168 protein-coding genes, 1 tRNA gene and 2 pseudogenes (2 of these 171 only partly in view) are annotated in these 230,686 nt (G+C 34.1%); 118 read left to right on the forward strand and 53 right to left on the reverse strand.

Features of this window, described 5'->3' with window-relative positions; genetic code table 11:
* The 18 genes from nagB to JE46_RS02130 all read left to right on the forward strand — a co-directional run.
* Positions 1 to 615, forward strand: partial view of a glucosamine-6-phosphate deaminase gene (gene nagB, locus JE46_RS02045; protein ID WP_031453594.1) — the final stretch only. The gene continues 1,314 nt to the left of window position 1, outside the view; 615 of the gene's 1,929 nt are visible here — the last part of the coding sequence; its start codon lies beyond the left edge, outside the window; the stop codon is at positions 613 to 615.
* Between the two features lie 162 nt (positions 616 to 777).
* Complete coding sequence (locus JE46_RS02050) at positions 778 to 3,789, forward strand: SusC/RagA family TonB-linked outer membrane protein (RefSeq protein ID WP_031453595.1); 3,012 nt, start codon at positions 778 to 780, stop codon at positions 3,787 to 3,789.
* Positions 3,790 to 3,807: 18 nt separating this feature from the next.
* Positions 3,808 to 5,427: a RagB/SusD family nutrient uptake outer membrane protein gene (locus tag JE46_RS02055; protein ID WP_031453596.1), complete on the forward strand. Its 1,620-nt coding sequence runs from the start codon at positions 3,808 to 3,810 to the stop codon at positions 5,425 to 5,427.
* A 345-nt stretch (positions 5,428 to 5,772) separates the two neighbouring features.
* Complete coding sequence (locus tag JE46_RS02060) at positions 5,773 to 8,082, forward strand: GH92 family glycosyl hydrolase (RefSeq protein ID WP_031453597.1); 2,310 nt, start codon at positions 5,773 to 5,775, stop codon at positions 8,080 to 8,082.
* A gap of 187 nt (positions 8,083 to 8,269) precedes the next feature.
* Positions 8,270 to 10,543, forward strand: a complete 2,274-nt coding sequence (locus tag JE46_RS02065; protein WP_031453598.1) for a GH92 family glycosyl hydrolase — start codon at positions 8,270 to 8,272, stop codon at positions 10,541 to 10,543.
* A 7-nt stretch (positions 10,544 to 10,550) separates the two neighbouring features.
* Positions 10,551 to 11,117 (forward strand): hypothetical protein, encoded by a 567-nt coding sequence (locus tag JE46_RS02070; protein WP_031453599.1) that lies wholly within the window; start codon positions 10,551 to 10,553, stop codon positions 11,115 to 11,117.
* Between the two features lie 51 nt (positions 11,118 to 11,168).
* Positions 11,169 to 12,965, forward strand: coding sequence for a hypothetical protein (locus tag JE46_RS02075; protein ID WP_031453600.1), 1,797 nt, complete (start codon positions 11,169 to 11,171; stop codon positions 12,963 to 12,965).
* Positions 12,966 to 13,197: 232 nt separating this feature from the next.
* Entirely contained in the window at positions 13,198 to 14,049 is an 852-nt protein-coding gene (locus JE46_RS02080) for a DUF4861 family protein (RefSeq protein ID WP_031453601.1), read from the forward strand.
* Between the two features lie 77 nt (positions 14,050 to 14,126).
* On the forward strand, positions 14,127 to 15,701 hold the full coding sequence (locus JE46_RS02085) for a glycoside hydrolase family 28 protein (RefSeq protein ID WP_031453602.1): 1,575 nt from the start codon (positions 14,127 to 14,129) through the stop codon (positions 15,699 to 15,701).
* Positions 15,702 to 15,727: 26 nt separating this feature from the next.
* On the forward strand, positions 15,728 to 17,815 hold the full coding sequence (locus tag JE46_RS02090) for an alpha-L-fucosidase (RefSeq protein ID WP_236010769.1): 2,088 nt from the start codon (positions 15,728 to 15,730) through the stop codon (positions 17,813 to 17,815).
* Positions 17,816 to 17,845: 30 nt separating this feature from the next.
* A complete protein-coding gene (locus tag JE46_RS02095) occupies positions 17,846 to 19,672 on the forward strand; it encodes a metallophosphoesterase family protein (protein WP_031453604.1) in 1,827 nt (608 codons plus the stop codon).
* Positions 19,673 to 19,727: 55 nt separating this feature from the next.
* Entirely contained in the window at positions 19,728 to 23,765 is a 4,038-nt protein-coding gene (locus JE46_RS02100) for a hybrid sensor histidine kinase/response regulator (protein ID WP_031453605.1), read from the forward strand.
* Positions 23,766 to 23,993: 228 nt separating this feature from the next.
* A complete protein-coding gene (locus JE46_RS02105) occupies positions 23,994 to 24,866 on the forward strand; it encodes an inositol oxygenase family protein (RefSeq protein WP_031453606.1) in 873 nt (290 codons plus the stop codon).
* A 65-nt stretch (positions 24,867 to 24,931) separates the two neighbouring features.
* Positions 24,932 to 28,072 carry a glycoside hydrolase family 2 TIM barrel-domain containing protein gene (locus JE46_RS02110; protein ID WP_031453607.1) on the forward strand — a complete coding sequence of 1,047 codons (3,141 nt, stop codon included), beginning with the start codon at positions 24,932 to 24,934 and terminating at the stop codon, positions 28,070 to 28,072.
* A gap of 245 nt (positions 28,073 to 28,317) precedes the next feature.
* The gene (locus JE46_RS02115) at positions 28,318 to 29,466 is read left to right on the forward strand and encodes an acyltransferase family protein (protein WP_031453608.1); all 1,149 of its coding nucleotides are present in this window, start codon (positions 28,318 to 28,320) and stop codon (positions 29,464 to 29,466) included.
* Positions 29,467 to 29,534: 68 nt separating this feature from the next.
* Entirely contained in the window at positions 29,535 to 31,172 is a 1,638-nt protein-coding gene (locus JE46_RS02120; protein WP_031453609.1) for a sodium/sugar symporter, read from the forward strand.
* Between the two features lie 96 nt (positions 31,173 to 31,268).
* On the forward strand, positions 31,269 to 32,708 hold the full coding sequence (locus tag JE46_RS02125; protein WP_031453610.1) for a glycoside hydrolase family 28 protein: 1,440 nt from the start codon (positions 31,269 to 31,271) through the stop codon (positions 32,706 to 32,708).
* Positions 32,709 to 32,891: 183 nt separating this feature from the next.
* A complete protein-coding gene (locus tag JE46_RS02130; protein WP_031453611.1) occupies positions 32,892 to 34,877 on the forward strand; it encodes an alpha-L-arabinofuranosidase C-terminal domain-containing protein in 1,986 nt (661 codons plus the stop codon).
* A 48-nt stretch (positions 34,878 to 34,925) separates the two neighbouring features.
* Here JE46_RS02130 and JE46_RS02135 read toward each other — a convergent pair whose 3' ends face one another.
* Complete coding sequence (locus JE46_RS02135; protein ID WP_051872794.1) at positions 34,926 to 36,446, reverse strand: PAS domain-containing sensor histidine kinase; 1,521 nt, start codon at positions 36,444 to 36,446, stop codon at positions 34,926 to 34,928.
* Positions 36,447 to 36,821: 375 nt separating this feature from the next.
* Between JE46_RS02135 and JE46_RS02140 the strand changes: the two genes are divergently transcribed.
* Positions 36,822 to 37,424, forward strand: coding sequence for a biliverdin-producing heme oxygenase (locus JE46_RS02140; protein WP_051872795.1), 603 nt, complete (start codon positions 36,822 to 36,824; stop codon positions 37,422 to 37,424).
* Positions 37,424 to 39,694 (forward strand): ATP-binding protein, encoded by a 2,271-nt coding sequence (locus JE46_RS02145; RefSeq protein WP_031453614.1) that lies wholly within the window; start codon positions 37,424 to 37,426, stop codon positions 39,692 to 39,694. The genes JE46_RS02140 and JE46_RS02145 overlap by 1 nt, the downstream gene beginning before the upstream one ends.
* A 24-nt stretch (positions 39,695 to 39,718) precedes the next feature.
* Here JE46_RS02145 and JE46_RS02150 read toward each other — a convergent pair whose 3' ends face one another.
* Positions 39,719 to 40,597 (reverse strand): helix-turn-helix domain-containing protein, encoded by an 879-nt coding sequence (locus JE46_RS02150; RefSeq protein ID WP_031453615.1) that lies wholly within the window; start codon positions 40,595 to 40,597, stop codon positions 39,719 to 39,721.
* A gap of 230 nt (positions 40,598 to 40,827) precedes the next feature.
* On the opposite strand from JE46_RS02150, the gene JE46_RS02155 reads away from it, so the two are divergent.
* From JE46_RS02155 to JE46_RS02180, 6 genes are all read left to right on the forward strand, one after another.
* Positions 40,828 to 42,471 (forward strand): alpha-L-fucosidase, encoded by a 1,644-nt coding sequence (locus tag JE46_RS02155; protein WP_031453616.1) that lies wholly within the window; start codon positions 40,828 to 40,830, stop codon positions 42,469 to 42,471.
* A gap of 98 nt (positions 42,472 to 42,569) precedes the next feature.
* The gene (locus JE46_RS02160; protein WP_031453617.1) at positions 42,570 to 45,209 is read left to right on the forward strand and encodes a glycoside hydrolase family 31 protein; all 2,640 of its coding nucleotides are present in this window, start codon (positions 42,570 to 42,572) and stop codon (positions 45,207 to 45,209) included.
* Between the two features lie 5 nt (positions 45,210 to 45,214).
* Positions 45,215 to 47,152, forward strand: coding sequence for a glycoside hydrolase family 97 protein (locus tag JE46_RS02165; protein ID WP_031453618.1), 1,938 nt, complete (start codon positions 45,215 to 45,217; stop codon positions 47,150 to 47,152).
* A gap of 18 nt (positions 47,153 to 47,170) precedes the next feature.
* Positions 47,171 to 47,512, forward strand: coding sequence for an L-rhamnose mutarotase (locus JE46_RS02170; protein WP_031453619.1), 342 nt, complete (start codon positions 47,171 to 47,173; stop codon positions 47,510 to 47,512).
* Between the two features lie 211 nt (positions 47,513 to 47,723).
* Entirely contained in the window at positions 47,724 to 48,983 is a 1,260-nt protein-coding gene (locus tag JE46_RS02175; RefSeq protein ID WP_031453620.1) for a putative DNA modification/repair radical SAM protein, read from the forward strand.
* A 5-nt stretch (positions 48,984 to 48,988) separates the two neighbouring features.
* Positions 48,989 to 49,765 (forward strand): TIGR03915 family putative DNA repair protein, encoded by a 777-nt coding sequence (locus JE46_RS02180; RefSeq protein ID WP_031453621.1) that lies wholly within the window; start codon positions 48,989 to 48,991, stop codon positions 49,763 to 49,765.
* A gap of 410 nt (positions 49,766 to 50,175) precedes the next feature.
* Here JE46_RS02180 and JE46_RS02185 read toward each other — a convergent pair whose 3' ends face one another.
* Positions 50,176 to 51,642, reverse strand: coding sequence for a glycoside hydrolase family 130 protein (locus JE46_RS02185; protein ID WP_031453622.1), 1,467 nt, complete (start codon positions 51,640 to 51,642; stop codon positions 50,176 to 50,178).
* Between the two features lie 471 nt (positions 51,643 to 52,113).
* Here JE46_RS02185 and JE46_RS02190 point away from each other — a divergent pair, with 471 nt between their 5' ends.
* The 29 genes and pseudogenes from JE46_RS02190 to JE46_RS02330 all read left to right on the forward strand — a co-directional run bounded on the left by JE46_RS02190 (position 52,114) and on the right by JE46_RS02330 (position 103,322).
* Positions 52,114 to 53,796, forward strand: a complete 1,683-nt coding sequence (locus JE46_RS02190; RefSeq protein ID WP_031453623.1) for a GH39 family glycosyl hydrolase — start codon at positions 52,114 to 52,116, stop codon at positions 53,794 to 53,796.
* Between the two features lie 288 nt (positions 53,797 to 54,084).
* Positions 54,085 to 57,201 carry a glycoside hydrolase family 2 TIM barrel-domain containing protein gene (locus JE46_RS02195; protein ID WP_031453624.1) on the forward strand — a complete coding sequence of 1,039 codons (3,117 nt, stop codon included), beginning with the start codon at positions 54,085 to 54,087 and terminating at the stop codon, positions 57,199 to 57,201.
* A gap of 145 nt (positions 57,202 to 57,346) precedes the next feature.
* Complete coding sequence (locus JE46_RS02200) at positions 57,347 to 61,441, forward strand: hybrid sensor histidine kinase/response regulator transcription factor (RefSeq protein WP_031453625.1); 4,095 nt, start codon at positions 57,347 to 57,349, stop codon at positions 61,439 to 61,441.
* 158 nt (positions 61,442 to 61,599) lie between these two features.
* Positions 61,600 to 62,844 carry a DUF2264 domain-containing protein gene (locus tag JE46_RS02205; protein ID WP_035136403.1) on the forward strand — a complete coding sequence of 415 codons (1,245 nt, stop codon included), beginning with the start codon at positions 61,600 to 61,602 and terminating at the stop codon, positions 62,842 to 62,844.
* A 172-nt stretch (positions 62,845 to 63,016) separates the two neighbouring features.
* Positions 63,017 to 64,168, forward strand: coding sequence for a glycoside hydrolase family 88/105 protein (locus tag JE46_RS02210; RefSeq protein WP_031453627.1), 1,152 nt, complete (start codon positions 63,017 to 63,019; stop codon positions 64,166 to 64,168).
* 367 nt (positions 64,169 to 64,535) lie between these two features.
* Positions 64,536 to 67,868, forward strand: a complete 3,333-nt coding sequence (locus JE46_RS02215) for a SusC/RagA family TonB-linked outer membrane protein (RefSeq protein ID WP_031453628.1) — start codon at positions 64,536 to 64,538, stop codon at positions 67,866 to 67,868.
* 13 nt (positions 67,869 to 67,881) lie between these two features.
* Positions 67,882 to 69,864, forward strand: a complete 1,983-nt coding sequence (locus JE46_RS02220; protein WP_031453629.1) for a RagB/SusD family nutrient uptake outer membrane protein — start codon at positions 67,882 to 67,884, stop codon at positions 69,862 to 69,864.
* A gap of 358 nt (positions 69,865 to 70,222) precedes the next feature.
* Entirely contained in the window at positions 70,223 to 74,752 is a 4,530-nt protein-coding gene (locus tag JE46_RS02225) for a glycosyl hydrolase (protein WP_031453630.1), read from the forward strand.
* Between the two features lie 210 nt (positions 74,753 to 74,962).
* The gene (locus tag JE46_RS02230; protein ID WP_031453631.1) at positions 74,963 to 75,817 is read left to right on the forward strand and encodes a glycoside hydrolase family 16 protein; all 855 of its coding nucleotides are present in this window, start codon (positions 74,963 to 74,965) and stop codon (positions 75,815 to 75,817) included.
* 124 nt (positions 75,818 to 75,941) lie between these two features.
* Positions 75,942 to 76,031: pseudogene (locus JE46_RS24780) on the forward strand (IS982 family transposase); the annotation flags it as partial.
* A 366-nt stretch (positions 76,032 to 76,397) separates the two neighbouring features.
* Positions 76,398 to 76,616 (forward strand): class I lanthipeptide, encoded by a 219-nt coding sequence (locus JE46_RS02235; protein ID WP_031453632.1) that lies wholly within the window; start codon positions 76,398 to 76,400, stop codon positions 76,614 to 76,616.
* A gap of 77 nt (positions 76,617 to 76,693) precedes the next feature.
* Positions 76,694 to 77,968 (forward strand): lanthionine synthetase LanC family protein, encoded by a 1,275-nt coding sequence (locus JE46_RS02240; protein WP_031453633.1) that lies wholly within the window; start codon positions 76,694 to 76,696, stop codon positions 77,966 to 77,968.
* 10 nt (positions 77,969 to 77,978) lie between these two features.
* Positions 77,979 to 79,664, forward strand: coding sequence for a S41 family peptidase (locus JE46_RS02245; RefSeq protein WP_083480832.1), 1,686 nt, complete (start codon positions 77,979 to 77,981; stop codon positions 79,662 to 79,664).
* Positions 79,665 to 79,667: 3 nt separating this feature from the next.
* Positions 79,668 to 81,866, forward strand: a complete 2,199-nt coding sequence (locus JE46_RS02250; RefSeq protein WP_031453635.1) for a lantibiotic dehydratase family protein — start codon at positions 79,668 to 79,670, stop codon at positions 81,864 to 81,866.
* Positions 81,867 to 81,886: 20 nt separating this feature from the next.
* The gene (locus JE46_RS02255; protein ID WP_031453636.1) at positions 81,887 to 82,774 is read left to right on the forward strand and encodes a thiopeptide-type bacteriocin biosynthesis protein; all 888 of its coding nucleotides are present in this window, start codon (positions 81,887 to 81,889) and stop codon (positions 82,772 to 82,774) included.
* Between the two features lie 120 nt (positions 82,775 to 82,894).
* On the forward strand, positions 82,895 to 85,105 hold the full coding sequence (locus JE46_RS02260; RefSeq protein ID WP_031453637.1) for a peptidase domain-containing ABC transporter: 2,211 nt from the start codon (positions 82,895 to 82,897) through the stop codon (positions 85,103 to 85,105).
* A complete protein-coding gene (locus JE46_RS02265; RefSeq protein WP_209445144.1) occupies positions 85,089 to 86,399 on the forward strand; it encodes an HlyD family secretion protein in 1,311 nt (436 codons plus the stop codon). Before JE46_RS02260 ends, JE46_RS02265 begins: the two co-directional genes overlap by 17 nt.
* A gap of 29 nt (positions 86,400 to 86,428) precedes the next feature.
* The gene (locus JE46_RS02270) at positions 86,429 to 87,454 is read left to right on the forward strand and encodes a glycosyltransferase family 2 protein (protein WP_083480833.1); all 1,026 of its coding nucleotides are present in this window, start codon (positions 86,429 to 86,431) and stop codon (positions 87,452 to 87,454) included.
* Between the two features lie 91 nt (positions 87,455 to 87,545).
* Positions 87,546 to 88,328 (forward strand): hypothetical protein, encoded by a 783-nt coding sequence (locus JE46_RS02275; RefSeq protein ID WP_157505846.1) that lies wholly within the window; start codon positions 87,546 to 87,548, stop codon positions 88,326 to 88,328.
* Positions 88,329 to 88,376: 48 nt separating this feature from the next.
* Positions 88,377 to 89,213: a hypothetical protein gene (locus JE46_RS02280; protein WP_051872797.1), complete on the forward strand. Its 837-nt coding sequence runs from the start codon at positions 88,377 to 88,379 to the stop codon at positions 89,211 to 89,213.
* A 60-nt stretch (positions 89,214 to 89,273) separates the two neighbouring features.
* A complete protein-coding gene (locus tag JE46_RS02285) occupies positions 89,274 to 89,942 on the forward strand; it encodes a DUF707 domain-containing protein (protein ID WP_083480834.1) in 669 nt (222 codons plus the stop codon).
* A 2-nt stretch (positions 89,943 to 89,944) separates the two neighbouring features.
* Complete coding sequence (glf, locus tag JE46_RS02290) at positions 89,945 to 91,045, forward strand: UDP-galactopyranose mutase (RefSeq protein WP_031453643.1); 1,101 nt, start codon at positions 89,945 to 89,947, stop codon at positions 91,043 to 91,045.
* 47 nt (positions 91,046 to 91,092) lie between these two features.
* Positions 91,093 to 91,419 carry a family 43 glycosylhydrolase gene (locus JE46_RS24445; protein WP_051872798.1) on the forward strand — a complete coding sequence of 109 codons (327 nt, stop codon included), beginning with the start codon at positions 91,093 to 91,095 and terminating at the stop codon, positions 91,417 to 91,419.
* Between the two features lie 395 nt (positions 91,420 to 91,814).
* Positions 91,815 to 94,247 (forward strand): sugar-binding domain-containing protein, encoded by a 2,433-nt coding sequence (locus tag JE46_RS02305; RefSeq protein WP_031453644.1) that lies wholly within the window; start codon positions 91,815 to 91,817, stop codon positions 94,245 to 94,247.
* Positions 94,244 to 97,813, forward strand: coding sequence for an alpha-L-rhamnosidase (locus JE46_RS02310; protein ID WP_031453645.1), 3,570 nt, complete (start codon positions 94,244 to 94,246; stop codon positions 97,811 to 97,813). The genes JE46_RS02305 and JE46_RS02310 overlap by 4 nt, the downstream gene beginning before the upstream one ends.
* Positions 97,814 to 97,841: 28 nt before the next feature.
* Positions 97,842 to 99,848, forward strand: coding sequence for a DUF2264 domain-containing protein (locus JE46_RS02315; protein ID WP_031453646.1), 2,007 nt, complete (start codon positions 97,842 to 97,844; stop codon positions 99,846 to 99,848).
* A gap of 57 nt (positions 99,849 to 99,905) precedes the next feature.
* On the forward strand, positions 99,906 to 100,910 hold the full coding sequence (locus tag JE46_RS02320) for a glycoside hydrolase family 43 protein (RefSeq protein ID WP_031453647.1): 1,005 nt from the start codon (positions 99,906 to 99,908) through the stop codon (positions 100,908 to 100,910).
* Between the two features lie 48 nt (positions 100,911 to 100,958).
* Entirely contained in the window at positions 100,959 to 102,089 is a 1,131-nt protein-coding gene (locus JE46_RS02325) for a DUF4861 family protein (protein ID WP_083480835.1), read from the forward strand.
* Positions 102,090 to 102,272: 183 nt separating this feature from the next.
* Positions 102,273 to 103,322 carry a LacI family DNA-binding transcriptional regulator gene (locus tag JE46_RS02330; protein ID WP_031453649.1) on the forward strand — a complete coding sequence of 350 codons (1,050 nt, stop codon included), beginning with the start codon at positions 102,273 to 102,275 and terminating at the stop codon, positions 103,320 to 103,322.
* Positions 103,323 to 103,489: 167 nt separating this feature from the next.
* Here the strand turns inward: JE46_RS02330 and JE46_RS02335 are convergent, their stop codons facing one another.
* The 8 genes from JE46_RS02335 to JE46_RS02365 all read right to left on the reverse strand — a co-directional run bounded on the left by JE46_RS02335 (position 103,490) and on the right by JE46_RS02365 (position 113,610).
* Positions 103,490 to 105,034: a hypothetical protein gene (locus JE46_RS02335; protein WP_031453650.1), complete on the reverse strand. Its 1,545-nt coding sequence runs from the start codon at positions 105,032 to 105,034 to the stop codon at positions 103,490 to 103,492.
* A gap of 437 nt (positions 105,035 to 105,471) precedes the next feature.
* Entirely contained in the window at positions 105,472 to 106,209 is a 738-nt protein-coding gene (locus JE46_RS02340) for a hypothetical protein (protein ID WP_031453651.1), read from the reverse strand.
* Positions 106,210 to 106,417: 208 nt separating this feature from the next.
* Positions 106,418 to 109,783, reverse strand: a complete 3,366-nt coding sequence (locus tag JE46_RS02345) for a CheR family methyltransferase (RefSeq protein WP_051872800.1) — start codon at positions 109,781 to 109,783, stop codon at positions 106,418 to 106,420.
* A 69-nt stretch (positions 109,784 to 109,852) separates the two neighbouring features.
* Entirely contained in the window at positions 109,853 to 110,308 is a 456-nt protein-coding gene (locus JE46_RS02350) for a response regulator (protein WP_031453653.1), read from the reverse strand.
* 931 nt (positions 110,309 to 111,239) lie between these two features.
* A complete protein-coding gene (locus tag JE46_RS02355; protein ID WP_031453654.1) occupies positions 111,240 to 111,467 on the reverse strand; it encodes a hypothetical protein in 228 nt (75 codons plus the stop codon).
* 135 nt (positions 111,468 to 111,602) lie between these two features.
* Entirely contained in the window at positions 111,603 to 112,973 is a 1,371-nt protein-coding gene (locus JE46_RS02360; RefSeq protein ID WP_031453655.1) for an exonuclease domain-containing protein, read from the reverse strand.
* A 193-nt stretch (positions 112,974 to 113,166) separates the two neighbouring features.
* The gene (locus JE46_RS24220) at positions 113,167 to 113,343 is read right to left on the reverse strand and encodes a hypothetical protein (RefSeq protein WP_167343411.1); all 177 of its coding nucleotides are present in this window, start codon (positions 113,341 to 113,343) and stop codon (positions 113,167 to 113,169) included.
* A gap of 42 nt (positions 113,344 to 113,385) precedes the next feature.
* Positions 113,386 to 113,610, reverse strand: a complete 225-nt coding sequence (locus tag JE46_RS02365) for a hypothetical protein (RefSeq protein WP_031453656.1) — start codon at positions 113,608 to 113,610, stop codon at positions 113,386 to 113,388.
* Positions 113,611 to 113,795: 185 nt separating this feature from the next.
* Here JE46_RS02365 and JE46_RS02370 point away from each other — a divergent pair, with 185 nt between their 5' ends.
* Positions 113,796 to 114,767, forward strand: coding sequence for a hydrogen peroxide-inducible genes activator (locus tag JE46_RS02370; RefSeq protein WP_031453657.1), 972 nt, complete (start codon positions 113,796 to 113,798; stop codon positions 114,765 to 114,767).
* A 207-nt stretch (positions 114,768 to 114,974) separates the two neighbouring features.
* Here JE46_RS02370 and JE46_RS02375 read toward each other — a convergent pair whose 3' ends face one another.
* Positions 114,975 to 115,772 (reverse strand): alpha/beta hydrolase, encoded by a 798-nt coding sequence (locus JE46_RS02375; protein WP_031453658.1) that lies wholly within the window; start codon positions 115,770 to 115,772, stop codon positions 114,975 to 114,977.
* Positions 115,773 to 116,008: 236 nt separating this feature from the next.
* On the reverse strand, positions 116,009 to 116,425 hold the full coding sequence (locus tag JE46_RS02380) for an OsmC family protein (protein WP_031453659.1): 417 nt from the start codon (positions 116,423 to 116,425) through the stop codon (positions 116,009 to 116,011).
* A gap of 290 nt (positions 116,426 to 116,715) precedes the next feature.
* Between JE46_RS02380 and JE46_RS02385 the strand changes: the two genes are divergently transcribed.
* From JE46_RS02385 to JE46_RS02420, 8 genes are all read left to right on the forward strand, one after another.
* Positions 116,716 to 117,279, forward strand: coding sequence for a Crp/Fnr family transcriptional regulator (locus tag JE46_RS02385; RefSeq protein WP_031453660.1), 564 nt, complete (start codon positions 116,716 to 116,718; stop codon positions 117,277 to 117,279).
* A 173-nt stretch (positions 117,280 to 117,452) separates the two neighbouring features.
* Complete coding sequence (locus JE46_RS02390; RefSeq protein ID WP_031453661.1) at positions 117,453 to 117,842, forward strand: RidA family protein; 390 nt, start codon at positions 117,453 to 117,455, stop codon at positions 117,840 to 117,842.
* A 279-nt stretch (positions 117,843 to 118,121) separates the two neighbouring features.
* Positions 118,122 to 118,580 carry an RNA methyltransferase gene (locus JE46_RS02395; RefSeq protein ID WP_031453662.1) on the forward strand — a complete coding sequence of 153 codons (459 nt, stop codon included), beginning with the start codon at positions 118,122 to 118,124 and terminating at the stop codon, positions 118,578 to 118,580.
* A gap of 163 nt (positions 118,581 to 118,743) precedes the next feature.
* Complete coding sequence (locus JE46_RS02400; RefSeq protein ID WP_031453663.1) at positions 118,744 to 120,324, forward strand: type I restriction-modification system subunit M; 1,581 nt, start codon at positions 118,744 to 118,746, stop codon at positions 120,322 to 120,324.
* Positions 120,321 to 121,553 (forward strand): restriction endonuclease subunit S, encoded by a 1,233-nt coding sequence (locus JE46_RS23805; RefSeq protein ID WP_083480837.1) that lies wholly within the window; start codon positions 120,321 to 120,323, stop codon positions 121,551 to 121,553. Before JE46_RS02400 ends, JE46_RS23805 begins: the two co-directional genes overlap by 4 nt.
* Positions 121,554 to 121,555: 2 nt before the next feature.
* Entirely contained in the window at positions 121,556 to 123,691 is a 2,136-nt protein-coding gene (locus JE46_RS02410; protein ID WP_031453665.1) for an McrB family protein, read from the forward strand.
* Positions 123,692 to 123,693: 2 nt separating this feature from the next.
* On the forward strand, positions 123,694 to 125,100 hold the full coding sequence (locus JE46_RS02415) for a 5-methylcytosine restriction system specificity protein McrC (RefSeq protein WP_031453666.1): 1,407 nt from the start codon (positions 123,694 to 123,696) through the stop codon (positions 125,098 to 125,100).
* Positions 125,101 to 125,117: 17 nt separating this feature from the next.
* A complete protein-coding gene (locus JE46_RS02420) occupies positions 125,118 to 128,327 on the forward strand; it encodes a type I restriction endonuclease subunit R (protein WP_031453667.1) in 3,210 nt (1,069 codons plus the stop codon).
* 163 nt (positions 128,328 to 128,490) lie between these two features.
* Here the strand turns inward: JE46_RS02420 and JE46_RS02425 are convergent, their stop codons facing one another.
* Positions 128,491 to 128,877, reverse strand: coding sequence for a helix-turn-helix domain-containing protein (locus tag JE46_RS02425; RefSeq protein WP_031453668.1), 387 nt, complete (start codon positions 128,875 to 128,877; stop codon positions 128,491 to 128,493).
* Between the two features lie 171 nt (positions 128,878 to 129,048).
* Here JE46_RS02425 and JE46_RS02430 point away from each other — a divergent pair, with 171 nt between their 5' ends.
* From JE46_RS02430 to JE46_RS02450, 5 genes are all read left to right on the forward strand, one after another.
* Positions 129,049 to 129,915, forward strand: coding sequence for a hypothetical protein (locus JE46_RS02430; RefSeq protein ID WP_031453669.1), 867 nt, complete (start codon positions 129,049 to 129,051; stop codon positions 129,913 to 129,915).
* 5 nt (positions 129,916 to 129,920) lie between these two features.
* Entirely contained in the window at positions 129,921 to 130,526 is a 606-nt protein-coding gene (locus tag JE46_RS02435) for a hypothetical protein (RefSeq protein ID WP_031453670.1), read from the forward strand.
* Entirely contained in the window at positions 130,483 to 131,028 is a 546-nt protein-coding gene (locus JE46_RS02440) for an IS630 transposase-related protein (protein ID WP_031453671.1), read from the forward strand. Before JE46_RS02435 ends, JE46_RS02440 begins: the two co-directional genes overlap by 44 nt.
* A gap of 2 nt (positions 131,029 to 131,030) precedes the next feature.
* On the forward strand, positions 131,031 to 131,933 hold the full coding sequence (locus tag JE46_RS02445; protein WP_031453672.1) for an IS3 family transposase: 903 nt from the start codon (positions 131,031 to 131,033) through the stop codon (positions 131,931 to 131,933).
* A gap of 156 nt (positions 131,934 to 132,089) precedes the next feature.
* Positions 132,090 to 132,293: a hypothetical protein gene (locus tag JE46_RS02450; RefSeq protein WP_031453673.1), complete on the forward strand. Its 204-nt coding sequence runs from the start codon at positions 132,090 to 132,092 to the stop codon at positions 132,291 to 132,293.
* Between the two features lie 243 nt (positions 132,294 to 132,536).
* Here the strand turns inward: JE46_RS02450 and JE46_RS02455 are convergent.
* The 17 genes from JE46_RS02455 to JE46_RS02535 form a co-directional block, all read right to left on the reverse strand.
* A tRNA-Ser gene (locus JE46_RS02455) sits at positions 132,537 to 132,624 on the reverse strand.
* Positions 132,625 to 132,762: 138 nt separating this feature from the next.
* The gene (locus JE46_RS02460; protein ID WP_031453674.1) at positions 132,763 to 133,161 is read right to left on the reverse strand and encodes an acyl-CoA thioesterase; all 399 of its coding nucleotides are present in this window, start codon (positions 133,159 to 133,161) and stop codon (positions 132,763 to 132,765) included.
* 1 nt (position 133,162) lies between these two features.
* Complete coding sequence (gene ribB, locus JE46_RS02465) at positions 133,163 to 134,293, reverse strand: 3,4-dihydroxy-2-butanone-4-phosphate synthase (RefSeq protein ID WP_031453675.1); 1,131 nt, start codon at positions 134,291 to 134,293, stop codon at positions 133,163 to 133,165.
* Positions 134,294 to 134,295: 2 nt separating this feature from the next.
* A complete protein-coding gene (locus tag JE46_RS02470) occupies positions 134,296 to 135,750 on the reverse strand; it encodes an LptF/LptG family permease (protein ID WP_031453676.1) in 1,455 nt (484 codons plus the stop codon).
* Between the two features lie 8 nt (positions 135,751 to 135,758).
* A complete protein-coding gene (locus tag JE46_RS02475) occupies positions 135,759 to 136,451 on the reverse strand; it encodes a LolA family protein (protein ID WP_051872813.1) in 693 nt (230 codons plus the stop codon).
* Between the two features lie 7 nt (positions 136,452 to 136,458).
* A complete protein-coding gene (locus JE46_RS02480; RefSeq protein ID WP_031453678.1) occupies positions 136,459 to 138,921 on the reverse strand; it encodes a DNA translocase FtsK in 2,463 nt (820 codons plus the stop codon).
* Positions 138,922 to 138,942: 21 nt separating this feature from the next.
* On the reverse strand, positions 138,943 to 139,317 hold the full coding sequence (locus tag JE46_RS02485) for a diacylglycerol kinase (RefSeq protein WP_031453679.1): 375 nt from the start codon (positions 139,315 to 139,317) through the stop codon (positions 138,943 to 138,945).
* A gap of 9 nt (positions 139,318 to 139,326) precedes the next feature.
* Positions 139,327 to 139,824: a thiol peroxidase gene (gene tpx / locus JE46_RS02490; RefSeq protein WP_031453680.1), complete on the reverse strand. Its 498-nt coding sequence runs from the start codon at positions 139,822 to 139,824 to the stop codon at positions 139,327 to 139,329.
* 350 nt (positions 139,825 to 140,174) lie between these two features.
* Positions 140,175 to 140,432, reverse strand: a complete 258-nt coding sequence (locus tag JE46_RS02495) for a DUF6952 family protein (RefSeq protein ID WP_008462029.1) — start codon at positions 140,430 to 140,432, stop codon at positions 140,175 to 140,177.
* An 83-nt stretch (positions 140,433 to 140,515) separates the two neighbouring features.
* Positions 140,516 to 140,824, reverse strand: coding sequence for a thioredoxin family protein (locus JE46_RS02500; RefSeq protein WP_031453681.1), 309 nt, complete (start codon positions 140,822 to 140,824; stop codon positions 140,516 to 140,518).
* A 159-nt stretch (positions 140,825 to 140,983) separates the two neighbouring features.
* Positions 140,984 to 141,622 (reverse strand): peroxiredoxin, encoded by a 639-nt coding sequence (locus JE46_RS02505; protein ID WP_031453682.1) that lies wholly within the window; start codon positions 141,620 to 141,622, stop codon positions 140,984 to 140,986.
* A 124-nt stretch (positions 141,623 to 141,746) separates the two neighbouring features.
* Positions 141,747 to 143,360, reverse strand: a complete 1,614-nt coding sequence (locus JE46_RS02510; RefSeq protein ID WP_031453683.1) for a glycoside hydrolase family 3 protein — start codon at positions 143,358 to 143,360, stop codon at positions 141,747 to 141,749.
* Positions 143,361 to 143,362: 2 nt separating this feature from the next.
* Positions 143,363 to 143,812 carry a GNAT family N-acetyltransferase gene (locus JE46_RS02515; protein ID WP_031453684.1) on the reverse strand — a complete coding sequence of 150 codons (450 nt, stop codon included), beginning with the start codon at positions 143,810 to 143,812 and terminating at the stop codon, positions 143,363 to 143,365.
* A gap of 175 nt (positions 143,813 to 143,987) precedes the next feature.
* Complete coding sequence (locus JE46_RS02520) at positions 143,988 to 144,329, reverse strand: tetratricopeptide repeat protein (RefSeq protein ID WP_031453685.1); 342 nt, start codon at positions 144,327 to 144,329, stop codon at positions 143,988 to 143,990.
* A gap of 21 nt (positions 144,330 to 144,350) precedes the next feature.
* Positions 144,351 to 145,670, reverse strand: coding sequence for an MFS transporter (locus JE46_RS02525; protein WP_031453686.1), 1,320 nt, complete (start codon positions 145,668 to 145,670; stop codon positions 144,351 to 144,353).
* A complete protein-coding gene (locus JE46_RS02530; protein ID WP_031453687.1) occupies positions 145,657 to 147,228 on the reverse strand; it encodes a glycoside hydrolase family 10 protein in 1,572 nt (523 codons plus the stop codon). The genes JE46_RS02525 and JE46_RS02530 overlap by 14 nt, the downstream gene beginning before the upstream one ends.
* Positions 147,229 to 147,637: 409 nt before the next feature.
* Positions 147,638 to 148,846, reverse strand: coding sequence for an anhydro-N-acetylmuramic acid kinase (locus JE46_RS02535; protein WP_031453688.1), 1,209 nt, complete (start codon positions 148,844 to 148,846; stop codon positions 147,638 to 147,640).
* Between the two features lie 204 nt (positions 148,847 to 149,050).
* Here JE46_RS02535 and JE46_RS02540 point away from each other — a divergent pair, with 204 nt between their 5' ends.
* The 4 genes from JE46_RS02540 (at position 149,051) to JE46_RS02555 (ending at position 151,344) form a co-directional block, all read left to right on the forward strand.
* On the forward strand, positions 149,051 to 149,608 hold the full coding sequence (locus JE46_RS02540; protein ID WP_031453689.1) for a LemA family protein: 558 nt from the start codon (positions 149,051 to 149,053) through the stop codon (positions 149,606 to 149,608).
* On the forward strand, positions 149,608 to 150,561 hold the full coding sequence (locus tag JE46_RS02545) for a DUF3137 domain-containing protein (RefSeq protein ID WP_035136367.1): 954 nt from the start codon (positions 149,608 to 149,610) through the stop codon (positions 150,559 to 150,561). The genes JE46_RS02540 and JE46_RS02545 overlap by 1 nt, the downstream gene beginning before the upstream one ends.
* 118 nt (positions 150,562 to 150,679) lie before the next feature.
* Positions 150,680 to 150,925: a hypothetical protein gene (locus JE46_RS02550; protein WP_031453691.1), complete on the forward strand. Its 246-nt coding sequence runs from the start codon at positions 150,680 to 150,682 to the stop codon at positions 150,923 to 150,925.
* The gene (locus tag JE46_RS02555) at positions 150,922 to 151,344 is read left to right on the forward strand and encodes a DUF6896 domain-containing protein (protein WP_031453692.1); all 423 of its coding nucleotides are present in this window, start codon (positions 150,922 to 150,924) and stop codon (positions 151,342 to 151,344) included. The genes JE46_RS02550 and JE46_RS02555 overlap by 4 nt, the downstream gene beginning before the upstream one ends.
* A 343-nt stretch (positions 151,345 to 151,687) precedes the next feature.
* Here JE46_RS02555 and JE46_RS02560 read toward each other — a convergent pair whose 3' ends face one another.
* The gene (locus JE46_RS02560) at positions 151,688 to 152,104 is read right to left on the reverse strand and encodes a DUF1634 domain-containing protein (RefSeq protein WP_230408839.1); all 417 of its coding nucleotides are present in this window, start codon (positions 152,102 to 152,104) and stop codon (positions 151,688 to 151,690) included.
* Positions 152,082 to 152,918: a sulfite exporter TauE/SafE family protein gene (locus JE46_RS02565; RefSeq protein WP_031453694.1), complete on the reverse strand. Its 837-nt coding sequence runs from the start codon at positions 152,916 to 152,918 to the stop codon at positions 152,082 to 152,084. Before JE46_RS02565 ends, JE46_RS02560 begins: the two co-directional genes overlap by 23 nt.
* 446 nt (positions 152,919 to 153,364) lie before the next feature.
* Here JE46_RS02565 and JE46_RS02570 point away from each other — a divergent pair, with 446 nt between their 5' ends.
* Both JE46_RS02570 and JE46_RS02575 read left to right on the forward strand, forming a co-directional pair.
* Positions 153,365 to 156,271 carry an FAD-binding and (Fe-S)-binding domain-containing protein gene (locus JE46_RS02570; RefSeq protein ID WP_031453695.1) on the forward strand — a complete coding sequence of 969 codons (2,907 nt, stop codon included), beginning with the start codon at positions 153,365 to 153,367 and terminating at the stop codon, positions 156,269 to 156,271.
* A 34-nt stretch (positions 156,272 to 156,305) separates the two neighbouring features.
* Entirely contained in the window at positions 156,306 to 157,259 is a 954-nt protein-coding gene (locus JE46_RS02575) for a YARHG domain-containing protein (protein ID WP_031453696.1), read from the forward strand.
* A 117-nt stretch (positions 157,260 to 157,376) separates the two neighbouring features.
* Here JE46_RS02575 and JE46_RS02580 read toward each other — a convergent pair whose 3' ends face one another.
* On the reverse strand, positions 157,377 to 158,534 hold the full coding sequence (locus JE46_RS02580; protein WP_031453697.1) for a Gfo/Idh/MocA family protein: 1,158 nt from the start codon (positions 158,532 to 158,534) through the stop codon (positions 157,377 to 157,379).
* 353 nt (positions 158,535 to 158,887) lie between these two features.
* On the opposite strand from JE46_RS02580, the gene JE46_RS02585 reads away from it, so the two are divergent.
* Positions 158,888 to 160,828, forward strand: coding sequence for an amino acid permease (locus tag JE46_RS02585; RefSeq protein ID WP_031453698.1), 1,941 nt, complete (start codon positions 158,888 to 158,890; stop codon positions 160,826 to 160,828).
* 217 nt (positions 160,829 to 161,045) lie between these two features.
* Here JE46_RS02585 and JE46_RS02590 read toward each other — a convergent pair whose 3' ends face one another.
* Positions 161,046 to 162,248 carry an aminotransferase class I/II-fold pyridoxal phosphate-dependent enzyme gene (locus tag JE46_RS02590; protein WP_031453699.1) on the reverse strand — a complete coding sequence of 401 codons (1,203 nt, stop codon included), beginning with the start codon at positions 162,246 to 162,248 and terminating at the stop codon, positions 161,046 to 161,048.
* 327 nt (positions 162,249 to 162,575) lie between these two features.
* On the opposite strand from JE46_RS02590, the gene JE46_RS02595 reads away from it, so the two are divergent.
* Positions 162,576 to 163,034 carry an Lrp/AsnC family transcriptional regulator gene (locus JE46_RS02595; protein WP_031453700.1) on the forward strand — a complete coding sequence of 153 codons (459 nt, stop codon included), beginning with the start codon at positions 162,576 to 162,578 and terminating at the stop codon, positions 163,032 to 163,034.
* 879 nt (positions 163,035 to 163,913) lie between these two features.
* Positions 163,914 to 165,317: a dihydrolipoyl dehydrogenase gene (lpdA, locus tag JE46_RS02600; protein WP_031453701.1), complete on the forward strand. Its 1,404-nt coding sequence runs from the start codon at positions 163,914 to 163,916 to the stop codon at positions 165,315 to 165,317.
* A gap of 55 nt (positions 165,318 to 165,372) precedes the next feature.
* Here lpdA and JE46_RS02605 read toward each other — a convergent pair whose 3' ends face one another.
* Positions 165,373 to 166,026 (reverse strand): glycosyltransferase family protein, encoded by a 654-nt coding sequence (locus JE46_RS02605; protein ID WP_031453702.1) that lies wholly within the window; start codon positions 166,024 to 166,026, stop codon positions 165,373 to 165,375.
* 155 nt (positions 166,027 to 166,181) lie between these two features.
* Between JE46_RS02605 and JE46_RS02610 the strand changes: the two are divergent.
* Positions 166,182 to 166,724, forward strand: a pseudogene (locus JE46_RS02610) (lipocalin family protein).
* 59 nt (positions 166,725 to 166,783) lie between these two features.
* On the opposite strand, the gene JE46_RS02615 reads toward JE46_RS02610, so the two are convergent.
* Together JE46_RS02615 and JE46_RS02620 are read right to left on the reverse strand one after the other, a co-directional pair.
* Positions 166,784 to 167,158: a DoxX family membrane protein gene (locus JE46_RS02615; protein WP_031453703.1), complete on the reverse strand. Its 375-nt coding sequence runs from the start codon at positions 167,156 to 167,158 to the stop codon at positions 166,784 to 166,786.
* Between the two features lie 193 nt (positions 167,159 to 167,351).
* Positions 167,352 to 168,263 (reverse strand): DUF4349 domain-containing protein, encoded by a 912-nt coding sequence (locus tag JE46_RS02620; RefSeq protein WP_031453704.1) that lies wholly within the window; start codon positions 168,261 to 168,263, stop codon positions 167,352 to 167,354.
* 188 nt (positions 168,264 to 168,451) lie between these two features.
* On the opposite strand from JE46_RS02620, the gene JE46_RS02625 reads away from it, so the two are divergent.
* From JE46_RS02625 to JE46_RS02635, 3 genes are all read left to right on the forward strand, one after another.
* Positions 168,452 to 169,747: an anthranilate synthase component I family protein gene (locus JE46_RS02625; RefSeq protein WP_031453705.1), complete on the forward strand. Its 1,296-nt coding sequence runs from the start codon at positions 168,452 to 168,454 to the stop codon at positions 169,745 to 169,747.
* 28 nt (positions 169,748 to 169,775) lie between these two features.
* Positions 169,776 to 170,786, forward strand: a complete 1,011-nt coding sequence (locus tag JE46_RS02630; RefSeq protein ID WP_031453706.1) for a dipeptide epimerase — start codon at positions 169,776 to 169,778, stop codon at positions 170,784 to 170,786.
* Positions 170,787 to 170,880: 94 nt separating this feature from the next.
* Positions 170,881 to 171,345: a DUF1456 family protein gene (locus tag JE46_RS02635; RefSeq protein ID WP_031453707.1), complete on the forward strand. Its 465-nt coding sequence runs from the start codon at positions 170,881 to 170,883 to the stop codon at positions 171,343 to 171,345.
* Positions 171,346 to 171,615: 270 nt separating this feature from the next.
* Here the strand turns inward: JE46_RS02635 and sucC are convergent, their stop codons facing one another.
* On the reverse strand, positions 171,616 to 172,809 hold the full coding sequence (gene sucC, locus JE46_RS02640) for an ADP-forming succinate--CoA ligase subunit beta (RefSeq protein ID WP_031453708.1): 1,194 nt from the start codon (positions 172,807 to 172,809) through the stop codon (positions 171,616 to 171,618).
* A gap of 416 nt (positions 172,810 to 173,225) precedes the next feature.
* On the opposite strand from sucC, the gene gltB reads away from it, so the two are divergent.
* From gltB to JE46_RS02775, 26 genes are all read left to right on the forward strand, one after another.
* The gene (gltB, locus tag JE46_RS02645) at positions 173,226 to 177,740 is read left to right on the forward strand and encodes a glutamate synthase large subunit (protein WP_031453709.1); all 4,515 of its coding nucleotides are present in this window, start codon (positions 173,226 to 173,228) and stop codon (positions 177,738 to 177,740) included.
* Between the two features lie 4 nt (positions 177,741 to 177,744).
* Complete coding sequence (locus tag JE46_RS02650) at positions 177,745 to 179,199, forward strand: glutamate synthase subunit beta (RefSeq protein WP_031453710.1); 1,455 nt, start codon at positions 177,745 to 177,747, stop codon at positions 179,197 to 179,199.
* A gap of 214 nt (positions 179,200 to 179,413) precedes the next feature.
* Positions 179,414 to 180,631 carry a diaminopimelate decarboxylase gene (lysA, locus tag JE46_RS02655; protein WP_031453711.1) on the forward strand — a complete coding sequence of 406 codons (1,218 nt, stop codon included), beginning with the start codon at positions 179,414 to 179,416 and terminating at the stop codon, positions 180,629 to 180,631.
* A 264-nt stretch (positions 180,632 to 180,895) separates the two neighbouring features.
* Positions 180,896 to 181,210 carry a GIY-YIG nuclease family protein gene (locus JE46_RS02660; RefSeq protein ID WP_031453712.1) on the forward strand — a complete coding sequence of 105 codons (315 nt, stop codon included), beginning with the start codon at positions 180,896 to 180,898 and terminating at the stop codon, positions 181,208 to 181,210.
* Between the two features lie 349 nt (positions 181,211 to 181,559).
* The gene (locus JE46_RS02665) at positions 181,560 to 182,075 is read left to right on the forward strand and encodes a hypothetical protein (protein WP_051872802.1); all 516 of its coding nucleotides are present in this window, start codon (positions 181,560 to 181,562) and stop codon (positions 182,073 to 182,075) included.
* Positions 182,076 to 182,147: 72 nt separating this feature from the next.
* Positions 182,148 to 182,567, forward strand: a complete 420-nt coding sequence (locus tag JE46_RS02670) for a DUF4262 domain-containing protein (RefSeq protein WP_209445145.1) — start codon at positions 182,148 to 182,150, stop codon at positions 182,565 to 182,567.
* 765 nt (positions 182,568 to 183,332) lie between these two features.
* Positions 183,333 to 183,728, forward strand: coding sequence for a helix-turn-helix domain-containing protein (locus tag JE46_RS02680; RefSeq protein WP_031453716.1), 396 nt, complete (start codon positions 183,333 to 183,335; stop codon positions 183,726 to 183,728).
* Positions 183,729 to 183,882: 154 nt separating this feature from the next.
* Positions 183,883 to 184,170, forward strand: a complete 288-nt coding sequence (locus JE46_RS02685) for a hypothetical protein (protein WP_031453717.1) — start codon at positions 183,883 to 183,885, stop codon at positions 184,168 to 184,170.
* A 242-nt stretch (positions 184,171 to 184,412) separates the two neighbouring features.
* Positions 184,413 to 184,796 (forward strand): hypothetical protein, encoded by a 384-nt coding sequence (locus tag JE46_RS02690; RefSeq protein ID WP_031453718.1) that lies wholly within the window; start codon positions 184,413 to 184,415, stop codon positions 184,794 to 184,796.
* A 221-nt stretch (positions 184,797 to 185,017) separates the two neighbouring features.
* Entirely contained in the window at positions 185,018 to 185,638 is a 621-nt protein-coding gene (locus JE46_RS02695; RefSeq protein ID WP_031453719.1) for a hypothetical protein, read from the forward strand.
* 40 nt (positions 185,639 to 185,678) lie between these two features.
* Positions 185,679 to 186,395, forward strand: a complete 717-nt coding sequence (locus JE46_RS02700) for a PA3715 family protein (RefSeq protein ID WP_031453720.1) — start codon at positions 185,679 to 185,681, stop codon at positions 186,393 to 186,395.
* A gap of 277 nt (positions 186,396 to 186,672) precedes the next feature.
* On the forward strand, positions 186,673 to 187,122 hold the full coding sequence (locus JE46_RS02705) for a hypothetical protein (RefSeq protein ID WP_031453721.1): 450 nt from the start codon (positions 186,673 to 186,675) through the stop codon (positions 187,120 to 187,122).
* Between the two features lie 44 nt (positions 187,123 to 187,166).
* Entirely contained in the window at positions 187,167 to 187,547 is a 381-nt protein-coding gene (locus tag JE46_RS02710; protein ID WP_031453722.1) for a hypothetical protein, read from the forward strand.
* Between the two features lie 3 nt (positions 187,548 to 187,550).
* Positions 187,551 to 188,102: a hypothetical protein gene (locus JE46_RS02715; RefSeq protein ID WP_031453723.1), complete on the forward strand. Its 552-nt coding sequence runs from the start codon at positions 187,551 to 187,553 to the stop codon at positions 188,100 to 188,102.
* A 269-nt stretch (positions 188,103 to 188,371) separates the two neighbouring features.
* Positions 188,372 to 189,553: a hypothetical protein gene (locus JE46_RS02720; protein WP_031453724.1), complete on the forward strand. Its 1,182-nt coding sequence runs from the start codon at positions 188,372 to 188,374 to the stop codon at positions 189,551 to 189,553.
* A gap of 634 nt (positions 189,554 to 190,187) precedes the next feature.
* Positions 190,188 to 192,569, forward strand: a complete 2,382-nt coding sequence (locus JE46_RS02725; RefSeq protein WP_031453725.1) for a TonB-dependent receptor — start codon at positions 190,188 to 190,190, stop codon at positions 192,567 to 192,569.
* A gap of 33 nt (positions 192,570 to 192,602) precedes the next feature.
* The gene (locus JE46_RS02730) at positions 192,603 to 193,418 is read left to right on the forward strand and encodes a DUF4249 domain-containing protein (RefSeq protein ID WP_031453726.1); all 816 of its coding nucleotides are present in this window, start codon (positions 192,603 to 192,605) and stop codon (positions 193,416 to 193,418) included.
* 11 nt (positions 193,419 to 193,429) lie between these two features.
* Positions 193,430 to 193,903 (forward strand): GyrI-like domain-containing protein, encoded by a 474-nt coding sequence (locus JE46_RS02735; RefSeq protein ID WP_031453727.1) that lies wholly within the window; start codon positions 193,430 to 193,432, stop codon positions 193,901 to 193,903.
* An 11-nt stretch (positions 193,904 to 193,914) separates the two neighbouring features.
* Positions 193,915 to 194,358 carry a DinB family protein gene (locus JE46_RS02740; RefSeq protein ID WP_031453728.1) on the forward strand — a complete coding sequence of 148 codons (444 nt, stop codon included), beginning with the start codon at positions 193,915 to 193,917 and terminating at the stop codon, positions 194,356 to 194,358.
* 121 nt (positions 194,359 to 194,479) lie between these two features.
* Entirely contained in the window at positions 194,480 to 195,142 is a 663-nt protein-coding gene (locus JE46_RS02745) for a thiamine diphosphokinase (protein WP_031453729.1), read from the forward strand.
* A gap of 90 nt (positions 195,143 to 195,232) precedes the next feature.
* The gene (gene trmD, locus JE46_RS02750; RefSeq protein ID WP_031453730.1) at positions 195,233 to 195,907 is read left to right on the forward strand and encodes a tRNA (guanosine(37)-N1)-methyltransferase TrmD; all 675 of its coding nucleotides are present in this window, start codon (positions 195,233 to 195,235) and stop codon (positions 195,905 to 195,907) included.
* Positions 195,908 to 196,127: 220 nt separating this feature from the next.
* Positions 196,128 to 196,478, forward strand: coding sequence for a 50S ribosomal protein L19 (gene rplS / locus JE46_RS02755; protein WP_031453731.1), 351 nt, complete (start codon positions 196,128 to 196,130; stop codon positions 196,476 to 196,478).
* Positions 196,479 to 196,756: 278 nt separating this feature from the next.
* A complete protein-coding gene (locus tag JE46_RS02760) occupies positions 196,757 to 198,979 on the forward strand; it encodes an NADP-dependent isocitrate dehydrogenase (protein WP_031453732.1) in 2,223 nt (740 codons plus the stop codon).
* A 164-nt stretch (positions 198,980 to 199,143) separates the two neighbouring features.
* Complete coding sequence (locus JE46_RS02765) at positions 199,144 to 199,734, forward strand: TetR/AcrR family transcriptional regulator (protein ID WP_031453733.1); 591 nt, start codon at positions 199,144 to 199,146, stop codon at positions 199,732 to 199,734.
* 12 nt (positions 199,735 to 199,746) lie between these two features.
* A complete protein-coding gene (locus JE46_RS02770; RefSeq protein ID WP_031453734.1) occupies positions 199,747 to 199,971 on the forward strand; it encodes a hypothetical protein in 225 nt (74 codons plus the stop codon).
* 7 nt (positions 199,972 to 199,978) lie between these two features.
* On the forward strand, positions 199,979 to 201,247 hold the full coding sequence (locus JE46_RS02775; protein ID WP_035136369.1) for an MFS transporter: 1,269 nt from the start codon (positions 199,979 to 199,981) through the stop codon (positions 201,245 to 201,247).
* Positions 201,248 to 201,334: 87 nt separating this feature from the next.
* Here JE46_RS02775 and JE46_RS02780 read toward each other — a convergent pair whose 3' ends face one another.
* A complete protein-coding gene (locus tag JE46_RS02780; protein WP_031453736.1) occupies positions 201,335 to 202,870 on the reverse strand; it encodes a YifB family Mg chelatase-like AAA ATPase in 1,536 nt (511 codons plus the stop codon).
* Positions 202,871 to 202,968: 98 nt separating this feature from the next.
* Positions 202,969 to 203,943, reverse strand: a complete 975-nt coding sequence (locus JE46_RS02785; protein ID WP_031453737.1) for a Gfo/Idh/MocA family protein — start codon at positions 203,941 to 203,943, stop codon at positions 202,969 to 202,971.
* 138 nt (positions 203,944 to 204,081) lie between these two features.
* Here JE46_RS02785 and JE46_RS02790 point away from each other — a divergent pair, with 138 nt between their 5' ends.
* The 3 genes from JE46_RS02790 (at position 204,082) to JE46_RS02800 (ending at position 210,086) form a co-directional block, all read left to right on the forward strand.
* Positions 204,082 to 207,078, forward strand: coding sequence for an amidohydrolase family protein (locus JE46_RS02790; RefSeq protein WP_031453738.1), 2,997 nt, complete (start codon positions 204,082 to 204,084; stop codon positions 207,076 to 207,078).
* 37 nt (positions 207,079 to 207,115) lie between these two features.
* A complete protein-coding gene (locus tag JE46_RS02795) occupies positions 207,116 to 208,423 on the forward strand; it encodes an amidohydrolase family protein (RefSeq protein WP_031453739.1) in 1,308 nt (435 codons plus the stop codon).
* Between the two features lie 337 nt (positions 208,424 to 208,760).
* Positions 208,761 to 210,086, forward strand: coding sequence for an ammonium transporter (locus JE46_RS02800; RefSeq protein ID WP_031453740.1), 1,326 nt, complete (start codon positions 208,761 to 208,763; stop codon positions 210,084 to 210,086).
* Positions 210,087 to 210,630: 544 nt separating this feature from the next.
* Here the strand turns inward: JE46_RS02800 and JE46_RS02805 are convergent.
* The 5 genes from JE46_RS02805 to rlmF all read right to left on the reverse strand — a co-directional run bounded on the left by JE46_RS02805 (position 210,631) and on the right by rlmF (position 218,207).
* Positions 210,631 to 212,730, reverse strand: coding sequence for a protein-disulfide reductase DsbD family protein (locus tag JE46_RS02805; RefSeq protein WP_051872803.1), 2,100 nt, complete (start codon positions 212,728 to 212,730; stop codon positions 210,631 to 210,633).
* Positions 212,730 to 214,040 (reverse strand): tRNA lysidine(34) synthetase TilS, encoded by a 1,311-nt coding sequence (gene tilS / locus JE46_RS02810; protein ID WP_031453742.1) that lies wholly within the window; start codon positions 214,038 to 214,040, stop codon positions 212,730 to 212,732. Before tilS ends, JE46_RS02805 begins: the two co-directional genes overlap by 1 nt.
* 95 nt (positions 214,041 to 214,135) lie before the next feature.
* Positions 214,136 to 216,127: an excinuclease ABC subunit UvrB gene (uvrB, locus tag JE46_RS02815; RefSeq protein WP_031453743.1), complete on the reverse strand. Its 1,992-nt coding sequence runs from the start codon at positions 216,125 to 216,127 to the stop codon at positions 214,136 to 214,138.
* Positions 216,128 to 216,208: 81 nt separating this feature from the next.
* Positions 216,209 to 217,147 (reverse strand): alpha/beta fold hydrolase, encoded by a 939-nt coding sequence (locus JE46_RS02820; protein WP_031453744.1) that lies wholly within the window; start codon positions 217,145 to 217,147, stop codon positions 216,209 to 216,211.
* 109 nt (positions 217,148 to 217,256) lie between these two features.
* Positions 217,257 to 218,207: a 23S rRNA (adenine(1618)-N(6))-methyltransferase RlmF gene (gene rlmF, locus JE46_RS02825; protein WP_031453745.1), complete on the reverse strand. Its 951-nt coding sequence runs from the start codon at positions 218,205 to 218,207 to the stop codon at positions 217,257 to 217,259.
* A 218-nt stretch (positions 218,208 to 218,425) separates the two neighbouring features.
* Between rlmF and JE46_RS02830 the strand changes: the two genes are divergently transcribed.
* The 6 genes from JE46_RS02830 (at position 218,426) to JE46_RS02855 (ending at position 223,023) form a co-directional block, all read left to right on the forward strand.
* A complete protein-coding gene (locus JE46_RS02830; RefSeq protein WP_031453746.1) occupies positions 218,426 to 219,292 on the forward strand; it encodes an archaemetzincin in 867 nt (288 codons plus the stop codon).
* A gap of 87 nt (positions 219,293 to 219,379) precedes the next feature.
* Positions 219,380 to 219,913 (forward strand): NADPH-dependent FMN reductase, encoded by a 534-nt coding sequence (locus JE46_RS02835; RefSeq protein ID WP_031453747.1) that lies wholly within the window; start codon positions 219,380 to 219,382, stop codon positions 219,911 to 219,913.
* A gap of 88 nt (positions 219,914 to 220,001) precedes the next feature.
* A complete protein-coding gene (locus tag JE46_RS02840) occupies positions 220,002 to 220,352 on the forward strand; it encodes a cupin domain-containing protein (protein ID WP_031453748.1) in 351 nt (116 codons plus the stop codon).
* Positions 220,353 to 220,484: 132 nt separating this feature from the next.
* The gene (locus JE46_RS02845; protein WP_236010728.1) at positions 220,485 to 221,636 is read left to right on the forward strand and encodes an MFS transporter; all 1,152 of its coding nucleotides are present in this window, start codon (positions 220,485 to 220,487) and stop codon (positions 221,634 to 221,636) included.
* A gap of 46 nt (positions 221,637 to 221,682) precedes the next feature.
* Positions 221,683 to 222,615 (forward strand): peptidylprolyl isomerase, encoded by a 933-nt coding sequence (locus JE46_RS02850; protein WP_031453750.1) that lies wholly within the window; start codon positions 221,683 to 221,685, stop codon positions 222,613 to 222,615.
* A gap of 102 nt (positions 222,616 to 222,717) precedes the next feature.
* Complete coding sequence (locus tag JE46_RS02855; protein WP_031453751.1) at positions 222,718 to 223,023, forward strand: cytochrome c; 306 nt, start codon at positions 222,718 to 222,720, stop codon at positions 223,021 to 223,023.
* 104 nt (positions 223,024 to 223,127) lie between these two features.
* Here the strand turns inward: JE46_RS02855 and JE46_RS02860 are convergent, their stop codons facing one another.
* The 3 genes from JE46_RS02860 to JE46_RS02870 all read right to left on the reverse strand — a co-directional run bounded on the left by JE46_RS02860 (position 223,128) and on the right by JE46_RS02870 (position 225,442).
* Positions 223,128 to 223,523, reverse strand: a complete 396-nt coding sequence (locus tag JE46_RS02860) for a GreA/GreB family elongation factor (protein ID WP_031453752.1) — start codon at positions 223,521 to 223,523, stop codon at positions 223,128 to 223,130.
* 355 nt (positions 223,524 to 223,878) lie between these two features.
* Positions 223,879 to 224,433 (reverse strand): thioredoxin family protein, encoded by a 555-nt coding sequence (locus JE46_RS02865; protein ID WP_031453753.1) that lies wholly within the window; start codon positions 224,431 to 224,433, stop codon positions 223,879 to 223,881.
* A 115-nt stretch (positions 224,434 to 224,548) separates the two neighbouring features.
* Positions 224,549 to 225,442, reverse strand: coding sequence for an alpha/beta fold hydrolase (locus tag JE46_RS02870; RefSeq protein WP_031453754.1), 894 nt, complete (start codon positions 225,440 to 225,442; stop codon positions 224,549 to 224,551).
* Positions 225,443 to 225,574: 132 nt separating this feature from the next.
* Here JE46_RS02870 and JE46_RS02875 point away from each other — a divergent pair, with 132 nt between their 5' ends.
* Entirely contained in the window at positions 225,575 to 225,910 is a 336-nt protein-coding gene (locus JE46_RS02875; RefSeq protein ID WP_031453755.1) for a tRNA-binding protein, read from the forward strand.
* 159 nt (positions 225,911 to 226,069) lie between these two features.
* Here the strand turns inward: JE46_RS02875 and JE46_RS02880 are convergent, their stop codons facing one another.
* The 4 genes from JE46_RS02880 to JE46_RS02895 form a co-directional block, all read right to left on the reverse strand.
* Positions 226,070 to 226,615 carry an RBBP9/YdeN family alpha/beta hydrolase gene (locus tag JE46_RS02880; RefSeq protein ID WP_031453756.1) on the reverse strand — a complete coding sequence of 182 codons (546 nt, stop codon included), beginning with the start codon at positions 226,613 to 226,615 and terminating at the stop codon, positions 226,070 to 226,072.
* A gap of 157 nt (positions 226,616 to 226,772) precedes the next feature.
* Positions 226,773 to 229,031 (reverse strand): glycoside hydrolase family 3 N-terminal domain-containing protein, encoded by a 2,259-nt coding sequence (locus JE46_RS02885; RefSeq protein WP_031453757.1) that lies wholly within the window; start codon positions 229,029 to 229,031, stop codon positions 226,773 to 226,775.
* An 87-nt stretch (positions 229,032 to 229,118) separates the two neighbouring features.
* A complete protein-coding gene (locus JE46_RS02890; protein WP_031453758.1) occupies positions 229,119 to 229,487 on the reverse strand; it encodes a PUR family DNA/RNA-binding protein in 369 nt (122 codons plus the stop codon).
* Positions 229,488 to 229,556: 69 nt separating this feature from the next.
* Positions 229,557 to 230,686, reverse strand: the 3' portion of a protein-coding gene (locus tag JE46_RS02895; RefSeq protein WP_031453759.1) for an ABC transporter ATP-binding protein. Its footprint extends 649 nt past the window's final position; only the last 1,130 of its 1,779 coding nucleotides appear in the window; its start codon lies off the right edge, out of view — the gene reads right to left on this strand; the stop codon is at positions 229,557 to 229,559.

Raw genomic sequence — 230,686 nt, forward strand, 5'->3', positions numbered from 1 at the left:
TTTCTACAAAATAAAAAGAACAGCGAAATTGATATTACCGAAGTTAGAAACATTAAAGGATTAATCCGAAAAGGAGAAGCACAGTCTACTTGTTACTTTGTTGGAATCCCGGATAGTCAGATTCATTTTATGGAACTTCCGTTTTATGAAACCGGAACAATTGAGAAAAAACCGCTTGGAGAAGAAGATATTCAAATTACGATGGATCTGATTGAAAAAATTAAGCCTCATCAGATATATGCTGCTGGAGATTTAGCAGACCCACACGGAACACATAAGGTTTGTCTGGATGCTGTTTTTGAAGCAGTAACACGTTTGAAAACAAAAGATTTTATGAAAGACTGCTGGGTTTGGCTTTACAGAGGTGCATGGCAGGAATGGGGAATTGATGAAATTGAGATGGCTGTACCAATGGGACCGGATCAGGTCATGGAAAAAAGAAAAGGAATTTTTAAACATCAGTCTCAAAAAGACGGAGTCGTTTTTCAGGGTTCAGACAGCAGAGAATTTTGGCAAAGAGCTGAAGACAGAAACAAAGAGACCGCAGATTTGTATCATGAACTTGGATTAGCTCATTATGCAGCAATGGAAGCTTTCGTAAGATGGATGTATTAATAAGATTTTAGTTATATAATTTTATAAAAAAAAGCTTCGTAAGTCCTTATTTTATTGGGTTTAACAAAAAAATCCATGTTTCTGAATAACCTGTCCATTTCTTAACAATTCTTTAATACTAATTTCGACAAAACTATTTAACCAATTAACTAAATACTGAATATGGAAAAACTTAAACTTTTATTGTTAGCCTTTTTTCTAGGTCTTTCAATCAATTCATGGGCACAAAAAACAGAAGTGTCCGGGGTCATTTTAGATGACAAGAATTTGCCGCTTCCCGCAGCTAATATTCTTGAAAAAGGTACTACTCGTAGTGTAGTAACAGATTTTGATGGTAAATTCAAAATATCTGTTTCAAATCCTAATGCAGTATTACTTGTATCCTTTCTTGGATTTGCAGATCAAACTGTTAAATTAGACGGAACAAAAACAAATTTGACAATTAAACTGGCTTCTGCTACTAACGCTTTAGAGCAAGTTGTAGTAGTAGGTTACGGAAAAGGATCCCGTAAAAATTTGACAACATCTGTAACCTCTATTAAGGCTGATGAATTAAACAGAGGAGCAATAAGTGATGTTGGACAATTACTGCAAGGTAAGGTATCAGGTCTTAACATTTCATCAAGTGGAGATCCTACAAGAACAGCTTCTGTTGTTTTGCGTGGTGTTTCAACATTAAACAGTTCTCAGGGACCGTTTTATGTAATCGATGGTGTTCCGGGTGTTGATATTTCTATGATTTCACCAGATGATATCGCAACTATTGATGTATTAAAAGATGCAGCTGCAACTGCAATTTATGGTAACCGTGCTGCCAATGGGGTTATTATGGTTACTACAAAAAAAGGCAGTAAAGACAGAACTCAAATTGCTTATAACGGATATGTTGGCTGGGAAGAAGTTTCGAATCAGCTGGATATGATGGATGCAGCTCAATTGAGAGCATTTACCACAAAAAACAATTTGAACTTTACTCCTGAAAATGATAAAGGTGCTAATACAAACTGGCAGAAAGAAATTTTAAGATCAGGAAAAGCAAAATCAAGCAGTCATAACTTATCGATGAGCGGTGGTGGTAAGAATGGCAGCTATACTGCTAGTATTACTTCACTTAATAAAGAAGGGGTTCTTTTAAAAAGTGATTTTTCACGTGTAATAGCCCGTTTATCTGTTGAGCAATTTGCTTTTGATGATAAAGTTAAATTTGGTTTAAATGTAACCAATTCTAATAGTAAATATACAAATGTACCACAGCGTAATACTGTACTTTTACAGGCAGCAAGTTATCTTCCGGTTTCACCTGTAAGAAATGCTGACGGAAGTTTTTTTGAAAATTTCACAAGTACTGGCTATTTTAATCCTGTTGCTTTAATACAACACGGAACAGACGAAACAAAAACAAATAATCTTGTTGGTAACCTGACTGCAGAGGTAAAACTTCCTTTTGGATTTACCTATAACTTAAACATTGCACACCAAAAGCTGACTTCTTCACATGGAGAGTTTTACGATAGTTATTATTCGAGATATAATAGTGCTAATTTCTACAATAACCCAGATCCACCACAAACTAAATCGTTAATTAATTTTGGTATAAATGGTTCTGCCTTGAGAAATAATTATGAAAACACAAATAACATTATTGAAAGTTTCTTAACATGGGACAAAACTCTTGGAGTTCATAAGATAAAAGCTGTTTTAGGATATTCCTGGCAGGAAAATACATTAGGAGACGGATTTCAGGCAACAGCCACCAATTTTCCTGTAGATAACGTAGGATATAACAACCTTGCACTTAGTAATTATACATCAGTGAATGGGTATGTTGTGAATTTTGGAGATAGCAGAGCCTACCAAAAAACACGTTTAATAGGTGAATTTGCCCGTTTAAATTATAATTATCAGGATAAATACCTATTACAGGGAACAATTAGAAGAGACGGAGGTTCTGTATTTGGAGCAAATAACCGTTGGGGATATTTCCCTTCTGTAGGAGCAGCATGGAGAATTGACAAAGAAAATTTTATGAAAAATCAGCAAATTTTCAGTGACTTAAAATTACGTGGAAGTTATGGAGTTACAGGAAACTCATCAGGATTTAATGCTTACACAGCTCAGTTTATTTCAGGAAGCTTAGGAACTTTTTACTACAATGGACAGCAAATTGGAGCCTATGGACCAAACCAGGCTGCAAATCCGGATTTGAAATGGGAAAAAACTGCAACTAAAAACATTGGAGTTGATTTTGGACTGTTTAATGGAAAAGTTACCGGTTCCGTTGATTTGTACGACAAGAGAACAACAGACATGATTTTTAATTATTCTGTTAGTCCGGTACTTGTACCAGTAGGAACAATTGTGGCAAATGGTGGAACGATGTCTAACAAAGGTATTGAGGTGAGTCTATCGGCAACTCCTGTTAAAACTGCAAACTTTACATGGTCAACGAATTTGAATGTAGCAAGCAATAAAAATGAAATTGTTAAATTAACAAATCCATTCTTTATTGGTGGTGACTCTATCCGCAGAGTACAGCCTGATGGAGGAGGACAAACTGGTAGTACACTACAAATTTTTAAAGAAGGAAAACCTCTTGGGCAATTCTTTACTCTTAAATATGCAGGGAAAAACGCTGCAGGTGTTTCTCAATATGTTGCCAAAGACGGTAGCTTAACCACAACTCCTGCAATTGGTACAGATTACCACTATGCAGGAAGTGCACAGCCAAAAGTTTTATTAGGCTGGGGGAATAATTTCCAGTATAAGAAATTTGATTTGAGTGTTTTCTTCAGAGGAGTTTTTGGAAATAAAATTTTCAATGCTACCAAAGCTGATTTATTCAGACCTAGTACTGCAATGACCACTAACATCTTAACAGATGCGGCAAATGAATCACCAAATGATCTTAATTCTTATAAATATTCATCACGTTTTATAGAAGACGGTAGTTATATCAGATTAGACAATATGACTTTAGGATATAATTTTGGTAAAGTGAGTAAATTTATTCAAAGCGTACGTGTATATCAAACGATCAATAACTTGTTTGTTATTACCAAGTATTCAGGAATTGATCCGGAAGTAGAACAGGGAGGAACAGCTCCTGGTGTAGATTCGAATAATTTCTATCCAAAAACCAGAACATTTATGTTTGGCTTAAATGTGATATTCTAAAATTTAATTCTAAAAATTATGAAAAATATATTAAAATATTTGGGACTTCCGGTACTTATGGTTGGATTATTCTGGTCTTGTGAAGATCTTGATGTGCCCATTACAACACAACTTACCCCGGAGGTTTTCCCTCAGAACTCGACACAATACATACAAACTACAGGGCCGGTTTATTCTGCTTTCCGAGGTGACTTTGCATTCTCCTGGTGGTGGTCACAATCATTGTCTACAGATGAAGCTATTTTGCCTGCAAGAGGAGGAAACTGGTTTGATAACAGAAACTACATTGCTATGCATTTTCATGACTGGACAGCTGACAACGGAATCATAGGAAGTCTTTGGGACTGGTCCTCTAAAGTAATAGGTATCAGTAATCAGACGATTTCAATTCTAAATCAGGCAATGCCGGCAGGTGCAGAAAAAAATACTTTGATTTCTGAAGTAAAAACAATGCGTGCTATTTCCTATTATATGTTAATGGATGGCTACGGAGATGTACCGTTGGATACGCTTTATGGAGATTTTAGCTCTCGTCCTAGATCGAGCAGAACTGAGGTATTTAATTTTATCGAAAAAGAATTAAAAAAAGCAATTCCTAATTTGAATGCGGCCTCAGGAATTACGACTTACGGAAGACCTAACAAACAGACTGCAAATGCATTGCTTGCCAAATTGTATCTGAATGCTCAGGTATATACAGGAACACAACGTTATAATGATTGTGTTGCAGCTTGTGATCAGGTAATTGGTTCAGGATTGTATAACATTGAACCAAGAGCCACTTACCTTCAGATGTTTTATCCAAATAATGGTCCACAAATGAAAGAGTTTATTTTTGCGGTACCTTATGATCCTATTGCTACCACAGTTGGATTTAATGGTCAGATGTATCATGCCCGTTATGATGTACCAAGATCTGAAAGAGCGAAATTTGGTCTTCCTTTCACGCCTAGTGCTCCAAGAAGTACCTTACCTGAATTTTATGCTTATTTTAATGATGCTAATGATATTCGTAACAGACAATGGTTAACAGGTTTACAATACTTGAACGATGGCGTTACTCCGGTAAGAGTTACTACAACCAAAAAAGGGTATGACCAATTCTATACCGGTTCAGATGGTGGTGCAGCTTTCACCTATCAGGTAGACCTTACACCTAATATTGTACCTCGCCAAAACACTACTTTGTTTGATTTAGGAAATGACGAAATTGCATGGAATATGGGATACAGAAATATTAAATTTTATCCTGACAATACTTCCACAAGCCGTAATCAAAATAATGACGTGCCATTTTTACGCTATTCAGATGTATTGTTAATGAAAGCTGAAGCAATTTTACGCGGAGGTAGCGAAACCTTAGGACAAAATGCTTTAGCACTCGTAAATATGGTTCGTTCAAATCGTACCACTTCTGCAGCATTCAGCAGCATAACACTGGAAGAACTTTACAAAGAGAGATGCCGTGAGTTTACATGGGAAGCATGGCATAGAAATGATATGATCCGTTTTGGAAAGTATGAAGGACAATGGGGATACAAAACAAACACTGATACATATCGTCGTGTTTTCCCAATTCCGACAGGAGCAAGAGTTTTAAATCCTGCTTTAACTCAAAATGAAGGATATCCTCAATAGGACACCAAGGAAAAATAATTGCAGTTAGTTTTAATTATAAAAGGGAGAGGAGAATTTTCTTCTCCCTTTTTATTAAGAAGTTTTTAAAAAATTTGTAAAACTTCATTTTACCCTTATGAATTCACGAACTTTTTTTGCCCCCAAGCTGATTACCAAAATCAGAATTCTAATGCAGAACAATTTAGAATATAAGTTGTTATGCAAACCTAATGTTGATTGAATTTTCCTGAGAAATAGATAATACTTTTCTCAGGTAATTCTTCAATACTGTATTTTAAAATCAATCGGTCATAAAAATCATTCAGCATAAAACAAATAGGTTGTTCTGACAATACAAAGACGATAATGAAACTAAATAAAATTTATAAAATTGGACGCATAGGAATAAGTTTAATTCTTATTTTTTTAGTGTCATGCAAAGCTGAAAAAAATACTTCTGCCAATAAAAATAAGGCGGTAGATATGGTTTATCCTTTGTTGGACACTGAAAATTCAAGATGGTTTTTCTTTTCTTCCGCCAGTCGTCCGTTTGGAATGGTAAATTTGAGTCCCGATACGCAAATTAATGGCGATTGGGGAGGTGGATATAAGTACACAACAGATACAATAAAAGGTTTTAGTCATATCCACGAATGGCAATTATCCGGAGTTTCAGTTATGCCGGTTACTATTTCTCCAAAAAATAAAGAAAAGATTTTTACCGATTTTTATTCTAAATTCAGTCATCAAACAGAAAAAATAATTCCCGGATACCATTTGCTGAAATTAGACAGATATCAGATCACTGCAGAATTAACCAGTACAAAAAGAGTTGGTTTTCATAGATATACATTTCCGGATTCAGCTGAAAAAGCAATTCTGTTTAATTTGAATACTATTTTAGGTCCTTGCGAAAATACGAATGGAAAATTGGAAAAAAACAATGATCAGGAACTATCAGGCTCATTAGTTTTAAGCACTAATTTCAGACGTCCAAAACCTTTGACTGTATTTTTTAAAGTTAAATTTAATGAGCCTGTAACCTCAATAGAACAAAATACCACTACAAGGAATTATTTGGTGAATTTTGGAAAATCAGATAAACAAATAATAATGAAAGTCGGCATTTCGTATACTTCAATTGAAAATGCGGCTATCAATATGGAAAAAGAATTACCACATTGGGATTTTGACAAAGTGGTAAGCGATTCAAAAACAGAATGGAATAATTTGTTGGGCAGGATAAAAGTTGAAGGTGGGACACCAACAGATCAAAGAAGATTCTACACCGACCTCTGGCATGCCCTCCAGGGAAGAAAAATGATCAGCGATGCAAACGGTGCTTATCCGGACAACTCAGGAGAAAAATTCAGAATAGGACAATTACCGCTTGATGCAAACGGAAAACCCAAATTCAATCATTACAATTCAGATGCTTTTTGGGGAGCACAATGGACCATTAATACACTCTGGGGACTTGCATATCCTGAAATAATGGAAGAGTTTGTACACTCATTAATGCAATATTATAAAGACAGCGGCATGATTCCTCGTGGTCCTTCGGGAGGTGATGACACATTTGTAATGACAGGTGCATCAGCTACCCCCTTTATTGTAAGTGCTATCCAGAAAGGATTGGTAAAAGAGGATCTGCAAGAAATTTATACCGCACTCAAAAAAAACCATATGCTAAATGGTATTATGGGAAAAGCCGGATATGAACACAATACAGACATTGGCGGCGGTTTAAAATATTATTTAGAAAAAGGCTATGTTCCGTACCCGCTTCCGGATGGAAATTTCGGAAGTCATCAGGACGGAGCCAGTCAGACTCTTGAATATGCTTATCAGGATTGGACTTTGGCACAATTGGCAAAAAAGTTAAACCTTCAGGAAGATTACAATTATTTTATAGGCAGGTCTAAAAACTATCAAAACGTTTTTGATAAAACAACAGGATGGATGCGACCTAAAAACGTCGAAGGAAAATGGCTTGATAATTACGATCCTTATAAATACGAAAACGGTTTTATAGAATCAAACGGTGCTCAGGCGACCTGGTTTGTACCACATGATATAAATGGTTTGGCCGAATTAATGGGCGGAAAAGCTAATGCAGCTTCAAAATTAAACAGCCAGTTTGAGACTGCCAAAAATTTAAAATATACTTCTGGAAATTCTCACGATGCAGAATTACATCCTGAATTTAGTCGAATTCCAATTAATTTCGGAAACCAGCCATCGATGCAGACTTCTAATATTTTTAGTTTATTAGGAAGACCGGATCTGACACAATACTGGACAAGAAATGTTGTAAAAGAAACTTTTAGCGGATTAGCTCCGTCAACAGGTTACAATGGAGATGAAGATCAGGGATTGATGGGAAGTTTAAATGTACTGCTAAAAATTGGTATATTTCAAATGAATGGCGGAACCGAGGAAAATCCCGTTTACCAGATCGGAAGCCCAATTTTCAATAAAATAGAAATTGAGCTAAATCCAAAATATTATACAGGTAAAAAGTTTATAATCAATGCTAATAACAACAGCCCGGAAAACATTTACATAAAGGAAATAAAATACAATAATGCTCCTGTAAACGATTATAGTATTTCTCAAGAGAAAATTACAGGTGGGGGAGAGTTAATTTTAGAAATGTCGAGTACATCCAAGTAGTAATATTAAATTTAATCTGATGGTCATTCTGAGTTAGTCGAAGATTTTTTACCACGAAAAAACTTCGACTCTCAGGCTGACATACTACTATCATTCTCAGTTTATCATCAAATGATTTTGAGTCCGGTTTACAGGAAAGTAAACCTCCAAAAATGCAAAAAAAAGTGCTAAAGAAATAAAATAAACAATGAAAATATATCGCAAAATTATACTTTTAGGGATATCATTATGCTGCACAATTACCATAAATGCCCAACAAAAAGTTCACACTTATGTAGATCCAATGATCGGCTCTGAAGGAGATGGGCGGGTTTTTATTGGTCCCTCATGTCCTTACGGAATGGTGAAACCAAGTCCGGATTGTACGGTAAGCCCTAATAGTGGCTGGCTGCCATTGCCTAAAGAGGTTACAGGTTTTAGTCAGGTTCATGTGAGCGGAACCGGTGGAGGGCCTAAATACGGAAACATACAAATTATGCCTTTTTCCGGATCTTTAGACAAATTAGACCAAACTTCACACAGAGCAGAAGAAAACGTAAAGCTGGGGTATTATGAAACCGTTTTCAAAGAAAATCAAATAAAAACAGAAATAACAACAGCCGAAAAAGTTTCTTTCTATCGCATAACCTATCCAAAAAATGCATCAAAAGAATTAAAAATTGATCCCGGATTTTTTCTAGGAGAAAATCCGGAACCCAATGCAAGAGAGGCACAGCAATTTGTAGGTTCCCAGATTGAAATTGTTTCAGATACTGAAGTTCGTGGGTACAGCAGAATCAGAGGTGGCTGGAATAACGGACGTGCTTATGCCGTTTACTTTTGGGCAACATTTGACCAGCCCATTGCAAAATATGTTACATGGAAAGACGGAAAATTTTACAGCAGCCAATCTGCTCAGTTTGATTCAGGTAAAAAGACTGCGGCTTTGCTTTCTTTTGGTGCAACAGGAAAACAGGAAGTCAATATTAAAATTGGAATCTCGTTTTTAAGTGAATTAAAAGCAAAAAATAATATCGAAGTCGAAATTCCGCATTGGAATTTTAATACCGTTTTAGCTGATCTGGAAGGCAAATGGGAGCAATTACTCGGTCGTATTAATCTTTCTGACGATACTTCTGAAAAATATAAAAAAATGTTTTACACAGGTTTGTATCACACGATGATAATGCCTGTTAACAGAACAGGAGAAAATCCGTTATGGACAAATGATGAACCTTATTATGATGATTTTTACTGTATTTGGGATACTTTCAGAAGTTCGAGTCCTTTAATTACGCTAATTGACCCAAAACGTCAGGTAGAAATTGTTAATGGGATGCTGAATATTTACAAACGCGAAGGCTATTTATCCGAAGGAAGAAGCGGTAATGACAATGGCCGTACCCAAGGCGGTTCAAATGCTGAAACTGTACTTGCTGATGCTTTCGTAAAAAGTTTAAAAGGAATAGATTATGAATTAGCATTAAAAGCGATGCTTAAGGATGCAACAATACCGCCCGGTGGAAATGAAGAACGAGAAGGAAGGGGCGGTTTATTAGATTATTTACGTTTGGGCTATGTGCCGTTTGGTACAGATCGTGCCGGAAACCGTACGATGGATTATGCCTACAACGATTATAATATAGCTATTGTTGCCAAAGGTTTGAATCATACCGAAATTTATAATCAGTATATCAAGCAGGCTGATAACTGGCAAAAGTTATGGCGTCCGGATTATGAAAATAATGGAGCCAAAGGTTTCATTATGCCAAAAGACGCTTCCGGAAACTGGCTGGATGATGTTGTTTTTGGGGAATCAAAAATTCAGAAACCAACCTATAAATATACACCAACCATTACAGAATCTCCTTGGTATGTTTGCCATTGGTGCGTATTTTTTTACGAAGGAACTTCATGGGAATATTCGTTAAGTGTACCGCATGACCTTCCTGAAGTGATTCGCAGATCGGGTGGTGATATGGCTTTCAAAAACAGACTGGATACTTTTTTTGATACTAAATTGTACGATGTTTCAAACGAACCTTCCTTTTTGGCACCAACAATGTACCACTGGATCGGGAAACCGTATTTGAGCAGTGACCGCATCAGAACGATTATAAAAGATAATTTCAATACATCACATGAAGGTTTGCCCGGTAATGACGATTCTGGAGCGATGTCTTCCTGGCTTGCTTTTCATATGATGGGATTGTATCCAAATGCCGGTCAGCCGTATTATTTATTAAATACACCATTAATTAAAGAAATCACTTTGCAGTTGGAGGAAGGCAAAACTTTTAAGATTACAACCAAAAAGCTGAGCGAAAAAAATAAATATATTAAAACTGCTTTATTAAACGGACAGCCCTACAATAAAGCCTGGATTTTGCACGATGATATTGTTAAGGGAGGAGAATTGGTCCTTGAAATGGATTCGAAACCTTCTGCCTGGGGAACTACAATTTTACCACCAACAAAATAAATTACCAATGAAAAATACAATCTTAACTGTTCTCTTTTGTGGAATATTTCAAATGGTAACCGCACAAAATTATATTCCAACAATTAAAAACAATACAGAATTACATTATATCTGTAAGCTGCACGGTCAAACCAGAACTCTAAAACTGACGTCTAAAACAGATAATAATAAACTGGTTTTAGATCTGGACACAAGAGGTGTAAAAAGCAGTATTATTACCTTGCCGGAAGCATTAAAAAACGGTACTGAATTGAGCTATAACCAGGGAGAATTTGAACCCGTTTTGAACTTAAAACCAACAGAGACTTTCTTTATGATTTCGCAGTCGGCTTATAAGGAATTATTAAAAAATAATAAATTCATTTACAACAATACCACTTATGTTTTAGATCAGAATTCAGAAAACAGCAATGTGTTGATTGAAGGAAAAACGGTTGATACCTTACATGTAATTGCACAAATTGATGAAACCGAAATGTGGATCGTAAAAAATCCGGAGTTTCCTTTAATCTGTAAAATAACCAAAAATCCATTGGGTATCAATTGGACATTAGTAAAAGTCGTAGACAAGTAGTTTGATTATAATTTCAGAAGTAACTAAGTTGAATGATAAAAAAACAACAGCATGAAAAATCAAATGAGTCGTGGAGAGTTTATTAGATTATCAGGCCTCACATTAGCAGGAGCTCTGGTTACTGATATCGTTTTTGCAAATGATATGTTATCTGATAACAGCAAAGTTAAAGAAGATACAGAGTTAATGAAAAAGCTCATTTTGAACAATGACGCAAAAGTTAAATCTATATTGAATAAACCACCGTTTGATTCTGCTATCAAACTCAGCAGTTTTCGTGGTGTTGCAAGTTCAATAACCATTATGACTGCTTCAATGTCTAATTCAGATTCAGAATATTATAAATCAAAAATACTGGCTGAAAAACTGAATGAGGCAATAGACTTTTTGTTAAAGGAGCAATACAGCGACGGTACCTTAGACGCAGGGGGAAACAGGCAATCTCCACCGGATACGGCCTTTATTCTGGAATATATTTGTCCGGCAGCAGCAATATTAAAAAATAATAAACAAGCTGATTTAGTTCAATTAAAGGATAAATTGAAAAAATTTATTCTAAATGCAGGCGAAGCGATGGTTACGGGAGGTGTTCATACGCCAAACCACAGATGGGTTATTTGCGCAGCTTTGGCCAGTATAAATTCATTGTATCCAGACACAAAATATGTGAAAAGAATTGATGAATGGCTGGCAGAAGGAATTTATATGAATGAAGACGGACATTATGCTGAACGAAGCGGGATTTATTCTGCCGTTATTGATAAGGCATTAATTACGATGTCCCGATTGTTAAACAGACCTCAGTTACTGGAAATAGTAAATAAAAACCTGACAACCTATTTTTATTATACAGAACCAAACGGTGATTTGGTTACGGTTGATTCAAAAAGACAAGATCAGTTTATGGATTTAAAGGTGACGAACTTTTATCTCCAGTATCGTTATATGGCAATCCGCACAAAAAATCCAATGTTTGCGCACATGGCAAATCTGATTGAAAATCTTCCAGCTTTTGCCACAGATATTTTATCAGGTTCGCTTGCTTTTTTTATGGAAAATGAAGAACTCAGAAAAAAAATTACTGTTGACACCGCGGTTGAAAATGATTTCGAAAAGTTTTTTGCCATTTCAAATCTGGCTAGAATCAGACGCGGCAAAACATCTGTAACCTTATTTGGCGGAAATGACAAACCGGTAATGATTGTTTCAGGGAGATCATCAAATCCAAATTTTTTAATGTATCGAAAAGGGGAGGCTATACTTAAATACATGCGTCTTTCTACCTCATTTTTCAGAATGGGCTATTTCAGCAGTGATGGAATTGTAAGAGAAGGAAATAAATACATTCTGAACGAAACTAAAGAAGCCGATTATTATCAGCCTCTTGCAGAAGAATTTCGAAAAGCAGATGGCGATTACAAATTGTCAGAGTCACCTGATGGGCGTTTTTGGAATAAAATGGATTTTGATTCCCGAGTAAAAAGCAACGTAAAAACGCAGACCACAGTAATTGAAATCACAGAAGACAACGGAACATTAAGTCTTGATTTTAAAGTAGACGGCCCTCCAAATGTAGAAGTAACCATAGAAATGTGTTTTAAAGAAGGAAGCAATATAACCGGAGCAACATTGGATGAAAAAAAGAATTATTTTTTGAAATCCGGACAGGGAGAACTCTCCATAGGATCAGACAGCATACAATTTGGTCCCGGAAAATGCGAACATTTAAACATAGAAAATCTAGATAGTGAGGAGTATACGTATCATCAGGGAAGTTTGCGAACAAACGGTGAACATGTTTACATTACAGGATTTACGCCATTTCATCATAAAATGGTAATTTCTTAAATATTCAATTTGTTTGATTTAATTGAAAGCAAATGTCATCCTAAGCGGAGTCGAAGGCTTATGAAATTTAGTGGATTCAACTGATTTTATTTTAAGCAAAGCCAATGGACTCAGTCTGACATTCATTTTTAATTCCACTAAACGAGTTAATATTATAAAAAATGTTGCTGTATTATTAAAAGGTTGTTTTATTTTTACGGAAATTAAATTAATCTTATAAATAATTGAAATTATGAAATTATCATTTTTAGCTGCTTTGCTGTTTTGCTGTATTGGTTTTGCACAAAATAATACAGACACCAGTTTGTATATGAAGTCTGATAAAATAACGTATTTAACAGATATAGGTTCAGAATCAGGAGATTTGTACAAAACAATCGGGCATCACGGACCGGCAATTGAAAACGAATGGATGGCATTGAGAATCTATTTTAGCGATAAAGTAGCTATTGATGTGTACAATAAAGCAAAAGCAGGTTTGGAGCTGAAAAAAGCACAATGGTACCCAACTCCGGAACAGCAAAAAGAAGGATGGGGAGCTGATTATTATAAAGTAGCAGCAACCAGTGGTTTAGGCGGTGTAAAGCTTTGGGATGGTGAAAAAGTGGTGCCTTTGAATCCTGTTACGAACCGTTTAGCTCGTGTTGGAAAAACAGATACGACTTCATGGATGGAAATGATTTCAAGAGGAGTGCCATACAAAGGAAAAAAAGTAGATATTTTAGTTCGTGTAACTGTATTTTCAGGAAAAAGAGAGGCAAAAGTGGAAGCTTTTAGCTTAAATGGAGAAAAAGTACAATTTGTTACCGGAGTAAATTATTTTAAAGATTTTCAAACTAAAAAAGGAACTAATTACATCGCCGTATGGGGAAAACATCCTGAAGACGTAGCTGCAGAAATTGTTGAAGTTGGTGCTGCTATCATGTACAATCCTAAAGATTATGTAAAAACGAATGATGATGGAACACAATATTTGTTAATTTCTAAACCAGCAAAATACTTAGAAACAAAAATTATATCCTCTTGCGCAAGAGAGACAGAACTTAACACTTTAGATAAATTAGAAGCTTACATTAAACAGTAAGATTTTTTATAATTTGTTGCTGGCAGTTTTAGTTTAATTTTTTTTGTTTGGCGGTATTAAGTACTAAAAGAATAAAAATGTCAAAAATTAAACTAAAACTGTTTTTTATTTCCCTAATAATCCATCTTTTCGCATTTGGTTTTGAGTCGAACGCACAAAAATCTCAAAAGGATTTTCGGATTACCAATTATGGTTCAAAAGCAGACGGAAAAACGATTAATACCATTGCAATCCAAAAAGCAATCGATGCCGCTTTTAAAAATAAAGGAGGCCGTGTAGTTTTTCCCAAAGGGACCTTTTTATCAGGAAGTATTATTCTAAAAAGCAATGTAACCTTGTATTTTGAAGAAGGATCGGTATTGCTTGGAAGTACAAATCCAAAAGATTATCCCAATATGACTTTTGAAGGAAGACCTGATTCTCCTAAAAAAGACGACAACTCCCAAATGGCTTTGATTATTGCCCATAAAGCTAAAAACATTTCACTTAAAGGAAAAGGAACAATTGATGGTCAGGGTTTACAATTGGCTTTGAATATTGACAGTCTTCATCACGCCGGTATTGCTGTAGATCCAAAATACAGTCTTCGCAGAAACAGACCAAGCGAAACCATGCGCCCAAAACTATTTCGTTTTTCACAATGTGAATCTATTGTAATCGAAGGACTCAAAGCAGGTGAAGCTTCCTGTTGGGGACTATCATTTGAATTATGTCACAATCTTGTTTTGGATAATCTCAAAATTGTAAATCGTTCGTACTGGAACAATGACGGAATCGATATCACGGATTGTAAAAATGTAAAAGTAACCAACTGCGATATTAACGCTGCCGATGATGGAATTTGTTTAAAATCCTATTATCCGGGATTTTATAATGATTCAGTCTATATTGCCAATTGTACCATTAGATCCAGCGCCAGTGCTATAAAATTTGGTACTGCTTCTTTTGGGGGATTCAAAAACGTTACCATTAGAGATATTAAGGTTTATGATACGTTTCGTTCTGCCATTGCAATAGAATCTGTTGATGGCGCTTTTATAGAAAACATTGAAGTTTCAAACATAAATGCCATTAATACAGGCAATGCTATTTTTATATGTTTAGGAAATCGAACCGGCGATAAACCCGGAACTATAAAGAATGTTAGTATAAAAAACATAAAAGTACAAATACCTTTTGATCGTCCGGACATTAATTATGACCTGAGAGGCCCTGAAGTTGATTTCTTTCACAATCCTTTTCCATCATCAATTGTGGGTTTGAAAGGGCATAATATTGAAAATGTGGTTTTGGAAAACATCGAAATCAAGTATCCCGGAAGATCCTCAAAAGGAATGGCCTATATTCCGCTAAACCGTTTGAATCAGATTCCTGAAGCTGCTCAGGATTACCCTGAATTTTCTATGTTTGGTGAACTGCCTGCTTATGGATTGTATGTAAGGCATACTAACGGAATAAGTATGAAAAATATCAAACTTACATTAGATGATTCTGATTTCAGACCGGCGTTTGTATTTGATGATGTCCAAAATGTAAAGATGCAGGAAATAAATCTTCCTGAAGCAAAACATAAACAGATTGTTTTCAAAAATGTCATTTCATCATACTTAGAAAATCAGTTATTAGAACAAACAATAGAAATTAAGAACTAAGTATTTTTAAACGAATAAAAAAGAATATGATGAATTACAGAACTAACTTTTTTCGATTACTGACTTTTTTGAGTTGGATTGTTTCGGCTTATAGTCAGGTAAAAGCTCCTGAGGCATATGGTCCTGCTCCCAGTCAAAATCAAATGAAATGGCAGGAAATGGAATATTACGGCTTTATTCATTTGTCTGTAAATACATATACGGACATGTCTTGGGGAAAAGGAGATGAGGATCCAAAGATATTTAATCCAACCAATTTAGATTGCAGACAATGGGTTCGAATTTGTAAGGAAGCTGGAATGACAGGGGTTATACTTACTGCAAAACACCATAGCGGCTTTTGTTTGTGGCCATCAAAATATACAGACTATTCTGTAAAAAATTCCCCGTGGAAAAATGGTAAGGGAGATATTATGCGTGAAATGGCTGATGCCTGTAAAGAATACGGATTGAAATTAGGAGTCTATCTTTCGCCATGGGACAGAAATCATCCCGATTATGGAAAGCCGGAATATATTACTTATTTCCGAAATCAGTTAACCGAGCTTCTGACTAATTACGGAGAAATTTTTGAAGTGTGGTTTGATGGTGCAAATGGTGGCGACGGATATTATGGCGGAGCTAATGAAACACGTAAAATTGATCGTAAGACCTATTATGATTGGAAAAACACTTACGCCCTTGTTCGTAAATTACAGCCACACATTGTGATTTGGAATGACAATGGTGACAGGGCAGATCTTCGTTGGGTAGGAACAGAAGCAGGCTACGTAGGCAAAACCAATTGGAGTTTACTCAATGCTACAGGGACTGTTACAGAAAACATGCTTCGTTATGGTTTAGAAGATGGAGATTCCTGGGGTCCTGGAGAAGTCAATACTTCCATTCGACCAGAATGGTTTTATCATGTAAGAGAGGACAGTAAAGTAAAAACGGTTCCACAACTTATGGAAATTTATTATAACTCTGTCGGACGCAATGGCACTTTACTGCTTAATTTTCCAGTTATGCCAGACGGTCTGATTCATAAAAATGATGAAAAAGCAGCTTTAGAATTTGCTCAGGCACAAAAGGAAGCTTTTGCTGTCAATCTTGCTAAAAAAGTAAAAGTTGAAGCTTCAAATTTCAAAGAGAACAATACAAAATTTGAAGCAGCGAATGTTATAGATAATAATAAAGAAACTTTTTGGACAACTGATGAAAAAGTTAATTCGGCATCATTAACCATAACTTTTGACAAACCAACAACTTTTAATCGTTTTTTAGTTCAGGAATACATTCGGTTGGGACAGCGGGTTAAATCTTTTACTGTAGAGGCGTATGTCAAAGGAGAATGGAAAGAACTGGCAAAGGAAACAACTATTGGTTACAAACGTATACTTTGTTTTCCAACGGTAGAGACTACAAAGCTTCGCTTTACTATCAATGATTCAAAAAGCAATCCGATTATCTCTACTATTGAAATTTATAATGCACCACAAATATTAATTCCACCAACAATAATTCGTGAAAAATCTGGAAATATAAGTATTATTCCTGCCGATTCAGAATCAGAGGTTTATTATACCCTGAACGGAAGTAATCCTACTCCAAAATCAAATAAATATACAGGACAGATCAAAACCAATGGTAAGAAGGCAATAGTTAAAGCCATAGCCTATAATCCAGTTACAGAAAAAGGCAGTCCTGTAATTGAAGAAAAGTTTGATATTGCCAGAAAAAGCTGGAAAATCATGAATGTTAATGATGAAGGGGCCTATAAAATCTTAGATGGAAATCCGAATTCATTTTGGTTCCAGGATAAAACCAAAATGCCTGTTGATTTGGTAATTGATTTAGGGAAAGCCGAAAAATTAATCGGTTTTAGATATCTGCCACATCAGGAATTAAGATCTAAAGGTATTATCACCAATTATAAATTCTATGTTTCACAGGATAATATCAAATGGGAATTGTTAGATGAAGGGGAATTTTCGAATATAAACAATAATCCCTTGTGGCAAAATAAAATGTTTAAACAGGTAAATGCTCGCTATATAAAACTTCAGGCGTTAAAGAATACTCAGGACGATGATATTGTTGGATATGCAGAAGTTGATGTTATTACCAACTAATTTACTAACCAAAATTAAAAATTAAACTATATGTTAAGAGTATGGTGTTTAATACTGCTATTGTTTTCTTTATACTCCTGTAAATCTAACCAGGTAAGTACAAAAGATGTTCAGATCGCTTTTATTGCCGATGCTCATTTACAGGATATTTTTGCAAAATTTGAAGACAATAATTACCAGGGAATCCAAAATCCGGTGACCGGTGAATATGCCAATATCAGGACTATGAATGCCCAATTGCATTCCACCCGAATATTCAACGAAAATTATTTTGCCTTTCAGGAAGCCTTAAATGATATTGCAAAAAGAGGAATCAGACAAGTTGTTCTTCCGGGCGATTTTAGTGATGATGGGCAGCCGGTTCATATACGCGGATTGAGGAAAATATTAGATGAGTACTCGAAAAAATACGGTATGTCATTTTTTGTAACCACCGGAAATCACGATGCAGTAAAACCTTTTACTCAGGAAGCCATTAAAACCGATTTTTTAGGGAAAGAAGGAAAAGAACAAATTATCAGCAGTTCTAAAAACAATCTGCCTAAACATGAAAATCAGTTAGAACCCATCATTACTGCTGATATTAAAAACTGGGGATACAAGGAAACCCTGAATGAAATGCAGACCTTTGGATTCTTTCCGCAAAAAAACTATTTGTATTGGGAAACTCCATTTTCAGATTATAATTATGAAAATTATAGCTACGAAAAAGCTTTAGCCGAATCTGATCTTGAAAAAAGAACTTATCTGGTAAAAAATACCAATTTATATCTTCCTGATGCGAGTTATCTCGTAGAACCTGTAAAAGGAGTCTGGCTACTGGCTATAGACGCCAACGCTTATGTTCCGAATGAAAAGCTATCAGGTCTGCCAAATGATCCGCATGATTTTTCCGGTGCCAGTATTGGTTATAATAATGTGCTTATTTATAAACAACATTTGATAAACTGGGTAAAAAAGGTTGCTGTGGAAGCAAAACAAAAAGGGAAAACCTTAATTGCCTTTAGTCATTATCCGATGATTGATTTTAACGATGATGCATCGCCAGAATTAAAATTACTTTTTGGATCGAACAAAATGCAATTATCAAGAGTTCCAAATGAAGAAGTAGCCCAAATATTTGCCGATGCCGGAATTCAGGTTCATTTTGGCGGACACATGCACATCAACGATACCGGAGTGCGAACTACTTCAAAAAACAATACATTATTTAATATCCAGACACCTTCTCTGGCGGCTTATATGCCAGCTTATAAAATACTTACCATTCATAAGGATGCTATTCTTGAAGTACAAACTGTGGTGATTGGCAAAGTTGCAAAGTTTAATAGTTTGTTTCCTTTTTATAATGAGGAATACGCTCATTTACAAAATATAAAAAGCAACACTATTTGGAACAAAGAAATTCTTAATACAAAAGATTATGAAGACTTTATAAAATGGCATTTAAAGGAATTGGTGAGGCTTCGTTTTTTGCCTGAAGATTTTCCTGTTGAGTTTTCTACATCACTTTTAAAACTTTCAGGAGCAGATTTATTGTATATAAATAAAAATAATGCAGAAGTTGACACACAAATTAAAACAAATTCACTGGTTCTAAAAGATTTCGAATCCTGGACAGGTTTTGATATGATTTTCGATTTCTACCGATTGAAAAATGCTGATGAATTAGCCATTCCGGAAATTGGCTCCGGCAGATTAAAACAGTACAAAATGGTTTGCAGACAATTAGAAAAATCCGGTAATGAAAAATTGGTTTTATGGGCAAAAATATTTCTGAAAACAATGAATGGTAAACCTTCAAATCATTTTAAGATTAACTTAAAAACAAATCAGATTGAGCGCATAAATCCTTAAAATTTGTTAACTTTATTTTAACCAAAACCACATCTGCATTTTATAATTCATTTTTATGAAAAAAAATACTTTTTTACTATTAGTTACCTTATTTATTTTTTACTATTCGCATTCGCAGAATATAAAATTTACGCATTATAATGACAACAACGGATTGTCTCATAATTCGGTTAGGCATATTGTGCAGGATAAAAAAGGTTTTTTGTGGTTTGGAACTTTTTTTGGATTGAATCGTTTTGACGGTTATCAATTCAAAACCTACATGAGTTCATCACCGGGTAATAATAAATTGTACAATGATGATATTACAGCATTAGAATTAGATGAAGCATCAAACCATTTATGGATAGGAACGCGAAAAGGGTTGACGCTTTTTAAAATGGACACGCATGTTTTTGTGACTTTTCTGCCTAAAAAAAATGACCCAAACAGTTTGCCCGAAGGCGAAATACGATCGGTATATGTAGATAAATTCAAAAGAGTTTGGGTAGGCACTAAAAATCAGGGGCTTTATATGTTTTTTTTGAATGAAAACAGGTTTGAAAAGATTCCAATAAAAGGTTTTGATTATGTAAAAGAAATTTTCGAAGATAAAAAAGGAAATATCTGGGTAGGAAGTTATGACAAAGGATCTGTTGCCAAAATAACCTTAGACAGCAAAGGAACAATCGTAAAAATGAATAATTATACGCTTTCTGTACCTTATTCGACTGAAAAAAACCCTTACATCAATTTTATTTATGAAGATGCTAAAGCCGATATTTTTGTGGGAACCCGAAAAGGACTTTACAAATTAGATAAAAAAAAGAATGAATTTGTAAATTTATATATTGAAAACAAAGAAATCAGAGGTAATTTAGGCCCTTATTTTTTATCAGTTGCTAAGGCTCCGGATGGGAAATACTGGGTAGGAACTTTAGGAGGTTTGCTGGTTTGCAACCAATTAGAAGATATCCAAAAGGGTATTTACAAATGGTATTATTCAGTCTTGTCAGATGATACATCTATCGTTGATAATTTAATTTCTGCTTTATATTTTGATCGTGCAGGAGTTTTATGGATTGGGACAGAAGACGGTCTCGACAAGTTTGATCCATACGAAAACCAATTCACACTTAATAAAGATATTTCCCGCTACATTGGCAATCAGGCACCTCGTATAAGAGGGTTTTCTAAAACATACGACGGAAAAGTAATTGTGGTTACCAGTCATAACGGACTTTTTATTTCAAACGGAAAAGGGTTTACGCCTTTGTACAATAAATCAATCGATATATCCAGTATTTATTCTGAAGACGGCAAAATTTTTTATTGCGGTCTTTGGGATGGCAGAATGATGGTGTATAACTACAGTACCAATTCATCAAAAGAAATCAATCTTGGTTTTGATACATCGCCAATTTTTGCTTTCAATAAAATAGGAAATCAATCCTTAATGGTAGGTTCGTTTGGAGAAGGAGCTGTTATATTAAATACACAAACTTTAGAAGTACAGGCTTCAAAAGGCAAATTATTGCCGGGTTTTCAAATAAATGCCATAGAAAAAGATGCTCAAAATAATGTTTGGTTTGCAACAGAAACAGGTGTTGTAAAATACAATCCATTGTCAGGTAAAATAGAAACTTACAAATCCCTTTCTAAAAAAGAAAACGGATTACCCAATGAGGACAATGTGAGTGATATTATGATTGACAAAAAAGGTAAAATATGGGCATCAACACGTTTTGGATTATGTTTGTACAATTCTAAAAAAAACACTTTTGCAACAATAAAAAATTTTAAAGAAATCTCCGGTACATGGATTACAGATATGTTATCAGATGCAAACGGAAATTTATGGCTAAATATCAATAATAATAGCATTGCCTGGGTAAAATCCGATTTAAAAGAGATTAATATTTACCATGTAAACAGTGGAAACAGACTGGATGTTTTTAGCTCAAGCGGTTTTTTTAATTTTAATAATTCTACAATTTTTCTGGGAGGTAAAAACGGTGTTATTTCTTTTTCTCCACAAACAATGAAGAGAAATAACTGGTCGCCAGAACCTGTTATTACCGAATTTAAAATTCAGAATGAAGAAATCTTTCCGGAAATGGAAATTAACGGAGATATTCCGCTTTCAAAAGAATTGAATTATGGTAAAAAGGTTGAACTCAATTATAAAAACCGTAATTTTTCATTACAATTTTCGACTCCGTCATTTGCAAACGAAAAACTGAATAAGTTTCAGTATATGCTGGAAGGCTTTGACAAGCATTGGATTACTGCAAACAGCAATTCAAGAACAGTTCAGTATACAAACCTTTTTCCTGGCAAATATGTATTTAAAATAAAATCCAGTAATAGTGATGGTCACTGGAGTAAAGTTGTTTCGTATCAAATAAAAATTCTTCCGCCTTTTTGGTTAACGCCTATATCCTTTTTATTGCTCTTTTTGTTGCTGATTTCTATTTTTTATTTTATCAGAAGAGAAATTAAAAATCGTATCCGGTTAAAACAGGAGTTACTTACCGAAAAAGTAAACAGAGAGCATGATGTAAAACTGAATAATGAAAAGCTTCGATTTTTCACTAACATTTCGCATGAGTTAAGAACACCGTTAACGCTTATTTTAGGTCCTGCCAAGCAATTATTGGATGAAAGCAGTAATGCGACAGATTATGAAAAAAGCAGGTACAATCTTATTTATCAAAATGCCAGCAGATTGTTGAATCTCGTAAATCAGGTACTTGATTTTAGAAAAGCGCAGTCTGGTGAATTAAAACTTAAAGTTTCAAAAACAGATATTCTGACCTATTCTAAAAATATCTTTGATTCTTTTAAAGAAATGGCGTACAATAAGAAAATTAAATTAAATTTTATTGCTGAAAACGAAGATATTACAGGTTGGGTAGATAATGATAAGTATGATAAAATTCTATACAACCTCTTATCTAATGCATTGAAGTTTACCAATAAATATGGAAATGTAGATTTATTTATCAGACTAAAAAGCAGTAACGAGGAAATTTTAATTCTTGAAGTTATTGATGACGGAATTGGTATTCCTTTAAAAAGCCAGGAAAAAATCTTTAAACGATTTTATCAGGCTACCAATAGTAAAGCTCATAATACCGGATCGGGTATTGGTTTGTCGTTGGTTAAATCATTAGTAGCCATTCATAAAGGAACTATAACAGTAGAAAGTGCACTCGGAAAAGGAAGTACATTCAGGGTTGAAATTCCTATAGACCGTATTTCTTATGAAAGTAAGGAAGTATTTGAATATGCATTAAAAAATGACAATTTAAGCATGCTGATTCCTGAGAAATCGGTTAAGAAAACAATTCAGAATACAGAATTGAAGCAAAAGATATTGGTAATTGATGATAATATTGAACTTAGAAAATATCTGGTCGATTATTTATCTGATTATTATAAAGTTTATGATGCCGAAAATGGGGAAGAAGGGCTTAAAATCTGTCGACAAATTAAACCAATTTTGTGTGTGGCTGATGTAATGATGCCTGTTATGGACGGTTTAGAATTTTGCAGAGAACTGAAAAGTGATGAATTTATCAGCCATATACCAGTCGTGTTGTTAACGGCACTTGCAGAAAATGTAGATAAGGTAAAAGGATATGATATGGGGGCTGATGGTTATTTGGTAAAGCCATTTGAACCACTATTATTAAAAACGGTTATTGAAAATATTATTAAGTCAAGATTAGAACTTAAGGTGAAATTTTCCGGTGAAGTAGAAAGCAAAGTCAGCCTGCTGACGCATTCGCCAATTGATGAGGAATTTATGGAAAAGATCACCAGTTTAATTAATAGTAATCTAAGTGAACTGGACTTGTCAACAGAATTTTTATGTGATAAATTAGGAGTAAGTTCTTCTAAACTGTACAGAAAAATTAAAGAATTAACCGATTTGGCGCCTAATGAATTTATTAGAACCATCCGTTTGAAAAAATCGGCTGAATTGCTGAAAACAAAAAAATATAATGTTTCTGAAGTAACCAATATGGTTGGCTTTAATGATCCGTTATATTTTAGCAGATGTTTCAAAAAGCAGTTTGGTTTTCCTCCAAGCAAACTCATTAACTAAAAATAAATACCAATTTTTTAAATTTTGAATTCAAAAAAGTAAATCCCAAATTCCAATAGCTCACTGAGATTGGAATTTGGGATTTTCAGTATTAGAATTTATTTTTTACAATTTATTAATGTAAAATTCATACAAAATTAAATTCTATCCATGTTTTTGATGTATTAATCCATTTTGATCTGTATATGTAATTCTATTTTTGTCTTATAACTTTTAATTTAAATCTTTATGAAAAAGCATATAGACACTGATAATCCATTGCATAATTTAGATGAGTGGGAAGATGATTTGTTAATCCGATATCCGGATCCGTCTGAACCCGTAAAAGAAAAAGAAGAATTTAGAAATTATGTGGATTCAGAAAGAGTCGAAACCGTTAGAGAGTTTTACAGAATAAACCACACCTATCAGACATATGATTTTGTGTGTAGCAAAGAACAGGAATTTTTACAGTTCAATAAAAAACAAATGTCAATTTGGGAAGCAGTAGATTTTTTGAACACGCTTGTTGATGACAGCGACCCGGATATTGACTTAGACCAGACACAACACCTTTTACAGACTTCAGAAGCGATCAGAGCAGATGGTCATCCGGACTGGTTTGTACTTACCGGTTTTATACATGATCTGGGCAAGATTTTATGTTTGTTTGGAGAACCGCAGTGGGCAGTTGTGGGAGACACTTTTCCGGTTGGCTGTGCGTATTCAGATAAGATTGTTTATCCTGAATTTTTCAAAGAAAATCCGGATTATACTGATGAAAGATTCAATACTAAATTTGGAGTTTACACAGAAAATTGCGGTCTTGATAATGTAAAAATGAGCTGGGGACACGATGAATATTTGTACCAGATCATGAAAGATTATTTACCGGATCCGGCTTTATATATGATTCGCTACCATTCATTTTATTCGCAGCATAAAGAGAATGCCTATGCACATCTGATGAATGAGAAAGACATCGAAATGTTCGACTGGGTAAGGAAATTCAACCCGTACGATTTATATACAAAAGCGCCTGTTAAACCAGATGTTAAAGCATTATTGCCATACTATAAAGAATTGGTAGCTAAATATTTGCCGGAAAAACTGAATTTCTAAACGGAATTTACTATTTCTTAAAATTTTGTAATTCTTTCTCTTTGGGAAGATTTAAAATAGAATAAATGCAAAAAATCAAAACGAAAATATTTTTATTTGGTCTGTTAGTAATTTTTGTTTCAGGTGCTGTAGGTCAGGAAAAAGACAGAAATGACTGGGAGAATCCGGAAGTATTTCAAATTAACAGAGAACCGGCACGAGCGTCTTTTCTCCCTTATGCAGACGAAGCATCTGCTGTAAGCGATCAATATGAAAACTCACCATGGTATTTTTCCCTAAATGGTAAATGGAAATTTTCCTGGTCCCCAACACCCGATCAAAGGCCAAAAGATTTTTATAAAACAGATTTTAGCACGCTGCACTGGAACGAGCTTCAGGTGCCTTCTAACTGGGAATTAAATGGTTACGGTGTACCAATCTATACCAATATTACCTATCCTTTTGAAAAAAATCCGCCTTTTATCAATCATTGGGATAATCCGGTAGGTTCCTATAAAAGAGGTTTTGTACTACCTGATAACTGGAAGGGAAGGCATGTTTATCTTCATTTTGAAGCAGGAACATCAGCCATGTACATTTGGGTAAACGGAGAAAAAGTAGGTTACACGGAAAATACCAAAAGCCCGGCCGAATTTGATATTTCGAAATACCTCAAACCTGGTAAAAATGATCTTGCTGTAGAAGTATACAGATGGAGTGATGGTTCATATCTGGAAGATCAGGATATGTGGAGACTTTCTGGCATAGACAGGAACGTGTATTTGTACAGTACCCATGATATTCGAATTGCTGATTTTTTTGCAAAACCTAATTTAGATACCAATTACAAAAATGGAAGTTTAAATGTTGAAGTAAGTCTAAAAAACCTTACTTCTTCTGCTGTAAACAATCAAAAGCTAACCGCTAAACTGGTTGATGCTTTAGGCGCAACTGTTTTTGTTAAAGAATTGCCTGTAAATTTTGAGGCAAATAAAACGCAGGTTATTAATTTTTCTCAAAATGTTTCCGGTCCAAAATTATGGAGTAGTGAGGCTCCTAATTTGTATACTTTAGTCCTGACGCTAAAAAATGAAAAAGACAATATTATCGAAACGACTTCTACCCAAATTGGCTTTAGAAAAGTAGAATTAAAGGGAGGCCAATTATTGGTAAACGGTGTACGATTAATGGTTCATGGAGTTAATATTCACGAACATAATCCGGAAACAGGTCATTATCAGGATCAAGCTACCATGATGAAAGATATCAAGATGATGAAACAGTTGAACATCAATTCGGTTCGCTGCAGTCATTATCCAAATAACATCTTATGGGTTAAACTTTGTAATAAATATGGTTTGTTTCTGGTGGATGAAGCCAATATTGAAAGCCACGGAATGGGAGTAGAAGGACAGCCTCTAATTTGGATGAATCCAAAAACTAATCCGGGCTATCTTCCGGAATGGAGAGAAGCACATCTTGATAGAATTTATAGTCTTGTGGAAAGAGATAAAAATGCGCCATCGGTAATTCTTTGGTCATTAGGTAATGAAAGTGCCAACGGACCTGTTTTTCATGAAGCCTACAAATGGATAAAAAAGAGAGACAATACGCGTTTGGTTCAGTTTGAACAGGCGAAAGAAAACGAAAATACCGATATCGTCTGCCCGATGTATCCAACTATTGAATACATGAAGGAATATGCAGCACGTAAAGAAGTTACACGTCCGTATATTATGTGTGAATATTCGCATGCTATGGGCAATAGCAGCGGGAATTTTCAGGAATACTGGGATATCATTCGCGGAAGCAGAAATATGCAGGGTGGTTTTATATGGGACTGGGTGGATCAGGGATTTAAAATGAAAGATGAAATAGGGCGCGAATATTGGGCATACGGAGGTGATATGGGTGGCCAAAATTACACGAATGATGAAAATTTTTGTCATAACGGATTGGTTTATGCAGACAGAACACCACATCCCGGAGCATTTGAAGTTAAAAAAGTATATCAGGATATTTTATTTCAAGGTATTGATATCAAAAATGGAGTTATTGAAATCATAAACGATTTTGGATTCACTAATTTGAATAAATACGACTTTAAATATCAAATTTTAGAAAACGGAAAAAGTATTAAAGAAGGTGCTCTTCATGTTACCCTTAACCCAAAATCAAAAAAACAATTCAAAATTGATTTGTCAAAATTACAGTCAAAAGAAGGAGTTGAATATTTATTGAATGTTTTTGCATACACCAAAACGGGTTCTGAATTACTACCTGAGCATTTTGAAGTGGCAAGAGAACAATTTGTGATTGAAAGCGATACCTATTTTGCAAAAGCAGAATCGATGAATTCTTCAAAAATTAAGGATGAAAAAAACGAATTTGTTTTGAGTTCAGCTGATGTTATTGTTAAAATCAGTAAGACAACAGGGTTGATTTCGAATTATAGTTTGAAGGGTGAGGAATACTTTAAACAATATCCGGAACCTAATTTTTGGAGAGCACCAACAGATAATGATATTGGTAATAAAATGCAGATCAGATCTAATGTCTGGAGAACAGCCGGAAAAAATACCACTTTAGAAAATATTCAGGTTGTGGAGGAAAACGGGAAAAAATATGTGACAGCAAAATTAAAGCTTAACGATGTTTTTTCAGACTATACCATCAAATATTCGCTAAATAATGATGGCGCTTTAGAAGTTCTGTCTTCATTTAAAAAAGGCAGTAATCCTTTACCTGAAATGCCTCGTTTTGGAATGCTTTTCGTCTTAAAAAACAATTTTGAAAATCTGGATTACTACGGAAGAGGCCCTTTAGAAAATTATCCCGACAGAAACACAGCGGCTTTCAAAGGAATTTATCAAAGTAAAGTGGCGGATCAATACGTGCCTTACACACGCCCGCAGGAAAATGGATATAAAACAGATGTTCGCTGGTTTTCACTTTTAAATAATAAAGGAAAAGGACTGGAAATAAAAGGGCTGCAGCCATTAGGAATCAGTATACTGAATAATTATCCGAGTGATTTTGACGGAGGAATTTCCAAAAAGAATATTCACTCCAGTGATATTACTCCAAAAAATGAAGTGGTAGTTTGCGTTGACTTAACCCAACGAGGATTAGGAGGAGACAACAGCTGGGGATTACCGCCGCATCAACAATATCAGCTTACACAAAATGAATATAGTTACGGATTTGTTATAAAGCCAATAGAATAAAATCAGAATTAAAAAGGTTACCAAAATCTGCCCCCAATTCAATTTTTAAATATTTCAGTTTTTACACCCGATCACGTTCATTCTGTTGAACGTGACGGTTGTAAAATTTCAAATCATCAAAAATAGTGACTGCCAAAATTTTGGAAAATAGCGTTGTAAATCAATAAATACGAATAAAACAAAACAGTAAGTTGATACTCTGTGGAGGAATCAACAGGTAAAATATGCTTTAAAATATATCCCCTATGAGCAAAATTATTACAAATGACAGATTAGTTTCTTTAGACGTTCTAAGGGGATTTGTTATGTTTTGGATTATGAGCGGTGAACATATCATTCACGCTCTGGCCAAAGCGGCACCAATCCCAATTTTTGTCTGGATGTCTTCACAATTACATCATACAGACTGGGATGGCATTACGTTTTATGATATGATCTTTCCTGTATTTTTATTCGTTGCCGGGGTTTCGATGCCGTATTCTTTCGATAAAAAAATAAAACAGGCAGGAGTAATCGCACCAAGTGAACTTCCGTCAAATGAAAAGAAAAAAATATACTGGTCCATGTTAAAAAGGACTTGCATTCTGGTATTTCTTGGATTCGTAGTCAACGGATTATTGCGTTTTGACGGGTATGACCAAACCCGCTTTGCAAGCGTATTAGGCCGTATTGGGATTGCCTGGTTTTTTGCCGGACTGATTTATTTGAATTTTGATTTAAAAAAGCAACTCATCTGGTTTGCAGGAATTTTAATTGGTTATTATTTAGCCATGAAACTAATACCTGTTCCCGGATTTGGAGCAGGTGATTTAACTGCAGAAGGGTCACTGGAAGGATACATTGACCGTCTTTTTCTTCCGGGAAGACTGCACAGCACAGTATATGATCCGGAAGGCATATTTTCAACCATACCAGCCGTTTCCACAGCTTTGCTAGGAATGTTTCTGGGGACTTTTTTAAAGACACAAGCAAACATTATTTCAGTAAATAAAACAATAGGGATACTAGTCGTTGCGGCTATTGTTTTAATAGGCCTGGGACTTCTTTGGAATTATGATTTTCCAATCAACAAACATTTATGGACCAGTTCTTTTGTTTGTTTTGTTGGCGGATTCAGTATTCTGTTTTTTACTTTTTTTTACGTGATTATCGATGTACTAGGCTTTCATAAATGGGCATTTCCTTTATTATTGATTGGCTCAAATTCGATTTTGATTTACATGGCAGCCGAAGGTCTGGTAAATTTTAAACATACTGCAGATTTTGTATTTGGAGGACTTATCAAATTCGCACCAATTATTTGGCAACCTGTATTTATAACCATATCGGTAACGTTTGTACAGCTCCTTTTGCTTTACTTTTTATATAAGAAAAAATGGTTTTTAAAAATTTAAACCAAGTTTATACTACTAATAACTAACAACCACCAACTAACAACTATCAACCAAAAACAAACTTCATTATGAATACTTTACAAAGTGCAGATTACATTGTTTTTCTTATTTATTTTGTGATTGTCGCCTCCTATGGGATGTACATTTACCGAAGTAAGAAAAATGCAACAACCAGTTCAAATGATTATTTTCTGGCTGAAGGCTCACTTACATGGTGGGCGATTGGAGCATCCTTAATTGCTTCAAATATTTCGGCAGAACATTTTATAGGAATGAGTGGTTCCGGTTTTGCCATCGGACTGGCGATTGCTTCTTACGAATGGATGTCGGCTGCAACACTTATTGTAGTGGCCATGTTTATTTTACCCGTTTATCTTAAAAATAAAATATTTACCATGCCACAGTTTTTGGCAAAAAGATACAACGGAACCGTAAGTACCATAATGGCTATCATATGGTTGCTGATCTACGTTTTTGTAAATCTGACTTCAATTATTTACTTAGGTGCTTTGGCTATTTCCTCAATCGCTCCCATCAGCTTTCAATTTTGCGTGATCGGATTGAGTTTATTCTCGGTGATCGTAACTTTAGGCGGAATGAAAGTAATTGGCTATACTGATATGTTTCAGGTCATAGTGCTGATTTTGGGAGGTTTGGTTACCACTTATTTATCTTTAACATTATTATCAGAACAGTTTGGTTTTGGAAAAGACATTTTAAAAGGACTTTCTGTTATAGCTGATGAAGCACCGGGCCATTTGCATATGATATTAGAAAAATCAAATCCGCATTATGCTGAATTACCGGGAATTTCAGTATTGGTAGGAGGAATGCTTATCAATAATCTGGCATATTGGGGCTGTAACCAATACATTGTTCAGAGAGCTTTGGGAGCCGATTTAAAAACTGCACGAAAAGGAATTTTATTTGCTGCTTTCTTAAAACTATTAGTTCCAATTATTGCGGTTTTACCAGGTATAGCCATGTATGTAATGCATCAAAACGGAATGTTTCAACAAGAAATGGTTGATGCTGCAGGTGTTTTAAAACCGGATCACGCTTACCCAACATTGATGAATCTATTACCGGCAGGTTTAAAAGGAGTAGCTCTTGCAGCCTTAACAGCAGCAATTGTAGCTTCATTAGCAGGTAAAGCAAATAGTATTTCAACGATTTTTTCTTTAGACATTTATAAAAAATATTTTAATAGAAATGCTACAGAAAGAAAACTGGTACTTACCGGAAGATGGTGTGTTGTAGTGGCTATGTTTATTGCAGCTCTTGTTGCTCCGGCCTTAAAATCGTTAGATCAGGCATATCAGTTTATACAAGAATATGTTGGTTTCTTTTCTCCGGGAGTTTTAGCTATCTTTTTATTAGGAATGTTTTGGAAAAAAACAACGCCTACAGCAGGACTTGCAGGTGCATTGCTTACAGTTCCAATTGCCGCAGTATTAAAATTCCTTCCAATGTGGACAAACGGTGCTTTTCCTGATTATCCATTTTTAGACCGAATGACAATCTCTTTTTTTATAATAGTCTTTTTAATGGTTGCTATCAGTCTTTTAAACCCTCAATCTGAAAACCAGCTTGAGGCTCATAAAATTGAAGTAGATAAATCAATGTTCAAAGTTTCATCAGAATTCATTATTGGCTCCTTTATTATTAGTGGAGTATTAGTCGCATTATATACCGTTTTCTGGTAATATAAAAACTGATTAAAGTTTATATAAAATAATTATAAATCTGATTTTCATATTTTTAAGTAATATGATTTGAAGTTTTAATAAAATAAAAAGCAAATGATAAAAAAAGCTATAACTGCAATGCTCATTTTTTGTATTTCACTGACTGCTGAAGCGCAAAAGGTATATGATATCAAAAAATTTGGAGCAAAAGGGGATGGGAAAACTAATGATGCAGCTGCAATTCAGAAAGCCATTGATGCCTGCAGTAAAACAGGCGGGCAGGTATTGATTCCGGCTCCGTTTACATTTTTGGCAGGACCTTTTAATGTAAAATCAAATGTAGATCTGCATATTGAAGGAGGAGCAAAAATTTTGGCAAGTCCTGATGAAAAATTATATACTGAAAGTGCTTTTCGTGAAAACAAAGGCGAAGGTACAATCTGGATTGGCGGAAAGAACGTAGAGAACTTTAGCATTAGCGGAAGCGGTAAAATTGATGGAAACGGAATCTCATTTATGGGAGCCGAAGAGGAAGATGCCTACATTTTGAAACCTTTCAATATTTTAGACCCGCGTCCTCATGTATTCACAATTATAGGAGGAAAAAATATAAGAATAAAAGACGTTCATATTGGAAATTCAGCTTATTGGACCATTCATCTCGTGGGCTGTAACGACGTAGTCATTAGCGGTATCACATTACTAAACAGCTTAAAAGTTCGTAATAGTGACGGAATTGATCTGGATCATTCAAAAAATGTCCGCATCAGTGATTGTTATATCGAAAGCGGCGATGATTGTATTTGCTTAAAAAACAGAAGAGAATTTGAAGAATTTGGTGCCTGTGAAAACATAACGGTTACCAATTGCACAATGACCAGCAGTAGTTGTGCTATTAAGATTGGTTCAGAAAATATGGATGCCATCAGACAGGTAGTTTTCAATAATTGCATCATTAAAAAAAGTAATCGTGGCGTAGGAATTCAAAATCGTGATGAAGGAACTGTGAGCGACGTTATTTTTTCGAATATGATTATCGAAGGTCAGCTAACGACTGATACCTGGTGGGGCAAAGCAGAACCTATTTATGTAACAGCTTACAGTCGTGCAAGCGGAAACCACAAAGATGCCAACTGGCGTTTTCCAAAAGGTGCAACCGAAGGAAAAGTGGGAGCAATCAGTAATATTTATTTTACCAATATCCAGTGTTTTGGAGAGAACGGAGTTTATGTTAGCGGTGAAACTAAAGACAAAATAAAAAATATCGTTTTTGAAGATGTGAATGTTTCTATTGATAAAACATCTAATTTTCCGGGAGGAGTTTATGATCGTCGCCCATCAAAATTGGATGGTTTTGTAAAAGGGAGTACATCAGGATTTTATTTTGATACAGCAGAAAGTATAAAAGTTCAGAATTGTTCAGTAACCTGGGGTAAAAACAAACCGGATTATTTTAAATATGCTGTTGAAAGCAAAAATGTAGCTATTTTGAAAGTGAATAATTTAGATGGAGAAGCGGCTTTTCCGGAGAAATATGAGGCTGTGAAAAAATAATGTGTACGCGACAGATTAAAAATGCAAATGTTCGAATAGTTGGATTAGTAAAATTGCATAAGTTTTTTCACGCTTAGTTTGTCATTCAAATTTGAATATTTGTTTTATTAAAACTGGTTAAGCCTAAAATATTCTAAAACTTTAAATAAATTAGCAAAACTAAATTATCAACCATTACACAAAATGAAGAACAACATACTTTCAAAAATCATCATTGGTGGTTTATTATTCACCAGCTTTTATGGAAATGCACAAAAAACAAATTTAGAAGTTGACGTCACTGAAACCATTACGAAGATTCAGCCCACCATGTTTGGTTTGTTTTTTGAAGATATCAATTTCGCTGCAGACGGCGGTTTGTATGCCGAAATGATTAAAAACCGATCTTTTGAATTTGAAAAACCTTTGATGGGATGGGAGCAGCCTAATACAAAAAGGTCATCTTTGAATATGAATTCGGGTGTTGCAACTCCTATAAAGGTAGCAGAAAACGAAACCAATCCAAATTTCTGCCGTGTTCTTATAAATGATGACAAAGGATATGCTATCATAAATGAAGGTTTTAGAGGAATGGGTGTAAAAAAAGATGCAAAATACAATCTTTCTTTAAAGGCGGCCAATCATAACGGTGCTATCAAAAAAATAATTATTCAGCTTATTGATAAGGATAAAAAGGTAATTGGTGAAACGAGTATTGTTCCTGTTTCAAATGAATGGAAAAGTTATTCAACACAATTTACAGCTACTCAGACTGAAGCTAAAGCCAAATTAAAAATAACATTTGAAGGAACAGGAACGATTGATCTGGATATGATTTCATTGTTTCCGGAAGATACCTGGAAAAGCCGAAAAAATGGTTTAAGAAAAGATCTTGTACAGCTTTTGTATGATATGAAACCAGGATTTTTGCGTTTTCCGGGCGGCTGTATTGTAGAAGGAAGAACTTTGGCAGATCGCTATCAGTGGAAAAAATCGGTGGGCGATATTGAGAATAGAAGAACGATGATGAACCGCTGGAATGTAGAATTCAACCATAAACAGACTCCGGATTATTTTCAAAGTTTTGGATTAGGATTTTATGAATATTTTCAGCTTTCAGAAGATATTGGTGCAACACCATTACCTATTTTAAGCTGTGGAATGGCTTGTCAGTACAACACAGGTGAATTGGCTCCAATAGAAGAATTAGATCCTTACATTCAGGACGCTTTGGATTTAATTCAGTTTGCCAATGGGGCAGAAGATACCCCTTGGGGAAAATTACGCTCTGATATGGGACACCCAAAACCGTTTAACCTAAAATACATTGGTGTTGGAAACGAACAATGGGGACCGGATTATATTGAAAGATATAAAGTTTTTGAAAAAGCAATAAAAACCAAATATCCAAACATTATTATCGTTTCAGGAAGCGGCCCTTCGCCTGATGGTGAGCATTTTGACTTTGCAATGGCAGAACTTAAAAAACTGAACGCAGAATTGATAGACGAACATTATTACAAAAGTCCACAATGGTTTAGGGAAAATGCTTCCCGTTATGATAATTACGACAGAAAAGGACCAAAAATATTTGCCGGTGAATATGCTGCGCAAAGTGTTTCGGGAGCAAATCCAAATAACAGAAACAATTGGGAATGTGCTTTTTCTGAAGCAGCTTTCATGACCGGATTAGAAAGAAATGCAGAAGTTGTCAATATGACTTCGTATGCTCCGTTAATGGCTCATGAAGATGCATGGCAGTGGACACCGGACATGATTTGGTTCAATAATCTGGAAGCTTATGGTTCGGCTAATTATTATGTTCAAAAATTATTTTCAACCAATAAAGGAACTGATTTATTAAACATTACCAAAGAAGGAAAACCGTTAACCGGACAAAATGATCTTTATGTATCTGCCGTGAAAGATATAAATACTAAAGAAATCATTATAAAACTGGTTAATACAGCGGTAAAATCACAAGATATTACAATTGATTTAAAAGGAAGCAAATTAGCAGCAAAAGGATCAGTAATTACGCTTACAAGTCCAAATTTACAAGATGAAAATACTTTTGCCGAACCTAAAAAAATAAGCCCGAAAGAAAATGTGTATAACTTGAAAGGAGAAAAAGCAGAAATAAACCTGCCATCTTATTCGGTTATTGTTTTGAAGTTTAAAATTAAGTAAATGATTATGTAAGATTAAAATACAGAGATTTATCTGGTTTTAAATCAGTTAAATCTCTGTATTTTGCATAATATCTTTTTTTTGTCTCAGGGGTAGAGTTACGGTAAACTCGCTTCCATTATTTATTTCACCTGTGGCTGTAATTGTGCCATGGTGTCTTTTAACTATTTTTCTGCAAAGGGACAATCCAAGACCGTTTCCTTCGTACTGATCCTTAGAGTGCAGTCTTTCAAAAGCATTAAATATTTTCTCAGCGTAAGCCGTGTCAAGCCCTATTCCGTTGTCTTTTATGCTAATTTGAACTGAGTCAGTTTCATCAATATTTATTACCTCTCCTGATATTATTATTTTAGGGGGCTCTTCTGATTTTGAGAATTTTAATGCATTGTGGATAAGATTGTAAAAAAGCTGATTGATTAAGATTGGTGCTCCTTCTATTACAGGTAATTCACCAATGATTAAGATAGCGTCTTTTTCATTTATAATCAGTTCCAGATCTGTTTTTATGTTTTCTATAACCTCATTAAGGTAGATCTTTTCAAACGGCTGCTTGTTTTTATCCATAGTTGAATAGGTGAGAATCCCTTCAATTATATTTTGCATTCTCTCTGCAGACTGATCTATTTTGTTTTGATATTTAATAATACTTTCACTAAAATTTGCTCCTTTGTCATTTTTAATCAGCCCATTAAAAATCTTAATTTTGCGCACAGGCTCTCTGAGATCATGGCTTACCACGTTAGCAAAGTGAAGTAAATCATCATTAGACCGACGTAATTCTACAGTGTTTTGTTCAACCTGTTTCTTTAATTCTTCCTGAAACTGTTTATGTTCATGAATATCAAGGATACTTCCTATAATCTTTATTGGCAAATCATTTTCATCGCAAATTATTTTTCCGCTAACCTTAATCCATTTTGAGCAAGTTTCATTTATTATTCGGGTTTCATACATTATTAAACCTGTATTCTTGGATTCTTTAATCGCTTTTTCACGGGCAAACAAATCATCCGGATGAAGTTTTGATAGTAATTCATCTATGTTGGGTGTGTTTTCGCTGCACATGATAGTATTGAAATTATCACATGTTTTAATCTCCTTAGTTAGTAAATCAATCTCATAAGTTCCTATTCCGGATGATTCAACGGCAATTCGCAGTCTTTCTTCGATACTTTGGATTTGTTGTTTGGCAAGGTATAAATCAGTAACATCAACACCGGTATTCATCACACCATACACTTTTCCATCCGTATCAAACAATGGGATGAAGCTGTAATTGAAATAATGGGATCGCATAGTACCGTTAATGAGCAAATCTACTTTTTTGTTTTCACCATGAAAGGCAATTCCGGTAGAAAGTACAGTAGTTGCCTGATCAAAGAAATCTTCTTTTTTGATCTCAGGAAGAACGTCGAGATAATGGTTTCCTATTACATTATCACCCTTACCCCATGTTTTTATCATAGCGGTATTAGCTAATTCAATTTTTAATTTGCTACCTGTATAAACCGCTATAGGCAAAGGTGTATTATCAATTATATCCTTTAAGATTCTGATGTTTGAATACATGACGATATGTTAATTTTATACGAAGCTAATCTTTAAAAATTCAATTTTGTTATATTAAGTAAGTAAAGTGTTTCATAATTATTACACTTAAAAAGTTTAAATTTTACTAAAAATACTTAAACGATTCTTAAACATCAAAATTATTATAGCATTATTAAAATATAAATTAAGATTTTTTTTTGATTAAATTGTTACTATTTTTGTCTAACAAAGTAGTTTATGAGTTAAACAAAATTGCTTGCTAAAGAGTATTGTTAATTAACATAATTTGAAGTGTTTACAAACGTTCTATTCTGTCGGAAGTAAAACATTTTTTTTACATTTGTCAGGAGAAGTAATAATTTAACTCTCCAAATAAAATAATACTGTTAATTAATGAGTGGAAATTTGACTTCTTTAGTACCTTCAGCCTTTCTTAGTGATTTAAAAAATAAAACTTCAGATTCCCACAGAAAATTAGAAAGCCTGCCAATATCAGCCTCGATCTTGTCTCCTCACATGAAAATATCAGATTACATTCATTATCTGAGTCTGATGTATGATGTACATAAAAACACTGAAAATGTTATCTTTCCATTATTATCAGAGATTATAACTGATTTACATGAAAGAAAAAAAAGTCATCTTATCGAGGATGATTTAAACTTTCTAAAATTTAATAAAAGGGATTCAAATTCTGTTTTTGATACTCAGGAAATCACGATACCTTTTGCTCTTGGAATTTTATATGTTATAGAGGGTTCTAGTCTGGGCGGAAGATTTATATTAAAAAATATTTCAAAAATTCCGGGTCTTGACAATGGTCAGGGAACTGTCTATTTTCAGGGTTATGGAGATACAACAAGTAATTTTTGGAAAAACTTCCTCGGCTATTTGTCAGAATATGAAGAGAATCATAATTGTGGAAATGCAATCATAGAAGGAGCAACCTATGCTTTTGATAGTATTTACAATCATTTTAGGAGTACAGAAAAATAATGAAAATTAAAGACATTGTTAATCGTGATCTTGTTACATTAACGAACTGCGAACATGAACCTATTCATATACCGGGTAAAATCCAGCCACATGGTTTTCTGATTGGTTTAACTTCCGAAGGGAAAATAGATTTTTGTACCGCAAATATTTCCTGGTATGTTAGTGTTACACATACGGAAGCACTTGGAAAAAAAATTAGTGATATTTTTGGAACAAAAGCAGAAAAGCAAATTTTTGAATATATCAATAATGACAAAAATAAGGATGTTTTTCCCCTTGAAATTGATTTACTTGGAAAATTTTTTCAAATCAGCATACACAAAAGTTTTGATATTTATGTTTTAGAAGCCGAATTCCAATTTGCAGGTAAAGAAAAGCTGGCCGATGTCTACACACAGACCATTCAGTTTGTAACCCAGATGAATGATACTACTTCACTCAAAGATTTGTGTGCCCTTGTTGCTGAAGGAACACGCAAAATAACAGGGTATGACCGTGTAATGATTTATCGCTTTGATGAACAGTATAATGGTGAAGTTTATGCTGAAAACTGCAGAGAAGATTTAGAACCATTTTTAGGACTGCATTACCCACACACTGATATCCCGGCTCAGGCAAGGGAATTGTATATAAAAAATCAGCTAAGACTTATTGTTGATGTTGATTATGTACCAGTTCCGATTTTTACAGTTGATGATAAAGAAGGTAAAAATCTGGATTTAAGTCTTTCGATATTAAGAAGTACATCTCCAATTCATGTTGAATATTTGCAAAATATTGGTGTCGGCGCGACGCTTACCATTTCGCTTATCCATAATGACAGATTATGGGGGTTAATCGCATGCCATCATTATTCAAGTAAAAATATTTCTCCTGAAATCAGACTGGCTGCTAAGCTTCAGGGGCAATTTATTACTTCACAGATTGATATACGCCAGTCAAATGATGAAAATGTAAACGCCCAACAAACAGCTTTAGCTCTGGAACAATTATCAGGGATGCAGTTTCCTCTTTTGCAGGAATCAGTTCAAACTATAGTAGAGGCGCCTGAGTTATTAAATATTTGTAATGCAGCCGGTGTATCGATTATTAGCAAAGGTAAAATATACAAAAACGGTCTGGTTCCTGCCGAAGAACAAATTGAAAATTTAATAGCTAAAATTAAAAATAAAACCTCTGACAAACTGTTTGTCACTAATAAATTAATTGATCATTATGATGATATAGGTAAATATTCCAGTTTTGCCGGAATTATTTATCATTCCGTTGGAAACTCTGATTACATAATCTGGTATAGACCTGAAACAATATCCGAAATCAACTGGGGTGGAGACCCTGAAAAAGCCATTATCAAAGACAGCACTGGTCTTCATCCGAGGAATTCTTTTGAAATCTGGAAACAGATCATAAAAAACCAGAGTACTCCCTGGAAACAATATGAAGTAAACGGAGCAGTACAATATGCGAATACGCTGCACAACCAGCTTATGATGATTTCGTTGAGTGAAGAAGAAGAAAAGTATCGAAACCTTAGCGAAATATTAAAAGAAACTAATTCAGAACTTGAAAACCTTAACTGGATTAGTACTCACGATCTTCAGGAGCCCTTGCGTAAAATTCAGTTATTTACTTCCAAAATGCTGTCTGAACCGAATATTAACCAAAGTGAATCTATTTTTACATCTTTACAGAAAGTATCTAAATCTGCAGGCAGAATGAGAATTTTGCTTGATGACATTCTTAAGTTTTCACGAATAAAATATACAAGGGAGAATTTAGAAAAAATCGATTTAAATAATATTCTAAAGATGACACTGGTTGAAATGGAAGAAACCATTTCTGAAAACAATGCAGTAATCGAATATGAGAATCTGCCGGAAGTTCATGCGATATACTTTTTAATACAGCAATTATTTTCTAATATTATCCAAAATTCTTTGAAGTTTGCGTCTTCTGAAAGAACTGCTCATATTAAAATAACAGCCTCTCAGGAACCTGAATTAGTACGCCATTCTAATAAGATTTACTGTCATTGGATTTGTTTTTCGGATAACGGAATTGGCTTTGAGCAAAAGTATGCAGAAACTATTTTTAAAGTTTTTGGAAGATTGCACAATCAGGAAGAATATAAAGGCTCAGGTGTTGGCCTTGCATTATGTAAAAAAATTATGCAAACCGTTGGAGGTACAATTCATGCTACAGGTAAACCAGGAAATGGGACTGAGGTAAAAGTTTATTTCCCGTGTGATCCTTTGGATACTCTTTTGTAATCATTTCGTAATTGAAAACAAAACTCATTTTAAATCGGTATTTTGATTGCGGTACTCACCTGGTGTCAGGCCTAAAATTTGTTTGAATATTTTTGAAAAATGAGGTAAATTAGAAAAACCTGTGTCCATAGCGATTTCTAAAAATGTATTATTTGTAGTTGTAATGAGGTATTGGGCTCTTTCTATCTTCTTTTCATGAATATAATTTAACGGTCTTTGGCCTGTATGAATTAAAAATTGTTTTGAAAAATAATCCTGATTTTGATTTATTCTTTTTGCTAATGCTGCGACGGTAAGATTTTCACTTATATGAAGCTGTACATAACTCATTGTATCCAGAATTTTGGAAGGTACTAATTGTGAATTGTTTATTTTGAAATCTTTTGAACTCAAAAATCTGGAAACCAATTGGAGAAGAATACCCTGGTTTTCAAATTGATGGTGCGTTTTCATTTTATTATTAAGTGACTGATATTCCTTGTAGTAAGCTTCTTTCTCATAAACCTTCGGATTATCTGACCGGTTAATTCCTCTTCCCGGATTAGTTTTAAGTAATCTTTTAATCAGTAAAATATCAATTTCACTGGCAGGCAATTTCATTACGCTTCTATTATTGTTAAACAATGATATTCCATCAGGAGATTCTTCAAAAAATTGAATAAAATACTGACTCAGATAAGCATCACAATTTAGGTTACAAATGCTAAAACTTGGTATAAGATATAAATTACCAGGCTCTAAAGTCAGACGCTGAGTACTGTCTGAAATAAATCCAATTCCATCATCAATATAGTAAAGTCTGTAATAAGGACTAATAACATTATCATAATTCCAGTGATGATTCAGTTTAACATAATCTACATGTAATAAGGAGAACGAATATTTGAAAATACTTTTAGACATAATAAGTAGTAAAAAGACGTTTTTGAATAATAAAAAATCGTTTTTGAATAAAAAACGTTTACTCCTCTTCGGTTATATTTGTTTTTATTTATCCTGAATTTTAAGAATAAAAAAATAATACCAAAAATAATAACAGATAAATTTATAGAATACTTAATTATATATTGTTTTATGAATATTTAAAACAATATAGCAAAGTAAATAAATATAATCGGAAATATATAAAAAATATGAATAGACGTAATGCTTTAAAATTAGCAGCTTCAGGATTAGTAGGCTTATATCTGTCACCCTTATTAGCTCAGAAAAATGTATTTAGTTCTTCGGTATCCAATGGACCCTTTGAACCTAATTGGGATTCTCTTGCTAAATATGTGGTTCCGGACTGGTTTCGTGATGCCAAATTTGGAATGTGGGCACATTGGGGGCCGCAATGCGAACCTGAAGCGGGTGATTGGTACGGAAGAGGAATGTATGAGGAAGGCTCACGACAATATAAAATTCATGTGGAGAAATACGGACATCCCTCAAAATTTGGTTTTAAAGATGTAATCAATGTCTGGAAAGCTGACAACTGGAACCCGGAGGAATTGGTGAATTTATATAAAGATGCAGGAGCCAAATATTTTATGGCAATGGCAAATCATCATGATAACCTGGATCTGTACGATAGTAAATACCAGCCAGAATGGAATTCGACCAAACTAGGGCCTAAAAAAGATATTATTGGAGGATGGGAAAAAGCAGCCCGTAAAGCTGGTCTGCCTTTTGCAGCAAGTGTACACGCAGCTCATGCATGGAATTGGTTTGATACTTCTAAAGGTGCTGATAAAAATGGGCCTTTGGCAGGAGTGCCTTACGATGGTAATTTGACTAAGGCTGACGGAGCAGGAACCTGGTGGGAAGGATTGGATCCTCAGGATTTATATGCACAAAATCATCCATTAAGCGGAACACCTTCAGATAATTCATCCATACACAGTCAGTGGAACTGGGGTGACGGGGCTTCAGTACCATCATCAGCCTATTCTGAAAAATTTCATGACAGAACGATCGATTTGATCGAAAAATACAATCCTGATATGATTTATTTTGACGATACGGCATTTCCGTTGTGGCCTGTTAGTGATGCCGGTTTACGTATAGCGGCACATATGTACAATAAAAGTCTTCAGAAAAATAAAACCGTTCAGGCAGTAATTACAGGTAAAATTTTAACTGAACAACAGCGCAAAACCATGGTTTGGGATATCGAAAAAGGACAAAGTAACAATATCGAACCTTTGCCCTGGCAAACAGATACCTGCATTGGTAACTGGCATTATGACCGAAACGTTTATAATGATAAGCGTTACAAATCGGCAAAAACAGTTATTCATACTTTAATAGATGTAGTGAGTAAAAACGGAAACTTAATGCTTAATATTCCGGTACGTGGTGATGGAAGTATTGACGAGTTAGAACGTACCATCGTGAAGGAAATTGGTGTCTGGATGAAATTAAACAGCAAAAGTATCTATGGTACCCGTCCATGGAAGATTTTTGGCGAAGGCCCTCAGCAGGCAAGTGCGGGAGCCTTAACTGCACAGGGTTTCAACGAGGGAAAAGGTAAACCTTATACAGCAGAAGACATTCGTTTTGCTCAAAAAGACAAAAAACTGTATGCTACGGTAATGGCCTGGCCAGAAAACGGTACTGCTGTTATCAAAAATTTAGGGACATCAAATCCGTATCATACAGAAAAAATAAGACAGATAAAATTAGTAAGTACAGGAGAAAAACTAAAGTTTAAACAATCTGAGCAAGGTCTTGAAGTATACTTTCCAAGTAAGAAACCGGAAGCTTCTTATGCAAATCCTTTAGAAATAATTTAGATCTAAAAAACTGCCTGCGAAAATGATGATAATATTGACTTCATAAATTAAAAAAATATCTCGGCACTTTAGAATTCTTATAAAAATAAATTGAAACAATGAAGCAAATAACAATTTTATTTGTCTTGCTTATTCCTGTATTTGGTATTGGACAAGTGGTTAAGAGTTATAAAAAACATACTGATAAAGTAGTTATAACTCTCGATAAAGGAGAATTACATTTAAGTCCTTTAACCGAAAATGCCATCAGAGTTCAGTATGGACTGGAAATGAAAAGTCAAATTCCTGAATTAGTTTTTACTTCAAAAGTTAAGATGCCAGATTTTAAGATTTCGGAGTCCGGCACATTAATTGAAATTGCTACATCAAAAATGACCGTTGTAGTAGATAAAAAGAGTGGTGCATTGTCTTATCGCAATTATGAAGGAAAAGTTTTTCTTAACGAAAAATCAGGCGGACGTATTCTTAAACCAGGTTTAGTACAAGGAGAAGCATGCCATATTGCTGAGCAAAGGTTTAGTACTTTACCTGACGAATATATCTTTGGTACAGGTCAGTTTCAGGACGGACATTTGGATATTAAGGGATTGCCCAGAAGGTTAACTCAGGTAAATACACAAATTGCCATACCATTTATTATGTCTAACAAAGGCTATGGTTTGCTATGGCATAATTACGGACTTACTGATTTTAATCCTGCCGATAGTATTGTGAATTTAAAGCCTTCAGGTACAAGTGGAGAAGCCATCACAGTTGATGTTACCACTACTAGTGGAAATCAAAAAGAAACTCGCCAGGACGGGGTCTTTACCGGAAATTTTGAGGTTAAAGAAAATGCTGAATATGCGATTCTATTAGATGTAGGGCAAAAAATGGCCAGAAAATGGCAGTTATCTATTGATGGTAAAGAAGTTATTAATTTTAAAAACCATTGGCTGCCTCCCACAACCAGTATATTGGTTAAACTAATGGCAGGTAAACACCATATTGTAGTTACAGCAGAAAAAAATGATCTTCCTGTAGTGCATTATCGCAAAGTTGTTAATGAAACCGTTTTTAGATCTCCTGTCGCTGATAAGCTGGATTATGTTGTTTTTGCAGGAAATTCAGATGAAGTTATTTCCAGCTATCGTAACCTGACAGGACAGGCCCCGCTTATGCCCATATGGTCTTTAGGTTATATTCATTGTCGTGAACGTTTTACCACTCAGGATGATTTGCTTGAAAATGCCAGAGTATTCAGAGAGAAAAAAATACCAATGGATTTAATTGTTCAGGATTGGCAATATTGGGGAAAATACGGATGGAATTCGATGAAATTTGATGAACAAATGTATCCCGATCCTTCTGCAATGGTAAAAGAACTGCATCAAATGAATATGAGGCTGATGCTTTCTGTTTGGTCCAAAATTGATAAAGAAAGTGTACTTGGTCAAGAATTTGACAAGAAAAATTATTATATCCCAAATACCCAATGGGTCGATTTCTTTAATCCCGATGCAGCAAATTATTATTGGAAGAGTTTTAGTGAAAAGCTTTTAAAACCATATGAAATTGATGCCTGGTGGCAGGATGCTACTGAACCGGAAAATGATGATTTGGTAAATAGAAAAATAAATAACGGAACAACACCCGGAGAGCAGATGCGAAATGTGTATCCGATGTACGTAACAAAAACAGTATATGAAGGTTTACGAAAAGATGCTCCGGACAAAAGAGTTTTTATTCTTACAAGAAGCGGGTTTTCCGGACAACAGCGTTATGCATCAGCCGTTTGGACCGGAGACATAGGTAACGACTGGGAAACCCTGCGCAGACAACTAACAGCCGGATTAAATTATTCGATAACAGGATTGCCCTGGTGGACTTTCGATTCAGGAGGATTCTTCCGTCCCGGTAAAAGCCAATACACAGATACTAAATTTCACGAACGCTTTTTAAGATGGTTTCAGTTTGCTACATTCTGTCCATTACAAAGAGTCCACGGATATGAAACGAATACTGAATTCTGGCGATATGGTGAGAAAGTAGAAGCTGAATCTTTAAAATACTTAAACCTTCGTTATCACCTAATGCCCTATATTTATTCGCAGGCAGCTGACATCACTTTTAAAAACGGAACCTTGATGCGTCCGTTGATAATGGATTTTGCAAATGATACAAAAGCACTTCAGCAAAATTACCAGTATATGTTTGGTTCAGCTTTTCTTGTTGCCCCTGTTGTTTCAGAAGGTGTGGAGAACTGGGATGTTTACTTGCCGGAAAACCAATCAGGATGGTTTAATTTTTGGACAGGAAAACACTATAAAGGCGGACAGACAGTACAAACAGCTGCATCTCTCTCGACCATTCCCTTATATGTAAAATCGGGTTCTGTAATTCCAATGGGAGAAAAAATGCAGTATACAAATGAAAAAAAAGCCGATACATTACAAATTAGAGTGTACACAGGAGCTGATGGCAAGTTTGAACTTTATGAAGATGAAGGAGTAAATTACAACTATGAGAAAGGAGCTTTTTCGACGATACTTTTTGAATGGAAAGAACAAAAACAAACGCTGACCATTGGAAAACGAAAAGGTGGAATTTTTAAAGGATTAATTGAAAAGAGGGTTTTTAATATTCTTTGGGTTGATGAATCAAACGGTATTGGTATAGAAAACGTAAAAACAAATGTTTCGGTAAAATACAATGGAAATAGTATTGTTATTCGAAAAAAAATAAAAACATCAAAGTAAGATCAATGAAATACATGTATTTAATATTCTGTCTCCTTATTTCGACTTTGTTTACAATAAATGCTCAGGAAATTGTATCCCCAAATAAAAAAATTAAGGTTATTGTCTCTCAAAAAGAATTTAATGAAAAGCCGTATGGACAAGTATACTTCAAAATTTTGTATAAAAACAAATTGGAATATATTGAAGTAATGCCAAATTCACCAATGGGTATCTACAGAGAGGATCAGCAGTTTACTAATAACCTGAAATTTGTGGGTGAATCAAAAATGCAAGAGATTAACCAAAAATATGAAATGATTTCCGGTAAACGAAAATTGTGTGCTAATTTAGGAACTGAAAAAGTTTTCAAATATGTAAATTCGAATAACAAACCCATAAATATTGCTTTTAGAGTTTATAATGACGGAGTAGCATTTCGTTATGAATTTACAGAGAAAACAGATTCATTAATTAATATTACAGACGAAAGCACCACTTATGTTTTTCCACCAGCTACTAATCGTTGGTTGCAGACATATACTGAATCGTATGAAGATTTTTTTCCCTTTTCAGACACAGGTAAGAGCGATAAAGATAAACAAGAATGGGGATTTCCAGCCTTATTCAAAATAAATAATAATCCTGTTTGGGTATTAATTTCTGAGGCAAATATTTCAAAGAATAATTGCGCTGCAAAATTAAATAACGCTACAAATCCAAACGAATACAAAGTAAGCTATGCTTCACCCAGAGATAATTTTAAACAAACGGGAGTTAAAACTAACTTACCATGGCGTTCGCAATGGCATACATTAATCATTGGTCAATTATCAGATATAGTAGAATCAACTTTGATTACTGATGTCAGTGAACCTAACACATTAACAGAAACGAACTGGATAAAACCGGGTGCGGTTTCCTGGATCTATTGGGCTTACAATCATGGGTCTAAAGATTATCAAAAAGTGGTAGCATATACAGATTTGGCTGTTGAAATGAACTGGCCCTATCTTCTTATTGACTGGGAGTGGGATGCAATGAGTAACGGCGGAAATATAACTGATGCGGCAAATTATGCTAAAAGCAAAGGTATCAAACCTGTAATTTGGTATAATTCGGGAACTTCATGGCTTGAACCAACTCCTGTTGACCGTTTGTTAACAGCTGAAAAAAGAGCTGAAGAATTTGCCTGGCTTAATAAAATTGGAATATATGGTATTAAAGTTGATTTTTTTGCCGGTGACCAACAGGATATGATGAAATATTGTATTGCTATTTTGAAAGATGCGGCAAAATATAAGTTAATGGTAAATTTTCATGGCACAACAGTACCGCGCGGCTGGGCTCGTACATATCCGAATTTAATGACTACCGAAGCAGTTTATGGTGCCGAATGGTACAATAACAAACCCGTTCTTACTTCTAAAGCTGCAGTACACAATACAACACTTCCTTTTACCAGAAATGTAATTGGCTCGATGGATTATACACCGGTAACTTTTTCAAATTCGCAACACCCTCACATTACATCATATGCACACGAACTGGCATTATCAGTAGTTTTTGAATCTGGTTTTCAACATTTTGCCGATAGACCAGAAGCTTATATCAATTTGTCTGCAGAGCCCAAAGAATTTCTAAAAAATGTTCCTGTAACCTGGGACAACACCAAGCTTTTGGATGGTTTTCCGGGGGATAAAATTATTATAGCCCGAAAAAAAGCAAAACAATGGTATTTGGGAGGACTTAATGGTAAAGACGAATTACAAACATTAAAAATAAATTTCGATTTTCTTGATGTCGGAAATTTTAAATTAAAACTTATTAAAGACGGCTTAGATGATAAATCATTCGGTGTTGAAGTAATAAAAGTAAAAAAAGGAGATATTTTGAATATTCAATGTCTGCCAAGGGGAGGATTTGTAGCAGTTTTGGAGAAGTTAAGTACAATGAAAAATTAATAAAGAATTTAAAAAATTATGACTTCAAAAAAACTATGTTATGCCTGTGATTTAGTTAATAATCCGGAATTAATAGAAGAGTATAAAAACTATCATTCTAAAAGTAGTACCTGGCCCGAAATCACTAAAAGCATTAGAGATTCCGGAATTTTAGATATGGAAATTTATATACTTTCCAACAGGTTGTTTATGATTATGGAAGTTGATGAAACCTTTAGTCCCGAGCGCAAACAAAAGATGGATAACGAAAACCCCAAAGTTCAGGAATGGGAAAATTTAATGTGGAAATTTCAACAAGCCCCTCCAACTGCAAAGGAAGGAGAGAAGTGGTTACCTATGGAACAAATTTTTAAATTGTAATTTTTTAGATTACAATTTTAACTAAATTATAAAGCCTCCAAAGTCACTGATTTTGGAGTTTTTTTGTTCAAATGAACGAAAAATCTCTAATTATTGTTTAGATTTTTTTGATACAATTTAGAACAACTTATAAAAATGTTTTGTTATAATAAATAACTAATTTTGATTGTGCTAAATTTTCAGTTTAAAAAAAACAATAAATAGAATCAAAATGGTGAATGAGAGAGTGATGGAGAAGTTAGGCATATTGGCTGATGCGGCCAAGTATGATGTTTCATGTTCGTCTGCACTAAGCAAACGTGAGAATAAAAATAAAGGACTGGGCAATGCTAAAGGTTACGGAATTTGTCATGCTTTTACTGAAGATGGACGGTGTGTATCACTGCTAAAGATCCTGCTTACCAATCATTGTATTTTTGACTGTGCTTATTGTGTAAGCAGAAAAAGCAATGATGTGAAACGAGCCGCTTTTACGGTAGAAGAAGTAGTAGATCTTACCATAGGTTTTTACCGAAGAAATTATATTGAAGGACTGTTTTTGAGTTCAGGTATTTTTGATAACGCTGATTATACGATGGAACGGTTGGTAAGAATTGCCAAAAAATTGAGATTGGAATATAATTTTAATGGTTACATACATTTGAAAGCAATTCCCGGAGCCAGTGATGAATTACTAAAAGAGGCTGGACTGTATGCTGATCGTTTAAGTGTAAATGTTGAAATGCCAACGGAACAAAGTCTTAAATTACTGGCACCCGATAAAAATCATGTTGATGTGATCAATCCAATGAAATATCTTAAAAACGAGATTATTGGATACAAAGAAGAAAGAAAATCAAATTATAAAGCACCACTTTTTGCTCCTGCAGGACAAAGCACACAAATGGTAATAGGAGCAACACAGGAAAGCGATCTTGAAATCCTGGGTATGGCAGATTATTTTTATCAGCAAATGAATATGAAACGCGTCTATTATTCGGGTTATGTTCCTATTAGTTATGATAATCGTCTTCCTGTAATTGGCACACCGGTTCCAATGATACGTGAGAATCGTTTATATCAGGCTGATTGGCTGGTTCGTTATTATGGTTTTAATGTAAATGAGATAGTCGGTTTTAATCAGCCAAATCTCGATCTGGATATAGATCCTAAGCTGGGGTGGGCTTTACGCAATCTAAATCAATTCCCCGTTGATATTAATACAGCCGATTTAGAACTAATAAAGCGTATTCCAGGAATTGGATATTTGAGTGCTACGAAAATTGTCGCAGCAAGAAAATTTAAAAAAATAATGCCTCATGATTTACAAAAAATGGGAATTGCTTATTCCCGGGCTAAATATTTTCTCGCCTTTGCGACACCATTTCAAATACAAAGGGATTTAACCTCCATCCAAATCAAGGATCATATTTTAAATTCTCAAAAAAGTAAATATAAAAATGACTTCTCAAATCAGCTTGCATTATTTTAAACAAAATGACTGAAGTAATTTACGATGGGACTTATGAAGGCTGGCTTACAGCTGTCTTTGAAATTTATGAATATAAATTTTCAGATATAGTTTTTGCAAAAAAAGAAACTTCCGGTACTTTGCTTTTTGCAGATTCTCATTGGGTTATAACAGATATTTCGAAGGCAAAACGTGTTTTAGACGGATTGAAAAAACGTCTTTCGGCAGGAGGTCTTGCGAGTATGTACAACGCATTTTTATCCGAAGTTCCACAGATTGAAGAAACCATGCTTCAATTTACGAAACACGTATTGGCTAATGCAAAAAACGTAGAAGATGATTTTACCAACAATGCTGTATGGAGCCTTAAGAAGGCTGCCCGTCTCACCGGAAAAGAATCGCATCGTATGGAAGCATTTGTTCGTTTCAAATTAACAAAAGATCAATTGTATTACGCCATCATTGAACCAGACTGTGATGTGCTGCCTCTGATAGAAAATCATTTTAAAAAACGTTATGCAGATCAACGCTGGCTAATTTATGATACAAAACGTAAATACGGTATTTATTATGATCTTGAAAATGTTTCTGTAATAGAGCTGCAGTTTAATTCTCAAACTTTTTCTTCTAAACATTTAACCGAAATATGTGATGAAAAAGAAGAGTTTTTTCAGAACTTATGGCGTCGATATTTCAGCAGTGTCAATATAGAATCGCGAAAAAACATGAAACTTCATGTACAGCATATGCCTAAACGATATTGGAAAAATTTAATTGAGAAAATTCCAACTTTGAATAAGTAAAAGGTATAATTTTAAAATCTTCTAAAAACTTAAGACTATAGTCATTTTTTTAGTTTTGGAGATTTTTAAATTTTAATGACCCTAAAATGTAATAATCTGTAATTATTATTTTTTACTATAATCTTTTAACAAATAATAAATTTTAATTATTGAAATTGACTTTAATAGAAGTGTTTATAGAGGTTTTAAAAAAAATATGCCACAACATTATATAAAAACAAAAAAGAAGGCTTAAATTAGCTTATTTTTGTTTTTTAAATTTTAAGAGCATAAAATCAAATTCATTACACCATTATTTTAAGACTTATTGAAAATAAGTAATTTAATTGTCCCTGGGCACTTACCTTAAAAATATAAATCCCATTTCAATGAAACAGGATTTATATTTTATAAAAAATCATTTTAAATTTCTATTTACTCTTCTTCAAAGCGTCTATCAATTCGGCCATATCTACCACAGCATAAGTAGAAGAATAATCCGAAACGGCATAAGGCAATATAAGGCTATTGTTATGAATGATTGCTCCGCAGGAATACACAACATTAGGTACATATCCTTCTCGTTCATCTTCTAATGGCGAAAGTAAAGGCTCTGTAAGTCTTCCTATTTCCTTAGAAGGATCATCAAGATCCAGCAATGAAGCACCAATGCAATAACGTCTCATTGTACCTACACCATGAGTAATGACAAGCCAGCCTTCTTCAGTCCATAATGGTGATCCACAATTTCCTATTTGAGTAAACTCCCAGGTATATCGTGGTTCCTGAAGTAGAATAGGGGTGTTCCATTGTGTAACTCTGTCAGAATACATGATGTAATTATTTACACCATCGATTCTGGCAAGCATGGCATATTTACCTTTTATTTTTCTGGGAAACAAAGCCAGGTTTTTATTTTGAGCACCTGCACCATGCAAAGGCATGACTCTAAATGTATAAAAATCTTCGGTAGAAATAAGTTTAGGTAATATAGTATGTCCATTATAAGCCGTATAAGTAGCCATCACACGAGAGGATCCATCATCGTCTGTAAATCGAACGAAACGGGCGTCCTCAATACCACGGCTTTCTGAATCAGATATTGGAAATATAACACGTTCTGTTATATCAGAATCATGTTTAAATTCGAGGTCATAAAATGATTTTGCCAGCCAGATTATTTCGTTCAGTGCCATTCTTCTTTCTTCACGAATCGACGGATCGTTTAAGGCAGTGTTTACAATGTTTTTTAAAACAGCATACTCAAATTCATCCGGCAGATCCTGCATAATTTGAGTGATGTATTTATCCTGTGTATGCATTTCGGATAACTTCAACAAAAATCGCTCTTTATTAAAAAAAGATTTATGTATAATTTCGGCCTTATCAATGTGGTGACCAATTTTCATCACTTGGAGGTTATTATCCCTGTCTAAAATCCCTCTTCTGAATACAATTGATGAAATATGGCCTTCGCCTGTTGCACGAAAAGAAATAATCACACGTTTTTCACCGGCTTCCAGACCTGTTTGATCAAAGTCTTCTATAATTGAAGGATTAAAAATAGCTGCAGATTCTATAGCATATTCCATAGTGCAATACGAACCAATTAGCATTTTTCGATCAAGAGACAGTGTATCATAATCGATTTGCATGTTTTCAATTACCTCTCTGATTTTTTCGCAATGCCTTAAAAATATAGCCGAAATATTCCGATGACGTCTTGCAAATTCACGAAGCGTTTGTTCTAAAGTTTCCAGAACTTGTTTGTCATCCAGCGTCATTATGCGAATCACCATTTGTTTGGTCCGTTCATCACCATTTATAAAATATCGTGCAACAACTCTTTTAGAATCTGGGGTAAATTTTATATTTTTTCGGATAACAGATACTCGCATAGTTTAATTTTTTATATATAATTGAAGAAAAACATTATTTTACTTTTATTGAAGTTAACGAATATGTCAATAAAAAACCTTTATTTTTTGTTAAAATTCTTAAACAATTCCATGGTTTCCTAAGATATTTTAGAAATTATAGAGTAAATATAGTTTTATGAAATTGAGTTAATTTTTGATTTAAAAAGTTGATAAATAATATTTTAAAATAATTTATTTAAACTTTTAATTTATTAAATTATTTTCTATAAATAATTAGAGACCATTTTTAGGTAATGCAATCATATAAATCAACAATAACTTGCTCGTAATTTTTATTTGGCTTAATTTTATTATAAGTGTTTTATTTACAATTATAACATTTAATAATAAAATTAGAAGAGATAACGATGAAGTAGCAGCATTAGAATTTAAATTAATTCAAATAGAAAACTAATTTTCAAAATATTCAACCTCATAAAAAACCAACCTATGCAAAAATTATTAAAATATTCCCTGAGTGCCGCAATGCTCTATTTTTTTGCACCATCGATCTACGCACAAAGTGCTAAAATTCAAGTAGACCTTACTAAAGAAATTGCACCCATGAAACCGGTATGGGCATGGTTTGGATACGATGAGCCAAATTATACTTACATGAAAGACGGTAAAAAACTTCTGAGCGAAATTGCTGCTTTGAGTCCGGTTCCAGTGTATGTTCGTACCCACAGTCTTCTAGTAACCGGTGATGGTGTCGCTGCCTTAAAATGGGGTTCGACAAATGCTTATACAGAAGACAGCAAAGGAAATCCTATATATAATTGGAAAATTATTGACAGTATTTTTGATACCTATGTTTCACGAGGCATGAAGCCTTTGGCACAAATAGGTTTTATGCCTGAAGCATTGTCAACAAATCCAACACCATACAGGCATTATTGGAAACCCGGAGATCCTTACACAGATATTATTACCGGATGGGCTTATCCGCCGAAGGATTATGATAAATGGAGAAATCTTGTGTATGAGTGGGTAAAACATTCTGTTGAACGTTATGGACAAAAAGAAGTCGAAAGCTGGTATTGGGAAGTTTGGAACGAACCAAACGGTCATTACTGGAAAGGCACTCGTGAAGAGTTTTTTAAAATGTATGATTATGCTGCTGACGGACTTAAAAAAGCACTTCCAACTGCAAAAATTGGGGGTATTAATATTGCGGGTACAAGAGGTAAAGGTGCTCAGGAGTGGACAAATGATTTTATTAAACATTGCATTAACGGTGTAAATTATGCTACAGGCAAAAAAGGAGCCCCAATGGAAGCGATTCTTTTTCATGCAAAAGGATGGCCTAAGCTTGTAGACGGGGCAGTCCGAATGGATATGGCGCCACAATTAAATGATATTGAAACCGGTTTTAAACTCACAATGTCTTATCCGGAAACAAGAGAACTTCCGATCATTATCGGGGAGTCGGATCCGGAAGGATGTGCAGCTTGTGGCATGGCTACCAATCCTGAGAATGCATACCGTAACGGAACCATGTATTCGAGTTATACAGCGGCATCTTTTGCACGAAAATACATTTTGGCAGATCAGACAAAAGCTAATTTTCTTGGAGCAGTGTCCTGGTCATTTGAATTTGAGAATCAGCCATGGTTTTATGGCTTTCGGGATCTTGCAACCAATGGAGTGGATAAACCGGTATTAAATGTATTCCGAATGTTTGGAATGATGTCGGGTAAACGAGTAAACGTAACAAGTAATCGTATGTATGCGATAGAGGAGATTTTAAAATCCAGTGTACGAGGTTCTCAGTCTGATATTGGAGCACTGGCTTCTAAGGATTTAAAATCTGCAGCAGTAATGGTGTGGAATTATCATGATGTTGACAAAACCGGGCCAACAGAAATTGTAAATGTCTTTATTGAAAATATTCCGGCCAGAAAGGTTACTTTGAGTATTTATTTAATTGACAAAGACAACAGTAATTCTTATGAAGTTTGGAAAAATATGGGATCTCCTCAAAATCCAACAAAACAACAAATCGATGTACTTGAAAAATCCGGAAAACTTAAATGTATTTCCACCAGGAAAATAAAAGTAACTGCAGCCAAAACAGAAGTACCTTTAAAAATGGAACGTCAGGCAGTAGCATTAATAAAACTCGATTGGTAAAATTGATTAACTAAAATAATCCTTAAAATTATTTTTTAGTCAATGATCTGGTCATCTCTGTATAAAATGATTCTTCTTTTTAAAATTTGGGGAATGTATCAGGTATTGAATTTTGACCTTGTTATCAGTGTATTGTGCTGTTATTACTGATTTGTCCCTTCTATTTTATTGTAAAGCCCCTCTTGCCTTATCTTCTGTTATCTAAATTTGTGAACCTGCTTTTGTTTCTGAAAGAACTTCTTTAAAACAAAATCTGAAAGTAATAAATTTTAAAACCTGATTTTATAAATGAAAAAAATTGTAATAGCGTTTGCTTTGTTTTTAAGCCTGCAAAATAATTTTGCCCAAAACAAAGAATGGGAAAATCCTCAAATCACAGATCGTGGAAAAGAAGCGGGGAGAAGTTCGTTTCTTTTATTTGGCAGTGAAGCTGAGTTAAAAAATAATGATCCTAAAAAATCAGAATTATATCAGAGTCTGAATGGCAATTGGAAATTCAATATTGTAAAAGATCCGTCTCAGAGACTTATAGATTTTTATGCAGTAGATTTGAACGATTCCGGATGGAAAAATATACAGGTGCCTTCTAACTGGGAAATACTAGGGTTTGATATTCCTATTTATACCAATATTACGTATCCGCATCCTAAAAATCCGCCTTTTATAGATGGAAATTACAATCCTGTTGGAACCTACAGACGTACTTTTACAATTGCTGATTCTTGGAAAGACAAAGAAATCATATTGCATTTTGGTTCGATTTCAGGATATGCAAGAGTATTCCTGAACGGAAAAGAAGTCGGGATGACAAAAGCATCCAAAACTCCGGCCGAATTTAATGTCACTCCTTTTTTACAGAAAGGAAATAACCTGATTGCCGTACAGGTATTTAGATGGCATGATGGCAGTTATTTAGAAGATCAGGATTTTTGGAGGTTAAGCGGTATTGAACGTGATGTCTATTTACAGGCACTGCCAAAAACTGCAATTTGGGATTATTTTGTAAAAAGTGAACTGGACAATCAATATATAAATGGAATTTTTAATCTTGATATTAACCTGAAATATTTTGAGAATAATAAAATAAAAAATCCGGTTGTAAAAGTAGAACTATTTGATAATGAAGGAAAAACTGTTTTTTCTGAAAGCAAAAAAGTGAGCAGTAAAGACCAAAAAATCAACTTTGCCAAAACCATTGAAAATATAAAACAATGGAATGCTGAAACCCCAAATTTATACCGCTACACCATTTCATTACTTGATAATAAGGGTAATGTGCTTGAAATTATTTCCAAAAAAACAGGTTTCAGAAAAGTAGAAATCAAAGATGCACGATTACTCGTAAACGGTAAAGTTGTAATGGTAAAAGGAGTCAATATTCATGAGCATGATGATGAATTAGGACATGTTCCAAGTGAGAAAACGACTTTGAAAGACTTACAATTAATGAAAGAGCATAATATAAATGCGATTAGAATGAGCCATTACCCACATGATCCCCATATTTATGATTTATGTGATGAATACGGTTTTTATATAGTAGATGAAGCTAATATCGAAACACACGGAATGGGGGCAGAATGGCAAAACTGGTTTGACAAAACGAAACATCCTGCTTATTTGCCGGAATGGGCGCCTGCGCATCTTGATCGTATAAAAAGAATGTTTGAAACCGATAAAAACCATCCGTCAATTATTGTCTGGTCATTAGGAAATGAATGCGGAAACGGTCCTGTTTTTTACGATGCATACGATTGGTTAAAAAAAGTTGATACCACTCGTCCGGTTCAGTTTGAACAGGCAGGGGAAAATAAAAACACGGATATTGTGGCACCTATGTACCCAAGTATCAAGAGTATGAAAAATTATGCAAATTCAGATAAAACACGTCCTTACATTATGTGCGAGTATGCACATGCAATGGGAAACAGCAGTGGCAACTTTCAGGAATACTGGGATATCATCAACAGCAGTAAACGCATGCAGGGCGGTTTTATCTGGGACTGGATCGATCAGGGGATAAAATCCAAAACAGAAAAAGGAGAAGTTTATTGGGCTTATGGAGGTGATTTAGGAGGTGCTAATCTGCAAAATGATGAAAATGGATGTGCCGATGGACTGGTTTTTTCTAACAGAACTCCAAAACCGGCTTTGTCAGAAGTTAAAAAAGTGTACCAAAATATTCAATTTCAGCTTAATAACGAGAAGGATTTAATTGTAACCAATAATTACAATTTCACCAATCTGTCTCAATATGCTTTTAAATGGGAGTTGATTAAGGATGGAACAGTAATAAAATCCGGGACCTTTGATTTGGAAGCAAATCCTGAAGAAAGTAAAAAAGTAGCTTTGGATTTAGGTAGTTTTGATGACAAATCAGAATATTTTTTAAATGCTTTTGCACTTTCAAAATACGATGAACCTTTGGTATCAAAAGGATATGAATTTGCAAGAGCACAATTTTCTATCGGAAAAGGGAATTACTTTGCCAATAATACTGTTACAAAAAACAACGCAAAGCTAAAGCATTCGGTTAAAAACAATGTGCTTTATTTTGAAACAGAAAATAGCATTGGAGAATTCGATTTACAAAAGGGAGAAATCCTGAAATACACCCTTAAAAATGGAGTAAATGAAATTTTTAACAGCTTCCCAATACCTTATTTCTGGCGTGCTCCAACCGATAATGACTTTGGAAACGGAATGCAGAATAAATCGGTTATCTGGAAAGAGGCTTCAAAAAAACCGACTCTTGTAAGTGTTAATCTTGATAAAAACACCAAAGATGGTTTACTTATAAAAGTAACATATAAACTACAACAGGCTGATGTTCCTTACACGGTAAATTACCTGATTCAGCAAAATGGCTCGATAAAAGTGACTGCAGCAGTTGATATGAGCGGAAAAGAATTACCGGAACTTCCACGTTTTGGAATGCGTTTAAAATTAAATGGAGACTACGAAAATTTAAGCTATTATGGAAGAGGTCCGTGGGAAAATTATTCAGATCGAAATTCAGCTTCATTTATTGGTGAATACTCCGATAAAGTTATAAATCAGTATACCAAAAATTACATCCGTCCTCAGGAAGGGGGCTACAAAACTGATGTTCGTTGGCTGGCTTTAAAAAATAATAAAGGTCAGGGAGTGAAAATTGAGGGACAGCAACCTCTTGGTTTTAGTGCATTGAACATTTCGACAGAAGATTTAGATCCTGGAAAAGATAAGGCGCAGCGTCATCCTTTCGATTTGAATTTAAATTCCAAAGAAGCAGTTTACCTGCATATTGATTACAAACAAAGAGGAGTGGGCGGTGATGACAGCTGGGGAAGTCTGCCTCATGAACAGTATAGATTGCAGGACAAACAATACAGTTATACTTATACAATTTCGTTAGTGAATTAATTTAACGTTTTTCTTTATGTTTGCTTAGAAGAACCTATGATGTCTGGTCATAGGTTTTTCTGATTTTTTGAAATTAAAGACTTTTGAAGCTATTGTTTGACTCAAACTGGCTTAAATTTATACTTTAACCCTACATATTATTATTTTGAAAAACAACATTCTGATATTTATATTTTTCGTAGTCACTTACATAGCTCAACCACAGGTTTTAGGCTCATCTGTACCTAAATATAGACAGGAAAAATATGATATTGGTTATCTGGGCATCAAAAACGGACTGGCCAATAACGCTGTTACATCTGTTTACAAAGACAAACGCGGTCTAATGTGGTTTGGTACTTATGACGGAATAAGCCGTTATGACGGATATAATTTTCTAAATTATAGAAATGAACCTAATGACGCCAATTCTTTGGCTAATAACAGAGTTGTAAGCATCTGCGGAACTCAGGATGAAATTTGGATTGCCACAAAAGCCGGTATCAGTGTTTATAGCTATGCAACGAACCGTTTTAGTACAAGATCGTGCATAAATCCTAAAACAGGTAAAAGTGAACCGATTGATTTTGTTGTCAATCAGATTAAGGATGATAAAACCAGGCTATATATCGCTACAGCCGGAAAAGGACTGCTTTATTGCTCTAAAAAAGGAGGAAAGATTCGGTTTCTGCCTCTCTCAGTAAACGGAAAATTACAATGGGATTACCATGTTCAGGCAATAGATTTTGATAAATCAGGAAGATTATGGGGTTTTGTTCAGGGTGTCGGAATCGTAGTTCTAGATGCTAAAATTAACCAACTATCTGTCGTTTTTTCTGAAATTCTGGAAGGAACCAGTATTTTTTACGATGCATTTTCAAATATCTGGGTTGGTATTGATGAAGGTTTACTAAAATACAATACAATCAATAAAACTTCTAAGATTTATCATAATCAGGAAGTACGGTATCCTATTTCCGATTTTATGTTTAAACCTGACTCAAAGGAAATATGGATTGCTACAAACGGGAATGGGGTCGTAAAATACAGTTTTATTACAGATTCATTTTCTTCTCTAAATACAAATTTCGATGATGAAAAACTAAACAGCAATGCTATCACATCCTTGTATCACGATAGTGGCAACCGGGTCTGGATTGGGACATTAAGAGGCGGGGTAAACAGAGTAGAGAGTAAAAAAAGCCCCTTTTTAACGATCTCAAAAAATGAAAAAACGGCCAATACTTTGCCCAGTGATTTTATTCTTTCACTATCGGAGCAGGATAGCGATCATCTCTGGATAGGAACTGATGGGGCAGGAGCTAGCTTATGGAACAGAAAAACGAATACCTTCACCAATTATGCATACAATTCAAACAATTCCAATTCACTATCCAATAATTTTGTGACCTCAATCGCAAAAGACAATGCAGGAACCTGGTTTGGAACTTATGGCGGAGGGCTTTGTTTCTTTAATCACCAGACGAAAAATTTTAAAAAATACAGGCTTTTTAATCCAAAATACAATATTGTTCAAAAGAATGTCTGGGTACTGTATCGCGGTAAAAATAATATTTTGTGGGCAGCCTCACCAGATGAAGAAGGTTTGTATCATTATAATAAAACGACTGATCAGTTTGATTTTGTTGATGCCGGAATTAGGGGAATTATTTCCATTACAGAAGATGCACAGGGCCATCTCTGGTTAGGTAATTTTACGACACTTACCAAATTCAATCCTCAGACAATGAAAAGTCAGGTCATTGATATTGATTATCCCGTAAGGTCAATTATCGCTGTTTCAAATACAAAAATGCTTGTGGGTACGGAAGGCAGGGGATTACTTATTTTTAATCCAAAAACCTTAACAAAGAGATTTATTACTCAGAAAAACGGGATTTCAAACAATTCGGTTTTAAACATCGTTCAGGATAAACAAGGCACTTATTGGTGCAGTACTTATAACGGAATATTCGTCTATAATGAATCAACCGGAAAAATAAATACGTATCATGATACAGACGGACTTCAAAGCAATCAGTTCAATTATAATGCAGCCCTGAAACTTTCTACCGGAGAAATTGTTTTTGGCGGGATTAAAGGCTTTAATATTATAAATCCAAAACGAAACAGTCAGCTTCACGATTTTCCTAAATTGATTGTCAATTCCATAAAAGTCAATAATAAAGTTTACGAAAAGTCGGGTTTAACTACTTTCGGAATTGATAAATTAGAACTGACTTATGAAGAATCCATGCTCAATATTGACTTCGCGGCGTTAGAATACAGTTTGCCAGAGAAAATTTCATATGCCTATTTTTTAGATGGCTGGGATACGCAATGGCATTATGTCGACAACATCAGAAGCGCAAATTATTCGAGACTGACAGAAGGTGATTATGTACTGAAAATTAAATCTACAAATGCAGAAGGAATCTGGAATTCTAAAGCTATTTCATTACCCATTACGATATTACCACCGTGGTACAGAAGCAGTATGGCCTATTTTTTATATGTACTGTCAATCGTATTTGTAATTTATTTAGTCGATAAATACCAGCGTCAGCAGGCACATCTTAAATACGAGGTAAAACTTTCCCAGGATTTGGCGAAGCAGGAAAAAGAACTGAACGAGAAAAAAATGACTTTTTTTACCAATATTTCTCACGAGTTCAGGTCGCCGTTGACAATGATCATAAACCCTTTGAAAGAAATAATCTATGGTACTGAACAGCAAATCGATCCGGGAGCCATAGAAATGGTGTACAGTAATTCCCGAAGACTGCTTAGTTTGGTCGATCAGCTGCTTCTTTTTAGAAAAACTGAAACAGAAACAGGAAAACTCAAAATTGGACAGATCGATATTGTAGAACTAAGCAAAGAGGTTTTTAGCTGTTTTGTACATCATGCCAAAACTAAAAAAATAGATTACACTTTTAGTATTTCCGAAGAAAAGCTATTGGTTTATGTAGATCGGGAAAAAATAGAAATGGCCCTTTTTAATCTGATTTCAAATGCCTTAAAATTTACGGAGAAAGAAAACGGAAAGGTTACTGTTAATTTACGTTGTGTAGGTAATGAAGTGATTATAAGCGTGATTGATAATGGAGAAGGAGTTCCGGATGCAGACAAGGATAAGATCTTTAATTTATTCTACCAGTCAAATAACAACATCAAAAATAACCGAAAAGGATTCGGAATTGGTCTTTATCTGGTGAAACAATTTGTTGAGCAGCATTTTGGACAGGTGAACTGTTTTGACAATGAGAACGGAGGCGCTATTTTTGAAATTAAATTATGGCTCGGAAAAGAACATTTTGGAGATATAGAAATCCGCGAAGATTTAAATGACAGAACCCTGCTTTTAGAAGAAATCCTTGAGGATACGGTAATTCATGAAAATGTATTGCAGACGATAGAGAAACATGAAAGGGTTGATGACGTAGTAAATGATGCTAAAAGCATTTTAATTGTTGATGATAATGTGCAGATACGGAATTATTTAAAACGAATTTTATCTCCCAAATACCATATTACAGCTGCTGAAAATGCAGAAGCTGCTTTAACAATAATCAAAAAAGTACAGCCAGATTTGGTTATTTCTGATGTTGTTATGGGAGAAATGAATGGTGTGGCTTTTTGTAAGCATATCAAATCTGATGAGGAGTTGAAGCATATTCCTGTAATATTGCTTACAGGAGGAACTTCAGAAGATGTAAAGCTGAAAGGAGCCGAAGTAGGTGCAGACGATTATATTACAAAACCTTTTGATAATGATTATTTACTGGCCAGAATCAACGGTATCCTTAACCGTCGTGACAGCGAACAAAACTATCTGCTCAATTCGGTTACAAAAAAAACTACAAATCTTAAGTTGTCAGATGAAGACAAAAAGCTGATTGATAAAATTGTAGACATAATTGACGCCAATCTGGATGTAGAAAACTTTAATGTAAATGATCTGGCTATTGAACTGGGAATGAGCTATTCATTAGTTTATAAAAAAATTAAAAAGATAACAGGCAAATCCGTTTCTGAGTTTACCCGAAATGTAAGATTGCGAAAAGTAGCAACATTATTAATCACTACCGATTTGCAGATCAGTGAAGCCGCTTCAATGGCAGGATTTGGTGATATTAAATATTTCAGAAAACATTTTCAGCAATTTTATAATTTAAATCCTTCGGAGTTTAAGAAGAAATATCAAAACGTAAAAGACAATAAATATATTTTGAATGAAAGTTTCTGGAAATCAACATGAATTGAAAAACTACTGTCAGGCTGAGCGGAGTCGAAGCCTTTCAAAACTCTTACGTTTAAAAGGCCTTTGATCAAGTTTATCCTGAACGAAGGCGAATGATCACAGGATGACAAATGTTATTAAGAAGTGTAAAAGATATTTTAATAAATAAAAGATATATGAATAATTATTTAAAAAAGGCTATTTTAGTAGGATTTGCTTATTTTACAGCTATTACAGGTTTACAATCCCAATCAAAAAAGCTTAAAAAAGATTCCCCTAAAAAAGTGCGGGAATTTTTTGTGGCTTCATTAATCAAAATAGGCGATCCTGTATTGGATGCATTGAGCAAAAATCAGTTAAAAAAATTGATGCCCGTAGAAAAATCTCCCGGTGCCTGGGACAAAAGGACTCATGTAACGTATTTAGAAGCTTTTGGAAGAACGCTTTCGGGAATGGCTCCATGGCTGGAATTAGGTTCTGACGAAACTCCGGAAGGAAAACTGAGAGCGAAATATATTGACTTAGCACGAAAATCCATTCATAATGCAACTGATCCGAACAGTTTAGATTTTATGAATTTTGTAAATGACAGACAACCTTTGGTAGATGCAGCATTTTTTGCGCAAGCCTTGCTTCGTTCGCCAAAACAGCTTTGGGAGCCGTTGGATGCCGTTACAAAAGAGAATGTAATTAGAGCTTTAAAATCAACCAGAACAATTGAACCCTATCATAGCAATTGGCTTCTTTTTGCAGGAATGATAGAAGCTGCTATAATTAAATTTGATAAAGATCCGGATACTAACCGATTGAATTATGCTTTATCTGAACATAAAAAATGGTATCTGGGAGACGGAACCTATGGTGATGGCCCTGATTTTCATTGGGATTATTACAACAGTTTTGTAATTCATCCGATGCAATTGGATATTTTAACAGTATTGAAAGAAACAAATAACGATTACAAAGCCGATTATGATATCGAGTTAAAGAGAGCCAGACGTTATGCTGCTATTCAGGAAAGATTAATTTCGCCTGATGGGACTTATCCGCCTATTGGAAGATCATTGGCGTATCGTTTTGGAGCTTTTCAATTATTATCTCAAATTGCACTCTGGAAAGAACTGCCAAAAGAGGTTGCACCTGCTCAGGTTAGGTCGGCTTTATATGCTATGATTCACAATCAAATACAGGTAAAAGGTACTTTTGATAAAAATGGCTGGCTTCAGGTAGGCTTATACGGCCATCAGAACAATATTGGAGAAGGTTATATCTCAACAGGAAGTTTATATTTATGTTCAGAAGCCTTTTTAGTTTTGGGTTTACCGGAAACAGATCCGTTTTGGAGTGATGCTTATGAACCGTGGACACAAAAGAAAATATGGTCTGGTCAGCAAATTCCAATTGACCATGCGGAAAAATAATAGAAATAACAAAATAGGGTTAATTAAAAATGGATGTCGGGCTGAGCGGAGTCGAAGCCCTTTCGATCTAAAAGCCTTCGACTCCGCTCAGGATAACACTAGTTTCTAAAATATTTAGTTTTAAATTAGTTAAACCAAATAAGTCAAAATACTAATCTAATCTCATAACCAAATGAATTTTAAAAAATCATTTTTTCTACTAATAAGTGCTGCTTCTTTAACAGCTTTTAGTTGCAAAAGTACAGCCCAAAAGAAATCTACAATAAAACAATCAAAGACAGAAGTTATTTCGATTATTGATAAAGTAAACAATCACTGGCAGGAAACACATCCTGAACCGGGGAATTCTTTTTGGCATGTATCAGCCTATCATACAGGAAACATAGAAGCTTACAAAGTGACTAAAAACAAAAAATATCTGGATTATTCTTTGGCCTGGGCTGAGAAAAATGAATGGATGGGGGCTAAATCAAATGACAAGTCGGAGTGGAAATACAATTATGGAGAAACAGACAAACATGTTTTGTTTGGAGACTGGCAGATTTGTTTTCAGACCTATATTGATTTATACAATTTTACAGGAAAAAACGATCCCAGTAAAATCGCCCGTGCCCGCGAAGTTATGGAGTATGAAATGAGTACCAAAGAAAATGATTATTGGTGGTGGGTTGACGGATTGTATATGGTAATGCCTGTAATGACAAAGCTGTACAACGTTACCGGAAACGAAATGTATCTGGAAAAACTGCATTCTTATTTACAATATTCGGATAGTATTATGTATGATAATGAAGCAAAATTATATTACCGGGATGCAAAATATATTTATCCAAAACACAAAAGTACGAACGGTAAAAAAGACTTTTGGGCAAGGGGAGACGGCTGGATTTTTGCCGGTTATGCCAAAATTATACAGGATTTGCCAAAAAAAGCGAAACATAGAAATGAATACATTAAACGTTTTAAAGATATGGCTCAGGCTTTAGCGACAGCTCAGCAAAAAGAGGGCTACTGGACGAGAAGTATTCTGGATCCTGAACATGCACCGGGGCCTGAAACAAGCGGTACAGCCTTTTTTACCTACGGCTTTCTGTGGGGAATCAATAATGGAATTTTAGACAAGAAAACCTATCTGCCTGTTGTAGAAAAATCCTGGAATTATTTAACAACATTTGCACTTCAGGAAGATGGTACCGTTGGATACATACAGCCAATTGGCGAAAAAGCCATTCCCGGGCAGGTAGTTGATAAAAATTCTACCGCTGATTTTGGAGTTGGCGCTTTTTTACTGGCAGCTTCTGAGATGTCACGTTTTGTAAAATAATTATCTAAAATATTTATAATGAAAGGCTGTCTTTGCGGACAGCCTTTTGCATTTTTATACATTTATTTTGAAGTTTTTTCATGTTAAGACTTTTCAATGCTAAATTAAAAATTTTGTTTTAGACTACTTTATAATTATGTATTACATATTTTAAAAGCTATTTTTTTATTAGAGCCCTAAAAAAATCCAATTTAAATGATAATATGCTGATTTGCCCCTTTTATAATGTTGTAATTACCCCCTTTTGATGTAAAGTGTTAGGTTAGATTTGCAGAGTAAGTTATAGCTGAAGATTAAAATATAGTATTGAATACCGCTATAATTACAAACTTACTTAACGAATCAATTAACCAAACTACAACCAAAGATGACAAATTTTATTAGGAAGATTAAGGCTCCTGATTACGTATCCGGATTTGATTTTAAAAAGAAACTCACACTGTTTTGTGTGTTAGTTTCTTTGACTCAGGTGCACGCATCCACCACCAATTCAGCAAGTATTGCTAAATTAGAAAAACTACAGCAGCAAAGTACCATAAATGGACAGGTTAAAGACCAAAACGGTTTACCGTTGCCAGGAACCACTATTTTGATAAAGGGAACAAAAATAAGTACTATAACAGATTTTGATGGAAAATTTAGTTTAGCAGGAGATCAAAATTCAGTATTGATAGTTTCCTTTGTTGGTTATGTAACTCAGGAAATTACAGTAAAAGATAAATCTAATGTTATTATACAATTAAAAGAGAATGCTGCTTCTTTAGAGGAAGTAGTGGTGGTGGGATATGGTAAAATGAAGAAAAAGGATTTAACCGGAGCAATTGTTCAGGTGAAACCCGAAGCTTTAGCAAATCAAAATCCACAAACCGTTCAGGATTTATTGCGAGGTGTTCCTGGTCTGAAGGTCGGATATTCAGCTGATGCAAAAGGAGGAGGATCTTTACAGGTTCGCGGGCAGACTTCTGTTTACAATCCTGATGGTGCAGGACATAACTCTCCACTGATTATTTTAGACGGAATGCAGTTTTATGGCGAGCTTTCAGAAATTAATCCTGATGATGTCGGTCAGATCGATATCTTAAAAGATGCATCCGCAACAGCTATTTTTGGCTCTAAAGCGGCAGCAGGGGTTATTGTTATTACAACCAAAAAAGGAAAAACAGGCAAGCCTGTCATAAATGTTACTACCAACACAACTATTGTCAATGAAAGTGCCTATCGTGATGTGTACTCTCCGCAAGGGTATATAAAATACCGTCAGGATTGGGAGACTGCTAAAACGTATGGTCAAAATACAGCTACAGGAAATTACGAAGCATGGATGACAGGAACAGCTGCTGGTAAACCGGGGTATTATACAAGTCCTGACCAATTAGATCAGTATGGTATAACTCAGGCGCAATGGTTAGGGTATCAACCGGCGGGACAAACTCAGGGAAAAAGCCTGAATGAAGTATGGGGACTGCGTTTGGGGATCACTGACCCTATGCTTTTGAAAAATTTTACAGAGAGAAAAACACACAATTGGTATGACAGTACATTTAGAACAGGAATCAATCATGACCATAATTTAAGTGTTTCCGGAGCAAATGATAAAGTAAATTATTATATGTCTTTGGGCTATTTAACATCAGAAGGAGCTATTCAGGGTAACGATTATGAGGCAGTTCGTGCCAATATGAAAGTGGATGCTAAAATTACAAGCTGGCTGGAATTTGGGGCAAATATTAATTTTCAGGACCGTACAGATGGCGACATAGCCGTAGGTACAGGTACTAATTACTGGGATGCAAATATGTTGAGAAACAGCCCTTTTTCTGTGTTTAAGGAAGCAAACGGCGAATATGCCAGACAGCCAATGGGGCAGACTATCGGAGGATATAATTATTACTACGACCGCCAATTTATAGAACTTGAGAAAGGATATACGGTATTGAATACCATTTTCAATACCAAGGTAAATTTGCCTTTTGGAATTACATATTCTTTTAATGTTGCTCCACGATATCAATTTTTTTACAATCGTTATTTCCAGTCAGCAGGTCACAAAGGCTGGAATGCTGCTACGATAGGAGTAGACAGAGAAAACGGTAAAAATTTTACATGGAACCTGAATAATACAATAACATGGGATTATACATTTGCCAAAAAACACCATATTATAGCCACTTTTGTTCAGGAAGCTGAGGAACTTAAAACATGGTCAGATCGTATTGATGCAAATAATATTCTGCCATCAGATGCATTAGGGTTTCATAATATTGCTAATGCAACACTTGCTAACAGTTCGTTTTCATCAAACGACACGCATCAAACAGCCGATGCATTAATGGCGAGACTTTTCTATTCGTTTAATGATCGTTATATGGTAACAGGAACGATACGCCGTGATGGATATTCCGCATTTGGATCTACAGATCCGTATGGAGTTTTTCCTTCTGTAGCAGCAGGATGGAGCTTTAATAAAGAAAACTGGTTCAATTGGGATAAGATGAGTACAGGTAAATTGCGCTTGTCATGGGGTAAAAACGGAAACAGAACACTATCTGACCCCTATCTGGCTTTGGCAAACTTAGCCTCAGGTACTGGCGCAACAATGGGCTATATCGATGCATCAGGGAATATTGTTGATGTGAAATACTTAGGAATTGATCGTATGGCAAATCCAAATTTACAGTGGGAAAAAACAGAAGCAACCAATATTGGTCTTGACCTTGGTTTCTTAAATGACCGAATTACAAGTACCATAGATGTTTACAGAATGATTACCCATGATATGATCATGAATCAACGTTTGTCTCCTTTTACCGGATTTGGATCAATTGCCACTAATCTTGGAGAGGTTGAAAACAAAGGTATTGAGATAAGCCTTAATACAATAAATATAAAAAATCCAAACTTTGAATGGACTACCAGCATTGCTTTTTCATATAACAAGAATACCATCAATGCATTATATGGCAATATGGAAGATGTTAAGGATTCAAATGGCAATGTTATTGGCACTAAAGAATCAGATGATAAGACCAATAAGTGGTTTATCGGGAGACCTATTTCTCAAATCTGGGATTATAAAGTAATCGGGATCTGGCAAAAAGAAGAGTTTGAAGAAGCTGCTAAGTATGGACAGCGCCCCGGTGATCCAAAAGTCGAAAACAGTTACACTGCCGATGATGTCAATGGAAAACCAATTTATAATGAAAAAGATAAACAGTTTTTAGGCCAGGAAGCACCACCAATCAACTGGTCGTTACGTAATGAATTCAGGATTTATAAAAACTGGAATCTGGCCATTAACATGTATTCGTACATGGGGCACAAATCGCTTGATGGACGTTATATGAATACCTATAACGACGGTAGTTTGTATACAAACAATTATAATCCGTTTGTAAATCCGTATTGGACAATTGATAATCCAACTAATGATTGGGCACGCCTTGATGCCAGAGGACCGGCAGGAGCCGGAACAGCAAAATTATACGACCGTAGTTTTATTCGTTTAGATAATATTTCAATTGCTTATACACTTCCTAAAGATCTTTTAGACCGTCTGCATGTGAACAATTTCAAAATTTTTGCTTCGTGTCAAAACGTGGCTACATGGGCCGCTTCAGGCGAATGGAAATATTACGGAGACCCGGAAACAGGCGGACTGGCTACACGAATGTTTAATTTAGGTTTTAACGTTTCACTTTAAAAATTACTCAACAATGAAAAAATATATAAAAAATAAAATCTCAGCACTTGTACCTTTAGTAGCGGTGACTGCTCTTTTGGTTTCTTGTTCAAAGGATTTTTTGGAGCCGGACCCACTTTCCTTTTACGAGCCTGAAACTACATTTACTACAGAATCCGGTTTGCAGGCAGTTTTGGCAAGTGCTGATAAACAACTCCGTAATAATTACATCCACTTTAGAAGTGCCGGTAATAGTGTTCCTATTGGCACAGAATATGTTTTCTCTGATATGGCAAAATATGGAAAAACAGATAATACCAGTACAATTTCTGATTTTGCCAATACTATCGTTCCTACCGGAAGTTTTAAAACAGATCCAAATGATGATTTTTACCTTGGATTTTACTGGGGGGAAGCTTATAATGGTATTAAACATGCCAATACTATATTGACCTATATTGATAAAGTAACGAGTTTAACTCAGGAAGTTAAGAATAAGTATATCGGTCAGGCCTATTTTCATAGAGCATACCGTTATTTAAATCTGGTATATCAATTTGGAGATGTACCCTTAATTACAAAAATTTTAGAAATTCCTAAGCAAACTTATTATTCGACTAAGAAAGAAGCTATCATTGAAATGATTACAGCTGATATGGAAAAAGCTGTTGAATGGGTTCCGGAACAGTCAAAACTGCCTTATTTAGGTGTGGTGAATAAAGGGGCGTGTCGTCAGTTATTGATTAAATGTTATCTGGCATCAGGTAAATTTGCCGAAGCTGAAGCACAAGCCAATATTCTGATCAATCAATCCGGGTATTCTTTAATGCAAAGCAATTTCGGAACTTTTGATCCAGGAGGAAATCCACAAACATGGACGATTACAAGAAATGTTATCTGGGATTTGCACAGACCTGAAAATAAAATCATTGCAGCGAATAAAGAAGCTATTATGATAATGCCGAATGGTGGTGTACAGTCATTTTTACCATTTGCATCCATGAGAATTTTTGGACCCAACTGGAATTCAGGTACACTAACCACACCTGATGGAAAACAGGCAGCAGCTCGTTTTGCCTCAAATAATGCAAACTATCAGGTCAAATACGATTATGCAAGAGCATTGGGCCGTGGTATTGCAACGATTAGTGCTTCCTATTATTCACAGCATCCTATGTGGGTGGTAAACGGTATTGAGGACAAGCAGGATCTTAGACATAATAATACTGTTGGTAACTGGGTCAATATGGAAGATCTTAAATACAGTGATAAAACATCTGCATACTACCAGCAAAATTTTAGAATGAAAGAAGCAAACGTTCTCTTATCCAGAGATACCCTTCGTGAATGGTTCGATTTTCCGTTATATAAAATCTACCTGCATGATGTTGTAAATGAAACCAATGCAAATGCAACTGATTTTCAGGGAGCAAGTACCGGAAGTAAGGCCCATTGGTACCTGTATCGTTTAGCTGAAACGTATCTGCTAAGAGCAGAAGCACGTTTTTATCAGGGTAATGTGGGCGGAGCAGCACAGGATGTAAATGCTGTCAGAGCCAGAGCGGGAGCTTCTCAAATGTACACACAGGTAACTATTGGTGATATTTGTGCAGAAAGAGGAAGAGAACTTTATCTGGAAGAATGGAGAAATGTAGAATTAAAACGTATTTCGCATTGTTTAGCCATAAGCGGAAGACCCGATGAATGGGGGCAAACGTACAGTTTAAGCAATTGGGACAAGCAGTCAGGAACAGACAATGCCGGAGGCAGTTACTGGTATCAGCGTATCGTACACTACACACTATATAACAAATATCCAAGCGGAATTGTTGTGCCAAATGGTACTAAATTCTATACTATGGACAAACGTAATAATTACTGGCCTATACCAAACGGTGATATAACAGCTAATATTAAAGGTAAATTAAGTCAGAACTACGGTTATGATGGTTACGACCCTAACATTAAGGTTTGGGATAAATGGCAGGATGCTGTTGCGGATGAAAGTGTATTATAGTTCTAAAATGCCAATTTAAATGTACTAATACCACAAAGTTAATTGCTTAAAATTACCCAAAAGTTTAAGCTTATCAACAAATCGTACATTGATTAAAAAGATTTAATTTTTTGCCCCCCAATTAATAGTTTTTAAGAAGTATTGACCACAAAGGCATTGTTCGTAAAAGAATAATGCCGGTGGTCTTTATGAAACTGGATTTACTTGTTTTTGTATAGTCCAGCAGTAATTCACATGAATCCATACATTTTTACCGGTTATTAACTGCAGGAGTCTCTTGGTTTCTGCATCAAATTAATTTGTCACTAACTAAAAAAGTAAACAAAAATTTTAAAACAATTTTTAAATAAGACTTCATATGAAAAAATTATACACCTTTTTATTTTTCGGTCTGTCGGTATTTTTATTCCGAATACAGGCACAGGCACCTAATCTTCCGGTTAAAGTAAATTTGGCTACGACATTAAACGGTTCCAAAACATTTAGTAATAGTGCTACTCCGGACATACTGTCTTTCCCGTTATCCAGTCAGACAGAATTTACGCTGGAAGTAAAGGCTAAAATAAATTCGGCACAGGGCAGAGGATTGGATGTCGAAGTTAAAAATACTTCAGGACTTGGATTCCGGACTTCTTTGGATAAAACTACTTTTAATCATTCCACAGTTTTATCAGCAATAGAAAATTTAAGTACTTCTATTGATAATGCTCAGGAACAGACTTACAGGTATGTGGTAAAAAATAGTCTTGTAAATATTTATCAGGATGGTCATTATTTAATCTCAAAACCATTGGATTTTGTAACTGATATTTCATCAGGACCAATTGTTTACGGATCAGATAACCTGCTTGGCAGATGGGCAGGTGTTGCAGGGAACAATTCGGGTAAACCAAATGATTACGGTTGGGCCAATACTTCGGCAAGTTTACCATGGAACACCGCTAATTCTACCAGTGGTGTAAGATATCTGGATGTAACTTCCGGGCATACATTCGAATCAGATAATACAGCTTACAACGGAAGAATAATGTACATTCGCTGGGATAATAGCGCTTATTCTGCTTCAACCTACAGTTATCCGGTAAAATTAGAGAAAGACCTGAAATATGAATTTTCATGGATTTATGAATATATATCAAATTCTGCTCCCGGAACTCCTATAAATGTAGCCATATCAGCAGCTGCAAACGGAACCGGAGTTATTGCTTCTAAAACATTTACAACCGGAAATGCCAATAAATTAAGAAGAGGAGACTTGTCTTTTATTTCAAATGCTGATGGTGTTTATTACGTAACTATTACAGCAGGATCCGGACTTATGGCAATTGGGGATTTAAAACTGAAATCTTCAAATTTAATCAATACCTGGGATGGTTTTGTTAATGATAATTCAGGTTCACCCGCAGCTTATAACTGGACCAACTCATTATCTTCAGCCATTTTCAATACAGCAAATGCGGCCAGCGGAACACGATATATGGATGTAACATCAGGGCATGCTTTAGAATCGGATGATTCAAATTATGCAGGAAGATTGCTTTATATTAGATGGGACGGTACGGCTGAAAACTCGGTTTATTCATTTCCGGTACAATTGGAAGCTTCCAGGGATTATCAATTTTCATGGCTGTATGAGTACATTTCAAATTTAGCTCCCGGTTCTCAAATGAGTGTATCTGTTTCTACATCAGCGAATGGCGGCGGGACGGTTATTTCATCGAAAAGCTTTACAACAGGTGCTGTCAATAAATTGAGAAAAGGAGATTTGTCTTTTCAGTCTCAGAGTGCAGGAATCTATTATATCAATATTACAGGCGATAAAGCCCTTTTTGGAATTGGCGATTTAAAAATTCAGACCCAACAGCTTGCAAGTATCATTATTGGTAAAAATTATGCAGTTGGTGCAGTTAATATGGAAGTGAGTTCCGTAACTTTTGAAAATACAGCCTATGCACCCGAAAAAGTTATCAGTCCTTCATTGCAAACTGCTGATATTTCCAGTAGTGTGAATGTTGGTGCTTATGCAAAATCAAAAGTGGTTTTGAATTCTTCGGCTTCTTTGTATTTAAAAAATGCCTACAATCCGTTAATCAATTCAACGATAAACTTAAATTCTGTAAATGCACAGGTGTATTTTGAAAATGTTAAACCATCAGTTGTTATCAGTTCTTATCTGCAATATATATCCGTAAATGGAACTTTGGCCGGTAACGGAACTAATGTTATAGTTTCTAACTATGCAGGAGGTGCTGTTGTAGCTCCTTATACTTCAGATTTAAAACCGTTAGAAGTTTTTACAGCAGAAAATTTCGCAGGCACTTCTCAGCAATATGAAACCGTTACGCCACACGATAATTTAAGTTCATTTGATAACGCGATTAAGTCATTCAAATTGAAAAAAGGCTATATGGCAACTTTTGCTTCAAATGCAGACGGAAGCGGTTACAGCAGGGTTTTTATAGCAGAAAATCAGGATTTGGAAATTCCGGTTCTCCCTGTTAATTTAAACGGAACGATTTCGTTTATCAGAACAATGAAATGGCATGAAGTCAATAAAAAAGGGCTCGCTGGCGGAAGTACAGAGGCGATGGATGCCACCAATATTACCTGGTACTACAACTGGAATACCGGAATGAATTCTACACCCAATATTGAGTATGTACCCATAAGACAGACTAATTTCTGGCCTTCCTTTACTCCAGCTTATACAAAAGAAGGTTATACGCATCTTTTAGGATTTAATGAACCCGATCGTCCTGATCAGTCAAATATGACAGTTGAAGCCGCTATAGCTTCCTGGCCGGCATTAATGAAATCCGGATTGCGATTAGGTTCTCCGGCTACATCTGATCCTTTTAATCCTTGGATGGGGACTTTTATGACGCAGGCTGAAGCTAATAATTACCGAATTGATTATGTTGCAATTCACTGTTACTGGTATAAAACTGCAGCACAATGGAAAAGTGATCTTCAAAATGTCTATGACAGATACAAAAGACCGCTTTGGATTACAGAATGGAATATAGGGGCAAACTGGACAGGTAATAATTTTCCTGACGGCCCAACGCTATTGACAGATGCAAATGCAATCAAGCATAAAAATGATCTGGCCGCAATATTAACCGTATTAGAGACCACTGATTATGTTGAGCGCTATTCGATCTATAACTGGGTACAGGATGCAAGAGCGATGTATGTTACTATAGACGATGCCTTTAAAACAAGAAATCCAAACTGGCAAAATTATGTATGGCTTCAAACTGCACCGGTTATTTCAAGTACAGCTACAAGTTATGTGGTCTTAACTCCTGCTGGAGAATATTATGCGAATAATACTTCTGCCAAAGCGTACAGTTCGAACAGAGAGTACATCTCAACATGGAAAACAAAAGTTGAAACACTGAGTTACCAACTGTCATCCGACTACCAAAATATTACCATAAACTGGACAGGGACTAATAACGATTTAGTAAATAAATATATTCTGGAAAGAAAATTAACAGGCGAAAATGATTTTTCGGTTTTCTATGAATCAACAGATTACAAAGTTACCAAGAAAACTGATTTAGTGCATTCACGAGCAGAATACCGAATCAAAGTAGTGGGTAAAGACAATACAGAATCAGCATATTCGGCTATTATGGTATTTGAACAGGCTCCAATTGCTGCAACACCTTCAAATATTGAAGGAAAGGCATTGTCTAAATCCATAATCAATCTAAAATGGACAGCTGTTGCAGGAGCAGAATCCTATACAATTAAAAGATCCGAAACGCTGAATGGTACGTATGAAAATGTCGCGGTTTATCTAAAAGAAACCACTCTGGACGATATTAATTTACAAGAAAACAAAGATTATTTCTATAAACTGGCATCTGTAAATACAGGTGGTGAAAGTCAGTATTCTACACCTTTGAATGTAAAAACAATGGCATTTGCAATTCCGCCAGCCGTTACAAATGCAAGTTTAGCATACGGTGATGCAAAAGTAAATCTGACATGGGATTTTATGTACGATGTTAGTTTTTATGTAAAAAGATCCACTTCATCATCAGGCCCTTTTACAACTATAGCAACCGTTGCAACGAATTCATATAGCGACGTATCTGTTTCAAACGGAACAACGTACTATTATAAAATTGCAGCCTTTAATACTTTAGGCGAAGGCCCTGAATCAAATCTTCTAACCGCAACACCTGCACAGGGACAAAAGATTACGGGGAGTATAATTGGACATACCGGATCGTATCAAAGTAATGGTGCTACAATTGAAAAGGCTTTTGATGAAAACCTGACGACTTATGTTGATGGTCCTACTGCAACAGGTTATGTAGGATATGATTTTGGAACAAATGGAAAAGCAAGTCTGACGGACATCAGATATGTTCCTCGAAATGGTTTTGGCAATCGTATAACCGGAAGTGAAATTCGCGGTTCGAACAGCGAAGATTATCTCAATTCTTATGAAGTTTTGCATATAATAACAAGCACACCGGCAAATGATGTTTTTACACAGGATTCTGGTTTGGCAACTCCAAAATACAGATATATCTATTGGTACACACCAGCCGGTTACGGAAATATAGCTGAACTTGAATTTTACGGAAGCGTTGATACGACATTATCAACCAATAAACCGGCTGGGCTTTCAGGAAATTTAACCGTTTTTCCAAATCCTACCTCAGGACAGTTCGATATTACTTTCCCGATAGCTGATGGTATCCAAAAAATTACAATTTATACCGTAGACGGAAAATTAATTTCTGAATCGGATTATGCAGTTCAAAACGGTAAAGTTCAACTAAATCTGGAAAACAATAGCTCAGGACTATACTTTGTAAAGCTTCATTCTTATCCGGATAAAGCAATCAGGGTTGTCAAAAAATAATGATTAATTAAATCAAAAAATAAAGTTAGTTTGGTTTTATAATGTGTTTTTGTAATGATGGGGGATTTTGAGCGATCCCCCATTTTTATTGTTTAAGAGATGATATAGTAAGCTTAACTTAAATAGAATAAAAGACTTTAATAGAGTTATTGCTTTTTAAGACAATGTAACTCACTACCCTTTAGTGAATTGATTTTAAAATATATAGAAATGAAATTTAGCAGTTGTTTTTTACTAATAATAGGAAGCCTATTGTCATTAAGTTATGTTTTTGCTACAAATAAAGACAAAGAATCAAATAATGAAAGATATCAATTGGTTTGGAGTGATGAATTTACTGCTGATGGGATTCCGGATGAAAAGAACTGGAATTATGAAACAGGCTTTGTAAGAAATCAGGAAGCCCAGTGGTATCAAAAAGAAAATGCTTTCTGCAAAAACGGTTTCCTGATTATTGAAGCCCTAAAAGAAAACAGATCAAACCCGGATTTTGTTTCAAAAAACCATTCTGACTGGACAAAAAACAGAGATTCTGTAAAAGTAACTTCTTCCTGTTTAATTACCCGTGGAAAGCATTCCTGGCAATATGGCCGATTCGAAATGCGGGCTAAAATTCCGGTTACAAAAGGCATGTGGCCGGCATTTTGGACCTTAGGTATAGAAGGAAACTGGCCTGAAAATGGCGAAATTGACATTATGGAATATTATACAGGAAAAATATTAGCCAATGCATGCTGGAAATCAGATGAATCCAAAACAGTCTGGGACAGTTCGACAAAAATACTAACTGATTTTAATAAAGATTGGGAAGATCAGTTTCACATCTGGAGAATGGATTGGAATGCCAAATGGATCAGATTATATGTTGATGATCAGTTACTAAACGAGATTAGCGTCGATGAAACGATGAAATATAAAAATCAAAAGATTAAGCCTTTTCAGCAGCCTCATTATATATTGGTAAATCTGGCAGTAGGAGGGATGAACGGCGGGGAATTTACAAGCGATAATTTACCATCACAATACATAATAGATTATATCAGGGTTTATCAAAAAAAGCATTAAAATGAAATTAAAATATTCGCTACTTATTAAGTTTTATATCTTCATTTTCAGCCAAAGTAATCGATTTACGAAAACAATGAAAAGATAATGACTAAGTACATATTAATGCTTATGGAACGACAAAAAATCAGGTATTCCAATAGCATTTCATTTAACACCAGGAAAAATAGCTTATACAAAAGGATTAAGAAGAATGATTGATAAATTACCTGCTATTTTTTACTGATTTACCCCTCAAAATATGTCGCTATGACCCCTCTATTTTTTGATACCAAATCCTACATTTGAAATCTTGCTTGTTTAAATTAATAAGATTTTATCCTTTTAATTTAAATGAAATAGATTCTTTTAATCTTAAACAAAGCCTTTTGTCTAGTAATATAGAATTCAAATTACGAGTGTCTTTTCAAGACAATGTATTTTATTAAAAATCAAAAAAATGAGTAAAGTAAACAAATTATTGTAGTAAAAATAGAAGTCTAAAACAGATGTTTTTAGCATAAAATACCCTTTTGCGCAATTGGCAGACACAAACCTTGAGTGTCTTTTTATCTTTTCAAGGCAATAAAATTTAATAAAAATGAAAAAATTAAATCTTAAAAAAAAAGTAATTTCTGAGTTAACAGATGAACAAAAATTATCAATTAAGGGAGGTGGAACTACATCTTACTCGGAATGCACTGGTTTTCTTTGTTGTAATTATCATGGCTGTGCTATAGCTTCCGAGGGTCCCCAGAGAAGTTGTAATACAGATCCTGACAAAGAAAGTTGCGAACCGTTTATGGGATATACCCAATAAATTACTTTGAATATTATACACAATAAAAATGGTAGAAAAAATCTACCATTTTATTGTGTTAAAAAAATTGAAAAAAATTGAAAAAAATTGATACATATACAGAAAAGTTAATTACAAAAGAAATTTCTATTATTTTAAAATTTCTTCTAGATTGGGATGGTATAAAAGAGTATAGAAACTCGAATCATATTGGTCTTCTTTCTGGCTTACCGGGGATAATTCTGGCTTTATTTGAATATTCTAAAATTAGTCCAATTGTTAATGACAAAGAAGTATTAAATGAATACATCCAGAAAACGATTAAAATTCTTGAAAACACAGAAAAATTAACTCCAACTTATTGCGATGGTTTAGCTGGTTATGGTATTTTTCTTTTAAAATTAAAATCTAATAAATTTATTGACACGTTCAATGAAGAATTAAACAATCAGATTGATGAGATTTTAGAGGAAATTGATGAAGTACTAGAAGAACACATAGATATATACAATGAAAAAGACAATCTAGATATTTTGCATGGTTTACTTGGTATTGGTCTCTATTTCATCGAAAGAGAAAATAAGATTAGAGTTAATGATATTGTCAAAATTTTAAGCACAACATCAACAACAACAAAAGAAGGTTATGTTTATTGGAAAAAATATGACTCTTATGATGTTTTTGATATTGTCCTTGATATGGGAAATGCACATGGTATAGGGGCAAATATTTTCTTTTTATCAAAGGTTTTATCAAAAAAAAATATTTTAACAGAGGACTTAACAATAATAGTTAATGATTTGATAGATAATTCAATAAAGTTTTATCTTAATAATGCACAAATAATTACAAAAGAAATTTACAGTTATTACCCATTTAAAATACTAGCCGTCGATTTTGAACAGCATACCTTAACCGCAGAAAATTCAAGATTAGGTTGGTGTTATGGCGATTTAGGAGTTTTATACACCTTATTGATGGCTTCTATACTACTACAAAAAAAAATATTTGAAAAAGTAATTTTAGAAAAATTAGTTTTTGTAGCCAGTCGTACCCTTAAAAGAGAAAAACATAGTATTGATGCTGGCTTTTGTCATGGCACTTGCGGTATAGCCATTTTATTTTTAAATATATATAATATTTCAAATAATGAAGTATTTTGGGATGCAGCAAATTATTGGTTAAAAGAAACACTCAATAAAAAAATTGAAATACAATCAAATGAGTATGTTTATTATGGCTTCTCAATTCCCAATTCTACAGAAAAAAATATTTCTATACTTGAAGGACTTACCGGAGTCCTTATCTGTTATCATAAATTTTTATATTCAGAAGCACCGATTTCTGAAGAGTTGTTAATGATCAAATATTAAAAAGAACTTCATGAACAAAAAAAATATTTTCGCAATTACGCTTTGCTTTTGTTTTATTATGCAAATGTTTTCTCAAGAAAAGCAAGTTATTACCAGTATTGAAAAATACAAACAATTTGGTTTGGTATGGGGACTTCTAAAGTACCATCATTCTGAAGTAAGCAAAGGAAATTACAATTGGGACGAAATTTTCGTTGAAAATATTGACAAACTAGATGCAGTAAAGACACAAACAAATCTTGATTCTTTTTTATTAAATTTTGTTGTATCAGTCAAAGAAAGTAAAATAAAGACCGAGACAAATACGAATAATCTATTCACAAAAAATTTTGATTATAACTGGATAGAACAGTATTCGGACAATAAAGAACTTTATGCCAAGTTAAAAAAATTAGAAAACAATACAAGTATAGGTTACTACTACACTTCAAAAAGTGGAATCCCGACTTTCGAAAATGAGAAAGGATTTATAGCATTTGACTCTAAAATTAAAAGCCATAGGCTATTAGAGTTATTCAGTTTTTGGAACGTCATCCAATATTATTATGTAAATAAATATTTGATGGATAAAAACTGGTTTGGTCAGTTAGATCATTTTATTGGTAACTTCGTAAACTGTAATTCTAAATTAGAATATGAGTTAGCAAAGAACAACTTAATTGTATCACTTAATGATTCACATTCTATTTGTTTATCAAAAACAGTATCCGATTCTCTATTTAAATATAGAGCTCCAATCGGAATAAAGAATATTAATGACACTTTAGTTGTTACAAGGATTTTTAATAAAAATTTAGCAAAAAAAGATGATTTGAAATTGGGGGATTTGATTGTTGAAATTAATGACCTAGACATTAAAACACTTCAAAAGCAAAAGATACAATCAAAATTTTCTTATTCAAATGATACTTATTCAAAAGGGTTTTCTGGGTGGTTGCTGCGTAATAAAGAAGATAGTGTTAAAGTTAGAATTAAAAGAAACGATTCTGTTATTACAAAATATATTTATCTCTATAAAACCTTTGAAAATAAAGATTATTCTTCGCTTCCATTATTTTCTTATAAAAAAGAATGGCAACTTATTGATGATAATATTGGCTATATAAATTTAAAAACAATTTCTAAAGAGGATATCAAAAATGCTTTTGAAGCATTTTCTAACACGGATGGGATTATAATAGATTTAAGAAATTATCCAAAAAATATTAGAGGGTCAGATATTACAAAATACACCTATCCAGACAGGAAAGAATTTATTAAAGTTCTATCGCCATTAAAAGATAGACCATCATTAGCGGGCTTTGGTAAGCCTTCGATTAGCCTTATAATAGATCCTTTTAAAAACGGAGGTAAAAATTCAAAATACTATAATAAAAAGATTATTTTATTAGTAGATCAAACCACTCAAAGTATGGCAGAGTTTGTAGGAATGGCTATTCAAGCATCTCCTAATTGTATAACAGTAGGTGAAAACACAGCTGGTTCTGTAATGAATATTGCCATTTTTAAACTACCTGATGGGACAGAATTTCGATTCACTACTATGGGTGCGTTTTATCCCGATGGAACTGGAGTACAAAGAAAAGGATTGAAAATAGATCACTATGTTAACCAAACCACATCAAATTTTACTGAGGATCAATATATTCTTAAAGGAATTGAATTGATAAAATCTACAAAAAACAAAGAAAACTAATTTATGTACAAAATTTTTGACACATACGTATTACGTACCCCCCTTTTAACAATAGATTTTTTTTTAAAACTCACAAAAGAAAATAAAGTTACTGATGAGCAATTAAAACATATTTTTTTAGATTCAACAATCAAAGAAGCCATTTTCCTGGCGTCACCAGTTTTTTACAAAGAGGTTGAAAAATGGTCAACAGGTCAAAATTTAGATGAAAAAGGAGAAATTCGAAACTCATTTTTAAAATATTTGTCTAGAATATGTTCCAGACCCACTCCATTTGGTTTGTTTTCAGGATGTTCCACTGGTCATTTTTTGAACGAAAGTAGAATTGAGAGGGAGAATTCATTAAATAAGAGACATACTAGACTTGATATGGATCTAACGGGACTACTAATAAAGTATTTGAAAGGAATTCCTTCAATCAAGGAACAATTAAATTTCTTTCCCAATAATAGTCTTTTTGAATTGGGCAATTTTTTACGTTTTATCGAATCTAAATATAATGATAACGCTACTTTAGTCCAAAAAATGATTGAAGTTGAATCGTCAGATTATCTTAAAAAAATTATTCAATTTTGTGGTGAAGGTAAAAGTATATCTCAAATTTCCAATCTACTTGTCAGTAATGATATTGAATTTGATGATGCTAGAGAATTTATAATAGAGTTAATTGATAGTCAAATCTTAGTAAGTGAATTAGAACAGACCGTTTCCGGTATGGAAAATTTTGATCATATAGTATCTGTTTTGAAGAGGATCGATAATAAAAGTTCATTAATTGAGAATCTAATATTAATAAAATTAAAATTAGCTGAATTGGATAATGATGATCCAAACAGCGTAGATGCGTATTTAGAAATAATAGAGCTCCTTAAAGAATTTAATATTGCATTTAATGAAAAATATGTTTTTCAAACGGATCTAATTATTGGACATAATCATAATACATTAAATGGAGATCTTGTAAATAACATCTATGAAGGTCTAACTTTAATCAATAAGATTTCATCTACAAAAAACAATAATACAAATTTATCAGACTTTAAAAAAGCTTTTTATGAAAGGTATGAAACCAAAGAGATTTCTTTAGCCTTAGCACTTGATAACGAAATTGGTTTGGGTTATCCAATTAATTCAGGAAAAGGAGATCCAAATCCATTCATTGATGATATAATGTTCAATAATTCTGACAGCAAAGAAACAAGTGCTAAATTGTCACAAATTGATGTCCTTTTATTTAATAAAATAATTGAAGCAGAAAAAAGTGATAGTAAAGTTATTGAAATTCGAGAAGATGAAATAAAAATATTAGAATCTAATTGGCTAAACTTACCTGATACTTTTTCGACAATTGCACAAATTGCAGTTATAGAAAATCAAACCATGATCCATTTGAGTGCGTTTTCAGGCAGTAGTGCTGGAAATTTATTTGGCAGATTTTGCCATGGAGATTTAAATCTAAATAAATTTGTTGAGGAAATAGTAGCTATGGAGAATAATTTGAATCCTAATACAATTTTGGCTGAAATTGTTCATTTACCTGAAGATCGGATAGGAAATGTTTTAATGCGTCCTTCTTTGCGAAATTATGAAATACCTTTTTTATCTAGATCTACTAAATCTTACGAAGAGCAAATTCCAATTAGTGACCTACTGATTTCTATCAAAAATAATCGTATTTTTTTAAGATCTAAAAAATTAAATAAAGAAATATGTCCAAGACTTACTACAGCGCATAACTATAAGCTAAGTAATCTTTCTATTTACCGTTTTTTATGTGATATGCAGTCAGTCGATAAAAGAAAATCATTAACATTTGAATGGAATGCAATGATTTCAAGTTCTTTAACTTTTTTCCCTAGAGTCATTTACAAAAATATTATCCTATCCACTTCAAAATGGAAAATTACATCTGATAAAATAAAAAGAATATTAGATATTAAAGATGACCTGAAGCTTTTTGAAAAATTTGTCGAGTTTTCTAATAAATATAATATTCCAAAATTAGTTTATCTAGTCGAAGGAGACAATAAACTATTAATTAATATTGATAATCTCTCTAGCATCAAAATGCTGTTGAGCCTAATTAAAAATAAAAGTTTTTTCTTTTTGGAAGAATTTCTTTTTTCAGATGATACAATTTGTACAGATCCTAAAGGAAAAGGTTTTGTTAATGAGTTTGTTTTTTCATTTTACAAAAATTAATACAATTAAAATATCAAATAATGAATGGAAATAGTAAAAGGGATTTTATTTTAGGAGATGAATGGTTCTATTTTAAAATTTATACTGGTGTTAAAACTGCAGATAGTTTATTGGTTGATTATTTTGTACCAATGATTAATATTTGGAAGGAGAATAATTATATAAACAAATGGTTTTTTATTAGATATTATGATCCTGAATTTCATTTACGTATCAGAGTTTATTTGACAGATCAAAAAAACATCCTCCCTATTATACAGGATTTAAGTTCATTATCAAAAACATTAATGGAACAAAACCTGATTTGGAAATTACAAACAGATACGTATAGCAGGGAATTAGAAAGATATGGTACAGATTATATAGAGGATATTGAAAATATTTTTTATCATGATAGTGAAATGATTATAAAAATATTAGATTATACTGAAAACACAGAAGTTAAAAATGTTCAATGGTTAGCAGGTCTTTACAGTTTAGATAGTTTGCTTAATGTATTTAAGATTCCTATAGAAAGAAAGAAATATCTAATGGAAAGATTTGTGTCAGCATTTAGAAAAGAAATGAATTATGACACTAATTTAAAACGCCAGTTAAGTCTGAAATATCGAAAAAACAAAAATGAAATAAATTCTTTTCTATCAAAAAAGACAGACCATAATGAATTGATCTCTTTCGTAACTAAGAGAGACCAAAAAATAGAACAATCAATAGCAAAAATAATCAAGGAAGGATCAAATATTGAAAATATAGACGAACTTATATTTAGTATTTCACATATGAGTTTTAATAGATTATACAGAACTAAAGGTAGAGAAAACGAATTTGTTAGTTATCACTTGCTTTTATATTACTATGAATCTAAAATAGCTCAAATGAAATATAAAGAAGTAGTAATGGAATTATGATTAATTTTTATCAAATAAAAATGCAAACTACTTTTTATAATTAGTCTCACTTTTTTGTTTGAAACCAATGAATTTGACAAAACTTATAATTTTTTTTAAATCTTAAATGTAATTCATATATTGAAAAAAGATTTTCCCTTTTATATACAACCCGACTCTAAAGATTGCGGTCCAACTTGTTTACGCATTATAGCAAAACATTATGGTAAATTAATCTCTTTGCAAGATATTCGGGATTTATCAGAAACCACCAGAGAGGGTAGTAATTTATTCAAGTTAAGTGATGCCGCTGAAGCCATTGGTTTTAAATCCTTAGGTGTTAAATTAGATTTTGATACACTTACAGAGGCTTCTTTTCCTTTAATTGCTCATTGGAATAAAGCCCATTTTGTAGTAGTCTATAAAATTAAAAAAGATATAGTATATGTTTCTGACCCTTCATATGGTCTTATTTCATATACTAAACAGGAGTTTATTACTTGTTGGATAGGTAATAATGCTACAGAGGATACAAAGGAAGGAATTGCTCTATTATTAGAAATTACTCCAAGGTTTAAACAAATAAACTGGAATGAAACCGATAAAAAATCGTTTCGTTTCCTTTTTCAATATTTATTTAAATACAAAAGTCTAATTCTACAGCTTGTTATTGGTTTGATAGTTGGTAGTATACTGCAACTTATTTTTCCTTTTATAACTCAAAGTATTGTGGATATTGGTATACAAAATCAGGACATTCATTTTATTTATATAGTGCTGATTGCTCAGGTAATGTTGTTCCTTGGGCAAACAAGTGTTGGTTTTTTTAGAAGTTGGATTTTATTGCATTTAAGTACCCGCATTAATATTTCATTAGTTTCTGATTTTTTTATAAAATTGATGAATTTGCCTATATCTTATTTTGATACCAGAATGACGGGTGATATTATGCAGCGGATTAATGACCACAGCCGTATAGAAACCTTACTTACAGGTTCTACATTAAATACCCTGTTTTCTATGGTCAATTTATTTGTTTTTGGAGCAGTACTAATTTATTACAGTTTATCTATCTTTTTCATATTTGCTGTTGGCAGTATCATTTATGTGCTTTGGATTTTATTTTTTTTAAAACGCCGGAAAGAATTAGATTACAGACGTTTTTCTCAATTGAGTCAGGAACAAAGTACCGTTATTGAACTTATTAATGGGATGCAGGAAATAAAATTGCACAATGCCGAAAAACAAAAACGATGGAAATGGGAATACGTACAGGCACGATTATTTAAAGTATCCATGCAAAGTTTATCCTTACAGCAAACACAAGCAGTTGGCGCGTCATTTATTAATCAAATAAAAAATATTTTAATCACATTTACCTCTGCACTTTTAGTGATTGATGGATCTATTACTTTAGGGATGATGCTTTCCGTTCAGTATATTATTGGTCAGTTAAATAGCCCTATTGAGCAATTAGTTGGTTTTATTCAGGCGGCTCAAGACGCTAAGATAAGTTTAGAACGGTTAGGAGAAATTCACAATAAAGAAGACGAAGAAGGAAAAGAAAAACATTTAATATCTAATATAAAAACCGGTCAGGATATAGAGATTCAGGATGTAACATTTAGGTATTTAGGGAGTAATAAAAATACAATAAAAGGGATAAACATAAAAATCCCTGCTAATAAAATAACAGCTATTGTAGGTGCTAGCGGTAGTGGTAAAACTACTCTAATGAAAATACTTTTAAAGTTCTACGATATTGAAAAAGGAACTATTTTATTTGGCGAACATTATTTAAGCTCGATATCTCATAAAAGCTGGCGGGCCAATTGTGGTGTAGTAATGCAGGAAGGTTACGTCTTTAATGATACTATAGCTTACAATATTGCAGTGGGAGATGAAAGCATAGATCAGGAACGCTTAATACTAGCAACAAAAGTAGCGAATATTTATGATTTCATTCAATCCTTACCCCTTGGTTTTAACACTAAAATAGGTAATGAAGGAGTTGGGGTAAGCACGGGGCAAAAACAACGTCTATTTATAGCCAGAGCAGTTTATAAAAATCCGGATATATTATTTTTTGACGAAGCAACATCTGCTTTAGATGCTAAAAATGAGCGAATTATTATGGAAAATTTAAATCATTTTTTTAAAGACAGAACTGTTGTAATCATTGCACATCGTTTAAGTACAGTCAAAAATGCAGATCAAATAGTGGTTATAGACGATGGTAAAGTAAAAGAATCCGGTAAGCATAATGAATTATTAGATAAACAAGGAGTTTACTATAATTTAGTGAAAAATCAATTGGAGTTAGAAAAATTAAGTAATGATAGCTATGCCTAAAAATCAAAAAGAAGATAACTTAAATTTAAGATCCGAGGAAGTTCAGGAAATTTTGTCAAATCCACCAATCTGGATTATCAGGTGGGGTATTACACTTGTTTTTATGTTTGTTTGCATCATAGTTTGCCTGTCTTTTATTATCAAATATCCGGATTTTGTAACAGCTAAAATATTAGTAACAACTAAGCAACCTACTGAAAAAGTGACATCAAGGTATTCAGGACAATTAGATAAAATTTTCATTAAAAACAGGGATACTGTTAAAAAAGGCCAAAAATTAGCCATTATAAAAAATACAGGGAATTTTAGGGATGTTTATTTATTGAAAAATATTATTGATACACTTCCATTTGAGATAAACAGCTTTCGCTTTCCATTTAACAAAACTTCTCATCTTACATTAGGAGATATTAATAATGCCTATGTGAATTTTGAAAAAAGTTACACCGATTATTTTTTATTAAAAAATTTAGATCCCTATACAAATCAATTAGGTGATAATAAAATATCCCTTCAGGAATTAAAAAATCAGTTAGGAAATCAAATTGCTCAAAAACGGTTGCAAGAACGCGAATTTAAGTTAAAACAAATAGATTTTGAAAGAGATAAGCATTTATTTGAAAAAGGTATTATTTCGCAAAGAGATTATGAATTAAAGGAATTAGAGTTTATACAAATTCAAAAAAACATTAGTTCGATGGCAATTTCTATTTCACAGATTACAGAAAATATTTCTTCTGCTAACCATACACTAATAAGTACTAAAATTAATGAACAGGAAGACAGTACCAGATTATTAAAAAATTTGAAACAATCGTATGATTTACTTAAAGAAGCAATTAGAAATTGGGAATACAACTATGCGTTGATATCTTCGATAAATGGTGTTATTAGCTTTCAAGATTTTTGGGGTGCAAATCAATTTGTAAATGTTGGGAATGTAGTTTTTACAATTCTACCAATAAGTACCTCCAATTTAGTTGGGAAGCTCGTGATACCTGCTCAAAACGCTGGAAAAGTAAGTGTTGGACAAAAAGTATTTGTCAAATTAGATAATTATCCATATCAGCAATATGGAATGCTTATTGGTAAAGTCACAAATTTTTCTATATCTCCTGATACGGAAGGGAATTATACAGTATTTATTACCCTCCCAAAAGGGACAAAAACATCCTACAATAAAAGTTTAAAATTTACCCAGGAATTACTAGGAAACGCTGAAATTGTTACTGAAAATCTAAGTGTAGCGGAACGCATATTCTACAAATTCAGAGAGGTACTTACCTACAATTAATTTTTATTTAAAAGCTTTAATTATAAATCATGATTGCAAAAAAAAAACATAAAATATCTTTTTGTACGGTGTGTATGAATCGTTTAAGTTTTCTAAAAGAAACTTTACCAAAAAACATTGAAAATAATTTAGATTATGGAAATGTAGAATTTATTGTGCTTAATTATAATTCAACAGACGAGTTAGATCAATGGATAAATACAGAAATGTCTCAATATATAAAGCAAGGTGTCTTAAAATACATAAAAACGAGTGAACCCGAATATTTTTTAATGAGTCACTCAAAGAATGTTGTTTCAAAACAAGCCACTGGAGACATAGTGTGTAATGTAGATGCTGACAATTTTATAGGTGAAGGATTTGCTAATTTTATTAATGAGTCTTTTTTAAAAGGTGAAAATATATATTTATCAGTAGATAAAGGTACGCAAAGAGATTGTTGTGGCAGGATATGTTTAAAGAAAGATGATTTTGAAACATTACGAGGATATGATGAAAATATGAAAGGTTATGGTTTTGAAGATTTTGACTTAAGAAATCGTCTTGAATTGTTAGGAAGAAAAGTAGTGCTGTTTCCTGAAAAATTTCTAAACGCTTTACCCCATAGTGATGTTGAACGCCTTAAAAACGAGTATAATAACATAGAAATAAAACATATATATATGAAACATAAAACACCATCAATTACTGAGTTAGTTTACTGCTTTAGTAATAACGAGGTGTATGCTGGTTCTATTGTTGAAAAATCAACTTTAAATTCAGAATCTATTGAAAATATATTTATTACAAAAAAAAGTTTTGAATATAATATTATTTTGCTTGATGATAGTTGGAAATTTGGACAATTCATTCCCAATGATAAAATTATTTTCAAAGAAGGAAATATTTCAATTGCTAATAATTCAGAGTATTTTGAAGTATTGAATGAGGTATTTTGCTCATCATTAATAATGCTTTTTTCTCAAATGAGTAACCGCATAAAAATGAATAAAAATTTAACCAATAAAAGAATAACTGTTAATGAAGAATCTTATGGAGACGCTCACTTCGAATGAAAAGATAAAATTCAAATCGAATAATAACTCAAATGTTATTCAGAATGAAGATACAATAAATGTATGTATTTCTATTTTTTACGATAAATTAATGTGGGATATTTTAGTAGTAGACGCTATATTTCCTTTTATTTCGCAAAATAAAAATTTGCCGTTTTATTTTTATTTAAACGAGCTAAGAGGATATAATATAAGATTAGTGTTTGTAGTACAAAAAGAAAATGCTCTCGAAATTACAAAGTCAATAGATAGCTATTTTAAAGAGTTTCTTGCTAAAAATCCTTCAGAATTAAAAATCGTAAAAGAAGAAAACTTTCGAAGTTTTATGAATTTCAAAAATAATTCTATTCATTATGGATTATTTGAAAATGATTCTGATTCTTGGCAAGGTTTCAATATTGGATTAACGGATTTATTATTTTCTGCTTTTACTGAATATAAGGATGAATTTCATTTATCAATAAATGAAATAATGTTTCAGATTATTACAATTTTTTTTAATGCAATAAAGATTTCTGACAATGACATATTAAAAATAATTAAAAGGCTGTTAGAAATCGAACATTCCCAATATAATTTAAATATGCCACGAGAAATAACAGATTTAAACGAACAATATTTCTTAGAGAACAAAGATGTTTTACTACCCTATTTAAAGGAATATAGAAATATTAAAGTAGATTATTATGAAGAAAAATGGGAAATGGAATGGCACAATTTTGTCTATACTTTTTTTAATGAAAATTTTACTTTAGAAAATAACGCAATTGAAATTAATACTGCTCTAAATAAAATAATAGAAGTATTTAGTGTAAAAAACAAAATTAGCCTCTATTATTTATTGATAAACGCAATAGAAAAATATAATGTTTAAAAAATAGTTGATCACAGAAACTTTTAACGAAATAAAACTAAGAATCTGATGGAATTTTTTAAAGACAATTCTAAAGTGAATGAATGTAATAATTTGAAATCAGCTTTATTACTATTAACAAACAAAACTAATAAAGTGATATATCAAAAATATGAATCCCTTAGTAAAGTTAGTAATCACCATAAAGCTTATATTTTATTTCATAGTAATCATAATGATGAAAATGTAGAATTTAAAAAAAATATAAGAATATTTCCTTTCACAAATGATATTCTTGCAGATATTGGTTATAAGGCTATTGGGGAAGATTTATTGCCGGGTAATAATCATTTTCCATTACTGCAGTTCTTTCTGGAAAATCCCGGATATGATTTTTACTGGTTAATTGAAGATGATGTGCATTATAACGGAAATTGGCAAGATTTTTTTGCTTTTTTTTTAAAATTTAATTCTGCAGATTTTATAAGTTCTCACATGAATGATTTCAATGAAAATCCCAATTGGTATTGGTGGAATACATTATTCCATCAAAAAAAAATAATTCTTTCAGAAAATAAAGTGCGGTCCTTTAATCCAATATACCGTCTTTCAAATAAAGCATTAGAGTATTTACACAATCAATTAAAAAATGGATGGCAGGGGCATCATGAAGTGCTTATTCCAACTTTGCTCAAACACGGAGGTTTTAATATACAGGATTTTGGAGGTTTAGGCCCGTACGTGCCTGAAAATTGCAAAAACCGATTTTATAAAAGAATTGATATTAATCAGTCTAATGAATTATTTGGCAATTCTATGAGGTTTAAGCCCAATATATTTAATCAGGAAATAACAGAAAGTCTCTTATATCATCCGGCAAAATTTTCAGAAGAAAAAAACATTTGAATTTGATCTTAGAATCCTGAAAATTTAAAATTTTTATTCAAAAATTAAAACGAATCAATCATGAATTTAACAAAAAAGAAGCGCAAGAATAAAAAACATTGTATAATAGCAACTGTTGGGGCTTCAAGTTTACATCAACAGTGGATCAAAGGAGAGAATGCATTTGACCTGCACTTAATAGTTTATGATGACTCGTATGAATTGTTTAAATTAGATACTCCTTTTATTACTGTTGGTACGGGAAATAAATTTAAATTAATTTACAATTATTTAAAAAATAATGAAAGATTAATTGATCAATACGATTTTTTTTATATGCCAGATGATGATATATCAATAGATCAGAATAATATACAAAAGTTGTTTGATTTTATGGAAAATTACGAGTTAGATTTAGCTCAGCCAGCTATAGCTAATTCATATTTTTCTCACCCACATACTTTGCGAAAAGCAAACTCACTTATCCGTTTTACAAATTTTGTTGAAATCATGCAGCCATGCTTTTCAAGAGATGCGCTAAGAAAAGTGTTGCACACATTTAATGAATCAAAAAGTGGTTGGGGGTTAGATTTTCACTGGGGTATAATTGTTAATTATACTGAATTTAATATGGCTATAATTGATGACATCTATTCTTTACATACCAGACCAGTACAATCCAGCAATCATCAAGAGATGCTCGATTACATGAAGAAATATAATTTAAGTTTTAAAATATATAGTACTTAAAGATGAAAGAATATGATTTTCTAATTGTAGGGTCAGGGCTATATGGTGCAGTATTTGCACGTGAAATGACAAACCTCGGAAAAAAATGTCTTGTTATTGATAAAAGATTACATGCAGGAGGGAATATCTATTGCGAAAATATAAAAGGAATTAATGTTCATAAATATGGTCCTCATATATTTCATACCAATGATAAAAATATATGGGACTATGTCAATTCATTTGTAAAGTTTAAAGATTTTACCTATTCACCATTGGCCAATTATAAAGATACATTATATAATTTACCATTTAACATGAATACTTTTTATCAACTCTGGAATATTAAAAGTCCTGTAGAAGTAGAAGAGAAGATTAAAAATCAAGTTAAGGAAGCCGGGTTTATTCGACCAAAAAATTTAGAAGAACAAGCCATCAGTATGGTTGGGAAAGATATATACGAAATATTAATAAAAGGATATACAGAGAAACAATGGGGACGTAAAGCTATAGATCTTCCAACATTTATTATTAAACGACTCCCCGTAAGGTTTACTTATGATAATAATTATTTTAATGATAAATATCAAGGAATTCCTATTGGTGGATATAACAAACTAATTGAAGGACTTTTAAAAGATATTGAAGTTAAAACGGGAGTAGACTTTTTTGAAAATCGTAATGAACTTACTAAATTAGCTACACGTATAGTTTATACGGGTAAAATAGATGAATTTTATGATTATAAATATGGGCATTTAGAATATAGAAGCCTGCGCTTTGAACATGAGTTCATGAGTATTCCAAACTATCAGGGTGTTTCGGTTGTAAATTTCACAGAAAAAAGTATTCCTTATACTCGAATTATAGAGCATAAACATTTTGAATTCAGTAAATTATCGGAAACTATTGTTACTAAAGAATTTCCACAAGAGTGGAAACCTGGAACTGAAGCATACTATCCTATTAATGATGATTATAATAATAAAATACTTAGGAAGTATAATGAGTTAGTAAAAGAAGAAAATAATGTAATTTTTGGAGGACGTCTGGCCGAATATAAATATTATGATATGCATCAAGTTATTGCGTCAGCTTTGGTAAAAATAAATATGTTTAAGTAATATTAGTGGAAGAGTAAAAGGGCAGATGTCGCGGTACTTGACGGTGTATGTGGGATGAGAAAACATACCTTATCCATTCTTCTGAGGAAAATCTGACGCTTCATATTTCTGAATTGACTGATGATTATTTAGATTTTACAGAAAAATGGACCCGAATGGCGCCGGCAGGTCATAACGAAGCACCGGCAATTTTTAAAAAAGACGGAATTTATTATATGATAACTTCAGGCTGTACAGGCTGGGAACCAAATGAAGCACGTTCTTTTAAATCGAATTCTATTTGGGGACCGTGGGAATCGATAGGAAATCCCTGTACCGGTAAAGATGCCGACCTTACGTTTCATTCGCAAAGCACTTATATTTTACCTGCTTAGGGTAAAAAAGATCAGTTTATTTTCATGGCCGACCGTTGGAAACCTGACAATCCTATTGATGGGACATATGTGTGGCTTCCTGTAAAAATTACGGATAAAAAACCTGTTTTAAAATGGTTTGATAAATGGAATCTAAAACGTATTTTCAGAAAATTAATGACAAAAATTATTGATTTGATAGTCTGGTTATTACTTATTTGTTTTTGTATTGGTCGAAATTTAAACAAGAAGCTGACTAAAATAAAATTTATGAAACGACAAAATATTTTTGCAATTGCAAAGGGCAATAATTTTAAAGTGTTGTTTTTACACTTTTTATTTAATAACTTGCTTTCCCAACCATAAATACAAGTGTTTATGGTTTGAGCTAGCGTATCTAACCAAAACCAAACATAATGACTAAAACTAAAAGAGTAAGAAAGGCAATAATTTTAGTTTATTTACTTCTAATAAGCTGTATAACAGAAATTACAGCGCAAAATAATACTATACAGCGCAAACAATTATTTAATTCAGATTGGAAATTTGCGCTGGGAGATGCATCTGAAAATAGTTTGCCTAATTTTAATGACAGTAACTGGAGAAAACTAAGCCTGCCGCACGACTGGAGCATTGAAGGAAAATCAGAAAAAAACAATCCAAGCGAAGGAGACGGCGGTTTCTATCCAATGGGAAAAGCATGGTACAGAAAAACATTTTCAGTTCCTGCTGAATGGAAAGAACAAAAGATTGCTATTTATTTTGAAGGAGTTTATGTGAATGCAGAGGTATTTATCAATGGAAAATCAGTTGGTTTTCAACCCTACGGTTACACTTCTTTTGAATATGACCTTTCTCCTTATTTAAAGTTTGGAGAAAAAAATACAATTGCCGTTAAAGTTGATAATTCCCAACAGAAAAATTGCAGATGGTACAGCGGTTCCGGTATTTATCGCAATGTGTGGCTGATGGTCAGAAACCCGGTTCATGTGAAAAAATGGGGTGTTGCGATTTCTACCTTAGAAGTCAAAAATAACAAGGCTACAGCTCAAGTTAAAACGATTTTAAAGAATGAAACTGCCAGTTCACTAAGCGTGCTGCTTTCGAATAGTGTGGCAGATGGAAAAGGAAAAGCTATTGCAAATACTGAAAACAAAATAGAACTACAGCCAAACGAGGAAAAAGAAGTGACTCAGATCGTAACAGTAGAAAATCCAAAATTATGGTCTGTTGACACACCAAATCTATATCAGATTAAAACAGTAATCAAAAAAGAATCAAAAACTCTTGATGTTGTTACCACCAATTTCGGAATGAGAACTATTGCTTTTAGTGCTGAAAACGGATTTTCATTAAACGGGAAAAAAATAAAACTAAACGGAGGCTGCGTACATCATGACAATGGCGCACTCGGAGCAGCTGCCTATGACCGTGCGGAAGAAAGAAAAGTAGAACTACTCAAAGCCGCCGGATTTAATGCCGTCAGAACTTCGCACAATCCGCCTTCAGAAGCTTTCTTAGATGCCTGCGACCGATTAGGAATGTTGGTAATCGACGAAATTTTTGATGGTTGGAAAGAGAAGAAAAATACTTATGATTATGCCGGTCTTTTTGATAAATGGTGGAAACATGATGTGGAATCAATGGTATTGAGAGACCGCAATCATCCTTCAATAATCATGTGGAGCACAGGCAATGAAATTATTGAAAGAACCAAACCGGAAGCGGTTGAAACTGCAAAAATGCTGGCAAATGCTGTCAAAAATCTAGATTCATCACGTCCGGTAACATCAGCGATGACAACGTGGAATCAGGGTTGGGATATTTTTGATCCTTTGATGGCCGCTCATGATGTGGCAGGATACAATTATCAGTTGCATCATGCAGAAGATGACCATAAAAGAGTGCCATCGCGTATTATCGTGCAAACCGAATCGTATCCTAAAGATGCTTTTGCAAATTGGGATTTAGTTCAGAAACATAATTATATCCTGGGTGATTTTGTATGGACAGCAATGGATTATATAGGTGAATCAGGGATTGGCCGTTATGTATATCCGGGAGAACCGGAAGGTGAACACTGGACGGGAAATTTACATCCGTGGCATGGCGCTTATTGCGGAGATATTGATTTAATGGGCTGGAGAAAACCAATTTCGCACTACAGAAGCATGCTTTACAACGATAATGAAAAAATATACATGGCAGTCCGTGAGCCAAATCCTGAAAGCGGCCTGATAAAATTGACATCATGGGCAGTCTGGCCAACATGGGAAAGCTGGACCTGGCCTAATCAGCAAGGCAAAAATCTGGAAGTAGAGGTATATTCGAAATATCCAAAAGTAAGATTGTACCTGAATGGAAAAAGCATAGGCGAAAAAGAAACGACCAAATTACAAGAGTTTAAAGCAACATTTGTAATTCCGTATCAGTCTGGTGAACTTAAGGCTGTGGGCTTAGAAAACGATAAAGAAGTTGAGTCTGTTTCATTGAAAACAGCCACTCAGCCAACTACAATTAAACTGATAGCTGACCGAAAAAACATAAAAGCAGATGGTCAGGATTTAGTCTATGTAAGTGTCGAAATCACAGATGAAAAAGGTATTTTAAATCCAAACGCAGAAAACCAGCTTACATTTACTGTTACAGGTGCCGGAGCTATTGCGGGAGTTGATAATGCTAATTTGAAAGATACTGATTTGTATTTCGGTAACACGCGTAAAGCATGGAATGGTCGTGCTTTGGTAATTATCAAAAACAATGGAGAATCAGGTACAATTAATCTTGAAGTTACTGCTCCGGGATTAAAGAAAAGTGTAATTAAAATACAAGCAGCAGGTAAAAGATGAATCAAATAAAAACACTATTGCTTTTTGTCACTATTTTCAGTTTGCCTTTATGCTCTCAGCAAAAAGAAAATAAAGCATTACTTCAAATTAACAATCTTAAGGTAGAAAATGCTGTAACTCCTATTGGTCTTGATCTATCTCAGCCAGTATTTAGCTGGCAAATGAAAACCGTTGATAAAAACAGAAGCTATTATCAAACTGCCTATCAAATTATTGTAAAAAATAATGAGGATATTGAGGTTTGGAATACCGGTAAAATTAAAAGTGGAGCATCCATTAATATAAAATACAATGGCGAAAAATTGAAGCCTACAACTTTATATAGCTGGACGGTAATTGTTTGGGATCAAAAAGAAAAAAAACACTCCGCAAGTTCATGGTTTGAAACCGGTTTGTTAAACCCTAAAATGGTTACAAATACCGATTCAGATAATAAAACAACAGCCTGGTCAGGAGCAAAATGGATTGGCGGTAGTCCCGATGATATGGTTTTGTACTCCCAATATCTTCCTGTTTTTAGTATCAACAGTACGATTCAGCTGGATGAAAAATCAAAATCAACAAAAGCATCGTTAGTTTATGGTGCGAATGATCAGCGTTTAATGGATAAAAATAAAAACCTGTTTAAACTGGAAAATAAGAAAGGTGAAAGTTACATTCAGATCGAACTGAGTACGAAACCTTTAAATTCAGATGCACAGGCTATGCTAAATATTTATCGGGTTGGCTATCATCCAAATGATAAAAAAGAAATCCCTTTTAAAAGTTTTGCTATTCCGAATACGCTAATTAATAAGGAAAACAAATACAATCCTCACAATCTAAATATAAAAAGCTGTTTAGGAGTTACTAAAATTTATATCGATGGAAATTCAAAAGAAAATCTTGTCGCAGATATTAATCTCAATCCATTAGGAGCCGGAGGCGATTTTATAGCTTTTCCTGTTGTAGGCGATATTGGTTTTTCAGTACCTAAAGGAGAAAAAGCACAGTTTTCGAAAATTGAAATTAAAAACTATAGAAGTCCTTCAAATGTGATTTTTTCTGATGAAGGCAATACTCGAGATATATTTTCATCATTTAAAGAAGTAACTGTTGAAAATAATAGCTATGCTGTAACAGGAGGAAATAAAGGAGCTTTTATTTTGGCAAATCCAAGTCAGAATTCCATGCCGATGTTGCGTACCGTATTTGGAATCGATTCTCCTAAAATAAGTAAAGCCCGATTGTATGTCACAGCACGTGGAATTTATGATATGTATTTAAATGGAAAAAAAATAGGAGACGATTATTTTAATCCGGGACTAACACAATACAACAAAACCCATTTATACCAAACCTATGATGTAACGTCCAATATTCAGGAAGGAAATAATGTATTGGGAGCCATTCTTGGAGAAGGCTGGTGGAGTGGAGGTAGTACGTTTGTTGGTGAAAACTGGAATTTCTTTGGTGATCGTCAATCGATGCTGGCAAAATTGGTAGTTACTTATGCCGATGGAAGCGAAAAAATTATAACCAGTAATCCTGAAACATGGACGTATTTTAATGACGGACCCGTAAAATACAGCAGCTTTTTTCAGGGCGAAGTTTATGATGCACAAAAAGAAAAAGCAATTGAAGGCTGGAGTACAGCAAAATATGACGCTTCTCGTTGGCATCAGGCGTCAGCCATAGGAACTGATGGTTTTGTAAGTTCAGAAGGAACGGCCAATTTACCCAACTTTAATAATTTTGCTGATGCTCAATTGGTGGGGCAATTTGGAACTACGGTTAAACCAATAAATGAATTAACAGCTCAATCAGCTAAGGAAGTTCGTCCGGGTGTATTTGTTTACGATATGGGACAAAATATGGTAGGTGTTCCCAAAGTTCTCCTGAACAATACAGAAAAAGGAAAGAAAATCACTTTACGTTATGCCGAAGTTTTATATCCGGATTTACCAGAATATCAAGGTAACGAAGATTTACTGATGCTTGAAAATGTAAGGGCGGCTATGTCACAGGATATTTATACAGCCAAAGGAGGTAACGAATCTATAACGCCTCGATTTACATTTCACGGATATCGTTACATAGAAATAACAGGTATAGATAAACCCTTACCGTTAACCGATGTTAAAGGAACAGTATTAAGTTCGATACATGAATTGTCTTCGCATTATCAAACCTCAAATCCTTTGGTAAATAAATTGTGGGAAAATATTACCTGGTCAATGAGGGGGAATTTTCTATCGATACCTACTGATTGTCCTCAGCGTAACGAACGTTTGGGGTGGAGTGGAGATATTTCGGTTTTTTCCAGAACCGCAGTTCACTTAGCAGATGTGAAACAATTTCTAAAAAGACATATGTTAGCCATGAGAGATATTCAGAGCGAAAATGGACGCTTTCCGGATGTAGCTCCAATAGGTGTCGGATTTGGTGAAACGTTGTGGGGGAGTGCCGGAATTACTGTTGTCTGGGAAAATTATCTGCAATACGGTGACCTCGGTTTGCTGGAAGAGCATTATGAGGCTATGAAAAAATACGCCAATTATCTAATTGATGATATTGATCCTAAATCGGGTGTTTTAAAAGAAAACGAAAGAAATACGTGGGGTTCTTTAGGAGACTGGCTAAGTTTAGAGGATTCTAAAAACGAAAAAACACTATTCTGGGAAGCTTATTTTATTTATGATTTGGAAATTATGGCTAAAGTTGCCGGCTTATTAGACAAAAAGAAAGATCAGCAACATTTTTTAGAATATTACAAGCAACGAAAAGATTTTTTCAATAAAACTTATATTGATAAAGCAACGGGAAAAACTTCATTTAGGGGTAAAGTTATAGATACTCAAACTTCTTATGTGCTGCCTTTTGCCTTTAATGTTTTGGATAAAGAGAATTCAGATTTGGCTATCAAGCAGTTTGTAGCTTCCATACAAAGAGAAAACAAAACAGATCAGGGTGTTGTTTGTCCGCCTTATTCCTTAATGACCGGATTTATTGGCACTGCATGGGTCAATAAAGCACTTTCGGATAATGGATATTCAAATGTTGCCTATCAATTATTACAAAACAAATCTTATCCTTCGTGGTTGTATCCTGTCACCCAAGGAGCAACTACGATTTGGGAACGATTAAATTCGTATACGCATCAAGACGGATTTGGAGGGAATAACCGAATGAATTCTTTTAATCATTACGCCTTCGGAGCCGTAGGAGCGTGGATGTATAATTATTCGTTAGGAATTTTACGAGACGATAATGCACCGGGATTTAAACATTTTATTTTACAGCCGGAACCCGATACTACCGGACAAATGACCTTTTCAAATGGCTATTACGATTCGATGTACGGACGTATTGAAAGTAGTTGGGAAACAAAAAACGGCAAATATGAGTTCCGTTTTGTTGTACCTGCAAATACAACAGCGACACTTTATTTGCCCGCATTAAATGAAAGCGACGTAACAATAAATGGTAAAAAGAGCGGAATTAAATTTTTGAATGTAAAAAATAATAAAGCTGTCTTTGAGATAGAATCCGGAGAATATTCGTTCGAAACAGTTATTATAAATTAAACGGGCAAGATTTCAAAATCCTTAAAAGATGAATAAATTTAAAATATTGTTTTTAGCGACTGTTTGTAGTGTTTCTTTATTTGCACAGCATAAAGAAAATACGGATACTGTATTTCAGATAAAAAATCCTGATTATAAAATTAGTCCTTACACAGGAATGACCAAACAACACTGGAAAGACGCCGCATTCTATTTGCTGGAAGGCGCATTTAGTTACATTCATACTCTGGATGATCCGATGAAGTTTCCCAAACAGGAAGGAAAAAGTTATCCGGTAAACGAAGGTCAGGTTCCGACAGAAAAACTCGAAGGCCTTTGCAGAACCTTATTTATTGTTTCGCCTTTATTGAAGGAAAACCCCAATTTAGTCATCAATAATATAAAAGTAGCCGATTATTATCGCTATCAGATAGCCAAATTAGCTGATCCAAACAGTCCGACTTACATTGAACCCCGTGCTAAAAATGGCGGACCAAGTCAAAAGCTGGTTGAATTTGGCGCTTTGGCACTTTCGCTTCTGACCAATCCTGAAGTGTTATGGAAACCGCTTCCGCAAAATCAAAAAGACGATCTGGCTAAAATAATGCTGAGTTACGGCGACGGACCAACGGTAGATTCTAACTGGAAGTTTTTCAACATTTTTGTACTGAGTTTTTTTAAGGAACAAGGCTATACTGTTAATGAAAAATTATTGGTTGAATATTTAGAAAAATCACTAAAACATTATCGGGGCAATGGCTGGTACAATGACAGTCCGGCATTTGATTATTACAGCATGTGGGCATTTCAGATGTATGGAAATATCTGGTCAGAGTTTTTTGGAAAGAAATACTATCCTGAAATTGCGGCGAAGTTCATGTCGAATTTTAGTGATTTAAAAGACAATTACCCTTATCTGTTTAGCAGAGACGGTGAAATGATTATGTGGGGAAGGAGCATCAGTTACAGAACCGGAGCCGTAGTTCCTTTTCCGTTAATGGGATTCCAAAATGATCCAGATACCAATTACGGATGGATGCGCAGAATTTCATCTGGCGTAATCAAACAATTTTTGACACATCCGGATTTTATGAAAGACAATGTGCCTACGCTTGGTTTTTATGGTGCATTCGAACCAGCCGTTCAAAATTACAGCTGCCGCGGTAGTGTGTACTGGATGGGGAAAATCTTTCTGGGTTTGCTGGTTCCCGATAACAATCCATTTTGGACAGCCAAAGAAAACAATGGCGATTGGGATACGATATTCAAAAAAGACCAGGTTTACAATAAATATCAGGGAGATTCGCAAATCCTGATAACCGATTATCCTAATATTGGCGCGTCAGAAGTAAGAGCCTGGTGTCATGAAAAGGTAAAAGACGACTGGCAGAAATTCAGATCAACAGAAAACTACAACAGACTTTCTTACAACAGCGCTTTCCCGTGGCAGGCAGATGGCCCAAATGGTGAAGTGGCAATGAATTATGTCATTAAAAATAAAGATGATAAATGGGAAGCCTTTAGATTATTTACTTTCAAAAAGTTTGAAAATGATATTTATTACCGAAATGTAGTTTTAGAAACCGATGAAAATATAAAATTCAGTTTGGCAGAGATTCCTTTACCTAACGGAATTTTAAGAGTAGACAGAAATGACAGTAACAAACCTGTATCAATGCGTTTGGGACATTATGCTTTGCCTAAATTAGATAAAGAAATAATTTCGACTAAAAAAAATATAGCAGGACATGAAGTTACGATTATCGACAACGGAAAATACCAGCTGGCTATGATTCCGCTTTTGGGTTGGGATAAAACTGAAGTCGTAAAAGCAAAAGGATTGCATCCGGAAAGCAATGAAAGTTCGGTAACAAATGTTTCCAGCGATTCCAAATCAAACAAAAAAGGCATTTCTGCAATGCTGATGCTTTGGAAGAAATCAGGCGAAAAGTGGAAGAAAGAAGAGCTCGTTCCAGCAAAAATTTTACAGCAAACAGATGGATCTGTAACTGTAGAATTTGATAAAGGGATTAAGAAAGTAATCAACTTTAACTAAAACAATATCAGATTTTAAACGAACACATTATATAACTCAAAAACAAATCAAATAAGCATGAAATTAATTAGAATTTTCGCTTTGGTAATAATGGCTGTAATCAATCCATTTCAGGGCAGTTCACAATCCATTACATTTAATAATCCAATTGCAGAACAGCGCGCAGATCCGTGGGTATATAAAACGGATGCCGGTGAATATTATTTAATTGCAACCGTGCCGGAATACGATCGAATTGTAATCCGAAAAGCAAATAGTATAAACGGTTTAAAAGAAGCAAAAGACAAAGAAGTTTGGCACAAACATGAAAAAGGCGTTATGGGCAGCCATATCTGGGCTCCTGAATTACACCGGATTGATGGAAAATGGTACATCTACTTTGCTGCAGGCGAATCTGAAAATATTTGGAACATAAGAATCTGGGTATTGTCTAATCCTTCTGCAAATCCAATGGAAGGCAAATGGACAGAAGAAGGACAGCTAAAAATGCAAAAAGAGTCATTTTCGCTTGATGCGACAACTTTTGAGCATAAAGGAAAAAGATATCTGATCTGGGCTCAAAATGTAAGAGGAGGAAATCACGGTACTGCTTTGGTTATGTCTGAAATGAAAAATCCAACAACGCTTACCGGTCCGGAAATTATTTTGACAGAACCTGAATTTAGCTGGGAAAGAGAAAAATACAATGTTAATGAAGGCCCCGCTGTAATTAAAAAGAACGGAAAAATATTTGTAACGTATTCAGCCAGTGCCACAAATCATAATTATTGCGTGGGCTTGCTATGGATTGATGAAAATGTAAATTTACTGGATGCTTCTAATTGGCAAAAATCTCCCGGCCCGGTTTTTTATACGAATGAAGAACTAAAAAGATACGGTCCCGGTCACAATTCATTTACTGTCAGCGAAGACGGAAAATCTACCATCATGATTTATCATGCCAGAGATTACAAAGAAATTCAGGGACACGAATTATCCGATAAAAATCGTGCAACACGTGCAAGAGCTGTAGAATGGACAAAAAGCGGTTTTCCTGATTTTATACAGAATAAAAATGATTAATTGCTGAAATTTATAATATTGGAAATCAAATAATTTAAAAGAATATTCATGAAATTTTTCAAACTTTTCCTTTGCCTGGTTTTTATCATGCCTGAAATTTTTTCAGCTCAGACTAAAGCAACTATAACTATTGAAAACAATTCGGATTTAGATCGAAAAGAAACTGTTGTTTCAATAGACTGGAAAGCCATTTTAGATCGTTATCCTAAAATTGACACTTCAAATTTTGTTGTAATGAATACCAAAACCAAGAAACAGGCTGCTTTTCAGTTAGAACATCGAAATTCTTCTGTTATTCAAAATTTACTGATTCAGGTTGACGTAAAAGCAAAATCAAAACTGACTCTTTCAATTCAGGAGGGAAAACCTGAAAAATTTACCGTAAAAACATACGCGAGATATGTTCCCGAACGAAAAGATGATTTTGCATGGGAAAACGATCAGATTGCTTTTCGTACTTATGGAAAAGCCATCGAGGGATCAAAAGAAGATGCGTATGGTTTTGATGTCTGGGTAAAACGCACCAATAGAATGATTATTAATGAACGCTATAAATTAGCGGATTATCATACCGATCATGGAGACGGAATGGATTATTATCATGTTGGATATTCATTAGGCGCAGGAAATATGGCACCTTATGTGAAAGATACGATTCGTTATTCGGCTAATTATCATCGCTGGAAAGTTTTAGACAACGGGCCATTGCGTTCTACTTTCCAATTAATTTATGATGAATGGAATGCTGGAGGGATAAAAGTCACAGCTGTAAAAACAATCTCACTGGATGCAGGTTCTCAACTCAGCAAAATCGAAAACGTTTATACTTTTGACGGAAACAAACCTTTACCGGTTCTGGTAGGAATCATTAAAAGACCAGAAGCCGGAAATATTTCACTTAATGAACAACAAGGAATTATGGGCTATTGGGAACCCACTTCTGCAAAAGATGGTACGACGGGTGTTGGCTCGATACTAACTACGCCTGTAACAAATATGTGGATAGATAAAATACAGTTACTGGCGAAAACAACCGTTAAAAATAATGAGCCCATTGTTTATTATACTGGTGCTGCCTGGGACAAGGCAGGAAAAATTACAGATGCAAAAAAATGGTTTGAATATCTCTCCACTTTTCATCAGGAAATAAAAAATCCTTTGATTGTAAGTCTAAAATGATTGAATGTTAAAATTTCATTTAACAGTTAAAAAATGGAATCATTCTAGACTTATGAAAATATAAATAATAAAAAACATACAAAAAAAGTGCGTTTTAATAGAATAGAAAAAGAATTTTATGAAATTGATTATCATATTACTATAATTTTTCACTATTAGGTACATTTAAGATATATTTGCAGCATGAGCACAAAGAGAATGACCATTTACGACCTGGCAAAAGAACTTGGACTCTCTGTATCCTATGTTTCCAAAGCCCTGAATAATAAACCGGGAGTAAGGGAAGAGGTACGGAAAGAAGTTTTAAAAAAAGCGGCCGAACTTAATTTCAGACACAATACACAAGCTGCAAATCTAAGACGTGGCTCATCCAGAACACTTGGTGTAATCGTTCCTCAAATTAATCAAAGTTTTTTTTCAGATGCCATTTCAGGTATTGAAAAAGCATGTACAGAAAACAAACACAATTTGATTATTTGTCAGTCACATGAAAAATCTGATCTTGAAAAAACAGCAATCGAAACACTGATTCATCAGAATGTTGATTGTATTTTAATTTCCCTTTCAAAAGAAACACAGTCTGCCAAAGTTTTGGAACAGGTTTTAGAGCATAAAATCAACCTGATTCAATTTGACCGCTGCGATGAAAATTTTCTGGGTCACAAAGTTATAAATGATAATAAGCATGCAACTTATAAAGCTGCAAAAAGCATGATTGATGAAGGATATCAGCGCCTTGCTTTTATTGGAGGCCCTTTGCACATGGATTTGTTCGTTGATCGAAAAGAAGGTTTTATCCAGGCAATTAATGAAGCCGGAATGCTTGTACCGGATCATTTTATTGTAGACGATAATATAAGTAAAGAGAATGCATTTCAGACTGCTTTAAAACTCCTTGCTTTGCCTGAACCACCGGACGGATTTCTGGCAATATCAGATTTACAGGCTTTGGGAATTATGCTGGCTATAACGCAATCCGGACTTAGAATCCCACAGGATATTGGAGTTTTTGGGTACGCTAATGAACCTTTCACAGAAATCATCACACCTTCCATATCTACCGTAGATCAAAATAGTGAAAAGGTAGGATATCAGGCCGCAATGGTTTACTTTGACCATATTTTAAAAAATAAGGAAAGTGATGAAATCATAACTAAAATAATCGAATCTGATTTGATCATCAGGAGCAGTTCAAAAAGGAATAGTCATAATAATCAGCCGGGAATTCTATAATAAACCCGGTAGGATTCAAAAGTTGTCAGGTTGAGCGAAGTCAAAGCCTCTTACTTGTAAACTTTCAACTTCGCTTAAGACACCCATTGATTTCTGAAAGCATACGATATTCAATCAATTTTATAGTTTTTTTACGTCAATTACATAAAAGGATTAAACAGGAAATTTTAATTATCAGAGAAAGAACCTATTTGTTGTAAATGTCTTTCTGTCTGATACTTATTAAAGTTATCCCATTTTGGAGGAGAACTTGTTTTTTGCCCGTACATAGAATCCAGACAAATATTGTTGTCTTTGTATTTCTCATGCAAAACAGCCAGAATTTTAAAGAAAAATGCATCCAGCATGACAATGGCTTCAAATTCAGATTTTAGTGACGTATAATTCGGATCTGATGGATTCAATAATTGCAATAAATCTAAAACCTCGTTCTTTTCAGCTCCATTAATTTCAGCTAAGTAGCCCATTTTTAAAGTTTTATAAACCAAATTGTTCCAGGCAGCACTGTCATGTCCCCATTGAACGTCGGGCAGATTTAAAGAATGCTCGCAAATTAGAATAATAGAAAAAAGAACATCATTTAGGTATTCTGCCGGAAACTCATCAAAACTTCTGAATTCAAAACCGCTTTGGTACATTTTTTCCTGATTAAAATCAAGACCCACCTCCGAAAGCATTTCATACTCCATATCGACTTCAATTTGATCTCGCCACCAAATGTTTTCTTCTTTTTCAAATTTCAGCAGTTCTCTAAACTTATCTACATTATAAGTTAGAATTTTACCTTTTGGCATTGCCTTGTTATAAGTTCCAACGCCTATGTAACGTGACATGGCATTTCTCATAGATCCTAAAGTAAAGTTTTTATCCAGACTATATTTATCACTTATCACGCCCATAATATCAGGACTCCCAAGGGTTGCTATAAAAAAAGGCTCAAACCATTGCAATAAATAAATGGCATTGGCGTGTGTTTTTTCAAATTCATTGTAGTCAACAATTCTGCTGTCTTCTGTTAATGAGGGTAAAGTAATATGAAAATGGTACGTTCCGTTATTAAACAAAACCAGATTTTCCTGATTGGTCATGAACATATTAAGACCATTGTTATAATCCGGAAAATTTAATTTCCCATTCAATACAGACGATTCATTTATTTTATCAAGGAATAACTTCTTGGTCGCTTTTAATTCTTTACAGGAATCATCAATAGTTCTGTTTTCAAAGTATTTGGTTACAAATTCGATAGAATCTCCATCGAAATGTACAGAACCCATCGTTTTATTTCTTTGGGTAATCATACTTTGAATATTGTACGGTTGATTTTCGAGAAAAAGTTCCATAATGGATTTCCCAAGATATTCCGGATTTTCAAGTGACTGTGTGTTTGATTCAGCCGTTTCTCCCGTGTTAACTGAAGGTTTTACAGCAGATAATGTTTTGTGCTGGTAGTTGATATCCAGTTTTTCCAGAGAATGACTATTTAGCATTCGGCTCACCTTATAATTTTCATTCAATCCAAAGGCTTTTTTCAAAATAGGAGCGAGGCTCTCCGGTTTGTAGCATTTTCTGTAATCGATACTGTATTTCTCAAAACCAATTTTTTCTTGTATAAATTCACCAGAAACTATTAGGGACTCCTCAAATTGCATGTAGGTTTCGTTTTCTAATCCTATTCCCCAATAATATTTTTTTGTCTGATTGTCTTTCATTTATACTTTTTATTGTTTTAAGGTTAATTATAATTTTATAAAGTCATTATTTTTATTAGGACATACAAACCTGACTCTGTTCAAAATTAGAGGCGAAAAATCTTTTAACGGACAAAGCATCATTTTGCATCCATTAAAAAAAATTATTTTACTTTTAAATTTTAGGAATGTATTTTAATCTCAGAAATTTTGCACTTGTATCGATCGAAAGATTGATGAAAATAAAGCTTTATAATGGGGTTATAAAATTCTATTTGGCAATTAATTGCTTTTATATCAATAATTTATGATGATGAATAGCCTGATTATTACATTTTGCTATTCCTGTATTTTCCAGACTGCAAAAGTAGATTATTATTATGTTATTTCCAAAGAGTTAAAACATTGAATATCAATTATTTTTTTAAAACATTTAAACAATAAGATGAATACTTTATTTACTCATGGTAATACAACACATAGGAAGAATATAATTCGTCATTCCACCAGTCTTTTCTAACTTCCGAAAAGTAATTATAATTCAATTTTCCTGCTTGTGATTGCAGCGGATATAGCACAACACCATTCTCACGATACGCTTTATGCAAATCTGTTTCAGGAACAACAGGAACAATATGTCCGGAGAGTCCTTTTATTTTTCTTTTGGCACAAATTATTCCAATTCCGCCATTTTCATTCACTTTATTCTGAATTTCATCAACCGTATGCATTCTTTCCCAGCCAAAACTAGCTCCCCATTCTAAAAACCAATCGTGTATGGCACTGGAATAAATTCGATCGACAGTATCTTCAAAAACAGCTTCAACATCTTGTCCCTGTAAAACCTTTTCCAGAGATTCAGCTGTCCACCAAACTGTTGGAAGATATACTTTAGAGAAATAGCAATAATCATAGGAGTATACATTGCAATAGGTATCTTCAACTGTTTTTTGGTACCTAATACTGGTTTCAACATTAAGTTTAGCAATGAGTTCATGAATACTCTCTTTTTTGCTGCTAGTATTCGTCAAATCTCTAAATGGAATATTAGAATCATCCATAGGTTTTTCTTTCATTTCCATGGAATCTAATCTGGATTCTAAACCCGGTAATAAATCCGCTTTTCTTATTTGAGTGTTTGGTATTGGATTGTCAACCAAGTTTAATGATGCTAATGATACGGTATAATTTTCCATCTTGACTACTTAAATTTATTGACTTGATGCAACAGGAATTGCATATTCGTACAACGACTTTGTTAACCAGATGGTAAATATAACAATTTAAAATTCTTAAGGAGTTTCAGAAAAAATCAAATTAAAGAAAGCAGTACGAATTAACAGCAAGATTTTTGTTTCTGAATCCAGCATTGAAAGTTTTATATTCTAATATCATGGTGGTAAATCATACAGGAAGTATAATATGAAAGGCTGCTCCAACATTTTCTTCTGCTTTTGAAAAAATAAGTCCTTTATGATTTTCAACAATTTTTTTACCAATCGAGAGACCTATGCCAGTACCCGTGTATACTTCATTATTATGGAGTCTTTGAAAGATAGTGAAAATTTTATTTTCATATAGTTTGTTGAAACCAATACCATTATCCTTGATTATTATTTCGCAATATTCTAAACTTTGATTGAGCTCAGGATATTCTTTGATTTTTGTTTTAGAAATTTTACGTGAACTGATTTCTATTTTAGAAACAGAACCATCATTTTTGCAAAACTTAAGAGCATTACTGATCAGGTTGTAAAAAAGCTGGTTCATTTGCAGCGAAATAGCATTAATAACCGGTAATTTCCCCTGCTTTATCTGCACTTTACGTTCTTCTATCATTAATTCAAAATCAACAAGGATATTTTTAACAATCACATTTAGGTCAGTAGCTGCAAATTGACCGTCGGGATTATTAAGGTATGAATAGGCGAGTAAATCCTTAATCAATGTATTCATTCTGGTGGATGATTTACTGATTTTTTCTAATAGAATAAGTGCTTCTTTAGAAAAATTTTCGTCCATTTCCAGCAATCTGCTTATAAACATCAGGATTTTACGCAGCGGCTCCTGTAAATCATGACTTGCAACGTAAGCATATTCCTGTAATTGAATATTTGCATGATAAAGATTTTTAACTGTGTTTTCGAGTTCTGTGTTAGATGCTAATAACTCAGAGGTACGTTCCTGAACTTTGGCCTCAAAACCATCTGAAAGAACTTTTAATCTCTTTTCAATAATTCTTCTTTCAGTAATATCTTCAATAGCCAGTAAAATTAATTGTTCTTTACTGGTTTCATTGGTAACTTGTCTGGCATTAAGCAGCATAATACTTTCTCCATAGGGCAAAAGATTCACCGATATCTGGTAATCATCTAACTGTGTCTTTTCGGGAAGTATTTTTTCCAGCATGGATCTCATTGGAATATTATCAAAAAGATGATTCTGTATTTCGTAAATTAGCTTGCCAGCGGCTTCTTCTTTGGTAATATTATATTTTTTTGAGAATGCCCTGTTTATATTTTTTATTCTTAAATAGGTATCAAGTACTACGATAGGTTCCCAAAGAGTAGCTACAATGGCCTCGGTATAATTTTTTGAAATATTAATTTGTTGTTGTTTGTTTAAAAGCTCCTGATTAATTTGTAAAAGTTCTTCGTTGCTGGATTGTAATTCTTCTTTTGAGGTTTCAAGTTCCTCGTTCAGGCTTTGCAGTTCTTCGCTTCCACTTAGCAATTCTTCATTGGCACTCTGCAGTTCTTCATTAGAGGCTTCCTGCTCTTCACTTATGGTATTTACATCGTCGTGTATTTTGGCCAGTTCTTTTTCAAGTTGTACGATCCTTCGCAAATTAATATTGTCCCGTATTTCTTCGGGAGTGAATGTAGTCGAAGAAATATTCTCTTTTTCCATCAAGGTTTTATAAAACAAAACTAAAAAATAAGGTTCTGAGGTATCTTCCAGTGGCAGAATTTCGATTGTAATTTCGCTAATTGTGCCTTTATTCGTTACCTGAATATGTTCCTTTTTTACTCGAACATTAGCTTCTTTAGCTTTATGATAAGTATTTCTCAGCTCAAAGGCTAGTCCTTCACGCGCCATTTTTAATAAATTAAAAGTAGGCTTTCCTGTCGAAAGCTCAATAAATTCAGCTATAGAACCATTAATATGAACAATATCCAACTGATCATTTACAATAACGCTGGCCGGTGTATATTTTGAAAGTAATACAGCTTCCGCACTTTTTCTAAAATCTTCCTTGATGGTCTCCTTTCTCACTATAGCAGTTTTTATTTTTTTTAATTTATTATTGCTTCCCATACCGGAATGTACAAATCTGCCTGAAACCTGTTTTCTGGTATAAATTTTTCCAACTTTGTCAAATGGCTGAAAAAGCTCTGCAGCAGGAACAGCCGTTTCTGATTTTCCTAAAAGTAAAAATCCGTTTTCTTTTAAGGCGTAATGAAAAGTGGCAAGTGATTTTTTCTGTAGAAAAGAATCCATGTAGATAAATACATTTCTACAGGTTATCAAATCCATTTTTGCAAAAGGAGGATCAGTCAAAAAATTATGAACCGCAAAAATGCACAGATCCCTAATTTGTCTTTTAATTTTATAACCGTTTGTATTGGATGTAAAATATTTGGTTAGAATGGTTTCTGATATATTTCGCATTTGAGATTTTCTGTAAAAACCAATTCTGGCTTTGGCAATAGCTACTTCTGAAATATCCGATGCAAAAATCTGAATTTCTTTTCCTTCGAGGTTTTCTCCTAAATATTCATGGAGAGTAATAGCGACTGTATAGGCTTCTTCGCCAGTAGAACAGCCTGCAATCCAGATGCGTATCGAATTTTCTTCCGTTACCCTGTTAGTCAATAAGGGAAATACTTTCTCTTTCATGATCTGAAATATTTTAGTATCCCTAAAAAATTCGGTCACAGGTATAAGTAAATCATTGAACAAATCCTCAGGAGCCAGTTTATTGCCCTGAAGCACCTTTAGATAATCCTTTAAATTTAAAATTTTATCCAAAGCCATTCTCCTCGCAATGCGTCTGCGTATAGTACTTTGTTTATAATATGTAAAATCTACTCCGCTATGATGGCGCAAAATTTTGATGATTTCATGAAATAAATCTTCATCATTTAGATTATTTTCTTTGCTGGCCGAATCTCTTACTTTTGAAACTTCAATTAATTTCTGTACGATTTGGCGAGGTGATAATACATAATCGACTACTCCGGCATTGATGGCGTTTTGTGGCATTTCGTTATTTGCGGCGTCAATATCCTGTGCAAAAGTAATCCCTCCATGTTTTTTTATTGCTTTAAGCCCCAACGTTCCATCAGAACCGTTTCCTGAAAGCAATATCCCATATGCCAAATCAAGGTGCACTTCTGCCAATGAATTAAAAAAAATATCTATTGCCTGGTTTTTTGTGTCTTTCTGACGTGGGCTTAACTTTAAAACACCGTCAAAAGAGGTAAGCATTTTATTTTCGGGAATAACGTAAATGTTATTGGGAGCCAAATGAATATCATCTGTAATTTCATTTATGGGAATTTTGGCTACCCGCGAAAGAAGTTCTGTCAGCATGCTTTCATGCTGTGGATGCAAATGCTGTACAATAACATACGCCATTTCAGAATTATCAGGAATTGCCTCTATAAACTGCTTAAAGGCTTCCAGTCCGCCTGCAGAAGCACCAATACCAATGATCGGAAAATCCTGTCTGGAAGGTTTTGGTAAATAGTTATTCTCCGTATGCATTGTTTTATTTTTTAGATATTAAGTAACATAAATTGATGCATACCATTAAATAACAGCACTCTTTCAAGACTAAATTGTAATCACAAAAGATTCAATGCTAGTCTCTGTCGATTTTTCTTTCCAGTCTGTTTCAATCACTTTTGTGATTATTTTTTTTAAATCAAAAAAAGAAATAGGCTTTACAATATAAACATTGGCACCTAAACCAAAAGTGCTCTTAACTCCATCAAGTGTTGCCGAAGTTGAATAAATAGCAATTACAGGAATATTTTTAAACATGTCATCTTCCCTAATTTTCTGTAAAGTCTCAAAGCCCGACAACTGGGGCATATTAAGATCTAAAAAAATAATATCCGGGATATTAGTGTTTTTATCATAAAGACGTTCCAGAAGTTCCACACCGTTTTTACAAAATTCGACCGGATGATTAAGATGAAGATCTTCTATTGCTTCACCAAAAAATTCCCTGTCATCATCATCGTCATCAGTAAGTAAGACCCTTATATTCGCTTTAGTTTTCATCATTTGAAGCATTTATACCAAATGTACTCTTTATTAATGCCAGGAGATGAATCAAATAAGTTTAATTCTAATTTTGTATAGGAATATTCTTTGATTAAGAAGTTTTTAATAGAACGATTAGCTAAAATCATTGGCTAAATCATTTGTAAGTATACTTTTATTTTAATTATTCCGCATTTTACAAACCAATTATTTTGGTAGTCTTTATATTACTTTTATTTATTTTGATAAACGGTTATCATTAAAGAGTAAAGATTAAATAAAACTTACGACGTTTGTTAAAAAAATTATGAAAAAATTATGATAGTCACGGAGAGTTCATTATTTTATTAGAGAGAAAATGGAATAATTACTTCATTTTATCAATTTGGATTCACACTGGTGCAGGATTACTGTTTTTTTTCAAACCCCGGACTTGGCGGTCTACACAACCTGAAACCAGTTTCCTCAAAACTTCGGGACCTAACATAAAGTGATCAATTCAAAGAACTGGATTTCTCTGATATGCATTTCTAAAATAATCCCGGAAAGTATATTTTTTTTTCATTTGGATATGAAACGATATCCTTAAATGCTTTCTAACTTCGTGTCTGAAAAATTTCTTCAATTTCAATATAGCGGGCCAGAATAGCCATTCCGTTCCATTGCTTTTGTCCAATTCCATATAGCATCATAACCCGCATACTGTAGTTTTGTGGAAATTTATCTTGTGGCGTCTTGACATATAATATCCGGGACCGCTTTTTCAAGCCACCGAAGCAGAACAGTCAGGCGGCTGTTCAATGTCATTAAGTTAAGAGATTTTAGATTGCTTCGCCAGTTCGCCTTTTAGGCTGGTGTGAGGAGTAACGATTTTGATTTCAGATTTGATGTTGCTAAATGTTTTACTGTCGATTTTGCGAGGTTTTTTATAGCAGCAATCAAAAATAGTTAATCAAAAATCAGCAATTGGAGTTTCGTTTTCTGAAATTGAATTTTCATTTACGGTACTCTCAACACAATTTAGGTTTAAAGGTAAAGTATCCGGCAAATCATCCCAATGCCCCCAATCTCCTTTATATGCTTTTCGATAAATAAAATCAATATTATCGACTAAACATATCTGGCTGTGCAATGAATCCTGCTGAAAGTCTACGCTGTTATTTTTATTTAAATTTTCCATGATTGTGTTTAATTAAATGAGTTCAAAAATACAGTGGTGAATTTCTTTAAACTTATATAAAAATCAGGAATTGTTATCTAATTCACATGTTTAGAATAAATTACAACCTTTAAGTTTTAATTAATCCTTAGGACATTAAACTTTTTTATTTAAAACCTTACCCGGATATTTAAATGCGTAGGCATTGATAAGATGCATAATATACTGATTACTCATGTAGGGCGTAACATACTCTTTAATCTCCGAAGGTTCACTAAATCCAATATCTGACGAAAGATACCCCATACCATAAAAATGTCCGTTTTCGACCCAGATGCAGCTGCGCTCGTCTGGCGACCGGCCTTTATCAATAATAGCAAAACTGGATCTGTTGCTTACCAAAAAAGCTATTGCCTTTTCTATTTTCCCATTATGGCTGAGAACATCGGGTAAAGCTGTAAAATTGGTATTAGGGAAATGTTCTCCTGCCGTAGCAATACCGTATCTGCAAAATCGGTTATCAATTTCAAACTGCTGCTTAAGGTTCAGGAGCATGTTTATTCCTTCGTGAATAGTATTAAAATGTTCAATACAGGTTTGAAACTTGCTTAGCTTTCCTGTAACCAGATATTTATATCCATTTCGGGCTTCATACTGATAAAGACCGTATTTGGGTTCAAAGCGTTTTAATGCCCTGTTATAAGCTGGCCAAAGCTTTTTAATCTCTGCACACTCCAATAGCAATGCCATGAGTTCAGTAGCGCAAACCTCAAAAGAAATACGGTATATATCACGAAGAAAATGTTGTCTTTGGGGCGTAATTTTATGACCACTGAAATGAGAAGCCACACGTTTTTTTAAGTTGATGGCTTTTCCAACATAGATAACCTTATTTACCTGATTATAAAAATAATAGACTCCTGGTTTTTCCGGCAGCTGATCAAAATCTTCAGGTGGCAGGTTGGGAGGTAAGCGCTGGTCTTGTGCCGTGTTTTTGATCATTTTTGCAATTTCGCCATTTTCATCCCATTCCAGCAATTTCGAAAACAAGATTGCTGTAGCATCTGCATCGCCTCCTGCACGATGCTGATTCACTAAAGGAATCTCTAATGCGTGACACAGTTTCCCCAGGCTGTAGGACGTAAGTCCAGGCTTAATTTTTCTGGCGGCACGAACAGTACATAGTTTTCTTGCTGTCCACTTAAAGCCCGATTTTTCAAGTTCATGCCGAACGAAAGAATAATCAAAATTGACATTATGGGCTACAAAGATCCGATCTTTAAGCATTTCCAATACCTTTTCAGATATATCATCAAAGATGGGCGCATCACGAACCATTTCGTTATTAATGCCCGTTAAGGCAAAAATAGGAACAGGAATTTCCTTTTGCGGGTTAACCAGTGTTTCAAAACGGTCAATAACACTACTGCCATCATGTATAACAATCGCTATTTCAGTAATACGGCTGCCACTGGCATTACCACCTGTGGTTTCGATATCGACTATGGCATATTCGGTCTTTTTCATCTGCTATTCTACAACCAGAAGCCTGTTTTATCACTTCTGTCCGGATAATGCAAAATTAATACAGATGATAACAATTTCAATGCCGATACGGTTCTAAATTGTAACAAAGTTACGCTGGTAAATTATTTCCTTTAACGCTGTAGATACTTACTTATACACTTAAATGGGCCTCAAAGAATTTATTATCTTACAATTAGTCAGCAGGCTGAAGAACAGATTCCATAAACTTTCCTGTAATTATAGTTCCTTCTTCATCTTCCCATTGGGTAATCACATTTTCGATTAATTCAGGCTCAAAACCGATTACTTTCATGACTGGACCACCGAATTCCTGTTTAACATCCTGTCCTTCTTTAAATAGAGTACTCATAGTAGCTGTTTTTTAAATTAATAGTGAGTTTCTTTAGATTAATTAGCTGTTGGTAGCTGCACTCCCGGAACTTCCCGCTCCGCCTGAATTGTCATTTCCACCTTCTTCTTCATAACGATCCGGATCTGTACCCGCTTCGTCACGCTGATCATCCCAGTCGCCGGTGTTGGCCTCTTCACGATCATCATTGTTTTGCTCCTGAGCAAGCTGTGCGTGGTACGGACATTTTGCTAATTCTTCGCTGGTGTAGGTATTTGAATTTTCCATGATCTATGTTTTTAAGTTATTAATAATCTTAAAATTAGGTCAATAGAACGATTCTGTTTTATAAAAAATGCTGCATTTCTTACTAAATTATCATGTATTTTCAATTTTTACTTTTACAAACTAGTTCATAAGCTTTATAATCTAAATTGATATTTAGCTATCTTTATAAAATAAAAGTATAAGCAATGACCATTCAACAGTTAAAATATATTGTAGCTTTAGACGAAGAGCGCCACTTTGCACGGGCAGCAGAAGTCTGTATGGTAACACAGCCCGGACTTACGATTCAGTTAAAAAATCTCGAGGAAGAAATTGGAATCAAAATTTTTGACCGTAATAAAGTGCCTTTAACCCCTACAGTTTTAGGAATGGAAATCATCAATAAAGCCAAAAAGATTCTGCGTCAGGCCGATGAAATCAGGGATTTTGTGGTGAACGAAAAAAACCTGCTGGAAGGGGAGTTGAAGCTGGGTATTATCTCGACTTTATCACCTTATTTAATTCCGTTGTTTATCAACGCGATGAAAGAAGCAACGCCAAATGTCCGTTTCATTATTCGCGAATCCAATACGGGACAGCTAATGAAAGATTTGGAAACGGGAACAATTGATGTCGCTATTATGGCAACACCTACAGGAAATGCCAATTTAATCGAACATCCTGTTTTTAAGGAACCGTTTGTGGCGTACCTCAATGAAGGGCATCCCATGGCGAAAGAAGATTTTTATGAATTACAGCCTACTGACAAAACAGAATTGCTCTTGCTGCACCACGAGTTTTGCTACAATGCACAGCTTTTGGATATCTGCGGACTAAAAACCTCAGACAAAATAAAAGAGCAGTTTACCTACGACATCAGTTCTATCGAAACCTTAAAAAATCTGGTGCGTGCCCAGTTAGGATTTGCTATAATTCCGCAGCTTTCTGTTGTAAACGAAACCGAATCAGGACTTTTTAAACCCTTTAAAGAACCCATTCCCGTACGGGAAATTAGTCTGGTAGTTTCCGATTCGTTCTCGAAAAAACTATTACTCGAAAAAATGAACGAAGCAATATGGAATTGCCTTCCGGAGTCTCTCAAAAAAAACTTCAGCTACCGAAAAATCCGTTGGAACGATTCGCCTTATTTTGTAAAAGAAGTGAGTAAATATATGTAACACAAATGCCTGACAGTAATGCCAGGCTTTTTGATTTTTTTTTAAACACATAGAATCATAGCTATAACCCTTTGAACGACAAGGAAAAGTTATGTATTTAGTTTATAATTCATAACTCATAATTCATAACTCATAATTCATAACTCATAACTCATAACTCATAATTCATAACTCATAACTCATAATTCATAACTCATAACTCATAATTCATAATTTCTTAGAAGCTTCAATAATCACATTAGCCACTTTTACCGGCTGAGATATAAAAACCACGTGGCTTCCTTTTATTTCGGTAATTTTTGTATTAGAACGTTTGTACATGTTACGCTGAATATCCGGTGTAATACTTTTATCTTCAGTGGCTACAATTCCGTACGAAGGTTTGTCTCTCCACGCAGCTTTTGTAACAGGCGTTAAAAATCCTTTAGCGTGAAAAGCACCTTGCGAAGCAAACATAAAATCAGCTTGTTCTTTACTCAAATCTCCTGCAAAACCGGCGTGAAATTTAGCTTTATCATAATAAGCAATTCCTTTGTCATCTGGATTTAATACTCCATTTTCAGGAGCAGGAGGGGCAGTCTGCAGCCATTGAACAGAATTTTCGCCATTATCAGGCTGTAGAGCCGCTACATAAACCAAAGCCGTTACTTTAGGATGATTTCCGGCTTCTGTAATAACAGTTCCACCCCAGGAATGCCCCACCAGAATGGTTGGTCCGTCTTGTCTGTCAAGTGCTAAGTTGGTTGCAGCAACATCATCTTCCAAAGAGCTTAACGGATTTTGAACGATAGTCACATTGTACCCTTTTTTACTCAAAACTTCGTAAAGTCCTTTCCATCCCGAACCGTCAGCAAAAGCGCCGTGAACCAATACCACATTTTTAATTTTTGGAGCAGCAGCTGTAGCCTGCGCACTCGCACTTACACTTGTAAATAGTAAACTTAAGATCAAAGCGGCGAACACGAAATAAGATTTCAATTGTTCTTTTATAGATTTTGTTTTCATAATAGTAAATTTTTAAATTCTAGATTTTTGTGTAGATGTTTTTAATGATAAATTCCAATTTTTCACAATCTTTGTCATTTCGAGGAACGAGAAATCTTCGTTAGAAACTCTACAAAGATTTGCGACATTCTGTACGGAGCTACTTGTGAGGATTTCTCGTTCCTCGAAATGACAAAATTGTGTTGACTCTCATATTTTAAGTTATTGGAATTTGGAATTTTTGAATTGGAATTTATTTAAAGTAAAGTGATTGACAAAGTAATTTCAGTATTCAATAATTTAGAAATAGGACAAATTTCCTTTGCTTTCTGTGCTGCCTGCTGAAAATCTTCTGCAGAAATCCCGGGTACTTTTCCGGTCAGTTCCAATTGAATTAAAGTGATAGTTCCGTCTTCGAAAGTAACTTTGGCTACCGTATCCAAATCTTCCGGAACAAAACCGGCTTCAGAAAGTAAAAAGCTCAGTTGCATCGTAAAACAGCCGGAATGTGCCGCTGCGATTAATTCTTCAGGATTCGTTCCTACACCCTGGTCAAAACGGGTTTTAAAAGATAATTGTGCTTCGTTTAAGGTGGTGCTTTGAGTACTGATAGTTCCTTTTCCGTCCATTCCTGTACCTTTCCAGTTTGCGTTTGCTCTTCTTGTAAATTTCATGATTGCTATTTTTAAAGTTGTTATTTAATTTTCAAATCAGTTGTTTGATTTTGATGAAGCAAAGGTATAGGGAAGGTGTTTATAAATCAAATTAATAATTTTTTACAGTTATTAAATTATTTTATAACCATTGATTTACAAGGGCTCAATTAAGCATGTTAGCTGACATAAATATTTAATTCTTTTTCTGACAACTCGAAAATAGAAGCAATCGACTTATTGATAAATGCTTTATTTTTGCAGTAAACACATTAAATAATCAACACTTATTCGCAGTAACACCTCTTACTATGCACGAAAAATTAAGGCAACATATAGAAAAAATAGTACCACTTACAGATGATGAATTTGCATTTATAAGTACCCATTTTACCACTAAAAAATTTAAGAAACACCAATTTATGATACAGGAAGGCGATACGGTCAGGTATAGTTATTTTGTAATTTCCGGGCTTTTAAAACTCGTTCATACCGATAAGGGAGGAAAACCCCACATTGTTTCTTTTGCAATGGAAGATTGGTGGGAAAGTGATTATTACGCCTTTTTTACGCAGACCGAAGCCACATTGTCTTTAGAATGTTTAGAAGACACGGAAGTTTTGTGCTGTACGCTCGAAGATTATAATAAACTTTGCAACGGCCTCCAAAAAATGCAGCGCTTCTTTCTCGAAAAAGCCAATTTTGGTTTTCTGGGTTCACAACGCCGAATCATTTCATGGCTTACTTCCAACTCCAAAGAGCGTTACGAACAGCTGATCAAACAATACCCATCCCTGATGCAGCGCGTTCCCAAAAGTTTGATTGCCTCTTATTTGGGTGTTTCGCGCGAAACGTTAAGCCGTTTATCCGCTTAGTGTGATATAGGTCACTTTATATTCGTGATGTATGTCAAGCCTGGGTTTAGGGATAATCCGGAACTTTGCTTTGCAAATTTAAAATAGCAGTTATGAAAAAAATCACCACGATTTTAGCTGTCATAGTATTCACAATAGTGTCTGTAACGGCACAAAATAAAAACGCAAAGCAAATGGAAAAACACATCACAAATCCGTGGAAATGGCAGGACGAACGCAGTTATGTTCAGGCTGTCGAAGTAAAACAGCCGGCAGGAACCTTATATGTTTCCGGTCAGGCTGCTGTCAACGCTGACGGAACATCCAGCACCGAAGACATGAAATCTCAAATCATTTTGGCGCTGCAAAATCTGGAAACGGTCGTTACCCAGGCAGGTTACGAACCTAGTGGAATTGTCAGACTCACCATTTATACGACTTCATCAGCGGAGTTTTGGCCTCATTTTTCGCTTTTTCAGGAGTGGATTGCCAAACACGGCATCAAACAAGCCACCTCTTTAATGGAAGTTAAAAGTCTTTTTGAAACGCTAAAAATCGAATTTGAAGCTACAGTCGTAAAGTGATTTAATTTAGTAGCAATAGTATTGAGGGATATCTTAAAACAGAAGTTTTAGATATCCCTTTTTTTGTTGTCGTGAAAAAAGCGGTTCGCTTTATCGTATTTTAATTAAAACTTAGTTTAAAGTCAGAACCGTTTGCCAGCAGTAAGAAAGGAAACTTTGCAGAGCAGGGGAGTAGCAACGATAAATTTTAGTAAAAAAATTACAAGCCATGCCATTAAGAACTTCTTTTCACCTAAACAAAAATTGATTTATCTGTTGACAGTTTGTACTTTTGCCGCTATGAATGACAACTTTGTAAATGAATACTTTGGTATCGGCATCCACAATGGTAAAACGCCTGAAAACTTGGGGGTGTTGTGGCGATCGGCTCAAAACTTAGGCGCTACTTTTATATTTACCATAGGCAATCGATATGCGAAACAAGCCTGTGATACACATAATGCGGTAAAAGCAATTCCGTATTTTCACTACGATACTTTTGAAGCTTTTTTCGAAAACTTACCCAAAGGAGCCCGATTGGTGGGTGTTGAATTAAGTGAAAAGGCTTCCGATTTAGAAACCTTTGAACATCCAAGACGTTGTGTGTATTTATTAGGAGCAGAAGATCATGGTTTACCGCTAAAAACAATGGAAAAATGCCATCATTTAGTGAAATTCAAATCTATAAAAAGCTTAAACGTGGCCGTGGCAGGAACTATTGTGATGTATGACAGGAATCTGGCTAAGCCGAGATCTTGAGAATATAACCTTTTAGATTGCTGTAAATTATTCTACATTTTACATTTATTTTTTAAATCATATTTTTCACTTTTAAAAGATTACCACAATCTTATTAGTGAAATATTTGATACTTTAGCCATTCGATAAAAATCGTACTAAATACAAGTTTTTACCATATTTCATGACCCAACAACAAATAAAAAATCTAGAAAAAGAACTCTGGGATGCTGCTGACGAACTAAGAGGAAACTCTAAACTTACAGCTGGCGAATACAAAGATCCATTACTCGGATTAGTATTGTTGCGCTTTGCACAAAATCGCTATGAAGATGCCAAAATAAATATTGCTAATTCTTTACCCATAAATCCACGAACAGGTACGCAACGCCAAGCCACCAAAGATGATTTTGCAGGAGCCGGAGCAATTCTTTTGCCTGAAAAAGCCAAATACGAATACCTTGCAGCGCTTCCCGAAAGTGAAGATATAGCCGAAGCTATCAACAATGCAATGAAACTAATTGAAGCCGAATATCCTGATTTAGCTGGTATTCTTCCAAAAAGCTACCAGGAATTTGACGATAAATTATTGCGTGATTTAGTTCGTGTGTTTAATAAAGATGCCGTACGATATGCCAAAGGAGATGTGTTCGGACGTATTTACGAGTTTTTCTTGATGAAATTTTCTATGCAGGGTGCTGGTGCACAAGAAGGAGGAGAATTCTTTACGCCTCCATCACTAGTAAACCTTATTGTCAATTTTATTCAGCCCAATCATGGTATCATACACGATCCCGCTTGTGGCTCGGGAGGTATGTTTGTGCAAACCGCTCATTTTATTCAGGATCACGAAAACAAAAGTGTCAACGAAGCCATTACGGTTTATGGTACAGAACTAAAAAGTAATAATGCCAAACTGGCCAAAATGAACTTAGCCATTCACGGTATCGAAGGCAAAATTATAGAAAGCAACAGCTTTTATACCAACCCGCACAACCTTACCGAAAAATGCGACTTTGTCATGGCGAATCCTCCTTTTAATGTGGATAAAGTCGATGCCAAAAACAAATTCCTAGCCGAAGACGAACGTCTTCCTTTTGGAGCACCGCTTACAGGTAACGGAACAGTAAGTAACGGAAATTATTTATGGATGCAATATTTTTATTCGTATCTAAACAATACCGGACGTGCAGGATTTGTTATGGCTTCCTCAGCTACAGATGCGGGAAATGCCGAAAAAAGAATACGAAAAGAACTAATAGAAACCGGAGCTGTAGAATGTATTGTGTCAGTAGGAAATAACTTTTTCTACACCCGTTCTTTGCCTTGTCATGTATGGTTTTACAACAAAGGTAAAAAGAAGGAAAACAAAAATAAAATCCTGATGATTGATGCGCGTAACACTTTCCGAAAAGTAAGCACAACTATCAATGATTTTAGCGAAGAACAACTAGAAGGACTTACAGCCATTATGCAGTTATTTCGTGGTGAAAAACCAGAACTAAGTACCAATAATGAATGGTTTAACGAAAAGTTTCCAACCGGAAAATACGAAGATGTAGAAGGTTTATGTAAAATTGTAGATATTGAAGAAGTCGCTACTCAGGATTACAGCCTGACGCCTGGGCGTTATGTAGGTGTGGTCGTTGATCTGGATATGGATTTTGACTACCAAGGTCGTATGGTTGAAATTCATAATGAATTGGCAATTTTAAATGAAGAAGCTAATCGATTGATGCAACAAATTCAAAGTGTGCAATTATGAGAGAGGATTGGAAGGAAGTTATACTTAAAGACGTTGCACCATATTTTACTAAAAAAATAGAAGCAAAAGAATTAAATGCAGAAAATTATATTTCTGCTGATAATATGTTGGTAGATAAAGGAGGTATTACTAGCTCTGTATATGTTCCCACATCTGGAAAATCTACTTTATACAGCCCAAATGATATATTGGTTTCTAATATAAGACCATATTTTAAAAAAATATGGTACGCCAACTCAAACGGGGGATGCTCAAATGATGTTATTGTTTTTAGAACAATAGAGAATATTGCTGATTCAAGATTTATATATTATTACTTATCTAAAGATGATTTCTTTGATTATATGATGGCAGGTTCAAATGGAACCAAGATGCCTCGTGGAAATAAAAAATCAATTCCTGAATATAAAATTGAACTTCCTCCACTACCAACCCAACGCAAAATCGCATCAATATTATCAGGTTATGATGATTTGATTGAGAACAATTTAAAACGCATTAAATTATTAGAAGAAAAAGCTCAACTTACTTATGAGGAGTGGTTTGTAAAAATGCGTTTTCCAGGTTATGAAACGGCTAAATTTGATGAAGTTACGGGACTGCCTAATGGGTGGGATAAAGTTAAGTTGGATGAAATTACAGATTATATAGGCCGCGGTATAAGTCCTAAATATGTTGAGGAAGGTGGATTTCCAATAATCAATCAAAAATGTATACGTGATAATAAAGTTGATAAAACATTTTGTAAATTAACTTCCACTTCAAAAAAAATCCATCAAGATAAAATTTTGCAATCATTTGACATCTTAATTAATTCTACAGGTACAGGTACCTTAGGAAGAGTTGCGCAGATCTTGTCGGTAAATGAAATAATAACTGTAGACACTCATGTTACAATAGTTAGAGCAATTGAAAGTATTTCAAAAATTTTTCTAGGAAGAACCATAGAATATAATCAAGGTAGAATAGAAAAATTAGGAAAGGGAGCTACTAATCAAATAGAACTTTCAAAACACGATTTAGGAGAATTAATCTTAATAGATTTACCAACCTTGGAATTACAAGATTTGTATGAAACTACATTCATGCCAAATTATCAAGTAATCGATAATTTAATTATTCAAAACCGTCTTCTCAAAGAAGCGCGAGATATTTTATTGCCAAGGTTAATGAGCGAGATGATTGATGTGGAGGAGTTAGAATTAGGAACATTACAAACAGCACAATAAATATGAATTATTGGCACATACAATTGCATCCTGATAATAGGTTATCTGTAAAAACTTTAATTTCAATACTCAAAACCAAACATGTAATCGGTTTAGGAGACTCTTGGAACGATAAAAATGGAAATCCTAATAATGCTCCCGAAATATTTGAAACTGAAATGCAAATTGGAGATGTTGTCATGGTTCGCGACACTATTACGCCAGTTGCATTAGTACAAGTTGTTGAAAATGCTTATTTAGAGCAAAATACCAATGATGATTTTGATTGGTTTAATCTAAGAAGAAAAATAAAAATTATAGCTATTTATGATGATCAAATGGCAGACTTGAAGGATAAGCTTCTTAAAAAATATGATAAAAACTATATACAAGCACCGGGAACTTTAACAAAATGCCAAGGAAATAATGCTACTAACGATTTTATTAGAGATTGGTACAAAATCGCAATAAGAAAAACACTTATGGAAAATATAAAGTTAAGTCCGGAAAGACAATTGGAAATAAAGACCATGTGGTTAAAATTTAGAGAACCTTTCCACGATGGCAAAATAAATATTGATATAAGAAACAATGTTGAAGCATTATTAGATGAATGGAAAAAGTATACATCAAAAATAAAAGACGATAGTTTCTCTATTGATGATTACACTAACCGTTTAAGTCAAGGTGTAGCACAAATGCCCGGTGGTTATTTATGTAATTTTCTAGAAAGGAGCACTAGTGCTTTTTTTGGTTCATCAAAACCCGGTAACGCTAATAATTTTGAAATAAAATTAAATAGTGACGGAGAAACTTATACTATTCGTAAAGAACTTAAGCATGGAGAAAAGGAAAATAAAAATGACAAACATAAGGCAACTTTATTATTTAATGAAACCATTAAAAAGCTTTTAAAAGAGATAATAAATACTGATGAGCCAACTAAAAAGATTCCATTAGTAGAACATAGTGATTTTGCATCTAGACAAATATTGCGAAAAATGGCCGTTTTAGACAATCCAAATAATTTTTTATTTATCTATTCGAATAATATTATTGATAGTTTACATAATGAATTTATTAATAGTGGTGAGTTAACAAATCTTGGGAAAAATCATGAAATACGAACCATTGCGAATCAGATTTTAGAAATATCAGATAGTAATGTAGTCGATTCTGTTTTACTTTCTTGGTTTTTATGGAGATATGCCAACACCCAAAGTATCGCTGATGAAAATACACCAAATGTAATATTGTACGGACCTCCGGGTACTGGAAAAACCTATCAGGTTAAGAATAGTTTAGATTTTATTTGTCAAGGTGATAGAAGTAGGTATGAGTTTGTTCAGTTTCATCCTTCTTTTACCTATGAAGATTTTATTGAAGGGATCAAACCTAAGGGAGTTACTAAAGATGGAAATATAAAATTTGAGTTGGTTGATGGTATTTTTAAGCGTTTTTGTAAAAAGGCTAAGGCAAATCCAGACAAGAAATTCTACTTTGTGGTTGATGAAATCAACAGAGCCAATCTTTCTTCCGTATTTGGAGAAACATTATTGTGTTTAGAAAAAGATTATCGTCACAATGCTCAAAGCGGTAGTATTGAGAATCTAATTAAAACACAATACGCAACTCTAATTGAAGAAATGATTAAAGAAGATCCTGAAAAAGTTGAATTAGCTTACCATTTTATTGAAGGTAACGCTTATTTTGGAGTACCTTCTAATGTATTCTTTATTGGTATGATGAACGATGTTGATAAAAGTATTGATGCTTTTGATTTGGCTTTACGTCGAAGATTCAAATGGATTAGAAAGGATTGTGATTATGATGTAATTGATCAATTTACAAAGTTTAAAAATGGTGAAGATTTTACCAATATCTACAATTATGTTCAAGCTTGTAAAAGTTTAAATGAATACATAAATAAAGATTTAGGGTTAGGAAAGTCTTATGAATTTGGACATTCTTTTTTCATGAAAATAACTGCCATATCTAGCAGAAAAGAGATTACAGTAAAAAATCTAGAAGTTTTATTCCATCTTCATTTAAGTCCAACTTTGAAAGAATATCTAAGATCAATGTTTGCTGAAAGCGAATTGGATAATAAACTAGAAAAAGCACTAAGTGAATTTTCAAAACCATTTAAACAGAATTAATAATGCGCATTAGCATACCAACTAATCATAATTTTTATGAAGAATTTCCTTTAACCGATAATCAGTTAAAGGAAAAGTTTGGCGTGCGCTCTGAAAAAGATATAAAGAATAATTTATTTTCAGCTACTTATGAATTTACGACTGAGAGTAAATCATTAGAACAATTACAAATATTTGGTTTCAAAAATAATCGAAACAAACTAGAGGAAGACAAACAACTTATACTGAAACTCTACTCTAAAGAATATCCAAATGAAAGAAAATACATTGTTCAAACTGGATTATTTGCTGGAGTTTTGTATCATAAAGGTTGCCAATTTAACATTACAACTCCTTATGGTGAAGTGTTTTTAAAAAGAATGCTAAACTTTGTAAATGATATTTATATTGATAATCAGGAGTCAAAAGTGGCTAAGTCAACGGAAACGAATGAATTTCAAAATATCATTGCATACCTTTTTATTCAATCTTTAGAAAAAGCTGCTGTCATGGGGCTGCCAAAAGTATATCAAACCCAAATGCAGCGTAGTCATAAAGTGAGAGGGAAAATAGATGTTAATGCCTACATAAAACATGATTTCCCATTTCAGGGAAAATTAACTACTTCTTTTCGTGAACAAATATATATTCAGGAAATAATTGATGTTTTATATCTTACCTGTAAAAAACTGGAGCAGAGTTTCGGGAAAGAAATACATAGAAAGATTCATGGGATATTCCAATTATTAAAACAAAATTATTCGGGTATTTATGCACAACATACTACTATAGAAAAAGCAAAAAAGCATAGTATTCTTCAAAACCCTATGTTTGGAGCTTTTAAAAATGTATTGATGTATGCTGAAATCATATTAAAAGATCAGAATTTAATAGTTCAAAATCAGAATGATAGTTTAGCTACGAATGGTTATTTATTTGATATTTCGCAGTTATTTGAAGTATATCTAGAGAAGCTTTTGAGCAGACACTTTACCGATTGGTTTGTTACGGGACAAGAAGAATTAAATGTTTATTCGGATTTATTTTATGGCAGAAAAATGTTTCCTGATTTAGTAATGAAACATAAAGAAACAAATAAAGTAATTGTTTTTGATGCTAAATTCAAGAAAATGAGATCTATAAAAAAGGATGTTGATAGAAGTGATTTTTATCAGATACATTCTTATATCCAATATTACCAACCCAATGTATTGTTTGGGGGATTATTGTATCCCTTTTCTGAAAGTATAAATACCGTAAAAGCACATTCTAAAAGTCTTTTTGGAAATGAAAACAACCCCCATTCTTTTATTGTTGATGGTATATTTATAAAAATAGATATGACTATGCCGAACATTATGCAAAGTGAAAAGGAATTTTTATTAAGAATTGAAGAGCTAATTTCGATGGCAACAATTTTTAATGATTAATAAATACTAGAATTGATATGAGCTACGAATATTCAGAAGACGCCCTCATAGAACAAGCCACTCAGGATGTATTGGAAGAGTTGGGTTGGAAAGTGGTTACAGCATGGACAAAAGAAAGCTGTGGAGAACAAGGTTTATTAGGTCGTGAAAACAAATCGGAAGTGATTTTAAAACGTTTTGTAATTAAAGCATTAGCAGATCTAAATCGTGATTTACCTCTTTCTGTCTATGAACAAGCGTATGAAATTCTGGCTCAAAAAGTGGCTGACAAAACATTAGCCAGCACCAATAAAGAGAAATACGAACTGCTCAAAAACGGTATTCCGGTAAGTTATACCAATGATAAAGGCGAACTGATAAAAAAGAAACTTAAAGTTTTTGATTATAATAATTATGCTAACAACGATTTTTTGGCCGTTCGCCAATTAGAAATTATAGGCGAATTGTACAGCCGTCGTCCTGACGTAATTGGTTTTGTAAACGGAATTCCTCTGGTTTTCTTTGAATTAAAAGCACACCACACCGATTTGCGTAATTCCTATAACGATAATATCAAAGATTATAAAGATACCATTACACAAGTTTTTCACAGCAATGCTTTCATCATATTGAGTAACGGTGTTGATAGCAAAGTAGGAACTGTGACCAGTCCGTACAAATTCTTTTTGGACTGGAAAAGAATTGAAGAAGAACAAGAAGGAGTAGTAAGTTTAGATACTATGTTACGCGGTACTTGCGCACCACATCGCTTGATGGATTTATTCGAAAACTTTTTATTATTTGATGATAATAGTGGCGATGTAGTTAAGTTGATGGCGAAAAATCACCAGTATATTGGTGTAAACAAAGTATTAGAAAATGTTCGCAATATTGAAGACCTTCAGGGAAAACTGGGAGTCTATTGGCACACACAAGGAAGTGGAAAGTCGTATTCAATGGTGTTTTTATGTGAAAAAGTACATCGTAAATTTGGAGGTGCTTACACATTTTTAATTGCCGTAGATAGAACAGAATTGGAAAACCAATTGTATGATACCTTCTCAGGTGTAGGTATTGTCAATGATAAAAATATAGTTGCAGGAAAAAAAACAGGACTAACGGGGCGAGATCATTTAAGAGAATTACTAGCTGAAAATCATCGCTATGTTTTTACTTTAATTCATAAATTTTCTATCGATCCTGAAAAAGAAACCGAATATCCATTAATTACAGATCGCAAAAACATCATTGTAATTTCGGATGAAGCACATCGTACACAAGGAGGAACTTACGCTCGAAATATGCGTTTCTTTGGCCTGCCAAATGCTTCTTATCTTGGTTTTACAGGAACTCCAATCATTAAAGATGAAGAAGAATTAACCAAGAATATTTTTGGAGAATATGTATCGATCTATGATTTCAAACGAGCCATAGAAGATGATGCTACATTACCCTTATTGTATATTAACAGAGGAGAAAAACTAGGAATAGAAAATCCTGAGCTGGATGAAAAAATGGCGGAGGTACTCGAAGACGAGAACCTTGGCGAAGATCAAAAGAAAAAATTATCGTATTTATTTCAAAAAAACTACCCGATTCTTACTGCAGAAACCAGATTGGATGCTATTGCAAAAGATCTAGTATGGCATTTTAACGAAAGAGGTTATCAGGGAAAAGCGATGTATGTTGCACTTGATAAACCTACGGCAGTACGCATGCATCAATTGATTATGAAATACTGGCCACTGTATCTAAAAGAATTAGAAGGTCGTATTGCAAATGCACAAGACCAGCAAGAAGCACAAGAATTGTGGCGTAAATATGATAAAGTTGCTGAAACAGAAGTTTGTGTAGTAGTGAGCAGCGAGCAAAACGAAGTAGATAAATTCCGGAAATTGAATTTGGATATTGAGCAGCATCGTCGTAAAATGGTAGAGCGAAATTTAGAAAAAGAATTTAAAGATGCTGAAAATCCTTTTCGTTTAGCCATTGTTTGTGCCATGTGGATTACTGGTTTTGATGCTCAATGTGTATCTACAGTTTATCTGGACAAACCTATTAAAGGACATACGCTCATGCAAACCATTGCGAGAGCCAATCGTGTGTATGATGATGAAAAAGAAAACGGTTTGATTGTCGATTATGGCAATGTTTACAAACAATTAGAGCAGGCTTATTCGGTTTACGGAGAAGGCGGAAAAGGCAACACAGGTAATAGAGGCGGAAAAGCTGTCGAGGAGATTGCCGATTTGGAAATTGAATTAAAAAAGGCAGTCAAAGAACTTAAAGATTATCTGCAAGGCATAAACTTCAAGCTTTCAGATTTGTTTACTGTAAAACCGATGGAAAAAATTGGCTTGTTAAAAAAAGCAGCTGATTGTATTTGTCTCAACGAAACAACCCGCACCAGTTTTGAAATGATGGCTCGCAGTGTTTTTAGAAAATATAAAGCTTTATTTCCAGAAGAACAATCAAAGGCATATATCAAAGAATTCAATGCAATTGATGCTATTTATAATTTATTAAATCAAAATGTAAAATCGGCTGATGTAACCGAGATTATGATTCAATTACAAAGTATCGTTAATGAAAGCGTATATTTAAGATCAGACGACGTTAAAGAACCTAAGAATGAAGTATATGTTGATTTAAGTAAGCTTGATTTTGAAAAATTGAAGGCCGCTTTTGCAAAAGCTTCTCACAAGAATACTTTGGTTTATGATTTACAGCAAGCTATTGATCAAAAACTACAACAAATGCTGAAAGAAAATCCGATGAGATTGGATTTTTATGAACGTTATAAAGAAATTGTTGAGGAATATAATAAAGGTAAATCGTTAGAAGATACGGTTACAGCCTTCAATAATCTGAATAAATTTATTATTGATTTAAGTTTTGAAGAACAACGTGCAGTTAGAGAGCAGTTAGAAAATCAGGAAACTCTGGCGATTTTTGATTTGCTTCGTGAAGGTAAAGAATTACAAGGCAATGATCTTAAACAAGTCAAGAAAGTAGCTCAGGAAACACTTGAAAAGTTAAAAGCAGAAAAATTAAAAATTGATCGCTGGAGAGAAAAAAGAGAAGTTACTGCGCAAGTAAAAAGTGAAATTTACAATCAATTACTTTGGCTTCCTCAAGAAGTTTATACAGATGAAGAAGTAAGCCTTAAAACGGTTACTATTTATCAACACATTTATTCCAATTATTACGGTTCAGGGAATAGTGTTTATGGCAGAACAGCTGTTTAAATAGTTTTTAAAAACTTCTCATGAAACCGAAAACCCTGATGGAAGCGACATCCTTTTGTGCCGGGGTTCGGCACAAAAGATACAGCGGACAGCAGGAAATAGCTCCATAAAAAAAGAGAAACTATGACAGTTTCTCTTCTAGAATTAATATATCTTATTAAGATTATTTCCCTTTCAATAATTTTTCTAAATAATCTACCTTTTCTTTTTCTGCTTGTAATAAACGTTCATATAGTTCAAGAATTTTATCTAATGGATTAATTGAACATAAATAATTATTGTTATTTGAACTACTATCAGTAAATGTATTATTGATAATATTAAAAACAGTTTCTTCACTAAATTGTCGAATTCCTTCAGAAGATACATTTAATACATTAGAGATTTTTTCCAAAAGAGTTTCCTCTATAGTTTCACTTCCTTCAATATTAGAAACAGACTGCTGGCTCACACCTATAGCAGCGGCAAGCGCTTCCTGTTTCATTCCTCTAAGCTCTCTGATGCGGCTTATATTTCTTCCAATATGTTTTGGTTTGGTGGCTGTGCTCATAGCTCAAAGATATTTAAAATTCCTGAAATTTTGCTGTTTCGGTAAAATACAAGTCCGCTTTGGTAAGATACAATTTCCATTAGTTCGGTACGGTACTCACGATCGCTTACTTGGGCTGTGTTAAACAAAAATACAATTATTCGGACAAGTAGCAACTAAAAAGTAAAAATTATGAATCCAATTGAATTTTCACAGCAAAAAGAAGTAATCGAACTCATTACAAGCCACATTAAAACAGCGGCTATTTATTGTTTTGGCAGGCAAGATACAGCCAGTAGTTCTAGCAGGATCCTTTATCCCGAAAAGGAACTGCAAAAAAAGCATGTTCATTTATACCTCTTAGTTTTTGTTTATGAAACCATAGAAAACGCTGCAGGCGATATAAACGATAAGATCAAAACAAAAACCCAGGGTTCTTTGACCGTTACTGTTTTGATACACCATGTAAAATGTCTTAAAAACCCGTGCCAGGACCAGCAGTTTTTCTTTTGGCAGATCATGCAGCACGCAGAACTGTTATTTCAGGATGGTAATAAGCCTCCGTATTTAAATAACAGTGAAACCCCAAAAAGAAATGTAAAAGCGACATCAAATTATATTGCACACAGGAAGTATATTATGGCTACACTCTGGAACTGGGTGTACAATGATGATGATCCTTCGAGTTCGGATGAAGTAAAAATGGCGGCTCTTCATCAAATAGTCGAGCAGATCTGTCTGTCATTAATTCGTGTTTTTATGGGCTACACCCCAAATCATTTTGCATTAGGGTATCTGTTTACGCTCTGCGAATATTTTACCACTATTACGGCAGATTTCTTTCCCCGGGAGACTCAGGAAGATAAGTCCATGTTTAATTTTCTTAAGCAACAGCCGTGCACCTTACGTTTCAGCAAGTGTAACGATGTGAATTACCTGTATTATCAGTTACTGGAAGAAAGGTGTGGCAAATTTAGAAAGCAGGCGGATATTTTGATACAAAATGAAATCGACAGGTTAAGGGAAGCTGAAAAGGAATCTGAAAAAATTAATCATTAGCAGTTATGGAAACAAAGGAATACAAAAAGCTTGTAAAATCAACAGCTGAGGCAAAGACAGCACTGCATATACTAATGCAGAATCCAAAAGAGAATCTGGAAGATGGGATTTCAGAACTGATCGAAAAGTTGAAAAATCCAAAACTTCACGTATTACTGGACAGATATCCTGATCTTTTGCAGGAATACGATCTGGAAGAATTACTTTCAGGTGACCTTGAAATAACTGATACTAAGATACAGGACGTCAGGACAGCAGGACTGCTGTCGTGCCTGCAACTGCTGATGCATTTTTGTTACGATCTAAAAGAAAATCCAAATCCGGCTGATAAGCAGTTTGACAGTCTCAGGTATATTTTAAATTCGATTACCTGTTCCCAATTTGTGCAGGAACTGCTCTTTATTGTGATAACAGTGGTCGGAGCAGACTATTACCAAAAGTTTCAACAGAGAATTGAAAACTTAGATTTTGATTTAGAAAGTGCAATAGCGCTGGAAAACGATCCTGAACTCAAACAGCACATTCACCTGTCTTGTCCTGAAATAGCTATACACAATTCACGAGTGTATGGAACACAAGGAACAGGAAGTTTATGCTCCCCGGGATCGTAAACAAAGTCATTATGACAAAAGATTGATTTTAAGAGTTGTAAAGGAAGTGGAAGCGGGTCTTCCACGCAAGGAAGCCAACCGTATTTACGAATTAGGCAAAAGTTGCCTTTATAATTGGATGCGTAAATATGGCTCTAGGGACTATCAGCAAAACGTTAAACGAAAAAGCTATACTAACCTGCAAAAGCGTACTGTTGTAACAGCCATAGAGCAAGGCCGGATGAGTATAAAAGAGGCGCAAACTGCCTATGGTGTAAAAAATGAAAAAATAATCCGGAACTGGCTGGCGCAATACAAAGTGGAAAAAGTCGAACTTTGTATTATAACCGAACCAGTAATGGCTAAAAAAACCAAACCATTCATCACTGCACAAGCTGAAGCTCTACAAAAAGCATTAGAAGAAGCAGAACTGAAAATTAAGGCACTCAACACGCTAATTGATGTAGCCGAGGAGCAGCTTAAAATTGACATCAGAAAAAAGTCTGGTGCCAGGCAGTCCTGAAAATGAAACATGACTATCCCAGATTAGGGATAGGTGTGTTATGCAGACTGTTTGGCAAAACAAGACATGCGTACTATGATGCTTTATGGCGAAAAGAAAATAGCCTGGTCAGGGAAGATGTAATTCTTCAGCAAGTCATTGCAGTGCGTAATGATCTGCCAAGGATTGGCACCCGCAAACTGCACTATCTTCTACAATCCTCATTGGAATCACACAAGATAAAAATAGGCAGGGATTATCTTTTTGATTTGCTTTCAGAGCATAAATTATTGGTGAGACAACGTAAAAGGAAGGCAGTCACAACCGACTCAAGACATTGGATGCGTAAGTACAGCAATTTAATAAGGGACATGCCTGTAATAAGGCCTGAACAGGTTTGGGTAAGTGATATCACTTATATAAGACTAATAAACCAATGGGGTTATTTAAGTTTAATTACCGATGCTTATTCCCGAAAGATTATAGGATATTGTTTTCGTAATGACCTGATGGCAGAAGGATGTATTGAAGCATTAGAAATGGCTTTAAAGAATAGGATGTATCATGAACCAATTATTCACCATTCAGATAGAGGTTCTCAATATTGCTCTCACCAGTATGTGAATCTGTTGCATAAAAATGCTATTGGAATCAGCATGACTGAAAATGGGGATCCTTATGAAAATGCTTTGGCGGAACGCGTAAACGGAATCATCAAGACTGAGTTCAATCTTCATGGTAGCCAGTTGGGTTTTGAACAAACCTATAATCAAATAAAGAAAAGTATTAAAGTTTATAATGAAATTAGACCACATTCTAGCTGTGATTATCTAACTCCAAATCAAGCTCATCTACAATCAGAGAACTTAAAGAAGAGATGGAAGAATTATAATAAAAAATTTAACTATGAAAAAACAGTTGTATAGTAAGTTTAGGATTAAGAATTATATTTGTATAACTATAATAGGATTTATTTAATAATCTGTATAGTTATTTTAGGACGGGACAGAACGGCACAAGAGGTATGGTTAAAGTATAGCAAAGGCATGGATAGTGTATGAATAGTGTATTAAAAACGAAACGTGATAACAAAAGGTACAAGGGTTTGTATTTATCCTAAAGATGTACAGTGCATTATGGGCAAAGAATATGCGCAGGCGAGATTGTATTTATTGAAGATCAAAAAGCATCTTAAAAAAGAAGATCATCAATTAGTTTCAATTCAGGAATTTTGCGAATATACAGGTCTTAAAATAGAGCATGTAGTGCGTTGCATAATTGGATAATCAGGAACAGTTTCGAGGCTGTCATAATGCTGTTTTTAAGAGTAGCCAGTTCAGATAATAGTGATGGTAAACAGGAAAGACAAATAATAAGTTTTAAGTATAAAAAAAACATGACTTTTTTAGGGTCATGTTTTACTTCTTAGCTATAATAGGTGTTTTTGAAAAAGTACAGAAAACGAAAAAGCCTTTAAACACTAGTGTTTAAAGGCTTTTGACTTTTAAAGTTTCTTTTGAAACTTCTACTGGCGGAGAAAGAGGGATTCGAACCCCCGGACCTGTTACAGTCAACAGTTTTCAAGACTGCCGCATTCGACCGCTCTGCCATTTCTCCAGTATGTTGCCATCATTTACTGATTGCGAGTGCAAATATAAGACGCTTTTTCGGTTTTGGAAACTTTTTTAGAACTTTTTTTGATAGATTTTCAAGTGTCTAATTATCAGTGTTTACGAAAGTGTAATTTTTTAAAAATTATTCTAAATCGTCTAAAATCGGCGTTGGTTTTTTGTTTTCATCTACGGCAACAAACGAAAAAGTTCCTGAAACTACCGTTTCGCGAAGTTCTGAATACATTTGCTCCATGAAAATATCAACATGAATTTTACAGCTTGTTCTTCCAACACTATCCACTTTTGCAACTAATTCGATTAAAGTTCCGGCCGGAATTGCTTTTTTAAAATCAATTTGGCCTGTAGAAATAGTCACCACCTTCTTTCGGCTGAATCGTGTCGCACAGATAAAAGCTACTTCATCCATAAGGTGAAGCGCCGTGCCTCCAAATAAAGTGTCGTAATGATTGGTGGTACTAGGAAAAACAGCTTTGAAAATATGTGTTTCTGATTTTATGATTCTTTCTTCTATTGTCCCCATATTAATAGTTCACATATTCAGTAATCTCCAATCCGTAACCAATCATTCCAACGCGTTTGGTTTGCTGGGTATTAGAAACCAGTTTAATTTTTGAAATATCAAGATCATGTAAAATTTGGGCACCGATACCATAGTCTTTAGTATCTATCACCACTTTAGGGGCTTTCATGGTTCCTGCTGCCTGTAAGGCTTTCAACTCAGAGATTCTGTTTAAAAGATTCACAGCAGTCATATCCTGATTGATAAAAATAACCGCACCTTTACCGTCTTCATTGATGATCTTAAACATATCATCCAATTGCTGATCGACATTATTGGTTAGAGTACCCAATAAGTCATTATTAACCTGAGAAGAATGGATTCGGGTTAAGATTGATTCTCCTAAATTCCATGTTCCTTTGGTTAGTGCAATATGTATTTGTTTGTTGGTGGTTTGCTCGTAAGCTCTTAATCTGAAAGTGCCAAAACGGGTTTCGATATCAAAATCTTCTTTTTTAACGATCAGACTGTCGTGTTGCATTCTGTAGGCAACCAAATCTTCTATCGAAACTAATTTCAAATTGAATTTTTTGGCAACTTCAACCAATTGTGGCAAACGTGCCATCGTTCCGTCTTCATTTAAGATTTCACAAATAACCCCAGCCGATTTAAAACCGGCTAATCTTGCAAAATCTATAGCGGCCTCTGTATGCCCTGTTCTTCGTAATACACCTCCTTGTTTGGCAACCAAAGGAAAAATATGACCCGGGCGGGCTAATTCATGCGGTTTGGTATTTGGGTCTACTAATGATAAAACTGTTTTTGCCCTGTCAGCGGCAGAAATTCCGGTTGTAACTCCATTTCCTTTTAAATCAATAGAAACGGTAAAAGCAGTTTCCATGTGATCTGTATTATTGGTTACCATTGGTCTCAGGTCAAGCTCCTTACAGCGGCTTTCAGTAAGAGGCGTACAAATTAAGCCACGGCCGTGAGTCGCCATAAAGTTGATCATTTCAGGGGTAGTTTTTTCGGCTGCAGCGAGGAAATCTCCTTCGTTTTCGCGATCCTCATCATCGACTACAATGATGACTTTACCTTGACGAATATCTTCTATAGCTTCTTCAATGGTATTGAGTTGTATTTTTGTTGACATAATTATTTTGGGTTTTGAGAAGGAAAAAACCTCTCGGAAATTTTCTGAAATAGTTGTTGAACAGGAGTTGTTATGGCATCAAAATTGACTAAGCCATTGTCGTTTGTAGCACGATAGGTTAATAAAATTGCTAGTGGAGATAATATAATCGAAGACATCCAGGCTCCCAGAAACGGAGTCATTCCGCCTTCTTGTGATAATCTTTTTCCAAAAGTATTGATGAAATGAAAAGTAATAAATATTAAAACCGCAAATACAATAGGTAAGCCAAGTCCTCCTTTTCTAATAATAGCTCCTAAGGGTGCACCGATAAAAAACATTAGAAAACAGGCAAACGCAATAACAAATTTTTCGTAAAGTGCCGTTAGGTGCTTATTGATGTCACGTTGTTTGTCTTTTAATTCCTTTTGAGTCGATTCTATAGAATAAATAGTGCTGGTCATATTACTGCTTGCCATATCTAAAATCGCCTTTTTTTGTTTAGTATCGTAAAGTGACAAAAGGTTGTTGGGTAATGACTTTTTTTTCTTATTTTCTTTTATAACTGCAACAAATTTTGATAAGCCTACACGCTGGTTTATGTTTTCAGTAAAGGAAACAACTTCATTGTCTCTGTTTTTATTTAATGAATCCAATGTGTAACGCAATTCATTAACATTTAGCATACTGCTGGTGCTGTTGATGTTTTCGTTTTCAGTATCTGTTTTGTTTAATTCTGATAGGTCTATATTAATAATTTGCTTTTTAAAAGCTCCTTTTACAAAAGGTAATTTCGCCCTGTCTTCATATTTTTTTGGAGTAACATCCTGATAATAATAGCCGTCATTAAGCACTAATTTAAGGATACTGGATTTCTCGCTGCTTATTAATTCTCCATTCTTGGCCTTTATAACCGTTTTGTTTTCCCCCATATTTGAAGGTTTTTCATGAATGGTAACACCTGTTAAAATATTTCCGTTTTCTCCGGATTTTTTATTTACCTTAATATTATAGAAGCCAACATCGTTAAATTGCCCTTCTGCTATTGCCATTGCAGGTTTGGCCTGAGCGATGTTTTTTCTGAAATTAACAAATTTATATTCGGCAAAAGGGATTACATTGTTAGAAAACCAAAAGGCAACAATACTTAATAATAAGATAAAAATAATGAGAACTCTCATGGCTCTCTGAAGGGAAATACCCGAAGATTTCATGGCTGCAAACTCGTAATTTTCAGCCAAATTACCGAAAGTCATTATTGAAGCCAATAAAACCGATAAAGGCAAAACAAGCGGTATAATCCTTGGCATTGAGAAAAGCAGGAACTTTACAACTAAGATCAAATCCAAATCTTTACCGGCTAATTCAGAAATAAAAAGCCAGACCGTTTGAAGTATGAATATAAAAAAAAGGATTACAAATACCGTAGTAAATGTAATCAGGAATGTTTTTAGTAAGTATTTGTCTAAAATTTTCAACCTTGTAATTAATCTAATTTATTGATGTAGTATTTTGGGTATTTACTCGCCACAAAGGTAAATTGATTTTTTGATAAAGGCTGATTGGTTTTAAAAGAATTAACGGTTAAAGTGGTTTTTGTACCATTTTTTCCTGTTTCAATCAAATTATAAATGTGTTTGGTCTGCACATCAATCCCTAAAAGGATTTCTTTTCGCTGATCTTTTCCGCTAGTTGGTACTAGTTTGATATATTGGATTTTTCTTCCTTTTACATTTTGAACAATATCCATGTTGTATTTATAACCGGAATTGAAAAAAGTAAGCATTTTTGAAGGTGTGATCGCATTATCATCCTTTTCATTTACTTTAGAAATAGTAACTTCTTCGTCCTCAGGAACAATGGTGTATGTCTTTTGTCCGTCAAATATTTTAGTAACACCCATGAAATTCAATACATATTGATTGCCTTTCATAATTACATTTCCTTTACTATCCTGATTAATGTTTTCTTTGGCGTTGTTTAAAGAGTATTTAAAATCAATAGAAATATTGTTGTAGCTTTTTATTTTTGCGGTTACCTGGTTCAATAAATCTTTGGCTTTTTTATCCTGAGCCTGAACAGAAGTAAAGCTTAAAAGCAATAAAATTGCCATTTGCAGGCATTTTTTACTCATTTTCATGATAGAATTGTTTGTGATTTCCTGAATTTTCATTTTCATGATGGGGTTAATTTTGTTCATTATTAAAAAATTGATCAAGAGCACTTAAATCTAGGATATTTACGTTTCGGGCTTTACTGCCTTCAAAAGGGCCAACAATTCCGGCTGCTTCCAATTGATCAATCAAACGACCAGCTCTGTTGTAGCCTAATTTTAATTTCCTTTGCAATAATGAAGCTGAACCTTGTTGTGCATTGACAATAATCTCTGCGGCTTCTCTAAATAAAGTATCTCTTTCAGAAATATCCATATCAAGATTGATGCCAGTTTCCTCCCCAACAAACTCCGGAAGCAAATAAGCTGTGGCATACGCTTTTTGTGAGCCAATAAAATCTGTGATTTTTTCGACTTCAGGAGTGTCAATGAAAGCACACTGAACACGCACCACATCGTTACCATTTGTATATAATAAATCTCCACGACCAATTAGCTGATCGGCTCCTTGTGTATCTAAAATTGTTCTGGAATCAATTTTAGAAGTTACCCTAAAGGCAATTCTCGCAGGGAAATTGGCTTTAATCAAACCGGTAATAACGTTTACCGAAGGTCTTTGTGTGGCAATAATTAAATGAATACCAATCGCACGCGCTAACTGAGCCAGACGGGCGATAGGAATTTCGACTTCTTTACCTGCAGTCATAATTAAATCGGCGAACTCGTCAACCACCAAAACAATGTAAGGTAAAAATCGGTGGCCGGCTTCCGGATTTAATTTTCGGGATTTGAATTTTTCGTTGTACTCCTTAATATTACGAACCATTGCATCTTTTAATAAAGAATAACGGTTGTCCATTTCGGTACAAAGCGAATTTAAGGTGTTGACAACTTTTGCATTATCAGTAATAATAGCATCTTCCGTATCCGGTAGTTTGGCTAAATAATGTCTTTCAATTTTATTGAAAAGTGTAAGTTCGACTTTTTTCGGATCGACCAGAACGAATTTTACTTCTGCCGGATGTTTTTTGTATAGGAGGGAAGTTAAAACCGCATTCAATCCAACAGATTTTCCTTGTCCAGTAGCACCTGCCATCAAAAGGTGGGGCATTTTGGCTAAATCCACAACAAAAGTTTCGTTTGAAATCGTTTTACCCAGAGCAATTGGAAGTTCCATTTCAGCTTCCTGAAATTTAGCAGATCCAATAACACTTTTCATAGAAACCATAGTAGGAGTCTTATTTGGAACTTCAATACCAATAGTTCCTTTTCCGGGAATTGGTGCAATAATACGAATTCCTAATGCAGAAAGTGACAAGGCAATATCGTCTTCTAGACTCTTTATTTTAGAGATTCTGATTCCGGCTTCGGGTACAATTTCATATAAAGTTACCGATGGTCCAACGGTTGCTTTTATCTGTGCAATTTCTATTTTGTAGTTACGAAGTGTATCTACAATTTTGTTTTTATTTTCTTCTAATTCTTCCTGATTGATTGTAATTCCTCCGGTCGAGTATTCTTTTAATAAATCGATTGTCGGAAATTTATAATTTGATAAATCCAAAGTTGGGTCAAATAATCCGAAATCAGCAACTAGTCTTGAAGCAAGGTTTTCCTCTATAATATCTTCTTCTTCGGCTTTTTCAATAACAAATTCTTCGTTATGATGAACCGGTGCTTCTGTTGCCGGATTTATATTCATTTCAACCGGCTTTAAAATTGGATTTAAATCAATTTCTGATGAATTTGTAATAGTCGGTTTTAAAGCCTCTTTGTTGATTTCAAACTTCGTATCATCTTTCTTTAAATGTATATTATCTAATTCCGGGTCTTCTTCCTCAATAGCAAACTCTTCCAGGTTATAGGCGCTTTCAGGTTCCTGATGCTGTTGCGGTTTTTTTATAGAATCCAGCTCAGATTTTAATTCATTTTTAGCAGAATCAAAATAGGACTGAATTTTTTCAGGAGATACTTTGATTTTAAAAATCAGATAGACAATTAATCCAAAAAGCAGTGTAAGTAAAGTTCCTGTTTTTCCGATGTAATCTTGAAGAAATAAATTGAGTTCGTATCCAATTGTTCCCCCTAATTCAGGTGCTGAAGTAGCAAAGAATCCAAACAATACAGAAACAATGATAATGGCAAATAAATCCCAAAACCAAATGCTTTTCAGCCTTTTGGTAGACATTTCTAATGCCAGAAATAATCCGGTTAAGAAAAGTAGACGAACCACTATAAAAGAAGCTAAGCCGAAACCTCTGTAAACAATAAGGTCAGCGAGATAAGCTCCGAATTTTCCCAGCCAGTTTTGCACTTCTTCAGATCGGTCATCAAGCTGGCTGACTGCACTTTGATCAGTCTGCCATTGTCCGTTGACATAAAAAGAAATAAATGCGACTAATAATGCAATAGAAAATAATACCAAAAGGCAGCCTAAAACAAATTTCTGTTGTTTGGATAGTTTCCAGGATCTTTTAGAGTCAGCTTTTGGTTCGTTTTTTTTGTCTGTAGTTTCTTTTTTAGTTGTTTTTGCCATTCTTGAGTATATCCTATTTGCCTATATAAATTTTGGTATATAAATAATCAAGCCTATTACTATTGCTGTCATTGCGGCAAAAAATACTGCTCCTGCAGCAATATCTTTAATAAATCCGATTCGTTTACTGTAATCAGGATGAATAAAATCGGCGATTTTTTCAACAGCCGTATTTAATCCTTCCACACTTAATACAAGACCAATTGCAAAGATTTGAAAAAGCCATTCTTCATGAGAAATGTCAAAATAAAAACCGGCAATAGTCAGTAGTATTCCAAGAGAAAATTGTACCATAACGCTGTGTTCGGTACTTATTAGTTTAACAGCTCCCTTAAAAGCGTATGTCACGCTTTTAAGTCGGCCTTTAACAAAAGTATTGTCTTTTTGAAATTCCATTTAATGGGATTATAATGCTGCTAAAGCTGCTTCGTAATTTGGTTCGTTAGCAATTTCAGCAACTTGTTCTGTATGTACCACTTTTCCGTCTGCGTCAACTACGATGATTGCTCTTGAAAGTAAACCTTTTAATGGTCCGTCAATGATATCTAAACCATTTGTTTTTCCAAAAGAACCATCCTGAAAATCAGATAAATTTACTACATTTTCTAAACCTTCAGCACCACAAAAACGTTTTTGAGCGAAAGGTAAATCTCTTGAAATACATAAAACAATTGTATTTTCTAATTCGCTCGCACTTGCATTAAAAGTTCTGACAGATGTTGCACAAGTACCTGTATCAACACTTGGGAAGATGTTTAAAACTAATTTTTTACCAGCAAAATTGCTTAAAGATGCAACTGATAGATCGTTTTGTACTAAACTGAAGTCAGCTAATTGTGAACCAACTGCCGGCAATTCGCCTGATGTATGAACCGGATTTCCTCCTAATGTGATAGATGCCATGATTTTTGTTTAAAATTAATGAGGTTCAAAAGTAAGGATTAATATTTGAATGTAAAAGTATTTGTTGTTGCTAGTAAGAACAATTAGGGGAGTCTTAAGACAATCAATTGTCTTTGAATTTATCATTACGAGCAGCGAAGCAATCTCATGCAGAGTAAATCTATTTTTGCGTCATGCGAGTGTGGTTGCTCGTTTTCTTGCAATGGCTATGCATGTGATTACTTTTGTGAATATTTAAAAGGTTTTATTAGCCGTTTATGGCTCGCCCAAACTATAATTTAATTCATAAAAAAAGCGCTTCTTAATTCAGAAACGCTTCTTCAGTTGTTTTTTGTTTTTTAAGTGGCTGACTATTTGTCGATCGAACCTAAAACACGTTTCATGAACGTATTTAAAGCTTCTTTTTTATCTGTTCCCTGCGCAACCAATTTTTGTACTTCAAGAGCGCCGTACATATTCGAAATCAATTCGCCGATTACGTCTAATTCTTCATCTTTAAGTGAAGGAATTTCAGTCATCGCTTCCAGAACTTCGATTGTTTCAATGATATAATCCTGATCGTTTTCCTCGATAAATTGTGTTAAATGCTTGATTACGGGTAATTTCATTTTGTTGATTGTTAGATTGTTGGATGATTGGATTTTTAGATAAAGATTCGAAAAATCTAACAGTCTAAAAATCTAAAATCTATTTAGGCAATTGCGTTTACAAGATCAATTAAAACTTCTTGTTTGTTAGTCTGCGTTTCGCCAACTAATTGTCCGTTTACGAAAGTTGCAAATGTAGGCAGGTTGCTTACGTTGGCTAATTTTCTTGATTCAGGAGCATTTTCTGCATCAACCAAAACAAAAGTGATAGCTTCATTTTCTGTTGCTAATTTTTTGAATTTTGGTTTCATAATACGGCAATTTCCACACCATGAAGCTGAATATTGTACTACTACTTTTTCGTTTTTAGCAACTAAATCTGCTAACGTATCTTCATTTAAGTCGATTAACATAGTTTATGTATTTAAATTCCAAGTTTATAAATTCCAAATTCCAAATCTTTCGATTGAACTTAGAAAAATCTAAATTTTGAAAATATTATTGATTTTTAAGAGAAAAATTCCAAATCCCAATTGGAATTTGGAATTTTAAAAATTTGGAAATTTTATTTCTTAGTTTGCGCTTAAGTATTCAGCAGTACTAACTCTGTCAGCAGACATAGCTTCTTTACCAGCTTCCCAGTTTGCAGGACAAACTTCACCTTTAGTCTGGATGTGTGTGTAAGCGTCAACCATTCTTAAGTATTCGTTTACGTTACGTCCTAATGGCATATCGTTTACACTTTCGTGGAAGATTTTTCCAGTCTCGTCAATTAGGTAAGTAGCTCTGTAAGTTACATTTGAACCTTCAACGATTACTGAATCAGTATCTTCACTGTAGCTTGTAGATTCGATGTCAAGAATTCCTAAAATATTAGCTAAGTTACGGTTAGTATCTGCTAAGATTGGGTAAGTAACACCTTCGATTCCACCGTTGTTTTTTGGAGTGTTTAACCACGCAAAGTGTACTTCGTTTGTGTCGCAAGAAGCTCCAATTACGATAGTATTTCTTTTTTCGAATTCTGGCAATGCAGCTTGAAAGGCGTGTAATTCAGTTGGACATACAAAAGTAAAATCTTTTGGATACCAGAACAATAGTACTTTTTTGTTGTTGTTTACTGCTTCTTCAAAGATGTTGATTTTTAAGTTATCACCCATTTCTGAGATAGCATCTACTGCAATACTTGGGAATTTTTTTCCTACTAAAGACATATTTTTCGTTTTAAATTAAAATTTATTTCTGGTGCAAAAGTAGGACATAAGTATAAGTAGTTACAATAAGATGTGATTATAAAAATTTATAAGTTGATAAATTTTGACTATTTAAGAATGTAATTTACTGAATATCAATATTTACGGGTAAAATACCATTAAAACTATTTTTTTCTAAAAATTTAATTCCAGCTGTTTTTTGAAACTCTTCAAAATCCTGATACGCCTGAATTAACCCTGAAGCTTTTTTAAGATTCGGAATAAGGGGTAAAACGTACGGATTTCCGAAAACGTAAACAATGCATTTTTTGGTTTCCAATAAATTTGAAAGCAATTCGAAAACTTCATTATTTACTTCGAAATTATTCAAGGGTTTAGCCTTTGGAACAAATAATGAAATGATGATGGTTTCGAAATTTTCTAATTGATTTTTTATTGAAGATATATCCGAATCCTCTAAACTTTCAAAAGCAAATTCCGGTGAAGGTAATGTTGTATTTAAAGTTTTTAAAAATGTGTTTTCAGTGTTTTTATATAAACTAATCTTGGCTAATGTGTTGTTTTTACAAGCTTTAACGGCTAAATCTGAAATTCCGTTGTCTATGATTTTTGTGATGCAATTCTGAGCGATTTCAAGATTTAATTTAGAAGTATTTTCGAAATTCAATTCACCAGAAGCAAAAGTTTCATTCGAAAACAATCCTACTTTTTCTTTGGCTTTTCTGATTCTTTCATAGCTTTCGAAAATACGGTCCGGCGAAGCATTTTTAAAGATGGCTTCAATTCCTTCCGGAACATTTTCGGCGAAGCATAAAACATCGTTTCCGGCGTTGAAGGCTTCCCATTCTAATTGACCTTTAGTTTCATACAATTTAGAAACACTGTGCATGTTTAACGCATCAGAAATTACCAAACCATCATAACCTAATTTATCACGCAAAAGATCCTGAATTACCGCTTTTGATAAAGTTGCTGAAGTATCTTTTCCGTCATTTAAACTCGGAACAGCTAAATGTCCAATCATTATCGAATCGACATTATTTTCGATTCCTTTTATGAAAGGATATAATTCGTTTTCCAGTAATTCTTCAAGAGTTTCTTTTAAAACTGGTAATCCCAAGTGTGAATCCACGTTAGTATTTCCGTGTCCGGGAAAGTGTTTTAGACAGCCTAAAATGCCAACCTCGGACATTCCTTTTAAATATTCAACCGCAAAATTGGCAACTTTTTCTTTATTTTCACCAAAAGAGCGGTATCCAATAACCGGATTATTAGGATTATTATTAATATCAGCCAAAGGCGATAAATTATAATGAATTCCGGCTGCTTTTAAATCCAATCCGATTTGTTTTCCGACTTCATAAATCAGATTTGAATTGTTTTCAGGCAGAGCACCAAGTGTGATTGCGTATGGATATTGCGGTGTTTTTTCGATACGCATTGCCAGACCCCATTCTGCATCAATACTAATTAAAAGTGGGGTAGAAGCTGCTTTTTGATAACGAACAATCAGCGCTTTGATTTTTTCGTAACTGTCGTCATTAAAAACAATTTTTTGCTTGCTTTCGTAATTCGTTGCAGCGCTCGCGCGACTATGGAAAAAAGTCAGTCCGCCAATATTAAAGTCTTTAATAAGACGCTCTGTTTTCTGAATATTTTCTTCGGTATCGTTGATGAATACTGCTGGAAAGAAAAATTGTCCTATTCTTTGTCGTAATGCTTCGGCTGTCATTTTCATTATTATAAAGTCTTTTTCATGCAGACACTATTATCCATTTTTTCGTAAGGCGGATAATTGGGAATTATGGTATAATTTAATTTTTGATATAAGTTGATGGCTTCCGGCTGATTCCTTCCGGTTTCGAGAATGGTGTAGGTGTAGCCAAGTTCTTTAGCCCAGATTTCTAATTCGGCTAAAACTTTTGAAGCAATTCCTTTTTTTCGAAAATCAGGATGAACGTACATTCGTTTTATTTCGGTTTTGTCTTTTTCTTTTTCGCGAAAAGCACCACAGCCAACCGGAATTCCGTCCTCGTAATAAACGATTGTGTGTTTTATTTTATCGGTTTTATTATACTGATTATAAAAAGCATGATCTTCGCCATCTCTAATTGCTAAATCCTGATCTAATAAAGCAACCAGATTTATAAAATCGATATCGTCTGAATTGGTTCGTTTTATATTACTCATGATTTAAAATATTTTAATCAGTATCGTTTGATTTTCTAACACATAGTATTTAGGTATTGGAAAAGGCGTTTCACTTTATTAAAATACAAATAGCTATGTGTTGAGAAATTGACTTTCTCTTTTTTATTCTTTCACACAAAAAAAACTATGTTTCTATGTGTTTAAAAAAAATATTTTATTTCAGTTTAGCTTTTTTTTGCTTAGCCAATTGTTTTTTAGTTTCAATTGCTTTTTCCAGTCGGTTTTTAAAACGGAAAAGTTTTGGAAGCCCTTCTAACCGATCTTCGATTGTGATTTCTTCGTACACAATAATTGCTTTTTCTAAAACCCGAATTTCGTTGTCCAGATCGAGTTGGTTTTTGTAAATTGTAGCCAATCGATCATAAGGATGATTTCCTTTAAAACCTTCGGTAACATTTTCTTCATAGAGCTCAATTGCTTTGTCAAGATTTCCGGATTTTTCGAACTCACTTCCTTTCAGATTGCGTTCGGCCTGCAAATTTTCATTGATTTCCATAGGTAAAAGTTTGATTTGGGGTTAAACTTCTTCTGATTTTTTTCCGAAATCCTTCGGGAAAATTAAAAAACGTGATAAAATAAGACCTGGAATTGTTGCTATCAAAACCCAGATAAAGAAGTTTTGATAACCTAAATATTGTTGAATATAGCCACTTAACATTCCCGGCAGCATCATTCCCATAGCCATAAAACCGGTTGCCAGTGCATAATGTGCTGTTTTTGATTCTCCTTCAGCAACATGAATCAGATACATCATAAATCCTGTAAACCCAAAACCATATCCAAACTGTTCTAAAATTACAACAAGGCAAGTGTAGAGATTAAGGTTGGAATTTATTTCGAAAAAATATAAGTTTATGTGAAGGTGAAAAAGTTCTTCAGGTTGAAAATGAGCTAATCCAATAAATCCAAGGATAGGCAGGTGCATTGCCAGAAACATAGGAAACATCCATTTGGTAAGGCCATGTTTAGAAATTGCAATGCCACCTAAAATGCCACCAATCGTTAAGGCCAGAATTCCTAAAGTTCCATAAATAATACCTACAGCCTCAGTGTCCAGAGCCATACCGCCCAATTCTTTCTTGTCTAACAAGAATGGACTTAACATTTTTAGTAATTGCGATTCTCCTAATCTAAAAACTAAAATAAATGCCAGAACCAGACCAATTTGTTTTTTCTTAAAAAAAGTCACAAATACAGTACCGAAGCTTAAATGGTGGTCTTTATTATTTTCAACAACATTTATTTCGGTTTTTGGTGTAAAAACGAAATTATAAAGTGTAATAAATGTCATTAACAAACCTACTGCAATCATCGTATAAGACCAGGCTTTGGTATTATCACCATATTTATGCTCCAGATAACCTGCAAACAAAACGATTAAACCATTTCCTGAAAGCATTGCAAGTCGGTAAAAAGTACTTCTGATGCCGAGGAAAAAAGATTGCTGTTCTTTTTTTAATGCCAATAAATAAAATCCGTCACTGGCAATATCATTCGAAGCCGAAGCAAAAGCCGCCACCCAAAATATTGCTAAACTCATCATGAAAAATCCGTTTGTCGGAATCGTAAAGCCAACCAGTAAAAATGCAATAGAAATGAGTAACTGCATTGATAAAAACCATTTTCTTTTGGTTCCGTTCAATTCTATAAAAGGACTCCAAAGCGGTTTTATAACCCATGGCAAATACAATAAACTGGTGTAAACACCAATATCTTCATTGGAAATCCCTAAATTTTTGTACATAATTACCGAAACCGAAATGATGACGGCATAAGGCAATCCGGAAGCGAAATTAAGAAGTGGGATCCAAGACCAGGGAGTGTTATCTGTTTTCATCAGGTTGTGCTGGGGAATAGATTTTAAATGTCTTTTTTAAGTCGATAATAGTGGGTGTACTTTCGTTTGCAAAATAGTCAATAAATGTCACAGCACAAGCTTTATACTGATTCATTTTTTCGGCTGGAACCGAAAATGAAATTGTTCCTGTGTTTTGGCATACCACTACCTTATCAACGATTTGTCTGGCATCATTAATGTCTATTTTCGAAATATGTTCTGCTCCGTACACCACCATGTACCTCACTTTTGTATTATAAGGATATTTGACATTGAACGAATAACGCAGGCTGTCTTTTCCGTACTCATTTACAATTGGTGTATCAATAATAACACGTTTTAAATTTGGAACTGCCGATGGAAGAGCCGGATACTGGTATTGGTTTTCTTCTAAATGGCGAACAATATCAAAGTTTTTGTCCATGAACCATTTAGCACTGAAATAAGCGCTTCCACTTACGTTTTTGAAATTTCTCAAATAATCGATCTGATTCGGGATTTCTGACATGAAATTCCAGCTTTTATCACTGTCACCTCTAATCTTATAGGATGCGTGACCAATGTAAATGGCTGTATTATTTGAATTCTCAGACCACCATTTTACTAATTTGGAGTAATTGGCAACACGATTATTCATGCTCCAATAGAGTTGTGGCAGAATGTAATCAATCCATTTTTGGTCCATCCATAAAACGGGATCGGCATATAAATCGTCGTAATTTGAAGTTGACTGTGTCTCGGAACCTTTTGGATCTACCGATTTATTTCGCCAAACCCCAAACGGACTGACTCCAAACTGAACCCACGGTTTGCTGGCTTTTATAGTGGTAGAAATCGTGTGCACAAAATTGCTCACATTGGCACGACGCCAGTCGGCAAGCGATAAACCGCTTCCGTATTTTTTGTAGGATGCTGTGTCGTTAAACACTTTTCCAGGAACGGCGTATGGATAAAAATAATCATCAAAGTGAATGGCGTCGATGTCGTATTTATCGACAACTTCTTTCACCACTTTGGTTAAATGCGACTGAACTTCGGGCAATGCAGGATCATAGTATAGTTTTCCTCCATATTCAATCATCCATTCCGGGTGTTTAAAAATATCGTGCTCTGGACTTAATTGCTGTTTGTTTAAATCGAAAGTCGCACGGTACGGATTCATCCAGGCATGAAATTCAAAACCTCTTTCGTGCGCTTCCTCAATCATCCAGGCCAAAGCATCGTAATACGGATTGGGAGCCTGACCTTCCTTGCCTGTTAAAAACCTTGACCATGGCGCTAGTTCTGAAGGGTAAAAAGCATCACCGACACTTCTAATCTGAACAATTACGGCATTGTAATTCAGTTTTTTGTAAGCCTCTAAAATTCCGATATAATCTGCTTTTTCTTTTTCAACGTTATCAATCGCCGTTTTGGGCCAGTCAATATTTACAACAGTTGCAATCCAGACACCTCTAAATTCATTTTTAGGATGTTTGTGTTTCTCCTGTGAACTGATATTCCATCCAAAGAAAAATAAAAATATGATGGAGTATATTAGGTGTTGATTTTTATGCATTTCAATCTTTTTTAACAGAAACCAAAAATAGTTTTTTTAACCGACTATCGTAAATAATTCAGAAATTATAATTTAAACGTTATTTGTTTGGTTTTCATGTAATTGTTTTGGCTTTTTATACGATTAGTTTGTAACTGAATTTGATTATTCATTTTTGAAGCAGAACGATTAGGCTTTTCTAGTAAGCATCGTCCCGCTTTCCGTTACAAACGAAGTTCACTGAACTCCGATTAAAAATAAAAATTAAGTGAAGTAATCTTTTGTGCCGAACCCCGGCACAAAAGGATTTCTACTTCAAATAAAGTTCACTGAACTCCAATAAAAATAGAAGTTAAGTGAAGTAATCGGGGCTAAAGAGAAATATTTTGCTTTTTTGAGAACATTCCAAAATAATAATCCAAGGTTAATTTTAATCCGGAAAAGAAATTTTCCCCATGGTTACAGATGGAATTCCTTTGTTTGTACCAAAATTATAATCTCCGCCCGCAACCGTTTCATTGGCTAAAACGGCAAATAAGACCGCTTCTTTGGCATCGCTTAAAATGCCCAAATCATCGCTTTTTTGAAATTCGCATCGCAATAACTCTTTTAACCACTTGACCAATAAAGGATTGTTAGTTCCGCCTCCCGACATATACACTTTAAATTCTTCAATTGGTATTCCCGTGTTTTTTACCACAAACAGAATCGCTTCGGCAATTGTTTCTGCGCTCAGACGTGTTAAAGTAGCCAGCAAATCTGGTGCCGAAATGTTTTCGAGATTGGTTTTTGAAAGTGCCGAATCAACAAAACCTTTATTGAATAATTCCTGACCGATTGTTTTTGGAAAACTTTTCGTGAAGAAAGTATCGTTTTTTAGTTCCGCCAAAAGGATTTGATTTACGGTTCCGCTTTGGGCAATTTCGGCGTTTTTATCGTAGTTTTTTTCAGGGAAAAACTGTTTGGTGAAAATGTCGATTAGGGTATTGGCCGTTCCGGTATCGGTTACAAAAACTTCCTCGGCGTTAAGGGAAGCAGGCAAATAGGTGAAATTCGCGATTCCGCCCATGTTGAGCATGATGCGGTTTTCACTTTTTTTGCTGAACAACAAATAATCACCATAAACAGCCAAAGGTGCTCCTTCGCCACCTGCTGCTACATGTTTTTGCCTGAAATCTGATAAAGTTATAATTCCGGTTTTCACCGCAATATGATCGCCATCGCCAATCTGTAAAGTCGCGTTTGGAAATTTTTCCTGCTGATGCAAAAACTTCGGAGCGTGCAAAACCGTCTGCCCGTGCGAAGCAATCAAATCGACTCCGTTTGCCGGAATATTCCATTTTTGAAGGCAATTGTTGACCATTCCGGCGTGCAAAAGACCAATCCATTCGTTCAGTAAAGCCAAATGCTGAAAATCGATTGTTTTTTTAGCAAAAACTTTACGGATTTCGGTTTTAATATCTTCTGAGTAAGGGATAGTTTCAAATTCGAGAATGGTAACGTTTGTATTTTCGCCCGCTCCCGAAATTTCACACAAAGCAATATCGAGCCCATCAAGCGAAGTTCCGGACATTAAACCTATTATTTTTCGGGTTTGTTTTTGGGCAATATTATAGAGAGCGGTTATGTTTTTGTTCATTTGAAATGAGTTTTAAAATCAGCGGTGTATCGGTAACGCTAAAATCAGATTATTTTGGATATAAAGTTATCCTTTTTAGTCAATTTTTGGTTGAAATATCAAATTTTAAACATTCAAATTGGTGTTGGAAATCTGAAAAAATAATGAGCAAAACTTATTTCCTTTTCTATTATATTTGCTCATAATCAATTTAAAAAATAAACCATGATTGTTATTTTAGGACTTATTATTTTTCTTCTTATTGTTGGAATTGCTATCTATAATTCGCTTATCGCAAAAAGAAATCAGGCAAGCAATGCTTTCTCAGCTATTGATGTTATGCTGAAAAAACGTTTTGACCTGATTCCAAATCTTGTTGAAGTAATAAAACAATACGCCAATTACGAACAAGGTACTTTAACCAAAATAGCAGAGCTTCGCGCCAAAGCAACTTCTGGAACTTTAAAAGACAGCGAAAAAGCGAGTTTAGATACCGAATTAAGCACTGCTGTAAAAGGCTTGATGGTAACGGTCGAAAATTACCCGGATTTAAAAGCTAATACGAATTTCTTAAATCTGCAAACTACCTGGACAGAAAGCGAAGAACAAATTGCCGCTGCAAGAAGAACTTATAACGCTATAGTAACTGATTACAATAATACAATTATGATGTTTCCGGGCAATATATTTGCAGGAATACTGGGTTTTACCAAAACAGATGTACTGGCAACACCTGAAGAGGAACGTAAAAATATTAGTGCAAAAGAGCTTTTTAATAATTAATGGACTCAGAAATTAATCACAATGCAGGCTTTCAGGAAGCTCTGAATACATTAGAAATTGACCGAAAAATAATATCCAAAAACCGTAAATTATCCAATATCATAACTGGTTTTGCCTTTATAACCGTAGTGATATGGCTGATAATTAAATTTCATATTTTAGTATTTTTAGGTTTTTTTTTCGTTTACGGAATTATTCGTTCTGTCATACGCATTAAAATAGAAAATGATACACAAAGATACAAGGTTGACTATAAAACGAATGTTGTAATACCTGCACTAAAAAATCTCAAAGAAAGTTTAGCTTTCACGCCTCAAAGTGGAATTTCAGATGATGAATTTATAAGTTCTGAACTTTTTATCACCAAACCGGATCGTTATAACACCCAGGACTTAATAACCGGAACTGCTGATAAAACTTCTTTTTATTTTGCAGAAGTTCATGCCGAGTTTAAAATAGAAAGCGAAAACAAAAAACGCACAAAATGGTTTGACATTTTTAAGGGGATTATTTTTATTGCTGATTTCAATAAGAACTTTAGCACTTCGACAGTTGTACGCCCAAAAAGTCCTAAAGATGAAATTAATTCATGGTTTTCCAAAAACATTTTTAGTTTTGGGGATAGTGATAAAGTGCAATTAGAGAATACAGAATTTGACAGCAAATTTGTAACATATTCCAAAAACCAAATTGAAGCAAGATATATTCTGACACCTGCCATGATGGAGAGAATCGTAGCTTTAAACAGTAAATGTGACAAGACAATTTCAATTTCGTTCATACATTCTAAAATGTATATTGCCTTTCCGTTGTCTCACAATTACTTTGAAGCACCTATTCATAAAACACTTTTAGCTCCTGATTTGCTTACTGATGATCTTTCAATTGTTCAGTTTATGCAGGATATTGTTCATGAACTGGATTTGAATACGAGGATTTGGGGGAAGGAGTAGAACATTTTTGAAAGTGATATTTTTAAAAACCGTTTAATAGATTTGAATTTATTATGGGGTTTTCACAACTCTGTTACTCGACTGCATCAGAGTACCAGAATATGGATATTCGAATTAAATGAAATATATACAAAATGAAAATATTTTTGTAATAATTGGCGGAATTATATTTTGCATTTTCTTAATTTGTTGGATTAGAAAGGCAGATATAAAAGAATCTAAAAAGTTAGAACAAGAAGATTTAGAAATGAATTCAATTACTAAAATGCGTAGTTGGAGAGTTTACATTATTGCAGGAATTGGAATTATTATTATGATGTTTGAAGTTTTGAAACGGCTATATCAAATGATATTTACCTTATGATTGAAAAAATCCTGAAAGACTACATTAAGTTTATAAGAAGCTTTGAAGTTTTATTAAAAGATAAATACCAGCAAGACATAAATCCGTGTTTGTTTTCTCATACTTTTTTTAAAAGAATAGACTCAATTGACGGAATTGAATATCATTTTCACGGAAGTGGATGCACTGCCAAAAAAGATGGTGTTATTTACGAGTACGATATTATAATAAACCAAATTAAATTTTCACAATGGAAATTCTCAGAGTTTATTAGAACACATCCCGAATATCAAAATTTAAATTATAGTCCTGATTTTGTTGAATATGAATTGTATCAGCTTATTGAGAAAGGAATTTTAGAGTGGGATATTATAGAAGGTATTCCTTTTGGATGTGTTTTTAAATTTTATCGGGTTGTTGAAGAATCTTTTTTTGATTAAATCAATCCCAACTAGCCCTCGTTTATCAACAAGTATGTGCTCGATTGCATCGAGTACCTACTTAAATTATGAAAACAAATCGTAGCGTTTGCAACGCAGATAACTAAATCAAACTAACTTATAAAACCGTTGTATTTATTTTAAAAATCCGCGATATCGTTGCGTAAAAATATTAGATACATATCTTTTCTTGTCAATGATTTTTTTTATCAAATACTTCTCATGAAACCAACAGCCCTAGCCCAGATGGAAGCGGCATCCTTTTTCCGCCGGGATTCGGCGGAAAAGATATAGCGGACAGCTGGAAATAGCTCCTGAAAATCCTTAAAATAAATAGGTTTCATTAGTGCGAAAATCCAAACGAAATACTAAGGATAATGATGCCGATTACGATGGTGGTAATGGCCACATAGAGGTAGTCTTTTTCGAGGAGAAAAGAAAATAAGGACAGTAATACCCGAAATACAGGCGTGAGGAACAAAAGTATGATTCCGGAGAAGATGATCGAGTCACCTTTGCCCTGAATCAGTCCCTGGTAAATGGAGGCGATTACTTCGAAAATGTTTTTGTCTTTTTCTATAAATACCGAGTAGTCTTCGATTTCCTGACCGTGGTGCAACAGATAAACAATGCCTCCAATGGCGGCTACTGATAATGCTGTCCAAACGCCGTAGCGCAATAAATTGCCTATAATGTTCTGAAAATCTTTTTCCTGAGATATATTTGGTGTCATGTTTTTAGATTTTTCCGTTAATGCCATTGTAAATCATGTTTATTGCCAGTACAAAAATGAGGCAGGCGAAGAAAATGCGGAGTTTTTTTGGATTGGTTCTCACCAGGATTTTGGCTCCCGCCATGGCTCCGAACAATACCCCAATTACGACCGGCATACAAATTCCGGGTTCGATATAGCCTTTCTGAATGTAAATAACGGAACTGGCCATTGCCGTAACGCCCATCATAAAATTACTGGTGGTGGTGGAAACCTTAAACGGAATCCGCATGATATTGTCCATAGCAATTACTTTGAAAGCCCCGGAACCGATCCCTAATAATCCGGACATCATTCCGGCGATACCCATCATGCTGAAGCCACCAATTACATTTTTTGTTCCGTATGCGACTACTTCTCCGTCATGAGTAGGATAAGTTCCGTTCAGATGCAGTTTTTTGGCTAATGGACTGGATTCTAAAACGATATGTTCTTCTTTTTTTCGCAAGGAATTAATCGCAGAAAAAATAAGCGTGAGTCCGAATAAAACAGCGATAAAAGAGGTTGGTGCTATGGTTGAAAGCAGTGCTCCGCCAACAGCTCCGAGTGTGGTGGCGATTTCGAGGAATATCCCGAGACGCATATTGGTAATTCCTTCTTTAACATAAGCCGCCGCAGAACCGGATGAAGTGGCAATTACTGAAACCAAAGCCGCTCCTATAGCATAATGAATATCGACTCCGAGGATCACTGTAAGAAGTGGTATGATGATGATTCCGCCGCCTAAACCGGATAAGGAGCCTACAAAACCTGCCAAAAAAGCCCCTAAGAGCATGATCAGGGTGAATGTTAATACTGTCATTGTTGTATGTTTTTTGCTAATTTACAAATACATACTGTTTTTGGCATCATTAAGTTTTATTGTGAAAGGATAAAATGGTTTTATTTTATTGAAAGATGCTGATTGTTAGCGTGATAATGGTGAACTTAAAAATGCCTTAAAAAAATCAGCGTGATAAAATAGTTGTTTAACAAGGGCTTCGACGAAGTTTATCCTGAGCGAAGTCGAATGGGCTCAGTCTGACATCTGTTTTCAATTCACAAATTATTTCTTTCAAATTAATAAATGCAAAAAACACACTTAATAAAACGTCTTTAAGCCAAAATGCAGTACAAGTTCACAATATTATGGCATAAACATTGAAAAATCAGTGCCTAAATTTCTTAATTTAGAATAAAAACAAAGGAAATAAGAGTATTTTTGTAGGCGAAAAACACATCCGTTTTAGGTTATAAATTCAAATCAGAATGTCAATAATTAAGGAGTTAGAACAACTGTCTGCATCATTAGAAGGAACACTTTTATACGATGATCTTCATAAAACGCTTTATTCAACCGATGCGTCGGTGTACCGGATTAAACCGAATGCCGTAGCTATACCCAAAACAACTGCGGATATTGCCAAATTAATCAAGTTTGCAGCAGATCATAGCATTTCGGTTACACCAAGAACTGCGGGAACCTCACTGGCAGGACAGGCAGTAGGAGACGGATTGGTAATTGATGTTTCGAAGCATTTTACTAAAATTATTTCGTTTGATGCCGAAAAGAAAACCGTTACCGTTCAGCCCGGTGTTATTCGCGATGAGCTGAATTTATTCTTAAAATCTCACGGTGTATTTTTCGCTCCAATCACATCAACCTCAAACCGCGCCATGATTGGCGGAATGGTCGGAAATAACTCTTCGGGAACAACCTCGATTCGATATGGTGTGACGCGTGATAAAATTGCTGAGGTGAAAGCAATTTTGAGCGACGGCTCTGAAGTCGTTTTTAAAGACCTGACTTCGGATGAATTTATAGAAAAAACAAAAGGGGATACTTTAGAAAATAAAATATACAAAAGCGTTTACGAGGAACTTTCAGTAAAAGAAAATCAGGAAGAAATTATAAAGGAGTTTCCGAAACCTGAAATTCACCGTAGAAACACCGGTTATGCGGTTGATATTCTGCTAAAATCGGAATTGTTTGGCGGAACAGAACCGACAATCAATTTAGGAAAACTGCTTTGCGGAAGTGAAGGAACGCTGGCTTTTACGACCGAAGTGACCCTAAAAGTGGACGATCTGCCACCTGCACACAGTATTATGGTGGTAGGACATTATCATACAATTCAGGAATCGTTAGAATCGGTTGTAGTGGCAATGAAACATCATTTGTACACCTGCGAAATGATCGATGATACAATTTTAGATTGTACGAAAACGAATCGGGAACACGTAAAAAACCGTTTCTTTTTGCAAGGCGAACCAAAGGCGATTATGATGTTCGAAGTGGCAGCCCATACTTTGGAAGATGCAGAAATACAGGCTGATGCTCTGATTGCTGATTTAGAGAAACACAATTTTGGCTATGCTCAGGTAAAAATTTATGGTGCTGATATTGACAAAGCCAATGAACTGAGAAAAGCCGGTCTTGGACTTTTAGGAAGTATTGTAGGCGACAATAAAGCGGCGGATTCAATTGAGGATACAGCGGTTGAATTGAGCGATTTACCTGCCTACATTGCAGAGTTTTCGGCGATGATGTTAAGCCACGGACAGGAAGCGATTTATTATGCACATGCCGGTGCGGGAGAATTGCACTTGCGTCCTGTTTTGAATTTGAAGAAGACTGAAGATTTAAAATTATTCAGAACCATTGCAACGGAAGTAGCACATTTGGTAAAAAAATACAGAGGTTCATTAAGTGGTGAACATGGCGACGGAATTGTACGCGGGGAATTTATTCCGTTTATGATTGGCGAAAAGAATTACGAATTGCTGAAAAGAATCAAACTGGCATTCGATCCAAATTCGGTTTTGAATATCGGGAAGATTGTCAATGCTGGGAAAATGGACGAAAACCATCGGGTAATTTCAGGCAGAGTTGAACCGGATATTAAAACGTTTCAGGATTTCTCAGACAGTTTAGGGATTTTGCGTGCAGCCGAAAAATGCAACGGTTCAGGAGACTGCAGAAAATTACCATCGGCAGGGGGTGCTATGTGTCCGAGTTATCGTGCGACCAAAAATGAAAAGGAAACAACCCGAGCGCGCGCAAATGCTTTACGCGAATATCTGACGTATTCTGAAAAAGAAAATAAATTCGATCAAAAGGAATTATACGAAGTTTTTGAATTGTGCGTAAGCTGTAAAGCCTGTGCCAGCGAGTGTCCGAGTAATGTGGACGTTGCAACTTTAAAGGCCGAATTTTTATACCAATATCAAAAAGCAAACGGATTCTCGACCCGAAATAAGATTTTTGCCAACAACGCCAAACTGAATAAAATGGGGAGTAAATTCCCGGCAATTACCAATTTTATTTCGAATCAGTCCTTCGTAAAAAAAACAATGGGAATTGCACCGGAAAGGCAAGTTCCTCTATTGGCGAAAAAGACTTTTAGAAAATGGTTTGCAAACCATAAACCAACAAAAACAGATTTTCCGAACGGAAGATTATACTTATTTGTAGACGAATTCACGAATTATTACGACGTAAATATCGGAATCGATGCTTTCGAATTATTGACAAAATTAGGTTATCAGGTTTTAGTTATCGATCACGAAGAAAGCGGAAGAGCATTTCTTTCGAAAGGATTTTTGGAAGAAGCCAAGAAAATTGCCAATCATAATGTAACTGTTTTTAAAGATCTGGTTTTAGGAAATACGCCTTTGGTTGGAATTGAACCTTCGGCGATTTTGACTTTTAGGGATGAATACCTTCGTTTGGCGGATAATAAGGATGCTGCAGAAAAATTATCTCGAAATGCTTTTACAATTGAAGAATTCTTCAAAAAAGAAATTATCGACGGAAAAATCACACCTGATTCTTTCTCAGAAGAAACAAAAGAAATTAAAATCCACGGACATTGCCATCAGAAATCTTTAAGTTCTGTTGAAGCGACTTTTGCCATGCTGAATCTGCCTAAAAATAATACGGTTACCATTTATAATTCGGGCTGCTGTGGAATGGCCGGTTCTTTTGGTTATGAAAAAGAACATTATAAAGTGAGCATGCAGATGGGTGAGGATACGTTATTTCCAAAAGTGCGTAACACTGCTGAGAGTGTAAAAATCGCTGCTGCGGGAACGAGCTGTCGTCATCAGATTTATGACGGAACGAGTCGTGAAGCTCAGCATCCGGTAAGTATTTTGCGTAGTTGTTTGAAATAAAAACGGTTTTGAATTATTTAATTAAACCATTATAATGAAGTTTTATTTATACATAATTTTATTTTTTACTTTTTCCCTAAGTGGGCAAAATAAACTGGATTGTTCTAAATGTTCATCTGAAATTATCGATGAAAATAAATTAAAAAAGGAAGACATTTTTTCCTTAAAATTATTGAAGAACGAAATTTATGCAAGAAAAGGATATGTGTTTTCAAATCCTGAATATTCAGATGTTTTTAAGAAATTTAATTGGTACAATCCGGTAAATGACAATAAAAGTATTGTTTACTCAGACATTGAACTAAAGAATATTGCAATTTTAAACCGAAGAATTAATGAAATTTCAGAATTTCTTGAAAAGGAAAGAAATAGTAAATACAAGGCATTTTCGCCTGAAAAAATAAATCAAATTTTTACCAAAGAAAAAAGAAAAGAACTAGGGATTAATTTTAGTATTTGGAAAGTTTACAATTACAAGGACAAAACTGGCGAGTATTATTTGGTGCTGACAGAAGATAAATTTAAGGAGCCTGTTGAGGGTAATAATTTTAACAATGCAGTCAGGGCATTAAATTTTAAAATTGAAAATGAGCACTGGACAAAAACTTTCGAAACGAATGATTTTAAAGAAAGTCATGAGCAGAGTATTTGGTTTTGGTCGAGATATATTTATGTTGAAGATTTTGATCATGACGGAATTATTGATCCGATTATAATTTATGGTACTAGCGGACTTAATTTATATGATGATGGGAGAATTAAAATTCTATTGTATTATAAAGGTAAAAAGATAGGTATCCGGATTCAAAATGGAATTCTTGATGACGAAAGAAATTTTAATGTAGATGCTGACTTTTATAATCTCCCAAAGATAATACAGGAAAAAATTGTAGCGCAAATGTATTTAATGGTCGAAAACAACCACTCTATTTTACCTTACGGATGGCAAAAAAAGATGGCAAAAAAAATGACTTTCATCGCTGAATAGTAATTTAGAAAATCAATTTGCATATAATCTAGTATTAGAGTATTAATAAATCTGCGAGAGAAAATTTATAGTTCCAGATAAAAATCTATGCTTATCTTTGTAAAAAGTAGCAAAAAATCACTTCAAGCTTACTTTTTTTCCTGTTTTAGCGGCTTTATAGATGGCATTGATGACTTTTATATCTTTTAGGCCTTCTTCACCAGTGATATGATTGGGGAGTTTTTTATTTTCTAAAAGGAACTTACAAATTTCATCCATTTGAGTCTGCTGCTGGTTTATCACGGGGAATTTCAATTCTTTTTCAGATGTTTTTCCTTTAAAAGGGCCATAACTCAAAGCGGGACTCAACTCGAAAGAGCCTTCATCCGCGGAAGCGTAAAACCTGTCAATATTATAACTCACTGTAGTATTGCAATTTGCAGCTGCACCGCTCGGAAATTCCATTTGCCAGGAAATGCTTTCTTCTGTCTCAGTAAAAATCTGTTTGTTGTGCACTGTACCAAATTGAGCCGTAACCGCAATTGGTTCTTCGCCCAAAACATAACGGCTTACCTGAATACAATACACTCCCAAATCCATTAACGGGCCGCCGCCGGATAATTTTTTGTTAAGTCTCCATTCGTGACGGTCGTTGAAATTTACAGTAGATTTAGTATCAAGAGGATCATGGATTTTGTAACCAAGAGAAGCTTCGATATAACGTACCTGCCCAAAAACTTTTTCCTGTCCTAGACGTTTTATTTCCAAATGTGTTGGTTCATAATGCAAACGATAACCAATAGCTAACTGCACATTATTATCATTGCAGGCTTTTATCATTTCTTCGCAATCTTTAACCGAAATTGCCATTGGTTTTTCGGTAATAACGTGTTTTCCTGCTTTTGCTGCACGGATAGTGAATTCTTTATGCAATCCGTTTGGCGTTACAACATATACTAAATCAATGTCTTTGTTTTTTATAATTTCATCGAAATTTTCGTAGTTATAAATATTATTTTCCGGAATATTGTATTTCGTTTTCCATTTTTCGGCTTTAGCTGGTGTTCCGGTAACGATTCCGGCGAGCTGACAATATTCAGAAACCTGAATTCCTTCTGCAAGCATAGAAGCATAGTTTCCTAAACCGCAAAGCGCTATATTTAATTTTTTTCCTGTGTAGGGTTTGTGCAGCTTTTCAGTTTCGGTCAAAAAAGAAGGAAGCGTAGTCATGACAACCGAAGCTCCAACACCTACTCCTAATTTATTTACAAAAGATCGTCTTGAAATTTTTTCCATAAAATGATTCTTTAAAAATTAAATACTTCTTAATTAGTAAGCTGGTTCTAAGAAATGTTACATTTGTGTTTGAAATTGCTGTTTAACCGCAAGGCACGTAAGGGTTACGCAGAAGTTGGTAAAGTTTTCTTTCTGCGAGAGAAAAAATAGGACTACAGATAAAAAAATATTTGTGAATTGCTTCGTCTATTCGCTATCGTCCGGGTAGTGGCAAAAAAAACTTAGTGTCCAGAAAAAAAATCACAAAAAAACAAAAACGTTTTATAAATTTGAAATCAGGATAATTTTTGCATTATTTGCAAAATAAAACGATAAACACCTGAAAAATTTAATTTTTAATAGCGAAACCACCTATGGCATTTTCAAGTTTATTTCGAAAAAAGACGGTACAGGATATTCTGAAACAAGTTGCACAAAATGAAACTGATGGACACAATGCATTAGGAAAGCACTTAACAACAAGGGATCTAACAGCATTTGGAATTGCAGCTATTGTTGGGGCAGGAATTTTTAGCACGATCGGAAAAGCCAGTGCTGATGGCGGACCAGCTGTTATTTTTCTGTTTCTTTTTACAGCTTTAGCCTGTAGTTTTGCCGCTTTTGCTTACGCCGAATTTGCTTCGATGGTTCCGGTTTCAGGAAGTGCTTACACTTATTCTTATGTAGCTTTCGGCGAATTAATTGCCTGGATTATTGGCTGGGCTTTAATTATGGAATATGCCGTAGGAAATATAACGGTTGCCATATCGTGGAGTGATTATTTTACGGGACTGCTCCAAAGTGGCGGTATTCGTTTGCCACAATGGATTCAGATGGATTATTTAACCGCTTCAAACGGTTTTAAAGATGCTATGGCTTTAATGCAGGGAGGAAAATCTTTTGAAAATTTAGATTCAGCATTGCAGGCGGCATATATGGCCTGGACTACGGCACCAACGATTGGTTCTTTTCATTTTGTTGCCGATCTGCCTGCTTTGTTTATCATTGTTTTAATTACCGCTTTGGTATACAGAGGAATGAAAGAATCCCGTAATGCCAGTAACTTAATGGTAGTTGTGAAACTTTGTATTGTACTTTTAGTTATTGCTGTTGGAGCTTTTTATGTTGATACAAACAATTGGGATCCGTTTGCTCCAAATGGTGTAGGTGGTGTTTTAAAAGGGGTTTCAGCGGTTTTCTTTGCTTATATTGGTTTTGATGCGATTTCAACAACGGCAGAAGAATGTAAAAATCCACAGCGTGATTTACCACGCGGAATGATGTGGGCTATTATTATTTGTACGATTTTATACATTGCGATTGCCTTGGTTTTAACCGGAATGGTGCGTTATAATGAATTAAATGTTGGAGATCCTTTGGCATTTGTTTTTGAAAAGTTAGATTTAAAATGGATGTCGGGTATTATTGCCGTAAGTGCTGTTGTGGCAATGGCAAGTGTTTTATTAGTTTTCCAGATGGGACAGCCACGTATCTGGATGAGTATGAGCCGTGACGGTTTATTGCCAAAGAAGTTTTCTACAGTGCATCCAAAATTTAAAACGCCTTCTTTTGCTACAATTGTTACAGGTTTTGTAGTAGCAGTACCGGCTTTATTCTTAAACTTAACGATGGTAACCGATTTGTGCAGTATCGGAACCTTATTTGCTTTTGTACTCGTTTGCGCCGGAGTTTTGGTATTGCAGAACAAGCCGGAAATTCCAAGAGGAAAATTCAAAACGCCATATGTAAACTCAAAATATATTTTACCGGTTTTAATAATCTCCGGATTGTATTATGCTTTTACATTCAACAATAAGGCAACTGTGGCTTTTATTAATAATGAAGCACAGACATTTGATGCAACAACAATTATTACATCTTTAAATAAAGAAGAATCTGCAAAAGTTTTAAATTATTTAGAAAATATTGATGTTAAAAATAAAACTGCCGAAACCTCAGATTTAGAACATTTATTGAGCCAATATCAGGACGACGAAACTAAATATGCCGAAGTTGTAAAAGGTCTTCCAATCAATGATTCATTAAAATACGAATCGGGTTTCAGTTTATTCAAACACAAAATCCCAATGTGGATTTTTCTTTTTGTTCTGGTTGGATTAACGGTTTGGGCATTCAGAAAAAATTTGTCTTTAATTCCGCTTTTGGGTTTAATCTGCTGTCTCTATATGATGGCTGAGTTAAGCGTTTGGAACTGGATTTATTTTACAATCTGGTTACTAATCGGGTTATTGATTTACTTTACCTATAGCAGAAAAAATAGTAAACTGAACTTTGTAGGAAAGATATCAGTTTAGAGTTATGAATTATAAATGGAAAGCCGTTCTGAGATTGGTCAGAACGGCTTTTTTATTTTAATTTTTTCACGCTGATTCTGCAGATTTAAGCAGATTTTAATAGATTTTTTATAAACACATATTAATAAATCTGCTTAAATCCTTTTAAATCAGTGTGAAATAAAAACTTAGCGATTCTCTGCGAAAACCCCTCCGTGTATCTCTGTGAAATAACGTTTTATAAAACCCCAAGCTCCACCATACAAGCCTTCATCATCTCATAAGTACGCTGAATATCATTATCCAGTCCAATCGAGAACCGAATCAAACCATCCGTTAATCCCATTTCAAGCTGCTCTTCAAACGGAATTTCACTCGATGTCGAAGTACCCGGCGCACTGAATAAGGTTTTATAAAATCCTAAACTTACTGCCAGATATCCCAAATTTCTATCCTGCATTAACTCCATCAATTCATTTGCCTTTGCTAAAGTACCAACATCAATAGTCAGCATTCCACCAAAGCCGTATTCCGGATTTATCATGGTTTTATAAAGTTCATGACTCGGGTGACTTTTCAATCCTGGATAAACCGTTTTTAAGCCGTCACTTTCAAATTTTTCAGCCAGATAAGCCGCATTGTAACTATGTTGTTTAATTCGAATATGAAGTGTTCTTAAATTTTTCATCACACTTGCAGAACGCAGACTGTCCATTGTGGGTCCCAAAAGCATACTTGCTCCGGAGTTTACATTCTTCAGCGAATTAATAAATTCTTTCGATGCACAGGTCACACCACCAACTGTGTCACTACTTCCGTTAATGTATTTCGTTAGACTATGAATTACAATATCAGCACCCAATTTTGCCGGAGAAACAGATAAAGGTGAAAACGTATTGTCAACAACCAATTTTAGATTGTACTTTTTAGCAATTTTTGCTAACCCGCCAATATCAGCTACTTCCAAAAGCGGATTACTCACAGTTTCACAATACAAAACTTTAGTTTTAGAAGTAATTGCAGCTTCTACAACATCCAGTTTCGTAATGTCAACAAAACTTGTTTTAATACCAAAACGAGGCGTAAAATTCTTCAAAAAAGCATATGTTCCGCCATAAATCGTTCTGCTGGAAACAATGTGGTCGCCTGAACCGCACAATTGCAATAGAGTAGGCGTAATCGCTCCCATTCCTGAAGCCGAAACATTTGCCGTTTCTGTTCCTTCCATCGCTGCCAAAGCCTGATCCAGGTACAAATTACTTGGAGACGAATGGCGCGAATACAAATAGCAGCCTTCCATATTACCTTCAAAAGTATCAAACATCGTTTTTGCTGATAAAAAAGTATAAGTCGATGAGTCAGAAATCGAAGGATTCACGCCTCCAAATTCACCAAAGTATTGCAAATCCTGAATTTTGTCTGCCGGATTAAAGTTTTTCATTTTTATGTTAGTTTTAAGTTTAAGGTTTCAAGTTGTTTTAATAACTCTGTAATATTTGTATCTTAGTGTTTAGGAGCTATTTCCTGCTGTCCACTGTATCTTTTATGGTGAACTCCACCATAAAAGGATGCCGTTTCCATCAGGGCTAGTCCACTCAGTTTCAAAATAAATTTCAGTCAAAGAAAAGTTTTATCAGAAAAAATGTCAATAAGGATTTGTTTTTATAGATTTTAAAACTGTAAATGTGTATTTATTTTGATTTTTAGTCTAAATTTGATCGGAAAAATATAATTCAGTAGATTTTCTTTCACTTCAAAAACAAAAGACATGGTTCTTGACCAAATCGATAAAAAACTCCTCGTTTTATTGCAAACCGACAGTAAAAAAACAACCAAAGAATTATCATTAAAACTGAATCTTTCGGTTACGGCAGTTTATGAAAGAATAAAAAAACTAGAGCGCGAAGGAATAATCAAAAACTACGTGGCTTTAGTGGATAAATCAAAAATTGAAAAAGGGTTTGTGGTTTTCTGCCATTTAAAACTCATTCAGCATACCAAAGAATTCCTGACCAAATTCGAGAGTGAAGTCATCAAACTCAACGAAGTTTTAGAATGTCATCACGTAAGTGGCGATTACGATTATATATTAAAAGTATTAGTAAAAGACATGGAAGAATACAGAGAATTTCTGGTAACTAAACTAACCACTTTACAGCATATTGGAAGCACACAAAGTATGTTTATGATCAGCGAAGTGAAGAATTCGACGGTGATTTCGTTCTAAGATTCTAAGATTTTGAGATTTTGAGATGCTGAGATTCTAAGTTTATAATATCACGATGGTTAGCGTATTTTTTGTCATTTCGACGAAGGAGAAATCTCCACAAGTAGCTCCGCATAGAATTTCCCAATCGTTGTAGAGTTTCTCGCGAAGATTTCTCCTTCGTCGAAATGACATAACTTACGAAAGTACTTTACAACTGTGAAGTAAAAATTAAGTAATCAACACATTTTTTAATTACTAAAAAGCATTAAATTTTATTTAAAATGCCACTACAATGGAAACGAAATAATTAAGAAGAAAACTCATAAAAGATTTTGGAAAATTCATCGAAGACGATTCGAAATTAGAAATTTTAGAAAGTGTTTTTGATGCCATTAGTCATGATGAAAAAAAGTCAATTGTTTCCGATTCCCATTATGATTTGGTTGCTGAAGAAAGAGAAAAATATATTTCTGGGGAAAATCAGTCCAGTTCCTGGGAAGAAGCCGGAAATCGCCTGAATGCGAAATATGGCTTTTAAGATTACTATTTTACCATTAGCAGAAAAAGAAATCGACGAATCTATTGAATTTTACGAAAGCAGAAGTAAAGGTTTTTTGTAATTATTCATTATGTTTTTCATACATCAAGAAATCCTCAAAGAAAACCCTGAGTTTTAACATTGATAAAATCTGCCAAATTTTCCCGATATAAATTTTGCTATTTTTGAAAATCAATTTACAGGATTTTATAAATTTCAAATTCGTTAATCAAAAATCAAAAAAGAATCACTTTCTTTTCAAAAACTAAAGAAATCATAACAAAAAACCTTAAGCTTTAAACTTTAAACAAAACTTTATTCCTTAATTTTGTAACGCTAAAATAAAAAATAGAAAAACTATGAGTTCATTTGACGTAGTCATTATAGGTTCAGGTCCTGGCGGATATGTATCAGCAATTCGTTGCGCACAATTAGGTTTCAAAACTGCAATTGTAGAAAAGTATAACTCTTTGGGCGGAACCTGTCTTAATGTAGGTTGTATTCCTTCAAAAGCATTGTTATCATCTTCTCACCATTATGCAGAAATTGCACACTTTGCAGATCACGGAATCGAAGTTTCGGGTGATGTAAAAATCAATTTAGAGAAAATGATTGCCCGTAAGCAAGCAGTTGTAGACCAAACAGCAGGCGGAGTAAACTACTTAATGGATAAAAATAAAATCACTGTTTTTAATGGTTTGGGTTCTTTCGTAGACGCAACTCATATTTCTGTTGCAAAAGCTGATGGAACATCTGAAACTATCGAAGCAAAATATACTGTTATTGCAACAGGATCAAAACCATCTTCTTTGCCATTTATCAAAATTGATAAAGAAAGAATCATTACTTCTACTGAAGCTTTAGCTTTAAAAGAAGTTCCAAAACACTTGGTTATTATTGGTGGTGGAGTTATCGGAATCGAGCTTGGACAAGTTTACCTTCGTTTAGGAGCTCAGGTTTCTGTAGTGGAATTCATGGACAGAATTATTCCGGGAATGGACGGAGCGCTTTCTAAAGAATTAACTAAAGTATTGAAAAAACAAGGAATGAAATTCTATGTTTCTCACAAAGTAAAATCAGTTGAAAGAAACGGTGATGCTGTTACAGTTCAGGCTGAAAATGCAAAAGGAGAAACAATCACTCTTGAAGGAGATTATTCATTAGTTTCTGTTGGCCGTCGTCCGTACACAGACGGGTTAAACGCTGATAAAGCCGGAGTTAAAATCTCAGACAGAGGACAGGTAGAAGTAAACGATCATTTACAAACAAGTGTTCCAAATATCTACGCTATTGGTGATGTTGTTCGTGGAGCGATGTTAGCACATAAAGCCGAAGAAGAAGGAACTATGGTTGCTGAAATTTTAGCAGGTCAAAAACCACATATTGATTATAACTTAATTCCTGGTGTAGTGTACACTTGGCCGGAAGTTGCTGCAGTTGGACAAACTGAAGAGCAATTAAAAGCTGCCGGAGTTAAATACAAATCAGGAAGTTTCCCATTCAAAGCATTAGGACGTGCAAGAGCAAGTGCTGACTTAGACGGATTTGTAAAAATCCTTGCTGATGAGAAAACAGATGAGGTTTTAGGAGTTCACATGATTGGGGCGCGTACAGCTGATTTAATTGCTGAAGCGGTTACTGCAATGGAATTTAAAGCTTCAGCCGAAGATATTTCAAGAATGAGCCACGCACATCCAACTTTTGCGGAAGCGATAAAAGAAGCAGCATTAGCTGCTACTGAAAACAGAGCTATACACGTATAATATTTTACGTAAATCATATTTTTAGAAAACCGTCAGAATTCATCTGGCGGTTTTTTTATTGTTTTACTATTTTGAAAATATAATAGGTTTCCTTGTTTTTTGTATAAACACTATAAGTCAGATTATCTTCATTGTATAGTTTATATAAATATTTTTCGCCTTTAATGCTTAAATTTTTTCTGGATACATTATCACTTTCAATAAATTCCAATTCGAACTCGCAATTGCCTTTGTTTTTATAGCGTAGTTTTGAAAAAGTATTGTCTGAAAATTTTTCTACCCATAAATTATCTTTTAAAGTAACTTCTACCTTATTGCCATCATTTTCGACATAATAATACTTCGAAGTTTTACTGAAATTATTACATTCTTCTTTTGATATGATTTGTAAAGGTCTTTCATTTTGCATCGACCAGGTACTCTCAGGTGATTTATTTGGAAAAAGTGCAACAAATTCATTGCAGTCTTTTTGCAATCTATAAAAGATTTGCGCAAATATTTTTTCTTGAATAATAGTGTCTTTAAATTTTGATAAATAGGGAGTAATGTGAGAATTATTGATAGTATTAATTCGAATTTCGTTATTTAAATTTTTGTTTTGAACTAATGATTTGCATATTTCATTATTTAGTGAATCTACAGCCTTGGTGTACTGTGATCTGGAATAAGAAGAATAAAACAGAATAATGAGAAAAATGTATGTTTTCATTTTTAGAGATTGATTAGTTATCAAATATAATTTTTTTGTTAGAATAGTATAAACTTTTTAAAATTAATGTTTTAACATGTAAGCCTTAAGTGAAATTTTGTAAAGAAAATATGCTTTTGGGATATTATCTTTAGAAGAAATAAAAAGGGAATATTATGAAAAACAGATATATAGTTCCAGTTTTGATTGGAGCAGGAATCTTATTAACCTTGTACTCATGTTGAGGAGGAATTCCGAAGAAAGCAACTGCTATAACAAATTTTGACAGCGCAAAATATCTTGGTAAATGGTATGAAATCGCCAGATTAGATCATAAATGGGAAAGGGGTTTAGACAACGTGACTGCTGAGTATACTTTAAACGAAGACAAAACAATAAAAGTTGATAATAAGGGCTATGATTTTAAAAAAGGCAAATGGCAGCAGAGCATAGGCAAAGCTAAATTTGTTGGAAAAGAAAATATTGGCATGCTGAAAGTTTCATTTTTTGGTCCTTTTTATTCGGGGTATAATGTTATTGCAATTGATGAGGATTATAAATATGCTCTTGTTGCCGGAGAAAGTTTAAAATATATGTGGATACTTTCAAGAGAAAGAACAATTCCGGAAAATGTAAAAGCAGAATTTCTGAAAAAAGCTCAGGAAATTGGCTATAAGACATCTGATTTGGTTTGGGTAACACAGGATAAAACAAATTAAAAAGAAACCCGACAGGTTTTTAAAATCTGTCGGGTTTTATATTTTGAATAAAATCAGCATCATGGAGTAAAAACACTTTTATAATTATCCCAATATCTGTAGATCAAAAATAAGTTAGCTAAGAATAATAATCCGGCAATTGGAAGACCTTGTGGGGCAAGAAAATAATTGATAAACAGAATGTTTACCGTTATCGGTAAAATCAAAATATTGGCTAATGTTACAAAACGTCCTGTGACGAAAGCGATTCCACAAAGCAATTCAATAGATTTTGCCAAAGGAAGCAGATAAGTTGACGCGACCAAGCCTATATTAAAAGCCTTAAAATTTCCGGTAGTTTCCGGTTCCGGGAAAAGATGAAAAAAATATCCAACAGAAGAAACAAGTAATAAAAGACCAATTAGAACGCGGACAATAATAGTAGCAATTTTCATAATACTAAATTTAATGGGTTAAAAAATATAAATTATGTGCTTGAAATCGTCTAATTTAATTCCCTAAAAGAGTTTTAAAAATTATCTTGTTGAGAATTTTTTAATAAAAGTATTTTTTGTTTTTGGAATGAATTTAATACTCTATCAAAGATAATGATTTTTTAATTACGAAATTGGTATTTTATTAACACTTTTATTGTTGCTTCTTTAGTTTTTTATAAAGGAAAAATCCGCCAATACTTATTAAAATAAAGGGCCAAAGATTAATGAAGAAAATTAAGATAGCCTGCAAGATGTACCAGCCGCTTTTTAAGGCATCAATAATCTGAATTCCTAAATTTGGTTTATATGCAGCACTGTCTTTTTCGCTTGCCATAGTCTCGTTTCTGATGGTTTCATTTTGATAAAGCTGTAAAGTGATCGTGCTGAAATTAATCTGATCTTGTAAGGATAAATTATCAATAGTGCGATTATCGTTTGCTTCTTTTTGGTTTGCCAAACTATTCTCGGCCTCCATAATATCATTAATTTTTTTTCCTTTCTCGTCAATTGCTTTTTCAACTCTTTTTTCGGTATTAGCACTTCTTTTTTGAGAAAGCTGATTTGATAATAATTTTAATGAAACATCATCCGCTTTGATTATCCTGAAATCCAGAAAATCAATTTGTTTAGCAATCGTTTTTATGATCGTATCGAGCTGTGTATTGGGAACGCGGATTGTGATGTTGTTTTCAACTGTATATTTAGTAGTTTCAAGTGTGCTGTCCTGACTGATTTTAGTTTTAATCTGTTCCTGAATAGTGCTTTGTAGGTTGGTATAGGTAACAAATCCACCGAATTTTTGGGTAGCATTTTCAATTGCATAAGTTGACCTGACGACGTTTTTAACCTTGAATTTGATATCAGCAGTTCGAATGAATTTCTGTTTGCTGTCTTTCTTTTCGACTGCTGCCGATGATGAAATAGCTGTGCTGGATAAAACAGCTGTACTGTCGGTTGTTGCGTAATCTGCTTTTTCTTCTGCTGTTGCATCTGCTTTTTTGCAGGAAAATAATACTGCGGTAACAACTAAGGTGGTCAAACCTAATTTTGCAATTGTTTTCATAAAGTTTTTAAATGTTGATTAATAAATGTTTTTGTATAAAGGGTAAGTAATGTTTAAATCAAATGGCAAGAAAAGTTTTAAGAATTACTGTTAATTCGATATACTAAAAAGTGTGCCAATATTTTTTTGATATTACTTATTGAAGGAATTTTTTTGTCGTAATTTTGAGATCTAAAATTGATTCATTTTTGAGAGTTTCCATTCACAAGCATATTCCGGATCCGGAGCATTTTAAGCAACAGCTTTTAAGTTGGTCACAACAATTTCGAGAGGTTATTTTTTTGGATAGTAATACGTATCCGCAAGAATATTCCAGCTTTGATTGTATGGTGGCTGTTGATGCTTTTACATCTTTAAAAACAGATTTTCATAATGCCTTTGAGGATTTAAAACAGTATCAGCAAACTACAAAAGACTGGCTTTTTGGTTATTTGTCTTACGATCTTAAAAATGATACAGAATCTTTAAAATCATCTAATTTTGATGGACTGCACTTTCCGGATTTGTTTTTCTTTCAGCCTAAAAAAATCTTTTTGCTGAAAGGGGATCAGCTTGAAATTAGATATTTACTTTTGTGTGATGATGAGGTTGAAGATGATTTTGAAGAAATTATTCAAAGTAAAAATGATTATTTCGAAACGTTGGAAAAAGTCGAAGTACAACAACGAATTTCAAAAGAATTATATTTTCAGAAAGTAACAAAAATGCTGGAACACATTCACGCAGGTGATATGTACGAAGCTAATTTTTGTATGGAATTTTTTGCCGAAAATGCTGTTATCAATCCATTGGAAAAATTTCAAAAACTGAATGAGATTTCAAAAGCGCCTTTTTCGGTTTTCTTTAAAAACAATAAACAGTTTTTGCTTTCTGCTTCTCCGGAACGTTATCTTAAAAAAACGGGGGATACCATTATTTCACAGCCGATAAAAGGCACCTCAAAACGATTTTCAGATTTGAATCAGGATGAAGAATCGAAACAAAATCTTGAAAACGATGGAAAAGAACGTGCTGAAAATATCATGATAACCGATTTGGTTCGAAATGATTTATCGCACACAGCACAAAAAGGTTCAGTAGAAGTTAAGGAACTCTGCAAAATTTATTCCTTCTTGCAGGTACATCAAATGATTTCTACAGTAACTTCAAAATTAGATCCTAAATATTCTCCTGTAGATGTTTTAAAAACAACTTTTCCAATGGGAAGTATGACGGGTGCTCCAAAAATTTCGGTAATGAAAATTATTGAAAATCTTGAGGAAACCAAGCGTGGTTTGTATAGTGGAGCAGTAGGTTACTTTTCACCCGAAGGAGATTTTGATTTTAATGTAGTGATTAGGAGTATTTTGTATAATCAGGAAAATAAATACGTCTCGTTTTCCGTTGGAAGTGCTATTACGGCGCAATCTGTACCTGGAAAGGAATATGAAGAATGTTTGTTAAAGGCCAAAGCAATGTCTGAGGTATTATCAGGTTCAATTTGAAAATAATAAATTTGAAAAGTGTCTGTTTATGAAGTTGATTTTGAAAGCATATAATTTAAAACTAAAGCACACTTTTAGAATTTCAAGAAAATCAATAGATTTTCAGCCTTCTCTAATAGTAGAATTACAAGATAATGGATTTTCGGGATATGGTGAAGCAACTTCAAATCCGTATTATAATATTACGGTGGAAATTTTGCAGTATGATATTGAAAAAATCCGTGATATTATAGAATCAGCGTCTCATGAAACTCCCGAAGAATTTTGGTTGAAAATAAATCCGTTTTTAAAAGACAATCCTTTTGCTTTATGTGCCCTGGATAATGCGTATAATGATTTGTATGCACGAAAAAATGGTAAAAAGCTGTATGAATTATGGAATTACAATATTAGTCATAATCCGTTGACTAACTATACCATTGGGATAGATACTATTGAAAATATGGTCCTAAAGATGAAAGGATTTCCATGGCCGATTTATAAAATAAAGTTAGGAACTTCTGAGGATATTGAAATTGTAACCGAATTGCGAAAACACACCAATGCCATTTTTAGGGTCGATGCCAATTGCGCCTGGACTGTTGATGAAACCCTGAAAAATGCAATTATTATGAAAAACTTAGGTGTTGAATTTATTGAACAGCCTTTGAAAGCGGATGACTGGTATGGGCATAAAGAAGTTTTTGAAAACGCTGTTTTGCCTGTTATAGCTGATGAAAGTTGTATTACAGAATCAGATGTTGCAAAATGTCACAATCATTTTCATGGTGTAAACATAAAATTGATGAAATGCGGAGGAATTACTCCGGGAAGAAGAATGATTGCCGAATCTAAAAAACGGGGACTAAAAACAATGGTGGGCTGTATGACAGAATCTACTGTCGGAATTTCAGCAATAGCGCATTTGTTGCCGGAATTAGATTATGTTGACATGGATGGTTCTCTATTGCTGGCAGAAGATATTGCTGGCGGTGTAACAATAAAAAACGGTAAAACTTATTATCCGGACAGAGCAGGAACAGGAGTGATTTTATTCTAATATTTCCTTTTAAAATAGTGTACCTTTGCAAAATAAACGATGCTGAGGAAGAACAAATAAAACTTGAAACCTCAAACCCGAAACATAACAAAAAATGACAAATAATGATATCTTAAAAAAACTTCGCGTGGCTTTGATGCTCCGTGACGACCAAATAGTTGAAATTTTAGAATTAGTAGATTTTAGAATTACAAAATCTGAATTAGGAGCTTTTTTCAGAGCAGAAGATCATCCTAACTATATGGAATGCGGCGATCAGGTTTTGCGTAATTTCCTAAACGGATTGGTAATTCATTTAAGAGGAACAAAAGAAAATCCTAAAAATCCAAATGATGTTTTAGCAAAGCATAAAGCTGAGATTCCGAAGAAAGATAATACGAAAGAAAGACCTGAGTTTAAAGCTGCGCCAAAAGACAGTGAAAGAGGAAGAGGTGATCAAAGTCCTTCAAAGTCTGGTTCGGCAGCTAAAAAACCTAAAAAGAAAGAATTTCCAAAAGGAAATGGAAAACCATCTGTTGTAGAAAAAGTAGTTTACAAAAACGGTAAGAATAAGAAATGACCGACATTATGATGTCATAATCCATGAAATCCCTTCGAATATTTGAAGGGATTTTTTATTACGGACCACATTTAGTAGAGGCGCACGGCAGTGCATCTGCTTCACGTGAATCCATAATCAAAATACGTTGTGTAGACGCACTGCTGTGCATCTCTACAATATACCTTGTCTTAAGATATTCTCAAAAGGAATGTTTTTGATATAATTACAAACAAAAAATCCATTCGTTTTTACGAATGGATTTTTATATATAACTAATTTCTTATTTGATTAAGAAAGAGCAGCTTTAACCTGGTCAGCAGCTTCCTGAAATTGAACAGCTGATAAGATTGGCATACCAGAGTTGTCAATTAATTCTTTTGCAATTTCAGCATTTGTTCCTTGCAAACGAACAATGATTGGCACATTGATAGCGTCACCCATATTTTTGTAAGCATCAACAACACCCTGAGCAACACGGTCACAACGAACGATTCCTCCAAAGATGTTAATTAAGATTGCTTTTACGTTTGGATCTTTCAGGATAATTCTGAAAGCAGTTTCAACACGTTTAGCATCAGCAGTTCCACCAACATCCAGGAAGTTAGCAGGCTCAAAACCAGCGTATTTAATTAAATCCATAGTTGCCATTGCTAGACCAGCTCCGTTTACCATACATCCTACAGTACCGTCAAGATCTACATAGTTCAATCCTACTTCTTTAGCTTCAACTTCGATTGGATTCTCCTCACGGATATCTCTCATTTCAGCATATTTTGGTTGTCTGTATAAAGCATTATCATCGATATTTACTTTAGCATCAACAGCCATGATTTTGTTGTCAGATGTTTTTAATACAGGATTGATTTCAAACATAGAAGCATCAGAGCCAATGTAAGCATTGTATAATGCATCGATGAATTTCACCATTTCTTTAAAAGCATTTCCGGAAAGTCCTAAATTGAAAGCAATTCTTCTTGCCTGAAAACCTTGTAAACCTACAGAAGGATCAACTTCTTCGGTAAAGATTAAGTGTGGTGTGTGTTCAGCAACTTCTTCGATATCCATTCCGCCTTCAGTAGAATACATGATCATATTACGACCTGTAGCTCTATTCAATAAAACAGAAACATAAAATTCAGAAGTTTCACTTTCACCAGGATAGTAAACATCTTCAGCTACTAAAACTTTGTTTACTTTTTTACCCTCAGCAGAAGTTTGAGGTGTAATTAATTGCATTCCGATGATTTGTCCTGCAATTTCTTCAACTTGTTGTAAGTTCTTAGCAAGTTTAACTCCACCACCTTTTCCACGACCACCTGCGTGAATTTGTGCTTTAATTACATGCCATCCTGTTCCGGTTTCAGCAGTTAATTGTTTTGCAGCAGCAACAGCTTCAACTGCATTATTAGCTACAATTCCGCGTTGAATGCGTACTCCGTAACTTGCTAAAATTTCTTTTCCTTGATATTCGTGTATGTTCATAATATAGAATTTGTCTGGTTCTGAATTTATTTCAGAATAAAAGTGCGACAAAAGTAGCAAAATTGAACTTAAAAGTAAAATCTTTTTTAATTAATAATAAACCAATCTCAGTTTGTTAAATAAATCTACTTTAAAGTCAAAAAAACGTTAAACAAATATGTCTTCATTGTTAATTCTAAAACACTATATCGTTTTAGAGTTACTATAAAAGCAATGTATTTTTACTGTATATTGTTGATTTTTCTTAATATAATTTAAAACGAATTGTCATTTTGTCAATTCACAATGCGTTCTATAATATTATTATCATTTAAGAACCGTTTTTCTAATATTCCTATAAAAGTGTAAGGCAAAGCATAATTTTGGTACATTATGTTTAATGAAATCTTTATTTTTGTAAAAAAAAAATATCGAGAATGAAACTAAAAGAACAAGGCCTTTATTTGCCAGAATTCGAGCATGAAAATTGCGGAGCTGGTTTTATCTGCAATCTTAAAGGAGAAAAAACAAACCAAATTATTCATGATGCTCTTGAGATTCTAGTTAAGCTGGAACACAGAGGTGGAGTGAGTGCTGATGGTAAAACAGGAGATGGAGCTGGACTTTTAATAGATATTCCTCATGATTATTTCAAGAGGATATGTGATTTTGAATTACCTGCTGCACGTGAGTATGCTGTTGGAATGGTATTTTTACCAAAAATTAAGAATCAATATGATTTTTGTAAAGATGTTTTTGAAAAAGAAGTTAAAGCACAGGGACTTTCTGTTTTAGGATGGAGAGAAGTACCGGTTGATTCTTCTCAGCTGGGTGAAATTGCTTCGGCATCAGAACCAACTATCGAGCAAATTTTTATTGGTAAAAATGAAGCTATTGAGGATGCTGTTTTTAAAGCAAAATTATATGCAGCACGTAAGATTACTGAGCATAGCATCAGACATTCTAAAATATCGCAAAGCTCGTATTTTTATCTTCCAAGTTTATCTACTACGACTATAATATATAAAGGTATTATTATGCCTGAAGATATTGGTCCGTATTATACTGATTTACAACAAACGGATTTGGTGACTCGTCTAGCACTTGTACACCAACGTTTCTCTACCAATACAATGCCAACGTGGGAATTGGCTCAGCCGTTTAGATACATGTGTCAGAATGGAGAGATCAATACTTTGCGTGGTAACGTAAGTAGAATGCGTGTTCGTGAAGAAATTATGAAAAGTGAGGTTTTCGGACCACAAATCGATAAATTATTCCCAATCATTTTACCAGGAAAGTCAGATTCTGCTTCTATGGATATGGTGGTGGAATTGCTAACACACACCGGAAGATCATTGCCTGAAGTAATGATGATGATGATTCCTGAAGCCTGGGAAAAACACAAAACAATGTCTCCTGAGAGAAAAGCATTCTACGAATACAATGCTTGTATTATGGAGCCATGGGATGGTCCTGCTTCTGTACCTTTCTCTGATGGTGATTATGTAGGGGCATTATTAGACCGTAATGGACTAAGACCTTCAAGATATACGGTTACAAAAAGCGGTAAATTAATTATGGCTTCAGAAATTGGAGTTGTAGATATTGATGCTGAGGATGTAGAAAGTCATGGTAGATTAGAGCCGGGTAAAATGTTTCTTGTGGACATGAACGAAGGACGTATCATCAATGACGAAGAAATAAAAAGTAAAATTGTTTCTGAAAGACCTTATCAGGAATGGTTAGATCAATACAGATTACACTTAAGAGATGTTCCTGAAACATCAGATGTTTGTCCGGTTGAAACTATCGATTTGCCAACAAGAGAACGTCTTTTCAATTATACATTAGAAGATATTCAGGATATGATTACGCCAATGGCTCAAACTGGTAAAGAAGCCTTGGGATCAATGGGTATTGATACACCTCTTGCTGTATTGTCTGACAGACCGCAATTAATTCCGAATTACTTCAAACAATTATTCGCTCAGGTAACCAATCCTCCTTTGGATGGTATTCGTGAAGAAATTGTGACTGATATTGCTTTAAATTTAGGTCAGGATCGTAATATTTTTGATATTACAAGTAAGCAATGCCGAAAATTAAGAATTCAGAATCCTGTTATTTCTAATAGAGATTTAGAAAAAATCAGAACGATTTCTATAGATAATTTCAAAGCAGAAACTTTTAAGATTTTATATCCTAAATCAGAGGGTATGAATGGTTTAGAAAATGCTTTGGATGCTATTATTGTTCAAATTACAAAAGCAGTAGAAAGAGGTACAAATATTATTATCCTTTCTGATAGAGGAGTTAATAAAGAGTTTGCACCAATTCCTGCATTATTGGCTTGTTCGTATGTAAATCATCAAATGAACCGTTTACGTAAGCGTTCTTATTTTGATATTATCATAGAATCTGCAGAACCTCGTGAGCCACATCATTTTGCTACATTATTCGGATACGGAGCAAGTGCGATTAATCCTTATATGGTAAATGAAATTATTCGTGTACAGGTTCAGGAAGGATTTATTACCGGAATTCCGGAACAAAAAGCGGTTGATAATTTCAATAAAGCGATAGGTTCAGGGATTTTGAAAATTATGAATAAAATTGGAATCTCAACATTACATTCATACAGAGGTTCTCAAATTTTTGAAATAGTTGGATTCAATTCTAAATTCGTTGAAAAATATTTCCCATACACCACTTCAAGAATTGAAGGTATTGGTTTGTATGAAATTGAAAAAGAGATTACAGAAAGATACAAATATGCTTATCCTGATAAACTAATTTCAAACAGATTAGGTTTAAATATTGGAGGAGAATACAGATGGAGACGTAACGGAGAAAGACACTTGTTTAATCCTACTACGATTGCCAAATTACAACAGGCTGTTCGATTGAGTGATCAGGACAGTTATGATGTGTATTCGAATGCAATTAATGATCAGGCAAAGAGTTTAATGACTATTCGCGGATTATTTGAATTTGATAACCTAAATCCAATTCCATTAGACGAAGTAGAGCCTTGGACAGAAATTGTAAAACGTTTTAAAACGGGAGCAATGTCTTACGGATCGATTTCAAGAGAGGCGCACGAAAATTTAGCAATTGCAATGAACCGTATTGGAGGAAAATCCAATTCAGGTGAAGGAGGAGAAGACAGAAAGCGTTTCCAGCCGGACATTAACGGAGACAGTCGTAACTCGGCTATCAAGCAAGTTGCTTCGGGACGTTTTGGAGTTACTTCTCACTATTTGTCAAGTGCAAAAGAAATTCAGATTAAAATGGCTCAGGGAGCTAAGCCAGGAGAAGGTGGACAGCTACCTGGAGAAAAAGTATTACCATGGATTGCAGAGGCACGTAATTCAACTCCTTTTGTGGGATTGATTTCGCCTCCGCCACACCACGATATTTACTCTATTGAAGATTTGGCACAATTAATATTTGATTTGAAAAATGCCAACAGAGAAGCCCGTATCAATGTGAAACTGGTTTCTGAAGTGGGTGTTGGAACAATCGCTGCCGGTGTTGCCAAAGCAAAAGCAGATGTTGTTTTGATTGCAGGTTATGACGGTGGAACAGGAGCTTCTCCTTTAACATCATTAAAACACGCAGGTCTTCCTTGGGAACTTGGATTGGCCGAAGCACAGCAAACTTTGGTGTTGAACAACTTAAGAAGCAGAATCGTTGTAGAATGTGACGGTCAGTTAAAAACAGGTCGTGACGTAGCTATCGCTGCTTTATTAGGAGCTGAGGAATTTGGTTTTGCAACTGCTCCTCTTGTAGCTTCAGGTTGTATCATGATGCGTAAATGTCACCTTAATACTTGTCCTGTCGGAATTGCAACTCAGGATAAAGAATTGCGTAAAAATTTCAAAGGAACTCCTGAGCACGTTATTAACTTCTTCTATTATGTTGCAGAAGAATTAAGAGGTATCATGGCGCAATTAGGATTCAGAACATTAGCTGAAATGGTAGGTCAGACTGATAAAATCAATTCAAACAAAGCTATTGAACATTATAAAGCTAAAGGACTGGATTTGTCTTCAATTTTACACAGACCTGATGCTTACAAAACAATGCCAATCCGTAATACGGAAAAGCAGGATCATAATTTAGAAGGTGTATTGGATTTCCAGATTCTAAGAGATTCTCACCGTGCTTTGTACAGAAAAGAAAAAATGACTTTAGCATATCCAATCAACAACATTAACCGTTCTGTTGGGGCTATTGTAAGTAATGAAATTTCTAAAATATACGGTCACCTTGGATTACCTGAGGATACCCTGAATATTAATTTTACCGGTTCTGCAGGTCAGAGTTTAGGAGCTTTTAGTGCTCATGGATTAACATTTACTGTAGAAGGAAATACCAATGATTATTTAGGTAAAGGTTTATCCGGAGCTAAACTGATCATTAAAAAACCTGCAAAAGCAACTTTTGTAGCTGAGAATAATATCATTGTTGGAAACGTTTGTTTATTTGGTGCAATCGAAGGAGAGGCTTATATCAATGGTATAGCCGGAGAGCGATTTGCAGTACGTAATTCTGGAGCGATTGCTGTAGTGGAAGGTGTTGGAGATCATGGTTGTGAGTACATGACCGGAGGTAAAGTTGTAGTACTGGGTAATACCGGACGTAACTTTGCGGCAGGTATGAGCGGTGGTATCGCTTATGTTTATGATCCTGAACACAAGTTTAAAAACGGATTGTGTAATACGGAAACAATTGAATTTGAAACGGTTGAAGGCGACGATGCTGACGACTTGAGAAATTTGATCGAAAGACACGTTCTGTACACGAACAGTACAAGAGGAACAGCATTATTAAATGACTGGGCAGGAAGCTTGGATAATTTTGTAAAAGTAATGCCTACAGAGTACAAAAAAGCGTTAAAACGTCTGGAAACAGAAGAACAAATGGTAGAAGAATTAACAGCATAATACAATGGGAAAAGTAACAGGTTTTAAAGAATTCGAAAGACAAGACGAATCATATATAGAAGTTAAAGAACGTGTAACGAATTATAATGAATTTACGATTCCTTTGAGTGAAGCTGAAATTACTACTCAGGGTTCTCGTTGCATGGATTGTGGTATTCCTTTTTGTCACAGTGGTTGTCCTCTTGGGAATTTAATTCCCGATTTCAATCACATGGTATACCAGGAAGAATGGCAAAAAGCCTCATGGATTTTGCATTCAACCAATAACTTTCCTGAATTTACAGGACGTTTGTGTCCGGCACCATGCGAAAAAGCATGTGTATTAGGACTTATTGAAGAGCCAATCGCTATTGAAAATATAGAGAAAAATATTGTGGAGCGTGCTTTCAAAGAAGGATGGATCAAGCCACAGCCGCCAAAAGTAAGAACTGGTAAAACAGTTGCGGTGGTAGGATCAGGTCCTGCAGGTTTAGCAGCAGCTCAGCAATTAAACAGAGCAGGTCACACTGTTACTGTTTTTGAAAGAGACAATGCAATTGGAGGTTTATTACGTTATGGAATTCCAAATTTCAAATTAGAAAAAGGAATTATTGACAGACGTGTAGCTATTTTAGAGGCAGAAGGAATTACCTTTAAAGTAAATACAAATGTTGGTGTAAACTATTCAGTTGAAGATTTAAAAGCATTCGATTCTATCGTACTTTGTGGAGGTGCTACAGAAAGAAGAGGTTTGCCTACTCCGGGAGCTGATGCTGATGGTGTAGTTCAGGCTATGGATTTCTTAACACAGCAGACTAAGGTAGTTTTTGGAGAGAAAGTTGAAAATCAGGTATTGGCAACTGGAAAAGATGTTATCGTAATTGGTGGTGGGGATACAGGTTCTGACTGTGTGGGAACATCAAACCGTCATGGCGCAAAATCGGTAACGAATTTTGAGATTATGCCAAAACCACCGGTTGGCAGAAGTGCTTCAACTCCTTGGCCTTACTGGCCATTGCAGTTAAAAACATCGACTTCACACAAAGAGGGTTGCGAAAGAGACTGGTTAATCAATACAAAAGAATTTATCAAAGATGCAAATGGTAAATTAATAGCTTTGAAAACCGTAAAAGTAGAGTGGAAAATGGTTCCTGGACAGCGTCCGGAATTGATTGAAGTTGAAGGTTCTGAACAAGTATGGCCTTGTGACTTAGCTTTACTGGCACTAGGTTTTACAGGACCGGAAAAAACTCTAAGCAGTCAGTTAGGATTGGAAGTTGATTTTAGAAGCAACTATAAAGCAAATAATTATCAAACAAACGTGCCAAATATATTTACAGCAGGAGATATGCGAAGAGGACAATCTTTGATTGTTTGGGCAATTTCTGAAGGTAGAGAAGCTGCTCGTCAGGTTGATATCTACTTAATGGGTAAATCAGATTTACCTACTAAAGAAGGAGGAGATTTACCTGGAGTATAATAATTAGATCCATAAAATTATAAACGGCTGTCTATATTGACAGCCGTTTTGCTTTTTTTATATATAATTTATAATAAATTTTGAAAATGTTTGAAATTTAAACAAAACCCATGTGAAGTTTAAAAAACAAACAATTTGTTATAATTTGTTATTTTTCTACAATTTATTTGTAGTGTATTAAAAGTGTAATACATTTGTTCAAAATAGTTTAATAATGCAAGCAAAAGATTTACTGCAGTTAGCAGACCAATTTGGAAGTCCATTGTATGTTTACGATGCAGAAAAAATCCAATCTCAGTACAACAGATTAACGAAAGCTTTCTCTAAGGTAGAAAACTTAAGAGTTAATTATGCCATGAAGGCATTGTCTAACGTTGCGATTCTTCAGTTATTAAAGAACATGGGGTCTGGCTTAGATACTGTATCGATTCAGGAAGTTCAGTTAGGACTTCATGCTGGCTATGATCCTGACAAAATTTTCTTTACACCAAACGGAGTTTCTCTTGAAGAAATTGAAGAAGTTGCCGCAATGGGTGTACAAATCAATATTGATAATTTATCAATTTTAGAGCAATTCGGAACAAAACATCCGCATATTCCGGTATGTATCCGTATCAATCCGCACGTAATGGCGGGTGGAAATGCTAATATTTCTGTTGGACATATTGATAGTAAATTCGGAATTTCGGTACATCAGATTCCGCATATATTACGAATTGTCGAAAACACAAAAATGAGCATAGTCGGAATTCACATGCACACGGGATCTGATATTTTAGATATCGAAGTATTCCTGTATGCTGCCGAAATTTTGTTTGATACAGCTAAACATTTCAAAGATTTACAATTCTTAGATTTCGGAAGCGGATTCAAAGTACCTTACAAAAAAGACGATATCGAAACAGACATCGAAGAATTAGGTAAAAAATTATCTAAAAGATTCAACGCTTTCTGTTCAGAATACGGTAGAGATTTAACATTGATTTTTGAACCGGGAAAATTCCTGGTGAGCGAAGCAGGTCATTTCTTAGTAAAAGTAAACGTAGTAAAACAAACAACATCGACAGTATTTGCCGGAGTTGACAGTGGTTTCAACCATTTGATTCGTCCAATGTTATATGGATCATCACACCATATCGAAAACATCTCCAACCCGAAAGGAAAAGAGCGTTTTTACTCAGTGGTAGGATACATTTGCGAAACCGATACTTTTGCCAACAACCGTAGAATTCCAGAAATTACAGAAGGTGATATTTTAGCGTTCAGAAACGCAGGAGCATACTGCTTCTCAATGTCATCCAACTATAATTCAAGATACAAACCGGCTGAGGTTTTATGGAAAGACGGTCAGGGAATCCTGATTCGCCAACACGAAACATTCGAAGATTTGCTTAAAAATCAAATTCCGTTGCCAGTAGAAGCAACAGTTTAAAAATAAAAAAAAAGAGAATATCAATGTTGAAAGTCCCGTTTCTTATGAAGCGGGATTTTTTTGTTTCTTAGATTTTCAGATTGTTGGATTTTTAGATTATTCGAAAAACAATTTTCAGCTGAGCACAGTCGAAGCTTCAGCCTAATCTTGTCATCCTGACGAAGGAAGGATCTCAGCAAGAAATTCTAGAAAGATCATCACATCATCTCAACAAAAAAAAAGAAAATTCTTTAAAATAATTAGTTTTGCAAAAATAAAAATCAAATGCAATTACAACAAGGTTATCACACCTACTACATCTACATACTAACAAACAAATCAAAAACAGTATTTTACACTGGAGTTACAAATAATTTGAAAATCCGTTTAAATCAGCACAAAGAGAACAATGTAAATGAAAAGAATACTTTTACGGCAAAATACAATGTGATATTTCTGATATATTATGAAAAGTTCACTTGGATTCAGGAAGCAATTGCCCGCGAAAAAGAAATAAAAGACTGGCGTAGAGAAAAGAAAATTGAGTTAATAAAAACTATTAATCCAGATCTCGATTTTTTGAATGATTTATTTGCGTGATAACAAACCTTCATCAATTCATTGAGTCTTGTCGAGAATTTGCTTCGCAATTTTACCAACTTATTTAATTTGCATCAAACTTATTCGCTCAGTTTGTCATTTCGACGTAAGGAGAAATCTCCGCAAGTAGCTCCGCAGCGAGAATCAATCTTTGTCGAGTTTCTTGCTAAGATTTCTCCTTACGTCGAAATGACAAGATTGTGGATAATAGAGACTTTTAATTAAAAGTAAAAAGATAATAAATATTATATTTGAAACAATAAACTAATCCAACTTATTTAGTCTAAAATCTGAAAACAAAAGGCTGATATTTATAAAGTGCGCTTACATTAATTTTTAATTAACCTTCATGAATTCCTTCGAAACAGTTTACGATTTTTCATCTGGAGATGGGTTTTCAAGATTTGCCGTATTACTTTTTCCGATCGGCTTTTTTTTATTTTCCAAGCTTAGAATTACACCTAAAATTGAAGAAAAAGAAACGGAAGATTTTTTTTTAAATAATCTGGAAAGTCAAAAGAATATTGCATTTATAATAAAATACTTTTCACTAATTTTATTTGTAATGTTACTAATATTGTTTAGCATTAAATATTGCAAAACATACTTTTTATACAAAGACTCTAAAATCATAACACAAGGATTTGTAAATAATTTTCATCCAATGCCATCGGGTGGACACGATAGCGAAAGATTTACGGTTAATGGAGTGGAATTCAAATTTTCTGATTTTGACATTTCCGATTTTGGATATAATAATGCAAAATCACACGGAGGAGCTATCGACGAAAATAAATATGTGAGAATTAGTTATGTTAAAGTCAAAGGTTCAAATCAAATTTTAAAACTGGAAGTGAGAAAATAAAACACATTATGTAATTAAAATCAATACGATGAATAAAACCCAAAAAGAGCAAAACTTAAATATTTCATGCAAGTGTATGATAACATAAAAAACAATGGTTATCATACTACTGCAATATTAGAAGAGAAAAACTTTGCACCTTTTGCCTATTCGACTGGTTTGTATGAAAATTTTAAAATTCCTGAATTATTTATTTCTGGACTTGGCCCAAATTTATCAGGACAATTAATTGAAAAATATGCCGAAAAATACAAAAACACAGAAATTCCGATAAATATAAAAATTGACGATTTAAGTGATCGTTTTCCTGTTTATTTTATAAAGGTTAACAATATAGATTTAGAAGATTATGTCCTTACTTCAATTAAATTTTATGAAAATAAAAATTATGAGTATTTGCAATTAATATTTCCTGACCTAAACGGACATTTTCCTAATGATCTAAATTATGATTACGATCAAAAGATAATTGGAGAATTTATTAAAGAATAAAAGCTTCCTATTAATCACCCGCTAGCGCGAGCGTCTCGCTCGTGAACACAAACTGAATAAATTAACAACATAAAAACTTTGCGGCATGAGAGCGAGATGCCTGTGTTAGCTAAGATTAAATAAAACAACTTTTGGACATTAAAAAAATTTATCGAAGATTCTTTTATATTAACACAAGGTCAATAAACAGCTGGCAGGCTACCATTTCGATTTCAATACACCAGTCATTATTCTTATTTTTAATTTCACTAATTCTTAAAAAAATTTTTCTTCCCAATTTAAAAATTAATCTGCCAATTGTTTTTATTTGCTTTCTCATTCTTTCTTTTGTTTTTAAATATTTTAATGATCGAATTTTTAATAAAAAAGACATAGAATATACAGCAGAATGGTTGCAAGAAACAAAAAGAAGTAAAATGTTATATAAAATTAGTAATGTTGCATTTCAAATTTTTCTTTTTTCTACATGCATTCTCATTTTAATGTATTTAGACAACAAATTATAATAGTATAGAAATCAAAATAATCCCTCAAATCCCCGCTAGCGAGAGCGTCCCGCTCGTGAACACAAGCCAAGCAAAAACGAAACTTTATTGACATGAGCGTGATGCTCGCGCTAGCATATAGGATTATCTCAAGCAACACTTGAAGCTTTTAACAATGCCAAAATTCTGAAAGGGAAAAGCTTAATTCCTCTCTGAAAAAACATATATTTGTTAGTGAAAAATAATAACACTATTTCATTCAAAAAAATACCTTTGAAATATGAGCACAACAACAAAATCAAAACATATCGGTAGAAATATCAGCCGAATTAGAGAGCTTAAAGGTATGAAGCAAGAAGCACTTGCGCAGGCAATTGGTTCGAACCAGCAAGCAATATCTATTATTGAAAACAGCGAAACTGTTGACAAAGAAAAACTTGTGGAGATTGCAAAAGCACTTGGGGTTACTGTAGAAGCACTTGAAAATTTTTCAGAAGAAGCGGTTTTCAATTTTTTCAATAACTTTTACGATAATAGCTCTATTAGCGGTGCACAGGGAATTAATAATTCTTGCACATTCAATCCACTTGATAAAGTTGTAGAACTTTACGAGCGTTTGGTTCAGGCTGAAAAAGACAAAAACGAATATTTAGAAAAATTACTAAAAGGAAAATAATTTCGGCAACAATATAAATTTTATAAAAGCACAAGGATTTTTTACTTTGTGCTTTTTTTTAAGCCTATATCGAAGATTTTCTAACCAGATAGCGCGGATTTGCAATCCGTGCCCTCAGTAAGAACAGAAACGTTACCACCAATTTTAAAAAGGTATGATATTTTGCATAGATAATTATAGTAATCCAAAAGAAATTGTAGTTTATGATTCCATAGACCAAATTACCAATATGATTGAATGGCAGGACATCTTAGACAAAGGAATAATAAATATTGACGCTGATGGTAATATTTATGAATGGGACGACTACAAAAAATCTGAATATGGAAGAATTTATGGTTACTCAATGAAAGTAGTAGGAACAAATACAGATTTGGCAAACAAATGTTTTCTGACTTACGAAAAACAGAACAGACCCACTGAGTTTTTACTCGAAGAATGAATTCAATGACCATATCATGAAATCACACATTTTTAAACTTCTACAAAAAAATGAAAAGAGAAAATTCAATTGATATAGTGCGAGGAATTGTAATGCTAATTATGGCATTAGACCACGTTCGTGATATGTAGACATGCTTGCTCAGGGATCGATATTGTTATGGATTCGGGTAAGAACGATGGAGATTTGGTGGTACATAGGAATAATCGTGAAATTTATAGAAGAAAATTTTAATAAAAAAGATGAAATCAAATATTATAATCATTGTTATGATCTTAACGCTAGTTTTTGCATGCAACAAAAAGGAAGAGACCAAAGCTAATGTTACAGATGAAAACTCCGGAACTGTTTTTAGAGAAAAATTGTTTAATCAAAAATTAATGGATAGTTTAGAGAATCGTACCCTATTTAATGGTGATACGCTAGCATATAATGAATTAAAAGGGATTTATTATATTGGTGAACAAAAAGTTACAGGATTGCTTTATTATTCATTAATTATGTCTAATAAATATAATTATAAAAGAGCTTCCTTTGATGTATATGATATTCTAACAAATGATAAAAAAGTTTTGGATGATAAAACAAAAAAAATGGCAAATGATTATTTAGAAAAAAGTAAGTAATGTGAATAAAAATGCTAAAGTCCTGTTTCCGAAAGGGGAATAGGATTTTTTTTCGCATGTCCCTCAGGGGTTCCTTTTAACTACATTTTTTATTAGAGAAAAGTAAAAAGCAATTAGTTTTTTATAAGTGTTTTTTTATATTTTTAGAAAAAAAATAAAGCCCAAAAAAGGAGCATCATAAGGCTTTATTTACTGTAAATACAAAAAAATAAAATTATAAAATGGAAATTTTTAAAGAAATTAGTTTAGAAGAAGCTATTAAATTGATAGAAGCAGGCGAGTCTGTACTGAATGACGAAATTATTGATGAGTTAAAAGCTTTTTACGAAGTTGCAGGTAAAATTATTTTGTATTCAGGAGAAACTAATTTAGAAAACCTGCTGGTAGGGAATGACATTGTTCTTGTTAATGGTAATCTGAATGTTGCAGGAATAATTGAAGATTGTGAAAAAGTAGACACGTCACTTTTGATAGTTTTAGGAAATGTAAATTGCAAAAGTTTAATTACGCTTTCAAGTATGTCAATCAGTGGTGATCTAAATGTTGAAAATGTGATTTTAGGAGATTCTCTTTGTGACTATGTTTTAAATGTTGGCGGAAATATTGTAACCAAAACAATTTTGGATTATGGTCATTGTATTATCTCGGAGAAGACAATTACTGCAACGGATGTTTTTTCATTTAATGCAGTTGAGGATGAAGACGGAACTGTCGAGCCAAATTTGGAACGTGAGGATTTAGTAGATGAGATTATCGATTTTGATGAAGATGAAAAAATGGAAAACTTAAGCAAAACCGTAGCTTACATAAAAAGAGGTGGCCAAATTTTCAGAATATCCTAAATTGGAAAAAAGTTATTTTGAATAGTAAAAAATCAATTTCATGAAAAAAGGCTTGTTTGCTTTACTATGTTGTTTTCAATTTTCATTCTCGCAAAATACGGAACATCTGGATAAAGTTTTAAAACAACTTAAGTTTAAAAAAAGCGAAATAGATCTGGAACATTTTGCTCAAAAAGTATTGCCGTATGATAAACAGAAAAGCGTATTGGTGATTCCTAAATTTGCTTCTGAAGTTTCGGACGATTACTTGGTATTAGATGCTTATGTTATTGTAGTTGACAATGCGACCGGAAAAATAATCTCTAAATTTGTTGAACCAAATGCATGGACATCAGACGCTATAAGGTTAACGGATATTTCAGTTGATACTGGTTTGTATCTTTTAAATAAAACTACAAGAGCATTTGGAGTCAGGGTGTCTTATACAGGAAGCAGCAGACCCAATCCTTTTAGTGAAACTAATTTGTCATTATATATTATGGACAAAAGTTCCTTGAAACCGGTACTCAAAAATTATACAATCTCACAGTCTCGTGGAGAATGGGATACTAATTGTGCAGGAGAATTTGAGGACAGCAATTCAACTTTTGAGATTGATAAAATGCAAAACCATAATTTTAATGCTATTATAGTAAAAACTAAAAATGTTACTACTGTAAATACACCTACAACTGATGATTGTGTTGCTAAAGAAACTATTACAAAAAATACTTCAAAATTAATTTTTAATGGCAAGGAATATAAAGAAATGAGATAGCCGAGGAGGATTCTGAATTTTTTTTTATATGCCCCATTTTGACCTGTTATTAAAAATTAATTTTCTAATTCAGCATTTAGCTACTATTTGAGTCAGGAAATAAAGGCGAAGTAAAATAGAATTCTCAATGCAAACTAAAACAATGCTAAATTGGTTACCTGTAAATTAAAGGTTTTGTATAAAAGGAACTTCATTTACTGAAATAAAATATTATTTTAGCTTGTATAAATCAATAGCTGTTAAGCTATAATAATTCAAAAAAATAAACCCCAAAACCATGAAAATTACGATTTCCCTGTCAGTATTATTTTTGCTGTTTACTACTCATTCATTCAGTCAGACTATTGCTGATTTAAAACTGAAAAACAAAGAAATTCCCAAAGGTTACTCTTTAAGCGATGGAAACAACTGTGTTTCTGTTCAGGCATGCACTTTTTACAACGATATTGAAACGTACAGCAATATTGTGGGAAAGGTAAAAAGCAAAGCAATGCAAAGTTTTAAAAGCAGACCCGATACTGGTTCTATTATGTATTTTGAATTTGAGCATGTATTTAAAGGAGAGCGTTTTCTGCAAGGATTGTTATGGGGAAAAGCCGGTCAGCCCACAGATGAACATCCGGAAGAATATGTTGTAAAAGGAAAATTTCTCATCATTTGGAGTTTTCATCCCGACAGCCCTGTCAGAGAAAAATCAGAAGCAAAAATTGAAGGGATTTTGCCGTAATTAGTATTTTCAGTTCACGAACTTTATCATTAAGCACAAAAAAAATGAAAGCACATATTCGAATCCTAATTTATTCAGTTCTATTTCTTTTATATCTCATCTCAACTTCATTATTATTACTGTTGAGTGAAAAATTAGGAGTTACTGCATATATAACTTTAGGCTGCGGTTTTACTGCTCTTAATATAGTTTATTCTTTTATTGTTTTAAAATGGATTCCTTTATTAAATGTAGCCTGTTCTATTGTAATTGCTCTTTTGTCATTGTTCCTGGCTTTAAGGTTTGGGGAATTAGAGTTGTTTCCGAATAATGATCCTTATGGTATTATAACTTCAATAATAGCTAATGCTGTTTTTTCAATTGTTTTTTGGGAAGCAGTATTTCAATTAAAAAAGAAAACGTCTGTATCGAAAACATTATCATAAAAAATGAAAATAATAATTACAATAATTTTAGGTGTATTTATTTGTTTTGGATGTGAACGAAATCCAAAACAAATAAACAACAAGAAAAGCAATACAACGACAAATACTGAAAACAATATTAAAGTCTCAAAAAAAAATAGTAATAACGAAAAGAGAAGCATAGAACAACTTAACCTGATTCCTATTGACACAGTAGATTCAAAAAGTGAAAATATTTATAAGAAATACGGTATCGAATTTAGTGGTAATTGCTATGCTTGTGATTTGGCAGAAATTACTATAACGGAGCAGACATTAAAACTAACCAATGTGTGTGATGTAAATCTAAATCGGGAATTTGAAATTATAAAAATCACAAATGCTAAAAGTGAAATTGAAATTAAAACCCAACAAAGTGACTTTACATTTACAGAAATTGACAAAACACCCATTTACGAATTGAAAATTACCGGGAAAGAGATTAATGCCGAAAACTTGCGAATTTCTAAATATTATACGCTGAAGAAATTATTGAAGAAGTTTGAACAACATGATTGTGGGGATTTTGAAGGATAAAACGGATGTCGCTAATTTAGTATAGTTTAATCGTTGTTCTTCAAATAAAATTATAAGATTTTTTTTTAATCTTTTGAAAACAAGATCTCTAACTTAGCCCCGATCGAGCCGGTATCCTTTTACGGCGGGGTTCGCCGTAAAAGATTTAGGCGAGAGCGGGACAGGAGGTTATTCTGAAAATGAATGATGCTGCTCATTAAAATAAAAAATTAAAAGGCATAGTTGTTGAAAGTTAAAAAAGATATATTTACACCTTCAAAATGATACCTATGCAAAAAAATACTCTATTGGTTTCTCTCTTATTTTTAGTGTTTTCATGTGGCGTAAAAACAACCCAATCGCTTATTAGTGACGGTAATTATGATGAGGCTATTAATCGTGCTGTTGAGGCATTAAAATCTAACAAAGATTCTAAAGGAAAACAAGATTATGTTTACTTACTCGAAGAAGCTTTTGCAAAAGCAAAAGACAGGGATTTGAGGAATCTTGAAATGATGGAAAAAGAAAAAAATCCTGCCAGTCTTGAGCTTATCTATAATACTTATTTACAGCTTAATAATCGTCAGGAAAAAATTAGACCCATATTACCGCTTAAGTTATTGAAGCAGGGAAAAAATGCTCAATTTCTTTTTGATAACTACTCAGATCAGACTGTAAACAGTAAAAATGCATTATCTAAATATTTATATGAAAATGCACAAGCGCTCTTAAAATCTTCTAATAAACTTAATTACAGAAAAGCGTATGATGATTTAGTTTATATCGAAAGCATAAATCCGAATTATAAAAATGCAAAAAAACTAATGGATGAAGCCCAGTTTAAAGGGACCGATTTTGTAAATGTTTACGCTACCAACGAAACAAATATGGTGATACCAACGCAATTACAAAATGATTTATTAGATCTCAGCACTTATGGACTTAACGATAAATGGACAGTTTATCACAATGTCAGACAAAAAAAAGTGAGTTACGATTACGGTCTGATTTTAAATTTCAGGGAAATTCACATCTCGCCGGAGCAGATTAAAGAAAAGGAATTCGTTCAGGAAAAAGAAATTAAGGATGGTGTTAAAACGCTATTAGATAGTAGAGGCAGGCCTGTTAAAGATAGTTTGGGGCGTCCGATAAAAGTAGATAATTTTAAAAAGATTAAAATCAGAATTTTCGAATTCAGACAATTTAAAGCATGTCAGGTGACTGCTAAGGTAGAGTATGTTGATTTTAAAACCAATCAGTTATTACAATCATTTCCTTTGACGAGTGAATCTGTTTTTGAAAACGTTTATTCGACTTATCGTGGTGACAGAAATGCATGTGATGAAAAATACTTAAGTAACTTCAATAACCGTGCAGTACCTTTTCCTAACAATGAGCAAATGGTTTTTGATACGGGTCAGGACCTTAAAGCTAAATTTAAAAACATTATTGTCCGAAACAAATTCAGATAAATTTGAAATCTTTATAATCCCATTTGCCACAAACAAATGGGATTTTTTTTGAATAATAAAAAAGGATCAAAAAAATAATTCAACTTTTGTTGATGTTGTAATTAAGCACGAAAAATTATCAGATTTAGAATGATTATAGAAATGGGCTTTAAAGAAGGCTTTACAATTGCAATGGAAGGCCTGGACGAAATTTTTACTTTGGAATAAAAGTTTTAAAATTATAGTAACACGAAAAAAATGCGCATTTTATTTGCGTATTTTTTATAAGAATATTAAAGTTTATTTTGATTATTTACCTGTAGAGAATCACGGTACGATATTACATTCGGCAGTTTCAAATTCTTTTCGATTTTTTTACCCTCAAACGCAGTAATAAAATTAGAATGAACAATTTTTTTGTTTTTTTAAAATTACGACAATAGGTTTTCTATGGTTTTTAGCTGTAGGCAAAAATCTGTGTGATGATTTCTGTTTAAGGGGAGATTAAAAAATATAATTGGAAAAATATAGGTTGAATAAATACGAATAATTTAGATGCATAATAATGTTTAGAAATTCTTAACGCATTTTTAACAATTTTCATACTACATAATTTATTTTCAATTGTTAACTTAAGGATATCAAAACCCCGACAATGATTACAAAAAAAATTGATGCGTTTATTATTCTTTTCCTTATATGCCTAACATCATTTTCTCAGGAAAGATTTACTTTAAGTGGTACCATTACCGATTTTAGTAATAATGAAACTCTGATAGGGGTTCATATCTATATTCCAGCTTTGAAAGTTGGAACTTATACTAACAAATATGGATTTTATTCACTTACACTTCCTAATGGAGAACATCAATTGAGAATAAACCATTTTGGATATCAGGAAGTTGAAAAAACAATATTATTAGAGGAAAATACAAAAGACAATTTAGCCTTAAACGAAAACAGTGAAGAACTTCAGGAAGTTCTAATTAAGGAGGTGAGATATAAAACCAATATTAAATCACCTGAAATGAGCGTTAATAAACTGTCTATTTCTGACATCAAAAAAATGCCTGTAGTTTTGGGTGAAGTTGATGTTTTAAAATCTATTTTACTATTGCCGGGAGTAACAAATGCAGGAGAGGGTGCTTCAGGTTTTAATGTCAGGGGAGGCGGTGCCGATCAGAATTTAATTTTATTAGATGAAGCGACTATATTTAATTCTTCCCATGTTTTTGGATTTTTTTCTGTTTTTAATCCGGACGCTATTAAAAATCTGAAGTTATATAAAGGAGGGATTCCGGCCCGATATGGAGGGAGGGTTTCTTCGGTTTTGGATATTTATCAGAAAGATGGAAATAGTAAAGAATTTCATGTAAATGGTGGAGTTGGACTAATTTCAAGCCGTATTCTTGCAGAAGGCCCGATAGTAAAAAACAAAGGTTCTTTTTTGATAGGAGGAAGAGCATCTTATGCACATTTGTTTCTAAAATTATCAGAGGATCAAAAGGGCAACGCGGCCTATTTTTATGATCTAAATACCAAATTGAGTTATAAACTAAGCGAGAATAACAGTTTGTTTTTATCAGGTTATTTTGGACGTGACGTTTTTAAACTGAATGAAATTTTCATGAATACTTATGGTAATTCTATATTGAACTTACGTTGGAGTCACTTATATTCGGACAAATTATTTGCAAATTTATCTTTGATCTACAGTGATTATTATTATGGACTTGATTTAAATTTTGTAGGTTTCAAATGGAATTCCGGTATTAAAAACTATACTGTTAAATACGATTTTGAAAACTTTATTTCAGATAAATTCAAATTAACTTATGGTTTAAACGGAATCTATTATGAATTTAACCCTGGAATAATTAAGCCCTTAAGTGATGAATTTACAATCAATCCTGAGCAATTAGATAAAAAATATGCACTTGCAATATCCCCTTATATTGGTTCAGAAAGTCAGCTTTCAAAAAGAATTACAGTTTACTGTGGCTTAAGATTTAGTATGTTTTATCGTCTGGGAGCTTCGACAATTAATTTGTATGAAAACAATAATGCAGTTGTCTTCAATTCGGATATGCAGATTTATGAAAAAGGGACACCAATAAGTACTGAATACTACAAAAAGAACAAGGTTATTGAAAGTTATAACAACCTTGAACCCCGGTTTTCAATTTCTTTTCAGCTGAATGATGATGCCGCATTAAAAGCGAATTACAACAGAATGGCACAATATCTTCAGTTAGTTTCCAATACTTCATCTCCGACACCTCTTGATGTCTGGATGCCAAGCGACAGTTATATCAAGCCTCAAATTGCAGATCAGGTTGCTGTAGGTTATTTTAGAAATTTTAATGGTGGGGCTTATTCACTTGAAACAGAGATTTATTATAAAAAAGTTAAAAACAGGCTGGACTATATCGATGGAGCAAATCTGATTGCAAATGATGCAATTGAACAAGTAATTTTAAATGGGAGAATGCGGGCCTATGGCTTAGAAATCATGTTTAAGAAGAATGAAGGCAAACTTAACGGCTGGATTTCTTACACACTTTCAAAATCAGAACAACAAACTCCCGGCAGAACTCCCGAAGAAACAGGAATCAATAATGGTCAATGGTATAATTCTGCTTATGATAAATTACATAATGTAGCTATTACGTCTGCTTATAATTTAAATGCAAAATGGACATTCGGAGCTAATTTTGTTTTACAGTCCGGCCAGCCAGTTAGCTACCCAAACAGTCAGTATGAATATTTAGGAATAACTGTTCCCAGTTATGGATTACGAAATGAAAACCGATTACCTGCTTATCATCATTTAGATGTTTCGGCTACATTGACACCCACAAATAATAAAAACAGAAAATGGAAAGGCGAATGGGTTTTTAGTATATATAATCTGTATAACAGACAAAATGCTGCTTCAATTAACTTCCGTCAAAATGCAGATACTGGTTATAATGAAGCAGTAAGAACATCTATCTTCGGAATTGTACCAGCGGTTAGTTATAATTTTAAGTTTTAAAATCATTTTCTGTAAAAAGAAAAAATATAAAGTATGAAAAAAGTAATTTTATTTTTGGTGTTTTTTATGTCTGTATTTTTTACAAGCTGTGAAGAAGTAGTTGAGGTTGATTTAGATACTGCTCCTCCAAAATTAGTAATAGAAGCAGCTATCAATTGGAGAAAAGGAACTTCCGGAGCCCAGCAAACTATTAAGCTGACAACTACAACAGGTTATTTTCAAGATGAGATTCCAATAGTTTCAGGAGCAGTTGTTTATGTTAAAAATAATGCTAACCAGCAATTTAATTTTACAGAAGTACCAAATTCCGGAAGATATGTCTGTAATAATTTTAGGCCGGTAATTAACGAGACCTATACCTTGACAGTAATTGCTAAAGGGGATACTTACACAGCTAGTGAAACGCTAAAATCGGTAACTCCAATAACAACTGTTACACAATATGATGCAGGTGCTCTTGCCGGTATTGTAGTTAGAGCTTTTTATAATGACCCGGCAGATGTAGATAATTATTATTTATACAAATATGTATATTCAAATAAAATTACCTCGACTTATTATGCTGATGAAGATAAGTTTTATCAGGGTAACGAATTTTTTAGTGTTTCTGATGACGAGGATTTGAAAGCCGGAGACGAAATTGAAATAACACATTATGGAATTTCAAAGCAATATTACAATTACATGAATATATTAGTAAGCATTGCAGGTAGTAATGTTGGAGGGCCTTTTCAAACTCCGCCGGCAACAGTGAGAGGTAATATTATCAATACAACCGATAAAAGTAATTTTCCGTTAGGTTATTTTTCACTTAGTGAAATAGTTTCAAGAAAATATACTGTTAAATAAGTTAGTTAAAAATGGAAGCAAGAATTGAAATACTAACTGAGAAAAAACTCATTGGTAAACACATCACAATGTCATTTGTCGAAAATAAAACATTTCAGTTATGGAGTAGTTTTATGCCGGATCGAAAAGAAATCAAAACTTCAATTGATTCTAATTTGTATTCGATTGAAGTTTTCTCGGCTGGATATTTTAATAATTTTGATGCTAAAAGAACTTTTAAGAAATGGGCAGCCATGGAAGTTTTGGATTTTAATGAAATTCCATCAGGTATGGAAACTTTGATAATTCCGGACGGACTATATGCCGTTTTCGTTCATGAAGGTCCTGCTATAGAAGGTGATAAGACTTATCGTTTTATTTTTACAGAATGGATCCCAGCTTCCGGTTTCAAAGTTGATGACAGACCTCATTTTGCTGTAATGTCTGAAAATTATCAAAGGGATAATCCAAATTCAGAAGAAATCTGGATCCCTATAAAAAAATAAAGTTTAAAGTTATGCTGATAGAAGTGCTAAGATTACTTTTTAATCGTGATCTCAATAAATTAAAAACCGAAATTGAATTATATGAAACCGATAGTCAGCTTTGGCTAATCGATAAAAATATTTCTAATTCGGCAGGGAATCTTTGCCTGCATTTAATTGGAAATCTAAATACTTACATAGGAGCCGAACTCGGAAAAACGGGTTATGTTAGAGATCGCCCATTGGAATTTTCCTTAAAAAATGTTTCAAAAGAAGAATTGATCAGTAAAATTGACCGGACTATCTTAGTTGTAAATAATGTTCTTGATTCCGTAACCGAAGCCGATTTAGAAAGTATTTATCCGCAAATTGTTTTCGAGAAAGAAATGACAACTGGTTTCTTTTTGGTACACCTTTCTACGCATTTAGCCTATCATTTAGGACAAATCAATTATCACAGACGATTAATTATTTAAGACTACAGATTATAAAACTTAAAATTACATTCTCAAAAATCAGAATCTAAAATTGTTAATCAACATTCAAAAATCTCTTTCTTTTGTACATTTGCATTTCATTCAAAAATAATAATCCAGCATGTCATCACATCATATTGTTCGCGACGATCAGGAACCCGCATTAATTATCGCCAACGGAGCTGCTTGCAATGCTGAATTATTAGGGCAACTGCTCGAATGGTCCCCGCTCGTTATTGTACTCGATTCGGCCATTGAACGTGTTGTAGATTTAGGTATAAAAGTAGATGTGCTTTTGGGAGATTTCGATCGTGGTTTTGATCCTGAAATCTACAAAACTTCACAATTTCCAATAGAAATTGTTCATACACCTGACCAAAACAAGACCGATTTAGAGAAAGCTTTTGATTACCTGATCGATAGAAAAATCCCGGCTGTAAATGTAGTCTGGGCCACAGGAAAACGTGCAGATCATACCATTACTAACCTAACCAATATTGTTCGTTACCGTGATTTGCTTAAAATTGTAATTCTGGACGATCATTCTAAAATATTTCTATTGCCAAACAAATTTGAAAAATGGTACACAGAAAAAACGCCAATTTCCTTGATTCCTATTGGTGTTGTGAGTGGTATTTATTCAACTAATTTAGAGTATTCGCTACAAAATGACACTCTGACAATGGGGTATAGAACAGGAAGCAGCAATTCAGTTGCAAAAGATGGGATTGTTACGATTACCCACAAAAACGGTGATTTATTGCTGATGGAATGTATGGATTAGTCATTGAATTTTGAAATTGACATTGTCGTTTGAATTTGACAAACCTATTTACTTTGTATCTTTGCCACTTAGAACTATTGAAAAAATAAAATGCGAATTGATATTATTACGATTTTGCCGGAATTATTAAAGAGCCCTTTTGAGGCTTCGATTATGAAACGTGCCATAGACAAAGGTCTGGTTGAAGTTTATTTTCATAATTTACGTGACTATACAACCAATAAACAGAAAAGCGTAGATGATTATCCTTTTGGAGGAGGAGCCGGAATGGTAATGACTGTTCAGCCCATTGACGCCTGTATCACGCATTTGAAGAGTGAGCGTGAATATGATGAAATTATCTATATGTCGCCTGACGGTGAAACTTTGAACCAGAAAATGGCTAATACAATGTCGATGTATGAAAATATTATTATTCTATGCGGACATTATAAAGGCGTTGACCAACGCGTTAGGGATCACTTTATAACCAAAGAAATTTCAATTGGTGACTATGTTTTATCAGGGGGAGAATTGGGAGCCTTGGTTTTATCCGATGCTTTGATCAGATTGATTCCTGGTGTTTTAAGTGATGAAACTTCAGCATTAACAGATAGTTTTCAGGATAATTTACTTTCAGGACCTATATATACAAGGCCTGCAGATTATAAAGGATGGAAAGTTCCTGAGGTTTTAACCAGCGGTCATTTTGCAAAAATTGACAAATGGCGTGAGGATATGGCGTATGAACATACTAAAAACAGACGTCCGGATTTATTAGAATAGTCTTAAGTTTTTAAAGTCGAAAGTCATAAAATAAACAATATAGTATCTTCATTTTTAGATCAATAAGACTTTATGGCTTTCAATTTTATGGATTAAAAAATAATTTACAATTTACAATTTATAATTCATAATTATTTTCTACATTTGCACCCGAATTAGACCAACCTCTGGCGAGATCCGTGAATGTTGTTCTAATATAAAAACAATAATTTAAATTATCATGGCAGATTTATTAAAATTCGTTCAGGACGAATTCGTTGCTAGAAAAGATTTCCCTGTTTTTGGAGCTGGAGATACTATCACAGTTTTCTACGAAATTAAAGAGGGTGAAAAAACAAGAACTCAGTTTTTTAAAGGAGTTGTTATTCAAAGAAGAGGTTCTGGTAACACAGAAACTTTTACTATTCGTAAAATGTCTGGTGCTGTTGGTGTAGAGCGTATCTTCCCGGTAAACTTGCCAGCTTTGCAAAAAATTGAAATCAACAAGAAAGGTGCTGTACGTAGAGCTAGAATTTTCTACTTCAGAGAACTTACTGGTAAAAAAGCTAAGATTAGAGATAAAAGAAGATAATCATTTATCTATTTGTTATAAAAAACTCGTTTCAAGTAAGTTGAAACGAGTTTTTTTTTGGAACTTATTTTTGAAATACAAAAATTATAATTTTTTGCAGTAAAAATCATTGATTTAATAATTTAAAGACTTCGAAATAGCAATCTGTTAATTTCAGGATTTCTCTGGAAAACTAAACCGTTTTCGCACTGTTTTTACTATATTTGCTCCGCTCATTTTGAGCCGACTATACCTTGAAAATTGCTGATTCCGGCAATACGATTATAAAAAAAAAAAAAATGACACAGAATTCAAAAATTTTTTACACCTTAACTGATGAGGCGCCATTGTTAGCGACTTATTCTTTACTACCTATTGTTCAGGCTTTTACTGCTACTGCTGGTATTGCTATTGAAACTAGAGATATTTCGCTGGCAGGTAGAATTTTATCTAATTTTCCTGAATCATTAACAGATGCTCAAAAAACAGGAGATGCTTTAGCTGAACTTGGTCAATTGGCAACTCAGCCTGAGGCTAACATTATCAAATTGCCAAACGTTTCTGCATCTGTTCCGCAATTAAAAGCGGCTATTGCAGAATTGCAGTCTCATGGATATAATGTGCCAAATTTCCCGGAAGATCCTCAAAATGATGCTGAAAAGGAAATAAAAGCAAAATATGCTAAAGTATTGGGTTCTGCTGTAAACCCGGTTTTGCGTGAAGGGAACTCTGATCGTAGAGCTCCAAGAGCAGTTAAAAACTTTGCAAAGGCAAATCCACATTCAATGGGTGCATGGTCTGCTGACTCAAAAACTAAGGTTGCTTCTATGACGGGCGGTGATTTTTACGGAAGTGAAAAATCTCTTACTGTTGCTGAAGCTAATGATGTAAAAATTGAATTCGTTTCAAAAGACGGTACAACTACTGTTCTTAAAGCAAGCACTCCGCTAAAAGCAGGTGAAATAATTGACAGCTCTGTTTTAAGTGTAAATAAATTAAAAGCTTTTGCTGCTGAAGCTATTGCTGAAGCTAAAAAAGAAGGTGTTTTGCTTTCTGTACACTTAAAAGCTACAATGATGAAAGTTTCAGATCCAATTATCTTTGGTGCTATCGTTGAAGTTTATTTTGCTGATCTTTTTAAAAAATATGAATCTTTATTCGTTGAATTAAACGTTGATACCAGAAATGGTTTAGGTGATATCTATGCAAAAATTGCAGGAAGAGCTGAACAAGCTGAAGTTGAAGCTGCAATTAATCAGGCAATTGAAAACGGACCAGCTTTGGCAATGGTTAATTCTGATAAAGGAATTACAAACTTACACGTTCCGTCAGACGTAATTGTTGATGCTTCTATGCCGGCAATGATTCGTACATCTGGACAAATGTGGAACAAAGAAGGAAAAGCACAAGATACAATCGCTGTTATCCCGGACCGTTGTTATGCAGGAGTTTATACAGCTACAATTGATTTCTGTAAAAAACACGGGGCTTTTGACCCAAAAACGATGGGAAGTGTTCCTAATGTAGGTTTAATGGCTCAAAAAGCTGAAGAATATGGTTCTCACGACAAAACTTTCCAAATTGCTGCAGATGGAGTTGTTCGTGTTGTAGATAATAAAGGAAATGTTTTAATGGAGCAAAACGTTGAAACAAATGATATCTTTAGAATGTGTCAGGCAAAAGATGCTCCTATCCAGGACTGGGTTAAACTAGCTGTAAACAGAGCTCGTTTATCTGATACTCCAGCCGTTTTCTGGTTAGATGAAAACAGAGCGCATGACAGAGAATTGATCGTTAAAGTTGAAAAATATTTAAAAGATTACGATACGACAAACTTAGATATCCGTATTTTAAACCCGGTTGCTGCAACTGAATTTACATTAGACAGAATCATCAAAGGTTTAGATACAATCTCTGTAACAGGAAACGTATTACGTGATTACTTAACAGATTTATTCCCAATTCTTGAATTAGGAACTTCTGCTAAAATGTTATCTATCGTTCCGTTAATGAACGGTGGTGGATTGTTCGAAACAGGTGCCGGAGGTTCTGCTCCTAAACACGTTGAACAATTTACAGAAGAAGGATATTTACGTTGGGATTCTCTTGGAGAGTTTTTAGCTCTTGGGGCTTCATTAGAACACTTAGGACAAACTTTAGATAATTCTAAAGCTATCGTTTTATCTGAAACTTTAGATCAGGCTAATGATAAATTCCTGGCAAATGATAAATCTCCAGCTCGTAAAGTAGGTCAGATTGATAACCGTGGATCTCACTTCTATTTAGCATTCTACTGGGCTCAGGCTTTGGCTGCTCAGACAAAAGATGCTGAATTAAAATCGATCTTCACTCCAATTGCTGCTGAATTTGAAGCTAACGAAGCTAAAATCGATGCAGAATTAATTGGTGCTCAGGGAAAACCTCAGGATATTGGCGGTTACTATCAGCCAACTCCTAAATTAGTGAGTAAGGCAATGCGTCCAAGCGAAACTTTTAATGCTATTATCGCTAAAATTGCATAATTTAAAAGAGCAATTTTTATTTTTATATAAGAAAAGACAATCAGAGATGGTTGTCTTTTTTTTATGTCTAATGTGGATAAAATAAGTTTATCTGCTTTAAAACATATATAAGTAAGCGAACATTCATTTATATTTAATATATTTGTGCTTATTAAAACAGAAAAATGCGAACAAGAGATCCAAATAAAGAAGATGCTGTAAAACAAAAAGCTATTGAAATGCTCGTAAAATATGGCATTGAAGGCTTTGGGATGAATCGATTGGCAAAAGAAAGCGGTGTTTCTGTAGCGACATTATACATTTACTATTCGGATAAAGAAGATTTGATAAAGAAAATTGGTACAGAAATCGGCCAGACTTTTTTTTGCGAAATGGTGAAAGATTTCTCCCCAACTATGCCTTTTAAAGAAGGTCTGCGGAAACAGTGGGAAAACAGGGCAAGATTTGCTTTAAAAAATCCTTTAAAAGTTGCTTGTTGGGAAGCTTTAAGCCATTCTAGCTATCGGGATGATATTTTAGAAGAAAGCCTTGCGAATTTTAAAAAAACAATGTGGAGTTTTATTGAAAATGCATTAGAAAGAAAGGAACTGCTGCCGATTTCTATTGAAGTATTCTGGAGTGTGGCTTATGGTCCTCTATATGCTTTACTTCGTTTTGAAAATGAAGGAAAAAGTTTTGGAGATACACCTTTTAAGCTCACAGAAGAAAAAATGGATGAGGCATTTGAATTAGTAATAAAAGCACTGACACCTTAATAATCTCCAAATATGGAAAATATACAAAACATATTAGTATTTGCCACCAATATTAGAACGGTTAATGACAAACAATTAATAAGTTGTACACTCAATGAAAATTCTGAAATTCATCAATGGAATATAGATCAGGAAGATATTGATTGCGTTTTACGAGTTGTAAGTGAAACATTATCAGAAGAACAAATAATCAATATTGTTAACAGACATAATTTTAATTGTAGACCATTAGACTAAACTAAAAATGAAAGAACAAAACCAGTCAGTGCCTTTTACCAGTTATCAAAAATTTGCAGTTTTTATACTGGCAATTACTCAGTTTACAGTAATTCTTGATTTTATGGTAATGTCACCGTTAGGAGATATACTTATGAAAGATCTGGATATAAAACCGGCACGTTTTGGCTTAGTGGTTTCTGCTTATGCTTTCAGTGCAGGAATTTCCGGACTTCTTACAGCAGGTTTTGCGGATAAATTCGATCGAAAAAAATTATTGCTATTCTTTTATATTGGTTTTATTGTAGGCACAATTCTATGTGGAATTGTCACTTCTTATGCTTTGCTTGTAGCAGCCAGAATCGTTACGGGTTTATTTGGAGGTGTTATTGGTTCAATCTCTATGGCAATTGTTGCAGATTTATTTACGCTTCAACAACGTGGACGTGTTATGGGTTTTATACAGATGGGTTTTGGGGCAAGTCAAATTTTAGGAATCCCAATTGGATTATATTTTGCTAATGAATGGGGCTGGCATGCTCCGTTTTTATGGGTTGCAGGTATGGCAGCAATCGTGGTAACTCTGATTGGAATTAAATTACAGCCAATAAATAAACATCTTTTGATTCAAAAAGATAAATCAGCTTTTACGCATTTAATTCATACCCTCACCAAAAAGAACTATAGAATTGGATTTACTGCTACTGCCTTACTCTCTGTTGGTGGTTTTATGCTAATGCCTTTTGGTAGTGCTTTTGCCATCAATAATTTGCATATAACACAACATGAGTTACCTATTTTATTCATGATTGCCGGATTATCTACATTAGTAATTATGCCTATTATTGGGAAATTAAGTGACAGTATAGACAAATTCAAAATATTTTCCTTCGCATCTATCTGGACAATCGTTACTGTTGCCCTTTATACCAATCTTAGTGTTACACCACTTTGGTTAGTAGCAATTTTTAATGTATTGATGATGGGTGGAGTAATGAGTCGTATGATACCTTCAACGGCTTTGGTTACTGCGATACCTGTTGTAGAAGACAGAGGTGCTTTTATGAGTATCAATTCTTCTTTACAACAAATAGCAGGAGGAATTGCGGCAGCCTTCGCAGGAATGATTGTTGTTCAAAAAGATAAATTCAGCCCACTGGAACATTATAACACTTTAGGTTTTATCATTATCGGAATTTCGATTTTATCCATACTGCTTATGTTTCGTGTGAGTAAACTGATTAAAAAGAACGCACAAGAAAATGCAGAAAATTTTCCTGTGATTCATGAAGTTTAAGTTTTAATAAAACCGCTTAACATTTAATTGTTTATAAAAAAGACAGCTATTTTTAGACTGTCTTTTTTATAATTGAAATTGTATTGTCTACCCCAGCCAGCCATCACGGTCCAAACTTCGATATTGAATTGCTTCAGCAATGTGCGATGAGACTATTTGAGGTGCAGTATCTAAATCTGCAATGGTTCTGGCAACTTTCAAAATCCGGTCATAAGCTCGTGCTGAAAGATTCAAACGTTCCATGGCAGTCTTCAATAACTCTTTGGATTGTGTGTCAAGAGCGCAATACTCCCGAATTAATTTACTGCTCATCTGTGCATTATAATGAATGTTAGCCATTTTTTCAAATCGGATGGACTGTAATTCACGTGCTGCCGTAACTCTTTCCCTAATGGAAACACTACTTTCTGCTTTTTTGTCATCGGATAATTTTTCGAACGGTACCGGTGTAACTTCAATATGAATATCAATTCGGTCTAGTAAAGGACCTGAAATTTTACTCATATAACGTTGCATTTCATGTGGAGAGGAAGTATTTGGCATTGACGGGTCATTAAAAAAACCGCTCGGACTCGGATTCATACTTGCCACCAGCATAAAAGAGGAAGGGTAGGTTACTGTAAATTTAGCTCTTGAAATCGTAACTTCTCTGTCTTCCAAAGGCTGACGCATCACCTCTAAAACATCTCTTTTAAATTCCGGCAATTCATCTAAAAATAAAACTCCATTATGGGCCATTGAGATTTCTCCGGGCTGAGGATAGCTTCCACCGCCTACAAGGGCAACATTAGAAATAGTATGATGAGGACTTCGAAATGGTCTTTGATTCATTAACCCAACTTCTTTTAATTTACCTGCAACACTATGAATTTTTGTAGTTTCTAACGCTTCTCTCAAGGTCATTGGAGGTAAAATACTAGGTAAACGCTTTGCTAACATTGTTTTTCCTGCACCGGGTGGACCAATCAAAATGATGTTGTGTCCTCCGGCCGCAGCAATTTCCATACAGCGTTTTATACTTTCCTGTCCGCGAACATCAGAAAAATCAAACTCCGGAAAATCTAAGGTTTTATGAAACTCTGCACGGGTATCAATAATTGTGGGTTCTAAAGTTCCTTTTCCTTCAAAGAAATCAATGACTTCCTGAACATTTTCAACTCCGTAAACATCTAGTCCGGCAACTATCGCCGCTTCTTTCACATTTTGTTTTGGAAGAAAAAATCCTTTATAGCCTTCTTCTTTAGCTTTAATAGCAATGGAGAGCGCCCCATTTATGGATTGTAAACCTCCATCCAATGAAAGTTCTCCCATAATAATGTAACGGTCAATTTCAGGTGCTTTTATCTGTTCTGAAGCTATTAAAATTCCAATTGCAAGAGTCAAATCATAAGCAGAGCCTTCCTTGCGCAAGTCAGCAGGAGCCATATTTATGGTTATTTTTTTGCCTGGCAGGTTATATCCGTTATTTTTAAGAGCTGCAGCTATACGATAACTACTTTCTTTTATGGCATTATCAGGTAAACCTACTAAGTGGTAACCAATTCCTTTATCAATATTCACTTCTACTGTTATGGTAGTAGCTTCGACTCCAAAAACAGCGCTTCCAAAAACTTTAATCAGCATACTTTAATATCTTAATTTGTAAATATTTATTTACTTCAGCAAATAAACAAATATTTTAATAAATAAAGTATTACAATTAAAAAAGTTTTGTTTTAAATTTATTCAAATTGTAAGCCAATCTGATTTTTTACTTCTTCAACGATGCTGCTTAAATCTAAACTATTTTGATGTGACCAAAGTTTACTTTCAATTTGATTGTTTTTAATGCAGACATGACATTCAATTGCTTCATGTGCATACCCTTTTCCAATATTTGAAATTCTGAATTTTTCTTCCTCTTCATTTTCAATAATGGAATATCCTTCTGTCATGAACCATGGAGAATCAATGTCAATTCTTCCTTGAGTACCGCTAATGGTAGCTTTCATATCAGAAGCTGAAACTAAACCGGCGTGTAAAACTGACTGAGCAGACTGATATTGTAAAATCATAGTAGTCTGTAAATCGACTCCAGTTGTATGATAAGTTGATTTTGCTAAAATTTCTTCAGGAATTCCGAGTATAATATAGGAAAGGAATAATGGATAAACCCCAATGTCATAAAGAGCTCCGCCTCCTAATTTTTTCTCTGTCAGTCTGACTCCTAACTCACTGTTATAATAAGCAAAATCAGCCTTAAGATATTTAACAGATCCTATTTTACCACTTTCTACTTTTGACATCAGCTCCCGAATTGATGGAATAAATCGAGTCCAAAAAGCTTCCATAAAAAATTTATTGTATTTTTTTGAAGCTTCAATCATTTGAACAGCTTCATAATAGGATAACGATAAAGGCTTTTCGCATAAAACGTGTTTTCCGTTTTGCATTGCCCGAATTGATAATTCGGCATGAGAGTTATGAGGAGTTGCGATATAAATAATATCCACCTGATCGTCTGAGAAAAGTTCATCGTAGGAACCATAAAACTTATCGCAATCATGATTTTTTGCAAATTCATTTGCTTTCGTAATATCTCTCGAGGCTACAGCAATTAATTCAGCTTCCTCAATTAATTTTAAATCAGTTGCAAACTGATTGGCTATATTTCCTAAGCCAATAATTCCCCATCTTATTTTGTTTCTTTTTTTCATATTATTTTGAAAATGATTTAAATTTTAGTCAGATATAAAAGTCTTCTACTTTAAAGGTAAGATTCTGTTCAAATAGAAAAAATTAAACTTGTAGGAATACATATATTTTATATTTTTATAACAAATTATACCTTGTACATGAAAAAAAATATATTACTGCTTTTGTTTGGTTTATTTTTAACAAAAACATTTGCCCAAGATTACTTTCCTGTTAATGAAAGCGTGCATAATAAAAACAATAATTATACAGCTTTTATTAATGCTTCTATTTATGTTACACCTACACAAAAAATTGAAAAAGGAACTTTCCTTATTCAGGATGGTAAAGTAATTGCCGTAGGAAATAATGTGAAAATTCCAAAAAATGCGATTACAATCAATCTCGAGGGCAAGACTATTTATCCTTCATTTATTGATATTTATACTAGTTTTGGAATTGAAAAACCGAGAAAAAATTTAACTCCGGGAAGAGAAGAACTGTCATATGATACTAAAAAAACCGGACATTACTGGAATGAGAGTATACTATCAGAACTAAACGGATATGAAACTTTTAAATACGATCAGCCAAAAGCCGAAGAACTTTTAAAAGCAGGTTTTGGAGTTGTAGGAACTCATATACATGACGGGGTTGCCCAAGGAACAGGGCTTTTGGTTGCTTTGAATAATACAGACGGCAAAAATCAAATCATTTCGAATAAAATAACAAATCACTTTTCTTTTAACAGAAGTGCCTTAACAAATCAGGCTTATCCTAGTTCTTTAATGGGATCTATGGCCTTGCTTCGTCAAATGTATTTTGATTTGGACTGGTACAAAAAAGGAAATTCAGACACGAAAGATTTATCATTGGAAGCTCTAAATGCAAACGAAAAACTGATACAGATTTTTGCGTCAGAAGACAAATTAAATAGCTTAAGAGCTTCTAAAATTGCAAAAGAATTTGGCTTAAACTATATTTTAAAAGGAAGCGGAAATGAATTTGAAAGAATTGAAGAAATCAAAAACACCAATTCAAAATTCATTATTCCGATCAATTTTCCTGAAGCTTATGATGTTTCGAATCCCTATTTATCAAATCAGATAGAATTGGCAGATATGCGTTTTTGGAATCAGGCTCCAACCAATCTAAAAGTGCTTTCTGATAACGGTATTTTATTTGCATTAACAACTGATAAATTGAAAAAAACAGAAGATTTTAGGACCAATCTTCTAAAAGCAATCAAATATGGCTTTGATAAAACAAAAGCTTTGGAGGCATTGACTACTGTTCCGGCAGTACTTTTAGGAAAAAGTAACGAAATTGGAAGTTTGAAAACAGGGAGTTTTGCAAATTTTATAATTACTTCGGGAGAAATTTTTGATGAAAAAACCATTTTATACGAAAACTGGGTTCAGGGTAATAAATATGTAATTAACGATGTTAATTTAAAAGATATTCGTGGCAACTACAATCTGACAATTGGAAATGAAACTTTAAAATGGAAAATTGACGGAACGGCAGAAGCACCAAAATCTGAAATTATTACTAGCGATGCTAAAAAAGTAAAAAATACTTTTTCTGTTTCAAAAAACTGGATTTCACTTTTGATAAAATCAAATGATACTATAAAATCAAATTTCAGCCGTTTAACAGGATTTGTAGAAAATACTAATAATTTCTTTGGAAAAGCTGAATTGTATAATGGTAATCAGGTAAATTGGACAGCTGTAAAAACGGCTACTTTTGTTGCTGTAAAAGATACTGTCAAGCCTGAGAAACCCAATCCAATTATACCTACAACTTTTCCGAATGTTGCTTTTGGAAATACCGAAAAATTAACTGCACAAACTTTATTGTTTAAAAATGCAACCGTTTGGACAAACGAAAAAGACGGAATTTTAACTGAAGCGGATGTTTTGATTAAGAATGGAAAAATTGTTTCGATCGGAAAAAATCTTACGGATGCTTCCGCAACAATTATTGATGCAAAAGGAAAACATCTTACCAGCGGAATTATTGATGAGCATTCTCATATTGCTATTTCAAAAGGTGTAAATGAAATTGGTCATAATTCGACTGCTGAAGTTACTATCGAAGATGTAGTAAATTCTGAAGATATTAATATTTACAGGGATTTAGCAGGAGGTGTAACTATATCACAATTATTACATGGTTCAGCGAATCCGATTGGCGGACGCTCCGCTATTGTAAAATGGAAATGGGGACAATCTCCTGATGAAATGCTTTATAAGAACCAGCCTAAATTTATCAAGTTTGCGTTAGGTGAAAACGTTAAGCAATCCAATTGGGGAAATATCAATCCAACCCGTTTTCCACAGACCAGAATGGGAGTTGAACAAGTTTTTACAGACTATTTTCAACGTGCGAGAGAATATGATGAAAGCTGGAAAAAATTCAATACCAATCCTAAAAAAGAGAAAGCGCCAAGAGTTGATCTGGAGCTACAGACCTTAGCCGAAATTCTGAATAAAAAACGTTTCATAACCTGTCACTCGTATGTAGAGTCAGAAATATTGATGCTGATGAATGTTGCAGATAAATTCAACTTTAACGTTAATACTTTTACCCACATTCTCGAAGGATATAAAGTTGCTGATAAGATGAAAGAACATGGTGTCGGGGCTTCAACTTTCTCAGACTGGTGGGCTTATAAATTTGAAGTAAATGATGCTATTCCCTTCAACGGACCTATTATGCATAATGAAGGATTAGTGGTTGCCTATAATTCAGATGATGCAGAAATGTCAAGAAGACTAAATCAGGAAGCTGCAAAAGCTGTAAAATATGGAAACATTCCTGAAGAAGAAGCCTGGAAATTTGTAACTCTTAATCCTGCAAAACTATTACATATTGATGATAAAGTAGGAAGTATTAAAGTTGGCAAAGATGCTGATTTAGTACTTTGGAGCGATAATCCTTTATCTGTTTACGCTAAAGCAGAAAAAACAATTATCGAAGGCGTGGTTTATTACGATATCGAAAAAGATCTTGAAAAGCAAGAGGCTATTACAAGAGAAAGAAATCAGTTGATTGGGCAAATGCTACAGGAAAAAAATAAAGGTATGAGTACGCAGGATCCAACAAAAAAAGAGAAAAAAGAATATCACTGTGACACTTTGGAGCAATACTAAAGAGTTTAAAAAGATTTTCAAATAAAAAATAATAATTATGATACTTAAAAACGGATATATATTGCTGTTAGCTTTTTTTTCAATAATACAAACCAAAGCACAGCAAGTTCCAGCACCTAAACAGACAAAGTCGGTCCTGATACTGAATGCGACAGCACATCTGGGAAACGGGACGACAATCGAAAACAGCGCCATTGGTTTTAAGGATGGTAAACTCACATTAGTTGCTGATGCTTCAACAATCAGACTTGCAGATAATGCTTATGAAAGCATTATAGATGCAACTGGAAAACACGTGTATCCGGGATTCATAGCTCCAAATTCTACATTAGGATTAGTAGAAATCGATGCGGTAAAATCATCTGATGATCAGGAAGAAATTGGAAGTGTAAATCCAAATGTACGAAGTATCATTGCCTATAATTCAACTTCAAAAGTTACTGAGACTGTTCGTCCAAATGGAATTTTGATTGCTCAGATAGTGCCTCGTGGAGGAAGGATTTCAGGAACATCTTCAATCGTTCAGCTTGATGCCTGGACGTGGCAGGATGCTTTGATAAAAGAAAATGATGGTATTCATTTGAACTTCCCTTCAGGATTCAAAAGAACCGGCAGTTGGTTTGAGCCGGGTATAATTGAACCTAACAAAGATTACTCAACTCAGGTAAATGAAATTAATACTTTTTTTATTAACTCTAAAGCCTATTTAGGAGACTCATCAAAAGAAAGAAATTTAATTTTCGAATCAACTAAAGGTCTTTTTGATGGTACTCAGATTTTGTTTATCCATGCTGATGAAGAAAAGCAAATTATTGATGCTATCCAGTCAGCTAAAGATAACGGAATAAAGAAAATAGTCATTGTGGGAGGTTTTGAAGCTTACAAAACTGCTGATTTATTACAAAAAAATAATATTGGAGTACTTTTAAGACGTGTACATGATATGCCTACAAGTGATGAGCAGGATATCAGGCTGCCTTTTAAAATGGCCAAAATTTTGACTGACAAAGGTATTGTTGTCGGTCTTGAAAACAGCGGAGACAATGAACGTATGAATACACGTAATTTACCGTTTTTGGCAGGAACTTGTGTTGCTTATGGCTTAGATAAGGAAAAAGCATTACAGCTAATAACTTTTAATACTGCTAAATTACTAGGTATTGATACATTTTGCGGATCTTTAGAAACAGGAAAAGATGCCACATTATTTATTTCAGAAGGTGATGCACTGGATATGAGAACGAATAAATTAACTACTGCTTTTATTCAGGGAAGAGCAATTAGTTTAGAAACGCATCAGACAAAATTGTATAAAAAGTATAAAGAAAAGTACAATCAAAAATAATATCATTTTCTTTTAAGAGAGCATCAATTGTAATAATCATTTGGTGCTTTTTTTATTATAATCTGATTGAATTTAGAAAAACACTTATGAAATAGTCGTGAATTCGCTTAAAATCGAAATTATTGCTATTTTTTTTGTAGTAATATATAGCGTTAAAAAGTTTTTGTTAGTATCACTGTATTAATTAATCGTAAATTTTAAGTATGTTTTAACAAATAGGTGCAAAACAAAGGGGTGTAAAATGAAAAATTAACAAAAATTAAGCATTGGGTACTATTTTTAATGGGGGTATTGAATGATTTTATATTTTTATCAAAATTTTTAAAACTAAATAACTATGCGAAAAATTATTTTAAGTGTGATACTGATCACAATTCTGTTACTATCTATTTTTTCTATTTCATTTGTTACTGAATCAAAAACATTAGGGGCTCATGTAGTCGAATTAAAAATGGATACAGGTGATACAGCATGGATGGTTGTTGCAACTGCTTTTGTATTATTGATGACTCCGGGTCTTGGTTTTTTCTACGGAGGTATGGTCGGTAAGAAAAACGTAATTAGTACTATGCTACAAAGTTTTATGGCTATGGTAATTGTTACTATTTTATGGGTAGTTATTGCATTTGGGTTATGCTTTGGGCCATCAATAGGCGGGTTCATTGGAGATCCTACTTCAAATATTTTCTTTCAGGGGGTCAGTGCCAATACGGCCTGGGAGTTAGCACCAACAATTCCTTTTATTCTTTTCGCTTTATTTCAGGCAAAATTTGCGATTATTACACCAGCTTTAATAACAGGAGCATTTGCAGAGCGTGTACGTTTCTGGGCTTATTTGTTATTCATGGTTTTATTCATATTATTGATTTACGCTCCATTATGTCACATGACATGGCATCCTGACGGAATGTTCTTCAAATGGGGAGTTTTAGATTTTGCCGGTGGAACAGTAGTACACATGAGTGCTGGTTGGGCTGCATTAGCAGGAGCTATCTTCTTAGGAAAACGTAAAGTTCAAAAAGTAAATCCAGCGAGAATTACTTATGTATTATTAGGTACAGGTTTATTATGGTTTGGATGGTTTGGTTTCAATGCAGGTTCTGCAGTTGGGGCTGGAAGTCTTGCTGCTCAGGCTTTAGGAACTACAACTGTTGCAGCGGCTTCAGCGGCAATGGCTTGGGTTTTCCTTGATAAAATTTTAGGTCACAAATTATCTGCAATGGGAGCATGTATTGGTGCTGTTGTAGGATTGGTAGCTATTACACCTGCTGCTGGTTTTGTATCTATTCCACACGCTTTAGCAATTGGTATTATTGCAGCTGTAATTAGTAATCTTGTTGTTAGTAAATTTCCTAAAGGAAAAATCGATGATGCTCTTGATGTTTTTGCTTGTCACGGAGTGGGAGGAATGGTAGGAATGTTATTGACAGGTGTTTTCGCATCAAACACTGTAAATTCAGTTGTGGGTGACAATCAAGGATTGATTTTTGGTGATGCAACTTTATTCTTAACGCAATTAAAAGCTTTAGTATTAGTTTCAATCTTTGCTTTTGTAGCTTCATATGCATTATTCTTCATCGTTAATAAAATTACTCCACTAAGAGTTACTGAAGAAAAAGAAGAATTAGGATTAGATATTTCTCAACACGGAGAATACTTATAAGAAGTTAATTTCAACTTTCCTTTAATAGAAAATCCCTCTAAGCTAAAACTTAGAGGGATTTTTGTTTGAATTAATTTCAACCTTTAAAAAAACTTATACATTTTACGATCTAAAACCGCCCAATAAATTCTTACTTTCCAAAATAGACAACCTGTAAAGATTTCTTCAAAATGATTTTTAAATCAGCTGTTAATATAAAATCTATCATTTTTTAGATCACTATTTACCTATCAGATCAGTCCAAAAGAAACCAAGATTGGAGATTATTGAAAACTAACTTATTCATGTAAAAACAAATAAATCAGAAAGTATAATTTGAGTAAAAATATCCTTTGCTAAAACATCAATATTACATTCTATTCTAAAAAATAATATAACATAACATTAAATCTTGCTAAACGTGCGGAATAATTTTAAAGTAAGAAAGATCATTGGCAACTAAAGTGTCGATTTTTTTAAAAAAAATAAGCCACAAATTAAAAGCTTTTACAAATTTCAATGATAAGAAATCCATTTGTGTCTTTTAATCTGTGGCAAAAATAATTTATTTAAAATTCGAAATCCCCTCTTTCAGCCATTGCAAATATTCTTCAGTTGGAACATAGCTAATTGTAGGTTTAGAGCTGTTTAGATTATTTCCTTCTAAATCAGTAATAACATATAAAGGCTGTGTATTGGTTTTGTATTTTGAAATCATAAATTCAGTCCATTTATCTCCAACCGTTTCAATTTTATCTCCCGAAGCTGTTAAAAATTGTTTGTCTGTCGGTAATTCTCTTTTATCATCCACATATAAAGAAATTAAAACTACATCATTTTTTAAGATGGGTAAAACTCTTTCATCAGACCAGACATTGTTTTCCATTTTTCTGCAATTTACACAGGCATATCCTGTAAAATCGAGCATAATAGGTTTGTTAATTGATTTTGCATACGCAAGACCATCTTCATAATCATGAAAAACAACAATTCCATGTGGTCCTAATTCGGCTCCTTTTGGCATGCCTTTTTCAGATGTAGTTGTATTACCGCTTCCTGAACTCCCTACTCCAAAAGGACTTTCACTATATTGTGGCGGCGGCGGAAAAGCACTAATTAATTTCAAAGGAGCTCCCCAAAGACCAGGGATTAAATAAGCTGTAAATACCAGCGTAATTATACCTAAATATAATCTTCCAACAGAAATATGCTGCAACGGACTATCATGAGGCAATGTAATTTTTCCAAATAAATATAATGTCAGGGCTGCAAAAATAGCAATCCAAATGGCTATAAAAACTTCTCTTTCCAGAAAATGCAATTGTAAAACCAAATCGGCATTTGATAAAAATTTAAAAGCCAAAGCTAATTCTAAAAATCCAAGAACAACTTTTACGGTATTTAACCAGCCTCCTGATTTTGGCAATGAATTCAACCATCCTGGAAACATTGCAAATAACATAAACGGAAGAGCTAATGCAGATGAGAATCCCAACATTCCAACAACCGGAGCGATTCCACCATTAGAGGCCGCTTCGACCAATAAGGTTCCGACAATTGGTCCGGTACATGAAAATGAAACGATAGCCAAAGCCAAAGCCATAAATAATATGCCAATTATACCGCCTTTATCTGCCTGCTGATCTGCTTTATTTGCCCATGAATTTGGAAGCATAATTTCAAACGCTCCTAAAAAAGAAGTAGCAAAAATAATCAGTATCACAAAGAAAATCAGGTTAAACCAAACATCTGTTGACAATGCATTTAAAGCATCTGCTCCAAATATCTTTGTTACAATTAATCCTAAAATTACATAAATAGCAATTATAGAAAGCCCGTAAATAATAGCATTACGAATTCCTTTTGCTCTGCTTTTGCTTTGTTTGGTAAAAAAACTTACCGTCATTGGGATCATAGGGAAAACACAAGGTGTCAGCAAGGCTGCAAATCCGGATATAAAAGCAATAAAAAAGATAGACCATAAGCTTCTTGCCGGAGCAGGTTTATCTAAATCGTCTACAACTTTTGCCGTTGCATTATCTATTTTTTCTAATTTAATTACTTTAGAATCTGCTTCTTTTTTAACTACTGTATCAACAACTAAACCTTCTTTTTTGGTTTCGTCCTTTTTAGCTTCTGTTACAGCCGGAACTGTCTCCATTTTAAAAGTTACCGGAATAGCTATTGAGAATTTTTTATTCGAATTGATACAAACCTCTTTACAAACCTGAAAATCAAATTCAACTTCAACTGTTTTTAAATTAGGATTTATTACCTTGATTTCCTGTTCTATATGGGCTTTTCCTTCAAAATAGGTCTCGTTTACTTCAAAAATATCGTTAAACGATGTTTTAGTTTTTCCTTCTTTGGCTTTACCAACTAAATTATAATTTCCTTTTTGGTTTTTAAAAGCAATTTCTAAAGCTAACGGACCGCCTTCCGGAGTAAATTGCGAATACATATGCCAGTCTTTTTCTATAATTCCGTCAAAAATTAAAACGAAATTAGTTTCAGATTTTTTCTCGATTTTAGAAGTCCATTTTACAGGTTCTAAAATCTGGGCATTACTGTTTGCAAAAGCAAAAAAGAAAAACAGTAAAAATAAAATGGATTTACTCCAGAAACTTTTTGGCGTTATAGCCTGACGAGATTGATTAAAGTTCATTATTGCAGTTCTATTTTAAGTATTTTGTTATAGGTGTTTTCTATTTTAAATCGTTCATCCTGCCTTATCCCAATAACCCATACAATTTGATTATTTGAACATAAAAGCCATGTGTTTTCTTTATCAATAAGAGATAACTTCTCATCTTTAAAGAGTTTGCTGATTTTTTTCGATTTTCCATTCATTCCAAAAGGCTGAAAAGAATCGCCTTCTTTCCATTTTCGTAAAATCAGCGGGTACTGAATTTTTTCAGCATCTACAAATATAACTTTATTTGAATCTATAGTTATGTGACTAACGTTACAAAGACTCAACTTTAAGGGAAAATTAACTTCCTGATCATTTTCATTGATTTGAAATTCTTCTATTTCCGACATTTCAACAATCGGACTCAAAATCAATTTTTCTCTATTTTTAAGTAATCGAAATTCTGCCGAAAACACTTGTTTTCCTGATTGTCCGTCTACCAGGTCATAAATATCATTCCATGCCAGAAATCCAAATTCGTTCAGCCATTGATACAAATACGATCTGTAATTAGGTAGTTTTTTAAGCTGTTTTAAATCGAAATGAATTTCATCTCCGCATTCTTTTGCCACTTGCTGATAAATCATAATGGAAGCATCTTCCGCCATTTCGTTAGATTCCTGCAAATAAGATTGTGTTTTTTGGAAAGCCTTCAGGAAATTAGGATTGATTTCTTTTAAAACCGGAACCAGATCATGACGAATTTTATTTCGCAGATATTTATTCGAAGCATTGCTGCTGTCTTCGCGCCATTCGACAGTATTGTCTTTTGCATAATTCAGGATTTCTTCTCTTGAAAAAGGCAAAAGAGGTCGGATAATTTTATCATTTTGTTCAGGAATACCAATAAGACCGTCCAATCCGGTACCACGGCTCAGATTAATAATAAAAGTTTCCAGATTGTCATCAGCATGGTGAGCAGTCAGGATATAATCGAATTTATGGGTTTCCAATAGTTCATAAAACCAGCTGTATCGCAGTTCACGGGCTGCTATCTGGGTAGAAAGTTTGTAGTCTTTTGCAAAAGCTTCGGTATCAAACTGGGTTGTAAAAATGGAGATATTATTTTCTTCACAGTAATTTCGAATGAAATCCTGATCACCAAAACTTTCTAATCCGCGAAGCTGAAAATTACAATGCAAAACGGCAATTTCATATTCTGATTGCTGAAACAAATGCAGTAAAACCATACTGTCTAATCCTCCACTAACAGCAAGAAAGAGCTTTTTATTTTCCAAAAAAGGAAATCTCGCCGAAATATGATTTTTAAATTTTGAAAACATCTGAGAAATTAAAAGATGAATATTTTTAAGAACTGCAAAATTAAGGCTTTTAAGAATAGCCAATTATAAAAAAAAATCAATTGAAAATTTAGAGTTTAAGAAAGCTGATCCTGCAATTTTTTAATATCATCACGCAATTTGGCAGCCTGCAAAAAGTCTAATTCTTTCGCTGCTTTTTCCATCGATTTACGCTTTTCGCGTATTAATTTCTCTAATTCAGATTTTGATAAATAGGCAGTTTCAGGTTCGGCAGCTGCAGGTAAAGTGTGTCCCAATTCATATTCGACCAAAGGATTTTTAGTAAAAGCACTTTCAATTTTTTTGTTTAATGCCTGTGGTGTTAAGCCGTTTTCTGTATTGAAATTAATTTGTTTGGTCCTACGGTAATTGGTTTCATCAATCGTTTTTTGCATACTGGCTGTAATTTTATCAGCATACATAATTGCTTTTCCGTTTATATTTCTGGCTGCACGACCAATAGTCTGGGTTAAAGATCTGTGATTACGAAGAAAACCTTCTTTATCTGCGTCTAAAATAGCGACTAATGAAACCTCGGGTAAATCTAACCCTTCACGAAGCAAATTTACTCCAATCAATACGTCAAAAATACCTTTTCGTAAGTCCTGCATGATTTCGATACGTTCTAATGTATCCACTTCTGAATGAATATAACGGCAGCGAACACCAACTTTAGTTAGATATTTTGCTAATTCTTCTGCCATTCTTTTGGTCAGGGTAGTTACCAAAACCCTTTCATCCAATTCGCAACGTACCTGAATTTCTTCAATTAAGTCATCTATTTGATTTAAACTCGGTCTGACTTCAATAGTTGGATCCAGTAATCCGGTTGGACGAATAATCTGTTCTACATAAATACCATCTGATTTTTGCAATTCGTAATCGGCCGGAGTGGCAGAAACATAAACTACCTGATTTTGCATAGCTTCGAATTCTTCAAATTTCAAAGGTCGGTTATCCATTGCTGCAGGAAGACGGAAACCATATTCTACCAGATTTTCTTTTCGGCTTCGGTCGCCTCCGTACATGGCGTGAACCTGCGAAACCGTTACGTGACTTTCGTCAATTACCATTAAATAATCACTTGGAAAATAGTCCAACAGACAGAAAGGCCTTGTTCCGGCTTCTCTTCCGTCAAGGTAGCGGGAATAATTCTCAATTCCGGAACAATACCCTAATTCCCGAATCATTTCCAGATCGAAATTGGTTCTTTCTTCCAGACGTTTGGCTTCCAAATGTTTGCCTATTTCTTTAAAATAATCAACCTGTTTTACCAAATCCTGCTGAATCTCCCAAATAGCACCCTGTAATACATCTGGAGAAGTCACGAACATGTTGGCCGGATAAATCGTCAGCCTTTTAAATTTTTCTATTACCTGTGAGGTCTTTACATCAAACGATTCAATTTCTTCAATTTCATCTCCAAAAAAGTGAATTCGATAGGCGTCATCGGCATAACTCGGGTATACTTCTACAATATCGCCTTTGATTCGGAAAGTTCCGGGATTAAAATCGGCTTCTGTTCTGGCGTATAAACTTTGTACAAGACTGTGCAATAATTTAGTTCTCGAAATAACCTGATCTCTCGTGATTTCAATAACATTTTTTTGAAATTCCACAGGGTTTCCAATACCGTACAAGCAAGAAACCGAAGCCACTACTAAAATATCCCTGCGTCCTGAAAGTAATGAAGAAGTCGTGCTCAAACGCATTTTTTCAAGCTCTTCATTGATAGATAAATCTTTTTCGATAAAAACACCTGTTACAGGCATAAAAGCTTCCGGCTGATAATAATCGTAGTAGGATACAAAATATTCTACCGCATTATTAGGGAAAAATTGTTTGAATTCAGAGTATAACTGTGCAGCTAAAGTTTTGTTATGTGCCAAAACCAAGGTTGGTTTCTGTACTTCCTGAATCACATTGGCCATTGTAAATGTTTTACCTGACCCCGTTACACCTAATAAAGTTTGATATTTTTCACCATCAACAATACCTTGTGAAAGTTTTTGGATTGCCTGAGGCTGATCTCCTTTTGGACTATATTCTGAGGAAACTTGAAAATTCATTTTTGACAGATGGAATTAGTTTTGTAAAGATACAAAGTTTGAATTCTATAAAATATATTACCAAAAGAATTAAAATTGCGATTATTCTAAAAAATCAACAATAACAGCATCGACAATTTTCGATTGGTCAATAGTCAAAAAATGTCCGGCATCCTTTATTATTTTAGTCTTGCTGTTTGGTAAAAATTCTTTTGCTTTTACAAGACTCTGTTCAGAATTAATAACGTCCTGATCACCTATAATCACTAAAACAGGGCTTTGTATAGATTTTAATTCCTCATTAGAAAAAGGGGTCATTTTTAACATACTTGAATTGGAACTGGCATATTTATTAGCCAGATAAAATTGTCTTTTATATACCGGGCTTATTTTTTCAGGATGTGTAGAGAACGTTTTTAATGTGTTTAGGAATTTCTTTTGGCTTGGAAAAATCTTTAAAAATAAAGCAGAAGATGTTTTTCCAAGCTTGTCTATAAATTTAAAAGTTTGAGCCGGGCTAAGTAAAACTATTTTATTAATTGAATTTGTTTTTTGAGCAGCCAATAAAGTTGCGATCCAGCCTCCTCGTGATGCTGCTACTATATTGAAGTTTTTTAATTTATAGTGATTAAAAACTTCATTATAAAACAATACGATTTCTTCTTTTGAAAGCGGCTTGGCCATCAAGGTTGATTTTCCCGGTTCCATTATAAAATCGATAGCATGGATGCGGTTGTTTTTTGTTAATGCTTTTATGTTTGGATACCACATAGTCGAACTGGCATCCATTCCGTGCAGTAACACCAAATCTTTTCCGTTTTTAGGCCCTGCTAATATAACATGAGCGATTCCGAAACTTGTTTTTATATTTTCTTCCGTATAGGGAACATCCCAAAGTTTTAAAGCTTTGTTATAGGAGTTTAAATAGTTCTGTTTTTCTCTTTTTGTCTGAAAAACGTAATCTTCAAATTTTGCTTTTTTAGTAGATGCACATCCAAAAAGCAAAAAGAAAATCATAGATTTAAGGAGTATTCTTGTCATAATAGTAAAATTCAAATTACTATTAAAGGTACTTATAAATGGTTCAATGAGAGTATCAAAATTTTTATTTAAACTATCATAATTACAATTTTTTACAGAACTTATAATTTTAAATTTTCCATGCTATTTGTTCTGATTCACTTAAAAAACTCCAGGCTACAATTCGGCTTGTTTTTTGACCCTGAGACATATCAATCGTTCTTACAGATGCGGCATTCACTTTATTTAGCGTTTTGTAAATGCTCGAAAGATTTTCTCTTTTAGAAACCAAAGTAGTAAACCATTGGCATTGCATGGCATATTTGGCACTTTCGTAAATCATTTGAGTAATGAAACCAATCTCCCCGCCATTGCACCATAACTCAGCATTTTGGCCTCCAAAATTTAAAACAGGGTTTGTTGTTTTCTTTTCTTTTGGATTTAAATTTGAAACTTTACGTACTGTACTTTGTTTGGCATCAAGAGCAGAAGCATGAAAAGGCGGATTGCACATTGTAAAAGTAAATCGGTCCTCAGGTATGATTATATTTTTGAAAATGAAACGGGATTCGGTTTGTTGCTGTAAACTGATTGACTCAATTAATTTAGGGTTTCCTTCGATAATTTTACTGCAATTTTGTATCGCTTTTTTATCGATATCTGTCCCAACAAAACTCCAATCGTAAATAGCATTTCCTAAAATAGGGTAAATACAGTTTGCTCCGGTCCCTATGTCCAAGCCTAAAACGGATGATCCTGCAGGAATATTTCCGTTATTAGTTTCAGCCAATAAATCAGCTAGATAGTGAATGTAATCAGTCCTACCCGGAATTGGAGGGCAAAGGTAATTTTTAGGAATATCCCAATTTTGAATGCCGTAATATGTTTGCAGCAATGCTTTGTTTAGCATTTTTACGGCATCAGGATTACTGAAATCGATCGTTTCAATTCCATGAATGTTTGTGGTAACATATGTTTTTAACTCCGGACAATTTGAAATAAGAAGTTCGAAATCATATCGTGAACGATGAAGATTTCGTGGATGTAAATTGTTTTTTTCAGAGTTGGGAGTTACAGTCATTTTATTAATTTGAAGCAAAGGTAATCATTCCTTTTTTTATAAAATATTTTATAAACCATAGCCATTATGTTAGTATACATTATTACTGTTTTGGTTTTGTAAATAAAGTTTTAACCGGAAAGCATTTTTTTTTCTTTGTTATAAGAAAAATTCTATAAAATTATTGCGATTTTTAGATTTTGATTATTTATTTTTGGCGCCATAAGCCCCAATTATATATGAAAAAAGTTACACTTCTGATTATTATACTTTTGTGTTCATGCATTGTACAAAGTGAAAATGAATATTTCGACCAGATTGAAAAAAATGATGTTAAATTAACAAAACCTGTTGAAGGTGAATGGCTGTTTACCCATAAAGAAAAAGGACAGAGTTTTGAGCAATTCATAAATTCGAAACATATTGTTCCAACCAATGAATCCAATATTATTTATATCAGACCAATCGGTCATTTTAATTCTCTGCAAAACAAGCAAATAGAATTACTTCGGGAGTATCTTGAAATTTACTTTCAATTAAAAACAAAAACATTAGAAACTGTTTCAAATGATGTAATTCCTGAGTCTGCACAAAGAATTGGACATGAAAATAACCAACAGTTTTTAGCAGGGTATATTTTGGACAATGTTTTAAAAAAAGACAAACCTTTAAACAGAATTGCTCTGATGGGTCTGACCGAAGTTGATTTATACCCAAAGCCGGAATGGAATTTCGTTTTTGGATTAGCATCTTATCGGGATAAGGTTGGTGTAAGTTCGATTTACAGACTACAGGACGGAAAACTGACTCCTGATAATTTTAATCTCTGTTTGTCGCGACTGTTGAAAATAGGCTCTCATGAAATAGGTCATATGTTTGGTTTGCATCATTGTATTACTGCAGACTGTGTAATGAATGGAACCAATAGCATGAGTGAAACAGACAAAAGTTCTATAAGATTATGTTCCGTTTGCCAGAAAAAGCTAAATTCGGGTATAAAGTACGATAATATAAAAAGACTAACAGATTTAGAAAGATATTTTGAAAAGAATCATTTGGCTGAAGAACTTCTGTTAATAAAAAAAGATATTGCTGTCATTCAGTAAAATACTCTTACAGCAATCATTTTAAACTATTTGTGTTTATTATATTTACAAATCAAACAGTTTGGAAATATTGTTTAAAGAATTAAAATGTCAATTAAAAAAATAAAAATTTTTGCCATAACAGGAAGTACAAGAAAGGATTCGAGTAATTTTAAAATTCTTAAATTTATTTCGGAGAATATAAACGATCAGTTTGAGATTGAAATATTTGAAGATTTAGAAAGAATTCCACATTTCAATCCGGATTTGGATGATGAGTTTCCTCCTGAAAAGGTTATTTTTTTCAGAAACAAAATTCTCAGGGCAGACGGAGTGTTAATTTGTACTCCTGAATACGTATTTAGTTTGCCCGGAAGTTTAAAAAACGCTCTGGAATGGTGTGTTTCAACCACCATTTTTTCAAATAAAAAGACAGGATTAATAACAGCATCAGCATCTGGTGAAATGGCGCATCAACAGCTTTTGTTGATAATGAGAACATTAGAAGCCAAATTCGAAGAGCATAACCAGCTTTTAATTCAGGGTATTCGAGGTAAAGTTGATGAAGCAGGGATGATCATTAATTCACAAACTTTAGAAGTACTTGCGCTTTTTATAAAAGATTTTGAGAATCAATTTTAAAAGTGAATAGTGTAAAACAATTCCCGACGAAATATTAACTCATCTAAATGCTTTATTTTTGTATAATAAATGAAATAAATAAATGACTATGGAAAGTTCTGTTACAAGTAATGAATTCCTTTTCGGAGAAGAAATTCAGTGGGAAGTAGTTGGAGAAGGTGTCAAACGTAAAATTCTGGCTTTTGACAGCCGCGTTATGCTGGTTAATGTATATTTTGAAACAGGCGCTATTGGAGCTTTACACGAGCATTATCATACGCAGGTAACCTACGTTGCAAAAGGTAAATTTGATGTTACAATAAACGGAGTGACAAAATTATTGAAAGAAGGGGATAGTTTTTATATTCCACCCCATGCTATTCATGGTGTTTTGTGCGTTGAAGAAGGAATGCTGACAGATGTTTTTAGTCCGATGCGTGAAGATTTCATGAAGTACTAAATCGGCATAATCCATAAAATATAGAGTTGATTTGATTGAAATTTTGAAAATTTTATACATTTTTTAAAATTTTACTACAGATTAGATTGGTATTTTTGCAGCATGAATTTATCTAAAACGAATGTCCTGTTTATGGCAGTTTGCACTGGTCTTATAGTTGCAAATCTGTATTACTGCCAGCCTTTAATTGTCTTAATTGCCAACGAATTTAAAATCCCCCAAGCCAGTGCGGGGACCATAACGTATCTTACACAGGCAGGTTATGCCATCGGATTGTTTTTTATGGTTCCTCTGGGAGATAAAATCGAACGTAAAAGGCAAATTTTAATGACCACTTTTGCCTCAGTTATTGCATTAATCATTGCAGCTACGGCAAAAAGCTTTCTTATTTTACAAATTGCGTCTTTACTTATCGGAATTACGTCTATAGTACCGCAGCTTATTTTACCTCTCGCAGCATCATTAAGCAGTCACGAACAAAGAGGAAAAGTTATAGGGACTATTATGAGCGGCCTTTTGGTCGGAATTTTGCTTTCGCGAACTTTAAGCGGTTTTATTGGAGAAACTTTAGGATGGAGATCAATGTTTTATATTGCTGCCGCAATTTGTCTTTTAATCTTTTTTGTCATTCAGAATAAATTCCCGGTCAATAAACCTCAATTTCTGGGAACTTATGGACAATTAATTCAGTCTTTATTTACACTTATAAAAACACAGCCAATTTTGCGTGAAGCAACTTTAATCAATGTATTTAGTTTTGCCCAGTTTGGCGCTTTCTGGACAACAATGGTTTTATTGCTTTCCGGACAACCTTTTAATTTTAACAGTGCTACAATTGGTTTATTCGGAATTGTTGGAGCTTCAGGGGCCTTGGCAGCACCGTTAGTTGGGAAAATGGGCGATAAGGGAAATTCAAGAGTTGCGGTTGGTTACGGTTGTCTGTTGATATTGATTAGTTTTTTGGTGTTCTATTTCTCAATTGAAAGCGTTATCGGAATTGCAATTGGAATTGTATTTATTGACATTGGAATCCAAGGCGTACATATCTCAAATCAAACCCGTGTTTATGCATTATTGCCTGAGGCCAGAAACAGATTAAATACTGTTTTTATGTCGTTTAGCTTTTTAGGAACTGCCGCAGGATCTGCTTACGGATTATTGTTGTGGAAATTAGGAGGATGGCATGCGGTAACGGTTGGCTGCGTGGTTTTGTCTCTATCATCTTTAGCTGTTTACGGACTTACTTATAAATCAAAATCTAAAAAAATAGAAAGCACAAATTGATATAAAATTAATTTGTAAATTTGCGTTCAATTAAAAAATAACAACAATGGAAAACGGAATATACGCTAAATTCAATACTGGTAAAGGTTCGATTTTAGTAAAATTAGCACACGAATTAGCACCAGGAACTGTAGGGAATTTTGTAGCTCTTGCAGAAGGAAATATGGAAAATAAAGTAAAACCTCAAGGACAAAAATTCTATGATGGTTTAACATTTCACAGAGTTATTCCTGATTTTATGATTCAGGGTGGTTGTCCAAAAGGAACTGGAACAGGAGATCCGGGATACAAATTTGATGATGAGTTTCACCCAAGTTTAAAACACGATCGTCCTGGAGTTTTGGCAATGGCAAATTCAGGACCTGCAAGTAACGGTTCTCAGTTTTATATTACTCACGTTCCCACTTCATGGTTAGATAATAAACATACTGTTTTTGGTCACGTTATCGAAGGTCAGGATGTGGTTGATGCAGTTGCTCAAGGTGATAATCTGGATGCTGTAGAAATCATCAGAGTGGGTGAAGAAGCTCAAAAATGGAATGCAATTGAAGCTTTTATTGAATTAAAAGGAGCTCGTTTAAAAAGAGACGCTGCTTTAAAAGCTGAATCTGAAGCAAAAATGGAACAATTAGCTGCTGGTTTTGATAAAACAGAAAGTGGTTTACGTTACAAAATGATTCAAAAAGGAGAGGGGAAAAAAGCTGAGGCTGGAAAAACAGTTTCTGTTCACTACGAAGGTTCTTTAGAAAACGGAAAAGTTTTTGATTCTTCTTACCCAAGAAAAAAACCAATCGAATTCAGATTAGGCCAGGGTCAGGTGATCGAAGGATGGGATGAAGGTATTGCTTTATTGCAGGTAGGAGACAAAGCTCGTTTTGTAATCCCGTCTGATTTGGCATACGGTCCATCAGGTGCAGGAGGAGTGATTCCACCACATGCAACTTTGATTTTTGATGTTGAATTAATGGATGTTAAATAAGAATTTATAAAGCAATTTAGTATTGTTTTAAATAATAATCCCATTCGATAGCCGAATGGGATTTTTTTTATATTTACTTCAAATAAAAACAAATCCAAAGCAATGAAATCAAAAATTTTAACTTTAGCTGTATTGATCATACTAGTTTCGTGTGGAGCCCCAAAAACAGCTGTTGCTCCGCCTACTCCCGCAGTTACTGAAACCGTAAAGGCAACCGAATTAACACCTGAACTCGCAGAGGGTAAAAGCTTATATGAAAATAGTTGTGCCAGATGTCACAAACTATACGAACCAAAGAAATTTACTCAGGAAAAATGGAAGCCAATTTTGGAGAGAATGCAGAAAAAAGCAAAGTTAGACGATGTTAAAATGGCTTCTGTCACAAATTACATTCATTCACAATTATAGAAATTTATATTGTATAAATGACAGAAAAACTATTCAGTAATTTTTATTGAATAGTTTTTTTTGCGTATAAAAAAAACACCTTCAAAGAATGAGGTGTTTAAAAATTAAGAATTGGCTACATCTGAATTGTCTACTGCAATTATTTTTAAAGTTTTTAATCCTGCCGGTAACTCCCAGTCAACCTGGTCATTTTCTTTAAATCCAATAATGGCAACACTCAAAGGCGCAAGGATAGAAATTTTGTTCTGCTTAATGTCAGCCATTGATGGCAAAACAATTTGAATTTTCATTTGTTTTCCAGCCTTTACATCTTCAATCATAACATAAGAATTGATTCTGATAACCGAATAATCTAATTCATTTTCTTTTATAATTTTTGCTCGGTCTAATTCCTGCGAAAGTTGTCCAATTTCTTTAGCATTAGTCGAATTTTTACTTTTTAATATCAATTCCCGTAAGAAATGATAATCTGTTTTACAGAAAATAGGTGTTGGTTTCATATTCTATTGATTAAATGTTTGATAAAGTTTCCCCATTCCACATTAACTAATTGCCAAATTGAAATTTAAAATTGGGTCATTTTTAAATTTCTGTATAAAAGTTATTAATTTGAAAGAAGAAAATCTATCAAATAAATTTATGTTGGAAACTGGTGAAATCCTCCGTCTTAAAGAAGAAATGAAATAGACGGAGGCCTAATTGATAAAGGCCTTACTATGTGAAATTAATACAGACGCAAGTGGTTTTCTATTGAAAGAAAACAACAAAGTACAGGCTGTAAAAAATAGAGTAATCACAATGGTATAATTTATTTTGATTTGCTAAGATAGCTAAACTTTTAAATGGTTGTACTGATTATTTCCATTTAATATTACAGCCTATGCTAGGCTTTTGTATCTCGTTTAAAGAACGGTTATAGATTATGGCGTCAATTGCACTTCGCAGATCGCTTCCGCTTAATGGGATTCCGTTTCCAGGTCTTGAATCATCTAATTGACCACGATAAAATAAACGGTCTTGGTTATCAAATAAATAAAAATCAGGTGTACAGGCTGCATCATACCTTTTGGCCACTTCCTGGGTTTCATCAAATAAATACGGAAAATCTATTTTGTTCTCAAAAGCAAATTCAGTCATCATTTCTGGTGAATCCTGCGGAAATTTTTCAATATCATTACTTGAAATAGCAATAATACCAATTCCCTGAACGCGATAATCATTGGCAATCATGACAATTTCGTTTATTACATGAAGCACAAAAGGGCAGTGGTTACACATAAAAATGACCAGAGTACCTTTTGATCCTTTTAAATCTTCAAAAGAATATTCATTATTTGAATTGGTATCTTTTAAATTGAAGTTTGGGGCAATAGTACCAAGTGGAATCATATTTGAAGGAGTTCGTGCCATTTTCTACAAAATTAGTTATTCAAAAATAACTTTTATTCTGTAAAAGAAAGTCGGCAACTATAAATATATCCAAAGATTTTAGATAAGTAAACTCTTTGGATATAAATTTAATTTTTTATGCATTTAAAAAATCGAGCAAATCCTGATTTAATTTGTCTTTCTCGGTATAAAACAGACCATGTGGTGCACCTTCATAAACAATAAAAGTATTGTTGGGTATGGCTGCTGCAGTTTTTTCTGAACTCAATTCGATAGGAACGTTTTTATCGTCATCCCCATGAATAATTAAGGTGGGAACCTTAATGGTTTGAAGTTCGTCCCTAAAATCTGTAGTGTTTAATGATTTAGCGCATTCAAGAGTAGCTCTTGGTGAAGCTAATGAGCATAAATCTCTATAATATTCCAACAAAGGCGTACTTAAGGGTTTATTAATGATATTTATTCCAAAAAATGTTTTACCAAAATTATCAAGAAACCCTATTCTGTCTTCTTTAATTGAAGATGCAGTTGCTTCCCCTTTTTCTTTTGAGCGACCTTCCGGATTGTCATCGGTTTTTAATAAAAATGGAATGATGGATGAAATTAAGGCTGCCTTTATCACGCCTTTTCCAGCATGACGACTAAAATATCGAACGACTTCACCGCCTCCCATAGAAAAGCCAACAAGTGTGATATTTTCTAATTGAAGCTGATTAATAATCTCACTTAAATCGTCTGTAAGAGTATCGTAATCGTAACCATTCCAAGGCTGTGATGATTTACCAAAGCCACGGCGATCATAAGCTATAACTCTAAAATTATTCTGAACTAAAAAATCAATCTGATACTCCCACATCTCATTCGATAGTGGCCATCCATGAATTAGAATTACCGGTTTTCCTTTTCCGTAATCTCTCACATAAAGTTTAACATTTTGAGCTGTCTCAATATATTTATCTGTGTTTTGCAATTGAATATCAAAATCTGAATCTCTAAGAGATGTATTGTTGTTTGTTAGACTATTTTCCATTTCTATATTTTTATTTGGCTTAATAATTTGATTTGTAAAATTAAAAGCACAACTAAAAAAAAGGGTTATAGAATTGGTATCATTTAATTACAAAATTAATAGGTTTGCAAATAAACTTATTACAAATAAAAAATGGATTTAACCTGGAATGAATTTGAAAGAACCGACATGCGTGTTGGAACCATAATCAATATAAATGATTTTCCTGAAGCAAGAAAACCGGCTTATCAATTGACGATTGATTTTGGTTCTGAAATAGGTATTAGAAAATCATCGGCACAAATTACCAAACGTTATCAAAAGCAAGATTTGATTAACAGGCAAATTGTAGCTGTTGTAAATTTTCCTAAAAAGCAAATAGGGAAATTTATGAGCGAATGTCTGGTATTAGGTGCTGTAGGCGAGGAGGGAGACGTAATTTTACTAGCTCCCGATTTTAAAATAGAAAATGGATTGCGAATAGGATAGTATCAATATCGCTAAGTTAAGAGGTTTTATTTGAAATAATTGCTGATTTTTGATTAACGATTTTTGAGTTCAGATTTAAAAAAAAACATCGTAAAATTGAAAAACAATATTTAGGTACATCAAATCTGAAATCAAAAATCGTTAATTCTCAATCTAAAATCACTTTAGTTTTTCAATCAACTTCTGCAAAATTAATTGTCCCTCTTCCCAATATTTTAAATCAGAATCAGAGTTAATGTGTCCCTGCTGTCCCACATTTACAAAATCGCTGCCCCACATTTTTGCAAAATACTGTTTTCTCTCAAAAGAAGCATAAGGATCATTTTCGCTTGCAACTACAATTGAAGGAAAAGGCAATTGATAAAGTGGCATTGGTGAAAAATTTCTAATAATATCTGGGGTGTGTTCAGGCGAATCGACATCTGCGGGAGCTACCAATAAAGCTCCGATTATATTTTTATTAGAATTGCTTTCTGCCCAATGTAAAACCAAAGAAACTGCGAGACTATGTGCTACTAAAATTGTCGGGTTTTCAATTTTTGAAACTTCTTCATTTAAGCGTTTAATCCAGTCTTCCAGAACTGGTTCATCCCAATTGTCCTGAATTAAACGAATAGAATTTTTAAATTTTTCATGCCAAAAGGTTTGCCAGTGTTTATCTCCGGAGTTTCCGAGTCCTGGTAAAATCAATAATTGTGTTTCCATTGCCGTGGATTTATTTAAGATATTATTTTTCTTTTCTTTTTAATTCGTTTACTTTATTGCACTGTTATAATATTGAATATTCGTTTTGGTTTTATGCTCTGATTTTTGGGCAAAAGAAGAAATTTCAATAATAAAGGCTGTTTTTTAAGAATATAAATTATTCAACTTTAAAATCACCTTCGAGACCGTTTTCTGCATTTGATGCTATCCAGAATTTGAAATCTCCAGATTCTGTTTTGAATTCCATTTTATCATTATAAAACGCAAGATCTGAAACTGGAATAGAGAATTGTATGGTTCTAGATTCTTTTGGTTTTAATTCGATTTGTAAAAAGTCTTTAAGCTCTCTAACAGGCCTTACAATGCTGCCTGTAATATCACGTACATACAATTGAACTGTTTCTGTTCCTGTTTTGTTTCCGATGTTTGTAATATCGGCAGATACAGTTAGTCTATCATTGTTTTTGAGATTCGATTTTTCGATTTTCAAATTGGTATATGAAAAATTTGTATAACTCAAACCAAATCCAAAAGGAAATTGTGGTTCATAACCTGCATCAAGATAATGCGAATTATTCCCTAATGAACTTTGCCATGCTTCGACCGGAATGTCCTGAATCGCTACAAAAGTTTTAGGGTCTGCAGGTCTTCCTGTGTTTGGGTGATTATAATAGATAGGGATCTGTCCTACTTCTTTTGGCCAGGTTACCGGTAATTTTCCTGATGGGTTTGTCAATCCCTGCAATAGGTCAGAAATTGCAGGACCAGCCATCGTACCAGGATGCCAAGCCATAATAACAGCGTTTACTTTTGGCAGCACGGCTCCTAAAGTGATAGGTCTTCCAGCCATTAATATTAATATGATTGGTTTTCCTGTTTTATGTAATTCGGCTATTAATTTTTCCTGCAGGCCGGGTAAATTAATATTGGCTCTTGAATGCGCTTCTCCGGAAAGAATAGCTTCTTCTCCTGCAAAAAATAAAATTGCATCTGATTTTTTAGCTTCTGCAATTGCTGATGCAAATCCTTCTTCGGATAATGAACGGCTATGCGAAAGCCCTGATGCGTAAAATACATTATTTTGCCCAAAACTATTCTGTAATGCTTTTAATGGAGTTTGGGAGTTTTCCTTATTTCCATCAAAAGTCCATGTTCCTAATTGTTCACGGGGTGCGTCTGCTAATGGGCCTATAACCGCTACTTTTTGATTGGATTTTAAGGGTAAAATTTCATTTTCATTTTTTAATAAAACACAGCTTTTACTGGCAGCTGTTCTGGCCGTTTGTAAAGCCTCTGCATTTAATAATGAAAATTTTTCACGGTCTTTAAAATATGGGTTTTCAAAAACCCCGGCTCTCAATTTTATTCTAAGAATATTACGAACCATTTCGTCTAATTGCTTTTCGGAAATTTTTTTTTCAGAAATTAAGTTTTTTAAGTGATGTGCATACGATAAACTGGTCATTTCCATGTCCAGTCCGGCTGATGCAGATTTAAGTGCCGCCTCTTTTTCATCGGCGGCATAACCATGAGGAATCATTTCAGTAACCGAATTCCAGTCACTCACAACAAAACCATCATATTTCCATTCTTCGCGTAAAATTTTCTGGAGTAAAAAACGGTTCCCCGAAGCCGGAATTCCATTAAGGTCATTAAAAGAACTCATAAAAGTTGCAGCTCCTGATTTTGCTGCAGCCTCAAAAGGTTTTAAATATACATTTCGAAGTAAGGATTCTGAGATGCTTACCGTATTGTAATCCCTTCCTCCCTCAGCGGCACCATACGCTGCAAAATGTTTTGCACAAGCTAAAATTTGACCAGGAACAGAAGGATTATTGCCCTGAAAACCTTTTATGTAAGCAACTCCCAATCTCGATGCTAATAAAGGATCTTCACCCGGAGATTCTGCTATCCTTCCCCATCGTGTATCTCTTGCAATATCAACCATTGGGGCGTATGTCCAGTTTATGCATCTTGAATAGGACTCGTTAGCTGCGATTTTTGATGTTTTTTCAACCAATTCCATATCCCAGGAAGCTGCTAATCCTAATGGAATCGGGAAAATAGTTTTATATCCGTGAATGACATCCCTGCCAAACAAGAGAGGGATATGTGTTGGACTTTCTTCTACTGCAATTTTTTGTATTTCAAGAACAAGATTAGGCTCTGTCAGATTTAGAATCGCTCCAACCAGTCCCAGCCGAACTTCATTTTTTAATTCTTCAGATAATCCTTTGCTTCGGCTAGAGGTTCCTTTCAGGCATAATTGACCAATTTTTTGTTCCAAAGTCATATTTTTGATGACCTTGTCTATTTTTTTTTCAATATTTAAATCTGATTTTTGGCTGTACGATATTGAACTTACCCAGAGAGAAAATAATAAACAATAAAGTAGTTTTGCGGTTAATGTTTTCAAGATGAGATGTTTTTGATTTAAATATATAAAAAAAGTCCAAAATGCAGAACAAATTGGACTCGTACTTTTTAAAAAAGTTATATTGGATTAAATATCGTCAAAATCAATATCTGTAAAACTCGATCTTTGCCCTTCAGGTTTATCAGAGCTGTATTCTTTTTTGAAATCTTTTTGGTGTCTTTCAGATATTACTTCTTCGCCTTTGTGGTTCAAAACATATGAAGTCATTTCTTCCAGTATTTCGGAAAAAGCACTAAAATCTTCTTTATATAAGTAAATTTTGTGTTTTTTAAAATGAAAAGAACCGTCTTCTTCAGTAAATTTTTTGCTTTCGGTAATTGTAATATAATAATCGTCAGCTTTTGTTGCTCTCACATCAAAGAAATAAGTTCTTCTTCCGGCGCGTAATACTTTAGAAAAAATCTCTTCTTTTTCTAACATGTCATTTTCTCTCATAATACGTTCTATCATTTTTTGGAATTAATAGTAATCAAAAATCATAAAAAATTATCTATTACGCAACAATTAAAGTAATTCTTTTTCCGAAAGTTGTTTTAAATATAACGATGCATAATAGCCCTCTTGATTTATTAATTGATTATGAGAACCTTGTTGTATGATTTTGCCATCTTCCAGAATGATTATTTTGTCAGCATTTTTGGCTGAAGAGACACGATGGCTAACTATAATGGTGGTTTTGTCTTTACAAATTTCAAATAAATTGTTCAAAATTGTTTCTTCGGTTTCAGTATCAACTGCAGAAAGGCAGTCGTCAAAGAGCAAAATAGCAGGGTCTTTAATAATGGCACGTGCAATAGAAACACGCTGCTTTTGTCCGCCGGAAAGCGTAATACCTCTTTCTCCTAAAATGGTTTCGTATTGTTTATTGAAAGCTATGATATTATCGTGAACCACAGCATTTTTTGCAGCTTCAATTACTTCTTCATCAGTTGCATTTTGATTGCCAAATTTGATATTGTTTTTAATGGTGTCCGAAAATAAAAAGGCATCCTGAGGTACAATCCCGATGTTGTTTCGTAAATCATTTAAATTTAAAGTCCTGATTTCATTACCATCAATCGTAATTTTTCCTTCGGTAACATCGTACAAACGTGAAATTAAGGATAAGATAGTGGATTTTCCTGAGCCCGTCTTCCCCAAAATAGCCAGTGTTTCACCTTTTTTAACAGTGAACGTTACATTTTCTAAAGCCTCAATATTGGTGTCCTGATAAGTAAAACTTACATTTTCAAAAGTAATTGAACCCTGAATATCTGACGAATTAGGATTGTTGTTTTTGATTTCAGGCTCAATTTTCAAAAACTCATTTAGACGTTTTTGAGAAGCCTCTGCCTCCTGAACCATTGATGAAACCCATCCTAAAGAAGCAACAGGCCAGGTCAGCATATTGACATATAAAATAAATTCGGCAATAGTTCCAATATTCGGAATTGTTCCGTTGATGTACATAATACCTCCAAAATAAATTACCACCAGATTACTGATTCCGATAAGAGCAATCATTAATGGACCAAACAAAGATTGAACTCTCGCAAGGCTTAAACTTTTGCTTTTGCTTTCGTCAGACAGAGCAATCATATTGTTCTGGTGCTGATTTTCTAATGAATATGCCTTAATAACCCGGATGCCTGAAA

The sequence above is a fragment of the Flavobacterium chungangense LMG 26729 genome (assembly GCF_000735715.2).
In the GTDB taxonomy this organism is placed as follows: Bacteria; Bacteroidota; Bacteroidia; order Flavobacteriales; family Flavobacteriaceae; genus Flavobacterium; species Flavobacterium chungangense.

What these genes read in the sequence shown, in the direction of transcription:
- JE46_RS02430 (WP_031453669.1), top strand. Translation starts at nt 129,049, where the DNA reads ATGAATCCAATTGAATTTTCACAGCAAAAAGAAGTAATCGAACTCATT.
- JE46_RS02595 (WP_031453700.1), top strand. Translation starts at nt 162,576, where the DNA reads ATGGTTCTTGACCAAATCGATAAAAAACTCCTCGTTTTATTGCAAACC.
- JE46_RS02800 (WP_031453740.1), top strand. Translation starts at nt 208,761, where the DNA reads ATGCGAAAAATTATTTTAAGTGTGATACTGATCACAATTCTGTTACTA.
- JE46_RS02805 (WP_051872803.1), bottom strand. Translation starts at nt 212,730, where the DNA reads ATGAACTTTAATCAATCTCGTCAGGCTATAACGCCAAAAAGTTTCTGG.
- JE46_RS02660 (WP_031453712.1), top strand. Translation starts at nt 180,896, where the DNA reads ATGCAATTACAACAAGGTTATCACACCTACTACATCTACATACTAACA.
- JE46_RS02110 (WP_031453607.1), top strand. Translation starts at nt 24,932, where the DNA reads ATGCAAAAAATCAAAACGAAAATATTTTTATTTGGTCTGTTAGTAATT.
- JE46_RS02305 (WP_031453644.1), top strand. Translation starts at nt 91,815, where the DNA reads ATGACTAAAACTAAAAGAGTAAGAAAGGCAATAATTTTAGTTTATTTA.
- JE46_RS02715 (WP_031453723.1), top strand. Translation starts at nt 187,551, where the DNA reads ATGAAAATAATAATTACAATAATTTTAGGTGTATTTATTTGTTTTGGA.
- JE46_RS02875 (WP_031453755.1), top strand. Translation starts at nt 225,575, where the DNA reads ATGGATTTAACCTGGAATGAATTTGAAAGAACCGACATGCGTGTTGGA.
- JE46_RS02160 (WP_031453617.1), top strand. Translation starts at nt 42,570, where the DNA reads ATGAAGCAAATAACAATTTTATTTGTCTTGCTTATTCCTGTATTTGGT.
- JE46_RS02235 (WP_031453632.1), top strand. Translation starts at nt 76,398, where the DNA reads ATGAAAAAATTAAATCTTAAAAAAAAAGTAATTTCTGAGTTAACAGAT.
- JE46_RS02760 (WP_031453732.1), top strand. Translation starts at nt 196,757, where the DNA reads ATGACACAGAATTCAAAAATTTTTTACACCTTAACTGATGAGGCGCCA.
- JE46_RS02150 (WP_031453615.1), bottom strand. Translation starts at nt 40,597, where the DNA reads ATGTCTAAAAGTATTTTCAAATATTCGTTCTCCTTATTACATGTAGAT.
- JE46_RS02575 (WP_031453696.1), top strand. Translation starts at nt 156,306, where the DNA reads ATGAAGTTTTATTTATACATAATTTTATTTTTTACTTTTTCCCTAAGT.
- JE46_RS02120 (WP_031453609.1), top strand. Translation starts at nt 29,535, where the DNA reads ATGAATACTTTACAAAGTGCAGATTACATTGTTTTTCTTATTTATTTT.
- JE46_RS02730 (WP_031453726.1), top strand. Translation starts at nt 192,603, where the DNA reads ATGAAAAAAGTAATTTTATTTTTGGTGTTTTTTATGTCTGTATTTTTT.
- JE46_RS02560 (WP_230408839.1), bottom strand. Translation starts at nt 152,104, where the DNA reads ATGGCATTAACGGAAAAATCTAAAAACATGACACCAAATATATCTCAG.
- JE46_RS02840 (WP_031453748.1), top strand. Translation starts at nt 220,002, where the DNA reads ATGGAAAGTTCTGTTACAAGTAATGAATTCCTTTTCGGAGAAGAAATT.
- rplS (WP_031453731.1), top strand. Translation starts at nt 196,128, where the DNA reads ATGGCAGATTTATTAAAATTCGTTCAGGACGAATTCGTTGCTAGAAAA.
- JE46_RS02165 (WP_031453618.1), top strand. Translation starts at nt 45,215, where the DNA reads ATGAAATACATGTATTTAATATTCTGTCTCCTTATTTCGACTTTGTTT.
- JE46_RS02075 (WP_031453600.1), top strand. Translation starts at nt 11,169, where the DNA reads ATGAAAAATCAAATGAGTCGTGGAGAGTTTATTAGATTATCAGGCCTC.
- JE46_RS02425 (WP_031453668.1), bottom strand. Translation starts at nt 128,877, where the DNA reads ATGAGCACAGCCACCAAACCAAAACATATTGGAAGAAATATAAGCCGC.
- JE46_RS02530 (WP_031453687.1), bottom strand. Translation starts at nt 147,228, where the DNA reads ATGCATAAAAATCAACACCTAATATACTCCATCATATTTTTATTTTTC.
- JE46_RS02210 (WP_031453627.1), top strand. Translation starts at nt 63,017, where the DNA reads ATGAATTTTAAAAAATCATTTTTTCTACTAATAAGTGCTGCTTCTTTA.
- JE46_RS02445 (WP_031453672.1), top strand. Translation starts at nt 131,031, where the DNA reads ATGAAACATGACTATCCCAGATTAGGGATAGGTGTGTTATGCAGACTG.
- JE46_RS02385 (WP_031453660.1), top strand. Translation starts at nt 116,716, where the DNA reads ATGCACGAAAAATTAAGGCAACATATAGAAAAAATAGTACCACTTACA.
- JE46_RS02540 (WP_031453689.1), top strand. Translation starts at nt 149,051, where the DNA reads ATGATTGTTATTTTAGGACTTATTATTTTTCTTCTTATTGTTGGAATT.
- lpdA (WP_031453701.1), top strand. Translation starts at nt 163,914, where the DNA reads ATGAGTTCATTTGACGTAGTCATTATAGGTTCAGGTCCTGGCGGATAT.
- JE46_RS02680 (WP_031453716.1), top strand. Translation starts at nt 183,333, where the DNA reads ATGAGCACAACAACAAAATCAAAACATATCGGTAGAAATATCAGCCGA.
- JE46_RS02055 (WP_031453596.1), top strand. Translation starts at nt 3,808, where the DNA reads ATGAAAAATATATTAAAATATTTGGGACTTCCGGTACTTATGGTTGGA.
- JE46_RS02555 (WP_031453692.1), top strand. Translation starts at nt 150,922, where the DNA reads ATGATTGAAAAAATCCTGAAAGACTACATTAAGTTTATAAGAAGCTTT.
- JE46_RS02500 (WP_031453681.1), bottom strand. Translation starts at nt 140,824, where the DNA reads ATGTTAATCGACTTAAATGAAGATACGTTAGCAGATTTAGTTGCTAAA.
- JE46_RS02665 (WP_051872802.1), top strand. Translation starts at nt 181,560, where the DNA reads ATGAATTCCTTCGAAACAGTTTACGATTTTTCATCTGGAGATGGGTTT.
- JE46_RS02155 (WP_031453616.1), top strand. Translation starts at nt 40,828, where the DNA reads ATGAATAGACGTAATGCTTTAAAATTAGCAGCTTCAGGATTAGTAGGC.
- JE46_RS02410 (WP_031453665.1), top strand. Translation starts at nt 121,556, where the DNA reads ATGAATTATTGGCACATACAATTGCATCCTGATAATAGGTTATCTGTA.
- JE46_RS02705 (WP_031453721.1), top strand. Translation starts at nt 186,673, where the DNA reads ATGAAAATTACGATTTCCCTGTCAGTATTATTTTTGCTGTTTACTACT.
- JE46_RS02335 (WP_031453650.1), bottom strand. Translation starts at nt 105,034, where the DNA reads ATGAAAGACAATCAGACAAAAAAATATTATTGGGGAATAGGATTAGAA.
- trmD (WP_031453730.1), top strand. Translation starts at nt 195,233, where the DNA reads ATGCGAATTGATATTATTACGATTTTGCCGGAATTATTAAAGAGCCCT.
- JE46_RS02080 (WP_031453601.1), top strand. Translation starts at nt 13,198, where the DNA reads ATGAAATTATCATTTTTAGCTGCTTTGCTGTTTTGCTGTATTGGTTTT.
- JE46_RS02550 (WP_031453691.1), top strand. Translation starts at nt 150,680, where the DNA reads ATGAAATATATACAAAATGAAAATATTTTTGTAATAATTGGCGGAATT.
- tilS (WP_031453742.1), bottom strand. Translation starts at nt 214,040, where the DNA reads ATGTTTTCAAAATTTAAAAATCATATTTCGGCGAGATTTCCTTTTTTG.
- JE46_RS02735 (WP_031453727.1), top strand. Translation starts at nt 193,430, where the DNA reads ATGGAAGCAAGAATTGAAATACTAACTGAGAAAAAACTCATTGGTAAA.
- JE46_RS02565 (WP_031453694.1), bottom strand. Translation starts at nt 152,918, where the DNA reads ATGACAGTATTAACATTCACCCTGATCATGCTCTTAGGGGCTTTTTTG.
- JE46_RS02230 (WP_031453631.1), top strand. Translation starts at nt 74,963, where the DNA reads ATGAAATTTAGCAGTTGTTTTTTACTAATAATAGGAAGCCTATTGTCA.
- JE46_RS02685 (WP_031453717.1), top strand. Translation starts at nt 183,883, where the DNA reads ATGATATTTTGCATAGATAATTATAGTAATCCAAAAGAAATTGTAGTT.
- JE46_RS02220 (WP_031453629.1), top strand. Translation starts at nt 67,882, where the DNA reads ATGAAAAAATATATAAAAAATAAAATCTCAGCACTTGTACCTTTAGTA.
- JE46_RS02140 (WP_051872795.1), top strand. Translation starts at nt 36,822, where the DNA reads ATGAGTGGAAATTTGACTTCTTTAGTACCTTCAGCCTTTCTTAGTGAT.
- JE46_RS02765 (WP_031453733.1), top strand. Translation starts at nt 199,144, where the DNA reads ATGCGAACAAGAGATCCAAATAAAGAAGATGCTGTAAAACAAAAAGCT.
- JE46_RS02770 (WP_031453734.1), top strand. Translation starts at nt 199,747, where the DNA reads ATGGAAAATATACAAAACATATTAGTATTTGCCACCAATATTAGAACG.
- JE46_RS02485 (WP_031453679.1), bottom strand. Translation starts at nt 139,317, where the DNA reads ATGGAATTTCAAAAAGACAATACTTTTGTTAAAGGCCGACTTAAAAGC.
- JE46_RS02380 (WP_031453659.1), bottom strand. Translation starts at nt 116,425, where the DNA reads ATGAAATTTACAAGAAGAGCAAACGCAAACTGGAAAGGTACAGGAATG.
- JE46_RS02870 (WP_031453754.1), bottom strand. Translation starts at nt 225,442, where the DNA reads ATGGAAAATAGTCTAACAAACAACAATACATCTCTTAGAGATTCAGAT.
- JE46_RS02520 (WP_031453685.1), bottom strand. Translation starts at nt 144,329, where the DNA reads ATGGAAATCAATGAAAATTTGCAGGCCGAACGCAATCTGAAAGGAAGT.
- uvrB (WP_031453743.1), bottom strand. Translation starts at nt 216,127, where the DNA reads ATGAATTTTCAAGTTTCCTCAGAATATAGTCCAAAAGGAGATCAGCCT.
- JE46_RS02605 (WP_031453702.1), bottom strand. Translation starts at nt 166,026, where the DNA reads ATGAAAACATACATTTTTCTCATTATTCTGTTTTATTCTTCTTATTCC.
- JE46_RS02065 (WP_031453598.1), top strand. Translation starts at nt 8,270, where the DNA reads ATGAAAATATATCGCAAAATTATACTTTTAGGGATATCATTATGCTGC.
- JE46_RS02185 (WP_031453622.1), bottom strand. Translation starts at nt 51,642, where the DNA reads ATGCGAGTATCTGTTATCCGAAAAAATATAAAATTTACCCCAGATTCT.
- JE46_RS02375 (WP_031453658.1), bottom strand. Translation starts at nt 115,772, where the DNA reads ATGAAAACAAAATCTATAAAAGAACAATTGAAATCTTATTTCGTGTTC.
- JE46_RS02265 (WP_209445144.1), top strand. Translation starts at nt 85,089, where the DNA reads ATGATAGCTATGCCTAAAAATCAAAAAGAAGATAACTTAAATTTAAGA.
- JE46_RS02105 (WP_031453606.1), top strand. Translation starts at nt 23,994, where the DNA reads ATGAAAAAGCATATAGACACTGATAATCCATTGCATAATTTAGATGAG.
- JE46_RS02740 (WP_031453728.1), top strand. Translation starts at nt 193,915, where the DNA reads ATGCTGATAGAAGTGCTAAGATTACTTTTTAATCGTGATCTCAATAAA.
- JE46_RS02820 (WP_031453744.1), bottom strand. Translation starts at nt 217,147, where the DNA reads ATGACAAGAATACTCCTTAAATCTATGATTTTCTTTTTGCTTTTTGGA.
- JE46_RS02695 (WP_031453719.1), top strand. Translation starts at nt 185,018, where the DNA reads ATGGAAATTTTTAAAGAAATTAGTTTAGAAGAAGCTATTAAATTGATA.
- JE46_RS02460 (WP_031453674.1), bottom strand. Translation starts at nt 133,161, where the DNA reads ATGGGGACAATAGAAGAAAGAATCATAAAATCAGAAACACATATTTTC.
- JE46_RS02070 (WP_031453599.1), top strand. Translation starts at nt 10,551, where the DNA reads ATGAAAAATACAATCTTAACTGTTCTCTTTTGTGGAATATTTCAAATG.
- JE46_RS02115 (WP_031453608.1), top strand. Translation starts at nt 28,318, where the DNA reads ATGAGCAAAATTATTACAAATGACAGATTAGTTTCTTTAGACGTTCTA.
- JE46_RS02515 (WP_031453684.1), bottom strand. Translation starts at nt 143,812, where the DNA reads ATGAGTAATATAAAACGAACCAATTCAGACGATATCGATTTTATAAAT.
- JE46_RS02570 (WP_031453695.1), top strand. Translation starts at nt 153,365, where the DNA reads ATGTCAATAATTAAGGAGTTAGAACAACTGTCTGCATCATTAGAAGGA.
- JE46_RS02720 (WP_031453724.1), top strand. Translation starts at nt 188,372, where the DNA reads ATGCAAAAAAATACTCTATTGGTTTCTCTCTTATTTTTAGTGTTTTCA.
- JE46_RS02245 (WP_083480832.1), top strand. Translation starts at nt 77,979, where the DNA reads ATGAACAAAAAAAATATTTTCGCAATTACGCTTTGCTTTTGTTTTATT.
- JE46_RS02855 (WP_031453751.1), top strand. Translation starts at nt 222,718, where the DNA reads ATGAAATCAAAAATTTTAACTTTAGCTGTATTGATCATACTAGTTTCG.
- JE46_RS02785 (WP_031453737.1), bottom strand. Translation starts at nt 203,943, where the DNA reads ATGAAAAAAAGAAACAAAATAAGATGGGGAATTATTGGCTTAGGAAAT.
- JE46_RS02860 (WP_031453752.1), bottom strand. Translation starts at nt 223,523, where the DNA reads ATGAAACCAACACCTATTTTCTGTAAAACAGATTATCATTTCTTACGG.
- JE46_RS02525 (WP_031453686.1), bottom strand. Translation starts at nt 145,670, where the DNA reads ATGAAAACAGATAACACTCCCTGGTCTTGGATCCCACTTCTTAATTTC.
- JE46_RS02130 (WP_031453611.1), top strand. Translation starts at nt 32,892, where the DNA reads ATGAAGAACAACATACTTTCAAAAATCATCATTGGTGGTTTATTATTC.
- JE46_RS02650 (WP_031453710.1), top strand. Translation starts at nt 177,745, where the DNA reads ATGGGAAAAGTAACAGGTTTTAAAGAATTCGAAAGACAAGACGAATCA.
- JE46_RS02795 (WP_031453739.1), top strand. Translation starts at nt 207,116, where the DNA reads ATGATACTTAAAAACGGATATATATTGCTGTTAGCTTTTTTTTCAATA.
- JE46_RS02340 (WP_031453651.1), bottom strand. Translation starts at nt 106,209, where the DNA reads ATGGAAAATTATACCGTATCATTAGCATCATTAAACTTGGTTGACAAT.
- JE46_RS02180 (WP_031453621.1), top strand. Translation starts at nt 48,989, where the DNA reads ATGACTGAAGTAATTTACGATGGGACTTATGAAGGCTGGCTTACAGCT.
- JE46_RS02225 (WP_031453630.1), top strand. Translation starts at nt 70,223, where the DNA reads ATGAAAAAATTATACACCTTTTTATTTTTCGGTCTGTCGGTATTTTTA.
- JE46_RS02365 (WP_031453656.1), bottom strand. Translation starts at nt 113,610, where the DNA reads ATGGAAAATTCAAATACCTACACCAGCGAAGAATTAGCAAAATGTCCG.
- JE46_RS02370 (WP_031453657.1), top strand. Translation starts at nt 113,796, where the DNA reads ATGACCATTCAACAGTTAAAATATATTGTAGCTTTAGACGAAGAGCGC.
- ribB (WP_031453675.1), bottom strand. Translation starts at nt 134,293, where the DNA reads ATGTCAACAAAAATACAACTCAATACCATTGAAGAAGCTATAGAAGAT.
- JE46_RS02725 (WP_031453725.1), top strand. Translation starts at nt 190,188, where the DNA reads ATGATTACAAAAAAAATTGATGCGTTTATTATTCTTTTCCTTATATGC.
- JE46_RS02135 (WP_051872794.1), bottom strand. Translation starts at nt 36,446, where the DNA reads ATGTATTCAAACATCAGAATCTTAAAGGATATAATTGATAATACACCT.
- JE46_RS02270 (WP_083480833.1), top strand. Translation starts at nt 86,429, where the DNA reads ATGATTGCAAAAAAAAAACATAAAATATCTTTTTGTACGGTGTGTATG.
- JE46_RS02710 (WP_031453722.1), top strand. Translation starts at nt 187,167, where the DNA reads ATGAAAGCACATATTCGAATCCTAATTTATTCAGTTCTATTTCTTTTA.
- JE46_RS02890 (WP_031453758.1), bottom strand. Translation starts at nt 229,487, where the DNA reads ATGAGAGAAAATGACATGTTAGAAAAAGAAGAGATTTTTTCTAAAGTA.
- JE46_RS02690 (WP_031453718.1), top strand. Translation starts at nt 184,413, where the DNA reads ATGAAATCAAATATTATAATCATTGTTATGATCTTAACGCTAGTTTTT.
- glf (WP_031453643.1), top strand. Translation starts at nt 89,945, where the DNA reads ATGAAAGAATATGATTTTCTAATTGTAGGGTCAGGGCTATATGGTGCA.
- JE46_RS02440 (WP_031453671.1), top strand. Translation starts at nt 130,483, where the DNA reads ATGGAACACAAGGAACAGGAAGTTTATGCTCCCCGGGATCGTAAACAA.
- JE46_RS02170 (WP_031453619.1), top strand. Translation starts at nt 47,171, where the DNA reads ATGACTTCAAAAAAACTATGTTATGCCTGTGATTTAGTTAATAATCCG.
- JE46_RS02050 (WP_031453595.1), top strand. Translation starts at nt 778, where the DNA reads ATGGAAAAACTTAAACTTTTATTGTTAGCCTTTTTTCTAGGTCTTTCA.
- JE46_RS02615 (WP_031453703.1), bottom strand. Translation starts at nt 167,158, where the DNA reads ATGAAAATTGCTACTATTATTGTCCGCGTTCTAATTGGTCTTTTATTA.
- JE46_RS02830 (WP_031453746.1), top strand. Translation starts at nt 218,426, where the DNA reads ATGAAAAAAGTTACACTTCTGATTATTATACTTTTGTGTTCATGCATT.
- JE46_RS02360 (WP_031453655.1), bottom strand. Translation starts at nt 112,973, where the DNA reads ATGAAAAAGACCGAATATGCCATAGTCGATATCGAAACCACAGGTGGT.
- JE46_RS02345 (WP_051872800.1), bottom strand. Translation starts at nt 109,783, where the DNA reads ATGCATACGGAGAATAACTATTTACCAAAACCTTCCAGACAGGATTTT.
- rlmF (WP_031453745.1), bottom strand. Translation starts at nt 218,207, where the DNA reads ATGACTGTAACTCCCAACTCTGAAAAAAACAATTTACATCCACGAAAT.
- JE46_RS02835 (WP_031453747.1), top strand. Translation starts at nt 219,380, where the DNA reads ATGTCAATTAAAAAAATAAAAATTTTTGCCATAACAGGAAGTACAAGA.
- JE46_RS02630 (WP_031453706.1), top strand. Translation starts at nt 169,776, where the DNA reads ATGAAGTTGATTTTGAAAGCATATAATTTAAAACTAAAGCACACTTTT.
- JE46_RS02580 (WP_031453697.1), bottom strand. Translation starts at nt 158,534, where the DNA reads ATGGAAAAAATTTCAAGACGATCTTTTGTAAATAAATTAGGAGTAGGT.
- JE46_RS02780 (WP_031453736.1), bottom strand. Translation starts at nt 202,870, where the DNA reads ATGCTGATTAAAGTTTTTGGAAGCGCTGTTTTTGGAGTCGAAGCTACT.
- JE46_RS02480 (WP_031453678.1), bottom strand. Translation starts at nt 138,921, where the DNA reads ATGGCAAAAACAACTAAAAAAGAAACTACAGACAAAAAAAACGAACCA.
- JE46_RS02865 (WP_031453753.1), bottom strand. Translation starts at nt 224,433, where the DNA reads ATGGCACGAACTCCTTCAAATATGATTCCACTTGGTACTATTGCCCCA.
- JE46_RS02775 (WP_035136369.1), top strand. Translation starts at nt 199,979, where the DNA reads ATGAAAGAACAAAACCAGTCAGTGCCTTTTACCAGTTATCAAAAATTT.
- JE46_RS02195 (WP_031453624.1), top strand. Translation starts at nt 54,085, where the DNA reads ATGAAAAAAATTGTAATAGCGTTTGCTTTGTTTTTAAGCCTGCAAAAT.
- JE46_RS02190 (WP_031453623.1), top strand. Translation starts at nt 52,114, where the DNA reads ATGCAAAAATTATTAAAATATTCCCTGAGTGCCGCAATGCTCTATTTT.
- JE46_RS02060 (WP_031453597.1), top strand. Translation starts at nt 5,773, where the DNA reads ATGAAACTAAATAAAATTTATAAAATTGGACGCATAGGAATAAGTTTA.
- JE46_RS02435 (WP_031453670.1), top strand. Translation starts at nt 129,921, where the DNA reads ATGGAAACAAAGGAATACAAAAAGCTTGTAAAATCAACAGCTGAGGCA.
- JE46_RS02475 (WP_051872813.1), bottom strand. Translation starts at nt 136,451, where the DNA reads ATGAAAATGAAAATTCAGGAAATCACAAACAATTCTATCATGAAAATG.
- JE46_RS02850 (WP_031453750.1), top strand. Translation starts at nt 221,683, where the DNA reads ATGGAAAACGGAATATACGCTAAATTCAATACTGGTAAAGGTTCGATT.
- JE46_RS02745 (WP_031453729.1), top strand. Translation starts at nt 194,480, where the DNA reads ATGTCATCACATCATATTGTTCGCGACGATCAGGAACCCGCATTAATT.
- JE46_RS23805 (WP_083480837.1), top strand. Translation starts at nt 120,321, where the DNA reads ATGAGAGAGGATTGGAAGGAAGTTATACTTAAAGACGTTGCACCATAT.
- JE46_RS02845 (WP_236010728.1), top strand. Translation starts at nt 220,485, where the DNA reads ATGGCAGTTTGCACTGGTCTTATAGTTGCAAATCTGTATTACTGCCAG.
- JE46_RS02320 (WP_031453647.1), top strand. Translation starts at nt 99,906, where the DNA reads ATGAAATTAATTAGAATTTTCGCTTTGGTAATAATGGCTGTAATCAAT.
- sucC (WP_031453708.1), bottom strand. Translation starts at nt 172,809, where the DNA reads ATGAACATACACGAATATCAAGGAAAAGAAATTTTAGCAAGTTACGGA.
- lysA (WP_031453711.1), top strand. Translation starts at nt 179,414, where the DNA reads ATGCAAGCAAAAGATTTACTGCAGTTAGCAGACCAATTTGGAAGTCCA.
- JE46_RS02495 (WP_008462029.1), bottom strand. Translation starts at nt 140,432, where the DNA reads ATGAAATTACCCGTAATCAAGCATTTAACACAATTTATCGAGGAAAAC.
- JE46_RS02255 (WP_031453636.1), top strand. Translation starts at nt 81,887, where the DNA reads ATGAATGGAAATAGTAAAAGGGATTTTATTTTAGGAGATGAATGGTTC.
- JE46_RS02310 (WP_031453645.1), top strand. Translation starts at nt 94,244, where the DNA reads ATGAATCAAATAAAAACACTATTGCTTTTTGTCACTATTTTCAGTTTG.
- JE46_RS02085 (WP_031453602.1), top strand. Translation starts at nt 14,127, where the DNA reads ATGTCAAAAATTAAACTAAAACTGTTTTTTATTTCCCTAATAATCCAT.
- JE46_RS02880 (WP_031453756.1), bottom strand. Translation starts at nt 226,615, where the DNA reads ATGGAAACACAATTATTGATTTTACCAGGACTCGGAAACTCCGGAGAT.
- JE46_RS02700 (WP_031453720.1), top strand. Translation starts at nt 185,679, where the DNA reads ATGAAAAAAGGCTTGTTTGCTTTACTATGTTGTTTTCAATTTTCATTC.
- JE46_RS02280 (WP_051872797.1), top strand. Translation starts at nt 88,377, where the DNA reads ATGGAATTTTTTAAAGACAATTCTAAAGTGAATGAATGTAATAATTTG.
- JE46_RS02090 (WP_236010769.1), top strand. Translation starts at nt 15,728, where the DNA reads ATGATGAATTACAGAACTAACTTTTTTCGATTACTGACTTTTTTGAGT.
- JE46_RS02330 (WP_031453649.1), top strand. Translation starts at nt 102,273, where the DNA reads ATGAGCACAAAGAGAATGACCATTTACGACCTGGCAAAAGAACTTGGA.
- JE46_RS02545 (WP_035136367.1), top strand. Translation starts at nt 149,608, where the DNA reads ATGGACTCAGAAATTAATCACAATGCAGGCTTTCAGGAAGCTCTGAAT.
- JE46_RS02125 (WP_031453610.1), top strand. Translation starts at nt 31,269, where the DNA reads ATGATAAAAAAAGCTATAACTGCAATGCTCATTTTTTGTATTTCACTG.
- JE46_RS02395 (WP_031453662.1), top strand. Translation starts at nt 118,122, where the DNA reads ATGAATGACAACTTTGTAAATGAATACTTTGGTATCGGCATCCACAAT.
- JE46_RS02355 (WP_031453654.1), bottom strand. Translation starts at nt 111,467, where the DNA reads ATGGAAAATTTAAATAAAAATAACAGCGTAGACTTTCAGCAGGATTCA.
- JE46_RS02400 (WP_031453663.1), top strand. Translation starts at nt 118,744, where the DNA reads ATGACCCAACAACAAATAAAAAATCTAGAAAAAGAACTCTGGGATGCT.
- JE46_RS02250 (WP_031453635.1), top strand. Translation starts at nt 79,668, where the DNA reads ATGTACAAAATTTTTGACACATACGTATTACGTACCCCCCTTTTAACA.
- tpx (WP_031453680.1), bottom strand. Translation starts at nt 139,824, where the DNA reads ATGGCATCTATCACATTAGGAGGAAATCCGGTTCATACATCAGGCGAA.
- JE46_RS24220 (WP_167343411.1), bottom strand. Translation starts at nt 113,343, where the DNA reads ATGAGTACTCTATTTAAAGAAGGACAGGATGTTAAACAGGAATTCGGT.
- JE46_RS02095 (WP_031453604.1), top strand. Translation starts at nt 17,846, where the DNA reads ATGTTAAGAGTATGGTGTTTAATACTGCTATTGTTTTCTTTATACTCC.
- JE46_RS02620 (WP_031453704.1), bottom strand. Translation starts at nt 168,263, where the DNA reads ATGAAAACAATTGCAAAATTAGGTTTGACCACCTTAGTTGTTACCGCA.
- JE46_RS02390 (WP_031453661.1), top strand. Translation starts at nt 117,453, where the DNA reads ATGGAAAAACACATCACAAATCCGTGGAAATGGCAGGACGAACGCAGT.
- JE46_RS02420 (WP_031453667.1), top strand. Translation starts at nt 125,118, where the DNA reads ATGAGCTACGAATATTCAGAAGACGCCCTCATAGAACAAGCCACTCAG.
- JE46_RS02590 (WP_031453699.1), bottom strand. Translation starts at nt 162,248, where the DNA reads ATGAAAAACTTTAATCCGGCAGACAAAATTCAGGATTTGCAATACTTT.
- JE46_RS02535 (WP_031453688.1), bottom strand. Translation starts at nt 148,846, where the DNA reads ATGAACAAAAACATAACCGCTCTCTATAATATTGCCCAAAAACAAACC.
- JE46_RS02100 (WP_031453605.1), top strand. Translation starts at nt 19,728, where the DNA reads ATGAAAAAAAATACTTTTTTACTATTAGTTACCTTATTTATTTTTTAC.
- gltB (WP_031453709.1), top strand. Translation starts at nt 173,226, where the DNA reads ATGAAACTAAAAGAACAAGGCCTTTATTTGCCAGAATTCGAGCATGAA.
- JE46_RS02325 (WP_083480835.1), top strand. Translation starts at nt 100,959, where the DNA reads ATGAAATTTTTCAAACTTTTCCTTTGCCTGGTTTTTATCATGCCTGAA.
- JE46_RS02205 (WP_035136403.1), top strand. Translation starts at nt 61,600, where the DNA reads ATGAATAATTATTTAAAAAAGGCTATTTTAGTAGGATTTGCTTATTTT.
- JE46_RS02585 (WP_031453698.1), top strand. Translation starts at nt 158,888, where the DNA reads ATGGCATTTTCAAGTTTATTTCGAAAAAAGACGGTACAGGATATTCTG.
- JE46_RS02350 (WP_031453653.1), bottom strand. Translation starts at nt 110,308, where the DNA reads ATGATGAAAACTAAAGCGAATATAAGGGTCTTACTTACTGATGACGAT.
- JE46_RS02635 (WP_031453707.1), top strand. Translation starts at nt 170,881, where the DNA reads ATGACAAATAATGATATCTTAAAAAAACTTCGCGTGGCTTTGATGCTC.
- JE46_RS02415 (WP_031453666.1), top strand. Translation starts at nt 123,694, where the DNA reads ATGCGCATTAGCATACCAACTAATCATAATTTTTATGAAGAATTTCCT.
- JE46_RS02510 (WP_031453683.1), bottom strand. Translation starts at nt 143,360, where the DNA reads ATGAAAATGACAGCCGAAGCATTACGACAAAGAATAGGACAATTTTTC.
- JE46_RS24445 (WP_051872798.1), top strand. Translation starts at nt 91,093, where the DNA reads ATGTGGGATGAGAAAACATACCTTATCCATTCTTCTGAGGAAAATCTG.
- JE46_RS02285 (WP_083480834.1), top strand. Translation starts at nt 89,274, where the DNA reads ATGAATTTAACAAAAAAGAAGCGCAAGAATAAAAAACATTGTATAATA.
- JE46_RS02790 (WP_031453738.1), top strand. Translation starts at nt 204,082, where the DNA reads ATGAAAAAAAATATATTACTGCTTTTGTTTGGTTTATTTTTAACAAAA.
- JE46_RS02505 (WP_031453682.1), bottom strand. Translation starts at nt 141,622, where the DNA reads ATGTCTTTAGTAGGAAAAAAATTCCCAAGTATTGCAGTAGATGCTATC.
- JE46_RS02315 (WP_031453646.1), top strand. Translation starts at nt 97,842, where the DNA reads ATGAATAAATTTAAAATATTGTTTTTAGCGACTGTTTGTAGTGTTTCT.
- JE46_RS02275 (WP_157505846.1), top strand. Translation starts at nt 87,546, where the DNA reads ATGTGGGATATTTTAGTAGTAGACGCTATATTTCCTTTTATTTCGCAA.
- JE46_RS02215 (WP_031453628.1), top strand. Translation starts at nt 64,536, where the DNA reads ATGACAAATTTTATTAGGAAGATTAAGGCTCCTGATTACGTATCCGGA.
- JE46_RS02145 (WP_031453614.1), top strand. Translation starts at nt 37,424, where the DNA reads ATGAAAATTAAAGACATTGTTAATCGTGATCTTGTTACATTAACGAAC.
- JE46_RS02175 (WP_031453620.1), top strand. Translation starts at nt 47,724, where the DNA reads ATGGTGAATGAGAGAGTGATGGAGAAGTTAGGCATATTGGCTGATGCG.